A 230,686-nucleotide genomic window follows, 5' to 3' on the forward strand; every position below is an offset into this window, starting at 1 on the left:
CCCTGTGGTCGCGCCGCAACCCGGTCGCCGCCGGTGCTTTCCTCGGCCTGGCGATGGCGGCCCGGATCTACCCGGCGGTGCTGCTGATCGCGCTGCTGATCGTCTGCATCCGGGGCCGTCGGGTCCCCGAGTGGCTGAACCTGCTCGGTGCCTTCCTGCTGACCTGGGCCCTGGTGAACCTGCCGGTGATGCTGCTCGCCCCGGCAGCCTGGACGGAGTCCTGGACGGCCAACACCAGCCTCGGATCGATCTGGTACGTGCTCGGTCAGGCCGGTACCGAGGTGCCGGAGGTCGGCGACCTGTCGACCGTGCTGTTCATCCTCGCCTGTATCGGGATCGCCGCGGTGGCCTTCCTCGCCGAACGCCGCCCGCGGGTCGCCCAGGTCAGCTACCTGGTGGTCTGGGCGATGTTCGTCACCAATGCCGACTACCGCCCGCAGTACGCGCTGCTGCTGGCCGCGCTGATGGTGATCGCCCGGCCGAACTGGCGGGACTGGGCGATCTTCAGCTTCGGCGAGGTCTTCTACGTCTTCGCCGTCTGGGCCTACCTGGGCGGTTCCCTGGACAGCTCTGCCGGTGACGGGGCCCCGGCCTACGATCTGGCGGTCGTGCTGCGGATGGCCACCCAGACCTGGGTGGCGGCGATGGTGGTGGTCGACATCTGGCGACCGGCTCGCGATCCGGCACGGACCCGCGGCGGGGAGGACCCGGGCGCCGGAGTCCTGCGCGGTGCCGCCGATGCGGAGTGGGTGGCGCGCTGGCGGGCGTACCTGATCCCGTGGCCGGTGCTGTGGGGCCGCTTCTGGCGTGGCGAGGCCGAGCCGGGTACGCCCGCGCTGGCGCCGCTGGCCCCGCCGATGAAGGAGGGGCCGGGCGGATTCCGGGAGATCGTCGGCGTCTGGTTGATCGGCCGGGCCTCGATCGTGCTCACCGGTGCGATGGTGATGATGGTCCTCGGACTGTCCTTCTTCGAGATCATCTGGCGTTGGGACACCGAACGCTTCATGACCATCGCCCAGTACTGGTACCCCTCGATCGACACCACCTATCGCGCGTTCTACCCCGGCTGGCCGATGGTGCTGCAGCTGAACCCGGTGCAGTTGTTCGGTCTCAGCAGCGATCCGGAGACGATCCGGCTCAGCATCGCCGTCTGGGGTGTGCTGATCGCCACCGCCTGTTCGCTGGTGGCTGCTGCTGCGCTGGTGAAGCTCGGCGGGCGCTGGGCGGCATTCGGCTGGATCTTCGCCCCGATGGCGGTGTTCACGATGATGCCGTACTCCGAATCACTGTTCTGTGCCTTCGCCTTCTGGGCCTGGCAGCGCGCCCGGGCCGATCGCTGGTGGCAGGCCGCCCTGCTGGCCGGATTGGCCAGCACCGTCCGGGTGTCGGGGCTGTTCCTGATCGGCGCCCTGGTGGTGATGATCCTGGTCTGGGCCGGGATCGACTGGCGCGGACGGTTGCGTCGACTCGCCTGGCTGGTCGTCTCGGTCGCCCTGCTCGGCGCCTACACCGTCTACCTGTATCTGCTGACCGGAAACTGGTCGGCCTGGTCACAGGCCCAGGAGGAGGGCTGGGCGCGATCGTTCACCATGCCCTGGACCTCGGTGGAGAACACCTTGAAGGTGCTCGACCCGAACGGTTCCTATGTCGACCAGCCGTTCATCATGTTGATCTTCGTCCTGGAGGCGGTCGCCTGGTTCCTCGGTTTCGTCGTGGTCGGCTGGTGCGTCCGGAAGAAGCTGTGGGCCGAGGCCGCCTATGTGGCGGTGCAACTGCTGGCCTTCTCCACCTCCTACTGGTTGCAGTCGGTGAACCGGGCGATCCTGATCTGGTTCCCGTTGTGGGTGATGCTCGCCCATCTGTTGCTGGTCGAGCCGAAGACCACGCTGGGTGCTCGTGCGCAGACGGTGTTCCGGGTCGGCTGGATGGTGATCAGTCCGCTGATGATGGTGCTCTGGGCGTGGCTGTACTTCACCGGTGAATGGGCCAGCTGAGCACCGACCCGTCCGCGGTGGCGCCGGAAGTCAGTCTTCCTGGGGGTGCCGCGGCAGCAACAGTGACTGCAGCAGCGGTTTGAGGATCCGGACCAACTTGGCCCGGTCGAAACTGCCGGTCAGCAACAGCTCCGAGGCGATGTAGGTGTGCAGCATGAAGAACAGCTCGGCCGCTTCGGTCTCCTCGATCACCCAGACGAAGTCGACACTCAGCACCGCCTTGCGCATCAGTTCGGCGACCGAGCGCAGCAGGCCGTCCAGCAGCACCCGGTGCTGCTGGGCGAAGCGCGGTGAGCGGGCGGCATAGAGCTCGATCTCGGCCTGCAGCAACGCATCGGTACGGGTCGGCGGTTGCAACCGCAGCATCAGGTCGGCCACCCCGTCGGTCAGCCGGTCGAAGCTGACTTCGGCATCGGTCTCGGCCAGCAGGCCGAGGATCTCGATGGTGTGGTCGAGGTTCACGCGCTTCCAGCGCTCGACCAAGGCGATGACCAGGTCGTCCTTGGAGCCGAAATTGGAGTAGAACGCACCCCGGGTGAATCCGGCGCTCTCGCAGATCTCCTCCACGGTCGCGGCAAGGATCCCCCGCTCGGCGAAGACCTCGGTCGCGGCGTCGGCCAGCTTCTCCCGGGTCTGCGCGCGGCGCTCGCTGATCTGCGTCATCGGAATCTACGAACCTTCAGGGTTGGGACATCGACATCTACTGGATACAGTACCGTATCGGATACATCGATGTATCGAGTTCGATCCCCCAGTTGAGGACCGTGATGTCGAGATACCTGTATGCACTTGGACGGCTGGCATTCCGCCGGCGCGGTCGGGTGCTGGCCGCCTGGCTGCTGGCCCTGCTCGCCTTCGGTGGGATCGGTGCCGTCGTCATGCAGCCGTTCAACGACGACTTCGAGATCCCGGGCGCGGAATCGATGGCGGCCCTGGACCAGCTCGAGCAGACCTTCCCGCAGGTGGCGGGGACCTCGGCGCTGGTGGTCGTGGTCACCCCCGAGGGCGGAGACATCGAGGAAGCCGATTACAAGGAGGCGATCGAGGACTTCCGCGACGACGCCGAGGACCTGGACTTCGTCGACAGTGTGGCCGATCCCTATGACGACCAGGTCGAAGGACTGATCAACTCCGACCACCGGGCAGCCCTGCTGCAACTGCAGCTGGACATCGAACAGACCGACTTCAGCGACGCCGACGATGCCCAACTGCAGGAGGTGACCGAGCAGCTCCGACAGGAGCTGCCCGCGGGGTCGACTGCCGATCTCGGCGGTGAGGTCTACAACGTCAGCATCCCCGGGCTGAGCGTCGTCGAACTGCTCGGCGTGGCGATCGCCCTGGTGGTGCTGACGATCACCCTCGGGTCGATCATTGCCGCCGGTATGCCGCTGATCACCGCGATTATCGGTGTCGCGGTCTCGATGTCCTTGTTGCTGCTGTCCACCAGTCTGTCCAGCATCAGTTCGACCACCCCGATGCTGGCGATGATGCTCGGTCTGGCGGTCGGGATCGACTACGCGCTGTTCATCATCTCCCGCCACCGCGACCAGCTGCGGGCCGGGATGCCGGTGGAGGAGTCGGCGGCCAGGGCGGTCGCCACCGCCGGCTCGGCGGTCGTCTTCGCCGGTCTGACCGTGATCATCGCCCTGTGCGGGTTGGCGGTGGCGAACATCCCGTTCCTCACCGTGATGGGCGGATTCGCGGCGTTGACCGTCGCCCTGGCGGTGCTGATCGCGCTCACGCTGCTGCCGGCGCTTCTCGGTTTCGCCGGTGAACGGTTGCGGCCGCGGCCGAAGAAGCATGAACGGGTCGCGCGGAGGAACGGCGCCGGCGGGGGCCGACAGCAGGTCACCACGCCGACCGCCCTGACCAACGGCTCGTCGGTCGACGGGGTGTCGGCCAATGGAGCTGGGGCGAATGGAGCTTCGGTCAACGGCTCCTTCCCGGCAGCGGCGCCGGACCGGGCGGCGAAGAAGCCACGGAAGGGCTTCTTCCTGCTGTGGGTCCGGGCGGTGACGAAGGTGCCGATCCTGACCGTCGTGGTGGTGGTTGCCGCCCTGGGGGCCCTGTCGCTGCCCGCCGCCGGACTGACCCTGGCCCTGCCGAACAGTGGTGAGAACCCGTCGGACCAGCCCGACCGGATCACCTACGATCTGGTGACCGAGTACTACGGACCCGGATACAACGGGCCGCTGATCGTGACCGCCGACATCATCGGCACCGACGATCCGCTGGACGTGATGGACGGCATCGCCGACGACATCGAGGACCTGCCGGGAGTCGCCGAGGTGCCGCTGGCCACACCGAACGAAAATGCCGACACCGGCATCGTCCAGGTCGTACCCACCACCGGTCCGGCCGACCCGGCGACCGGCGAGCTGGTCGAACGGCTGCGGGCGATGGAACCGGAGTGGCTGGACGAGTACGACGTGCAGACCGCCGTCACCGGAAACACCGCCGTGCAGATCGATGTCACCGACCGGCTGGGCGCAGCCCTGGTTCCGTTCGGCATCTTCGTCGTCGGTCTGTCGGTGATCTTGTTGATGATGGTCTTCCGTTCGCTGGTCGTACCGATCAAGGCAGCCGTCGGGTACCTGCTGAGCGTCGGTGCGGCGATGGGCGCGACCACCTTGGTCTTCAACCAGGGGTACGGCAAGGAGCTGATCCATCTGGAGCAGGCCGGGCCGGTGATTTCCTTCTTCCCGATCCTGTTGATGGGCATCCTGTTCGGCCTGGCCATGGACTACGAGGTCTTCCTGGTCTCCCGGATGCGGGAGGACTACGCCCACGGCAAGCCCGCCAGGCAGGCGATCGAGGACGGCTTCGTCGCCTCCGCTCCGGTCGTGGTCGCGGCCGCGGTGATCATGTTCTCGGTCTTCGCCGTCTTCGTGCCCGAGGGCGAGGGAGCGATCAAGCCGATCGCCTTCGGCCTGGCCGTCGGTGTCTTCATCGACGCCTTCATCGTCCGGATGATCTTGGTCCCGGCGGTGCTGGCGATGCTCGGTGACAAGGCGTGGTGGCTGCCGCGCTGGCTGGACAAGGCGCTTCCGTCGATGGATGTCGAGGGTGAGCGGCTGGCGCATCTGCTGAAGCTGAGCGGATGGCCGGCCGATGCCGACCGGTGGAATCTCTACACCGAGGAGCTGCTGCCCGGTGTCGGTGGGACACCACTGACCCAGCCGGTCGATCTGCAGCTGGAGAAGCGACAGGTGTTGGTGATCGAGGCCGACAGCGGGCTGCGCGCGCCGATGATGCTGGCGCTGTCGGGACGGATGAAGATCATCGGCGGACAGGCCCGGGTGGCCGGTGCCCTGCTGCCGGACGAGGCCAGCGATGTCCGCCGCCGGACCGAGTTCGTCGATGCGGTGAACAATCGCAGCGTCACCGACGAGTTGCTCGACAGCATCCGCTCCGATGCGGCGGTGATCTTCGTCGACGGTGCCGACGCCTTGCACTCCCATGGTGAGCGCGAACTCTTGGCCGAACTGATCGCCACCGTCGGCGCCGCCGATTCACCTCGATCGCTGGTCCTCGGGGTGGCCGATGCCGCCCTGGTCGACCATCTGCTGGCCGGTGGGTATCACCATCTCGCGTTGCGTGGGCCGCAGCCCGAACAAGCCCCCACACCGGCTGCTGCCGGTGACAATGAGCCGGCACTGGCCGGCGGTGCAGGAGTGGTGCGATGAAGTTGGAGCGCGCGCGTACCGGGAAACCGGTGAGCTGGCTGACCCTGCTCGGGTTGTTCCTGATCCCGGTGATCGTGGCCGGTGGGTTCCTGGCTGCCACCTGGGGGGCCGGCGACCGGCTCGACCGGGTGCAGGCGGCAGTGGTGAACCTCGACGAGGGAACCCACATCGACGGTGAGTTCGTACCGCTCGGACGGCAGCTCGCTGCCGGTCTGATCACCGAGGACGACGACAACTTCGCCTGGTCGCTGGCCGATCAGGAGAATGCCGAGCAGGGCCTGGCCTCGGGCAAGTTCGCGGCGGTGGTGACCATCCCCGAGGACTTCTCCAGGGATGCCACCAGCTTCTCCGACGCGGCCGATGCCACGCAGGCGATCGTCCATGTCGAGACCTCGACGGTCTCCGGCGTCGCCGATTCGGTGATCGGTCAGCAGATCGCGAATGTGGCTGCGGCGACCACGGGCCGGGAGCTGACCGAGAACTATCTGGACAACGTCTACGTCGGGTTCAACGACACCGGTGACGGTATGCACGAGCTGGCCGACGGTACGTCCCAGCTCGCCGACGGTGCCTCCCAACTCGACGACGGTCTGGACGAGTACACCGACGGCGTCTCCCAGGCCGGTGACGGGATCGGCGAACTCGCCGACGGCCTCGATCAACTGTCGGCCAATGGTGGCGAACTGACCAGTGGTACCGCCGGGCTGGCGTCCGGCGCAGGTGAACTCGCCACCGGCCTGCAGACGGCTGCCGACGGCACCGCCGAGCTGCCCGCGCAGACCCAGCAACTGGCCGACGGTATGAGTGATCTGTCCACCGGTCTCGGTGAGGCAGCGGCCGGCGGCCAGCAGGCGGCCACCGGGCTGAACCAGTTGGCCCCCGGCGTCCGCGGTGCCGCGGATGGTTCTGCGGAGATTGCTGGTGGTTTGGGGCAGATCACGCCGGGGATTCGGCAGTCGGCGGATGGTTCTGCGGAGATTGCTGGTGGTTTGGAGCAGATCACGCCGGGGATTCGGCAGTCGGCGGATGGTTCTGCGGAGATCGCTGGTGGTCTGGGGCAGATCACGCCGGGCGTTCGGCAGTCGGCCGATGGTGCCGAGCAGGTCGGTGGGGCGCTGACCGAATCGGCCGCTGGCGCGCGCGAACTGAGTCAGGGCAACACGGAGTTGGCCGCGGGGCTGCGAGAGTTTGCGGACGGCTCCGACAAGCTGATGGATGGAGCTACTCGCTTGCGGCAGGGTGCCGATGGCTTACAAGTTCTCCCAACTGGACTCGCGCAACTGAGTGAAGGCGCCGAGCAACAGCAAGAAGGCTTGGAGGACTTCACCGAAGGCTTCGAGCAGCTCAACAGCGAAGGCATCCAGCCCCTGACCGACGGCGTGGAGCAACTGGACGCGGTCGATCCAGACGACCTGGAGCAGCTCTCGGATGCCTCCAGCCAAGTCGATTCCGGTGCGTCTGCACTGAGCGGTGGGTTGAACGAGTACCAGCAGTACCTCGGGCAGCTCGAGCAGGGAGCCGGGCTGGACTGCCCCTACGACGGGGAGGAGAACGGTGACGAGTTGTGCGAGGCCTACCTCGCCGGTGCCGCCGACAGCGCACAGGCCGCTGATGCGGCGCTCGACTCCGAGGACGGCTCGCTGGTTGATGCCGCGGCGTCCCTGGCCGACGGCACCTCCGCGCTCGACTCCGGTGTGCAGCAGTTGGCCGACGAGCTGACCGCTTTCGCCGAGGAGCTGCCCGAGCTGATCAACGGCGCCGAGGAAGTGTCTGCCAATGCCGATCAGCTGGCCGCAGCCGCCCCGCAGCTGCGGGACGGAGGAGCGCAGATCACCGCCGCGATCAGCGGTTTCGCCACGGGAGCCACCGAGTTCGCCGATGGAGCGGTCCAATGGGCCGACGGTGCGGTTGACTTCGCCTCACAGCTCAACGGTGGTCTGCAGCAGTTGGCGGCGGGTAGTGACGAACTGGCCACCGGCAACGCGGCCCTTGCTGATGGCCTCGACCAGTTGAACGAAGAGGGAGCCGCCCCGTTGGCGGACGGCCTCGATCAGGCGGCGACTGGGTTGGAGCAGTTGACTCCGGGTGCGGTTGAGTTGTCGACCGGTTTGGATCAGGCGGCGACTGGGTTGGAGCAGTTGACCCCGGGTGCGGCCGAGCTGTCCACCGGCCTGGACCAGGCCGCGACTGGGTTGGAGCAGTTGACTCCCGGTGCGGCCGAGCTGTCCACCGGCCTGGACCAGGCCGCGACCGGGTTGGAGCAGTTGGCCCCCGGGGTGCAGGATCTCGCCGACGGCGTCGGCGAGGCAGCCACCGGTTCGACCCAGTTGGCCGACGGTACCCAGCAGTTGGCCACCGGTCTGGGCGCCCTGCCCGAGCAGCTCGGGCAGGCGGCCGACGGGGCAGATCAGCTCGCCACCGGAGCCGCCCAGCTGTCCGACGGGGTCGGCCAGTACGTCGACGGCGTCGACCAGGTCGCCGTCGGTGCCGGGCAGGCGGCCGACGGAATGACCCAGCTGGACGAGGCCGGGTCGCAGCTGACGGACGGTTCCTCACAGTTGGCCGACGGAACCGACGAGCTGGCAACCAACATCGACGACTCGTTGGACGACCTGCCGAGCTACAGCAGTGCCGAGCGCAATCGGCTCTCGACCATGGTCTCGGAGCCCGTCACCACGGTCGACAGCGGCGGCGGTGCGCTGCTGCCGGAATCGACGGCCACGACCTTGTTGATGATCCTGGCCCTCTGGCTGGGCGGCCTTGCGACCTTCCTGGTGCTCTCGGCCGTACCGTCCGGTGTGCTGCGGTCCCGGGAGTCCTCCGCACGGTTGGTGGCGAGGGCACTGACCCCGGGCGCTGTGATCGCTGCCGTCCAGGCGTTGGCGCTGACCATCGTCGGCCAGATCGTGCTGGACCTGAGCTTCGGCAAGGTGATCGGCGTCTTCGCCTTCCTGGTCTTCGCCGGCTGGACCTTCCTCGCGGTGAACCATGCGCTCGTCGCCTGGCTCGGCGGCTTCGGCCGGCTGATCTCGGTGGCGATGGTGGTGCTGACCGCCGGTTCGGGGATCCTCTCGGCCGTACCGGGGTGGTTCTCCGCGCTGCTGCCGTTCTCCCCGTTGACGCCGGCCCTGACCGGGATCCGGGCGGTGGTGATGGATGGTGCCGGGCTGACCGACGCCGTCATCGGCTGTCTGCTCTGGCTGTTGCTCAGCACCGTCGCCGCGATCGCCGCGGTGGTCCGCAGCCGGACCGCCGACCCGCGTACCTTCGCCCGACCGGTGCACGCCTGATGCCGGACCGGCCCGCTGCCGACGGGCCGGTCCGGATAGGCTCGGCGCCATGGCGTGGTTGAGCTTCGAGTCCCTGGTGAACGCGCGTGATCTGGGAGGTACGCCCACCGCCGACGGCAGGTCGGTGCAGCCGGGCCGGCTGCTCCGCTCGGACAATCTGCAGGACCTGACCCCGGCCGATGTCGGGCAACTCCTCGAGCTGGGCCTGACCGATGTGATCGACCTGCGCAGCGACTTCGAGGTCACCCGGGAAGGCCCCGGACCGATGAACTCCGAACCCTCGGTGAGGGTGCATCGCTACACCTTCCTGCCCGAGGCCGACCACACCCCGTTGCCGACCGACGATGAGGAGGATGTGGCCGAGGTCGCCGCCCGTGCACTGCCCTGGGTCGGGCTCGAGGCGACGGTCAAGCATGACAATCCCTATGCCTCGCACTACCTGTCCTACCTCGCCGACAAGCCGGCCCAGGTCGCCGGCGCCCTGCGTACCATCGCCGAAGCCGAGGGTGCGGTGCTGGTGCACTGTGCCGCCGGCAAGGACCGCACCGGGACCACCATCGCGCTGGCCCTGATGCTTGTCGGTGCCGAGGAGGACGCGGTGATCGACGACTACGCACTGTCCTCGGAACGGATGCAGTTGATCATCGACCGGCTGTCGGCCTCCACCACCTACCGGGAGAACCTGGCAGGCCGGCCGCTGAGCTCGCACATGACCCGGCCGGACACCATGCGCGCCTTCATCGACCACCTGGTCGAGGAGTACGGCAGTGTGCAGCAGGCGCTGCAGCGGATCGGCTGGACCGACGCCGACACCGAGCGGCTGCGGGCCAAGCTGCTCGACTGAGCTCTTCCTCCTGCCCGCCCGGCGACGGTAGGGAGAAAAAAGCCGGAAGAACGGGAATGGACGAACCCTGCCTCCAGTTATATGTTTGCGGTAAGCAACTAATGGGAGAGGGTGGCGTCGGATGACGATGAGTGAGCAGCAGGCTCGCGAGTTGATCCAGTCACTGGGGTCGATGTCACGCACCTTGAAGGCGATCGGCCGGAACAAGGAGAACAGCATCGCCACGTCCAGGGTGTACACCCTGCGACAACTGCAGACCGACGATCTGCGGGTCAGTGAGCTGGCCCACCGACTTTGCGTCGACACCTCGGTGACGACCCGGATCGTGCAGTCGCTGGAGACCGACGGCCTGGTCACGCGGACCGCGGATCCGGCCGATCGACGGGCGTCCTTGATCAGCATCACCGAGGCCGGCCGCCGGGCCCTCGCCCGCCGGGACGACTGGGCGGTCGCCCGTACCCGGGAACTGTTTGCCGATTGGAGCGACGAGGATGCCGCTACCGCCACCGCGATCGTGGCCCGACTGCAGGTCGCGATCCAGGACTTCGATCAGTCAGCGCCGACCGTCGAGCCGGCCAACCACTGAGTGAAAGCGACATCGATCACATGAGCAATGAACGACCGTGGCCGAGCGCGACCACCGACAACCACAATCAGCCGGACGGCGACCCGACACCCGTCACCACCGCGCCGCCCGGTGGTGATGCACCGGCAGAACCCCTGAGCCACAACGAGATCCTGAAGGTGATGACCGGACTCCTCGGGGTCCTGTTCACTGCCATGCTGGCCACCACCATCGTCTCCACCGCGCTGCCGACGATCATGGCCGACCTGAACGGCACCCAACGGCAGTACACCTGGGTGATCACCGCCTCGCTGCTGGCGATGACGGTGTCCACCCCGATCTGGGGCAAGCTGTCCGACGTCTTCAGCAAGAAGTTGCTGGTGCAGCTGTCGATCCTGTTGTTCGTGCTCGGTTCCATCGGTGCCGGCCTGTCCACGGCCATCGCGCCGCTGATGATCTTCCGCGCCGTCCAGGGCCTGGCCATGGGTGGTCTGACCGCACTCACCCAGTCGATCATGGGATCGATCATCAGCCCGCGTGACCGTGGCCGCTACAGCGGCTACATGGCTGCGGTGATGACGGTCAGCACGGTCGCCGGCCCGGTGATCGGCGGTGTCATCACCGACACCCTCGGTTGGCGCTGGTGCTTCCTGATCGTGGTGCCGATCGCGGTCGCCGCCTCGATCCTGCTGCAGCGGACCCTGCAGCTCGAACACCACCCGCGGAAGGTCCACTTCGACTACGCCGGCGCACTGCTGTTCACCATCGCCGCCGCGCTGCCGATGCTCTGGGTCACCTTCGCCGGTGAGGACTACGCCTGGCTGTCCTGGCAGACCCTGGCCTTCGCCGTCGGTTTCGGCGTCGCCGCCGGACTGGCCGTCTTCGTCGAGTTGCGTTCGCCCGAACCGATCGTCCCGCTGCGAGTGCTGGCGAACCGCACCAGCATCCTGATGATCGTCGCCGGTATGGGTGCCGGTGTCTCGATGTTCGCCTCCGGTGTGTTCATGACCCAGTTCTTCCAGCTCGCCGGCGGGTACGAGCCGACCATCGCCGGTTTGATGACCATCCCGTTGATCATCGCGCAGATGCTGTCCACCACCATCGGTGGACAGATCGTCAGCCGTACCGGACGTTGGAAGCCGTTGATGATCGGCGGCAGCGTGCTGCTGGTGATCGGGCTGTTCATGCTCGGCACGGTGGACCACACCACGCCGTACGCCTTCGTCGCGATCTCGATGTTCGTGATGGGTCTGGGAATCGGCACCATGGTCCAGAACACGGTGCTGGCCGTGCAGAACTCGGTGGCATTGAAGGATGTCGGATCGGCCTCGGCAACGGTCTCCTTCTTCCGCTCCCTGGGTGGCGCAGTGGGCGTTTCCGCCCTCGGCGCGGTGCTGGCCTCGCAGGTCCAAGGGCATGTGTCTACCAGCCTCGTCCAGGCCGGTGTCGATCCCTCGGTGCTGGGCTCCTCGGGCGGCAACCTGGACATCGGGGCGCTGCCTGCGGCCGTGCAGACGATCGTCCACCAGGCCTACGGTGACTCCTTCGGTCTGCTCTTCCAGATCGCCGGTGTGATCTCGGTGGTCGTGCTCGCGGCGGTGATCTTCGCCAAGGAGACCCGACTGCGCAGCACCATCGACCTGCCGGAGGAACCGAAGGTCGACCTCCAGGCCTGATCGGCCGATCAGTCGAGCAGTTGGCGAAGGTAGCGGTCCGGGGCGTCGAGGTAGCGGCGCCAGTGCTCGACGAGCTCGAGGTCCTGCCAGGCGGTGTGACGGATGCCCCAGTCGCCGATCTCCAGGATCTCGGCGCCGGGCGAGGAGGCCAGGACGGGGGAGTGGGTCGCACAGATGACCTGATTGCCCAGTTCGGTGGCCTGGCGCAATACCCCGATCAGCCGCAGGGTGGAGGAGAAGGACAGGGCTGCCTCGGGCTCGTCCAGGACCAGCAGCCCTTGGGGGAACCGTGGGTTGATGGCCCAGTCGATCAGCGCGTTGAAGGACTGACCGTGGCTCATCGAGTGGTAGTCGGCATGGGAACCGCCGGGGAGCGACTCGATCCAGCTGAACCAGCCGTGCATGGTCTCGGCCCGGAGGAAGAACCCGTTGCTCCGTTGTGAGCCGAGGCCGCGCTGCAGGGTCAGCGCCTCGGCCAGCCCGGACTCGCTCGACCGGGTGCTGTGGGTCGCACTGGTGGTGCCGCCCTCGGGGGACAGACCGTAGGCGATCGCGATCGCCTCGACCAGGGTCGACTTGCCCGAGCCGTTCTCGCCGACCAGGAAGGTGACTCCGGGCGAGAAGTCCAGACCCTCGGCCAGCAACTGCGCGACGGCCGGGATCGACGCCGGGTAACGGTCGGTGTCCAGACCATGACCGCCCCGGGCCGAGACGCGGACCAGCGGATGGGTGTCGAAGGCCATGGGGTCAGTCTGCTCCAACGGTCCGTCGGGTCGGCGGATCCGGGTGGCGGGGCAGCGCAGGTGCTCGCACACCGCCCGACCCACCCAGGCTCAGGCTCTCAGCCGATGGGGCGGATCCGTCCCGAGGCCTCGGCCGGCGGTGGCACCACCGCAGCGCGCAACTGTTCGGCGATCTCCGGCGGGAACGCCGAGGAGGCCCCGTCGGTGACATGGACCCCTAGCGTCTCCATGGTCGCCCGGAGGCGCTCGCCGGCCCACAGCTCGTGCCACAGCCAGATCAGTTTCCGGTTCGCACCGATCACCGAGGACCGGACCTCGACGGCATCGGCCCCCCGTACCTCGGCCAGATAGCGCACATGATTCTCCACGGTGTAGACCGAGGAACCGGTCCGGCCGGGATACTGCGGCCCCATGCCGAAACGACTGAGCACCGAGTCGGTGGCATTGCCCATGATCAGCACGTAGAAGGCCTCCGACAGGTGGCCGTTGTAGTCGATCCAATCCGGCCGGATCGGTTCGCTCCAGATCATTGGTTCGCTCATACCCGGCCCAATGCTCGCAGGATCGCGATCACACCGGCGTCCCGCTCGGCGACCAACTCGTCGATGCTCCGATCGCCGGCCTCCTCGGCACAACCGTCGACCACCGCATCGCGCAGCTCGGCGGTCAGCTCGGGAGCCTCCAACCTGGTCCACGGTGACTTCAGCGACGGCCCGAAGTGATCCAGCATGTGCGCCATGCCGCCCTGTCCACCCGCCAGGTGGAAGGTCAGCAGCGGACCTTGGATCGGCCACCGGAGCCCGGGGCCGTCGGTGATCGACAGGTCGATCTGTTCGACCGTCGCCTCACCGGCGTTCACCATGTGCAGGGCCTCTCGCCACAACGCCTCCTGCAACCGGTTGGCGATGAATCCCGGCACCTCCGACTGCATCGTGATCACCGACTTGCCGGCGTACCGGAAGAAGTCCGAGGCCCAGGTCACCGTGTCCTCGCTGGTCAGCTTTCCCCCGACCACCTCCACCAACGGGATCAGGTACGGCGGATTGAACGGGTGGCCGACCACGGTCCGCTCGGGATGTGCGCATCGGGTCTGCATGTCACTCATCGGATATCCGGAGGTGGAGGAGGAGATCACCACCTCCGGTGCCGTCACGGCGTCGATCCGCGCCAGCAGGTCCTGTTTCAGTTCCAGGTCCTCCGGTGCGCTCTCCTGGATGAAATCCGTCTCCGAGCAGGCACGTGCCAGATCGGGCTCGAAGGTCAGCCGGGCCCGGTCCGCGCTGTCGGCCAACCCCAGGTCGGTCAACGCCGGCCATGCCGCATCGATCAGATGGCGCAGCCGACCCTCCGCGCCCGGCGCAGGGTCCCAGGCGATCACGTCGAACCCGCGGGCCAGGAAGTAGGCACCCCAGCCGGCACCGATCACCCCGGTCCCGACACAGGTGATCGTCCGTACCTGGTCCGGCCCGACCCGCCCGGTCATCGCGTGGTCCTCGAGGACAGGGCGAGGATCTCCCGTGCCTCGTCGGCGGTGGCCACCTTGGCGCCCATGGTCTCGATGATCGTCCGGGCGGCGGTCACCAGGTCGGCATTGGTCGCCTTCACCCCGCGTCTGAGGTAGAGGTTGTCCTCCAGGCCCACCCGGACATGACCGCCGAGCAGGATCGACTGCGCGACCCACGGCAACTGCATCGGGCCGAGGGCGAAGGAGGCCCACACGGCCTCCGGCGGCAGCTGGTTGACGATCGTGGCGAGCAGCTGCGGATCCGCGGGCATGCCGTACGGGACGCCCATGCAGAGCTGGAACATCGCCGGTGAGTCGATCAAACCCTCGCTCACGAGTTCCTTGGCGAACCACAGGTGACCGGTGTCGAAGATCTCCATCTCCACCCGGACCCCGAGCTCCTGGATCCGCTTGGCGCCGTCGCGAAGGATGTCGGGCGTACTGACATAGACCAGTGAGCCGTCACCGAAGTTCAGGCTACCGCAGTCGAGGGTGCAGATGTCGGGCAGCAGTTCCTCGACATGCGCCAGCCGCTCCACCCCGTTCACCAGGTCCGTTCCCTCGACGAAGGTGGTCGGCTCCGACGGGTCGAGCATCAGGTCCCCGCCCATTCCCGCCGTGGTGTTGATCACCACGTCCACATCCGCGGCCCGGATCAGATCGACCGCCTCGCGGTAGAGCCCCACCTCCCGCGATCCCTTGGCGGTCTCGGGATCGCGGACGTGGACATGCACGATCGCGGCACCTGCCCGGGCCGCCTCGATCCCGGCTGCAGCAATCTGTTCCGGAGTCACCGGTACGTGTTCGGAGCGGCCCGGTGTCTCACCGGCGCCGGTCAGGGCACAGGTGATGATCACATTACGATTCATGACGGTGAACCTCCTTCATCGACGGTCTTCTCATTTCATCGATGCCACGACATTGAGCAGGGCATGGATGCCCAGGTAGGAAAGATCACGGAACGCGCGATCGACCAGGAACTCCGAGTAGGGCCACAATGACGTCTTCACCACCACCGCACCGGTTTCGCGATCGATCGCGGCGAACTGCCCGCGGCTGCCGTCGGCGGTGACCCGTCGGCCGGCATCGTCCATGGGCCACCAGTGCAGTCCGAAACCCGCATGGGTGGTCAGCGAACTCGGCAGTCGTCCGACGCCGAGGTAGGGCAGCGGCGGGCTGACCGCCTGTTCCACCCAGTCGGTCGACAACACCCTTCGACCCGCCAGGTTCGAGCCGTCACGCAGGAGGGCCGCGATCCTCGCCCAGTCGCGGGTACAGGCCGCCAGGCCCCCGCCGGCCAGTGCGACACCTTCTCCGTCGACCGACACAGAGGCGGTGTCGGTGGCCCCGAGCAGATCCCACAGCCGGCCGAGCTCCTCGGCGTAGCCGGTTCCGGTCGCCCGCTCCCGCACCCAGTCGAGAACCTGCGAATCCGGGGTGCAGTAGGCGTACCGACGCCCGGGCTCCACGGCACCCGGTATCGCGCTCAGCTGCCTTCGGGAATCGGTTCCCTGGTGAAAACTGCCGATCAGCCGGGAGGCTGCGGAGTTCTCGTCCCAGTAGTCCTCGTCCCAGCCGACGCCGCTGGTCATCGTCAACAGATCGATCACCCTGACCCAGCTGTAACCTGAACCACTGAGCTCGGGGACCAGGTCGACGACCAGGCTCTGCAGGTCCAGGACCCCGGAATCGACCGCCTCCCCCACCAGGTGGGAGAGCGCCGACTTGGTCATCGATGCGCCGAGGAACCGCGTCCATGGCCCGAACCCCGGTGCGTACCACTCGTGGACGATGGTGTCGTCGATGATCAACAGCAACGATGTGGTGTGGGTGTGATCCCGCCACGCGTCGAGGTCCCAGGTCGTGCCGGCACCGTCGATGCGCACCTCGAGCGACTGCAGATCCTCCGGCCAGGGCAGCGGGGACTGTGAGGCCCGCAGCATGTCCACCCGGTGGTGAGGATCCGCCTGCGGATCCACGAATCCCAGGCCGGACAGAACCGAGATGTCGTCCGTCACCGGATCATTCGATCCGTGGGCTGTTGGCCAACAGTTTCCGGGTGTACTCCTGCTTCGGACTCTCCATCACCGTGACCACGGGACCGGCTTCGACGACTTGCCCGGCGCGCAGGATCTCCACCCGGGAGGCGATCGAGCGCACCAGTGCCAGATTGTGGGTGACGAAGATCATCGCGATACCGCGTTCCTGCCGCAGCCGCTCCAGGAGCGAGACGATCGATCCCTGGACGGAGACGTCGAGCGCGGAGGTGATCTCGTCACAGATCAACACATCCGGTTCCGCGGCCAACGCCCGGGCGATCGCCACCCGTTGCCGCTCACCGCCGGAGAGCCGGCTTGCCTGATACTTGAGTACGGCCGGCCCCAGGGCGACCTGATCGAGCAGTTCCACGACGCGGTCGGTGGCGGCCCGTCCGGAGGCGAGGCCGAACAACTCCATCGGCCGGCGGACGATCTGTTCGATGGTCAGCCGCGGATTCAGTGACAGGTACGGGTTCTGGAAGATGTACTGGATCCTCTTGCGTTCAGCCGCAGTTCGTCGGCGGGCGCTGCGGGCAAGATCGACCCCGTCGAAGGTGACGGTGCCGGTCCATTCCCGGTGCAGACCGCCGATCGCCCGGGAGATGGTGGTCTTGCCGGATCCGGATTCGCCGACCAACGCGACCACCTCGGCCCGGGCCAGGTCGAAGTTCACATCGTGAACCACCTGCTTGCGTCCATAGAACACGTTCAGCTCGGAGACGTCCATGATCACCTCCCGGGTCGAGTCCGGGTCGGCGTCGCGTACATTGCCGCGGTTGATGTCCCAGGTGCCGATCTCACCGACCCGGAAGCAGCGCACCGAGTGATCGTCTGCGACCGGCTCCAGGGCGGGTACGGACTCCGCGCAGCTGTCCTCCCGTTCGCTGCACCGGTCATTGAACCGACATCCTGAAGGGCGTGCCCCGGGCGCCGGGGTACGGCCCGGGATGCCGGTCAGGGCACGGGCCTGACTCAGGTGGGGAATGGAGTCCAGCAACGCCCTGGTGTAGGGATGGGACGGGCTGTCGAAGATCGTCTCCTTCTCCCCGAGCTCGACGATCTGGCCGGCATACATGACAGCCACCCGGTCGGCGATGTTGGCCACCACGGCAAGGTCATGAGTGACGTACAGCGCGCTGACGCCGTACCGGCGACACAGTTCGGCCAGGGTTCGCAGCACCATGGCCTGGGTGGTCACGTCCAGACCGGTGGTCGGTTCGTCCAGCACCAGCACCTTCGGCCGCGGCAGGAATGCCATGGCCAGTGCCACCCGTTGGACCTGCCCGCCGGACAGCTGATGGGCATAGCGGCGCAGGAACTCGTCGTCATTGGGCAGGCCGACCTCGGCCAGCATGGCGCGGGCAGCCTCGTCACGGGAGGCTTTGGTGCCGATCCCGCGGAGTTCCTGCAGTTCGACGATCTGCCGGCCGATCCGGATCGCCGGGTTCAGTGCCGAAGCCGGGTCCTGCGGCACGTAGGCGATCTCCTCACCGCGTACGCGACGGACCTCCTGGGGTGACATCTGCAGTACGTCGCGGCCACCAAGCTCCACCGAGCCGGACGAGATCGTCGCTCCGGCGCGCGCGTAGGCCAGCAGCGAGGTGCCGACGGTGGTCTTGCCCGATCCGGATTCGCCGACCAGTCCGACCACCTCCCCGGGGTGCAGGGTGAGGTCGATGTCGTCGACGACGTCGACACCGGGGCGTCGGGTCAGGGTGACGCCGAGATCGGTGACCTGCAGTTCGTCGGCAGTCTCGAACTCATGGGCTGTTGCAGTCATCAGTTGCTCTCCGTCTGCGAGACCTGCGCGATGCCGTCGGCCAACAGGTTCGTGCCGACGGTGAACAGTGCGATCAGGAACACCGGTCCGAGCACCGACCACGGTTGAGTCGCCAGTGCCAGCCGGTTCTCCTGGATCATCTGGCCCCAGTTGGCCACACCCGGGTCGGCGGAGAACCCGAGGAAACCGAGAGAGGCGACGAGCCCGATCGAATAGGTCAACCTCAGGCCGGCCTCGGCCAGCAGCGGTGCGGTCATGTTCGGCAGCACCTCGGCCAGGATCACCCGGGAGCGTCGCTCACCGAGAGCCTCGGCGGCGATGACGAAATCGCGGGAGACGATGCCCAGGGCGACGCCCCGGGCGACCCGGGCCACCCGTGGCGCATGGGAGACTCCGACCAGCAGGATGATCAGCCAGACGGTCGGCTGATCCACCGCGGTCAGCACCAACAGGGCCAGCAGGATCTGCGGAAACGCCAGAGTGACGTCGTTCAACCGCATGATCACTTCGTCCCACCAGCCGCCGGAGTAGGCGGCGATGACGCCGATCAGGACCCCGAGGACCATTCCCAGCAGGGTGCCGAGAAGGGCGATCACGAGGATCGTCCGACCGCCGTACATCAAGCGGGTCAACACATCCTGTCCGAGGTAGTCGGTCCCCAGGATGCCGACCGCACTGAACGGCGGCCCGGCCACCTCATTCTCACCATAGGGAGCGAAGTAGGGCGCGAAGATCGCGAAGAGCACGATCAGCAGGGTGATCAGGCCACCGACGACGAAGCGCCGCTGACGTAGCGCCCGGCCGAGCAGCGAGGGTTCGGTCAGCGAATCGGTACCGGAGGTGTTCGTCGTGGTCATGCTGCGATCGCCGTCCTCGCGCGAGGGGTGAGCAGGATCGAGACGACGTCGGCGATCAGGTTCACCACCACGTAGACCGCGGCGATGATCATGCTCAGTGCCTGCACCATCGGTACGTCGTGGTTGCGTACCGAATCGACCAGTTGCAGTCCGATCCCGGGATAGGAGAAGAGGGTCTCGACGACCACCACGCCACCGGCCAGCCAGGCCAACTGCAGGGCGATCACCTGGACTCCGGGGACGATGGCGTTCAACAGTGCGTGTTTGCGCATGACGACGTTCTCCGGCACCCCCTTCAGCCGCGCCAGCTCGACGTAGTCGGAGTCGATCACCTCCAGCAGTGAGGCACGGACGATCCGGGAGACGTAGGGGGCGACCGCGAGGGCGAGCGTGGCCACCGGCAGGATCATCGCCTCCGGTTTGCTCCACGGCGATCTGCCCGGGATGTTGATCGTCACCGCGGGCAGGATCGTGAACACCGTGGTCGAGAACAGGGCGACCAGCAGGATGCCGATCACGAACTCGGGCAGCCCGGCCAGGGTCAGCAGGATCGTCTGGATGATCGAGTCCGGCCGGCGCCTCCGGAATCCGGCAGAGATCATGGCCACACCGAAGGCGAGCGGGATCATCACGATCGCCGACAGCAGCACCAGGACGAAGGTGTTCAGCACATTCGACGAGATCAACGAGGCCACCGGCTGCTGGTTGGCCAGGGAGATCCCGGCATCACCGGTAAGCAGGTTCCCCAACCAGCTGAGGTAACGCATCGGCAGTGGCTGATCGGTGTTCAGGAGTGCTTCCAACTCGGCGACCCGGCCGGGATTGGAGTTGTACTCCCGGCCGAGGATCGCCCGCACCGGGTCGCCCAGGGCCGAGGTGGCGACGAAGACCAGGACCGAGACCAGCCACAGGGTGAGCAGCGCGAGCCCCAGGCGGCGGGCGAGCCAGAGCAGCCAGGCCACGGCACCGGGAAGGCGTCGGGGGGTGGCCGATTCCTGCACGGGATCGGCCAGCGGGGTTGTCGTGCTCATTCCAGCGAGAGCTTCGAGAAGTTGTACGAGCCGAGCGGCAGGTACCTGCTGGGCTCGAGCCCCTGCACGGCGGCGGAGTAGCCGTCGACCTGTTGCCGGAAGCCCCAGATGATGTAGCCGCCCTCGTCGTACTCGATCTGCTGGGCATCCTGCAACAAGGTGTTCCGCTTCTCCTCGTCCAACGTGGAGGCGGCGGTGTTGATCAGATCGGTGAAGCTGTCGTTGTCGAAGTGAGTCTCGTTGTAGGTCCCGGTCGGGAGTGCGCAGACCGCGGCCTGCGGGATGTAGTTGCGGGTGTTCCAGAAGTCCTGGGCGAAGGTGTAGTTCAGGTACTCGTCGTCGTAGAAGGTGGGCTTCTTGGTCACCCGGACGTCGACCCCGGCCGCCTTGGCCTGTTCGGCGAAGAGATTGGCCGAGGCGGGGGCGACCGAACCGATGTCGTCACCGGTGAACAACTCCACCTGCAGACCCTCCTGGCCGGCCTCCCGCAACAACGACATGGCCTGTTCGATGTCCTGCTCGCGCTGCGGGAAGTCGCTGGCATAGGCCGGGTCGAAGGGGGCGTACATGTCATTGCCCAGTTGGCCGTAGCCGCTGAGGGTCTGTTCGATCATCTGGTTCCGGTCGACGATCAGTCGGAATGCCTGGCGTACCCGGTTGTCGGCGAAGGCGTCCTGATCGACCCGCATGGTGAAGGGCACCCAGGCGCCGGTGTCGGAGACCAATGCGCCACCGCCGGCGGCCTCGATCGTCGGGATCAGGTTGTAGGGCAGGTTGTCGACGGTGTGCACCTGGCCGGCCTGCAGTGCATTCACCTTCGCGTTGTCGTCGGGGAAGTCCTGGATGATCAACTCGTCGACGAGAGCTGCGTTGCCCCAGTAATCGGCGTACTTGGTGAAGGTGCTGGTCGAACCGGGGGTGAACGACGAGTACGCGAAGGGGCCGGTGCCGACCGGGTTCGCCGGGTCGTAGTCGGTGGGAACGATGCCCAGGGTGTACTCGGCCAGCAACATGTCGAGCACTGCATAGGGCGTGTTCAGGACCAGCTGCAGAGTCTGCTCGTCCACCACCTTGGTCGACTCGAAATCGATGATCTGGGACAACTGCCCACCGGCCGACAGCGGCGCATCGGGATCGGCGACCCGGGAGATGCTGAACCAGGCGTCCTCGGCGGTGACGCTCTTCCCGTTGTGGAAGGTGACTCCGGGACGGAGTTTGATCGTCCAGGTGGTGCCCTCGCTGTCGGCTTCGATCGATTCGGCCAGAGCCGGTTCGATCTCGTAGTCGTTGTTCCAGAACAGCAACGGTTCGTAGAGGTTGCAGACTCGGGCGATGTCGGGGTTGGTCACCGGCTGGTGGGCGTCCAGGGTGTCCTGAGGGCCACCACCGGTGGCGCCGTGGATCAGGGTCCCGCCCGCCGACTGGGTGCCCCCGCCGGAGTCGTCCCCACAGGCGGAGAGGAAGCTGCTGCCGGCGATTGCGGCACCGGCCATGCCTGAGTACTTGAGGAGCTGGCGTCGGGAGAGTTCCCGGGTCAGGCCTGGGCGATTGTTCACTTTGTGACTCCCCTGGTTCACGATACGAGCATTTCGGTGTTGCGTGAGAAACTAAGGAGGTCGCCGGGGAGAAGCAACGTACTGCGAAGGACGGTTACACAGATGTCACCTAACCGGGAAGCGGCCGTCGGGGAGCGGCCCGCCGTCCGCCCGGCCCAGATCCAGTCCGTGGAGCGGGCGGCGCGGCTGTTGCAGGCGGTGGCGTCGGCGAGCGGTGCTGCCAGTACCGCATCGGCTCTGGCGCAGACCGTGGGGCTGAACCGCACGACGACCTGGCGGATCCTGTCCACGCTGGAGCGACAGGGGCTGGTGAGCGTCGACCGGCAGACGGGACGCTACTGTCTGGGCTTTGGTCTGCTCGGCCTGACCAGCGGCCCCGGCGGCGCCAATCTGCTCCAGGCGACCCAGCGGATACTGCGTCGCCTCGCTCAGCAGTCGGGGGAGACCGCGGCCTTGGCCACCATGCGTGATGACCGCCTCACCTACATCACCGAGGCTTCGGCCGGCTCCGTCGTCGCCGCGGCCTGGGAGGGTCGCTCGGTGGCACTGCACGCGACCTCGACCGGGAAGGCGTATCTGGCCTTCGTCGACGGTGACGAGCTCAGCGCACTGCTCGGCCCGGGGCGCCTGACCCGCTTCACCGACACCACCATCACCTCGCGTTCGGCGCTGCAGCGCGAACTGGAACGGACCCGCGCCCGTCGCTACGGGGTGTGCCGGGGAGAGTTCGAGAGTTCGGCCTGGGGTGTGTCGGCGCCGGTGTTGGACGACTCCGGTCGGCCGGTGGCGGTGATCAGTGTCTGGGGTCCGGCCGGTCGGTTGACCGAGGACAGGTTCGACGACCTGGGCCGGCTGGCCCTGGCCTCGGCCGAGGAACTGGCCGGGCGCTGACCCAGGGTGGCCGGTATCGGTCGGAGGCGAGTTCGTCCGTCAGGACCTCAGTCGAAGACGATCTCATCGGGCAGGTACGTGGTGTTGCGTACGGTGACACCGATCTCGTCACCGACCTGCGGTGGTCGCACCTCGGCCGGTACGAACACCAGTGACGACTGCATGTGCGGCGGCTCGATGAACCGGCGCTTTGCACCGCCGATGGAGAACGGGGACAGCGCCCGGCCGCTGGCCGCGGTCACCCCGGTCGCCACGGCGGTGGCCCGTTGCCGCCAGGTCGCAGCCGGGGTCGGAGCCTCCAGCGCGATCCCATGGGCGGTGCCACCGGCCACGACCACCAGGTGACCGTTGCCGGGTGCCTTCTTCTGGCGGTACCCGACGCGCTCGCCCTTGCCTACCCGATGTACGTCGAGCACCACCGAGGTCGCCCCGTAGGTGGTCGGTGCGCCGAGCCAGAGTTTCGTACCCAGACGCAGCCGGGTCGGCTGCCCGGTCCGTTCTCCGATCCGCTCGGCCTCGGCAGCCGTGACATGGGACAGCCACAGCGGCCCGGGATGGGCGTTCGTCGCGGTGCCGGCCAGCCCGAGTGCCTCATCGGCGGCGGCTCCGCTCAGCGGCAGATGGATCACCCAGCCGGCGAAATCGAGTGCGCGCAGATACCCGGCAGCGACGTTCAACTCCGCCGGGAGGATGCCGTGGCGCCGCATCGAGGTCTGCACCTCCACCAGCACCCGTCGACGCTCACCGGCCGCAGCCAGCCGGGCCAGATCCCCGAGCCGGGAGACCGTCGGGATCACCCGCGGGTCGGTGGCGGGGAAATCCTCCGACCACGGGGTCAGTACGACGATGTCACCGTCGAAGGCCTCGCGTACCGGATCGATCTCGAAGACAGTCCCGACCGCGATCGTGTCGGCGCCCATCCGGGTGGTCTGTTCGGCCAAGTTGGTCAGCCCGAAGCCGTACCCATTGCCCTTCGCCACCGGCACCAACCCGGGGGTGGCCCCGGCGACGGCATCGATGCCGGCCTCCCAGCCGGCGCGGTCAACACGCAACATGGTTCCGGTCACGTCGAGCACCGTACCCGACATCGCGTGGGAGCTGCCGCCTCCTCTTCCGGGTGGCGCGGAGCAACCGACGGTCCCGGACGAGCCCACATGCGCGGGCGGTGTTTCGCCCGGTTGCCCACCCTGAACTGCCGCTGCCGGCAGAACGCGGCACTGAAGGGAAACTGGTGAGCAGGCAAAGGCAAATAAGGCGCGCTGCACACAGCGACAAGCGCGCTTTCACCAGCGGATAGCGAACTTTCGGCAACCGCTGACGGCTCGTTGTGGAGCCCTTCACCCCTGCGTCGGGGTAGTGGCCGAGACGGCCGGCCGGGAAGAGGATGGAGTGTCGACGTGGCGCATTAGTGTGTTTGATCCAACCACGGCCGAATCCAGGTGGTTCGGCCCACGGTCGACGTACAGACAATTCGGGGGGAAACGATGGTCGAGTCCGTCAAACATGCACGTACCGGAGCAGGTGTCACCTACGACTGCCGGGTCTGCGGTACGGCCGGAGGTGCGACCGATGTCGTGCTCGACCTGGGTGCGCAACCCTCGGCCAAGGACTGGCCACTGCCGAATGATCACTCCGAGGAACTCAGCTGGCTCGCCATGTGGTGCTGTCCCCACTGCGGGCTGGCCCAGTTGGCGACCGACGCCCCACCCGCGCCCGAAGTCATCGGTGTCGAGCCGGAGGCGCTGGTCGCCGAGGCCAGCCGGCTCAGTGCCGAGCTGGTGACCGAGGGGCTGATCGGTCCCGGCAGTTCGGTGACCGAGTTCAGCTCCCCTCACGGCGGGTCCTGGCTGCCGCCGCTGACCGCTCTCGGCCTGCAGGCCACCGAGGGGCGTGCCGAGGTGGTGATCGACTCCCTGGGCCTGATGCACGAGCCCGACCAGGCGTCCGCGGTCCGCGAACGGGTCGCCGCCGTCGCTCCCGGTGGGGTGCTGGCGGTGTTCTTCCACAGTCTCGGCTCGATCGTCGCCAAGCGGCAGTGGAACGACCTGCGACACGGTCATTACGCCTACTACTCCTTGACCACGCTGAGTTCGGTGTTCGCGCGCAGCGGGATGGTGGCGGTGGACGTGTTGAGCAGCGATCTGTACGGGCAGTCCCTGCTGCTGGTGCTGCGGCATGGCGATGATCCCCGCGCCGGCGAACGCAGTGAACTGCTGAGCACCCTGCTCGAGGTGGAGCGCCAGGCCGGGTTGAACGACCCCGCGGTGATCCGCGAGGCGCTGTCCGGGATGGTCGTGCAGACCGCCGGGGCGCTGCGCTCGTATCTGGTCCAGGCCCATCGCTGCGGTCTGGTCGTGTACGGGTACGGTGCCGCCTCCCGGGCGCTGACCGTGTTCACCCGAGCCGGGGTCGGACCCGAGCTGTTGCCGGCGATCGTCGATGCCTCCCCGGCCAAACAGGGACGGGTGACACCGGGCAGCAGGATCCCGATCGTTCCACCGTCGGACATGGTGCGGGACCAACCGCACGAGATCCTGGTCCTGCTGCCGGATCTGGTCCCCGAGCTGGTCGAGACCTATCCCGAGCTGGTCGGCCGGTTCGTCGCCTATGACCCGGGGAGTCCGCAGGTCCTGCATCCCGACGCCCGGGTCGACCGGTTCGATCGGTCGATCGCCGCACAGGCCGCCTTGCACGACATCGTGCCCGGTGGAGCACATACCTACGCCCGCGGTTCCGACCAGTACCCGGCGGACAAACCGTCGGTACTGGTCCGCGGTCGCGGTGCTCTCGTCTGGGACCTGGACAACAACTGCTACGTCGAGTACGGCAGTGGCCTGCGCTCGGTGACCCTCGGGCACACCGAACCGCGGGTCGACGCGGCGGTACGGAAGGCGATCGGTGACGGGATCAACTTCTCCCGTCCCACAGCCCGTGAGCTCCGGGTCGCCGAAACGTTCCTCGAACTGATCCCCGGTGCCGAGATGGTGAAGTTCGCCAAGAACGGCTCCGATGTGACCACCGCGGCGATCAAGTTGGCCCGGGCGGCCACCGGCAAGGACAAGATCGCGATCTGCGACCAGTCCTTGTTCTCCGTCGACGACTGGTTCATCGCCCACACCGCGATGGACGCCGGGATCCCGGCGGCGGTGCAGCGCGAGGGGATCCGGTTCCCGTTCAACGACATCGCTGCCCTGGAACGGATCTTCGCCGAACATCACGAGGAGCTCGCGGCGGTGATCATCCAACCGGCGACACCGACCGAGGAACCGGCCCCGGGATACCTGGAGAGCATCCGCGGCCTGTGCGATCGGCACGATGTGGTCCTGATCTTCGACGAGATCGTCACCGGATTCCGGTGGTCACCGGCCGGGGTGCAGGGCCTGGTCGGGGTGGTGCCCGACCTGGCCTGCTGGGCGAAGGGCATCGGCAACGGGTACCCGATCGCCGCCCTCACCGGCAAGGCATCGGTGATGGACCTGGGCGGGCTGCGCACCGAACGGCGCCGGGTGTTCTCGGTCTCCACCACCTACGGCCCGGAGACCGTCGGACTGGCCGCATTGGAAGCGGTGATGAAGATCTATCGCGAGGAGGATCCGATCGGCCGGATGCGCAACGCAGGTCAACAGTTGAAGACCCGGATAGACGAGGTCGTCACCGCCGCCGATCTGCGCGAGTTCGTCGGTGTGGAGGGCAATCCTGCCTGCCTGATCTACTGGACCCGCGACCATCTCGGCATACCGTCACAGTCCCTGCGTACCGTGCTGATGTCGGAACTGATGTCGCGCGGTGTGCTCGGCCAGTCGCTGGTGACCAGCACCTCGCACGACTGCCCGATGCTGATCGACCACACCGTCGCCGCTTTCGAGGGCGCGATGACGGTCTACCGGAGGGCGGTCGAGGACGGCGAGGACACCGTCCTCACCGGCCCGCCGGTGGCCCCGGCATTGCGCGCCTTCGCCGAGCCGCGGCGGATCATCCCGGGGACCCGGGGCTGACCCGGATCTGCGGGCTCACTTGCGGTTCAGGTACCAGTTGAACGCCTTGTGCAGCACCGGGTTGATCGGCAGATCCCACTCCCCGGGGTACTCCACGGCCTCGCCGCCGGTGCCCACCTTGAACTGGATCAGGCCCAGGTGCGGATCGTCATTGGCCACCGAGTCGGTGATCCCGCGCAGGTCGTAGACCGCACAACCGGCGGCCAGCGCGTCGCGGATCATCTGCCACTGCACGGCATTCGACCCGCGTACCTCCCGCTTCTCACCGGTGGAGGCGCCGTAGGAGTACCAGGCATGGCGGCCGACCCGTACCGCCAGCGTGGCCGCCACCAGATCACCCTCGTGGTGGGCCAGGTAGATCCGGATCCGGTCGGGGTCCTCGGCACTCATGACGGAGACCATGTTCTCGAAGTAGCTGAGTGCGCGGGGGGTGAATCCGTCCCGCTCGGCGGTCTCGACATAGATCCGGTGGAAGGCCGGCAGATCGGCCGCGGTGCCGGTGGTCACCTCCACACCGAGCTTCGCGGCCTTCTTGATGTTGCGGCGCCAGAGCTGGTTCATGCCCTTCAGCACTTCGTCCTCGGTCTTGCCGGCCAGGGGCAGCCAGAAGTTGAACTTCGGCTGTCCGGCGGCAAAACCGTCGGCATGCTTCGGCGGCTGCCACTTCAGGTGCCGCAGGGTGTGCCGCAGGCGGGCGGCCGCCGGGCCGTGCTCATCGGCGGGCACCTCCTCCAATGAGCGCACGCTCTCCTCGGCGATGGCCGCCTTCACCGTCGCGGTGTGCCAGCGCCGGGAGACCGTCGTCGGGCCGATCCGGATGGCGAAAGCTCCGCGCTTCTTCAGGTATCGGGCCAAAGCCTGCAATGCTTGTTCAACGTGATCGCCTCCCCAGTCGAGCACCGGCCCTTCCGGCAGGTACGCGAACCAGCGGTTCAGCTTCGGCACCTTCCGCAGCAGCACCAGCCCGACTCCGATCAGCTCCTCGCCGTCGAAGAAGCCGATGGACTCACTGCGCCATTCCGCCTTCACCCGGCCCCACGCCGGGGTCTGCAGGAAACTCGCGTCCGCACGTCCGCCGTCGGCGGTCAGGAAGGCGAGATGCTGGGCGTAGTCGATCGGTCTGACGGTGATCACACGGTGAATGTAGTTGCCCGGACCACCCGATTGCGAGCCGCGCCGGCGCCGACCAGCGACCACGGTCCAATCGACTCCGATACCCGCGTACGGCAGGATGAGGTCCGATGAAGATCGTAGTGCTGACTGTCGGTACCGACGGAGACGTCGTACCGTACGCCGGTCTGGGCGCCCGCCTGGCCGCGCAGGGTCACGACGTGGCGATCGCCACCCACGTCTCCTCCGAGCAGGTGGTACGCAATGCCGGCCTGGAGTTCCGGCGGCTGCCGATCGACATGAAGGAGGAGCTCGCCCCGCGCCACGGCCGTTCGGGGATGAAGATCTACCGGATGTGGTCGATCTACCGCGAGCACTGGGACGAGCTGTGCGACGCCTCCCTCGAAGCCTGTGCCGACGCCGATCTGGTGGCGGTCTCGGCGCTCGGGCTGCACGGGGTGCACATCGCCGAGGCACTGGACACCCCGAGCATCGGCCTGTTCCTGCAGCCGCTGGACCCGACCGGCGATTTCGCCCCGCCGATCGTCACCACGACCTCCTTCGGCCGCCGGGGCAACCGGTACGCCGGGCGGGCCTTCAACGGGCTGGGTCAGGCGCCGGTCTACCGGAAGATGAACCAGTTGCGCGGCCGACTCGGACTGCCCCGTACCAATCCGGACCGTTGGTACCGCGGGTTGAACAAGCGGGGCTGGCCGATCCTCTACGGCTACAGCCCGACGATCGTGCCGAAACCCGCGGACTGGCCGCATTTTCGCCGGCCGGTGGGTTACTGGTGGGCGCCGCCGCTGGCTGCGGACTGGCGACCGCCGGCCGAGGTGGTCGACTTCCTCGACGACGGGGACAAACCCGTCTTCGTCGGCTTCGGCTCGATGCCGGCCGTCGACGGACAGCGTCTGGCCGAGACGGTCGCCAAGGCGCTGCGCCGGGCCGGTCGGCGCGGGGTGATCCAGGGCGGCTGGTCGAATCTGCAGGTCAAGGGCGATGACATGCTGACGATCGGCCCCACCCCGCACGACTGGTTGTTCCCGAGGATGGCCGCGGTGGTCCACCACGGCGGAGCGGGTACGACCGCAGCCGGCCTGCGCGCCGGGGTGCCGACCGTGACGGTGCCGTTCGCCTCCGACCAGCCGTTCTGGGCCAATCGGCTGATCAAGCTGGGAGTCTCCCCGGGTTCGGTCGGAGTCAAACGGGTGGATGCCGAGATCCTGGCCGCACTGGTCTCGGAGGCCGTCACCGATCCGGGGTACAGCGCCCGGGCCCGGTTGCTGGCCGGTCAGGTACGGCAGGAGGACGGCAGCGCCGCGGTGCTCGCCGAGATGGAGCGGATCGCCGAGCTGGGACGGGTCGGCTGAGCCGCTCGAGGCCCGACCGGACTCACCTTCCGGCCCCCTCGGTCATCGGGATCGACCGTGTCTGCGACGGACCCGGCCGGCAGCCGAGGATCGGCCGGGCATGAGGATCGTCGTCGCGGCCGCCGGCAGCCGCGGTGATGCCGTACCGTTCGGCGCGCTCGCGGCCCGGTTGCAGGAGGCCGGCCACCGGGTCCGGCTGCTCACCCACGAATCGTTGCGCGATCTGGTTGCCGACGGTGTGCCGACGATCGGGGTGGCCAGCGATCCCGCGCAGTTGCTGACCGGACCGGCCGCCGCGGCGCTGCGCCGGGGCGACCTGCGGGGGTTGAACCGTACCCGCGGTGAGTTCGCTGCCTTCCTGGCCGCCTTCCACGACCCGGCGCAGCGCGAACTCGCGGGGGCGGGACTGCTGATCGCCTCCACGATGGCGATCGCGGCGGTCGACGCAGCGCTCGAGCGTGGCGTACCGGTGATCCGGGCCCATCTGTGGCCGGAGAACACCGCACTGACCGGTCCGATGCCGTTGCTGCCGTACGGCTGGCGGATCCCCGCTCCGTTGCGCCGCGGGATGCGGGCCGGGTTGCGGCGGGTGGAGCCGTACCTGGCCGGTTTCGACGGCGGTTGGGTGCGCGGCCGGTTGCGGCTGCGGCCGCATCATCGGGCCGGACTGACCACCCACACCCATGGCACGATGTTCGCGCTCAGCCCGCTGCTGCTGGGTGCCGAACCGGTCGGCGGGTACGCCACGGGGTGGTGGACCGGCCCACCGGAGGGCGGGCTGAGCGCTGCCACCGTCGACCTGCTGTCCCGCCCGGGTACCTGGCTGCACATCGGCTTCGGGTCGATGCCGCAGACCCTTCCCGAACAGGTGCTCGAGCTCGTCTCCGCCGCGGCCCGGCGGGTCGGGGTGCGGGCCGTGGTGCAACTGCCCGGCGCCGAGGGATTGGACGACGGCACGGTGTGCGGGATCGGCACCGAACCCCATGCCGCGCTGTTCGACCGGGTCGCGCTCTCGGTCCACCACGGCGGCTCGGGCACCACTGGCGTGGCGGTCGGTGCCGGGATCGCGTCGGTGGTCGTACCGCATCTGGCAGATCAGTTCTGGTGGGGCCATCGGCTGCAGGCGCTCGGTCTGGCTCCACCGCTGCTGCCGCGACCGTTGCTGAGCCCGGACCGGCTGGCCCGCCGGATCGAGGTCGCTCTGCGAGCGGCGGTCCGGCGCCGCTGTGCCGAGATCGGTGAGCGGGTACGGGCCGAGGACGGTACCGGCGCGGCGGTGCGCTTCGTCGAGTGCGCGGTCGCGGACGGTGGGCGCCGATGAGCAGCCTGGCTGCCGGACGGCTCGGCGCGACGGTCGCCGGTTGCTGGTCCCGGAGGCCCGCCGGTGCGGCTGCCGCGTTGACGGTGTTCGTGGTGCTGTTGTTGCTCGCCGGTAGGTACGGACCGCACGGCGACGAGTTGTACTTCCGGATGCTGCCGCTGGACTGGTGGTACGTCGACCAGCCGCCGCTGACGGTGTGGCTGAGCCGGGCGGCGGCTTCGATCAGCGATGCCTTCTGGGTGCAGCGGGTGCCGGCGGCGCTGGCCGCGGCCGGGGGTGCCTTGCTGACCGCAGCATTTCCGCGGGTGCTCGGCTACGGCTCCCAGGTGCAGTCGGTGGCCGCCTGGGCACACGCGAGCACCGTCTACCCGCTGATCGTCGGTCATGTCTTCCTCACCTCCTCACTCGACCTGCTGGCCTGGCAGGGAATCGTGTTGCTGGTGGTGATGGCGGCCAGGGGCCGGGTCTGGTCACTGGCCTGGGCAGGGGCGGTCGCCGGCATCGCCTGCTGGAACAAGTTGTTGATCATCCCCCTGCTGGGTGCGTTGGTGATCTCGTTGTTGATCATGCGACGGGATCTGCTGTTCTCCCGGGCCGGTGCCGTCGGCGCAGCGGTCGCGACACTGGTGGGTGGCCCGCAGGTCCTGGCCCAAGCCATGCACGGTTGGCCGATGCGGGCGGTCTCGGGTGATCTGGTGGCGGCCAATGCCGGGGTCAACCGATGGCTGGTGCTACCGCTGCTGGTGGCCTTCGTCGGTCCACCGCTGTTCGGGGTGTGCCTGCGCGGGCTCCGCTGCTCGACGTACCCGTCGCCGATCGGTCTGCTGGCACCGGCGGCGATCGTGCTGGTGGGGTGGAATCTGGTCGCTCCGGCGCAGCCGTACTACGCGGTCGGCCTGTTCCTGTGTGCACTGGCGATCGGCTGGGGGCCGGTGAGTGAGGGCGCCGGGGTGATCTGGCGCCATGCCCGGTCGGTGATCGCTGCGAATGCGGTGATTGGCGCCGTGATCGCACTGCCAGTGCTGCCCGTACCCTCGGCGGTCCACGGGGTCGTCGCCGCGGTCAACCCGGTTGCGCGTGATCAGGTCGGCTGGGCCGACTGGGTCGCGCAGGCTGACCGCGCCCGTGGTGGTACGCCGGCCGCGGTGGTCACCGATGCCTACGCCCTGGCCGGAGCGATTCATTTCTACGGCTCGTCCGCCGGTGAACCGATCGAGGTCGCCTCCGGCCACAACGCCCTGTGGGATCTGGGTCCGCCGGCGGCCGAACAGGTGCTGCTGGTCGGTCCGCGGGCGGTCGCCCGTTCCGCGGACTTCACCGAGTGCCGGGCGGCGGGGCGGCTCAGCGACCTGCACCGCGACTCCTTCGGTGTCGCCGGGTCACCGATGCTGTGGTGCAGCGGACCGATCGGCGGCTGGGCGGCGATCTGGCCGGCCTTTCGTCACCTCGGCGCCTGAACGGACCAGCAACGACCAGGCCTCGAGCACGATCACCAGGAACAACAGCGACAACGAGGCCAGCTCGGCAGCGCCCCGCAGTCGCCACTGCGGGAACAGGTGGACCACGCTCACCAGCAGCGCCGTGGCGGACAACAGGGCCCGGAGCCGGGCAGCGGAGAATCGGTGCGACGCGGTCGTGGGAGGGGTGGCTTCACCGCGGATCCCGCTGATCATCATCGACCCGGCAGCGACCGGCAGAGCCAGCACCGCACCGGCCATGTGCAGTCCGGGTGCACTGTCGGAGGGGAAGGCCGCGACCATGATCAGCCCGCCACCGGCGGCTGCCACCGCCAGCCGCAGGAACGGCCCCCAGCCCAGATGGGGGATCAGGGAGGTGATGATCAACAAGGCCCCGGCGGCCAGCAGGCCGGCGTTGAACCAGGCTGCCCGCGGGGAGCAGATCCAGCGCCCGTCGGTGGTGAAGCAACTGCCCGCGCCCAGGTCGCTGATCATGCTCAGCGGCCAGTGGTAGATCAGTTCGGGCGATGCCAGAGCCCAGGCGGTCGCGGCGGTGAAGGCGAACAGGGCGGTGAAGAGTCCGACCGCAGCCAGTACGCGGTAGGGACGGACGCTCGAGGTCCTGGCGCGAGCGATCATGGCGTCTGCTCCTCCCTGGTCGACTCAGTTCATCGCCACGCGGCCGGCTCGGCGGTCGGTGGGTGGACCGGGCTGTGCGGACCGGGGTGAGCTGGCTGGGGCGACCTCGGTGTTCTCTCCGGGGTAGGGCAACCACCGGAGCCTGTGCTTGTGGCTGCAGACCCGACCCGCGAGGATGCAGTCATGGTAGTCCGGGGTGATGCGACCGAAGACCGGCCGGTGCACGGTTCGCCGCGATGTCGGTGGCGGTGAGGCAGGTGCCGCGACTGGCCGTACCCGATCTGATCGGCCCGGGATGTCGATTGCTGTTCGCCGGGATCAACCCCGGTCTGTGGTCGGCCCGTACCGGTGCCCATTTCGCCCGACCGGGCAATCGCTTCTGGCCGGCGCTGTATGCCGCCGGGATCACCGACCGGTTGCTGGACATGTCCGAGGGCGAGTCGGCCGTCGACCGGGACTATCTCATCTCCCGCGGGATCGGGATCACCAATGTGGTCCGGCGGCCGAGTGCCCGGGCCGATGAGCTGAGCACCGCGGAGTTCCGCGCCGGTGGGGAGCGGCTGCGACGGTTCGTCACCCGGCACCACCCGGCGGTGATCGCCTTCGCCGGGATCGGGGCCTACCGCACCGCCATGGGGAAACCGAAGGCGAGGACCGGTGAACAACCCGAGTCGTGGGGACGGACCCGGGTCTGGGTGGTACCGAATCCGAGCGGGCTGAATGCCCACGAAACCGTGCAATCCCTGGCCGCCGCCTACGCGCAGGCCGCCCGGGCAGCCGGGATCCCGGGAGTCATCGATTAGGCGCGCCCTTGTGTCTGTTCCGCAGCAAACGCACCCAAACCTCCGGTTTGGCTGCGTTTCCTGCGGAACTGTTGTGGGTCGGCGGTGACGCCGGGAGCATCGAACGGCGGCAGGGGATCGGGCAACGCCGGGCACCTCGAGGCCGGGATCAACCGGTCAGGAACAGCGACGCCGTCGCCAGCGGGACAACCAACGCCGTCAACAGCAGTCCGCGGAGGGCGAAGTCGCCCCAGCCGATCCGTACCCCGGCAGCGCGGCAGCGGCCCGCCCACAACAAGGTGGCCAGACTGGCCCAAGGGGTGATCAAGGGGCCGGCGTTCACGCCGACCAGCAGTGAGGCCGACAGCGCCGGGGTCTGCGCCAGCGGCTCCAGGGTGAGGTACGCGGGCAGATTGTTGATCAGGTTCGACAACCCGGCGCCCAGCCCCGCGAGCAGCAACGATCCCGACAACGAGTCGGGGAGCTCGAACCGGGCGAACCAGGCGTCCAGGACCAGCTGACGGGCGATCTCGACCACCACCAGCAGCAGGCCGACCCCGAGCATCATCCGCCACGGCAGTGGGAGCCGCCGGAGCAGACTGCGATCGACGATCGCGGTCAGGACGATCGACAGCGCTGCCGCGATCAGGGATGCGAGGCTGATCTCGGCACCGACCACGATTGCGACGGCCAGGGCGATGATGATCATGGCCTGACCGATCAGCAATCCGCGGTTCGCCGGCGCGACCGGCCGATCGTCGACGACGCCGCGGACAGCCAGGGTACGGCGGAACATGATCGCCAGGACGCCGACGGTGATCACTGCCGCGGTGAGGGCCGCCGGCCAGATCCGGGAGAGGAAATCGAGGGTCGAGGAGTTCGTCGACGACAGCGACAACAGATTGGTCAGGTTGGAGACCGGCAGCAGCAGTGAGCCGGTGTTGGCCAGCCAGACGCAGGTGTAGGCGAACAGCCGGGGATCGACGGACATCCGCTGGGCCAGTGCCAGCACCACCGGTGTCAACAGCACGGCTGTCGTGTCCAAGGAGAGGAAGATGGTCGCCGCCAGGGCGACGACGACCAGCCCGGCCCAGAGCACGGGCACCGAGCCTCGCGACCAGCGGCCCAAGCGGTCGGCGATCAGAGCGAAGAGCCCGCAGCGCTCGGCCAGCTCGGCGATGATCGTCATGGCCAGCAGGAACCCGAGCACCGGTAGTGCCCGTTCGGCCAGTTCGATCACTGCCGCAGCCTACGCTCGGATCAGCCGTCGCCCGTGGGCCGGTCCTGGCAGCTGGGTCACCGCCACACTTCGGGCCCGATCACCAGCCGGCGCCGGGGGTAATGGAGGGTCTGCTGCACGATCAGGTGACAGTGGTTAGTCACGCAGCCTGAGTGGCTGTCGTGGTCATGATGGTCTCGTACTCAATGGGGGTCAACCGGCCCAACCCGTCCTGGCGCCGGCGGCGGTGGTAGGTGCGTTCGATCCAGGTCACGATCGCGATCCGGAGCTCGTCACGGGTGGCCCAGGTGCGCCGGTTCAGGACATTCTTCTGAAGCAGGGAGAAGAACGACTCCATGGCGGCGTTGTCGCCGCAGGCACCGACCCGGCCCATGGATCCGACCATGTGGTGCCGGTTGAGCGCACCGACGAATTTCCGGCTTCGAAATTGCGATCCTCTGTCGGTGTGAACCACACAACCGGCAACGTCACCGCGGCGGGCGACGGCGTTGTTGAGGGCGGTGACGGCGAGGCGGGACTTCATTCGACTGTCGATGGAGTAGCCCACGATCCGGTTGGAGTACACGTCCTTGAACGCGCACAGGTACAGCTTGCCCTCACCAGTCCAGTGCTCGGTGATGTCACCGATCCACAACTCGTTCGGGTTCTGTGCGGTGAACTCGTGCCGGGTCCGGCCCTTCTCATCAGTGATGGCGCACAGGTCGTCGTGGACCGGCGGACCAGGCTTCTTGCCGTTGCGGCCGCGCTTCTTCCCGAACGCTGACCACCAGCCGTTGTCAGCACAGATCCGCCACGCGGTGCGTTCAGCCATCACCTGCCCGGCCTGGCGGGCCTCATCAGCCAGGAACCGGTAGCCGAACTCCGGATCATCGGCGTGGGCGTCGAACAGCGCGTTGGCCCGATGCGCCTCCACCCACTCGGCATCAGTCACCGGATCGGCGAGCCAGCGGTAGTAGGGCGCCCTGGCGAGCTTCAACACCCCGCACGCGACCGTGACAGGGATCCCGTCCGCGGCCAGCTCTTTGACGAGCGGGTACATCATCTTCCCGGCAAGTTCGCCTGCGACAGGTACGCCGCCGCCCTGCGGAGGACTTCGTTCTCCTGCTCGAGCAGCCGGATCCGCCGCTTCGCCTCCCGCAACTCCGCCGAGGCAACCTGAGTCGCGCCGGGCCGCTCACCGTCCTCGATGTCGGCCTTCTTCAATCAGTCGTACAACGTGGTGAAGTGGATCCCGAAGTCCTTCGCGATCTGATCCAGCCCGACACCGGGCTCACGGTTCCTGGCGACGCGAACCACATCGTCACGGAACTCCTTCGGATACGGCTTCTTCGACACGGTGGACATCCTCCCAGCCCAAGCCCGAACGCTAGGCAGATCAGTTGTCACCTATCCGTGCAGCAGACCCAACTCTCGGGCGTTCATCTGCGCGTACTGACCGAACGCCACGATCGGCGCTGAGTGGGTGCGCACAAGACTGGCGGCCAGGTCGAGCGCGCGCTCCAGGCCCTCGAACTGTTGGACCGAGAGCACGAACAAGTCTGGTGTGCCTACCGGCTCGTCTTCAGGGAACTGGTGCGCGTCCCAGCCTGCGATGTCGGCTCCATGGTCACGTAGTGCTGCGGCGGCAGTAGCGGCGGCAACAGGCTGAAGCTCAGCCTCAAAGGCGGATACGACAGTGATTCTTGGAGGGGTCATACCGGAACCGTAATTGATACACCAAGCTGCGTGTAGAGGATTTCCGGAACTCTTTCAAAAAAAATCGTTTACGTCAATTATAGGGCAGGCCGAACTGTGGTCCGGCGATTCACTGAATCCGGGCCATGAAGGGGACGGTATGGGGGCTGGGGCTAGTTGATGTGTGAAGTAAGTTCGCCAAAGGAGATGTCGCCGGAGGCGGCAATGGCGCCCCTGATGAATAGCACAGGAAGTCTCATAGTCTGGTCGATGTTCACGCTCTGCAGAACATCCTGTGCGACTTCAGCGGGTAGTGTGGACCGCAAGGCATCCTCCCCTGAGATGACAATCAGTCGGTCTGGGGAACCCGAGTCTTCAAGTATCTTTGTTGCGAGCTGGTACACGCGGTCGCTGCGATCCACCTCTGCCGCGTCACAGCATCCCGTTAGTAGCACGACATCCCTGCCGCTGGCCGAAGGCTCGAAGCGCTCTCTTGCGCTTGCATCGCTTACCGTTTCGTCATCAGGGATGATCTCCAGGCTGCAACAATCCTTGTTCGATGGACTTGGGCGCCCAAACAGCTTCGAGAAGAATCCTTCGCTAGTCATCAATTCCTCCTGCAGATAGACTGATCTATTTACGGGTCGGGCAGTTTAAGTGAAAATAGGGAGTATGAACCCCCCAGCCACGGCGATGGCAAATATCGAAAACAGGAAGGCTGCCAGAAGGCGTGGTTTGAAGATGCCGCTGAGCATGGTGGCCTCCGGGAGGCTGGCGCCAGTCCCGCTAATAATCATGGCGAAGATTGGGCCGATACCGACCCCGGCGCCAACCAAAGATAGTCCAATTGGGATAGCTGCGGTTCCGCGGATGTACAACGGGATCGCAATCAGGGCTGCTACAGGTATTGCCCAGGCCGCGTTACCCAGACCAGCTAGGACGGAGGAAGGCACTGCGCCATGAATGACTGCGCCGACTGCAACTCCAATGGCGAGCGGAATAGAGAGCTTCTTCAGCGTTCTCAGGGTCTCGACGATGGCAGGCTTGGCCTCGGATGCCAGGCCCCGCCAAGGGCCCGCATCAACAGCGCCCCCGGTGACTATCACTTTCCTGACCTGGTTCGCCAGTCCCAATCGATCCCAGACGAGGGCGATCGCTATGGAACTGATCGTGATGACAACCGTATATGCCAACATGAACTGCCAACTGATCATCACCGCAAGCATCGCGAGAATGACTGGGTCGATTAGGGGTGAGCTGATCAGGAAGGCTGCCGCGGCAGTAAACGGTGCGCCGGCCCGGAGCATGCCCATCAGCATTGGAACTGTTGAGCAAGAGCAGAACGGCGTGATGATCCCAACCGCCACCCCCTTGAGGGGGGCAGTAATACGATTGCCGGACAACCATCTCTTCAGGGTTTCGGCGCCGATCCTGCGATCGATGAGCACCACGGCGAACGTGATCACCGTGAACAGCGCTACCAGCTCGAGAAGGAGCAAGCCGAAGAACTGGAGAGTCTCAACCCACGTACGCAATCCAAAATCCTTCCGTGACTCGGCTCGTAGCCGTGGACGCATCGATACATCGAACTATGTAGATGGTATCGACCTATGTCGATGTGTGGCAAGATGTTGGCATGAGCGTTGCGGAACAGGCCGGCGGCAAAGGGCGAGGGGATGTGTGCTGTGCTGGCCTCGTCCGCGAAGTTGCTGACCCCCGTTCCGCGGAGGTGTTGGCGAGGGCGTTCAAAGCTCTCGGTGATGCGACTCGAGTGCGCTTGCTGTCCTTGGTCGCGGCTCACGAGGGTGGCGAAGCGTGCGTGTGTGATCTGACCGAGCCCGTAGGTCTAGCGCAGTCGACGGTGAGTCACCATCTCAAGATCTTGGTCGAGGCGGGTCTGCTTACTCGCACGCAGCGAGGCAAATGGGGCTACTACGCCGTCAGTCCTGGGGCCCTGGCTCGCATCGGCAGACTTCTCAACGAGAGCGCGTGTTAGTTGTGCTGACCTCGATCGTTGCCGGTGCGGTCGATGGGGCGGTGGTCGCCGATACTGCACCTCGTCGACAAACTTTTCGGCCGCGGTCGATTTGCCCACCCCAGGTGGGCTTGCTGTCACGTAGGCGTCTTGCCGCCCACCTCGATCGTGGCGGTATCGGTGTTGTCGAGGTAGGCCGCGATTAGGTCGTCGATGGTTCGGCGTTGTGCAGCGTCAGGGAAACGTTGGTCCGTGGCATATGAGTCGTGGGTATGAGGATCGCCGTTTGCGCGGTCCTCTCCTGTAGTGACTTCTCGACAGCGTGCCGCGCATGGGTGGGGGCTGGGCCAGTCGAGTCCCCCTGGCAGGGGAGTCAGGCATCAGGCTTGGACGGCTCGATGAGTTCGGAGAGCAACTGATACTCGTCGCCTGAGAGCAGGCCTTCGCGAGGGGCTCGGAGAACCTGGTCCCACATTCCAGCGACGTAGGTCGAGTCGGCTGGCTCCACACCTCGATGCCTCAGGTGAGGTCGTCCACTCCGGTGAGGTCATCGAGCGTGCGTTCGGCATCGGCCTGGGCCTGCTCGGCGACAGCCAACGATTCGCGGCGCCGATCCCGCTGGGCCGTCAGCGCCGTATGGGTGGCCTCGGCCGACTCCAGTGCGGCCTGTGCCTCGGCGAGTCGCTCCTGAGCAGCCTGCAGGTCGGATTCGGCCCGCAGCAGTGCCTGTTCGGTCGCCGAGACCGCCGCCCGGGCCTCGGCCACCGCGCTCGCAGCCGTCTCGGCCAGTTCCCGGGCCTGGTTCCGGGCGGCCCGGCGTGCCTCCTCGGCCTCCCGTTCGGCCCGTTCGCGCTCTGCCGCCTCCGCCCGGGCCTGTGCCTCGGCGTCGGGGCCCGGCCTGGCCTCGTCCGCCCGGTTCGCGGGGGGCTGTGCCGGCCGGCCCTCCTTGGGGGTGCCCGGTTTCGCCATCCGCTGGCGGGCAGCCAGGGAGATCACCTCGGCGCCGGCTCCCAGGTCCAGCGTGCCGAATCCGGAAGCGGCCACCGCCTGGGTCACCGTGCCGGTACGCAGACGCTGGGCCAGCGCCTGATCGGTGAGTGCGCCGGTGAGGATCTGTCCCACCTCATTGCCGGTGGCCGCACTCACCGCACCCGGCGAGGAAGCCACCACGGCCCGGGTCAGGGAGTTGATCAAGCGGGTACGTTGGCGGCTCAGGGTGCGAAGATCATCTGCCGAGAGGGTTCGATGGGCCTGGGCCAGCAGCTCCGCCAATTCGAGTAGTTGATCGACATCCTCGCGATTCGCCCGCGCCCACCGGTTGACCAGCCAAGCAGAGGTCGTCGGCTTCCGCAGTGACTTGATCGTCTTCGCCAGCTCCCGGTCCCCGCCGCTGCGCGCCTGCTTGGCCAGGTCGTCGCGAAGCCCGGTGAACTCCTCCAGCGGTGCGGCATAGACCTGATCGATCACCGTCGCGAGGTCCATCGAACCACCGTCCGTCCATGATCAACTGCAGGCATGATCAGCTGCAGGAGATCGTCGGTGAAACCGACCTCACTGCTCGTCGGACAGCACCGAGATCCCCGGTTGGCCGGTGTGGACGACCTTGCCCGGATTCAGGTTCTGCTTCGGATCGACCCCGTTGAACAGGGAACTGATCATCTGCACCCCGACGGGGGAGATGTCGGCCTCCATCCACGGTGAGTGCTCGACGCCGACCGCATGGTGGTGGGACAAGGTGCCGCCACCGGCGATGAACGCCTCCTGCACCGCGCGCTTCAGCACGTCGTAACGCTGCAACACATCGGGGGAGTCGTCGGCGATCGCGAAGGTGAAGTAGAGACAGGCGCCGGAATGGTAGGAGTGGGAGAGGTGGCACATGATGTAGCCCTCCCGCTCGACCTCGGCCATCGCCTTCTCCGCGGCCGCGATCACACCGTCGTAGAGCGGCTTCAGCTTCGACCACGGGGCTGCGGTCTCGGAGACATCGGCTGCCGCCCCGCGGTCCAGCAGGAAGTCGCGGATGTAGGGGGTGTCGAACTTCTTCTGGTCGTACAACGCACCCGGGCCCTGGCCCACGCCGAACCCGCCGTGGGGAGCGATCAGTGCCTTCACCATCGCCTTCTGCCGGGTGACGTGACTCTTCGAGCCCTCGAATCCGATGAAGGACATCGCCAGTTGATCGATGTCCCAGCCGCGCGCCTCGAGGAACTTCATCAGTCCGGCGGTGACGTACTTGGACATGCCCTTCGACTGCTTCTGCGTGGCGAACGAGAACGCCGTCTCGCGGTCGTCGGAGACCCGGGAGACCGTCACCTGGGCTTCGGATCGGGCGATGTCGTGCATCGCCCGAATACCGGCGGCGAAGCTGGGGAAGAAGTAGGCCTGGATCTCGCGTACCTCGGGCACCCGGTGGACCTGCACGGTCACCTCGGTGATGATTCCCAGACGGCCCTCGGAACCGAGCACCATCTCCCGCACGCTCGGACCGGTCGAGGTCGACGGCAGCGGGCGCAACTCCAGCGTCCCCTCCGGTGTCGCCATCCGCAGGCCGCGGGTGATGTCGGCGATGTCGCCGTACTTGTCGGACTGCATCCCCGAGGATCGGGTCGCCACCCAGCCACCGAGGGTCGAATGGGTGAACGAGTCCGGAAAGTGGCCCAGGGTCCAGCCCCGGCGGTTCAGCTGTTCTTCCAGATCGGGCCCCTGGGCACCGGCCTGGATGGTGGCCAGACCCGCGTCGTCATCCAGGCTGAGTACCTGGTCCAGACGTCCGAGATCGACCGAGATGATCGTCCGCTGTTCGTTCAGCGGTGCCTCCAGCGAGCCGGCGATGTTCGAGCCACCACCGAAGGGGATCAGCACCAGGTCGTTGTCCACGGCGAACTTGACCAGCGACTGGACCTCCTCATGGCTGCCGGGATAGACCACGACATCCGGCACCCGGCCCAGCTTCCCGGCCCGGATCCGTACCAGATCGCGGACGCTCTTGCCCTTGGCGTGCACCACTCGCTCGAGATCCTCGGTGACCACCTGGTCCTCACCGACGATCTCGCGGAGCTGGCCGCGAAGGTCCTCGGTGAGTTGGCTGGCCGGGACGGTCAATTCGTCGAACTGCAACGGTTGCCGACCCGGGGTGGTGATGTCGAGGCCCACCTTCTCCAACACGAACGGGGCGAAGCGGGGCTTGTCCTCGTAGTGGAAGGCGACGCCGTCGACGCCCCAACCCCACCACTTCATGTGCTTGACGCCGGTCATGCAACCTCTCCTGAGTCTGACTTCTGGTCGGTGCGGTCCGTACCGGCCGAGGGTACGGGTGCTCCGGCGGGATCCTGCAGGGAAACCTCGCCGCGAGCGTACGCCCCCAGTGTCGGCTTGCCGACCTTGAGTGCCATTGCATCGTGCATGGTCTGCACCGAGGCCCGGATCCGGTTGCTGAACTGGCGTGCGTTCTCCCCCGGTCGGGGCCACAGCGGGGCGCCGAAGACGACGTCGATCCGGGGCCGACCGCGCTTCGGCCAGTTGGTGCCCCGGGGCATCGCCGCACCGGCGCCGACCAGTGCGGTGGGCACGATGGGGACATTGTTCGAGATCGCCAGGCTGGCCGCCCCGGGCAGGAACCGACCCATCTTCCCGGTCTTCGAGCGCGTGCCCTCGGGGAAGATCAGCAGGGGGACGTCGTCGTTCAGCAACTGCGAGGAGAGGCCGCGGTGCTTCCCCGAGCCCGAACGGTCGATCGGATAGGAGTTGAAGAAGAGCGCGGTGGGCAGGGACCTGCTCCGGGAGGAGTAGAAGTAGTCCATCGCGACCCCGGTGGCCAACAGCCGGGACAGTCGCCGGGGCAGGCTGGTGATCAGCAGCGGCGCATCGAGGTGGCTGCTGTGGTTGGAGACCAGGATGAATGCCCCGTGCAGCAGGTCCAGACGTTTGCGGTCGTGGATCTTGACCTTGGTGACCGAGCGGAGAACGGTCCGCAGCAGTATTTGCTGGGTCACGAAACGAGCGGTCGCCAGCGCTGGCGAGGTATACCGCTTGCGTCTCTTCACGGACTCACCATAGCGACGTATCGATCGTGGTTCGAAGCGGTGAACACCGACATCGGCGCGACATTTTGTGGGGTTCCCACAGCTGTGGTCGGATCCCGGCGGCGAGTGCCGGTGACCGATTGGCGACAACTGACAGACCGAGGGCTGTGCAGATCACTCGCGAGCGGAGCTGAGTTTGCGTGACAGCCAGCGGATCCCGGCCCGTGGTGCGTGCCGGGCGATCTGGATCGCGGCGGCCCACTGCGGTGTGGGTACGGAGATGATCTTCCCGGCGGCGGCGTCACGGAGGCATTCGGCGACCAGCCGGTCGGCGTCGACGAAGACCGCCTCGGGCAGTTTGGAGGCATCCACACCTGCCCGGTCGTGGAACTCGGTGTGCACCCAGCCGGGCGCCAGTGCGGTGACCGTGACCCCCGTACCGCGCAACTGGTTCGCCAATGCCTCGCTGTAGACGGTGGTCCAGGACTTGATCGCGGAGTAGTTGCCGGTGGTGATCCAACCGGCGGTGGAGGAGACGTTGATGATGATCCCGCCGCCGTTGGCCCGCAGTTGCCGGGCGGCTGCGGCGCTGAGCACCATGACGCTGCGGATCATCACCTCGAAGGCACGATCGTGCAGCGCCTGGTCGGGGGTGACCAGCTCACCCGGCAGCCCGAATCCGGCGTTGTTGATGACCATGTCGACACCGCTCGTGCCGGTGTCCTCGATCCGGGCAGCCACGGTCTCGACCTGGTCCCGGTCGGCCAGATCGGCAGGCAGGGTCTCAACCCGGACGCCGTAGGCCGAGCTCAGTTCCTGTTGGGCCCGGGCCAACCGGGAGGAGTCGCGGGCGACCAGGACCAGGTCGACTCCGCGGGCGGCGAGGGCTCGGGCGAAGGCGGCCCCGATGCCGGAGGTACCACCGGTGATCAGGGCGCGTCGGATGGGCAGGCTCACCGGTCCACCGTAGCCAGTGATCACCCCGCAGGCGGAAACCGAAGCCGCTTTCGGGTGACTTCGCCGGCGGCATACGGTCGAGGGATGGACACGTTGATCGAGGACCTGCTGGCCGTTCTCCCCGCTGAGAAATTGCTCACCGATCTCGACGGGTTGGACGGGTATGCCCATGACGACGCCGAGTGGGCGCCGTGGGAGCTGCCGGTCTGTTTCGTCCGTGCGCGCAGCGCCGAGGATGTCCAGGCCGTGGTACGGGTCTGTCTCCGACATGGGGTGCCGGTGGTCGCCCGCGGAGCCGGTACCGGTCTTTCCGGCGGGGCGAATGCGATGGCCGGTTCGGTGGTCGTCCTGCTGGAGCAGCTGAATCGGGTGCTGGAGATCAACGAACTCGAGCGGTACGCGGTGGTCCAGCCCGGTGTGATCAACGACGATCTGCGGGCCGCGGTCGCCGAACACGGCCTGTGGTACCCGCCGGATCCGGCCAGTTCGCCGTGGTCGACCATCGGCGGCAATGTCGCCACCAATGCCGGTGGTGTGTGCTGTGTGAAGTACGGCGTGACCCGGGACTACGTCCTGGAGGTGCAACTGGTGACCGGTACCGGTGAACTGGTCCGGTTGGGCCGGCGTACCGCCAAGGGAGTCGCCGGGTACGACCTGGCCGGGTTGATCGTCGGCTCCGAGGGCACGCTCGGCATCGTCACCGAGGTCACCCTGCGGCTGCGGCCCGAGCGGCCCGCCGAACAGACCGTGGCCGGACATTTCGACTCCCTGACCGCCGCCGGGGAAGCCGTGCGCGAAGTGGCCGCTGCCGGGCTCACCCCGTCGGCCCTGGAACTGGTGGACCGTACCTGTCTGCAGGCGGTCGATGACTGGAAGAACATGGGATTGGCGGCCGAAGCGGCGGTGGTCCTGCTCGGCCGCGTCGACACCCCCGGTCCGGCCGGGGACCGGGAGGCGGCCGAACTGCTCGACGCCTTCGAACGCGGCGGAGCCACCTGGGCAGCCCGCAGCTCCGACACCGCGGAGGGAGATGCGCTCTTCGCTGCCCGGCGGCTGGCCTACCCGGCTCTCGAACGCCTGGGCCCGGTGCTCACCGAGGACGTCTGCGTACCGAAGGCCGCGGTGCCGTCGATGCTGTCCCGGATCGAACGGATCGGCCGGGAACGCGATGTGGTGATCGCCAACATCGCCCACGCCGGCGACGGCAATCTGCATCCGTTGTTGATCGTCCCGGCTGGTGATGACGCTGCCCGGGAACGGGCACAGCTGGCCTTCGCCGACATCATCGACGCCGCCCTGGCTGCCGGCGGCACGGTCACCGGCGAGCACGGTGTCGGTTTGCTGAAGCGTGACGGCCTGGTCGCCGAGCTGTCCGATCCGGTGCTCGCGATGCATCGTGCGGTGAAGACTGCGCTGGATCCGCAGGGGATCTTCAACCCGGGCAAGGTGGTCGAGACCGCATGACCCCCGATCGCGGTGGCCGACGGTGCCCGGGCCCTGGATCCGCACCGACCGCGGGGTTTCGGGGGCACAACGGTCCGGTGAACTCGCCGTGCACCGCACAGGAGTGTTGCTAGCGTCGGAGCCGGACGGTAACCCGCTGCCCACCTCACAGCTGACGCAGGAGATCGAGATGCGCCTCGGCATCGACTTCGGTACCACTCGCACCGTCGTGGCCTGGGCCGACCGGGGAAACTACCCGGTGGTCGAGTTCGACGACGCATTCGGTGACGCCGTCGATCACCTCCCGACCGTCGCCGCCTGGACCGAGCACGGCCCGGTCTTCGGGTTCGCCGCACTTGCCGCAGCGCGTACCGGCGCGCCGCAGGTGCGCTCGTTCAAACGACTGCTGACCGATCCCGAGCTGGGCTTCGATTCCGAGGTCGCGTTCGGTCACCGACGGATCCGGCTGGTCGAGTTGATCACCGGTTTCGCCGCCGTGCTCAACCGGTCGTTGCGGGTCTCGTCGAGCCTGTCCCCGATCGAGGAATCCGAACCCCTGCAGGTGATGCTGGGTGTCCCGGCCCAGGCCTCCACGGCACAGCGGATGATCACCCTGGAAGCCCTCACCCGCGCCGGGTTCACCGTCGAGGGCATGATCAACGAGCCGAGTGCTGCCGCCTTCGAGTACAGCCACCGCTATCCCCGTACGCTCACCTCGCGGCGCAGCGATGTGATCGTCTTCGACCTCGGCGGGGGCACCTTCGACGCCTCCCTGGTCCGGGTGGAGGGCCGGGACCACCGGATCCTCGCCTCGGTCGGCGATCCCCGGTTGGGCGGGGACGACTTCGATCAGGTGCTGGCCGGGCTCGCCGCGGAGGCCGGCGGTACGCAGGTCGGCCCCGGTTCGGAAGCGGAGTTGCTCGACGATGCGCGGGCGGCCAAGGAACAGATCGCACCGCAGACCAAGCGGGTGACCCTGGAGGTGGCCGAGCAGCCGGTCACCGTGGCGGTCGACGACTTCTACCGGGCGGCCGGTCCGCTGGTGGAGCGGGCCGTGCAGGTGATGGAACCACTGCTCGGTGGGTCCGGCCCGGTGAGCACCGAGGAGACCGAACTGGCCGGGATCTACCTGGTCGGTGGGGCATCGGGGCTGCCGCTGGTTCCGCGCACCCTGCGGGAACGGTTCGGCCGCCGGGTGCACCGCTCACCGCATGCCAGCGGCTCCACCGCGATCGGGTTGGCGATCGCTGCGGACCCGGACTCCGGATATCGGCTGTTCGACAAGCTGACTCGCGGGATCGGCGTCTTCCGCGAGGCCGAGGGGGGCAAGGCGATCGCCTTCGACCTGGTCGTGGCCGGTTCGACCGAACTGCCCGAACCCGGGGACGAGTTGGTGATCACCCGGCGCTACCGGGCGGCCCACGACCTCGGCCACTTCCGGTTCGTGGAGGTCGCCGGTGTGGACGGTGCCGGTGAACCGGTCGGCGACCTCTCACCGCTGGCCGAGCTCACCGTGCCCTTCGATCCGCGGCTGCGTGACGGCCGGGATCTTGCCGAACATCAGCCTTCGCGGACCAGCGGGGGCCCGCAGGTGGAGGAGCGGTACCGGATCGACGCCAATCGGGTGGTCGAGATCCGGGTCACCGACCTGGACACCGGTTATCACGTGGAGGCCGTGCTGGGTGGCACCGGAGCACCGTCGTCGGTGCCCCGGCCGGCCTGATCACATCGACGGCTCCCGGCCACGCAGCAGCCACGGCCGGAAGGCGCGGGTGACGAACGGCAGGATCCAGAAGACCATGATCGGCGTCAACAGCGCAGTGGTCAGCAGCAGCCGGGGGAACAGCGGCAACGTCGCGTACCCGGGTACGAAACCGAGCACGAAGGTGAAGAGCAGGTTCATCGGGAAGAAGCCGAGCCAGACCACCACCGCCTGCTTCCAGCGCGGAGGCACCGGCTCGGCCTGCATCATCTGCACGTGTTCACCCGGCAGCACCACACCGTCGATCGAGTCGAACCATCCCTCGATCCCGGTCCGCCGTTCGATCTTGGACTCCTGGGCGAAGTTGGCCCCGGCCTCCACCCAGATCCGGCGTTCCTCGCTGGCCTCCCAGGCGTGCAGGGTGTCGGCGTCGGCGAACCGGTAGAGCATGTACCAGGTCTCACTGCCCGGAGCCGCCTGCACCCAGCCCGAACCGAGGAAACCCGGATAGTGGGTGGCCAGGTCGATGCCCTGGCGTACCCAACTGAGCGCGTAACGCTCCATCACAGGGTCCACGGTCCGCTCGATGGCGACGGTGATCGGTTCGGCCATGACGTTAGTCTGCTCGGCCGACCGGGTCGACATGCCGAGACCGGACGTGACCTGTGCCTCCTCGCGGCCGTGGGCGAGGTTGGTCGCGTCAAGACGGCGGCAGGGGTGTGATAGAACGTGTCGGTCGATGATCAATGAGGATTCGGAGCAGGCGCATGAGCTCGGAACAGACGATGGGCTCGGAACAGACGATGGGCTCGGAACAGACGATGGGCTCGGAACAGACAATGGGCGACGTCATCGGCCCACGCGATCTGTACGACGAAGATCATCGGGACTTCGCCGCCACGGTCCGGGCATTCGTGGACAGACAGGTCGCGCCCCACGCCGAGCGGTGGGATGGTGCCGGCCGGGTCGATCGCGAGTTGTTCGCCCGCGCCGCGGAGGCCGGGATCCTCGGGATGTCGATCCCGCAGGAGTACGGCGGTCTCGGCCTGGATGACTTCCGTTTCAACGCCGCCATGGCCGATGAGCTCGGGCACCACCCGGTGTCCTCCGGGATGGGCGGGATCGCCTTGGAGAACGACATCGTGATCCCGTACTTCACCGGGTTGACCACCGAGGAACAGAAGCAGCGCTGGCTGCCCGGGATCGCCGCCGGGGAGACGATCGTGGCGGTGGCCATGACCGAACCCGGCACCGGCAGCGACCTCTCCGGAATCCGGACCAAGGCGGCCCGCGACGGTGATCACTACATCGTCGACGGGGCGAAGACCTTCATCTCCAACGGCCAGAACGCCGATCTGGTCGTCACCGCCGTCCGTACCGGAGAGCATCCCCACCGGGGGATCAGCCTGTTGGTCGTGGAGGCCGATGCCGAGGGTTTCTCCCGCGGGCGGCAGTTGGCCAAGATCGGCTTGCACGCCCAGGACACCAGTGAGTTGATCTTCGACCGGGTACGGGTGCCGGCCGCGAACCTCCTCGGAGCCGAGGGCGAGGGTTTCCTCGGTCTGATGCGGAACCTGCCGCAGGAGCGGCTGTCGATCGCGGTGGCAGCGGTGGCGGCCTCCGAAGGTGTGCTGATGCGCACCCTGGAGTACGTAAAGGAGCGCAAGGCCTTCGGCCAGCCGATCGGCAGTTTCCAGAACACCCGGTTCGAGCTGGCCGAGATGGTCACCGCCGTGCGGGCGACCCGGGCCCATGTCGACAATTGCGTCCGCAGGCAGGTCGCGCATGACCTGAGTCCGGAGGATGCCGCCGGGGTGAAGTTCCTCGCCACCGAGCAGCTGAACAACGTGGTCGGTCGCTGTCTGCAACTGCACGGAGGGTACGGCTACATGCGCGAGTACCGGATCGCCCGCGACTACGAGGATGCCCGGATCACCACGATCTACGGCGGTACCACCGAGATCATGAAGGAAATCGTCGGCCGCGGCCTCGGCCTGTGACCCGCTGACTGGTGTTGTCCGGTGAGCTGGGTCGGCTCAGGGGACCCGGCTCAGGGGAGAAGGGTGAGGTTGTCGATCAACCGCACCTCACCGACCTCGGCGGCGATCGCGGCCAGCACCGGGCGGTCGATGCTGCTCACCGGTTCGAGGGTCCGGGGATCGACCAGCGCGAAGTACTCCAGGGACACCCCGGACAGCACCGTGGTGGCCGCGGCGATGATCGTTTCCGGATCGGTGGTGCCACCGGCCACCAGTTCGGCGGCGATGTCCAGCGACTGTTTGAGCGTCAGTGCCCGCTGCCGCTCGCTGGGACTGAGCCTGCTGTTGCGACTGGACAGGGCAAGGCCGTCGGGATCACGGATCGTCGGACAGGTTTCGATCCGGATGCCGAAGTCGAGATCGCGGACCAGTTGGGCGATCACCAGCGCCTGCTGGGCGTCCTTGCGCCCGAAGTAGGCCACATCGGGCCGGCACATGTTGAACAGTTTGCTGACCACGGTGGTCACCCCGTGGAAATGCCCGGAGCCCCGGTGGGCACCCTCCAGGGTCTCCACCAGCGGGCCGCGCAGGCGTACCTCGGCACCGAAACCGGCGGGATAGACCTCGTCGGTGGCTGGGGCGAAGACGAGGTCGGCGCCGGCGTCGGCGACCAGTTGCAGATCCGCCTCCTCGGTGCGCGGGTACGCCTGCAGATCGCTCGCCCGGTCGAACTGTCGGGGGTTGACGAAGATCGAGACCACGACCAGGTCACATTCGGCGCGTGCCCGATCCATCAGCGACCGATGACCCTGGTGCAGCGCGCCCATGGTCGGCACCAGGCCGATTCGCTGCCCGGCCCGCCGGGTCGGCGCCAGTGCCTCGCGCAGGGCATCGACCGTGCGGATCACGGTCGGGCGGTTGGTCTGCTCCACTGCGTCACCGTAACCGCTCGAGCAACCGGGGCCGGAACCGCGTCGGTGTGACCCGAACCCGGCCGACCCGTCACCGGGATCGGTTCGGGCCGGCGTACTCCCGGTGCAGCGCCTGCAACACCGGCAGCAGGCGTGGTGCCGGACCGTAGAGCGGATTCAGCATCAGCGTCCGCTCACCCAACAGCGTCCGATCGGTGTCGCGGAGCCACCGGGAGAACCGGTTGTCCGGCCCCGCCTGCTGGACGGCTTGCCACGCCTGCGGGGTGAGCCGGAAGAGCACCCGGCGGTAACGCGGGCCCGGCCAGCGGGGTTGGTAGGTGACCTCGGTGAACTCCTCGTAATCCGGCCAGCCGAGACTCGTCGTGGTCTGCCATTCACCGCGCCGACGTACCTGTTCGGAGATCCCGCTGCGGTCCAGCCGGAGTCGGATCGGTCTGTGCAGGAGGCGCGCGGCGCCGGCCAGACAGAACAGCGAGGCGGTGAGGATCAGCAGGGCCATGGCGCCGGTGGCGACCACTTCGCCGAGGGTCATCGCGCCGGTGGCGCGGCCCTCGGCCATCGCCGAACCCATGGCGAGCACGCAGACGAGCAGGAACAGTCCGACGACCAGGAACAGGAGCGGGCGAGCGCGCCCGACGGTGCGAATCACCGGCCTTCCGGCACGAACCTCGGACAGGGCGGTCTCGGCGGTCGGCAATGGCACCACACGACGATAGCCGGAGCGCTCGGGAGGTCGTGAGGGGAGGCCGCTCTACCAGTCCGTTCCGCAGGATCCGTACCCAAGAGTCCGGTTTGGCTGCGTTTGCTGCGGAACGGATTCGAGGGGTACGCGGGCAAGCTCAGGTACGCAGGGACCTCATGTACACAAGGCCTCAGGTACGCAGGGCGCTGACGGCGAAGATCCAGGCCAGGCTGCCGAGCCCCGACATCATCCCGACGACCATGAATGCCACCGGTACCGGGCCGGGGTCGATGCTGCCGGTGCTGGTCATCGCCAGTCCGATGATCGAGATGACGAAGGCGATCGGCGCCAGCGCGCCGATACCGACGAGCCACAGCGCCAGCGGATGGGGCTTCTTCTCCTGCCGTTCGGTTCCTGAATCGGTGGATGCCGGAACCTGCTGCGCATCGTTCGGATCGATGATGGTGGCCATGTCGAACCCTCCGTAGGACGATCCATGGTGTGGTCTGCGCCATGGGGTTCGAGGTGTTGCCCTCTACTTCCACGATAGGACCCGTTGCGGGGATTGCAAAGAGGATCGAGGAACCCGAGCTGTGATCCCGGAGGCACCGGCCGGCAGCGGGAGATCAATGCCGGGCGGGAGGGCTAGGCTCGAACCATGCAGGTGACCGGGATCCACGCCTATCCCCTGAAATCGGGACGTGCGCGCCCGTTGCCGGCGGCGCAGGTCGAGCCCTGGGGCCTGCGGGGTGATCGCCGGTGGACGGTGATCGATGCCGACGGGGAGAAGGTCTCCGCCCGGACCGATCCTCGACTGTTCCTGATCGATGCCGAGACCTCGGAGTTCGACGACCTCGACGACGCCCTTCGACTGAGCGCCGACGGACACCCCGACCTGCTGCTGGACACCCCGCAGGGCCCGGTCGTCGAGGTCACCATCCACGGTTCTCCGGCACCGGCGATCCATGCCGGTGCCCGGGCCGATGCTTGGATCGGTGCCGTCCTGGGGCGCGAGGACGTCTCGCTCGTCTGGTGCCCCGACCCGACCGTTCGGACCCTGGATCCCGAACACAGTGAGCCCGGTGATGCGACCGCCTACGCCGACGGGTTCCCGGTACTGCTGGCGACCGAGGCGTCCTTGCGGCAACTGAACGCCTGGGTGGCCGAGACCGCCCGCGAACGTGGGCAGCAGCCGACCGAGGTACCGATGGCGCGCTTCCGGCCGAACATCGTGATCGACGGGGAGGTGCCCTTCGCCGAGGACGACTGGTCGCAGGTGATCATCGGCGAGGGGCCGGACGCGCTGGTCCTGCGCAGCAACAGCCCCTGCAAGCGATGTGTGATGACCACCGTCGACCCGCTCAGCCTGGAACGCGGACCGGAGCCGATCCGTACCCTCGCCCGGCATCGACGCGGACTCGGCGGGACCCTCTTCGCGATCAACCTGGTACCGGCCGCGGCCGGCCGGATCGCGCTCGGCGACCGCGTCACCGTGCGCTGAGCGGCGGAATCGCCGCACCCGCGGCAGCCGAATACGATGCACCCCATGAAGAAGTTGCTCCCGCTCGTTGCCGTACCCCTTTTCGCCCTGACCGCCTGCGGCGGTGGAGGTACGGAGACGACGGCCGGCGGCCCGGCCACGGCCGACGGGTCCACCTCCGCGGCGGCCGGCGCCTGCGCGTACACACCGAGCGGGCAGCCGAGCACGGTCGAACTGCCCCCGGCCGATCCGACCGTCTCCGGCGAGGTGCCGGCGACGCTGACCATCGGTGCTGACGGCTCCGATCACGAGCTCGGCCTGGAGCTGGATGCCGCCGCGGCCCCCTGCACGGTCAACTCCTTCGTCTCCCTGGCCGAACAGGGCTACTACGACGGTACGAGCTGTCACCGGCTCACCACCCAGGGGATCTTCGTCCTGCAGTGCGGCGACCCCACCGGCACCGGCACCGGCGGGCCGGGGTACACCATCCCCGACGAGTTCCGCGACGACATGACCTACGGCCCGGGCACCCTGGCCATGGCCAACACCGGTCATGCCGATTCCGGCGGCTCCCAGTTCTTCATCGTCTACGCCGGTGAGGACTCCCAGCTGCCGCCGCAGTACACCGTCTTCGGACAGATCACCGAGGGCCTGGAGGAGTTGCAGGGCTTCGCCGAGCAGGGCACCACCGACGGCAGCGGTGACGGCACTCCCGCGGTCGAGGTCACCTTGGAGTCCTTCACCTTCCCCGAGGCCTGACCGGCCCGGTCGGGTCCGTCCGGGCGATCGGCGGGGTCAGTTCTGCCAGTTGTCCATCCGCTGCTCCTCGCTGCCGAGGACCGGGTGCAACTCCATGGCCGGGCTGTACCGGCTGGCCGGGGTCTGTCGGCCCAGGGCCTCGGCCATCGCCCGCACGTGGTGCGGTCCGCCGCCGCAGCAGACGCCGAGGTAGTTGACGCCGATCTCGGCGGCCCGGCGGGCGAAATCGGCCAGCTCGAACCGGCTCAGCGAGACCGACTCGAGTTGGATCGGGAAGGCGCGATCACCATTGGGCAGGGTCAGCGATTCGAAGGCCGGCACCGCCTCGGTCGTCCGGTACGGCACCGGCAGCGCCGCGATCGGGGTGTCGGTGGCCGCCCGGATCCGTTCCAGCAGCGGCAGCATCGTCACCGGTCCTCGGCTGCAGTTCAGCCCGACCACGGCAGCACCGGCATCGGCCAGCCGTTGCACGGCCTCGACATAGCCGTACCCGTCATAGGTCTCCTCGGGCCGCACGCTGGCGAAGTTCACCACCGCCGGCAGGGAGAACTCTTGGCAGACCTGCAGGGCGATCTCGGCCTCGCCGACGAAGTCGTTGGTCTCGGCGATCACCAGGTCGATTCCCTCCTCGACGGCCCAGGAGAGCTGCTCGCGGTACTGGGCACGGACCAGCTCACCGGTACGGACCGGATCGGCCGGGTCGTAGGACCAGGTGTTGCAGATGTTGCCGGCGACCAGCGCGCCGCCTTCGGCGGCGACCTCATTGGCCAGCCGGACCGCTTGCCGGTTCATCTCCTCCAGCTGGCCGTCGCGGCCGACATCCTTCAACTTCTCCCGGTGGGCGTAGTAGGTCAGCGCGACCATTACCTCCGAACCGGCCCGGAGGAACTCGCGGTGCAACTGCCGCACCGCCTCCGGGGCGTCCAGGACGACCTCGGGTACGTAGGGGCCGGCCTTGATGTAACCCCGGCGTTCGAGTTCGAAGACGTAGCCTTCGGCGCCGAGCACGATGCCGGCCTCGAGCCGGTCGAGGAAGCTGGTCGGGGACGGGCGGTTCATGGTGGTGCCTTTCGCAGGTACGGCGACCGTTAGCGGAATCGTGCCGGGTCGAAGCGGGTGAGGTCGTCCTCGGCCCGGTCCCCGGCGGCCAGCCGGGCCAGGGTACGTCCGACCCACGGGGAGAACTTGTAGCCGGTGCCGCGCCAGCCGACGCCGATCCAGACCCCGGGTTGACCGGGTACCGGTCCGAGCACGAAGTCGTCGTCGGCGACCAGGTCGTAGTCGCACTGGTCGACCACCGTCACCGGGGTGCGTTCGGCACCGGCCAGTCCGGGCATCACCTGCTCGACGAAATCTCCGACGCTGTTGATCGAGGTTTCGGCGGTGTCCAGATCCGGCGGGTTGTAGTAGCCGATCTTCACCGCGTCGATCACCCCGTCGACGATCGGGTGCAGGTAGATACCGGTGTCCAGGTAGGCGATCACCGGCATCCGTTCGGCGGTGTACTGCGCGCGTTCGGCCGGCGCCGGGGTGTAGTAGAAGGCTTCGCTGGGACGGTCCTTGGTGATCGGTACCCGCAGCCGATTGTCCGGCAGCAGGTCGAGTACGTCATTGCTGCCGTGGCCGGCGGTGATCACCACCGAGCCGGTGTGCCAGACCTGTTCTGCCGCAGCCGAGGTGTCGGTGCCGACCACCTGCACACCGTCCGGTCCGGGAATGATCTTGGTCGGTACGGTGTGCTCGAGCACCGGCACACCGGCGGCTCGCAGGTCGCTCAGCAGCGCGGTGGTGACCGAGGCCAGATCGGCCAGTCCGCCGGCGGGATCGAGGAAACCCTCGTCGGCGCGCAGGTAGGGGAACCGCTCGCTCAGCTGCGCGGTGTCCAGTTCCTCGGCGGCGATGCCCAGCTCGGTCATCACCTGCTGGGTCCGGTGGCCGTAGGTGGCCGGCAGGTCCGGTGTCACCTGTGCGGAGGCGATGTTCATGCAGCCGCAGCGGACCAGGGCGCGGGTGCCGGTGGCGGCCTCGAAGTCGGCCCACAGGTCGATCGCCCGCTCGGCCAGTCCGACGTAGAGGGGGTCGAGGTAGTCGCGGCGGTAGGAACGGGTACGGCCGAAGGACGCGGTTGCCGGGTCGCCGACCGTACCGGCCTCCAGCACCACGACCGAGCGTCCCTCCCGGGCAGCGTTCCAGGCGGTGAACAGACCCATCACGCCACCGCCGATGATCACCAGGTCCACCCGGTCCTGATCGGCCGGGGATGTGGTCGGTTCTGCGGCTGGGTTCGCCATGGTTCTCCTGCTCGACATCGGGGTGACCGGGTGGCCACCGGGGTCCACTGTAGGACTCGGCGCCGACCCGGTGGGCTCACCGGCAGGAGATGGACACCGGGCCGCGGCAGGTGCCGGTCGGCCGTGGTCGGACGGGGTGTCGGCCGGGGTCACAGGTGTCGCGGAAGCACCGAGGGCCCCACGTGAACGCGGGGCCCTCGGTGGACTCATCGATGCGGCCGAGGCCGCAGTTGATCAACGGTGCAGATCGAACCGATCCAGTTCCATCACCTTCACCCAGGCGGCGACGAAGTCGTCGACGAACTTGGCCTCCGAACCGTTCTGGGCATAGATCTCGGCAACTGCCCGCAGTTCGGCGTTGGCGCTGAACACCAGGTCGGCCCGGGTGGCGGTCAGCTCCCGGCCCGCCGGCGTGGTCGCGGTGTAACCACCGGAACCGTCGGGGCTCCACAAGGTGTTGATGTCCAGCAGCGCGGTGAAGAAGTCGTTGCTGAGCACACCGACGTTGTCGGTGAAGACACCCGCGGTCGAGCCCTGCGCGTTGGCACCGAGGACCCGCAGGCCACCGATCAGCACGGTCAGCTGCGGTGCGGTCAGCGTGAGCTGGTTCGCCCGGTCCAGCAGCGAGTACTCCGCCGGCAGCTTGCTGGCACCGGCTTGTTCGTAGTTGCGGAAACCGTCGACCTTCGGCTCGAGGTAGGAGAACGACTCGACATCGGTCAGCTCCTGGCTGGCATCGGTACGTCCGGGGTGGAACGGCACCGTCACCTCGAAGCCGGCGGCCTTCGCCGCCTGCTCCACACCGACACCACCGGCCAGCACGATCAGATCGGCCAGGGAGACGGTGCCGGAACCGGCGTTGAACTCGTCGGCGATGCTTTGCAGCGTGGACAAGGTGGTGGCCAGTTCGGCCGGGTCGTTGACCTCCCAGCCGTTCTGCGGGGCCAGCCGTACCCGGGCACCGTTCGCGCCGCCGCGCTTGTCGTTGCCGCGGAAGGTCGATGCCGAGGCCCAGGCCGCCTTCACCAGCTGGGAGACCCCGAGGCCGGATTCGGCGATCTTGGTCTTCAGCTCGGCGATCTGCGCCTCGTCGATCAGTTCATGATCAACTGCCGGTACGGGATCCTGCCAGATCAGCACCTCCTGGGGGACCTCCGGACCGAGGTAGCGGCTGATCGGGCCCATGTCGCGGTGGGTCAGCTTGAACCAGGCGCGGGCGAAGGCATCGGCGAACTCCTCGGGGTTCTCGGCGAAACGCCGGGAGATCTTCGCGTACTCCGGGTCGAACCGCAGGGCGAGGTCGGAGGTGAGCATCCGCGGCTCGCGCTTGCCGTCACCGAAGGACTCCGGGACCAGGTCGGCACCGGCACCGTGCTTCGGCCGCCACTGATGTGCTCCGGCGGGGGAGGAGAACAGCTCCCAGTCGTAGGCGAACAGGATGTGGAAGAACTCGTTGTCCCACCGGGTCGGGTGGTAGGTCCAGGTGACCTCCAGGCCGGAGGTGATGGCGTCGATGCCCTTGCCTGACTTGTAGTTGCCCTTCCAGCCGAGCCCTGCCTGCTCGATCGGTGCGGCCTCCGGCTCGGGACCGACGGTGTCGGCCGGGCCGGCGCCGTGGGTCTTGCCGAAGGTGTGGCCACCGGCGATCAGGGCGACGGTCTCCTCGTCGTTCATCGCCATCCGGCCGAAGGTGTCGCGGATGTCGCGGGCCGAGGCCAGCGGATCGGGGTTGCCCTCCGGGCCCTCCGGGTTCACATAGATCAGGCCCATCTGCACCGCGGCCAGCGGGTTCTCGAGCTTGCGATCACCGGAGTAGCGCTCCTGGCCTCCGTGGTCGCCACCGAGCCACTTGGTCTCCGGGCCCCAGTAGACGTCGTCATCGGGCTCCCAGGCATCCACCCGGCCACCGGCGAAACCGAAGGTCTTGAAGCCCATCGACTCCAAGGCGACGTTGCCGGTCAGGATCATCAGGTCGGCCCAGGACAGCGCATTGCCGTACTTGGCCTTCACCGGCCAGAGCAGCCGGCGGGCCTTGTCCAGGCTGGCATTGTCCGGCCAGCTGTTCAGGGGGGCGAAGCGCTGCTGCCCGGTGCCGGCGCCGCCGCGTCCGTCCTGCACCCGGTAGGTGCCGGCGCTGTGCCAGGCCATCCGGATCATCAGCGGGCCGTAGTGCCCGAAGTCGGCCGGCCACCAGTCCTGGGAGGTGGTGAGCACCTTCTCGATGTCGGCCTTCACCGCATCCAGGTCGAGGGTGGAGAACGCCTCGGCGTAGTCGAAGTCCCCGCCCAGCGGGTTCGCCTCCACCGGGTTCTTGGCCAGGATCTTCAAGTTCAGCCGCTGCGGCCACCACTGCTGGTTGGCATCGCCCTGGGTCGGCTGGATCCGGCCGTGTGCGACCGGACAGGTGCCCTCGTTGTCGGAGTTGATCTCCTCGATCGTTGTCGTCTCGCCCTCGTGGGAGCTCATCGCATTCCTTTCGCTGGTTCCGTACCGGGCATCGCCTCGGTACGGGCTGAACAAGCCGGACACATGCCCCAGTGGGTGACCTCGGCCTCGTCGATGACGAAGCCGTGGTCGTCGGCCGGGGCGAGACAGGGAGCCGCGCCGAGGGCGCATTCGATGTCGACCACGGTGCCGCAGCTGCGGCAGACCAGATGGTGGTGGTTGTCCCCGACCCGCAACTCGTACCGGGCGGTCATTCCCGCCGGTTCGATCCGCCGCAGCAACCCGGCGGCGGTGCAGGCGTTCAAGCAGTCGAAGACCGCCTGCCGGGACACCGTCGGCGCCAGCTCACCCACCAGCGCGACGATCGTCGCGCTGTCGGCGTGGGGACGGGTGGACACCGCCTCGAGCACGGCGGTACGAGGGCGGGTGACCCGCAGGCCCGCCGCTCGCAATCGGTGCTCGTGATCGATCATCGGCACCAGCCTGCCAGTTTTCTGTACTCAGTCAAGATTGGCTCGCCTGCATCGTCGATCTCGGCGGCTGCCGGGCATACACTTCGGCAATGACCAATGATGTTCAGTCCCAGCCCTCCGCACTCGAGTTCACCGGCCATGCGGGCAAGCTCGCAGGACGTCGCTGGCCGAGTGTGAACCCGACCTGGATCGCCTTGCTCTGCCACGGCTACGGCGAGCACTCCGGACGCTACGACGCGGTCGCCGAGAGGTTGGCCGCCGACGGTGCGGCGGTCTATGCCCTGGACCATGCCGGACACGGCCGCAGCGACGGCGAACGCGTCCTGATCACCGATTTCGAGGATGTCGTCGACGATTTCGCGCGACTGGAATGGACCGCCCGCGCGGAGCATCCCGGGCTGCCGGTGGTGCTGATCGGGCATTCGATGGGCGGCATGATCGCCGCCCGGTACGCCCAGCGGCATCCCGACGAACTGGCTGCGGTGGTGCTCAGCGGGCCGGTCCTCGGAAGCTGGGCGGCAGTGGACGCCCTGCTGGGGGTGGCGGAGATCCCCGACGATCCGATCGACCCGCAGACCCTGTCCAGGGATCCGGCGGTCGGCGAGGCCTATGTGAACGACGAACTGGTCTGGCACGGACCGTTCAAGCGGCCGACGGTACGGGCGCTGGCGACCTGCTTGGAAACGATCAACCGCTCCCAGCCGATCAGCGTCCCCGCCCTGCACCTGCACGGCGAGGATGATCAACTCGTACCCGCCGGCCCGTCGGTGGAGGCCTGGGCGCGCCTGGGCGGGCGCCGCTCGGAGGAGAAGCTCTACCCGGGTGCCCGGCACGAGATCTTCAACGAGACCAACAAGAACGAGGTGCTCGACGATCTGCTGAGCTTCGTCCGGCGGGAGGTCGCCCCGCAGGGGTGATCATCCGCGGTACGTGGTGTGGCGGCGGTCTCAGCGCAGGAAGGGGATCGCCGGCACCCACAGCACCCGGTGCTGGTGGGCGCGTACCCAGCCGAGGATGGAGATCACCAGGTGGGCAAGGGTGACCACCAGCCAGACGGTGATCGGGATCCCCATCGGGTAGAAGTCCTGGATCGGCGCGTCCCGGCTGAGCACGGCCAGCAGGACGAAGTGGCCGCCGATCAACAGCACGGTCAACAACAGGTAGGTCAGGCCCCAGTTGGCGGCATTGCGACCGTTCGCCGCAGCCGTACCGCCGTACCTGCGCTGGCCTCGTCCGGCCAGGACCATCCCCAGCCCGGCCAGGATCGAGGACAGGAACGGGATGAAAATCAGGGTCACCAGCCCGAGCGCCCAGCTCAGCTCCCCGGTCGGGGTGTTGATCGGCGTGAGTTGGGTCGCTGCCGGTGCACCCGGTGGGTGGGCCGCAGCGGGCCCGGGCTGGGTCGGGGGGCCCGGATGTCCGACACCGACCGGTGCGCCCGGCGCGCTGCCCGCACCCGGTCGGTAATCCGGCCCGGGTCGGGGAGTACCGGTCGGGCTGGGCACGGTGGGGCCGGCGGGGGTGCTGGTTCCTGTCGGGTTGGTGGTGGGGGTCGTGTCGGGTGCGTAGGTTCCGGTCGGATCGGTCCCGGTCGGGCTGGGACCCGTCGGGTCGGTGGCTGGGGTGCTGGTTCCGCCCGGTGGTTCGGAAGGTAGTTGGTAGTACAGCACCGAGGGCCAGTGACCGCCGCCGGTGTGCGCCGGCCGTTCCTCCTCGCTGACCTCGACGGTCGGGGCGGAGCGGAGCCACCGATCGATCTCGCCGATCTCCCGGCGTACCACCTCGGCCTCGAGCTGGAGTGCTGCTGCGAGCTCCTCACCCTCGAGGTCGTCCAGGACCAGGGCGGCGATCTCGGCGGTCTCCAGCAGCAGGTGGGAGGGTTGATCGGCGGCGATCTGCTCCAGTGCCGCGAGGGCGTCAGCGGCGTCTCGACGTACCTCCTCGGTCTGCGGCAGGGCCGCCAGGTAGCGGCGGAAGTTCGCCACCCCGGTGGCGAAATCGGCGACCAGCGCCGCCGCCGGCTCACCTTCGACGTCGAAGACCCGGGAAGGACACAACCGCGGCGATCCGGTCATCAGCACCAGATGGAATGCCGGGATCTCCCAGTTCCACTCCGAGACACTGCGCGCCCGGCCGGGCGCACCGGGGGTCGAGGGTACGGCGCTGACGGCATAGAGGTAGCTGCGATTCGCCATGGCCGAAAACTACTGGTTGACCGGCCAAGGGGGAATCATCTTCCCGGCATGATCAGTGCGCACGGCTCAGCAGACCTCGGCGCATCTCAGCCGGGGAGATCGGCGTGAGGGAGCAGCGCGGAAGATCAGCGCGGGGCGATCGGCCCGGGGAGATGAACGCGGGTTGATCAGTGCGGGTTGGTCAGTGCGGGTTGATCAGTGCGGGGGAATCCGCTCGATGGCCTGCAGCTCGGTGAAGCGGCCGATCGGTTGCAGACCCAGCCGGCTGCCCAGGGCTGCCGCCGCGAGACTGCCGGTCGTCCGCCGGAGCTGGGGGATCAGCCCGCCGTCGAGGGCGTCGTTGAGCGCCACGGACGCGGCCTTCGTACCCCATCCGCGAAGTCGGTGGGTAGGGGCGGTGAGCACACTCAACTCGGCCAGGAAACCGGCCTGCTCGCGGTAGCCGGCTGCGGCGGCGGGCAGATCGGCATCGTCGAGGGCGACGAAGGTGCTGCTGCTGGCCGCCAGATCCGCCTGGCTGATGTCATCGGGCGGACAGACATGCTCGACATCGTTCACCGCGGCCGGATCGAGGCTGATCGGCACCGAGGGGTCCTCGACATAGCGGTCGGTCGCGGTGATCACCTGATCGAACACGACCCGCATCATCCGCCGACCCGACAGCGCCAGCAGGTTGGCCGGTTCGGTCAGCGGACCGATCTCGTCGCGGACCTGCGGGTCAGCGATCGCGGCGTGGAACCAGGTCGGTGCGAGGACGGCCTGTTGACCGAACAGTTCGACCACGGTGATCCGGTCGGGCACCACCTTCTGCAGGTGTTGAGCGGCACCGGGGACGGCCGGGTCGAAGGCCTCATCGGTCAACCCCAGGGTGCGTGCCCAGGCCAGACGCAGGATCGCGGCGGTATTGGGCTCCACACTCACTCGCGGCTACGCAGCCATTCCAGATCGGCGACCTGACCCTCCAGGCCACCCGGGGTCTCGACCACGATCGGCGCACCGGAGCTGAGCGCTGCCTCGGCCAGCCCTACGGGATCGCAGTGCCCCTTGCCCAGGTTGGTGTGCCGGTCGGCTCCGGAGTCGAAGGCGTCGCGGGAGTCGTTGGCGTGGATCAGGTCGATCCGACCGGTGATGCCGAGGATCTTGTCCACCAGACCGGTCAGCTCCAGACCACCGGCATGGGCGTGGCAGGTGTCCAGGCAGAAACCGAGGTTGTCGTTGATCCCGCCGACGTGTTCCCAGAGCATGGCGATCCGATCCAGACGCCTGGCCATCGCGTTCTCACCACCGGCGGTGTTCTCGATCAGCATCGGCACCGGCATTTCGATCCGTTCGACCGCCTTGCGCCAGTTGTCGAAACCGACCTGCGGGTCGTCGGCCTCGGTGACATGGCCGCCGTGCACGATCACCCCGGCGGCACCGATCCCGGCTGCTGCCTGCATCGTCTGCTCCAGCAGTTTGCGGCTCGGGATCCGGATCCGGTTGTTGGTCGAGGCGACGTTGATCCGGTACGGCGCATGGACGTACAGTGCGACCCCCGCAGCCTCGGCTGCGGTCTTCAGCGCCTCGGCGCCACCGGCATAGCGCACCTCGGGCTTCTTGTAGGACTGCGGATCCCCGAGGAAGAACTGCGACAACTGGGCATCGCGTGCCTGGGCCTCGGCCACCGGATCGGTCTGGTCGACGTGGGCTCCCATACTGCTCATGGGCCCAACCTAGTTGCCGATCCCGCAGAGCGCCCCTTCGGGCAGTCGGCATCGTGTTGGGGTCAGGATCGCGTTGCGGTCACCGGCGCAGCCGCGCGCCGTACAAGGCCGTGCCGTCGAGGGTTGCACGATGCCGGCCCGTCGAGGTTGCACGACATCGTCCCGTCGAGGCTGCCGTGCCGTCGAGGGTTGCACGAGCCCGGCCCGTCGAGGTTGCACGGCACCATCCCGTCGAGGACCGCCGGCCCCGGCGAGGGCTGCACGCACGACACTGGCGCCGTTCGAACCGAACAAACGTCACACTCGATCGGCCCTCGGTCACCCGCGCTCGGTGTTTGCGCTGGTGAATCGCAGGTCATCTCCGTGGTGCGTGTCGATCGAGTGTGACGTTTGTTTGGTTCGCCTCGGGGTGGCTCGGTCTGGGAGTTCGACCCTGGGTGGCTGGGTCTGGGAGTTCGACCCTGGGTGGCTGGGTCTGGGAGTTCGACCCTGGGTGGTTCAACCTCGGGCGGCTCGAGCCGGGAGTGCGGTTCGGGATGGCCCGACTCGGGCGTCGCAGTGCCGTACCTGGTCCTCTCGGCCCGAACGGCCCCGAACGCCTAATCTGGGGCTGTGACGACGACCGACCAGAGGCTGGGTTCCGCACTCCCGACGGCTGCCGCGACCGAGGCGGCAGCCGAGCTGATCGCGCCGGTGATCGGTCCGACACCGCTGCAGCACAGCCGCCGGCTGAGTGAACTCACCGGCTACGACGTCTGGTTGAAGCGGGAGGATCTGACCACCGTCCGGTCCTACAAGGTCCGCGGCGCCTACACGATGATCGCCGGGCTGTCCGCGACCGAGCGCAGCCGCGGGGTGACCACCGCCAGCGCGGGCAACCACGCCCAGGGGGTGGCCTTCGCCTGCGCCCAGGCCGGGGTACGGGCGACCATCTTCCTGCCTCGGACCACCCCGCGACAGAAGCGCGACCGGGTGGCGTCGCTGGGTGGCGACGCGGTCACGGTGGTGATCGCCGGCCAGACCTACGACGAGGCCGCGGCCGCCGCGGCCGGGTTCGCCGAGAGCTCCGGGGCGACCATCGTGCCCGCCTTCGACCATCCCTCGATCATCACCGGCCAGGGCACCGTGGCGACCGAGCTGCTGCAGCAGGCAGCGGCCCAGGGGATCGAGCCCGCCGCCGTGGTCGTACCGGTCGGCGGTGGTGGTCTGCTGGCCGGTATGAGCACCGTCCTGGCTGCGAAGGCGCCGCAGACCGAGGTGCTGGCAGCCGAGCCCGAAGGGGCGGCGTCGCTGGCGCTGGCGCTGCGCGCCGGTGAACCGCAGCCGCTGGCCGAGGTCGATCCGTTCGTCGACGGCGCCGCGGTACGCACGATCGGTCGCTGGACCCACGCAGCGGTCGAGGCCGCGGCACAGACGCTCACCCTGCGTACCGTGGCGGTCCCCGAGGGTCTGATCTGTGTGGAGATGCTGGATCTGTACCAGGCGGAGGGCATCATCGCCGAACCCGCCGGGGCGCTCGCCGCGGCCGGTCTGCGGTGGACCGCGTCGCTGGACGCGGCGCCGGGCTCCAGCGTCGTCTGCGTCGTCTCCGGGGGCAACAACGATGTCTCCCGCTATGCCGACATCGTCGAGCGGGCGCTGGTGTTCGAGGGATTGAAGCACTACTTCCTGGTCGAGTTCCCGCAGAAGCCGGGCGCCCTGCGCGGTTTCCTCGACGAGGTGCTCGGTCCCGATGACGACATCACCCACTTCGAGTACACCAAGAGCAACAACCGGGAGACCGGTCCGGCGCTGGTCGGGATCGAACTGGGACGGGCGGCGGATCTGTCGTCCCTGCAGCAGCGGATGCGCGACTCCCACCTGCGGGTGGAGAAGGTGGATCCCGACAGTCCGCTGTTCGGGTTCATGCGTCGGTGAGCTGCTGGGTTACTGTGCCGCTGTGATGAATGTCCTGTCTGCCGAACATGAGAAGTGAACGTGTCCAACGACAATCCCACCGGTGACCAGCCGGAACCGAAGACCGAACAGCCCACGGCCGAGAAAGCCGCCGCGTCGAAGACGACCGCCGGCAAGGGGGTGAGGTCGACCCGTACCTCGACGACCCGTACCTCCTCGACCCGTTCCGGCTCGGCCAAGACGACCAAGGCCGATCCGCGCAAGAAGAAAAAGAAGAAGAAGAAAAAGAAGAAGATCGAGAAGATCGGCCCGTTCACACCGAAGCAGTGGCTGGTCGTGGGCCCCGTCGGGCTGCTCGCGCTGCTGGTGATCGCCGCACTCGCCGTGCTCGGGGTACGCGCCCTGCTGAGCAGCGAGTCGGTGGCCGCCTTCGTCCAGCTATACCCCGGTGAGTACCACCTGCCCGAGTCCGCACCGGTCGGCCTGCCGGCCTGGCTCGGCTGGCAGCATGCCTTCAACGTCTTCCTGATCGTGCTGATCATCCGGTCCGGACTGCAGGTGCGCTACCAGCGCAAACCACCGGCGTACTGGAAGTCCCGCTGGGGCGGCGACAAGATCAGCATCAACCTCTGGTTCCACCAGACGCTCGACGTGTTGTGGGTGCTGAACGGTGCGATCTTCGTCGTGCTGCTGTTCGTCACCGGTCAGTGGATGCGGATCGTACCGACCAGCTGGGAGGTCTTCCCGAACGCTTTGAGCGCACTGTTGCAGTACGTCTCGTTGGACTGGCCGACGGAGAACGGCTGGGTCAACTACAACTCGTTGCAGCAGTTGGCCTACTTCACCACCGTCTTCGTCGCCGCACCGCTGGCGGTGATCACCGGGGTACGGATGAGCGGGTTCTGGCCGAAGCAGAATGCCCGGCTGAACGCGCTCTACAAGGTGGAATGGGCGCGGAAGGTGCACTTCCCGGTGATGCTCTACTTCGTCGTGTTCATCATCATCCACGTCTTCTTGGTGTTCGCGACCGGGGCACTGCGGAACCTGAACCACATGTACGCCGCCCAGGGCTCCACCGATCCCAATGCCTATGCGCAGAACTGGACCGGTTTCTGGTTCTTCTTCGCCTCCCTGGTGGTGATCGTCGCCGCCTGGTTGCTCGCCCGACCGATGCTGCTGGCCCCGGTGGCCCGGTTGCTGGGTACGGTCAGCTCGCGCTGACCTGCCCGCGGGCGGCGGTCCGAGCGGGCACCGCCCGCATCGGTAGCTCTGATCGGGCGTGGGTGGCTGATCGGGCGTGGGTGGCTGATCGGGGGTCGTCGGCTCTCGCGCGGGTGGGTAGCGTTGGTGGGAGACCGGGAGCACACGGTTCCCGGGTGAGGAAAGGTCCGAACATGCCGTACGAGGCCGTCAAGGAAGTTGCCTACACCACCGCTGCCACCGCCAAGGGCGGGCGTGAGGGCACAGTCAAGAGCGCGGACGGAGTGATCGATCTGCCGCTGGGCAAACCGGGCAGCAAGACCAATCCGAAGGCCAACCCGGAGACCCTGTTCGCCGCCGGTTACGCCGCCTGCTTCTCCGGCGCACTGAACGCCATGGCAGCACAGGAGGGGCTGGACACCAGCGATTCGACCGTCACCGCCGAGGTCACCTTCGGCAAGACCGACACCGGCTTCGGTCTGGCCGTGGCCCTGACCGCCGACATCCCCGGGGTGGACGCCGACAAGGCCGCCGAGCTGGTGGAGAAGGCGCATCAGTTCTGCCCTTACTCCAAGGCCACCCGCGGCAACATCGATGTGACCGCCTCGGTCGCCTCCTGAGCCGACTTCCGCACACGCCACCGATGTGGCACCGCTCGGGCGACACGCCCGAGCGGGCGATGCCGACCATGATCGGCGCCACGTCGGTGGTGATGCCGCTCGGGTTGCTCCCCGAGCCTGGCCGGTCGCTGCGGGCTTCGGCTTTCGCCCCACCTCGAGGCCGACGGACTGTTAGTTTCAGTCTGTCCACGCCGCTGAGAGAACAGCTGCCGGCGCCGAAGTCTCGGAACCGGTGGCTGGATGGGAAGTCATGTCCGCACCTGCGACCATTAACCCACCGGCCGGAGGCACCGCGCCCGGGGTGGAGATCAACTGGCCGGTGCTGATCGTCAGCGCGGCGATCATCCTGCTGATCGCGATCCTGGCGATCATCGCACCGGAGACCACCCAGACCGTGATCTACGCGATCGTCGACTGGGTGTCGACCAACTTCGGTTGGTACTACGTACTCACCGCCACCGTGATCGTCGGATTCGTGCTCTACATGGCGCTCAGCCGATTCGGTCGGGTACGACTGGGGCCGGACCACTCCCGTCCGGTGTTCAATCTCTTCACCTGGACGGCGATGCTCTTCGCTGCCGGGATCGGCATCGACCTGATGTTCTTCTCGGTCGCCGAACCGGTCACCCAGTACATCCAGCCGCCGACCGCCTACGACTCCACCGGCGCCCAGCCCGAAAGCATCGCCGCGGCCCGGCAGGCGGTCGTCTGGACCCTCTTCCACTACGGCATCACCGGCTGGGCGATGTATGCCCTGCTCGGTGTGGGCTTCGCCTACTTCGCCTACCGCAAGGGCTGGCCGTTGAGCCTGCGCTCGATGCTGCGACCGATCTTCGGCCGCCGGATGGACGGCTGGGTCGGGCACAGTGTCGACATCGCCGCCGTCCTCGGTGCCGTCTTCGGTATCGCCACCTCGCTGGGCATCGGCGTGGTCCAGTTGAACTACGGCCTGTACCTGATGTTCGGCATCCCGGAGGGTACGGCCGCGCAGATCGCGCTGATCGTGCTCTCGGTGGTGATGGCCACCATCTCCAGCGTGTCCGGTGTGGAGAAGGGGATCCGGCGACTGTCGGAGCTGAACGTGATCATGGCGATCATCTTGTTGCTCTACGTCCTGTTCATGGACAAGACGCAGTTCCTGATGAACGCGCTGGTGATGAACATCGGTGACTTCGTCTCCCGCTACCCGGCGATGATGATGGAGACCTTCGCCTTCGAGCAGGCCGAGTTCGCCGGTCTCCCACTGCCGTTCGACACCGGCTTCATGACCGGCTGGATGGGCGGTTGGACGCTGTTCTTCTGGGCCTGGTGGATCGCCTGGGCGCCGTTCGTCGGACTGTTCCTGGCCCGGATCTCCCGCGGCCGGACGATCCGGCAGTTCGTGACCGGTGTCCTAGTGGTGCCGTTCATGTTCATCCTGATCTTCATCTCCATCTTCGGCAATGCCTCCCTGGGCCTGGTCGCCGGTGGTGACGCCGCCTTCGGCGAGGTGGCGATGAACACCCCCGAGCGCGCCTTCTACTCTCTGCTCGAGGCCTACCCCGCGGCGCCGCTGGTGATCGGCATCGCGACCCTGGTCGGACTGCTGTTCTACGTCACCTCGGCCGACTCCGGCGCGCTCGTGCTGGCGAACTTCACCTCCGACATCCCCGACGCCAAGTCCGACGGTGACACCCGGTTGCGGATCTTCTGGTCCGTGGCCACGGGTCTGCTGACTCTCGGCATGCTGATCGTCGGCGGGGTGAGCACCCTGCAGGGGGCGACCTTGATCATCGGGTTGCCGTTCTCGGTGGTCATGTACCTGGTGATGTTCTCCCTCTACCGGGCTCTGCGGCGCGAGGTGCAGCATGCCGACGGTTACCGCCAAGCCCTGTCGGGCACCATCGGTGCGGTCGCCGGTCGCGAGTTCTCCTGGCGGCAGCGTTTGCGGCGGGCGACCGGGTTCCCCAGCCGCAACCAGGTGTCGAAGTACATGACCGAGACTGCCGTGCCCTCACTCAAGGAGGTGGCCGCGGAGTTCCGGGCCTCCGGTGCCGAGGTCAGCGTCGATGTCTCCGAGGTCCCCGATGCCGGTGTCATGCAGGCGGAACTGCATGTCGAGATGCCCGAGGCCGAGCCGTTCAACTACCAGATCTGGCCGGTCTCCGGTCCGACGCCGTCGTTCGCGTTCCGGGTGGCCAGTGAGGCCGACCGGTACTATCGGCTGGAGGTATTCACCGCCAACGGTTCCCGCGGGTACGACGTCTACGGCTACACCGCCGAGCAGTTGATCGCCGATGTGATCGCCCACTACGAATCGCATCTGGAGTACCTGCGGTTGGCCCAGCGTTCGCCGGTTGACGCCGACGAGCACAAGACGATGGACTGGAAGGACGACTTCAGTTCCACCGAGTGATCATGGCCCGGTGACGGCAGCACCTGACGAGAGGGAGACCGTGTCCAGCGACGCACCCAACACCTTGTTCATCGGCGGGAAGTGGGTGGCGGCCCGTGCGGGTGGCACCCGGGAGATCCGTTGTCCCGCCGATGGCTCCCTGGTCGGCGTGGTCGACGAGGCCACCGAGGAGGACACGGTGGCGGCGATCGAGGCCGCCCGGGCGTCGTTCGACGCCGGTGTCTGGTCCTCGGTGCCGGCGGCGGAGCGGGGCGACTTCCTGCTCCGGGTCGCCGCCGGTATCCGCGACCGCAAGGACGAGTTCGCTCGCGCCGAATCGCTGGACACCGGTAAGCGGATCGTCGAGTCCGAGATCGACATGGACGACATCGCCAACTGCTTCGACTACTTCGGCAAACTGGCGGCCAACGAGGCCGGCCGGATGGTCGATGCCGGCAGCGCATCGGTGGTCAGCCGGATCGTCCACGAACCCGTCGGTGTCTGCACGCTGATCACCCCCTGGAACTATCCGCTGCTGCAGGCGGCCTGGAAACTCGCGCCCTGTCTCGCTGCCGGCAACAGCTTCGTGCTCAAGCCTGCCGAGCTGACCCCGCACACCGCCATCCTCACCCTGAAGCTGTTCGACGAACTCGGGCTGCCTGCCGGAGTCGGGAACCTGATCACCGGTGCCGGGGCCAGCGCCGGCGGTCCGCTGTCGGAACATCCCGATGTGGACCTGGTGTCGTTCACCGGTGGCCTGGTCACCGGTCGGATCATCGGCGCCAATGCCGCGGCGACGGTGAAGAAGGTGGCCCTGGAACTGGGTGGCAAGAACCCGAACGTGATCTTCGCCGATGCCGACTACGACGCCGCGTTGGACAACGCACTGAACGCTGCCTTCGTCCATTCGGGGCAGGTGTGCTCGGCCGGCGCCCGGCTGATCGTGGAGTCCTCGATCGCCGAGCGCTTCGTCGACGACCTGGTCGCCCGTACCGAACAGATCCGCCTCGGCGGGCCGTTCGATCCCGACGCCGAGACCGGACCGTTGATCTCGGCCGCCCACCGGGACAAGGTGACGGCCTATGTCGACGCCGGTGTCGCCGAGGGGGCGCGCCTGCGTTGCGGTGGCACGTGGGGTGAGGGCGAACTCGCCAAGGGCTACTACTACCTGCCGACGGTCCTGGACCAAGTGAAGCGTGGCATGTCGGTGGTCACCGACGAGGCCTTCGGACCGGTGGTCACCGTCGAGACCTTCACCACCGAGGAGGAGGCGATCGCCATCGCCAATGACACCTTCTACGGTCTGGCCGGTGCGGTCTGGAGCGGTGATGCCGGACGTTCGCAGCGAGTTGCGGGCAAGTTGCGGCACGGCACCATCTGGATCAACGACTACCACCCGTACCTGCCCCAGGCGGAGTGGGGCGGCTACAAACAGTCCGGGTTCGGCCGTGAGCTGGGTCCGACCGGACTTGCCGAGTACGTCGAGACCAAGCACATCTACCACAACCTCGAACCGGCGGTGACCGGCTGGTTCAACCCCAACGCATCCTGAGCAGGACGCTGGGCGAGACCGGGCAATCCGGTCGGATCGAAGGAGAATGATCATGGAGACCACCCACACCTTTGATTATGTGATCGTCGGTGGCGGTTCGGCCGGTGCTGCCGTGGCTGCCCGGCTGTCGGAGGATCCCGAGGTCACGGTCGGGTTGTTGGAGGCCGGGCCCACCGACGTGGATGCGCCGGTGATCCTGCAGTTGAACCGGTGGATGGAACTGCTGGAGTCCGGCTATGACTGGGACTATCCGATCGAGCCGCAGGAGCACGGCAACTCGTTCATGCGCCATGCCCGGGCCAAGGTGCTGGGTGGTTGCTCCTCACACAACTCCTGCATCGCCTTCTGGGCGCCGGCCGAGGATCTGGACGAGTGGGATTCGGTTCACGGCGCCACCGGTTGGAGCTCGGAACGGACGCTGCCGCTGTTCACCAAGTTGGAGACCAACGACACTGCCGGTGATCATCACGGCACCGACGGCCCGGTGCACCTGATGAGCATCCCGCCGATCGATCCCTGCGGGGTTGCGATCCTGGATGCCTGTGAGCAGGACGGGATCCCGCGGGTGGAGTTCAACTCCGGCTCCACGGTGATCAACGGCGCCAACTTCTTCCAGGTGAACCGGCAGGCCGACGGCACCCGCGCTTCCTCCTCGGTCTCGTACCTGCATCCGATCCTGGACCGGCCGAACCTGAGCGTGCTGACCGACACCTGGGCCCGCGAGCTGGAGATCGACGAAACGGGTCGGTGTACCGGGGTGCTGGTGGTGAACAATGCCTTCGGCAAGACGAAGCGGATCGGCGCCAACTCCGAGGTGATCGTCTCCGCCGGGGCGATCAACACCCCGCAGTTGTTGATGCTCTCCGGCATCGGTCCGGCAGATCATCTGGCCGAGGTCGGTATCGAGGCCCGGGTCGACTCCCCCGGTGTCGGGGCGAACCTGGCCGATCATCCCGAGGGCGTGATCGCCTGGGAGGCGAAGCAGCCGATGGTCACCGATTCCTACCAGTGGTGGGAGATCGGCATCTTCACCACCACCACCGAGGGTCTGGACCGGCCGGACCTGATGATGCACTACGGCTCCGTACCGTTCGACATGCACACCCTGCGGCAGGGGTACCCGACCTCGGAGAACACCTTCTGTCTGACGCCGAACGTCACCCACGCCAAGTCGCGGGGGACGGTACGGTTGCGCAGCCGGGACTACCGGGACAAGCCGAAGGTCGATCCGCGCTACTTCACCGATCCCGAGGGTCACGACCTGCGGGTGATGATCGCCGGTATCCGCAAGGCTCGGGAGATCGTCGCCCAGCCGGCGATGGCCGACTGGGCGGGGGAGGAACTGTTCCCCGGCGTCGAGGTGCAGACCGATGAGCAGCTCGAGGACTACATCGTGCACTGCCACAACACCGTCTATCACCCGGTCGGTACCTGCCGGATGGGCCCGGTCGACGATCCGATGTCGCCGCTGGACCCGCAACTGCGGGTGAAGGGGGTGCAGGGTCTGCGGGTGGTCGACGCCTCGGCGATGCCGGAGATCACCACGGTCAATCCCAACATCACGGTGATGATGATGGGCGAGAAGTGCGCGGAGATGATCAAGAACGGCGAGTGACCGTTCTTGTCAGCCGTTATGGCCCCCTGATCGCCGATCAGGGGGCGATTCTCGCGGGAGGAACGCGGGTCGGGGTGCGCGCCCTCGACGAGCACGTTCGCGGGTCGTGGGTGACCTGGCCGCTCAGCCGGTACGAGGGTCAGCCAGCTGGTGCCACAGCTGTCTCCACTGCCGGGGTGTGAGGTCGCGGGGCAGGTCAGTAGGCACGATGTTGGTTTCTCGCAGCACGTGCCGCGTGCGGCGGCTGCCGGCGCCCGTGGCATTGGCGATGATCTTGGGCAATGAACCTCCGCGGCCGGTGAACACGGCCTTCACGAAGCGTTCGTAGGCGCGGCGATCGGCGGCCGGTACGAGGGGTCGGCGGCGTCGGGTGATCATCAGGATCCCGCCGTCGACACTCGGTTGCGGGGTGAAGTGTCGCGCGGGTACCCGGGTGATCAAGGAGAACTCGTACCACGGTGCGCTCTGCGCGGTGAGCATCGTGCCACCACCGACCCCGGCGCGTTTGCGTGCCACCTCCCATTGCACGAGCAGCACCGCGTACCGCCATCCACCGGTTGCCAGGAGTCGGCGCAGAATCGGTGTGGTCAGGCCGAACGGTACGTTCCCGACGATCCCGTCCGCGGCCAGTGGGTGGTGCAGGGCATCGGCGTGCTCGACCCGTACCCCAGGGAGCGACCGACGCAGCTGCTGGACCCGGCGGGGGTCGATGTCGATGGCGGTCACTGGTCTCCCGAGCTGCGACAGCGGTCGGGTGAGTGCACCGTCGCCGGCGCCGAGTTCCAGGATGGAACCGTCGTGGTCGGAGACCAGGGCAGAGATCTGCCGGATGGTCGGGCGATGGGTGAGGAAGTTCTGGCCCAGTTCGTGTCGGCCACCGTCGGTATCTCCCGGATGCCGTGTGGGGGTGGGTACGGGCCCGGCGCCGGTGGGGCGCTGATCGACGGGCGCGGCTCGTTGGGAGCGGGTTCCTGAGGATCGGGAGGGACGACGCGATGAGGGTCGTGAGGGACGACGGGAGGATCGGGACATGGTGTGCTCCGGAATCTGAGTTCGTGGAGGACCCCGGTCGCGACAGGTCAACCGATCATCGAGTGGACAGCGCCGGCCGAGGTGCGAGGACAACTCGGAAAGACGGCGCACGGAGTGGATTCAGGGATCGCGCAGGCAGGGGTCACGCAGAGACAACTGGCCTGGAGCTGAGCTGACCCGAGAGCCGGAGGACCCGTAGGCAACTGACCCGAAGACTCGAGGACCAGTTCGCGCGAGGACTCGACTGACAACTCGTTCGGGGGACCGAGGACCGACTGGCCCGAAGACTCGACGGTCTTAGGGCTCCGAGGACCGACCGGCTCGAGGACCCAACGGGACCAACAGCTCAGAATCGGATGCGCCGTCAGGCGCGGCGATCCCGGGCGATCAGGGTGCGCGCCGTCATGGGCGCGGAGATCAGAGTTCCCATGTGAGGCAGGTTAGAAGCTGGGACGGACCCCCGCCAGCGATTATCTCAGCGGGTTCTGGTCACTTCGGGAGCGACTGTTCACACGAAGTGACCAGTACCCGACGGCCAATCCGCCACCGTGTGCGACCATCCGCTCGTGGCGTGGCACCGGTGGGGGCCCTCCGGCGCAGCGACATCTGCAGCTCAGTCACGCAGATGCAGCACGCCGTTCGGTTCGATCATCAGTGCTGTGTTGGTTGTTTGGTGCCCGCTCGTTGGTGCCGCGCTGGTTGTTGTTGCTGCTGTGCTGTTGGCTGGTGCCCCGCTCGTTGGTGCCCCGCTGGTTGTTCGCGCCGCCCCGCTCGTTGGTGCTGCTGCGCTGCGGTTGCCGCTCCGCTGGCGCCGCCCCCTCGTCAGTGCTGTCCCGATTCGCCAGCAGTGCCCCGCCTCTTGGGCAGGAGGGTTAGCGTGTTCCCATGGCCGATTCCCAGACCGGCCCCCGGCCCGCGCCCACCACGGTCGGTGAGTTGCGCGCCTCGGGTCACACCCAGAAATCACTGCGTCAAGAACTTCGTGACAATCTGCTCGCCAAACTTGCCTCCGGGGTGAATCCCTGGCCCGGGCTGCACGGTTTGGAGGACACCGTCATCCCGCAGGTCGAGCGGGCGATCATCGCCGGCCACGACATCGTCCTGCTCGGTGAACGCGGCCAGGGCAAGACCCGGCTGCTGCGCACACTCGTCGGTTTGCTCGACGAGTGGACCCCGGTGATCTCCGGTTCCGAGTTGGGTGAGCACCCGTACGAGCCGATCACCGCCGGGTCGATCCGGCTGGCCACCGAACAGGGCGACCTGCTCGGCATCGAATGGCGCCATCGCTCGGAGCGGTACGCCGAGAAACTCGCCACCCCCGACACCTCGGTCGCCGACCTGGTCGGTGACGTGGACCCGATGAAGGTCGCCGAAGGGCGTTCCCTGGGTGATCCGGAGACGATCCACTTCGGGCTGATCCCGCGCTCGCACCGCGGCATCGTCGCGATCAACGAGTTGCCCGACCTGGCCGAACGGATCCAGGTGGCGATGCTGAACGTGATGGAGGAACGCGACATCCAGATCCGCGGCTATCTGGTTCGGCTGCCGCTGGACGTGCTGGTGGTCGCCAGCGCCAACCCCGAGGACTACACCAACCGGGGCCGGATCATCACCCCGCTGAAGGACCGCTTCGGCGCGGAGATCCGTACCCACTACCCGGTCGAGCTGGAGGCCGAGGTGGCCGTGATCAACCAGGAGGCCGAGCTCACCGCCGAGGTGACCGACCCGCTGCTGGAGGTGATCGCCCGGTTCACCCGCGAACTGCGCGAGTCCGCCTCGGTCGATCAGCGCTCGGGTGTCTCGGCCCGGTTCTCGATCGCCGCCGCCGAGACCGTCGCCGCCTCCGCGCTGCACCGCTCCACGGTGCTCGGCGAGGCCGATCCGGTGGCGCGGCCGGTCGATCTGGCGACAGTGATCGATGTGCTCGGCGGCAAGGTCGAGTTCGAATCCGGGGAGGAGGGCCGGGAGCGGACCATCCTGGAACATCTGCTGCGGACCGCGACGGCGGCGACGGTACGCGAACTCTACCGCGGCCTGGACTTCCGGCTGCTGGTGGAGGCGGTGGAGGACGGCGCCACCATCACCACCGGTGAGCGGGTCTCGGCCGCCGACTTCCTGTCCGGGCTGCCGGTGCTGGGCGAATCCGAGCTCTACGACCAGATCGCCGAGCGTGCCGGTGCGAGCAGCGAGGGAGAACGGGCCTCGGCGATCGAACTGGCGCTGGAGGGTCTGTACCTGGCCCGTCGACTGTCCAAGGACAGCGACGCCACGACCACGCTCTACGGGCGTTCCTGATGGCCGGTCGATCCGATCCTCGCCGGTCCAGCTACGGCCGGTACGACGGTGGCCCCGACCCGCTGGCCCCGCCGGTCGACCTCGCCGAGGCGCTGGATGCCGTCGGTGAGGACGTGATGGCCGGATACTCCCCGGAGCAGGCGTTGCGGGAGTACCTGCGCCGGGGCGGTGATCAGCAACGTGGCCTGGACGAGATCGCTGCCGAGGTGGCACGACGGCGTCAGCAGCTGCTGCGGAACAGCCGGCTCGACGGGACCCTGACCGAGATCAAGGAACTGCTGGACGCCGCTGTCCTCGCCGAACGCAAACAGCTTGCACGCGACCTCGACGATGATGCCCGGTTCGCCGAGCTGCAGATCGAGAACCTGCCGGATTCCCCGGCGGCCGCGGTGAACGAGTTGGCCGACTACGACTGGCGCAGCCCCGAGGCCAGGGAGTCGTTCGACAAGATCAAGGACCTGCTCGGCCGGGAGGCGCTCGACCAGCATTTCGCGGGGATGAAACAGGCGCTGGAGAACGCCACCGACGAAGATCGACAAGCGGTCGCCGAGATGGTCGCGGACCTGAACGACCTGCTCGCCGCTCATGCCCGAGGTGAGGACACCACCGCCCAGTTCGACCAGTTCATGGCCCGGCACGGTCAGTATTTTCCGGAAAACCCGCAGAGCGTCGAGGAGTTGATCGACACCCTGGCCGCGCGTTCGGCGGCCGCCCAGCGGTTCCGCAAGTCGCTCAGCCCCGAGCAGCGTGCCGAGCTGGATTCCCTTGCCCAGCAGGCATTCGGCTCCCCGGAGCTGGCCGACCAGTTGGCCCGGTTGAGCCAGAACCTGCAGGGACTCCGGCCGGCCGAGGACTGGAACGGTGCGGAGGAGTTCGAGGGCGACCAGGGACTCGGCATGGGTGAGGGGGCACAGGCGCTGCAGGATCTGGCCGAACTCGACCGGTTGTCCGAACAGTTGTCGCAGTCCTACCCGGGTGCACGGATGGACGACATCGATCTTGATGCGCTGACCCGTCAGCTCGGTGAGGATGCTGCGGTCGACGCGCGTACCCTGCAGCAGATCGCCGATGAGCTGCGGCAGACCGGGATGCTGTCCCGCTCCGCCGACGGCGGGTTGAAACTGTCGCCGAAGGCGATGCGGCAACTCGGCCGGGCGTTGCTGCGGGATGTGGCGCAGAAGCTGTCGGGACGTTCCGGCCAGCGAGAGACCCGGCAGGCCGGTGCGGCAGGGGAGTTGAGTGGCGCCACCCGGGAATGGCGGTTCGGTGACACCGAACCCTGGGATGTCACCCGGACGGTCACCAATGCGGTGCTGCGGACGGTCTCCGAGGGTGGCGATGCCAAGCGCGGGGTACGGCTGCAGCTCGACGACATCGAGGTCTCCGAGACCGAGGCGCGTACCCAATCGGCTGTCGCACTGCTGGTCGACACCAGTTTCTCGATGGCCATGGACGGCCGGTGGGTGCCGATGAAACGCACCGCGCTCGCCCTGCACCATCTGGTGTCCACCCGCTTCCGCGGTGATCAACTCGAACTGATCGGCTTCGGCCGGTACGCCCAGAAGCTGTCCATCGAAGAACTCACCGCGATGGATGCGAAGTACGACAAAGGGACGAATCTGCACCACGGGCTGTTGCTGGCCGAGCGGTTCTTCCGCAGACACCCGAATGCCCAACCGGTCCTGCTGGTGGTCACCGACGGCGAACCGACCGCCCATCTCGAACGCGACGGGCAGACCTTCTTCGACTACCCGCCGCATCCGCTGACCATCGCCCGGACGGTCACCGAGCTCGATGCGGTCACCCGTTTCGGTGCACAGACCACCTTCTTCCGGCTCGGTGAGGATCCGGGGCTGGCCAGATTCATCCAGCAGATGGCCGACCGGGTCGACGGCCGGGTGGTCTCACCGGAGCTGGATGATCTTGGTGCGGCGGTCGTCGGTTCCTACCTCGGCGCCCGCGGCGGTGGCAGATCTGCGTCGTTCCGTGATCTCTTCGGTGAGCGGGGATTCTGGGCCGGTTAGGCCTTACGCGGAACGCGGCCCCGTCGGGGTGCAGCTGGTTGCGGTCGATTCTGCCGCAGGGTTGACACCGTGCTCGCCGAGCTGGTCTGATCACCTCGCCGCCGGGTCCCGGGCCGGCGTTCGAACTCGCCGTCGACCGGCCCTGCAGCGCAGGATGCGACTGCGGTGACACCTTGAGGAGCAGGTTGTGGGTACCCGTGTGCGCAAGCACTTCGCTGCGCTGATGATCACTCTCGCGCTGACCGGGACCGGTCTGGTAGCCGGTGCGCCGACCGCCGATGCCGCCCCGACGAAGAAGTGCGTGGCGAAGATGTCGGTCAGCAAGCCCAAGCAGTACTCGAAGACCGATGTGCTGGTGAGCAAGGTCGGTTCGGGCGCCAAGGTCACCACCGTGGCGAAGTACAGCACGACCCAGACGAAGAAGACCGCGACCGCCGGGTCGAAGGGTACGGCCAGCCTGCGCTACAACATCTCCGGCGCCAAGCCGAAGTACAAGGTGGTGGTGTCGGTGACGGCCAAGAAGGGCAAGACCACCTGGAAGTGCTCGACGTCCTTCATCCCGCAGAAGCGCTGACACCCGCCGGCTCGCACAGCCGGCGCACAGCCGATCGGCCGATTCACAAGTGGCCGACAGGTGGCCGGTGGCTTCACAGCCGGCCGACAGTTGGCCGGTAGCTGGCCTGAACCTTCGCTGGCTGCAATGGCAGCTGTGAACGATCAGAACGCCTCCGCGCCTCGTGACCCCGCGAACCAGGGTTCGAACTCCGCAGCCGGCTCGGAGTTCCCGCACCACCCCGCCCAGGGCGCGTCCGCTGCCGGTCACGGCTCGGCCTACCCCGGCCCGCAGTGGCAGGCGGCATCGATGCCGCCCGCGTCCGGCAGCCGATCGGCGGGACACGGGCACTCCGCTGGTGCTGGTGCGGGCGCCGATGATCCGTCCTCGGCAGCCGGAGCCTATGCCGCCAGCGGCTGGGCCAACGGACCCAGCGGATACGCCAACCCGGGGTACACCAACACCGGGTACCCCAACTCGGGTTACAAAAATCTGGGGTACGCCGCGACCGACGGTTTCCCCGGCCGACCTGCGGGCGGCTCCGGTCAGCAGCAGCCCCCGATGGGGCAGGGCGCCTCGGCCGGGCAGTCGGGCCCGTACCTCGCATCGGGCTGGACGGCCGACACCGACCCCCGGGCCACGGCCACCGCGCAACCCGGCCCCACCGGGCGTCCCGATCGATCCCGCCGGGCACGCCGGATCGGGGTCGCCCTGGTCTGTGCCTTCGTCCTGCTGATCGGCGGTCTGGGGTTGAGCGGAACCGCGCTGAGCTACTTCGGGCTGGGCAACGGCCAGGAACAGGCAGACGCACCGGCGTCCGGACAGGACTCCGGCACCGGACAGGGCACCGAGGACTCCGGTACGGGCGGCAGCAGCGGCTCGGGCACGGGGGATTCCGGTAGCGGTGTCCCCGGGCAGGGCATGCCGGGCCAGGGTCAAGGTGGCCAGGGTCAAGGTGGTCAGGGCATGCCCGGCGCCGGCCAGGGGCCGGGTCAGACCTCGCCCGGGCAGGGGTCGAGCGACAGTTCCGGCGGCACCGAGGCCGATGAGGACCTGACCACCTCGGTGGTGCTGATCGAGACCGAGCTGGAGAGTGGCACCGGGGCCGGTACCGGCATGGTGCTCAGCTCCGACGGCACGATCCTCACCAACTATCACGTGGTCGACGGGTCCACCGAGGTCCAGGTGACCGTGGCCGACACCGGCCAGACCTACGAGGGAACCGTGCTCGGATCCGACGAGTCGGCCGATGTGGCAGTGGTGAAGATCGATGCCACCGGTCTCACCCCGATCACCGTCGACGACGACGGCACCACTCTCGGGGAGGAACTGACCGCGGTCGGCAATGCCCTGGGTGGCGGTGAACTGCTGCAGGTCAGCGGCGAGCTGACCGGTACCGACGAGAGCATCCAGGTCAGCGACGAGGCGACCGGTGGTACCAAACAGCTCACCGGGTTGTTGGAGACCGACGCGGCCGTCGTCTCCGGCTACTCGGGGGGCCCGATGTTCGACGACGAGGGGGAGGTGATCGGCATCAGTACCGCCGGCTCGGCCACCAACAGCCAGGTCTCGATGCGTACCGGCAGCGACAGCTACGCCGTACCGATCGATGAGGCGACCGAGATCGCCGATCAGATCCTCGCCGGTGAGGAGGGCAATGGTGTGACCATCGGCCCGTCGGGCTTCCTCGGCATCGCCGTGGACACCTCCGGGCAGGTCGCCGAGATCGTCGAGGACTCACCCGCCGAGGACGCCGGCATCGAGGTCGGTTCGGAGATCACCAGCGTCAACGGCACCAGCATCGACTCCGAGAACTCGATCGGCGTCGTGCTCGGCGAGACCGAACCCGGTGAACAGGTCAGGGTCAGGTGGACCGATGCCTCCGGGGAGAGCCACTCGGCCGAGATCACCTTGGCGGAGTCGCCGACCAACTGAGGGCCGCAACCCGCCGGGATCCCCGCTCCGACGACCGTTCGGCGAATTGGCTTCGACGTGGGGGAGTGGGCGTAGGCTGCTCCCATGACCTCCGTGAACTCACAACGGAGGACGGCAACGACGGCGCTCCTCTCACTCGCCATCGGTAGCTTCGGCATCGGGATGACCGAATTCGTCATCATGGGCCTGCTACCCAACATCGCCCAGGACCTGTTGCCCGACCTGTGGGCCACGAACCCCGATCAGGCACTGGCCAATGCCGGGCACCTCGTGTCCTTCTATGCCCTCGGTGTGGTGGTCGGCGCCCCGACCATCGCCGGTGCCCTGTCGAAGTACCCGCGCCATCGGGTGATGGTCGGACTGGCCGGTGCGCTTCTGCTGTTCAACGGCCTGACCCTGCTCGCACCGAACTACGAGCTGGTGGCGGTCTCCCGGTTCCTGGCCGGTCTGCCCCATGGTGCCTACTTCGGCATCGGTGCGCTGGTCGCGGCCCGTGTCCTCGGCCCGGGCAAACGTGCCCAGGGTGTCGCCTTCGTCCTCACCGGCCTGACCGTCGCCAACATCGTCGGGGTACCGCTGGGTACGTATCTGGGCCAGGTCTTCGGCTGGCGGGCGGCGTACCTGATGGTGGTGGCGATCTTCGCGGTGGCCGCCGTCTGCATCGCCCGTTTCGTACCGGAGCAGCCGGGTGAGGCGGGCCGCAGCGTGTGGTCGGAGCTCGGAGTGTTCAAGATCGGCCAGGTGTGGGCGACGATCATCACCGGGGCGATCGGCTTCGGCGGTTTCTTCGCCATCTACTCCTACATCTCCCCGATCGTCACCGATGTCGCGGGCTCGCCGCAATGGGTGGTGCCGGTGGTGCTGGTGCTGATGGGGGTCGGTATGACCGTCGGCAACCTTCTCGGTGGACGACTGGCCGATGCCCATCTGCGTCTGACCCTGCTTTGCGGCTTCCTGCTGCTGGCCTGGGTGCTGTTGTCGATGGCGCTGACCGCGGACCGGATCGTGCCCTTGGCCATCCTCGGTTTCGGCGTCGGCGTCGGATCCTCGATCCTCGGCCCGGCCATCCAGACCCGGTTGATGGATGTCGCCGAGGACAACCAGTCGATCGCGGCGGCGCTGAACCACTCGGCGCTGAACGTCGGCAACAGCCTCGGCGCGTTCCTCGGCGGGTACGCGATCGCCTCCGGCGGCGGCCTGGTGTCGCCGGTCTGGGTGGCACTCGGCATGACGATGATCGGATTGGTGCTGGTGTTCGTGCTCTTCCGGGAGCCGCGGCAGGCCGAACTGCCCGAGCCGTCGCTGGTCAACCACTGACCTGGGATGTCCGGCAGGTCAGAACCGTTCGGGTTCGGCAGCCCGCCGGAATCGTAGCCCGCTGACGGTCTCGGGGGTGATCTTGACCCACCGGTACTTCAGCGTCGGGATCCACGGCTTCAGTGGCAGTTGCTCGGCGGCGTCGATCTCGGCGGTCTTCTCAAGCCGCTCGGCGATTCCCTTCGCGACGACGCTCAGGGCCTGATCGTCGTCCCATTCGTCGATCTCCAGGGCAACCCGCGGGTTCGCGGTCAGCTCGACCAGTTTGGTACCCGGTGCGGTACGGAAGTACAGCGCGCCCTCGTGGGCGACGAAGTTGATCGGGAAGATGTCGATGTCGCCCCCGGCGGCCAGGGCGAGCCGACCGACCTGGGCGGTGCTCAGCAGCTCCCAGCAGGTCTCTGTGGTCAGAGGCTCGACCGCCTCGTCTTCGGGTGAATACATGAGCGCTCTCCGATCGATGGACGTGGAACTAGGATACCGCCGCCCACCGCTTCGATGTCTGCCGGTCGAGGGTCTCGACCTGACCTTCGCCCACGGCGAGCGGATCGCGGCGGTACGGGGGAGACTGGGGTCATGGCGATCGACGACGTGCCCGTCTCCGGTGAGGGAATCAAGCTCGGCCAGTTCCTGAAACTGGCCAACCTGGTCGAGTCCGGCGGAGAGGCCAAACAGGTGCTCGCCGACGGGTTGGTGCAGGTCAACGGCGAACCCGAGGACCGCCGTGGTCGCCACCTGGTGGCCGGTGACGTGGTGCAGTTCGGTACCGCATCCGCCCGGGTGGGCGCCGAGGGATGAGGACCGGCGCCGCGCGCCCGTACCGCGCCCCGGTCGGCGATTGGGCCGAATCGGCCGGCTGGCCGTAGACTGTCCGGTGGCCCAGCGGCGTCGGAGTCGCCGGGCCAGGCATTCGCCCTCCTGTCACGGGAGATTCCCGTGGCCGCTCGAGACCAGAGGAGGTGGAGTTCGCGCATGCGCAAGTACGAAGTCATGGTCATCCTGCAGCCGGAGACCGACGATCGTCAGGTCACTCCCATCTTGGAGAAGTTCCTGTCCGTCATCACCAAGGGCGGTGGCACCGTCGACAATGTCGACATCTGGGGCCGTCGCCGTTTCGCCTACGAGATCCAGAAGAAGTCCGAGGGGATCTACGCGGTCATCGATCTGACCGCCAAGCCCGAGGACGTCAAGGAACTGGACCGTCAGTTCAGCATCAACGAGCAGGTAATGCGGACCAAGGTGTTGCGGCCGGAGCTGCACGCCAAGAAGAAGGTCAGCTGATCCATCCACAGATCTGTCACCGGAGCGACACCTTGTCGGCTCTCAGTGGCAGGCTGGGATCCGATCAACCCCAACCACCCAGCCCCTGACCCACGGTCAGCGGCGATGGCGAAAGACGAGACATGGCAGGCGAAACGATCATCACCGTCGTCGGCAACCTGACGGCCGACCCCGAGTTGCGATTCATCCCCTCCGGTGCGGCCGTGGCCAACTTCACCGTTGCCTCGACCCCGCGGAACTTCGACCGGCAGACCCAGGAATGGAAGGACGGCGAGGCGATGTTCCTCGACTGCTCCGTCTGGCGTCAGGCCGCGGAGAATGTCGCGTCCTCGTTGCAGAAGGGCATGCGGGTGGTCGTCCAGGGGCGCCTGAAGGCACGCAGCTTCGAGACCCGTGAGGGTGAGAAGCGGACCGTGTTCGAGCTCGACGTCGACGAGATCGGTCCCTCGCTGCGGTACGCCACCGCCGAGGTGACCCGGACCAGCGGCGGCGGTGGCGGTGGCCAGCGCGGCGGAGGCAACTACGGAGGTGGCAACTACGGCGGAGGGAACTCCGGTGGTGGCCAGGATCCGTGGGGTGGCAATTCCGGCGGCGGTGGCAACTCCGGCGGGGGCAACTACCAGCAGGCTGCGGGCAACGACCCGTGGGCTGCCGGGCAGAACGACGAACCCCCGTTCTGATCGGACAAGCGTTGAGGCCCGAGCCGGTTCACCGGTGACGGCCAGAAGGCCCTGCGGGGTCGTACCCAAGCAAGACACAGGCACATTCCGGCGAGAGCCGGGCTTCATGAGGAGGAAGCACCACAATGGCCGCACGTAAGCCAGTACAGAAGAAGAAGGTAGCGCCGACCAAGACCGTTCGGATCGGTCAGGTCGACTACAAGGACACCCAGTTGCTGCGGAAGTTCATCTCCGAGCGGGGCAAGATCCGTGCACGCCGGGTGACCGGTCTGTCCGTGCAGGATCAGAGCAAGGTCGCCATGGCGATCAAGAACGCCCGTGAGATGGCCCTGCTGCCCTACGCCACGACCACTCGCTGAGTCAGGGAGGAACAACGATGAAGCTCATCCTGACCGCAGCTGTCGAGAACCTCGGCATCGCCGGTGACGTCGTCGACGTCAAGCCCGGTTACGGCCGCAACTTCCTGCTGCCGCAGGGGTACGCGATTTCGTGGACCCGTGGCGCGGAGAAGCAGATCGAGGGCATCAAGCGGGCGCGTGACGCCCGTGAGGTCCGCAATGCCGATCACGCCCAGGAGATCCGTACCCAGATCGAGGCCCTGCAGGTCTCGATCCCGGTTCGGGCCGACGAGTCGGGCAAGTTGTTCGGTTCGGTGACCCCGGCCTCGATCGCCACCGCGATCAAGAAGTCGGGTGGACCGGCCGTCGACAAGCGCGCCGTCGAGATCGCCAAGCCGATCAAGAAGACCGGTTCGCACACCGTCGGCGTGAAGTTGCACGACTCGGTGACCGCGCACCTGCCGCTGGAGGTCGTTGCCGCTCAGTGAGCGGTGATCCACCGATCGAACAGATGCCCGACCCCGTTCTGGGGTCGGGCACTGAAGATCGTGAGGTCACGGGATCGACGCCCGTCGGAGCCACACGGACCGTCGTGACAACGGTTCCAGAAACCCTCGCCAAGCTTCTACATGTTGGCGGTTTGCTTTGCTCCGCCGCAGAACTTGCCTACATTTTGGCCACACCTTCGCTCACAGCCTCGTCGTCGAGGCGACCGGTCACCTGGTCAAGATCGTCGTCGAACAGCTGCTCACTGCACGATTCTCAGTTAGATTCCTTGGGGTGGCGGGTGCCTGTCGGCCGCCGTTTGCCACGCGATTTCTGCGGAAGTCGTCATGGTTGGTCGTGGCCGGTTGAGGGTGGTTTCAGCGGAGCTGGCGGCACAGAACCGGCATGGGTCCGGGTCGTCAGTATGGGGTTGGGTCGGAAAGGAAATCCACGTCGAGTTGCTCCGAACGGCGAGCTCGGGAGAGCGGAAACTCGTCGTCGGAACTCAGCTCGCCCGATACCGACAAAACCGCACCAGTTACCTCAGGGTCTCCCTTGTATTGTCCCTTGGGGGCACACTTGTCGGCGAGCGATTCCGCAAAGGTACCCCACAGCATGGCCTGCCTGATCGGATCGCGCTCACTGAGGATCGCTTCGCACACCTTGGTGAGGTCGGACGGCATCGAGCCGATTCTTGATAGGTCAGCGTCGTCAGGGATTGTCGGCACCGACCCCGCTTTGGCGATGACATGCAACGTGAGTTCTACGGGAGTAGTGTCCCAATCGACGGCTTCTATCCTCACCTCGGCAACCCTTTGAAGAATCTTCCCAAGGGGACTATCAGGACTGTCGTGTTTCTCCCTGATCAGAGTTTGGACCGGCGCGAGCCATGGTTGCACTTTGTCTGGCACTGCAAATCGCCCGAACCAGCGTCCGACCGCGAGCCCGAAGTCACGTGCGTCCCTAGTGTCCGTGATGCTGAGGTCGTGGAGCACTCGGACATCTTCGACCTCGGTCTTGGGTAGCGAGCGAATCTGGGCAAGATCGGCAAACAGGATCCGCTCTTCGGTGGTGACAACAGGGAAGCGAGGGTTCTCCTTCTTCATCGCCCCGCGGCGGACGGCTTTATTATTGATCTCGACCAGAGGTGCAACCTGAAGGAACTCACGCTTCGGTTGGACGACGTCACAACTTTGCGACACTATGACGCTGAGGTCGCCAAGCTGAGCATCGACTGTCAGCTCGAGTACGTGACCTTGGCGGAGAAGTCTGAAGTACTCGTCCATTCCGAGCGTCAGGCATCTGCTGCGTAGACGGGCGCAGCGCGGTTGATGTCATTGTTAGCCGACGCGAAGCCGGCACGCTTCCGATCGAGAAGCGCGAGGATCCGCATCCGTGCCTCCCCTGCGTCGGCCGCTTGAATCGAACGGACTTCACGCACCAAGCTGGCGAGGCGTTCCTCGTTGTGGGCGGAGATATTGCCGCCCGCGGCCCAAAGGTGAACAGTTCTCCGGGACACTCCAAGCAGCTTCGATGTCTGATCCCAGGTGAATGAAGTGGCTGCTCGAAGCTCGGCAATCAGACCGCCCGTAGAAGATGCATCAGCCTCAGCGGTACTCACCGTCTTGGTCTCGGTGCTTTGTGCGCCAGTCGCTGAGCTAGACGATGCGTAGAACGGCCGCACGATAACGGTTTCAGCCTCGCGAACGACTGGTACTGAAGTGCCGAACAAGGCGGCCAGAGTCACGAGGCCGATCGCGGACAGTGAGTACGCCCGCGGATCGATCCGAGTGTCGACGGTCATGCGTACCTTTCGGAGAACTTATCCGTTGTGACGGTGTTGAACTGAGTACTTGCAATGGATGAGAGATGCGTGGCTAGCGACGAGATTTCGTTCACGTCGAACTTTCTGCGTCCCTCATCGTAGGCGTCCAGATCGAGGATCCAGCTCTTTTCAGAAACGGGCGGCAGGGTTGGGTCGATGGACTCGTTTGGACCCACCTGGGCTGAGCGAACGAGCAGGTGCGCTGAGTCGAGGCGATAAACCGACTCGGTGATGCTGTGGACAAGCTCAGAACCTGTTGGGGCATCGCCGACACCGCCTAGAACAGACGGAGCAAAGCGCTCGCCGAGCTTGGTAAGGTCTTCCGCGCCGGTAATCCGGTTCGTGTACCTATAGCCGATTCGATTGATAACTGGGATCTGCGAGGATTCTGCGAGCGCTGACAGCGCGGTTCGCAGGCGCGATACAAGGTCACCGTGGCCCTTGTAGTTACTGGTTTCGATTGCCAGGAAAGCCTCACCAACGGAGACAGACCAGTCTTCCATGGCCGACGTGAACCGATGAACAAAGCCGTTCGCCTCCTGCTGAGGTCCAGCAGGAGTAAATACTATTTGAAGCTCGGCGTCTCGACGCTTCAGGGGATACTGATCGCTGAGTGTGCGTGCCATGGCGGTGACGAGGTCGTCAAACCTGAAGTTAGTGAGTTCAGGCCAACGGACCTGGACTAGGACCCGGGCGAGCGGCGCGTTGGAAAGAAGTTCCCGGGTTTCGGCGAGTGCAGCTTCTGAGTCGGTCACGCTTCACACTCTACTTCACATCGTGAGCTACGGTCTACGGGGTGCGCTGCCGAGGAACGCCCGGACCGCAGCGGAGCGGACCGGACGCACCGCAGGCGGCGCGGCCGTCCGTCAGGCAAGCCTTGAACGAGTAAAGAAGGTTTCGCGACTCCGATCTACCCAGGCGGCGTCCGATGCCGACGCTACTGTGATCTGTCGTTCCTGGTGTCGTACGGCCGAGCCGACGGTGACCAGCCCCGGAGCCGGTGCGACGATGGAGGTGCGGTCGACCTGCCGGGCCTGGTTCGGTTCAGAGCGCCAGCGCTGCATCGGTGGCGGCCAGCGACTGCTCGACCTGCCGGTGGGTCCAGCGGTCGCGGCCCAGTCCCGGAATCGCCTGCTGAAGTTCTGCCTGCCAGCGCGGCCAGTGCTCGGGGAAGCACCGACTCAGCAGTTCGATCATCGCCGCCACCGAGGTGGAGGCCCCGGGGGAGGCGCCGAGCAGCCCGGCCAGGCTCCGGTCGGCGGTGATCACCCTGCGCGTACCCCAGAACTGCAGGCGCCCGCCGCGCAGACCCCTGCCCGCGTCGGGTGCCACGATCTGCGCCCGCTGACCGGCATGGATCAGCTCCCATTGGCGTCGCTCGGCGCCCGGATACAGCTGCTGCAGTTGGCCGAAGCGGGCGGCATCGGAGGCCAGCAGTTGACGTACCAGGTAACCGACCACGGGCAGGTTGCGGGCGACGGCCGAGGCCACCACCGAGGCATTGTCGGGCCGCAGGGTCGCCGGAGCATCGGTCAACCGCCCGTGTTTCAGCAGCTTCGTGCTGAAGGTCGCATAGGGGCCGAACATCAGCTGCGCCGCACCGTCGACGGTTCGCCGGTCGAGATGCGGGATCGACATCGGCGGTGCGCCGGGGGCGGCCTGCCCGTAGACCTTCACCGCATGCTCGGCCACCACCTCCGATACAGCACAGCGGTAGAAGGCAGCGCCGACCGGGAGCACCCCGAAGCCGTCGATCTCCGGTATCCGGGCGGTCTGCAGCAGCGGCAGCGTGGCACCTCCGGCACCGACGAAGACGAATCGGGTACGGAAAGTGACGTCCCGTTCGGGGGTACGAGCCGTCACCGACCATCGACGGGGCGCCAGCCGTCGAATTCCGCGCACCCGGTGACCGGTCCTCAGCTCACCACCCCGCGCGGCGAAGGCGGCGGCCAGCTGACGCGTCAGGGCGCCGTAGTCCAGATCGGTGCCTGCGGTGTGGCGGGTGGCCGCGACAACGGTCCGGTGACGTCCCCGCATGGTCAACGGCGCCCACTGGGCGATCTCGTCGGCCGCCGTGGTGAACTCCATCGCCGCGAACAGCGGGTCGCTGCGCATGACCTCCCAGCGGCGCCGCAGGTAGGCGGCATTCCGCTCACCGAAGACCAGTGCCAGATGCGGTGCTCGATGGATGAAGGCCGCCGGTGACAGGACCCCTTCGGCCGCCAGCCCCGCCCACCACTCGCGACTGAGCATGAACTGCGAGGCGACCCCGTGGGCCTTCGACGGGTCCTCGGGATCGGGCATGTAGTTCAGTTCGCAGTACCCGGCATGTCCGGTGCCGGCGTTGTTCCACGCTGCGCTGCTCTCGGTCGCCGGCTCGGACCGGGTCTCCAGCAGCACGATTCGCCAGTCCGGTTGCAATCGGGCCAACAACAAGCCGAGGGTGACCGACATGATCCCGCCGCCGACCAGGACCGCATCGGCGTCCTCGGCGGCACCCGCCCGGCTCATCGGCTGCTCCCCTGCACGAGAACACGTTTATCATCTCCGGATGCACATCCTCATCGTGGAGGACGATCGCTCGGTCAGTGGCGCACTGGCCGAGGTCCTTGCCGCCCACTTCCATCAGCCCGAAGTGGTCTCCCGGGGCGAGGATGCCCTGCGCCGCCACCGCGACGCAGATCTGATGCTGCTCGACCTGGGGCTCGGTGATCTCGACGGTCTGACCGTGCTGCAGCGTATCCGGCGGGTCAGTCCGATACCGACCATCGTGATCACCGCCCGCGGCGATGAGCGCTCCACCGTCACCGGGCTTCGCTCCGGCGCCGACGACTACCTGGTGAAGCCGGTGCGGATCCAGGAACTGCTGGCCCGGATCGACCTGGTCGCCCGCCGGTCCCGGGTCACGTCGAGCCCGCAGCGGGTGCTGGCCCAGGACGTGGAGATCGCATTGGACAGCCGGGAGGTGCGGGTGGGCTCCGATCCGGTGCACCTGACCCAGACCGAGTTCGACCTGCTCGCCCTGCTCGCGCGGAACACGGGCCGACCGGTACGCCGGGAGCTGATCCTCTCCGAGGTCTGGGACGACCAGCTCGGTACCAGTTCACGCAGCCTCGACGCGCACATGGCGCAGCTGCGGGCGAAGCTGAAACGTCCCGGTTTGATCAGCACCGTCCGCGGTTTCGGCTACAAACTCGTGGACTGACTGTGCGCAATCGGATCCTGGTCCCGCTGCTCAGCTGTGCCCTGCTGGCGCTGATAGCCGCTGCCGTCCCCTCACTGGGCCTGATGGCGCAGCGCCGTACCGAACAGATGATCAGCAACCGGACACAGGTGCTGGAGCGGGTGGCCGAACTTGCCCGCAGCGTGGAACCGGACCGGGCGACCAGCGGTTCGGCCTTGGAGACCTATGTCGAACGCCACCGACAGATCCATCGAGAGCACCTTCTGATCCTCGACTCGACGGGACAGACGGTCCATTCCACCGGTGGTCTCGACAAGGACTCACCCCAGGTCAGCACCCTGTTGCGCACCTACGGTTTCACCCCGCCACGGGTCCAGGTGGCCACCATTCAGCCGTGGAGCCCGGACCGGGCCCTGATGGCGGTGCCGATCGAGATGGGCAACGACCTCAGCGGGGGAGTGGTGGTGCTGCAGGCCGATCTGACCGGCGCGCGCCGCGACATCCGACTGGCCTGGCTGTTCGCGCTGGGCATGGTGCTGCTGCTCGCCGGGGTGTTGGTGATGGTGACATCTGCCTGGTCCCGATGGGTGGTACGGCCGGTGCTCCGACTGGACGAGGCGGCCAACCGTCTCAGTACCGGCCAGCGCCCCGAACCGGTGCAGACGGCCGGCCCGCCGGAGCTGCGGCGGCTGGCTCGATCCTTCGACTCGATGGCACAGGCACTCACCTCCACCGTCGAACAGCAACAGGCACTGATCGCCGACACCTCCCATCAGCTGCGCAATCCGATCGCTGCGGTACGTCTGCGGGTCGACCTGTTGCAACAGTCGGCCACGACCCAACAGGAACCTTCGCTGCATCAGGTGCAGGCCGATCTCGACCGCTTGGAGGACACGGTGGACCGACTGCTCGTGCTGGCCGAACTCGATCATCAGATCAATGCTGAACCCTTGGGAAGTGCGGTCAGCAAGGAGATCTCGCTGATCGAACCCGAGGTGATCGTGCATCATTGGCAGGCCCGGGCAACAGCTGCCGGAGTGCGGTTGCGGGCCGTGGGCGAGCCGGTGCAGACCCGCGCCCGAGGCGCCGAGGAGATGATCGACAACCTGCTGGACAATGCCTGCAAGTACGCCGGCGAGGGCGCCACCGTGTGGTTGCGCGCCCGGCGTGAGGCGGACCAGGTGTTGATCATGGTGGAGGACTCCGGCAGCGGGCTGGCGGAGACCGAGCTGCGCTACGTCGGCCACCGGTTCTGGCGCTCGTCCAGGCACACCGACCGGGCCGGCACCGGCCTCGGGCTCTCGCTGGTGATCACCCTCGCCCGGGCCAGTGGTGGAACCGCCGAGGTGACGCGTTCGGACCATGGTGGGTTGGCGATCCGGCTCACCCTGCCGGCGGTGGAACGATGACCGGGGGCAGCCGGGCAATCGGCAGGCGCGCCCTGCTGGGAGCAGTCGGAGGCCTCCTCGGTGCCGGTCTGCTCGGTGGTTGCAGCCGGCCCGCCCACCCGGTGGTGATCGCTGCCGGGCCCACCGACACCCCCGATCTGGCCTTCGCCCGCCTGCTGGCCGCCGCACTCGACCGGGCCGGGCACCCGGCGACGGCGCTGATCACCAGCGGCAACCTGGAGAATGTGCAGGCCGTCGGCGAATCCCAGGCCCACCTCGGCATCTGCACCGCGGACACGATCGAGCGCCGAGGGCCCCTGGTCGCCCTGGCGCAGCTCCACCAGCGCCATCTGCACCTGGTGACCCGCGGGGACAGCGGGATCACCGCCGCCGAGGAGTTGCGGGACCGCCGGATCGCCGTACCCCCGCGCGGTGTGGCCGGTCACGAGGCGGCGGTTCGGGTCCTGGCCGCCGTCGGGGCCGGATCCGTCGACGACCTGGACGGCAAGTGGATGCCGATGGAGGACGGGGCTGCCGCCCGGGCGGTGGCCGGGCGGCGGGTCGAGGCGATGATCTGGGCCGGGGCCCTGCCGCCTGCCGATGTAGCCGCAGTGGAGGCGGTCACCGCCCTGCGGGCCCTCGACCTGTCGGCTGCCCTGACGCGGTTGCGGCCGGCCAACGGTACGTACCAGGCTGCCCGCCTCCCGGCCGCGATCTACCACCAGTCGACGGAGGTGGCGACGATCGCGATCCCGACGCTGCTGGTCTGCCATGGCAACCTCCCGCACGGGGTCGCCAGCACGGTGGTCGATCTGCTGCTCGACCGGGCCGAGGAGCTGGTGCCCGCCTCGACCTACGGCCTGCAGTACCTGAGCCCGGCCAACCTGATCGACACCGCCGGTGTGGAACTGCACTTCGACGCCGTGCGGCGCTATCGGGTCCGGTACGGGTGAGTGCTGGCTCGCCGGCAGCGACGTTAAGGCGATGCAAAGATGCGGCGCTCGGCTGGCTTGTGAGATGGCTCACGGCCTAGTTTTCCGGTGAGTTCGCTGGACGAGAGGCCGAGACCTCCGAACCCGGCGAGCCGACATCAACGACGATGAGGGGGAGCCTTGCCCATTTCGAGGACGCGCCGTACCGGCGCCGCGGTCGTGGCTGCGATCGCCTGCGTGAGTGTGACCGCCTGCAGCGGGGGTGGTGCCGATGACGGCGCCGACTACCCGACGGAGAACATCGAGGTGATCGTTCCGTTCTCGGCCGGCGGACCGACCGACACCGTCACCCGTTTGGTGGCCGACCCGATGGGTGCCGAACTCGGGCAACAGATGGTGGTGCAGAACGTCGAGGGTGCCGGCGGGACGATCGGCGCCGGCGAGGCTTCGCGCGCCCGTCCGGACGGCTACACCCTGCTGCTGCACCACATCGGCATGTCCACTGCGCCGGCGCTGTACGAGAACCTGCCCTATGACCCGCAGGCCGATTTCGCCCCGGTCGGGTTGGTGGCAGAGGTGCCGATGACGATCATCTCCCGCAACGATCTGGGGCCGACCACGATGGACGAACTGGCCACCTACATCCAGCAGAACCAGTCCACCATCACCTACGCCAATGCCGGTGTCGGTTCGGCCTCCCAGCTGTGCGGGCTGTTGCTCGAACGGGCGCTCGGAGTCGACTTCCAGGAAGTTCCCTATGACGGCGCGGGTCCGGCGATCGCCGACGTCGTCGGCGGTCAGGTCGATTTCATGTGCGACCAGACCACCAACACCTCCGGACAGATCCGTGGTGGTGAGGTGACCGCCTATGCCGTCACCACTCCGGAGCGGTTGGAGAGCCTGCCCGATCTGCAGACCACGGCCGAGGCGGGGTTGCCCGACCTGGAGCTGAGCATCTGGCACGGACTGTACGCGCCGGCCGAGACCCCGGAGGCCGTGATCAGCAAACTCGAGGGTGCACTGCAGACGGCGCTGGCCGATGAGGCGGTGGCCAACAGCTTCAGCGATCTGGGCGCCACGGTGCCGGCTGCGGAGGATCAGACACCGGAGGGGCTGGCCGCCCGGTTGGCCGAGCAGACCGCCTTGTGGGGCGAGGTCATCAGCGAGCCCGTCGGTTGATCAACCGGCCCGGTCGGTCGTTCGCTGCGGCCGATCGGGCCACCCGTACCGGTGAGGTACCCGTGAGTCAGCCGCACCCGTGAGTCAGAAGAGTGAGGAGATCGATGTGGCCGAGACGAAGCAACGCCGCTCGTCGGCAGACATCTGCAGCGGGGTGATCTTCGGCACCATCGGTGCCGCATTCGTCATCGCCGCACTGCCCTACGGATTCGGGGAGGGAGGGCAGATCGGCGCGGCACTGTTCCCGGTGATGACGGGATCGGTACTGCTGCTGCTCGGCCTCGCGATCGCGGTCCGCGGGCTGCTGCGGGGTGACGCCGGAGCGGTCGGCAGGCTCCCGTGGGGACTGATGGGATTGGTCTCGGCGGCCCTGGTGGCATTCGTGCTGCTGATCGACACCTTCGAGGCCGGACTGGTCCCGGCCACCTTCGTGGCAGCGTTCATCGCCGGCCTGACGACGATCGAACGACCGCTGACCCTCCGCAAACTGCTGTCCCCACTGCTCACCGCAGCGGGGATCACCGTGCTCTGCGTACTGGTCTTCTACTTCGCGCTGCAGCTCAACCTCGATCTCTTCGGCTGAGAGGGGAAACTGATCATGGACCTCTTCAGCAATCTCGCACTCGGTTTCGAGACGGCGTTCCAATGGCAGAACATCTTGTGGTGCCTGCTCGGGGTGGCGATCGGTACGGCCGTGGGCGTGCTGCCCGGGATCGGCCCGACGGCGGCCATCGCCATGCTGCTGCCACTGACCTTCAGCTTCGGCGAACCGGTGTCGGCGTTGATCATGCTGGCCGGTATCTACTACGGCGCCCAGTACGGCGGGTCGACCACCGCGATCCTGTTGAACATGCCGGGGGAGTCGTCCTCGGCGGTGACGGCGATCGACGGGCACCAGATGGCGAAGATGGGCAGGGCCGGAGTCGCCCTGGCCACCGCGGCCGTGGGCTCCTTCTTCGCCGGTACGGTCGCCACCTTGGTGCTGGCCGTGGCGGCCCCGCCCCTGGCACGGGTGGCGCTGCAGTTCGGGCCGGCCGACTACTTCTCGTTGATGCTGCTGGGGCTGGTCATCTCCATCGCCCTCGCCCGGGGATCGGTGCTGAACGCGCTGGCGATGATCTTCCTCGGGCTGTTGCTCGGTACGGTCGGCCAGGACGCCTTCACCGGGCAGCCGCGCTTCACCTTCGGCCTGTCCGAACTGTACGGCGGGCTGAACTTCGTCTCCGTCGCGGTCGGCATCTTCGGCATCGCCGAGATCCTGCGGAATCTGTTGGATCCGGAGACCCGCAACGCCACCGTCAGCAAGGTCAGTTCCCTGCTGCCGACCAAGGAGGACGTCCGCCGCTCGGTGGGACCGATCCTGCGGGCCACCGGACTGGGGTCGGTGCTCGGCATCCTGCCCGGTGGTGGGCACATCCTGTCGTCGTTCGCCTCCTACTCGGTGGAGAAGCAGCTGTCACCTCGCAAGGCGGAGTTCGGCAAGGGTGCGATCGAGGGCGTGGCCGGTCCGGAGGCGGCCAACAATGCCGCCGCCCAGACCTCCTTCATCCCGCTGCTGACCCTGGGCATCCCGGCCCATCCGGTGATGGCGCTGATAGTTGGTGCCTTCATCATCCAGGGCATCACCCCGGGGCCGACGCTGATGACCGACGAACCGACACTGTTCTGGGCGCTGATCGCGTCGATGTGGATCGGCAACCTGCTGCTGGTGGTGCTGAACCTGCCGCTGATCGGGCTGTGGGTGCGGCTGTTGAAGGTGCCCCAGCGGGTGCTCTTCCCGGCGATCATCGTCTTCGCCGGTATCGGCACCTACTCCTTGGAACTGAACCCGTTCCACGTGCTCGCGGTCGCGGTCTTCGGCGTCCTCGGCTACATCCTGGTCAAGTGTGGTTCCGAGCCCGCGCCGCTGTTGCTCGGTTTCGTGCTCGGGCCACTGCTGGAGTCCAACATGCGGCGGGCGCTGTTGATCAGCCACGGGGATCCGTCGGTCTTCTTCACCCGACCGATCTCGGCGGTGATGCTGGTGTTGGCGCTGATCGCCCTGCTGGTGGCGATGTTGCCGATGATCCGCAAGCGCCGGGACAAGGTGTTCGTCGAGGACGACTGATCGGCGCCGACGCCGCCTCAGCCAGCCCGGTGCCTGTCCGCACGACGGGTCGACGTACCTCGGGGTTCAGCGCGCCCGGCGCAGCAATCGGTGCAGCGCGAAGCCGTACCCCAGGCCGGCGACCGGACCGAGCAGCGGGTCGAACAGTCGGGGGAGGTGGGAGATCGAGATCTCCTGTTCCCAGCGCAGCACCGAACCGCCGAGGCCGCTGTCGGAGACGCTGAGCTCGATCCAACCCAGGACCACCCGGCCGGTCTTCACCAGTAGGCAGTAACCGGCCCGGCCGTCGCCCGGCGGCCGGAATTCGATCACCGTCATCGTGTCCCGCACGGTGAGTGGGCCGATCCGGGTCAGGCCCAGCAACTCGCTGTTCTCACCGACCGGGCGGCCGTCGGTGGTCGAGGACTGGGTGAACGGGACGACCTCGGTATGCCCCTGCAGGTCGAGAACCGCGGCGAAGACCGTCGCCGGGGGCAGGTCGCTTCGGATCAGACGGCGGAAATGGGCCATGGCTGAACCGTAATCGGTGCGGCCTCCATGCGGCAGCGCGTGCGAGGGATGTGTGGGAGCCGGGAACCGGCTCAGGGAAGCTGGCCCAGGTGCGCCAGGGCCTGCTTCAGCAGGTGCACCTGGCCCAGGCTCATCTCCGAGACGATGTCGGGCATCAGCGCCTCGGTCGGGGTCAGCCAGTCGAGGCTGAGTGCGTCCTGCCGCGGGCTGCACTCACCGCGGACCGGCAGTACGTAGCACAGCGCGATCGCATGCTGTCGCGGGTCGTGCAAGCGGCCGGTGCCCGGGGTCGGGAAGTACTCGGCCACGGTGAACGGCTGCAGCGACGGCGGCACCTGCGGCAGCGCCATCGGGCCGAGGTCGTTCTCTGCGTGCCGGATCAGGGCCTCCCGCAGGCTCTCGTGATAGCGGACCCTGCCGCTGACCAGCTCCCGGGTGAGGTTGCCGCGGGAGTCGGAGCGGAGCAGCAGGCCGATCTGCTGCACCGCACCGTCGGCGCCGAGCCGGACCGGTACGGCGTTGACATAGGTGATCGGCATCCGTCGGCGGAGGCGGGCGAACTCATCGGGATCGAACCAACCGTCGCCGAAGTCGAATGCGGTGCTGCTCATGGTCGCCGAATATAGCGGCTGCGCGATCGGAAGGAGCCGGACGGCCGGCACTCCGGGTGTCGCCGGCATGCACAGCTGCTTTTCGGGGACAGGGACACGACGGCCCCGGAACCTGCGTTCCGGGGCCGTCGTACCGTTCTTTGCTCAGGGCTGGTCGTAGACCCGTCGGGCGATCAGCAGGCCGATGATCGAGATCACCCCGATCAGGATGTAGTACAACGCCGGCGCCAGCAGGGTGACCGACACCCAGGCGGCCAGGATGGCGGGTGCGAAGCTGCCCATGGCGGTGACCCCGATGTTGTAGGACAGCGCCATTCCGGAGGTACGTACCTGCACCGGGAACATCTGGGTCATCAGCGACGGCAGGGGAGCGAAATAGCTGGCCATCAAGGTCCCCACCACCACCTCGGTCAGGAGCAGTACGACGGTCGAGCGGGTGTGGATGATCAACAGCAGCAGCGGAATGATCACCACGATGCCGATCACCGCGGCCCCCAGCATGATCCTGGTCTGGCCGACCCGGTCGGCCCAGCTACCGATCACCGGTGACAGCGTCAGCGCCACGATGCCGGCGAGCAGAGCGCCGACGTAACCGGACCAGTCGGGCAGCCCGAGCTTCATGGCGAAGGAGGGCAGGTAGGTGATCAGGTAGACACTCATGGTGGCCAGGCCGACGCACATCGCCGCGGTCAGCACCCGGCCGAAGTGCTGGCCGAAGACAGCCCGGACGGGGCTGTGCTCGCGTTCGGTGGCGGCGGCGAACTCCGGGGTGTCGTCCATGTGGGCCCGGATCCACAGGCCGATCGGCCCGATCAGGATGCCGAGGATGAACGGCACCCGCCAGACCCAGGCCTCGATCAGTGCGGTGTCCACCAGGCCGAAGATGATCCAGCCGGTCAACCCGGCCAGCATCATCGCACCACCCTGGGTGGCCACCTGCCAGCTGGCGTAATAGGCCTTGCGTTCCTGGGCGTTCTCGGTCATGAACGTGGTCGCCGTACCGAACTCACCACCGGCGGAGAAGCCCTGGATCAAGCGGCCCAGCATCAACAGCACGGGTGCGAAGATGCCGATCGTGGCGTAGGTGGGGCTGAAGGCGATGACGGCCACACCCACGGTCATCAGCCCGATGGTCAGGGTGAGTGCAGCCTTGCGACCGTGGCGATCGCTGTAGGAGCCGAGCACCACCGCGCCCACGGGTCGGATCAGATAGCTGACCCCCACACCGAGGTAGGTGGTGATCAGGGCAACGGCGGGATCCTCGTTGGGGAAGAACAACCCACTGATCACCGGCGCCATGAAGGAGTAGACGATGATGTCGTACCACTCCAGGATGTTGCCCATGGAGGCGGAGATGACGGCCTTCCGGGCGCGCCGCGGATCGTGCTGGATCGATGTGGTGGAGGGGGAGGACAAGGGCGGGCCTTTCGGTTCTGGCCCCGGGCTCAGCTCGGGCGGGACAGTTCGTGGATCAGCTCGCCGATGAACTTCTCGCATTTCTCGATCTGGTCGACGGCGATCCATTCGTTCGCCGTGTGTGCCTGGGCGATGTCACCCGGCCCGACGACCACCGCGGCGATCCCGGTGCCGGCGAACTGCCCGGCCTCGGTGCCGTAGGTGACCTTCACCTCACTGGAGTCGACTCCCAACAGGGCGCCGAAGGCAACCGCGTCGGAGTCGGTGCCGGTGTCCAGACCGGGAACCTTCGACGGCACCACCGCGGTCGCTCCGGCAGCCGGGTTCTCGGCCTTCATCTGCTCGTCGAGTTCGGCGATCTTGGCGAAGACGTCGCCGATCACCGTATCCGGGTCGACCGCGCCGATGGTACGGAAGTCGAGCTCGACCACCGCCTCGGCGGGAATGATGTTGGAGGCCGTACCACCGTTGATCACATTCGACCCACCGGTCGAGTAGGGCAGCAGGAACTCCTCGTCGAAGGGCCCCTCGGTCTTCCACTTCTGGGTGTAGTCACGGAAGTAGGTGATCAACTTCGCCGCGTACTCGATGGCGTTCACCCCGGCGCTGGTCAAGGAGGAGTGGGCGGTCACACCGGTGAAGGTGGCCTTGATCAGGTTCACCGACTTGTGCCCGCGTACCACCTGCATACTCGTGGGCTCACCGATGAACGCGATCCGCGGGGAGAGTCCGAGATCGGCGATCTGCTTGACGATCTCCTCACCGCCCAGGCAACCGAGTTCCTCGTCGTAGGTGAACGCGAAGTGGATCGGTTCGCTCAACTCGGCCGCCACGATCTCCGGCAGCCAGGTGAGGGCGACGGCGATGAACGACTTCATGTCGGCCACGCCACGGCCGAACAACTTGTCCTCGGTGATCTTCACCGAGAACGGGTCGGAGTCCCAGTCCTGACCGTCGACCGGAACCACATCGGTGTGCCCGGACAGGACCACACCGCCGGAGATGGTGCCGTCGGCGGCGGGGACGGTGGCGATCAGGTTGGCCTTCTTGCCGTCCGGGGTGGGGAAGGTGTGCGGTTCGATGCCGTGCTCACGGAAGGCGGCCGCCACGAGTTCGATCAGTTCGAGGTTGGAGTTGCGGCTCGTCGTGTCGATCCCGACGAGACGTTCGATCCAGGGCAGGGAGCGGAGATTGGTCACCGGTTCATTCCAGCACCTCGGCCGCCGATGGTGAAGTCGGGGGTCGCCATCTGGTCGGTGAACTCCGCCACGTGCGACCCTGGCATGATCAGACTCCCAGCCGCAGCCAGGCGTCACCACGGGCGCGTACCCACAAGGTGATCAGGCGGGCCAGCAGGTAGCCGCCCCAGGCCGCCCAGAGCCACCCGACACCGGCATCGGTCACCGCCACCAGCGCGGCCAGCGGCAGGTAACAGATCAGTGCGATCACACCGGCCAGGGCCAGGTAGCGGGCATCCCCGGCGCCGATCAGCACCCCGTCGAGCAGGAACACCACCCCGGCGATCGGCTGGGCCAGGGCCAACATCAACAAGGTCTGCGCGAGCACGGCCTGGACCTGCGGGTCGGGGGTGAACAAGGGGGGGATCACCCCGCGGCCGAGGAACAGCAACAGACCGAAGCCGACACCGGCGACCAACCCCCACCCCATGCCGATCCGTACCAGCTCGCGACCCTGCCGGGCGTCACCGGCACCCAGGGCCTTGCCGACGATGGCCTGCGCAGCGATCGCCAGGGCGTCGAGGGCGAAGGCCAGGAAGCTGAAGATGGCGGCGGTCACCTGGTGGGCGCCCAGGCCGACGGCGCCGAACCGGGTGGCGATCACCGTCGCGAACAGGACCCCGGCCTGCAGGCTGAGGGTACGCAGGAACAGCCACGACCCGGTACGCGCCGCGACCAGTACCCGACCCGGCTGCGGCCGCAACCGCGCCTGATACTTCCGGGCACCGCGCAGCACCACCACCAACAGGATCCCGGCGCCGACCGACTGCGAGACCAGGGTGCCGATGGCGGCCCCGGTGATGCCCAGGCCGGCACCGTAGATCAGGGCGAAGTTGAGGGCGATGTTCGACAGATTGACCGTGATCGCCACGTACAACGGGGTACGGGTGTCCTGCAGTCCCCGCAGGACTCCGGTGCTGGCCAGGATCAGCAACAGCGGCAGGATGCCGATCGAGGCGATCGAGAAGTAGCGGACGGCCTGGTCGGTCACCGCCTCCGAGGCGCCGTAGAGGCCGAGCACCGCGCGGCCTCCGAGCTGGGCGGCGAGGACGATCGCCACGCCGATGAGGGAGGCCAGGGCGAGGCCGTCCACGCCGGACTCCAGTGCTGCCCGGCGATCACCTGCGCCGAGCCGCCGGGCGACCGTACCGGTGGTGCCGTAGGCAAGGAAGACGCACAGTCCGACGATGGTCGTGAGCACGCTGCCGGCCAGCCCGAGACCGGCCAGCTCGGTGGTGCCGACGTGACCGATCATGGCCGAATCCGCCAGCAGCATCAGCGGTTCGGAGATCAAGGTGGCGAAGGCGGGCAGGCCCAGGGCCAGCAGATCCCGCCCGACCGACCGGCTCCGCGGAGGGTTTTCCACAGGTCAGTCCACAGTCCGGGGAAAACTACACAGGTGTAAGTCGGTTCCTACGCCCGCCTGGACCCGACATCGGCCACGGTTCACGCCTGTCGCTTCGGCTTCGGTCCGGGATCGTCGGCCCCGGCCGCCCGGGAACCGGTCGGCTCGGTGGTCCGGCCGCCGGGACGGGGCAGCTTCGGCAGTCGCCGACCGGAGCCACTGCTGGCCGGGGACCAGTTCGGGTCGTTGGTGTCCAGATCGAGCAACTCGTCCCGGCCGTTGTCGGAGGTGCCGACCGGGGCCAGCTCACCGCGACGGTCCCGACTGGCGCTGACGACGGCCACCCCGATCGCGGTGGTCAGCGGCATCGCCAGGATCACCGCCAGGGCGCCGACCAGGGTGGAGATGATCTCCATGCTGAACTCCTCCATGCCGATCACCTCCAGCAGCGGCCGGTTGTAGACGATCATCATCAGGTAGGTCGCCAGGGAAGCGCCGGTGGCGGCGAAGGCGATGGTGTAGGTGGAGGAGGCGATGTGGTCGCGGCCGATCCGCATCGCCCGGCTGAACAGCCGGCTCTCATCGGCATCGGAACCCGACAGTTCCCAGACCGCCGAGGCCTGGGTGATGGTGACGTCGTTCAATACGCCCACGGCGGTGATGATGATCGCGCAGATCACCACTCCGGTCAGTTGCATGTCCGGGGTGGAGGACCACAACAAGGTGTCGTCCTCACTGGCGACGCCGGTCAGATGGGCCCATTGCACCATCAACCAGCCGAGGATGGTGGCGACCAGCATGCCGAACAGCGTCCCCAGCAGCGCCGTCGTCGTCCGGACCGAGAACCCATGGGTCACGTACAACACCACGAAGAGGATCGCCGAACCTCCCGCCAGCGCCACCGCCACCGGATTGGACCCGGCGATCAGCGCGGGGAACATGAACTTGACCACGATGAAGGCGGAGAAGCCGAGACCGACCAGAGCCAGTGCGCCGCGTTTCCGGGCTACCGCCACCAGTGCCACGCCGAACGCCAGCAGCAGCACCAGCAAGGGCACCGTGCGGTCGAAGTCGGTGAACTGGTACGACGGCTCCAATCCCTCGATCGGCACCCGGTAGACCTTCACCGTCTCACCCACCTCGACACCGGAGGCGTAGACGGCCGGCTGGACGCTGACGATCACCTGCTGGCCGGTCTCCGGGCCGTCGTCGAGCTGCACGGTCAGCTCACCGGCCGGCCGGGTGTCCTCACCCGTACCGTCGGTCCCGGGCTGGCCGGCGTTGGCGATGTCGCGAACCTCCAGCACCGTCGCATCATGCAGCGTCACGTCGGGCTGGGAGAACGTACCGTTGTCCCGCAGGTGACCACTGACATCACCGGGCCACATGACGATCATCGCGACCAGCGTCCAGATGCCGATCGGGATCAGCACCAGCATCATGATCCGGGTCGCCCGCCGCTGCCGGGCGCGATCGTCCTCCGACAGCGGTCCCTGCTCACCGTGCAGGGCAACGTGGGAATGGCCGTGGTCGGGGCCCTTGGTGGTCTCACTCACTGATTTCGCCTAGTCCTCGTCTGCGGAGCTGACCGGCGCGCAGCTCCCGTTTCGGTGTTGATCCGCATGCACCCTGCCGGGGCACACGACTCGGGGCAACTCTGGGCAAGATACCAAGGTGATCCGAACGGACCGATTCCCCATGCCTGCGGCGCCCCTGTGAGTCGGTCCGACCATTTAGGCTGGGTCTGTGACGGGAGACCTGGGCCGCGGCCCCCGCCCGAGTGCGCGCCGGCTGCGGCAGCGGCGTACCGAGGGCAGACCACGACCCGCTCGGCGTTCACCCGCCGTGATCAGGCAGGTACGCGAGGGCGACCCGCGGCGACTGCGGATCGCCGCCGTGTCGGCCTGTCTGCTGGCGCTGGTGGTGCCACTGGTGCTGGCCGGCCGATTCCTGGGCGACGACGACCCGACCGGTGCCGAGCCGGTGACCGGTACCGCAGCACCCGAGCCCCCGCCCGCCCAGGCCTCGGAGCCGGGCGAGCCGACGAACACCCCGGAGGCGGCCGAGGCCAGCGCCGAACTCGTGGTCCCCGAGGACGGCCCGGAGGAGTGGACGGTGGCCGAATTCAGCCAGGACTCGCCGCGGGACGGCGGACGTACCGTCCGGGTACAGGTACGGGTGGAGGAAACCGTCCCGGTCGACGCCGAGGAGGCCGCCGAGGAGGCCGCCGGGATCCTGCACGACGACCGGAGCTGGGAGGAGTCCGAAGGTGTGCGCTTCGAGTTCGTCGGCACCGCAGACGCCGACCTGACGATCAACATCGCCACCCCCGGCACCACCGATGCGCTCTGCCTGCCGGCCGTGACCGGCGGTGAACTGAGCTGCCGCAACGGTGACCGGGTGGCCTTGAACGCCAAACGCTGGCTCAGTGGGGTCGAGGCCTACGGCGACGACCTGACCGGCTATCGGCGCTACCTGGTCAATCACGAGGTGGGCCACTACCTGGGGCACGGCCATGTCGACTGCCCGGGCAAGGGCGAGCGGGCGCCGTTGATGATGCAGCAGACCAAGGGGGTCGGTGAGTGCGAACCGTACCCCTGGCCGAACTGAGCCGATGGTGACCGGTACAGGGTCGGCAGGTCCCGGTACGGCGCCACGGCCTCGCCCGGTGCGCCGCCGATTGCCACCGGTCGCGCTCGACCAGCCGATCGGGCGGCTGCGTCGGGGGGCGGCCGACCCCACCCATCGACGTACCGCTGCCGGCTGGTGGCGCGCGACCCGGACACCCCAGGGCCCGGTCCTGCTACGACTGGTCGGCGAGGGGACGCACACGCTGGTCGAGGCCTGGGGTGCGGGTGCGGAATGGGCAGTGGAGACCGCCGAGGAACTGCTGGGACTGCACGACGACCGGTCCGGCTTCCGTCCCGGCAGAGGCATCGTCGGTGAACTGCACCGGCGCCACCCGCAGCTGCGGATCGGTCGTACCAATGCCGTCACCGAGGCCCTGATCCCCAGCATCATCGAGCAGAAGGTGACCGGGAAGGAGGCCTTCGGTGCCTGGGCGCGGCTGATCCGCCGCTACGGCGAACCGGCCCCCGGTCCGGCCGGGTGGGCCGGTTCACCGGCGAGCGGTATGCGGCTGCAGCCGAGCCCGGAGCAGTGGACGCAGATCCCGAGTTGGGAGTGGCGGCGGTCGATGGTCGAGGACAAGCGGTCCGCGGCGGTGGTCCGGGTGGCCCGGCGGGCCGCGGCGCTCGAACGTACCCTCGATGCGGCCGATCCCGATACCGCCCTGCGCAGCCTGCCCGGGGTCGGCGCCTGGACCTCGGCGGAGGTACGGGCGGTCGCCCACGGGGACCCTGATGCCTGGTCGGTCGGGGACTACCACGTACCGCGGGAGATCGTGCATGCGCTGACCGGACAGGTGTGCCCGCGGGAGACCGCCGATGCCCGGGCCACCGAACTGCTGCAACCGTGGCTCGGGCATCGGCTGCGGGTGCAACTGCTGGTGATGGCCAGCGGGTTGCGTCCGGAGCGGCACGGGCCACGGCGATCGTTGCCGACCCACCTGCCGCGCTGATCGTCGCCTGCTTGCGGGCGGTCCTGCCGGGCCGATCGACCCGGGCGGATCGGCGCGGGCGGATCGGCGCGGCTGTCCGGGAATGCCGCTGTCCGGGCCCGGGTTGTTGTAGCTGTGGCTGTCGCCCGCGCGGTCGTCCGATGACAGACTGCACGCGACAGCCTGCGATCGCCGGATTGGGGGATCGTGACGAGCCGGTGACCGAGCAGTGGGAGTGCGGATGATCAGGGCGAAGAGCTGGGGACAGGCGCTGATCGACCGGCTGCGCACCGAGTCGGGCAGTGCGCTGCTGCTGATCGCCGTCGCCACGGTGGCCATGATCTGGGCGAACTCGCCGTGGTCGGAGTCCTACACCGGACTGTTCGAGACCCACGCGGCGGTCAGCTTCGGCAGTTTCGCGATCGACCTCAGCCTGCACCACTGGGTGAACGACGGCCTGATGGTGATCTTCTTCTTCCTGATCGGCCTGGAGGTACGCCAGGAGTTCGCCGTCGGCTCCCTGCGCGATCGCCGCCGGGCGCTCGTACCGTTGCTCGCCGGACTGGTCGGGGTGGCGTTGCCGGCCGGGATCTTCCTGTTGATCGCCGGCCGTACCGATCCGAGCGGCTGGGGCATCGTGATCGGCACCGACACCGCCTTCCTGTTGGGGGCACTGGCCCTGGTCGGGCCGAAGTTGTCGAGTCAGTTGCGGGTCTTCCTGCTCACTCTGACGGTGGTCGATGACTTCCTGGCGGTGGCGATCATCGGCATCTTCTACACCGAGAACCTGCGGGTGGCACCGCTGCTGCTGGCCGCGGTCTGCCTGCTGTTGTTGTTCTGGCTCGGCCGCGCCCAGCAGTGGCGCAGCGGACCGTACGTCTTCGTCATCGTTGTCCTGTGGGCAGCCACCCTGCTGTCGGGTGTCCACCCCTCGCTGGCCGGGATGGCGGCCGGTCTGTTGGTTCCCGCAGCGGCCACCGAACGCGGCCGGGTGGTCGATGCGAAGAACCTCTTCCGCGACTACTGGCAATCACCGGGAGCCGGTGCCGCCCGGCAGGTCCAGCGGGGACTGGCACGTTCGATCTCGGTGAACCAGCGCCTGCACGAGGTGTTGCGCGGCCCGGTGTCGATGGTGATCGTGCCGATCTTCGCCCTGGCCAATGCCGGTGTCGATCTTCGCGGCGGTGTGCTCGGTGATGCCCTCACCTCACCGATCACCTGGGGCGTCGTCGCCGGTCTGGTGATTGGCAAGTTCGTCGGCATCAGCCTGGGAACCTGGCTGGCGGTCCGGCTCGGTCTCGGCAGCCTGCCGCAGGGGGTCGGACCGGGCAGTGTCGCCGGTGGCGCAGCCCTGTCGGGGATCGGCTTCACCATGTCGCTGTTGATCATCTCGTTGTCCCTGGAGGGTGAGCTGGCCGATCAGGCGACGGTGGGGGTGCTGCTGGCGATGGGACTGTCCTGGACCCTGGGTTGGCTGGTCTTCCGGATCGCCCGGGACAAGCTGGGCGAGACCGATGCCGACCTGCCGTCGGTGCTCACCCCCGCCTTCGACCCCGAACTCGATCACTCCCGGGGCTCGGCCGACGCCAGCCACATCCTGGTCGAGTACCTGGACTTCGAGTGTCCCTTCTGTGCCCGCTCGACGGGGATGTGGAACGATCTGCGACAGCACTTCGGCGACGACATCCGCTACGTCGTCCGGCATCTGCCATTGGACGACTACCACCCGCGGGCCCGGGCGGCGGCGCTGGTCTCGGAGGCAGCAGCCGATCAGGGCAAGTTCTGGCAGATGCACGACCTGCTGTTCGCCAATCAGGCGCATCTGAGCGACGAGGACCTGTGGTCCTATGCCGAGCAACTCGGCCTGGACCTGGAGCGGTTCGCCGCCGACCTCGCCTCGGGCAGGCTGGAGCAGCGACTGGCCCGCCACGAGGAGAGTGCCAATGCCAGCGGCGCGATGGGGACCCCCACCTTCTACGTCAACGGTCACCGGCACCGTGGCAGCCACGACGCCCGGTCCATGATCGCCGACCTGGAATCGGGCGATGGTGAACCGGGGCGCCGTCGTTCCTGAGGGGAGGTCGCTCGCACCGCCGGTGCTGTGGCAGCAGACCGTTCGGTGCGCGGGCTGCCGAGTTGCTCCCGCAGCCCGGGCCGGCCAGGGGGTCTTTCATGTCTCGAGTGTCGGGTTGGCGTTGATGATCTTGCCTCGGCGGCCGACATGGTGTGCATGTGGCGCACACCGAAAGTGATCAACTGCCGGTCGGCTCGGATCTGACCGGCCGCGACGACCATGATCAAGTTCCGGCGAGCGTGGCCGATGTGGTTCTCACAGGCACCGGGGGAGCGCGACCCGCGCAGCCGAGCGCGCTCGACGATCACTAGGATCCATCACAGTCGCCGTCGATGGCGATCCGGGCGGGTCGCGAAGGAGCGCTCCGGCGGGTGATGAGGGAGGACTGATGACCGAACTGGTCGGACCTGAGCTGGTTCGCGGCGAGGTCCGCAACGGGGCAGCGTGGATCCTGCTGGATTCACCTGCCAACCGCAACGCCCTGTCCCGGCAGTTGATCAACGAACTGCAGGAGGCACTCACGTGGGCCGCGGACAGTGCTGAGGCGCGATACGTGGTGCTCGGCCACACCGGCAGCACCTTCTGCGCTGGCGCCGATCTGGCCGAGGCGAGCAGTGCGGATCGCAGCCGGCAACCGGCGGTGCTCCTGGGCCAGTTGCTGCGCGCACTCCTGGCCCACCCGAAACCGGTCGTGGCGGCAGTCGACGGGCATGTCCGGGCCGGTGGCATGGGGCTGGTCGGTGCCTGCGACCTGGCCGTGGCCACCGAGCGGGCCAGCTTCGGTCTCACCGAGGTACGGCTGGGGCTGGCGGCCTCGGTCATCTCGGTCGTCGTCGCACCCCGGTTGAGCGACCGCGACGCGGCCTGCTTGTTCCTGGGCGGCTCCGTCCAATCGGCTGAGCGGATGCGAGCAGTCGGCTTCCTGACCGCCGTCGTCGACGATCTGCAGGCCGGTGTCACCGAGCTCACCGCCGGGATCGTCAAAGGCTCCCCGCAGGGGCTGCGGGAGAGCAAACGGGTGCTGAACCAGCCGTTGCTGGCTGACTTCGATACACGGATGGACGGTCTGCTGCAGCTTTCGGCGGATCTCTTCGCCAGTGACGAAGCACGTGAAGGCATGGCGGCGTTCCTCGACAAACGGGAACCGCGGTGGAACCGGGGATGACGCGGAGACATCCATAGGGTTGCGCGAGCGGCTGACAGCGCCGGCCACGGGGTCGGAACGGGCGAGCTCACTTGGGAGGGGCGGTCTCCGATCGGGTCGAATCCTCGGTCGGGGTGGTCGAACCGGGCAGCCGCAGAGTGAACTCGGCCCCGCCCTGGGCCGAGGCGGCTGCCCGTACCCAACCGCCGTGGCGGGCCACGGTCTGCGCCACGATCGACAGGCCCAGGCCGGTGCCGGGGGTGTTCCGCGCGGCATCGGCACGGTAGAACCGGTCGAAGACATGCGGCAGGTCCTCCTCGGCGATACCCGGCCCCTCGTCGGAGATCCGCAGCTGGTCGCCTTCGAGATAGACCCGGATGGTGCCGCCGGGCGGGGAGAACTTCACCGCGTTGTCCAGCAGGTTCGTCACCGCCCGCTCCAGGTTGTCCGGTTCCCCCATCAAGTACAGCGGGTTCAGCTCGACATCAAAATGCAGACCCGGGCCGCGCCGGCGTACCCGCTGCAGGGCACTGCTGACCACGTCGCGCAGGTCGATCTGTTCCCGCGTCGGCTCCATCCGGTCCTCCCGGGCCAGCTGCACCAGGTCCTGGATCAAGGTGGTGAACTCGGCCAACTGGGCGGCGATGTCGCCGAGGATCTCCTCCCGGGCCTCGGGCGGCAGCATCTGCGACTTCTGGTCGGCGGCCAGCAACTCGATGTTGGTCCGCAGCGAGGTGAGGGGAGTACGCAGCTCGTGACCGGCATCGGCGATCAGTCGTCGCTGCCGTGCCCGAGACGACGCCAGGGAGAACAACATGGCGTTGAACGAGCGGGTCAGCTGGGACAGCTCGTCGTCGCCGGTGACCTCGATCGGATCCAGGCTGTCGGTCCGGGTGACCCGGGTGACCGCGGCCGACAGATCGCGCAGCGGCTGCAGCGAGGAACGCGCCACCAGGCCGCCGACGATCGCCGCCGCAGCGGCCAGCAGGGCGCCGACCAGGATCACCACGATCAGCAGCACCCGCAGCACCTCGGTGGTGGGTTGCAGGGCACGCCCGATCACCAGGGCATAGGAATTACCGTTGCTGGTCATCGGCACGGCGACTATCCGGTACGGCGTACCGTCGGTCGCCTGCCCGGTACGGGCCGACGAGCCCTCCTGCAGACGGGCGACCGCCAGTTCGTCGGCACCCACCTGCAGGGTCCGCTGGGCCCCCTCGACATAGGTCGGGCTCCGGTCGGAGCTGACCACCACCAGGGTGACGTTCACCGCGTTCAGGGCATCGGCGTTCAGACCGCCCATCGTGCTCAGGTCGGAGGAGATGGTCTCGCTGGTGGTGCTGGCCACCTGGGTGAGCTCGCCGTCGAGCTGGTCGTAGAGGACCAGCCGGGTGACGAAGAAGGCGGTCAGTCCGGCGATCCAGACACCGGCAGCCACCACGATGGTGGTCAGCCAGGTGATCCGTCGTGGAAGGGTCGGCCCGCCGAAGATGCGTCGCAGCAGGTGCATCAGGCCATGACGATCAGGGAGTGCCTTCGCGCAGCACGTATCCCACGCCCCGCACGGTGTGGATCAGGCGTTCCTCGCCCTCGCTCTCGGTCTTCCGGCGCAGATAGCCGATGTAGACCTCGAGGGAGTTGGCCGTGGTCGGAAAGTCGAAACCCCAGACCTCGTTCAACAACCAGGAACGTTCCAGGACCCGGCGAGGGTGCCGCAGGAAGGTTTCCAGCAGGGCGAACTCGGTGCGGGTCAGGTTGATCGATCGCCCGGCCCGCTGGACCTCCCGGGTGTGCACATTCAGGCTCAGGTCGGAGAAGGAGAGGACCTCCTTGCTGTCCTCGGCCTCGTCGGTGCTGGCCGCCCGCCGTACCAGTGCCCGCAGCCGGGCCAGCAGTTCCTCCAGGCTGAACGGCTTGGCCATGTAGTCGTCACCGCCGGCGTCCAGACCGTCGACCCGGTCGTTCACCGCGTCCCGCGCGGTCAGCACCAGGATCGGTACGTCGTTGCCCATCTGGCGCAGCATCCGGGTGGTCTCCAGGCCGTCCAGCCGCGGCATCATCACGTCCATGATCACCGCATCCGGACGGGCGGCCGACAGGTTCGCCAAGGCCTCCACCCCGTCGGCGGCGGTGATGACCTCATAGCCGTTGTACTGCAACGAGCGGGCCAGGGAATCACGTACCGCCTGGTCGTCGTCCACCACCAGAATCTGCATGGGCACAGTCTCGCATGAACGCGCAGGGGCACGGCTCAGGCGTCGCCGTCGGGCCGTCGTGGTGCAACCGTAGCTGTGGCGTACCGGCGGTAGATCGCCCGGGGCGAACCCACCGGAGGTCGCCCGGCGACGGACCACCGTAAACCGGCAGGGGAACCAGCCTTAACCCGGCAGGGGGAACCAGCCTTAGCCCGGCAGGGGGAACCAGCCTTAGCCCGGCAAGTGGGAACCAGCCGTAACCCGTCAGGGGCGTGCTCAACGTGGGGTGCCGGAGGAACCAAACAAACGTCACACTCGATCGTCGGTGACAGGGGCGGGACCGCGTCGGGGCTGGTATCGCTGTGGCGAGGTCGGGATCGAGTGTGACGTTTGTCTTGTTCTGCCGGTTCACTTGGCTGCAAGCCCGGGTAGACAGATCGCGGGGTGTGGGCCAATCCAAGGGTCACCGGGGCGGGCCGATTGTCCTGCTGTGACCTTGTCGTCCCGGTCCGCTGTCATGCCGAACCGGCGCTGGGCAGGCAGGTCGCGGGATGGGCGCCTGTGGTCGCCGGGAGCGGACCGACTGCAGATTGCCGGGGATGAACCGAACGAGCGTCACACTCGATCGTCGATGTCAGGCGCGGGACCGCGTCGGGACTGGTGTCGCTGCGGCGAGGTCGGGATCGAGTGTGACGTTCGTCTTGTTCTGCCGACTGCTGCGTCGGATGCGGGTCTTCCGGCGTGCCAGTCCGGCGGTGGTGACCTCGGCACCGTCGTCCTGGCCGGCGGGTTCCAGTGCGGATGCCGGTGGCGGTCAGTCAGGGCGGCGCTGTGATCGCCTTGGCGTTGGTGGCGTTGGTGGCGTTGGTGGCGTTGGTGGCGTTGGTGGCGCTGGTGCGTCACAGTGAGGTTGGAGCGTCGCAGTGAGTCAGTCGGCCAGGGCTGTCCGGATCTGGTCGATGACCAGTGCGGGATGGTCCAGCAGCATGGCCCAGGTGAATCGCAGTACTCGCCATCCGGCGAGAATCAGTCGGTTCTGCCGCAGCCGGTCGCGTTCGAATGCATCCGCTGCGGTGTGGTGCTCGCGGCCGTCGATCTCGACCACCAACCGTTCGACCTCGAAGACGATGTCACCGAGCGCCACCATCGAATCGATCCGGATGGGAACGTTGGTGCGCCAACCGGTGATGCCACCGTCGCGGAGCAGGCGGTGTGCGAGCCGCTCTGCGGCGGACCACGGTTCATCCCGTGAGTCCCGTAGCACCAGCCGTCGCTGCTGCTGCCCGCGTCGACCGACCCCGTTCAGCACAACGGCCTCGAGCTCGGCCAGGGTCACCATCCTCCGCCGTAGGAGTTCATCGATCGCTGCGCCGCTGTCGTCGGAGGCCAGATCAACAGCCGTCACCACCGGAGAGGTGACGCGGACACGCAGCATCTGCCGCCCGAGTGCGAGATTGGCACCGAGAACGTGTTCGGGTTCGATGGAACGCCGCTGAACCAGCAGGCCCGCGGCCGGACGGTGCTGATGCGGAGAAGCGGCATGCACCAGCAGCGGCAACGGACGCTGGAGATGGAGGGCGAGCGCAGTCGGTCCGGTCAGTACGGCGGCACCGTCGGTCTCACACAGTCCGATCGCCCGGGCCACATTCACCGGGACTCCGTCTGCCACCCACACACCCCGCATCACCTGGGTCAACTCCCCTCGCCGAGCAGCCCAGTGGACCATGTTGCGCAGTCGGGGAGAGCCGGCGGATCGGACGTACCCGATCCGCGAAAGGACCTCGGTGAGCTCGCGGTGCATCACCCCATTGGAGGGAACTCGGCGGAGGATTCCGAGACCCCCTGTGGACAACCCCGTGGCAGTGGTTCTGCAAGGTGGATGCGCGCGGGCAGTTGCCGGACCGGTGGTCCCGGTCGGTTTCGTCAAGGTGGTGGCCGATGCCACCCACAACGAACTGCTCGGTGCGCACATGATCGGCCCCGAGGTGACCGAGTTGCTGCCGGAGCTGACCCTGGCCCAGCTGTGGGATCTGACCGCCGACGAGGTGGCCCGCAAACGCGCCTGGGGGTGCTGATTCGGTGCATGCGGGGAAGTGGTCTGATGACGGGGTTACGAACGCATGCAGGCGCCGCCAGGGCCGCGGGCCAGCCACCCCCATCACCCGCCCCGCGATCAGCCGACGAGAACCCGGCCGGTTCGCCGCGGCGGCCGAGGGGGACTGGGGGCCCAGAACCCGCCACCCCATCACCCGCCCGACGACCAGCCGGAGCGCTGAATCTGCGACGGTGTTGCAGGCGAGGAGTTGCATGCGGAAGGCGGCGACGTTCCGTCGGCCGGCGAACTGTGGTGGCCTCGGGGCGCTGCCTGAGCGAGGGTCGCACTGAATCCCGGAGGTGGTGCAACGGGGCGACAAACTCGCCGCCGGACCCTATGCGCAGCAACCTGCCCCACGCAGGGGCGCCACCAACCGGGGGCCGGCCGGAATCGGCGAGGGCCGTGCGAGCGGGGAACCCAACAAACGTCACACTCGATCCTCGCGAGTGGCCGGACATCCCGTCGCCACAGGTATCAGCATCGGTCGAGACCGATCGAGTGTGACGTTTGTTTGGTTCGCCCGTCACCGCCCCACCGATAAGGTCGGCGGGTGAGTAAATCCGTGATCTTCGTGTGCTGGGGCAACATCTGCCGGTCGCCGATGGCCGCCGACGTGGCGGCGCAGGAAGCCGCTGAGCAGGGGCTCGACCTCGACATCTCCTCGGCCGGAGTGAGCCGGGAGGAGATCGGGAACGGGATCGACCCCCGTGCGGCCCGGACGCTGCGTGAACACGGCTATGAGGTACGTCCGCACACCGCCCATCAGATCACTGCCGAGGAGATCGCCGATGCCGATCTGGTGATCGGTATGGAACAGCTGCACCTCGATCGGATGCGGCAGATCTGCGGCGGTGAGCTCGACACCGACAAGGTGAAGCTGCTGACCGACTTCGACCCCGAGGCGATTCCGGGCTCCGGCGTGGACGATCCCTGGTACGGCGGACAGGACGGATTCACCGACACTCTGTCGGCGATCGAGTCGGCTATGCCCGGGGTTCTCGACCGGCTTCGGTGATCTGGATTTCGCGCTGTCCAGTGATCAGGGTCGGCACCCTCCACCTCGGCCACCGGGCGGGGAACGGTCGTCTGCGGGGCTAGGCTGTCGGGGTGAGCGAGGGCCAGGTGAATGAGCAGGGAGCCGGTCCCAGCCCGACTGATGATACTGCCGGTCAAACCAGGGCCACCGGTTTCGGGCGGGTGCTGATCGCGGTCTACGCCGTCTTCGCACTCGCCGCCACCGCCCGATCGTTGGTGCAGGTCATTCGAAGCTTCTCCGAGGCGCCGCTGGCCTATGGGCTGTCGGCCTTCTCCGGGGTGGTCTACATCGTGGCGACGATCGCCCTGGCCAGCCGGGGCCGCTGGGCGTACCGGTTGTCCTGGATCACGATCAGCATCGAGTTGTTCGGGGTGATCGCGATCGGGATCGCCAGCCTGACCCACCCCGAGTGGTTCGCCAGGGATTCGGTCTGGTCCTACTTCGGCATGGGGTACCTGTTCATCCCGCTGGTCCTGCCGCTGGTGGGCATGTGGTGGTTGCGGAAGGTCGGCCGGTGAGACCGAACTGCGTCGGGCGGCAGACCGGATGATCGCCTTCGCCTTCGTCATGGCCGCGATCGCCGTTGCGTTGGCCGGGTTTGCGGCCTTCCATTCGTGGCGCGAGCTGCAGGTCAGTATCGCGCTGTTGGCCGCAATGGTGGTCTACGAGGTGGCGCTGATCGTGCAGTTGGCCGTCTTCGCCGGGGCGCTGGGCACCCGACCCGTGGACGCCGTGGTCCTGATCAGCTATCTCGTCGTCTGTGTGGTCCTGCCCGTGGCCGCGCTGCTCTGGGGACTCTCGGACAAGTCGCGATGGGGGACCGGAGTTGTGGCCATCGGGATGCTGGCGGTGGCCGTGATGTGCGTCCGCGTGGGTCAGCTCTGGATGTACGCGAGCTGAGTAGGCCGTCCAGCCCGGCGGCCGGCCCGTCTGGTGGGCTGTCGGCTCGGCGACTTAGGGGCCAGCTGTGTGCCTGGCAGGTAATTGAATACTTTTTTACATCATTTTCTGGCCGGAACGGCGGTCTGTACTCGTGAGTAGGCCGGAACGGGCTGATTGGACGCTTGCATCTATTTATGGATTCTCTAAGCTTTTGGCCGTGGCGCCCCCGGCGTCATCGACCTGACTTGGCTTTTGGGAGACGTGAATGAAGAAGAGTTTTGGACGCCGCCTCGGCGCCGGGCTGGCTGGTCTGGCCGTCGCGGGAGCGGGTTTCGTTGCCTTCGGTGCTACAGGTATGGCGAGTGCCGGTGTGAGCACCAGCGCCATCGACTTCGACCCGGCAGAGTTCGACGAGGTGGTCGAGGGGACGACCTTCGAGGCGATTCTGCCGATCAAGGTGACCGAGGGAGGCCTGGAGCAGGCCGTCGAGTGGAACATCACGTCCTCCGATGGCTTGGAGTGCGACCCCGAGGAGCAGTCGCTTCCCGCGGACACGAGCGTCGGCGAGACCACTCTGACCAAGGAGTGCGTCGTCACTGACGGCGAGGCCGAGACCGTACAGGTCACCTACGAGATCGTCACGGAGAACGGCACCCAGACGGGCAACTTCGGTTTCAACCCGACCCAGCCGTCCACGCCTCCGACGAGTGCGCCGACTTCGCCTCCGACGAGTGCGCCGACTTCGTCCCCGAGCGAGTCTGCAACGCAGACCGCCGCCCCGGCCCCGGAGCTGTCCATCGCGACGGGCACCTTCGATCCGCCGAACGCGGTGGTCGAGAAGGGTGGCAAGTTCGAGTTCACCAAGGCGGTGACGATCTCGGGGGCTCCGCTGACCGATGATCTGACCATGGCGCTGTCGGACTTCACCAACCTGGAGTGTGAGCCGACCGAGGATGTGATCGAGGCCGGGTCCGAGCCGGGTACCTACGAGTTCACCTTCAACTGTGAGTTCGCTGCGGGCAACGAGGCTGCTTCGGGCACCTACACCATCTCCGGTGGTGACCTGTCCGACGACATCGTCGGCACCTTCGGCTACGGCGACATCGATGACGACAGCAACGACGACGGCAACTCCGACGACGGCAAGTCCGATGACGATTCGTCGAGCGACAAGTCGGACACCGAGGGTGGTCTGGCTGACACCGGCGCCCCGGCTGTGGGCGTGATCCTGGCCGGTGGCCTGGCTGCAGCGGCCGCCGGTGGTCTGCTGATGCGTCGCCGCCGGTGACGGTGTGAACGACTGATTCACCGCTGACAGGGGCGGGTCCGGCAACTGCCGGGCCCGCCCCTGTTGCGTGTCTGGGTTGCATGTCTGGCTGCGGCAGCGGGTACGAGAGTGCCCGTCCGCCGACCCGCCGACCCGCCGCCGGCGGGCGGTCACAGCTTCTGCGCCCCTCCATGCCATGGCGCTCGGCAGCAACCTTTGCGGTGGGAATCCGCGATGGCCTCGACCCTGAAGTCTCAACCCTTACGTGAGGCTGAGGTGAAATCGTCGCGACGCGAAACACCGTCCACCCCGGCGCAGAACCGCGCCATCACGGGGTTTCGGGGACCGACGAGCCGTCAGCAGGCCGATTCTTTGACTTCGATGAGACTTCACTCAGGCAGCGACCACGGCTAATTTCCCTCACGGCGTCGCTCCCAGATGCCGGACACGACTTCCCCGAGGGAGAACCATGACTTCGCGCAGTACCAACTTCCGACTCGCATCCGCTGCGGTGGCCGGTGTGGCCGTCACGGCGACATCGCTGGCGGCACTGGTCCTGCCGGGGCTGGCCAAAGCCGACGACCCGAGCGTCGGCGCCAGCGCCTCGCCGTCGGCGGTCCGTTCGGTCAAGGCGCAGCCGGCCGCTTCGGACGCGCCGGACCAGTCGGCTTCCAAGGTGAGCACACCCAAGCCGACCACCGACAGCGAACCGGCCAGCAGCGCCAGCCCGACGAGCGAGGACAGCGCCACCCCGGAGGTGGAGACCACCAACGCTCCGGGTTCCTCGGCCTCCTTCGGGCCGGCCCAGGAATGGACCGTGCTGGATCCGCGGTTCGACAAGACGACGCTGAACATGCTGAACGGTGAGACGTTCACCATGTTCGCCGATGTGCTGCACAGCCAGCCGCTGGAGCAGGATCTGTCGATCAAGCTCGACAACCTCAGCAACCTGGACTGCGAGGTGGTCGACGAGACCGCCGAGTCCGGCTCGGTCGCGGGTCTGGAGACCTTCTCGGCCAAGTGTGAGATCACCAAGAGCCAGTCGGTGATCTCGGGTTCGTACCAGTTCGTCGAGGCCGACGGTGACATCATCGGTGAGGGCATCTTCGGTGCCAACCCGGGGGAGCTGGCGAACCCCTCCAGCAGTGCCACGGCCGAACCGGGTGGAGTCAGCGACACCACCGGGAACGACGACAAGGCACCGGAGACCACCGGATCGACCGGCCCGTCCAGCGAGACCACCGGTGACGACGATGCCGACGATGCAGCAAAGGCGCAGATCGAGATCGCCAAGGCGCGTTTCACCCCCGACACCTTCCCGGTCGTCACCGGCCAGGAGTTCCGGGTGGACAAGGACGTCACCATCTCCGAGGCACCGCTGCACAGCGAGTTGACGATGAGCATCGACCGGCAGCAGAACGTGACCTGTGATCCGGAGAGCGCGAGCATCGACGAGGGTGCCGAGGGTACGCAGACGCTGACCTTCAACTGCACCATCACCGGAGTCGACCGCGCCCCGGGGGCCTGGTACAGCATCTCCCTGGCTGATGGCACCGTGCTGATCTCCGACGCTTACTTCGGGCTGAGCGAGGGTGGCCAGTTCGACGAGGGTGGCGACGATGACGGTGACGCCGCTTCCGGATCGCAGAACAGCGGCGCCGATACCTCGACCCGCAGTACCAGCGGCGGCCTGGCCAATACCGGTGGCCCGCTGCTCGGCTTCCTGGCTGCCGGCTCCGTGCTGACGGCCCTGGGTACGCAGCTGGTACGCCGCCGCGGCGCCTGATCGAGACGGCCCACGAACGAAGGCCCCTGCGGGAATCACCGATTCCTGCAGGGGCCTTCGGTCGTTCTGCGGCGGCCGGTCAGGCGGTACCTCCCCGAGAGTTCAGCGAGCGCCGGTGAGGACCTCGTCGGCAGCCGAGAGTGCCGAGCGGACCGTCGCCGAGATGCCCAGACCATCGACCGGGGCGCCGGCGAGCAACAGGCCGGACCCGCGGAGCTGTTCGCGTACCTGCGCGATCCGCGCCCGGTGACCGACCTCCAGCTGCGGGAAGGCCTCGGGCCAGCGTGAGACCACCGAGGCCCTCGGGGTGACGCGCAGGCCGGTGGTCTCCTGCAGGTCGCGATGGATCCGTGCGGCCAGGGCCGCGTCGTCCAGCTCGTCCAGGACCGAGGAGCCGACCCGTCCCGCCGAAGCTCGCACCAGGAACTGGTCGGGTCCGGCGAGTCTGGCCCACTTGCGGGACAACCAGGTGGCCGCCTTCAACACCCGGCCACTGTCGGTACGCAGCAGCACACCGTTGCCCTCCAGTTGCTCGGCGGCCGCCGACGGGTAGGCCAGGGCGATGGTCGCCACATCAGCGGTACGGGTCTGCGCCAGCAGTTCGGCCGCCGCGGGGAAGTGGGTGCCGATCAGGCCCTTCAGCGCCGATTGCGGTACGGCCAGTACGACCTGATCGGCGACCAACTCCTCCTCGGCGGTCTGTACCACCCAGCCGCTGCCCTCGCGTCGCAGGCCGGTGGCCGGCGTACCGGTCCGCACCTCCGCGCCGGCCTGCGCGGCGAGCCCGTCGACCAACCGGGCCAGCCCCTGCGGCCAACTGGCGAACATCGGCGCCCCGCTGGCGGGGGGCCGCCGTCGCAACAGCATCGAGCGACCGGTGGTCGCCATCGGTGCCAGGGTCGGGGCGACCGCGGCGAGGCTGAGCCGATCGACATCACCGGCATGCAGATTGCCCAACAGCGGATCGACGAAGATCTCGGTGATCGCCGAACCGAAACGCCGCCGGACGAAGTCCCCCACGGAAATGTCCTCGGTCACCGGGCGGGCGAACAACGGCTCCAGACCGGCGCGCAACAGTCCCGGTACCGGAACGATGCCGGACCGCAGGACAGGCCCCAGCCGGGTCGGCCCGGTCGGTCCGACACCGGCCGGCAGGGGGCGCAGACCCCGCCGGGTGAGCAACCGGGAGGACCCGGGCTCGGCGGTCACCACCTCGTCCCGCAGGCCCAGTTCGGTCACCAGCTTCGCCAGATGCGGTGCCCCCAGATGTACCGATTCTGCTCCCACATCGATCAGCGCGCCGTTCAGCTCGGCCGGGGCGAGGCTGTGGAGCTGGCCGCCGATCCGGTCGCTCGACTCCAGCACCGTGACCTGCAGATCGGCGTCGCGCAGTGCCCAGGCCGTTGTCAGACCGGTCAGGCCACCACCGATGACGACGACGCGTCGAGCAGCGGCGGAAGTGGGTGCGAAGTCGGGATCGGTCGAGTGCGAGGACACGTCGGGAAAGCGTACGCTGGGCAACGAAGCCGCGGCCACCGACCAGGGGTCCGCGCGAGCCAGCAGGGGGCCGGATGCTGAAGCAGTGGAATGCGACCGTGGCACTGACCGGGGTGATTGCGACGGTCTGTGCCCTGTTGCTGCTGGATGCCGTCGTGGCCCGAACCGCCGGCAGCGACCGGCTGGCCGACACCGGGTCACCGCTCGGACCGGCGTTGATCGTCGCCGTGATCGTGTTGGTGCTCGGCGGCGCCGCGCTGTTGCTGCTCGGCCGGCGCAAGCGCAATCAGGGTGGTCCCACCGACTGATCCCGCCCGGCACCACCGGCCCGTGCTCACCGATGTGGGCCGTACCTCCCGGTACGCCGCATGGACGAGCCTGCCGTCGGCCATGCACCGGTCGCGGTCTGCGGCGCGGCGGCGTACCGCTCGGCATGCCTTCGTACCGCGTCGAGCAGACGACGGTCCCCACCTGAACGGGTACGCCGAAGCGTCCTTCCGTACCCGTTCCCGGGGGTCAGAGCCGGCTCGGCGATCCCGAGCGGGTACCTTCTTCGGTATCGGTCGAGGCTGCACACCCGCAGCTGCGACCTGTCGGCAATGCCGCCGGCGCATGCCCGAGAACCCGGTCGTGCACGTGCGGTGCATGGTGGTGCAGCGGTGACCCCGCAGGACCTCCGGCGCGAGGACCTCGCGCAGCCGGCAACGGCGTACCGGTGACGGTGCGCCGACAGCGCGGCTCGCCCGGACACCGCGCTGAGGACTGGTGCGGTGACCCCGCAGGAAGGACTGACTGTGATGACGCAACGTGGCGACGCAGCCGAACCGGATCGGGCCAGGCCCGAATCCCCGGGGCCCGAATCTCCTGGGGCCACATCCCCCGGCGGATCCTTCGGGGCCGTACCGCGCGAGACCGAACCGATGGTGCAGCTGCTGGCGCCCAGCGGTGAGCGGGTGGAGCATGCCCATTTCCGCTTCGACGGCGACGACCGGACCATCGCCGGGTTGCTCCGCGACATGGTCCTGGCCCGCCGGATCGACACCGAGGCGACCGCCCTGCAGCGGCAGGGTGAACTCGGCCTGTGGTCCCCGCTGCTGGGACAGGAGGCCGCTCAGGTCGGCTCGGGTCGTGCCTTCGGCCCGAACGACGTGGCCTTTCCCACCTACCGCGAGCACGGTGTGGCCTGGGCGATGGGTATCGACCCGCTGACACTGCTCGGACTGTTCCGCGGGGTCAGCCTGGGTGGCTGGGACCCGGCCGAGCTCCGGTTCAACCTCTACACCGTGGTGATCGGCTCGCAGACCCTGCACGCGACCGGCTACGCGATGGGAATCCAGCGCGACGGAAGAGTCGGCAACGACGACGGTACCGATGCCGCGACGATCGCCTACTTCGGCGATGGCGCCTCCAGTCAGGGTGATGTCAACGAGGCATTCGTCTTCGCCGCCTCGGCCAATGCCCCGGTGGTGTTCTTCTGCCAGAACAACCAATGGGCCATCTCGGAGCCGACCTCGCTGCAGACCCGGGTGCCGCTGTACCAACGGGCGCACGGTTTCGGGTTCCCCGGGGTACGGGTGGACGGCAACGACGTGCTGGCCGTGCATGCGGTCACCGAATGGGCGCTGCGCCGGGCGCATGCCGGCGAGGGACCGACCCTGGTCGAGGCCTACACCTACCGCATGGGTGCCCACACCACGTCCGACGATCCTTCGAAGTACCGCGAGGACGACGAACTGGAGCACTGGCGCTCCCGCGACCCGATCGACCGGGTGAAGACCTACCTGCTCGGGAACCAGACGATCGACCAGCAGTGGCTGGACGACCTGGCCGCCGAGTCCGACCGACTCGCCGAGCATCTGCGTCGCGGGTGTCGCGAACTCGCCGATCCGTCGCTGGCCGACAGCTTCACCACCACCTATGCCGAGGAGCACGCACCGCTGGCCGCTCAGGCCGCCGAGTACGCCGAGTACGTCGCCTCCTTCGGCGACCCGGATGCCGAGGTGACCCGATGAGCCGGATGACCATGGCCAAGGCCCTGAATGCGGGGCTCCGCAAGGCATTGGAGGCCGACCCGAAGGTGGTCCTGACCGGTGAGGACATCGGCCGTCTCGGCGGAGTCTTCCGGATCACCGAGGGTTTGCAGAAGGACTTCGGTACCGATCGGGTGATCGATTCGCCGCTGGCCGAGTCGGGGATCGTCGGTACCGCGGTGGGGATGGCGATGCGTGGCTACCGGCCGGTCGTGGAGATCCAGTTCGACGGTTTCGTCTTCCCCGCCTACGACCAGATCGTCACCCAGGTGGCGAAGTTCCACCACCGCTCCGGTGGTCGGGTCAAACTGCCGATGGTGATCCGGATTCCCTTCGGTGGCGGCATCGGTGCGGTCGAACATCACAGCGAGTCCCCGGAGGCCTACTTCGCCCACACCCCGGGGCTGAAGGTCGTGGCATGTTCCCACCCGAACGATGCCTACTGGATGCTGCAGCAGTCGATCGCCTCCGACGATCCGATCATCTTCCTCGAGCCGAAGCGGCGCTACCACGAGAAGGGTGAGGTCGACGAGACCGCCGCCTCCCTTCCGCTGCACCGGGCGAACCTGCTGCGCGAAGGTGATCAGGTGACCTTGTTGACCTACGGCCCGATGGTACGGACCTGTCTGGACGCGGCCGCTGCGGCGCAGGAGGAGGGGATCGGCGTCGGCGTTGTCGATCTTCGTACCCTCTCGCCACTCGATCTTGAGACGGTCTACTCCCAGGCCCGCCGTACCGGCCGGGTGGTGGTCGTGCACGAGGCGCAGTTGACCTTGGGAATGGGTGCCGAACTCGCCGCCAGGATCCAGGCCGAATGCTTCTACGAGTTGGAATCCCCGGTGTTGCGGGTGACCGGGTACGACACGCCGTACCCGCCCAGCAGGGTGGAGTCGGAGTACCTTCCTGATCTTGATCGGGTGCTCGACGCCGTCGACCGTTCGCTGGCCTACTGAGAGGGAGAGATGGCTGAGTTCAAACTGCCGGACCCCGGTGAGGGGCTGGTCGAGGCCGACATCGTCACCTGGCGGGTGGCGGTCGGCGACCGGATCGAGGTCAACGACATCCTGGTCGAGATCGAGACCGCGAAGTCGATCGTCGAACTGCCCAGCCCGTTCGCCGGTACGGTGACCGCGCTGCTGGTCTCCGAGGGGGACACCGTGGAGGTCGGTACGCCGATCATCACCGTCGACGACGGCACCGGTGACAGCCACGGTGGTGCGGTGACCACCGTGGCCGCCGAGGAACACACCGAGGCAGCCGAGGCGGCGGAGAGTGAGCGGACCCCGAACCTCGTCGGGTACGGGGCGATCGCCGGTTCGTCGAAGCGCCGGCCGCGCAGACAGCCGGTGTCGGTGCACGCAGGGGAGGCCGGTGGGGCTGCCTCTGCGCTGGTTCCGGAGCCGATCGGCTCATCCGTACCTGCGGTGAACGCTACGGCGTCGTCGATCAAGGTCCGGGCGAAACCGCCGGTGCGCAAGCTGGCGAAGGATCGGGGGATCGACCTGACCACTGTCACCCCGAGCGGGCCGGACGGGATCATCACCCGCGACGACGTGCTGAGTGCCGAGTCGGCCACTGCGGCGGGCGCCGCGCCGGTGGAGCCGACGGTCACCCGGTCGGGCCTGAGTGAGCAGCGGATCCCGATCAAGGGGGTACGCAAGGCGACGGCCCAGGCGATGGTGGCCTCGGCCTTCACCGCACCGCATGTGACCGAGTGGCTGGAGGTCGACGTGACCGCCAGCGTCGAGTTGCTGGATCGCCTGCGCAAGCGACGTGAGTTTGCCGGTCTGCGGCTGTCGCCGACCGTGCTGGCGGCCAAGGCCGTGTGCCTGGCGGCTGCTCGTACCCCGCAGGTGAACTCCAGCTGGGACGCCGATGCCGGGGAGATCGTGCTGCACGGACAGGTGAACCTGGGCATCGCCGCAGCCACCCCCCGGGGTCTGGTCGTACCGAACATCCCGGCGGCCGACCGGCTGGACCTGGCCGAGCTGGCGCGGGCCCTGGATGATCTCGTGCAGACCGCCCGGGCCGGTCGTACCCAGCCGGCGCAGATGGCAGGTGGCACGATCACGATCACCAATGTCGGTGTGTTCGGTGTCGACGGTGGTACGCCGATCCTGAACCCGGGCGAGTCGGCGATCCTGGCCACCGGTGCGATCACCCGCAAACCATGGGTGGTCGATATCGGGGACGAGGAGCGGATCGTGCCGCGCTCGGTGATGACCCTTGCCCTGAGTTTCGACCACCGGGTGGTGGACGGTGAACAGGGCTCGAGGTTCCTGGCCGATGTGGCACGTCTGCTGTCCGATCCGGCGACGGCATTCCTCTACTGATCAGGTCGGCGGTCGCGCGCGGTGACCGCCGACCGTATCGGTCAGTCGAACTCGACCTCGGTCTCCCGCGGGTACGCGCCGTGCGCCAGTTTCACCAGCCGCGCGTGTGCGTACTCGCAGACCAGTGCGTGCCGATAGACCATCCGGGCGACATCGACATTGGAATCCATCCACAGGCTCATGCCGCCGATCTTCCAGTGGCGGAAGGTGTCGTCATTGCAGATCAGCGCCAGGATCTCCATGAACGAGTCGTCGAAGCGGATCGAATGCACCGCCCGACGGTATTCCTCCAGGCTGAGCGCCATCGAGAACGGGATGTTCATCAGGCACAGTGCGGTCTGGATGTCGAGCTTCAGCAGGCGTGGATGGCGGCGTTCGGCGTCGAGTTTCGGAATGTCCAGGTCGCTGAAATCCGGATCGGCGACCGGTGCCAGCTTCACCTTGTCCAGGGCGATCAGCACGTCGTAGACGTTCACATCGTGTTCGACCACGGCATTGTCACCGAGGCCTTGTAGATCGGTCGGTCGCAGGGTCACCGGGGGGAAGTCGGTCGGCGTGTTCCTGATCATGAAGTTGACCAGGTTGGTCTCCACCACGAAGTGCCGGATCAACAACTCCACTGCATCGGGGGAGACATAGTTGCGCAGGAACCAGATGCACAACCTGTCCATCGTGGTCAGTTTCATCCACCGTCGCGGTACGAAACGCTTCGCGATCGAGATGATCATCACCAGCACCCGGGACAGGATTCGTGCCGGCGGATACAGGTAGCGTCGCGACCAGCGTCGTTGATCATCGATGATCTGTTTGATCAACGCCCGGTCCAGCGGCACCGAGGGGTCGGCATGGATCGCTTCCCACATACTCGGATCGGATTTCACGAACTCGTCGGGACCGAGGTCGGCGGCGATCTCCTTCGGTGATCTCACAATGGATCCCGGCCTTTCAGAGGTTGTCCAACTCGGTCAGCTGCATCACGTACAACCGTGCGGTCACCTTCGCACAACTGACGATGGCATCGGCATCCTCGGGGCCGATCGCGTCGGAGGTCAGCAGAGCATCCAGTTTGCCGGTGTGCTGTTCATCGGCCTCGTGGTGGAACCTCATGAAGTGCACCTGGTTGTCGGCCAGGCCGAGCACCGACTGGAAGCGTTCGGCCCATTGCAGGGCCTGTCGGGCGCCGAGGCCCTCGATGATGAACATCGCGCCCAGGGCGCCGACCGGATTGGGGCGGCCGGCCAGGTCGAACAGATACCCCGACAGGGCCTGGGAGCCGATGTTCTTCCGGCCGGCGCGCAGTTCGGCCAGCGAGCCGCCGACCGCCACGTAGTCGCGTTCGAGCAGGAAGTGGTCCCGGTGCTCGGCCTGGGCGTGGTGGATCGCCGCCGAGCGCAGGGTGAAGTGGTCCATGTCGAAGTTGGATGCTGCGCGAGCGATCCACAGTGATCCGTCGACCACCTGCTGACGCAGGTTGAACAGCAATCGCTGGTAGTCGCCGATGCCGACCTTCCCCTCGGCCAGGGCCTGCAGCAGTGGCACCTGCTGCAGCCGGGTGTCGAAATCGGTCCACACCTGTTCCAGCCGGGACAGCAGGGACTCCTCGCTGGCGGCCGGTGGAAGGTAACGGTCGGTCGTGGTGGTCATACTTCCCCCTGAGTGGCTGCGAAGTGGTCGGTCATGGTCGGCGCGGTGCGACGACGGTCAGCTGGGCGAAGGCGAAGGAGAAACGGCCCGATTCGGGTACTGCCAGCAGCACCGTGTCGCCGGCGGCGAACCGGCCGGTGCGCCAGGCCTCCTCCAAGGCGATGAAGATGCTGGCCGATCCGGTGTTGCCCCGCGTCTCCAGGTTGGAGAACCAGCGCCCGGTGTCCAGTTGCGGGATGCGTTTGCGGATGCCGTCGAAGGCCAGGTCGCGAAAGGCGTTGGTGCTGTAGTGGCACAGCACGTGGTCGAGTTTGCGCAGGTCGATCAGGCCGATGTCGAGGAGTTCCTCGAACTGGGCCAGCCCGGCATCGGCGAGTGCTTTCAGCTGGCGGGTCTCCTGCCGGATCTGCAGCAGACCCTCCTTCTCGGCGCTGGCGGCATCGGGGTAGTCCTGCCAGGTCTGCCCGGCGATGGCCGAGCGGCCGCTCAGCCCCGAACTCATGCAGACCTCATGGTCGTGGGCGAGCGAGACCTGTCGTACCCAATCCACCCGCAGCGACGGGCGGTCCGGCCGGGGCTGGAACTCCAGCACCACCGCACCGGCACCGTCGGAGAGCATCCACCGCAGGAAGGCCGCGTTCAGGCTGGGTTTGACGCCGTCGAAGCGGCGCTGGTGCAACCAACGGCTGGACAGCTCCGAGCCCACCACCGCCGCCCGCGGATGATCACCGAGCCGGATCTTGGAGACGGCGGCGTCGAGTGCGGAGAGACTGGAGGAGCACACCCCGGAGACCGAGAGCACCTGCTTCGGGCCGCCGCCCAGTCGGCCGTGGACCATGGAGCCGAAGCCCGGGATCAGCAGATCGCCCTGGGTGGTGGCGCAGGCCAGCATCCCGAGGTCCTCGGCGCCGATACCCCGGTCGTGGAGGGCGGCGCGGATCGCCTTCGCCGCCAGTTCCTCGTTCAGCTCGGTGGTCTGGCCGTCGTCGTCGACGGCGTAGTGGCGCTGTCGGATGCCGTTCGAGGCCAGCACCCGCCGGCGCAGCCGCTCGGTGCGTTCGTCATGTCCGCCGAGCCGGTCGGCGATCTGGTCGTTGCCGACCGGTTCGCCGGGCAGGTAGGCACCCAGTCCGGTGATGTAGGCCGCGGCGGTGCTCACAGGGCAGAGGTTATCCGTACCCGGGGTCGCCGTGGTGAGGTGAGTTTCTCGGCAGAAGCGGTCGTTATTCGGCCATCGCTGCCATATGCGGCAGAAGTGGCCGAATTCCGACCGAAAATGCCCGGGTTCGGCCGCGGTCGTGGCGGCTCAGCAGCAGCGGCCCTGCGGGTTCGCGTCCTGCCAGGCGTGGTACTGCCGCCAGAACTGTTTGCGATCCATCGGCTCGACCTCGGGTTGGGAAGCCCGCGCGTGGGCGACATAGGCCTCGTACCGCCCCTGGCCGGTGAGCTGGTTGACGTACCAGCTCACCGACCGCCAGCCGCGACGCAGCCGATCACCGAGGTTCATGATCAGTGGCCTCGGGAGGGCTGCTGGTCGGCCGGCAGGGCATCCCATTCGCGCTGGATCGCGCGTTCTTCGGCGGTGGCGATCAGATCGGCCGGAGCGAACCGATGCGAGGGCACCGGCGGATCCTCGTGGTCGATCACCTCACCGGAACGATAGGCCTTGATCACCGCGGCGATCGAGTAGCCGATCACGATCAGCGAGAGCACCGCGAAGATCACCGACAGCGAACCCTGGACCGCGGTGTTGCGAACCACCGCCTGCATCGACTCCACATCCTTGGCCGTGCTGAAGGAGGTCTCACCGGCCGCCAGCGCATTGCGGAAGGCATTGTGCTGGGCCCAGTAGCCGACCGCCGGCACCGGGGAGAAGACCTTGTAGATCGATCCGGTGATCGTCACCACGGTGACGAAGGCCAGCGGCAGTGCGACGATCCACAACCACTTGAAGGTCTGCCGCCGGGCGACGATGGCGAGCACGATCGCCAGCGCGATGGCTGCCAGCAACTGGTTCGCGATGCCGAACAACGGAAACAGCGTGTTGATGCCGCCCAGCGGATCGGTCACACCCATCTGCAGCACCGCACCCCAGCCGGCGACCATGATCGCGGTGCAGATCCAGGCCCCCAGGCGCCAGGAGGTGTCGGCGAACTTGGGTACGACGTTGCCGATCGTGTCCTGCAACATGAACCGGGCGACCCGGGTGCCGGCATCGACGGCGGTGAGGATGAACAGGGCCTCGAACATGATCGCGAAGTGGTACCAGAACGACATCATGTCCGGCCCGCCGATCCACTGGTGCATGATGTGCGCCAGGCCGAAGGCCAGGGTCGGGGCGCCACCGGTACGGGAGATGATCGACTCCTCACCGACCGAGGCGGCAGCACCGGTGAGCTGATCGGGGGTGACATGCACCCCGGCCAGCCCGAGGCTGTTCACGAAAGCCGCCGCCGTCTCCGGCGTACCACCGGTGTTCGCCGCCGAGGCGTTCATCGCGAAGTAGATGCCGCGGTCGATGGAGATCGCCGCCACCAGGGCCATGATCGCCACGAACGACTCCATCAGCATGCCGCCGTACCCGATGAAGCGGGTCTGCCGTTCCTTCTCCACCATCTTCGGGGTGGTGCCGGAGGAGATCAGGGCATGGAACCCGCTCAACGCGCCGCAGGCGATGGTGACGAACAGGAACGGGAACAGCGGACCGCTCCAGACCGGGCCGTTCTGGCCACCGGCGAACTCGCTGAAGGCGGGGACGGTGATCTCCGGGCGTACCCAGACGATGGCCACGGCCAGGGCGACGATCACGCCGATCTTCATGAAGGTGGACAGATAGTCACGCGGGGCCAGCAGCACCCAGACCGGCAGCACTGCGGCGATGAAGCCGTAGATGATGATGCCCCAGGCGATCGTGGTCTTGTCCAGGTGGAAGACCGCCGAGCCCCAGTCGGTCTCGGCGACCATGCCGCCGCCGATGATGGCGGCGATCAGCAGGATGAAGCCGATGATCGAGATCTCGGTGATCCGGCCCGGCCGGATCCAGCGCAGGTAGGCGCCCATGAACAGGGCGATCGGGATGGTCATCGACACCGAGAAGACACCCCAGGGGCTCTCACCCAGGGCATTCACCACCACCAGGGCAAGAATCGCCGTGATGATGATCATGATCAGCAAGGTGGCGATGATGGCTGCCGTACCGCCGATCCGGCCGAACTCATCGCGAGCCATCTGGCCCAGGGAACGGCCGCCGCGTCGCATCGAGAAGAACAGCACCAGGTAGTCCTGGACGGCGCCGGCCAGCACCACACCGACGATGATCCAGATGGTGCCGGGCAGGTAACCCATCTGGGCGGCCAGCACCGGACCCACCAGCGGCCCGGCGCCGGCGATGGCGGCGAAGTGGTGGCCGAAGACGACCCGCCGGTCGGTGGGTACGAAGTCCTGACCGTTGGCCAGGTGCTCGGCCGGCGTCGCCCGGGTGTCGTCGGGACGGGCGATGTGCTTCTCGATCACCTTCGAGTAGAAGCGGTAGGCGATCAGGTAGGTGCAGACCGCGGCGAAGACGAACCAGATCGCATTCACGGTCTCCCCGCGTACCAGCGCCAACATCACCCAGGCGACACCACCGAGCAGCGCGATGCCGGTCCAGACCGCGATCTTCAACGGGGTCCAGCGGGTGGGTGTCTCCGGTGCTGCGACCGGGGGGAGGTCCTCGTCGGAGGGCCGGGAGGTGGTGGCGTCGGTGCTCATGGTGCTCCTGGGTGGTATGTGGCGGGAGACACACTAGGTGATCGGTGCCGATCACGACCACCTGCGTCACCCGCCGTCGAAACCGATCGATCGGCGCCGTCGCCGGACGCATCCTGTCGGGGGCTGTGGTGGCCTGATGATCGTTCCAGGTCGCCACAAGTCCCGAGGGGTTGGGGGATGGTCCGGGCAGATGAGTCCTGAGGGGTTGGGGCGGCGCTGGGGCGTGTGATTTCGTCGGGAGCTGTGGTGACCTGAGGGCGGTCGGAGGTCGCCACATGTCCCGAAGGGATGGGGTAGGCCCAGGCGGATCAATCCCGTCGGGAGCTGTGGTGACCTGAGGGCGGTCGGAAGTCGCCACATGTCCCGAAGGGATGGGGTAAGGCCCGATGGGGTGGGCGGGGTCGGCAGGGATGAGGTATGCACTACGCGAAGACTCCCGCCACCGATCAAGCGATGGCGGGAGTCTTCGTCGGGTCAGCCGCAGCTACCCAGGGCCCCGGTCAGCCTTCTGACCGGATGGTTCCCCGGATCAACCGGGCCCCGGAATCAACCGGGCCCCCGGAATCAACCGGGTCTCCGATCAGCCCTGGCGGCGGCGCAGCAGCATCGCCCCACCCGCGCTCAGCAGCGCACCGGCTCCGAGCAGGCCGGCCAGGCCGGCCCCGGCTCCGGTGTCGGCCAGCGGCGGGCGCTCACCGCTGCCACTGCCGGCGTCACCGTCACCGGACCCGCCGCTGGGTGAGTCGCTCGGCTCACCACTGGGCGAGGCACTCGGCGAGGCCGAATCGCTCGGCTCCGGTGTCGGTGAGGACTCCCCGACGATGGTCACCGGCAGATGCACCTGGGTCTCGGTTTCGGTACCGGTCAGGGTCAGCAACTGCTCCCCGGCCGGGACGTCGCTGCCCGGGTTGAGGGTGATCGAAGCGGTGCCGCCGGCGACTGCTGCCGTACCCACCTCGACCCCGTCGACCGAGGCCACGAGGGTCTCGTTCAGCACCGGGTAACCGCCGGAGAAGTCGAGGTTGCCGACGTCCAGGGTGGTGGACTCGCCGACGACCAGCTCGGCCGGGGTCGGGCTGACCTCGACACCGCGCTTGACGAAGGACGGAGACAGCGGGCTGTTGTCCTCGATCCAACCGACCCAGGTCTCCAGGTCGACCAGACCGGAGTCGGCGACCTCCTTGCCGGAGAAGACGTGGAAGTTGTCACCACCGGCGAGCAGGAAGTTGCCGGATCCGACGACGTACTCGGCGTCGGGGTCGATCGGCTCGCCGTCGATGGTCACCGAGGTGATCCGGTCACCGAGTTCGCGGGACTCGTCGTAGGTGTAGGCGACACCGTCGGACAGGCCGAGCCGCAGGAACGTACCGGTCGGCTCACCGGTGTCGGCATCGGTGGACCACTGCTGTTCCAGCATCTCGATGAACTCGGCACCGGTGAGCGTGGTGGTCTGCAGGGTGTTGGCGAACGGCAGGATCGAGGCGGCATCGGCATAGGTGATGTCGAAGGCCTCATCGGCACACGGGTTGGTCGGCTGTCCCGAGGGGGCGCACAGGTCGGCCCGCGTGCCGCCGGGGTTCTGCACACCGATCACCTTCTCACCGGTGCGCTCGCCGAGGGTGTCGCTGAACATGTTCGCGACCAGGTTGGTGATGGTGGACTCACCGGTACGGTCGTCGTCCCAGTCGTCCTCCTCCTCGTTGTACTCACCGGGGCGGGCCAGCGGCGCGGTGGCCTCACCGACGACCTCCTGGCCGATCACGTCGGCCTCGGCGAGGGCGTCGTCGACGATCTCCTTGGCTGCGGCGGCGCGGGGGTACTCGGCGACCAGGTCCTCGTCGGAGGTCTCGGTCAGCTCCTCGTTCTGCACGGTGTAGGTGCAGGTCTCACCGGTCTCCGGATCCACTTCGAGACCCACATGGCCGACCAGTTCGGCGTAGCTGCCGGACTGGATCAACGGGCGGGTGGCCTCCGAACCGGGGACCGGGGCGTCGTAGACGTAGCTGGAATGGGTGTGGGCGGTGAACAGCACCTGCACCAACTCGCTGGTGTTCTCCACGATGTTGGCGAATGCCGGTCGCGACGAGGTCTGGTCGTCCAGCGACCCGCTGCTGCTGGGGCCGCCCTCGTGGTACTCGGCGACGATCACATCGGCCTCACCGTTGGACTCGTCACCGTCCTTCAGTTCCTCGGCGACGCGGTTGACCGCCTCCACCGGGTCGCCGAAGGTGAGCCCCTCGACACCGTCGGGAACGACGATGTTCGGGGTCTCCTGGGTGACCGCGCCGATGATGCCGATCCGCAGCCCCTGCTTCTCGACGATCTCGTACTCCTCCAGCGCCGGCTCACCGCTCTCGTCATAGACGTTGGCGCCGAGGTAGCTGAAGTCGGCGGCATCGGCGACCCGACCGGTCAGGTCGTCGTAGCCCTTGTCGAACTCGTGGTTGCCCACCGCGCTGGTGTCGATCTCCAGGGCGTTCAGCAGTTCCAGGGTCGGCTGGTCCTGGGCGACGGCGGAGGCGAAGAGTGAACCGCCGATGTTGTCGCCGGCCGAGGCGACCACGGTCGAGTTCTCACCGGATTCGGCCCGCAGTTCCTCGATCGTGCCGACGAACTGCACGGTGTCGGGGTACGCGGCGGCGATCCGCCCGTGGAAGTCGTTGAAGTTGAGGAACGTCAACGCGGTCGGGTCGGTACATTCGGCCACGCTCACCTGGTCGCCGGGGGCTGCCTGCGCCGTACCGACGCACACCCCCATACCGGTGAGTCCGAGAGCACTGATGGCTGCCGTGGTACGCAGCCAGCGGGGAGTTCGCATGCAGGGTCCTTCGCTCAGGTTGGGGTGCTCACTTATCCAACTCTTAAGTGGGTGGGCCTGCAAGCGAATCCTGAGAATCCGTCAGAACTTCACGCGATGGTGGCCTTTCGCTCACCTCGGTGTCGCGGTCAGCGGCGTTGCTGCGAAGCACCCGCCTGAACATCGTCGAACTGCACGGCAGGGTCTGCTGCCTCCGGCGCGCCATGCGGCGCAGCGGTCTCGCCGCGAAGGGCGCTGTCGGCTGACGTCGGCGTGGCGTTCGGCGTTGGCTCCGCGACCGCGGCGGCAGGTGTGCCGACGATCGTCGAGGCAGCCGCGAGGCTCAGCCACAGCAGGATGCCGATGATCCCGGCGCCGGTCACTGCCGAGCCGAAGACCACCCAGCTCTGGCCGACGTACACCTCGGTGCCGGTCGTGATCGTTCCTGTCGTGAGGGCCACATCCATGGTCGAGATGCGGGGGAGCGTCAGGGCGAGCCCTCCGGCGACTGCCAGCACCGAGAGCACGAGGAGCCCCCAGAAGGCTGTGCTCTTGGTCAGGGGTGAGCGGCGCGCGGACATGGATCCTCCAGATCGGTTGTCGAACAAAACGCTCACCACCATGTCGTGCCCACTGGGCATGAGGCAATGTGACAGCTGTGAGTCTGCTGAGCGTGACAGGCAGTCTGTGCTCGTGCGCCTCATGTCGAGCACAGTCGCGACCCCCACTGCACGAGCGCGAGGGCCTGCCGCCGATCAGCAAGGGCACCGTCTGTTGATCATCTGGTGATCAAGATCGACGAGGCACGTGGTGCGGCCCCGATGCCGGAGGTTGCCGATCGCAGCACCTGAGCTCAGGCGGGGGTGCTGTTCGCCCAGTCGGGTACGGCGGCACCGTCCAGCAGGTGGCGTACCGCAGCCCGGGCGTTCACCGCACCGACCAGATTGCCGTGCCCGCTGTAACCGCCGACCGCCATCACGGTCTGGTCGATCGGTACACACAAAGGTCGCTCGTCCTCGGTGTAGCCGACCGAGGCCGCCCACCGGTGGGTCACCTCGAAGGGGCCGTCGATCACTGCAGCGGCAACGCCCTCGATCCACTGCTGGACCTCGGCGCTCGGTTCTGCGTTCGAGGTACGTTCGGCGACCAACTGGTGATCACGGCCGCCGCCGAGCAACAACCGTCCCGCGTCGTCCTGCTGCAGCCACTCGTACCCCTCGCGGGCACTGACCACCGCATCGGGCAGTACCCGCCGCCCCAACGGTCCGGTGGACAGCATCTGCAAGCGGTACGTGGTGACCGGCAGCTGCGGGAAGAGTTGATCGAGTCGGCCGTCGACGGCGACGATGATGATCTTGGCCGTGATCGTTCCCGAGGGTGTGCTGACCACACCGTCGGCGGCCCGGCTGACCGGACTGTGCTCGTAGAGCTCTGCACCTCGCTCGATCAGGGCGGCAGCGGTCGTCAGCACCCGTTCGGCCGGGTTCACCCGGGCCTGTCCGGCGATCGCGATGCCGTTGCCGAGTGGCCCGGTCCACGGATCGACCTGCAGGCCGATCGCTCGCAGTGCCGCACTCTCGGTCTGCAGGGCCGCCAGCTCCGCCTGCCCGGTGGCCTGCTCGGTGTCGGCGATCGGGCCGGCAATGTTCAGCCACGGGCAACGATGCACGATCCGCGGACCGAGCAATGTCGACAGGTGGTCGAGTTCGGCCAGGGTCACCGACCACAGATCCGCCTTGGCCTGATCGGTCCAGTTCGGCGTCGGTGTGCTCAGCGGCATCGCCGGACCGCCGATCAGGAAGCCGCCATTGCGTCCGGCCGCCCCGGCCGCGACCCGACCGGCATCGACACCGATCACCGAGAGGCCGCGGTCGAGCAGTTCCTCGACCGCCGCGAGGCCGGAGCCGCCCAGGCCGACCACACAGGCATCGGCGGTGAGATCACCTTCGATCGCGGGCAACCCCGCCCAGTCGCGGGCGATCGGTGCGATGTCCCAACCGGGTTGTTGGCGTGCCGGGTACGGCTGTGTCATGGCACCAGCTTGCCGCTGTCGCAGCAGCGATCCGCGGCCGGGTCCCGGTTCCCGGTCCGGGGTGACCGGCCGATCCTGAACGACGGCGCGGAAGTTCATATTTGTGTGTGGGGCATCGCCGACGAACCATGGTGTCGTGGCCCCTGCATCGAAGAAATCCCTGCTCCGATCCCGAGACCCCGACCGACGGCCTGCCGCGAAGGCTTTCGGCGCAGTCATGTTCCTGGTCGTCAGCGTCATCAGCGGCGTGCTGGTGGCCGGTCTGATCGTTCCCTACGCAGCCATCGCGACGGCGAGTGCACGCGCCGGGGTACGGGCGGCGGAGAACCTGCCGGAGGAGCTGACCGTACCGGCGCAGGGGCAGCGGACCACGATCTACACCGCCGACGGTGAGGTGCTGACGAACTTCTACGCCGAGAACCGTGTCTACAAGACGCTGGACGAGATCTCGCCGACCATGATCTCGGCCCAGCTGGCGATCGAGGACCACCGCTTCTACGAGCATGGCGCGATGGACCTGCAGGCGTTCCTGCGGGCCCTGTTCAGCAATGCCGCGGCCGGTGGTGTCACCCAGGGCGGGTCCTCGATCACCCAGCAGTACGTGAAGATGGCCCAGATCGACATCGCCACCCGCAACGGCGATGAGGAGGGTGTCGCCCGCGCCCAGGAGACCAGCGTCGCCCGCAAGGTGCAGGAGCTCGGTTACGCGATGGGTCTGGAGCGCGAACTCACCAAGGACGAGATCCTCGAGCGGTACCTGAACATCGCCTACTACGGCTCCGGTGCCTACGGCGTGGAGGCGGCGGCACAGACCTACTTCGACAAGTCGGCTGCCGATCTGGATCTGGCGGAGTCGGCGATGCTCGCCGGCATGGTGCAGAACCCGACTGCCACCGATCCGTCCAACAACGTCGCCGCGGCGCTGGAACGGCGCGATGTGGTGATCAACCGGATGGCTGAGCTCGGGCTCGTCGGTTCCGACGAGGCGCAGGAGGCCAAGGACACCGACTACAACCCCGACGACATCTCCCGGCCGCAGAACAACTGTGCGGCTGCGGAGTTCCCCTTCCTCTGTGACTACGTCCGGGAGACGATCCTGGACGACCAGCGGTACGGGGAGACCCGCGAGGACCGGGAGAACCTGCTGCTGCGTGGCGGCCTGCAGATCCACACCCAGATCGATCGGGAGGCTCAGCGGGAGGCCGAGGAGGCGGTCGCGAGCATGATCGCCGCCGAGGACCCGGCGATCGGTGTGATGACCGAGATCCAGCCGGGCACCGGGCTGATCCTGGCGATGGCCCAGTCCCGTCCGGAGATGGGCGACGACGCGGGGCAGACCTTCTACAACTACGCGGTCTCGCAGGAGATGAACGGCGCCGAGGGATACCAGATGGGGTCGACCTTCAAGGCGATCACCACGGCTGCAGCGCTCGAATCCGGGTTGCCGCCGAGTACGGCGTACGACTCACCGTCGCGACGGCCGTTTCAGGGTGACACCTACACCACCTGTGACGGCCCGGCGACCCAGGTCGGCGAGTACTCCCCGGCCAACTCCGTCTCGGCTCCGAACCGGGTCGACATGCGGGAGGGACTGCGCCGGTCGGTGAACACCTATTTCATCCAGCTGCAGAATGCCACCGGCGGCTGCAACGTCGCCCAGATGGCCGACAAGCTGGGCCTGGAGTACGCCCCCGGCGGCACCTTGGTCGATCCGGCCGGACGGGACTACGGTTTCGATCACGACATGTCGATGACCCTCGGCGTGGCCGAGGTGACCCCGCTGTCGGTCACGAATGTGTACGCGACCCTGGCGGCCCGCGGGGTCCACTGCGACCCGATCATCATCGAGTCGATGCAGGACGCCAACGGCGATGACGTCGAGATTCCGAGCGCCAACTGTGAGCGGGTGATGTCGGAGGCGGCGGCCGACGAGACGACCGCACTGTTGCAGACGGTGATGCAGAGCGGCGGTACGGGACAGCCGGCGACGATCCCCGGTGGCTACCCGCAGGCAGGCAAGACCGGCACCATCGACGGGAACAACGCGGTCTGGTTCGCCGGGTACACCCCCGAGGTTGCCGGTTCGGCGATGATCGCGGTGGACAAGACCAATGACTACTGGGCAGGGCGCAGCACAGGCCTGCAGGGCCTCACCCTGCCGGCCAGTGGTACCTACCTGGCCGGTTCCGGCGGCGGCGATGCGGGACGGATCTACTCCGCAGCCATGGCCGCAGCCCTCCGGGACGAGCCGGCGACCAACTTCGCCCGCGGGCCCGCCGCAGCCGGCAGCACCGATGATGGCGGGGACGAGGACGACAACTGAGTCGATGGGACCGTCGCCTGGCGGCGGTCCCGTACCCCGATCACCTGATCCGGCCGGGTTCGCCGACGATCAACTCACCCTGGCAGGCATTCGCTGAACTCCACATCCGCGCGTGAACCGTCACTACCGGGGGCACCGAGGTAGGTGGCGCCGACCGTCGTCGAGTCGGTCTGGGTGAGACTGAAGTCCACACCCAGGGTCAGGCCTAGCTTCACCTCGGCGGCGAAACCGGTGGTGTCGGTGACGTTGTCGAATTGCAGGGTCGTCACCTGGGCGTTGCTGTAGAGGAGATTCTGGAAGGGATCATCGGCAACCGGGTCGGTCGGATTCATCCGGTCATCGGTGACGATGCCGTCGTTGTAGACCCAGTCCTCGACGAGCTGCTGCTGTTCGGGAGAGAGCTGATCGACATCCAAGGACGTGGTCACCACCTCGACATCGGCGCCGCTCGTGCCTCCGGACACATTGGCGTCATCGGAACCGATCGTCCCTTCACCGCCGGAGCTGGACTCACGGGTTGTGGTGAAGCTGACGTTGGTGATCTCCCCGTCCGCGTTGCGGGTGATAGAGATGTCGGAACCGTAGAGCCCGCGACCCTCGGAATCGATGCCGATCAACCCTTCGGCACCCCCCGCGCTCACTGAATACGAGCCGTAGGCTTCGCCACCTGTCGTGTAGGTGACCTCACCGGTGTCATGGTCGGTGACCGTGGTCCAAACGCCAGAGAGCCCGCCTCGCAGCCCCCCGTTCGCCAGGTCGATGTTCGGTACATCCCCGGGCTGCACCTTCGAACGGTCGGTGGTGTCCCACGGAGGAACCAACCCGACCTGCCCGCCGACCTCACTGTCGACTTCGACGGTGGCTGTTGACTGGTTCGGAGGAGCGGGGGGATCGACATAACCGTCGGTCAGCCACAGATAGAGGGCCATTCCGGGCGCTCCTTGACCAGAGAGCTGTTCTTGCTGCAGCTTGTAGGCGTTGATCTGCTCCAGTACGCCGTCGGCCTGTGCCTGGGCATCGTCACCGCTGAAGGTCCAAGTGCTCCCGTAGTCGAACTCGAGGCCTGCGCCGAAGTCGATCTTGGCTCCGGCCTCCAGTTCTCCCGCACGGAATCGGGCGCCGACGCCGCTCTCCACACCCAGACCCGCGCCGTCGGTCACGGTCAGATCGATCGACCCGTCGCTGTAGGTGGTCTGTACCAGCGCGGCATCCTCGCCGAACTTGATGATGCCGATCTTCACCACCGAGCTGACTTGGTCGGTGGTCTGCCCGATCCGGCAGCGGTCGGGCTTGGGGTCGAAGGCCTCCTCATCGGCCTCAGGCGGGTCGGCCTCGTCGGCAGGATCACATCCGAGATTGACACCCAGAGCGGTCGAAACCCGGCAAATTGCGGTCTGGGCCATCACCCCGGGCTCGGACTTGACCGAGCTGAACGCGACGCCGGTGATCAAGGTGGATGCCACCGCGAGGGCTGCGATGTACTCGAGGGTGCCGGCACCCCGGTCACGTTGGCTGGGTCGCAGCCAGTCAGTCCTGAACTCCACGGTATTGCCCCCGTTCCCCGAATGTGTCTGCAAGCGCGGCCAGTCGTGGCCCCTGGTGCTCAACTCGACAGCGGTACCCACGCTAGGGCTTCAGAGGTCATCCCGGTTAGGCCCCTGGCCCCACTGCCGGGCCCAATCCCACGGACGAAGGCCCTGATCGTGCCTCAGCCTCGGCGCGAGCGCAGCACCCAGACCGCCGCCGCGGCTGCTGCGGCGCCGACCACGGTGAGCAGCAGACCGAGCAGCGTCCAGCCGATCGCCGGCGGATTGATCGCAGGTGAGGCCATCGTGGACATCAGTGTCAGAGCGCCGCCGATCACCAGCGTCACACCCGCACAGACCCCGACCATCGCCGCCAACGGACGACCGCGGCGCGGGGCCAGCAGACCGGCTGCCAGGCCGCCGAGGATGCCACCGATCAGGTTGATCAACAGACCGACCGCACCGGTCGAGTTCCCGGTGGCCACAAGCGCGAAGCCCGACAGGAGATAACCCAGTACCTGGCCGATCGCTGAACCGATCACCATCCGGCTCACCAGGCGAGGCCAGCTCAGCGGTGCCTGTGATGAGTCGGGGACGGCTCGCTGGCGGGAGTACGCGCCACGCTGATGGGGGTGCTCGGAGGTCATGACTGCCTTTCCTTCAGGGGCCGCGCGAGCAGCATCGACATGCCGTTCATCGTCCGGTGTCCGCCGAGATCTCGAACGACTCCAGCAGGCGCCGTTCGAGATCGGGATCGTGGGTGGGGGTGAGGGTCGCCACTGCGGCCGATTGCGGATAGGGCCAGACGGCGCCGACGATCCAGGTTCCCACCACGTCGTTGCCCTGCGGGTCGTCGATGGTGAAGCGCACCAGCCGACCGGTGGTGGCTCCGCGCAGTTCGACATCTCTGGACTCGACGATCTCGAAACCCTCGAAGGTCACCTGCGCCTGTGCGGTCAGAGTCGCCGCACCTTCGGCGGCCGAGGTGTAGTCGCCGAAGTCACCGGAGAGTCGGATCTGTTCGATCGAATCCGCTGCCACCGCCCAGCCGGCGGTCCACGGTTCCTCGGTCGGCACCTCGGTGGCCCAGGCGGCGGGGCGGTCGATGGTCAGCTTGCCCACCGTCACCTCGATGTAATTGGCATCCTCCGGGCTGGTGCAGCCGGCGAGCAGCACGATCGTCGCGGCGCCCGCAGCAATCACCGGACGGATCCGCTTCCGCTTCACGTAGGCTCCTTCACGTATCCGGCAACTGGTGCGCACGGTCGGCGACGACAGCGGTCAAACTACCACGGAGCCGTGGTCCGGACCGTTGTCCGAACCAGACGTGAGGAGCGCGCATAGGCCCCGCGGCTGGATGCGGTCAAGCAGCAGAGCAGCAGTTGCTACCGCAAGGGAACGGGGCGTCTGCTCGGGAGAGGAGCCATCGGGTGGGAGTTGCGCTGATCTGTGGATTGATCGCCGGCATCGCCGGGATCGGATCGGTGCTGTTGTTGCGTCCACGGCACTACGTCCATGAGGGTTCGGAGCAGCACCGAAAGATCCCCCTCTGGCCGCTTCCCCTGGCAACCGCCTGGGGTGGATTCGCCACCGCCCTGCTCGGTGGCGACAACTGGACCGTGACGGGTTTGCTGGTTGCGGCCTGGATCTGGGGAATGTCGCTGGTGGTGATCGACATCGAGGTGCACCGACTGCCGGATCGGATCGTACTGCCCGCCTACCCAGTGGTGATTGCCGTGCTCGCAGTGGCAGCCGGTACCGACGGCGAATGGTGGCCGTTCTGGCGGGCGATGATCTGCATGGTGGCAGCCCTGGTCGGGTACTTCCTGCTCGCAGTGGTCGGCTCGGGCAGTGCGGGACTGGGGCTGGGAGACGTGAAGTTGGCCGGTGTCCTGGGCGCCCTTCTCGGGTGGTTCGGCTGGACGGCGGCGCTGGTCGGTCTACTGGCCGGCTTCGTGCTCGGGGGGCTGGTTGCGATCATCCTGCTGATCACCGGGCGCGCCGGACGGCGCGATCACCTTCCCCTCGGCCCGGCCATGATTCTCGGCGCGGCCGTCGTCTGGACTCTTCCGCTGGTCTGAGGCCGTGCCGGCGCAAGTGCCGGTACAGTCTGGCCCGACCCCGAGGAAACGGAGCCCCCTGCATGTCCCTGAGGTTGTTGCCACTGCCGACGGTTGCCCTGGCCGCCACGCTCGCTGTCGGGCTCGCTCCCGTCCCGGCCCATGCCGAGGACGACCAAGCCACCCAGGTGATGCTGCTGCTCGACGTGTCGGGGTCGATGAACGAGTCGGTGGATGGCTCAAGCACCAAACTGGAGGCTGCGCGGAAGGCACTCCGGGCCGTCGGTGAGTCCCTGCCCGAGGGGACCCAGGTGGGGTTGCGGGTCTACGGATCGGAGATCGCAGAGTCCAAGGAGGTCAATCCGGCGGCCTGCGAGGACACCGAACTGGTGATGCCCATGGGTGCCTTGCAACGTGATCGGATGTATGCAGCAGCCGACTCATTCGAAGCCAAGGGGGAAACACCGATCGCCTATTCCCTGGAACAGACCGTCGGTGACTTCGAGGAGAACGGCAAGAAGGTCGTCGTGTTGATCTCCGACGGGGAGGAGAACTGTTCCCCCGACCCGTGTGCGACCGCCGAAGAGTTGGCCGACGCCGGGGTCGACCTGCAGTTCAATGCCGTCGGCTTCGGGGTGAACAACGAGGCTCGCAGCCAGTTGACCTGCATTGCCGAGAAGGGCGGCGGCGCCTACTTCGACGCCGACAACACCGACGAACTGGTGGAAGCGATCGAGAAGCTGGCGACCCGGGCTTTGCGCCCGTTCGCGATCTCCGGGACACCGGTCGAGGGAACCTCGACGGCTCCGGGCGCACCGGTGGTGGGGGCAGGGCAGTACACCGACACGATGCCGGTCGGGGAGACCCTGCACTACCGGATCGAGCGGTCCGTACCCGGTTCCTGGATTACCGCGACGGCGGACACGGTGATGACACCGGACGGCATCGTCACCCAGGAGAACTGGTCGGCGACACTGAGCGATGAACAGGGCAATGAATGTGCCTCCGAGGTGGACCGGAGCTCATCCAGCTTCACCTCCGACCGCGTTCTGGGGGTGGCGGTCCGTTCCACCGACGCCTGTTCCGACGGGCCACTCTTCCTGGCCATCGAGCGGGATCAGGTCGCCGGGGGGACCGATGCGGCGAAGGAGTTCGAGATCGTCATCGACGAGGAGCCGCCGATCACCAATTACGACCAGTTGCCCGAGCCGGCGACGATGCCCTCAGGGCAGGATCCGGTCGAGGAGCAGGGGGACACCGAGGCCGTGACCGGCGGTACCGCATTCTCCGACGCCGGGGAGATCGGTGAAGGCAGTTGGCGCGACGAGGTCACCGTCGGCGAGACCGTGTTGTACAAGGTGCCGTTGGAGGCCGGTCAGTCCTTCCGGGCCACAGTGGTGGGGCCCGGTGACGGCGATCCACCGGTCGACGGTGCTGCCTCGCTGGTGGTGCGCAGCCGCACCCTCGGGGTGGACCGGGCCGAACTGGCCAGCACTTCCACGGTGCTGATGCGCCAGAACTCACCCGCCGAGCTGACGGTGGGAACGCCCGAGGTACGCGTCCGCAATCGTGAGAGTTCAGGGGCCGTGGCGAGCGCATCGCAGGCCGGTGACTACTACCTCGCAGTGGAGGTCGAGCCAGGGCAGCCCGATCTTCGCGGCCGCATCCTGCCCATTCAGGTGAACCTGGCGATCGAAGGGGAGCCTGCCGGGGCACCGGTCCACGCCGAACCCGAGCCGACTGCCGAACCGAGCATCGAACAGCCGACCGAGGATCCGGCTCCGGTCACCGAGGGTGAACCTGGCACGCCGCGGTGGGTCCCCCTCGCGCTGGTCGGCGGTGGTGTGCTGCTGCTCGGTGTCGGTGCCGGTGCCGGTCTGCTGATCGCTCGCCGGGTACGACGGTGAAGCCGGTTCGGCGCTCTGCGGGGGTCGCCGACCATTTCGGCAGAGGCTCTGAAGATGCGCCGACGCGGTGATAGCTTTCGATCGGTTCACCAGCAGGAAGGGGAATGTGATGCTTTTGGCGGTCGTGGGCGTTGAGGACTTCGAGGGCGTGGCAGGCGTTCCCCAGCCTGAGTCGACGGCATTGTTGGACGCGATCGAACGTGTTGCGGCGCCGATCTCCGACGACGACCACGTCCTGATCCTGGTGCCGCCGGACTACGAGGTGCAGACCCGGGAACTCGTCCATGTGGCCATCGCCAGTCATCCGGAGAAGTATTTCGGAATTCTTGCCCTCAACCACCACCCTTTCGGTCTGACCGGCCTGGCTACCACCGTGAAGTGGGCCGAGGGCCGGGCGTGGCACGACCCCGGTGAGGCGGTCGCGGTGGTCCGGCAGTTGGCACTCAGCTCACGCAGCCTGCTCTGGCATCCGCGTGGACTCACGCGTGGCCTGAAGCCCACGACCAGACAGCGTCTGCGCAGTTGGTTCGGCCGCCCGGGGTTCTTCAGCGTGCTCGGTGATCCGACATTGGTCGATGGTGTCGACGGCCCGCCGCTGCCGGACCACAGCAGGCTCAGCGTGGCCGGTGAGGTGTCCGGGCTGCTGGCCGAGCAGCTCACCGGTGTCGACTACGGAACGGTCGGTGTGCGTTCGACGATCCGGCCTCCGGTGGAAGGTCGGGGTGCCGTGGAACTCTTCGCGCTGGGTTCGCTGAAACCGGTCCGTGAACTCGATCAGCGCTGCCCGACCTGTGGTGTCTCGATCGGCGCCGGTGGCTGCCTCTACTGCTCCCAACGCGGACTCGCCGGGGCCGACGTGGTCGCGCTGGCTTCCCCGGAGGAGATTCGCGCGACCGCTGCGGCCATCGATGCGACCGGCGGGGGCGCGGCCGTCGGCTTCGGTGGTACCCGTACCCAACCGACCGCCCGGGCCCAACCGACCGCCCGGGCCCAACCGGCTGCCCGGGCCCAATCGACCGCCCGGGCCCAATCGACCGCTCAGGCTCAACCGTCCGTTCGCACCTGGGGCACGTCGGCGCCGGCCAGGGCCGCGATCGCCGAGGAATCCGGTTCCGACCGTGACGCCGGTCCGGGCTCGGTTCCCGCGCGGGCAGCCGGATTTCCCGGGCCCGCCCGAGCGACCAGTGTCCCTGGGCCCAATTCCAGCGGGTCCGTGAGCCCTGTCGAAATGGCCCCGGACCAGCAAGGCTTCGGTATGGACCCGCCGTCCACCCGAACTGTTCGAAGTTCCCGGTCTGGAGGTAACCGATGAATCCGCGCCAGCGGCGTGGCGTGTTCCTGATGATCTTGGCCGCCGTGGTTGCCGCGGCTGTCTTCGTCGGGGTCTCGAACTACGTGCGGGAGGTGAACAGCCGAGTGGGGCCGATGGTCACCATCTATCAGGTCAAGGAGGATCTGCAGGCGTTCACGACGTTGTCGGGCGACAACACCGAACCGGTCCAGGTCCCCGAGCGGTGGGCGGCGGCGAACACCGTTCTGCAGAGCCAGGACATCGACGGCCGGGTGACCGCGGTCCCGATGGCTGCCGGTTCGCCGATCAGTCTCGATGTCCTGGTCCCACCCAGTGACCTGAATGCCGATGAACGTGAGATCGCCGTGAACGTCGATGCGGTGACCGGTATCGCCGGCCGGATACGCCCCGGCGACCGGGTGGATGTCTACGCGGTGTTCGCCGATGTGCCCGGTCTGCCGCAGCAGGCGCGGATCCTGGTCGAGAACGTCCGGGTGGTTTCGGTTGCCGGTCAGCAGCAGGTGCTGTCGCCGGACTCGGAGACCCTGCAGGATGTGATCCCGGTGACCCTCGCGCTGCCGTCGGAAGCTGCCCTCTCGGTCACCTACGCCAACACCTTCGCGGCTCAGGTGCGGCTGGTCGGTCTACCTCCCGGGGTTGCCCAGGATCGGTCGGACGAGGAGAAGACCTACGACGCCTCCCAGCTCGGAGGCGACGCCGTGCCGGTGGAAGGAGCGGGGTCGTGAACCATGTGGTGATCGCCATCGCCGACCAGGTGCTCAATCAACAGTTGCGTACCCGGTTGGAGGAGTCCGACTTCGATGTCACCGTGGACGGTGTCGCCGAATCACCGAACGAACTGGCCGCCATCGTCCTCAAGCACCGGCCGCAAGTGCTGTTCGTCCACGATCACTTCGGTGGCAGGCCCGGTGCGGTGTTGCCGGTGGTCCGGGACCTGATCAGCCGGGATCCGGGCCTTTCGGTGCTCGTGGTCAGCTCCGCGCGCGGTGCGGAGGTCTACAGCAATGCCATGGACATGGGGGCGGTCGGGGTCCTGCTGGACCCGTTCGGGTTGGAGGAACTGAACCAACGCCTGGGATCGGCGATCGAGCGCAGCCAGGTCATCCGGGCGGCTGCCGGTGACGGTGGCGGTCGTAATCGGGTCGACGACCCGGGTCGGGTGATCAGTATCGCCGGGGCGAAGGGCGGCGTCGGGACGACCATTTTCGCCACCCATCTCGCCTGGGACATCGCCACCAGTGAGCCCGGGATGCGGGTGTGCCTGATGGATCTGGACATCGAGAAGGGCGACGTCCCCAGCTATCTCGATGTGAACCACCGGGTCTCGATCGCCGACCTGGCCAAGATCAGCGATGATCTGGCGCCGCGATCGGTCTCCGACACCGTGATCGTGCACACCAGCGGACTTCACCTGTTGCTGGCCCCGACCGAGATCCGTGAGGCGGAGTTCGTCACCCCCGATGCCGTGCGACGAATCATCGCCCGATTGCGGACGATGTACCACCTGGTGATCGTGGACACGGGGTCTGCGGTGACGACCAGTCAGGCGGCTGCTGTCGAGTCCTCAGACCTGACGGTGCAACTGGTCAGGGCCGAGGTGCCGGCACTGCGGGCGGCACGACGGCAGATGGTGGCCTGGGAGTCGTTGGGGGTGGCCGAGCCGGAGGACGTGCGGGTCGTGGTCAACCGCTTCGACAAGCGGGGTGAGATCCAGCAGGACACGATCGATCGATTGGTTCTCGGTGAACGCTCACAGATCCTGTTGCCGGTGCTCGATCAGGCACTGTCACGAGCAGGCAACACCCGTACGCCCTCGGAGGTACGCAACCAACGGTGGTGGAAGAGTGTCCGGGCCATCGGTGACGAACTCGATGTGGCGCAGAAGTTCCGCGAGTCCCTGGCCGAGTCGGCCGGAACCGCCACCAGCGTGCGGAATGCGGCAAGCGCAAGCGGTGGGTCGGTGGCCGCGGACGGCCGCCGTGGTGGAGCAGTGACCGGAGCGGCTTCCGGGAGCAAGGTCGCCCGTGGGCGGCGGAGTGCCGACGCCGGCCAGATCGCGTTGGAAACCGCGGCGATGTTCCCATTGGCCCTCGCGGTCCTCGTCCTGTGCATGCAGTTCCTGCTGCTCGGCCTGTCCTTCGTCTGGTGCGGGGTCGCCTCGGACGCCGCAGCGCGAGCTGTCTCGCTCGGTGAGGACCCGACCGCAGCGGTGGCTGCGGCCGTTCCCTCGGGAATGTCCACCTCGGTGTCCTTCACTCCGGATGGCCAGGTCGAGGTCGGTGTGGATTCGCCATTGCTGGTGGGATCGGGGGTCACCCAGAGTGTCGAGATCGACACCCGGCGATCCGTTGTGGAGGAACCGTGATGGGTGGATCAGCGGACCGCCCGCCACGACGGTGCCGACGCGATCGCGGGTCGGCCACCTTGGAGATCGTCGCCCTGGTGCCGATGGTGATGGTGGTGCTGTTGCTCGGGATGCAGCTGCTCGCGGTCGTCTACACGGCCAATGCCGCTTCCCAGGCCGCCCGGGATGCGGCGCGCGCCTACTCCTTGGGACAGAGTCCGGTCTCGGCGGCCGAGGCAAGCCTGCCGGGGTCGTTGAGCCTGGTGTCGGTCGATGCCTTCGGCCCCGATCATGGTGTCCGGGTGGTGGTCGAGGCCCCGAGCTTCGTCGTGATCGCCGATCGTGATGTGACTCGTGAAGTGGTCATGCCATGAGGGCAGGGTTCAGCGAGAGTTTCGCCCGACGCAATCCGTTGGCCGGTGTGACCGACACCGACGACGCCCTGGTCGAACGATTCAAGACCCTGCTGCTGGACGAGGTCGACCTGACCGAACTCTCGCGGCTCGCCGAGGGTGAGCGACGTGCCCGGTTGGAGCGGGTGCTCGCGGCATTGATCTCCCGTGAAGGCGTGATCCTGTCCACTCGGGAACGCGGAACTCTGGTCCGCCGGGTGGTCGACGAGGCAATCGGCCTGGGTGTCTTGGAACCCCTGCTGTCCGACGAGACGATCTCCGAGATCATGATCAACGGTCACGAGACCGTCTATGTCGAACGCTTCGGTCAGTTGGAGCGGATTCCGTCAGGTTTCACGTCCGAGGAACAGCTGATCCAGACCATCGACCGGATCGTCTCCGCGGTGAACCGGCGAGTCGACGAGGCCAGCCCGATGGTGGATGCCCGGTTGCCCGCGGACTCCCGCCTCCCCCGAGGTGCGCGGGTGAACGTCGTGCTGCCTCCGCTGTCGCTGAACGGGCCCGCAGTCACCATTCGTCTGTTCCCGAAGGCCTACGGGCTGGCTGAGTTGATGCAGCGCGGCACCATGGACCAGCCCACGGCGGATCTCCTGTCGGCCTGCGTCCGGGCCCGGCTGAACGTGATCGTCTCCGGTGGTACTGCCTCCGGCAAGACCACCTTGCTGAATGCCCTGTCGCAGTTCATCCCCGGCCGGGAGCGCATCGTCACCATCGAGGATGCGGCCGAACTCTCCCTGTCGCAGGAACATGTGCTGCGGATGGAGACCCGTCCGGCCAACGTCGACGGCAAGGGCGCGATCGTGATCCGTGATCTGGTCCGCAACGCATTGCGGATGCGGCCCGACCGGATCATCGTCGGTGAGGTCCGGGGTGGTGAGTCCCTGGACATGTTACAGGCGATGAACACCGGCCACGACGGTTCATTGGCCACGGTGCACGCGAACAGCGCCGATGATGCGCTGTCGCGAATCGAGACCCTGGCGACCATGAGTGACGTGGAGGTCCCGTTCGCTGCGATCCGGGACCAGGTCAACAATGCGGTGCATGTGATCGTCCAGCTGACCCGGCACGCCGACGGGACCCGACGCGTCACCGAGGTGGCCCAGGTGGTCTCCCGACGTCGGGAGGACTACCGGCTGCAGACGATCGCGCGTTGGGACGCGATCGATCAACTGTTCCACAGGTACCCAGCACCGGAGCGGATGCTGAGTCTCCTGCAGTCCGGTGGAGAGCCTCTGCCGGACACGTGGACGGTGACGAATTGACCGGGATCTATCTCGGACTCCTGCTCTTCGTCGGTCTGGTGGCGGCGGCGGTGGCGGCGTTCTGGTCCGATGTCCTGCAACGCCGCCGGATGATCACCGGTGCCACGGTCGGCACCGAGCGAGCCGGGGTCAGTGGGACCCCGTGGGGGCGTCTGAGCGGATGGTTCACGCGTACCCGCCCGGGACGATACCTGCAGACCGAACTGACCTTGTCCGGGCTCAGCTATCCGCCGCTGTCCGTGGCGATCGTGCTCCTGGTGCTGACGATCGTCCTCCCCTATGTGCTCAGCGCCCTGTTCGCTCCGCTGTTCGGTGCCCTCGGCCTGATCCTCGGATTCGTCATTCTGCGGGTCTGGCTGCGACGTCAACGCGCTCGCCGACAGGAGCGCTTCGTGCAACAGATCCCGGAGTTGGCCCGGGTGCTCTCGAATGCGGCCAATGCGGGTCTGAGCATCATCACCGCTTGGTCGATCGCCGAACGTGAGATGTACGAACCGGCCAGGACCGAGATCCAGAAGGTCAATGAGGCGGTGCGGTTCGGCGCGCCTTTGGAGACCGCGCTGGGGCACCTGTACGAGCGGGTTCCGGCCCGCGAGGTGCGGGTGCTCGTCTCCACCCTGGCAGTGAGCATCAGGTCCGGCGGTTCCTTGGTAAAGGCGCTGCGCGACATCTCGGTCACCCTCGACGACCGCAAGGAGGTCCGGCGGGAGGTGCGAACCACGCTGGCTCAGGCGCGGGTCACCAGTTGGCTGGTGGCGGCCATGGCTGTCGGCATGCTGGTGATGTTGAATGTGATCCAGCCGGGAACCGTGGAGAAGATGACTCAGAACATCATCGGCCAGGTCACCTTGGTGGTCGGTTTCAGCCTGCTGGCGCTGGGCCAGTTCCTGGCCTATCGAGTGACGAAGGTCGACGTCTGATGTTGTCCTTCTCCGCGCTCTGGCCCGCGATCGGTGCCAGCGGAGCGTTCGTGATGGCGCTCATCGGGTACCGGATGATGCGGGGCAATCCCAGCGACTACCTGGACGCCGAGGACATCCTGCTGCTGCGCGAGCAGCGCAGGCGGGAGAGGGCGCGGGGGGCCACACCGCTGGGGCGGCTGGCGGCGAAGCTCACCCCACAGTTGCGCAGGCTGATCGGGCGGCGCGGGGTGGAGTACCTGCAGCGACAGATCGCCAATGCCGGGAGCCCGGCGGACATGAGCGTCGACGGACTGCTCAAATCGGTGGCTCTGTGGGTCCTGATCATGCTGCCCCTGGCGATCTTGTTCCTCGCCCGGGGAATGATCGTGGTGGCGGCGATGTTGCCGCTGCTGGTCGTGTTCATGCCCTTGATGCCGTTGTTGCGCCGGGCCCGGATCCGGCGGGAATCGATCGACAACGACCTACCCGACTTCTTGGACATCTTGTCGGTCACGGTGTCGGCAGGGATCGGTTTCCGGGCCGCACTGTCCCGGGTGGCGGATCGTTTCCGAGGTCCCCTGGCCGAGGAGATTCGGTTGACACTCGATCAGCTGGGGCATGGTGCCCCACTGCGTGTCGCCTTCAACGGGTTGCAGGAACGTACCGGCTCGGTTGCCGTTCGTAGTTTCGTGACGGCGTTCCTGCAATCGGAGGAACTGGGCGCACCACTGGCCGCCACCTTGAACCAGATCGCCGTCGACATGCGACGGGAACGGAGCCAGGCTCTCCGGAAGTCCGCGGCGGAGAAGGCGCCGCAGGTCACGTTGATCACCTCGTTGTTCCTGGTCCCGGCAGCGTTGTTGTTCGTGGTGGTCGGTCTGGTGATCGGCGCCGAGATCGACTTCGCCGAGATCTTCCGGTCCTTCCAGTGAGTGGGGCGGCGCCGGACATTCGGCTTCCGGCCGAGGATGACGATGCGGAGATGCTGCTGCAGGACGGCCAGTTCAGCTGGCTGGTCCGCTGGTGTTTCGTCTCCCGACTGATCTGCCTGGCGATCGCCTCTCCGGTGATCTTCTGGTTCGAGCCCTCGCCGGTGGCCGTGATCTGTCTCGTGCTGCTGATCGGCAGCAGTTTGGCGTTGAGCCGCAGTGTCTGGCTGATCCGGCAGATCATCAGGCACCCGTTGTGGGCCTCGGCGGATGTCCTGGTCAGCGCGCTGCTGATCCTTGCGGTCCCGGTCGGTCAGCCGGCTGTGCTGACCGTGATCTCCACTGCACTGATCGCCGGCATGCTCTTCCCCTCCCGGGTACTGGCGCTGCTGATCGTACCGCTGATGTTCGCCACCATGGTGCCGATGATCATGGGGCAGACCGGGACGGCGCTGCGGGATGTCTTGCTGACTGTGACCGGCCTTCCGGTGATCGTGCTCGGTGTGGCACTGATCGGCGCCGTGGTGAGGATCACTGTGCGCCGGTTGGTGCAGGCACAGACCGAAGTCGCCGCCGCGCAGTCGGAGAAGGCGGCTGCCGATGAGCGTGCCCGATTGGCGCGCGACATGCACGACTCGGTGGGGAAGTCGTTGCATGGCATCTCGCTGGCAGCACGCTCGCTGCCGAGGGCACTGGAGCGGAGCCCGGAGCTGGCCACGCAGACTGCCGACGAGCTCGCCCGGGCCGCTGAGGTGGCGGCTCGGGAGGCTCGGGAGATCCTTGTCGATCTGCGTCGGGGTGAACAGGATCGCCCGATGATCGAGGTCGTGACCGAAGTGGTGGGCACCTGGTCGGACCGGTCCGGGATCCCGGTCGCCTACGGCGGGGTACGCGCCGTCGACTGTCCCCCGGCGGTGGTGAAGCAACTGGTTCCGAGTCTGCAGGAGATGCTGCACAACGTGGAGAAGCATGCACGGGCGACGGCGGTGGAGGTCGAGTTGCTGGGCGATGCCGAGACGGTCACGGTGGTGGTCCGGGACAACGGGGTGGGTATCCCGGAGGGCCGCATGTCGCGGGCGGTCGACGGAGGTCACTACGGGTTGAAGGGCATCGGCGAGCGCGCCGAGTTGGTGGGTGGTGGAGTCTCCGTGGAGACCCCCAGCGGAGGAGGGACTGAGATCAGATGGACGGCGACCAGGCAATGAACGGTCATGAGGGCGAGGCGGCGCCTGCCGAGGGTGTATGCCGGGTGGGCATCGTCGACGACAATGCGGTCGTTCGGATGGGCATTCGCAGCCTGTTGACGACCGATCCTTCGATCACCGTGGTCGGTGAGGCAGCCAATGGTCACGACGCCGTCCAACTGGTGCGGCGCGAACACCCCGATGTGTTGTTGCTGGATGTCCGGATGCCCCGACAGGACGGTGTCTCGGTGGCCGTGGAGCTCTCCGGTGAGACGTCGATCGTGATGCTCACCTATTCGGAGGCCCCTGATGTCATCGGAGCGGCGGTACGGGCCGGGGCCAAGGGTTATCTGGTCCACGGGCACTTCGACGAGAACGAGTTGATCAGTGCGGTCCGGCTCGCCCACCGAGGTATGGGGACCTTCTCACCGCAGGCGATCACTGCCCTGGCGAGTCCGCGCCGCAGCCGGGACGGACTGATCGCGCAGTATCACCTGTCCGAACGCGAAGCCGAGATCATCGAACTGATCTCCACCGGTGCCGACAATACGACGATCGCCGGCTCGCTCTTCATCGCGGAGAAGACCGTGAAGAATCACATCAACCGGCTCTTCGCCAAACTGGGTGTCCGTAATCGGGGTGAGGCGATCAGTCTGTGGCTCGGTGACGCCTGATCCGAAACCGGGTTCGTTTTTGGGCCCAGGGTTGGGCCTTCGGGCCCATCACGGCGGACCGGCTGATCCGTAGTGTTCCTGTTGTGCCGCAGAGAGCGGCCGGAGAACTTCAAGAAAATCAAGACCGACTGAAGGGCATCATCATGAACAGCTTCCTGATCACCATCTTCGCCACCCTGCAGGCAACTCTGGACAACCGTTTGGGCAAGCGGGACAGCGGCCAGGGAACCTTGGAGTACGTGGGCATGATCGCGGTGGCCGCCGTCGTCATCGTGGCTGTCATCACCGTCCTGCAGGGCGCCGAGCTCGGCACCTGGGTCCAGGGCTTCATCGACAACGTGAAGAGCTCGGTCTCGGCTGGCTGATCCTCCTCCGGCACCGAATCGGCTGACCGAATCACCGGTCAGCCGATTTCGGCGTTCCGAGACGGACGGACAAAACTACTGGCGAGGCACTGCGGAAGTGGCTCGCCCCGCCCACAGCACCCCCACCCCGAGCAGACAGGGATCAGATGCCCGAGCAGACAGGGATCAGATGAAGGTCGTCAACCAGTCCCAGGTGCCGCTCCCGCACGACGCCGAGCGTGGATCCGGACCGGTCACGGTGGTGCTCTTCCTGGGAATCCTGGCAGTGGTCTTCGCCATCGGGGTGACCGCTGTCGGCGGCGTCGCCAACAAGGAGACCTCGGCCGCCCAAGCCGCGGCCGATGCCGCAGCACTGGCGGGTGCGCGGTCCATCTTGGACCGAGCACCGTCCGATCTGGCTCCGGGCTTCCGCTTTCCCACCGAGATCCCGGTGCTGCTCGGAGGGTCCGCCTGTTCGGCGCGGGGTCACGCGGAGGCCCAACGGCTGGCCCAGACCAACGGCGCGAACGTGACCGACTACTGCTGGAATCCGTTCACCGATCGGATCAGCGTCACCGTCACCCTGCCTGCCACCGAGGTGTCGGGTGATGTGGTGAGTGCCTCGGCCGTGGCCCAGACCCGGTTCGCTCCGGGGAGCTGCACGGTTGACCCTGGATTCGACATCCCGACGCCGTCACCGACGCCCTCGGCCGAGCCCCCCTCGCCGAGCCCGGGTCCGACTTCCACGCCTGAGCCGCCGCCGATCCTCGACACCGACATCGAATGCGGCGGATTCAGCTATCCGATCACTTGGGACATGAGCCTGAATCGATTCGTCTTCCTGGACCCTCCGTTGGCGACCTTGTTGGACGACCTCGACCCACGGCTGGTGGCCTGACGCTCGGTCAGCCCCGTCGCCAGGGGAGGTGCAGCGCAGGCACCACACGTCCGAACAGCGGCGCACTCAGTACCCCGAGCAGCCAGGGCAAGCCGCAGAGCAGTGCTTGTGTGGGCGCTACCTCGGTCCGCAGGACCACGACCACGGTGGCGACACCTATCAGCAGTGGAACAGTGCCGGCGAAGATCAAACTCCGAATGAATGAACGTTCCCGTCGCGGGACGGCCAACATGGCGATCGCGCTGGAGTAGAGACTCAGCAGTGCCGCGGCCACAGCCATCCGGGTGGTCGAGAAGACTGTGGTGCCCGAGGCTGTCCCGAACACGGCCATCGCCAGCATCGCCATCCCGAGGAGGGCGACCGACCAGGCGAGTGCTGCCCGCTTCGGCAGTGCCATCGGTTCTCCGGCAGGGTCGCGCTGGGCTGCGTAACTCCACTGTTGCTCACTCATCGATTCCACCGCGCCGACTCCACGACCCCGGTCAGCGCTGTGCCCGTGATGCTCCCGGAGCTCAACACCACGAGGATGCCGGCCGGCCCCGTCGAGCGAGTCAGCACCAACATCGCTCCCTCGTAGGTGATCCCGTCGGTGGTGGAACCAGCATCCGAGGTGAGCCGGTAGCGCAGATCGATGCGGGTACGCAGATCGCTGCTCGTTCCACGCTCGGTCCGACCCAGGATCTCCAGACCCGGTTGGGCGCCGGTGGCGGCGGAGGACATCATCAGGGCCAATACCTCGTCCGAACTCCCTGTGTGCAGGTCGGCCCGTGCGAGCATCACTGCCGAGGGCGCGACCTGGGACCCCCGGTATCCCTGCCACTGCCAGTTCAGATCGGGAACGACCACAGAGGAGCCTTCGGCCAAGTCCGCACCGGGAGTGAAGGAGAGGTCGCCCACCGTGAGGGTGTCGGCTCGGGCGAGAGGAACGCTCGCGCCGAGCAGCGTTGCTGCCCCGAGGAGGAGCAGGCTGCGGCGGTGCAACGGTCTCATCCCGTGCACCCCTCGTCGGTGGTGACATCGCGGCTGACCCGTACCGGTTGTGGATCCATCTGGCGCGCCTCGACCAGATCCGCTTCCTCCCACGGCCCCCGCTCGTCGAGGGCGAACTGCTCGCCGAGCTGCGCATCGGCCGCACCGACGGAGACCCCGGTGTAGGTGAGGCTGACGATGGTGGCGCTACGGGCAAGGAACGAGCCGAACCGGTCCTCGGCAGCGGGAACCTGCGTGCTCATGGCCGTACCCAGATCGATCATCACCCCGCCCTCGCGGGTGAGCCAGTCCAGGGTGACCTGACGCTCATCACGGGTACGTACCGGGATGCTCAGATAGACAACGTCGGTCAGGGCATCGGCTGCAGCCGGGCCGGACGGTGTGGCGGCGTTCTCCGCACCATCGGCGTCCTCCTCGGACGCGTCCTCGGCGAACGGATCCTGCGCGGTGGTGAAACCGATCACCACTTCGGTGATCTCCCCGACGGAGTTGATGGTCCATCGCAGTCTGCCGGTGATGTCCTCACCGTCGAGCTCTCCCTGCAGGGGCACGGTGAGATTCGACTGGGCGGTGATCGTGTTCACCGAGACCTCGGCCGAACGATCGGTGTCGATCGCCAGCCAGCGTCCGGACTTCGGTCGCGGTGGTTCGTCCTGACCGGTAGCGGTGGGAAGGGGGGAGACTCGCGGATCCTGATGGCTCCGCAGGATGGTCGGTTCCGGAATCTCCCAGCCGCTGCTGTCGAGGACTCCGCTGAGCAATGCCAGGGCGGACCGCTGCTGCACCCAACGTCGGTGTTCGGCGTCGATGGCCTCCACCAGTTCCTGGCCGCCCTGGCCACCGGGCAGGAACCATTCGCTGGGCATCGTCAGGGTGACCCCGGCGGTCGGATCGGACAGGGAACGTCCCTGCCCGGAAATCAGGTCCGGGACCTCGGCGTCGGCGGCGAATCGCAGCCGATCCTCACCTGACCGGGTCGTCGACCAGGTCAACGGTACCCCGGAAGCAGTGGTGAGACTGGTCACCTGGGCCTCCGGGATCACCTCGTCCAGGCGAGCCAGGGTGCGGCACTGTGCCGGAGCCAGGCTCCGTGCGGCGGCCTCGGCCGTCGAATCGATGCAATTCGACAGACCCAGGGAGCCGATCTGGCAGGCCAGTCGGCCGACCGAGCTCTGCGCATGACTGGGAAGCAGGCTCAGGGTGCCGGTCAGCCCCAGCACCACGAGCAGGATCGCGATGGTCCGATCCAATGCCTTGCCCCGGCGCTGGGTGCGCTCGATCGAGCGGTACCGCCCCACCAGAACCTCCCTTGTCCGCTGTCAGGCCGGCCCCTCGGACGGGCTAGTCTCGGCGGGACCTGTTGGAGTCTATCGATCGACGGGAGCATGTGTTGACCAAGGAACGGTGGTTCGGTCCGGGTGATCGGAGACTGATCTGTGACGGCCGGGTGGTGGCCCCGGTGGTGCTGGCGGACAGTTATCGATTGCGGCGCAAGGGGTTGCTCGGCACTGCTGGTGTGACCGGGGCGATCTGGTTGACCCCATGTGCCTCGGTGCACATGGTCGGCATGCGCTACCCGATCGATGTCGCGGTCGTCGACGCCGACGGGATGGTGCTGAAGCGGGCCACTCTCCGACCGTGGACCGGACTGACCTGGCCTGCCCGGGGTGCTCGGGCGACCGTCGAGGCAGCCGCCGGTTCCATGTCCGAGTGGGGTATCGAGGTCGGTTCGCGCCTGAGTGTCGGCTGAACTGGACGCCGGGGGCCAGACGTTCGGGTTTGCCCCGCAGTCCTCTGCGACGCACTGAATGGGCCCGGGATGGGGCCCCCGGGCCCTGCTGATGTGGCGTCGACGGATCTAGCGTCGGCGTGTGATCGATTCCGTCCCCGGTGCCCTTCGCCGTATGTTCCGTTCCGCTCACCGGCAGGCCGGACAGGCGACGATGGAGTTCGTGGCCATGATCGCCGTCGCGAGCCTGCTGGTGCTGGTGGCGGTCCCGGTGCTGGTGGTCCCGGCAGTGTTGCCTGCGGCCGAACAGGGGATCGAGTGTGTGAAGGCTGCCCCCCGGGGATCGGTGACCAGTGTCCTGGACTGCCTGCGCGGTGATGACGATGGCGGCGACGAGAACGTCAGCGGTGAGGGAACCGGTGGGGATGACGGGACCGGCGATGACGGTGAGGCCGGGCCGGATCCCGAATGCACCGAGCAGGACTTCAACGAGTCGGTCGACGGGGTGATGGTGGCCACCATCGACTGCGTGCCCCGGATCGTGCCCGACATCTGTCAGGGGGTGTCGGAGGGCACCCTGGGTGAGGAACATCAAGGCTACAAGGAGTGCGTCACCGGCGGCTCGGACGGCAACAGCGATGACGATGCCCACGCCGAGCACTGTCAGCAGAATCGACCGAATGCCACGAAAGTACCGACCGAGCCGAAGGTGCAGATCGGTTGTCTGGATGTGTGGGTACCGATCGAGTGCAAACAGGAGTGGGACTCCTATGTCGATGCCACGCTGACACCGCAGGAGCGCGCGGTGAAGGCCGAGAGCTTGGCCGACTGCGTGACCAGCACCTACAACGAGAAGGAGAGTTCGTGCGTGGTGGAGAGGCAGACGAACATGTCCACCACAACCTCTCAGGTGTTGTTCTGGCGTTGGTCGAAGAGTGATGCCTTCGTTTTCGAGAAGCTCGGCGATGGAACGATTCGGATGCACTCGATCCACAGCGAGGGATCGGGCCCGGGTCTGACCTTCGAACCCTCCTTCGGACGAGGTGGTGCCTCCGGCGGCCTGACCTTGGGGGGAGCGAACATCCACGGGGTCACCGACAGCTCGATCTACCAGTTCAATTCGATGGAGGACGCCCAGGCCTGGGTCGATTGGTTCAAGGAGTACGAGGAGCAGGACAAGAAGGTCGCCGAGTACGACGAGAAGCACGATTGCTACCTGGACGAGTGTAAGAACAGCTACAACCCGAACCCGCGATCACTGACACCGGACACGAACACCGACTACTGGCGCAGCCAGTTGGAGGAACTCGAAGCGATCCGGAGCCGGGAACCGGACCGGAAGAAGATCGGCGACAGCACTGCCGACACCCAGGAGGCGAGCCTCGATGTGGGGGTGAGCGTGGGTGGCAGTCTGCAGATCCTGAAGAACGTCCAGGCACTGGATCGCGAGTACTACAAGAAGATGGACGAGTACGCCCAGGACGAGGCCAAGGCCAAGAGTGAGAAGTCAGGGAAAGCGCTGACCAAGGAACTGGACAAGATCAAGGAGAAGAAGGACAAGGAGAAGAACAAGTTCGACACCAACCGGAGCAAGGCACTGTCGGGGAAGGGCAACTTCAGCGGCAAGTTCAAGGTCAAGAGCACCGTCGAGGAACGAACAATGACCGACGGTCGGACCATGGAGACCTGGTCGACCGACAGTGTCGCCGGGTTGGCACTGGTCGCCAAGATGAGTGGCAAGGGTTCAGCGTTGAAGGGTGGCCTGGAAAAGCTGCTGGCGAAGGAGAAGGAGCGTGGCGGTTCATCGCTGAATGGCGGCGGTGGTGGCGGCGGTACCTGGTTGTCGGAGAGCCAGACCAAGATCACCGTGATCCGGAACGCGAATGGAAAGGTCGATCAGGTCATCTTCGGTACCACAACTGCCTCGCTGGCCGGTACCACCACCAGTGGCGGGGTGGATATAGGTGTCGATGTCGGACCGTTCGAGGTTTTCGGGATCGGTTATGAACACACCGAGGAAAATGTCAGCGGTGACCAGACTGTGGTCGAGACCTTGGCCAACCCCACCGACGAGCAGCAGGATCAGGTCACCGAGTGGGCTGACGAACTCTTCGCTCGCGATGACAAAGGCAATCTGGAGAACAAACCCGATGTGGTGGTCGGGCAGTCGACTCCGGAGAGCGAGGAGCTGGCAGAGAGTCCGTTGAAGGACTGGGTGAACGACAACGGCAGCACTCGCACCCAGACCTACAACGTTGATCGGAGCAGCAAGAGCGACGCCTTCAAGATCAAGGCGCTGGGCATAGTGCTGGCCGGTGCGCAGTGGGAGGAGGTGGAGCAGAAGGATGATCTGAAGGAGTCCAGTATGGAGATCGAAACCGTCGACGGATCGAGGCAGACCCAATCGCCGACCCCGGCCTGTCATGCGCCATCGGCCACGGTGGACTACGACGACAGCGACACGTCATCCAGTCCCTCGACCTCATCCCACCCCGGCGGTGACGGGCATGGGTACTTCCTCGACCAGTCGAAGACCTGACCGCCGCCACCTCCCGGGGCAGAGCTGCTCAGAAGGCTTCTTCGGGCAACTCCATCAGTGAAAGATCGGTCTTCTCCGCGATCCGACGTTCGGCTGCCAGCTTCGGTAACACCTGGCTGACGAAGAACTTCGCCGAGGCGACCTTGCCGGTCAGGAAGGCCTCCTCCGTACCCGAGGCACCGTCGGCCAGCTTCGCCGCAGCCACCTCACCGGCCCGGACCAGCAGGTAGCCGACGACCAGATCACCGAGCATCATCAACAAGCGGGTGGTGTTCAGGGCCACCTTGTAGGTGTTCTTCGGATCCTCGGCCGCGGCGGTCAGATCGTTGATCATCAGCCCGACGACACCGGAGACGTCGTCCAGCGCGCTCTTGAGGATCTCCCGTTCCTCGGTGAGCGGACCGTCAGTGGCGAGGAAGCTGGTCAGCTCCTCGGTCAGCAGACCGATCGCCCGCCCGCCGTCCTTGACGATCTTGCGGAAGAAGAGATCCTGGCCCTGGATCGCCGTGGTGCCCTCGTAGAGGGTGTCGATCTTCGCGTCGCGGACGTACTGCTCCAACGGGTAGTCGGCGAGGAAGCCCGAACCGCCGAAGGTCTGCAGGGACTCGGTGCCCAGCAGCACCCAGGAGCGCTCGGAGCCGTACCCCTTGACGATCGGCAGCAGCAGATCGTTGATCCGCTCGGCGTCATCGTCTCGTTCGCCGATCGCCTCGGCGGCCCATACCCGGTCCTGGAAGGACGCGGTCCAGGCCACCAGCAGCCGCATTCCCTCGGTGAACGACTTCTGGGTCATCAACGACCGTCGGACGTCGGGGTGATGGGTGATCGTCACCCGCGGGGCGTCCTTGCCGGGATTCAGCAGATCGGCGCCCTGTTTGCGTTCCTTGGCGTACTCCAGGGCATTCAGATACCCGGTGGACAAGGTGGCGATCGCCTTCGTGCCCACCATCATCCGGGCGTGCTCGATCACCTTGAACATCTGCGCGATCCCGTTGTGCACCTCGCCCAGCAAGTAGCCCTTGGCCGGGGTGCCGTCGCCGAAGGTCAGTTCGCAGGTGGTGGACACCTTGATGCCCATCTTCTTCTCCACATTCGTGGCATAGACACCATTGCGCTCACCGGTCAGCTCGCCGGTCTGCAGGTCGAACTCGTACTTGGGTACGACGAACAGGCTCAGCCCCTTCGTGCCCGGCCCACCGACGCCCTCGACACCGACGGGTCGGGCCAGCACCAGGTGGATGATGTTCTCGGTCATGTCCTGCTCACCGGAGGTGATGAACCGCTTCACGCCCTCGATGTGCCAGCTGCCGTCGGCCTGCGGATAGGCCTTCGTGGTGCCGGCGCCGACATCGGAGCCGGCATCCGGCTCGGTCAGCACCATGGTCGCGCCCCAGCCGCGCTCGACCATGTGCTTGGCGGTCAGCTTGTCCCGTTCGGTGCCGCCGTCACCGCCGCCCAGGTGGACCACCTCGGCGAACTTGCCACCGGCCGAGTACATGTAGAGCGGCGCATTGGCGCCCAGGACCAGTTCCATCAAGCTCCAGCGCAGGGACGGCGGAGTCGGCTGGCCGTCCAACTCGGCCGGCAACTCGACCCGCCACCAGTCGGAATCGATGTAGGCTTTGTAGGCCACCTTGAACGATTCGGGGATGGTGACCGTGCGCGTCTCCGGATCGTAGATCGGCGGATTCCGGTCGGCCTCGGCATAGGGCTCGGCGAGCTTGGTCCGTGCCAGGTGGTCCACCTCGCTCAGCATCGCCCGGGCGGTCTCGGCGTCCAGGTCCTCGGCCGGGCCGACGCCCAGCACACTGCCCCGATCGAGCACGTCGAAGAGGTTGAACTCGATGTCTCGGAGGTTCGACTTGTAATGGCTCATCGTTGTCGCTTTCCGTTCTGCGAAGCTCGTCGGCACTGACCCGGGAAAGGTTACTGGTCAGTAGACCGAACAGTAACACGGGTCGGTGACGAGTTGGAGGCCCCGTTTCGGGGCATCGCCGCCCCCTCGACGCAGCTCATCCATTGCTCACGGGAACGGCACAGACTGCCCACACGGTGGCGCGGTCGGATCAGGGCATGGCGACTTTCGTACCCACTGATCCGCGGCAGTCGGCTGCCGACCGGACGCACACCGCGCAGCACGGGGTCGACCCGTACCCGCCCATCGGCCCCGCGACGGCCATCCCGCCGACCGGCACGCCGCCGATCCCACCCCTAACCACGGATCGCACGCCGGTTCCCGCACGCAACCGATCACGATTCGCCTGGCTCGGGATCCTGATCGGCGGCGCCGTGCTCTACTGGCTGGTGCTCACGACCATGATCACCACCGGCAACGTGATCTACTTCCCGACCATGTTGCTGCTGGGTTCGGCGGGCGTCCCGGCCACGGTTCTGACCTACGCGGTCCGTGGTGGTCGTCGGCCGGTCGGTTCGATCGGTCTGGTCGTGCTGACCGCTGTCGGCGGTGGCATTCTCGGTACGCTCGCCGCAGGTGCCTTGGAGTATCGGCTCGCCGAGGTCGGGTTGCTGCCGATGGTGGCGGTGGCGGTGATCGAGGAAGGCGCCAAGCTGGTCATCCCGGTTCTGGTGATGTTGATCATCGGAGCGCATGATCGACGGCTCGGCGTGGTGCTGGGCATCGCCTCCGGCATGGGGTTCGCGATCCTGGAGACCATGGGGTACGGCTTCGCCGCGCTGCTTGCCTCGGGCAGCATCGCCGCCGCCGACCAGACCCTGGTGATCCGGGCACTGTTGTCGCCGGCCTGTCACATCGCCTGGACCGGTATCGCCATGGCCGCGATCTGGAACATCCAGACCGCTCGGCAACGGGACCTTGCGGTCGTGAAGGCCATGGTCGCGGTGGTCGGCGTGATCGCCCTGCACACCGTGTGGAACACGGCCACCCAGGGCAGTGTCGTGCAATGGATCGTCGGGTTGGTCAGTCTCGGTGTTCTGCTCTCCATGCTGCGTCGCGCCCATCGGGAGGATCCGCTCGCCCGGCGGGTCGACCCGTACCCGGTTGCCGGCGGATTCGATCCCGCTGCACCCTCGCCGCAGACGTACCGGTCCGTCGGTCCTGCACCGCGCAACGCGGCCTGAGAGACTGTGGGCCATGCGCCCTGTGATCTTCCTGCCCGGTCTCGGTCAGACCCCCCAGTCCTGGCAGGACCAAGTCGTCGCCCTGCCCTCGGGTACGCCGATGTTCGCCCCATGGTTGCCCGGTGTCCGCCCCGGTGACGACCAGACGTTCGAACTGGACGCTGCCACCGAGGAGTTGCGTCAGTTCATCGAGTTGCAGGGCATCGAGAAGGTACGGATCGTCGGCCACGGCCTCGGCGGCCTGGTGGCCACCCGGTTGGCCGCGCGCTATCCGGAGGTGATCACCGGGGTCGTTCTCTCCGGACCCCAGCTCCGCCCCTCGAAGATGGCGCTCCGGATGCAGGCGACGATGCTGCGGCTGGCACCGCTGCGGGCATTCTCCGACTCGGCCGATCTGAAACGTCGGGCGATCGAGGCGGTGAAGGCGCTGGGCGAGGTCGATCCGGCCGCCGATCTGGCCGCGGTCGACTGTCCGACCCTGGTGATCATCGGTGACTCCGACAAACTGGGGAAGGCCGCGGCAGAACAGATCCGGTCCATGATCAACGACGCCGAGTTGATCACCGTACCCGGAGGGGCACAGCCGAACACCGAGGACCCGGCCGCGTTCAACGTCGCCCTGGTCGATTTCCTGCAGAAGACCGATTCCTGATCGGCACTGCTGACGACCCCCGGATCGTGGCCGCCGGCGGCCGGATAGTCTCGCGTGATGAAGTCACCGATCCCTGACTATCTGGCCGAGGTACTGGACAACTGCGGAGCCGACTCCGGGGAGCGGGCCGACCACATACCGCAACTGGCTGCCGCCGACCCCGATCTGCTGGGAGTGGCGGTCGCCACGGTCAGTGGTTCGCTCTACACCGCCGGTGACACCGATGTCGAGGTGAGCATCCAGTCGGTCTCCAAACCTTTCGTCTATGCCTTGGCGCTGTGCGACCTGGGCACGGATGCGGTCGACGCCAAGATCGATGTCGAACCATCCGGCGATGCCTTCAACGAGATCTCCCTCGACCCCCGGACCGGCCGGCCGAGCAACCCGATGATCAACGCCGGGGCGATCGCCGCGAACGGCCTGGTCACCGGGAACGACCCCGGACATCGCTTCGAGCGGGTGCTCGACTTCGTCTCCCGGCTGGCCGGGCGCCAACTCGTGGTCGACGAGGAGGTGTACGAATCGGAGATGTCGCAGGTGTATCGCAACCGCGCGCTGGCCAATCTCCTGCGCAGCCACGACATTGTCAGCGGTGACCCCGAGGACGCCCTGCGCGGATACATCCGGCAGTGTTCGATTCTGGTCAACTGCAAGGATCTGGCCATGATGGCGGCGACCCTGGCTTCCGGCGGGGTGCATCCGATCTCCGGTGAACGGGTGGTCGGAGCGCAGGTCAACCGACGGGTGCTGAGCGTGATGACCACCTGTGGGATGTACGACGCGGCCGGTGACTGGATGACCAATGTCGGCATCCCGGCCAAGAGCGGGGTCTCCGGTGTGCTGATCGGTGCCCTTCCCGGGCAGGTCGGGGTCGCCAGCTTCTCCCCGCGACTGGATCCGCACGGCAACTCGGTGCGTGGGGTACGGATCTTCGAACGGCTCTCCGAGGACATGGGGATGCACATGATGGAACCGCCGCAGCCGGGGCGATCGGTGCTGCGCTCGCGTCACCGCCAGGGTGATCAGGAGGTGATCGAACTCGAGGGCACCGTCCAGTTCAGCCAGGCCGAGGCCGTCGTCCGTGGCCTCGATGAGCAGCCGACCGATCAGGGGACCGTGGTCTTCGACCTCTCCCGGGTCTACTCGATCAACGATGTCGCGTTGAAGATCTTCCGGGAGGTGCATCAGCGGCTGCTGGACGACGGTCTGCAGGTCGAGGTACGCGACCCCGACCACGTCTACGACTCCGCGATCTGAGGGGTCGTCCGCATCGGGTTTGAACCGAGGTTCGTCCGAACGGGACTCGAAACCAGGTTGCCGGGCACCGGCCGTCGTCAGCTGGTTGCCGGGGTCCGGGCGGCGCCAGCTGGTCGTGGAAACACACAGCGTGCGGGCCGGCTTACCTATGCTGCGCAGATCGGCTCCGCGGCGCCCGGACGTAACATTGAACGGTGACCTCCACCCGGGTGCAGTCGCCGTCCACCGCGGCCGCTCGGGTGCCCGCGCCCTGGCCGGCCGTCGCAGGCATCGTGGCAGCCGTCGCCGGCCTGGTCGTCGGCGCCTTGGTGGCCCGCATCCTGTCGGCGACCTCGCCCTTGGTGGCGATCGGCAACCGGGTGGTCGATCTGAGCCCGCAACCGGTGAAGGAATGGGCGATCGCCACCTTCGGCACCGCCGACAAGACGGTGCTGCTGGTCGGGTCCGTGGTTGTCGTACTCGGATTCGCCGCGCTCATCGGTGTGCTCGCCGCCCGTCGTTTCCCCTGGGGCGGGTTGGCGGTGATCGCGCTGTCCCTGGTGGCCTTCGCCGCGGCCGCGGTCGAGGGGAGTGTCGCGGCCGTGGTCGCGGTGCTCGCCCAGACCGCCGTCGGCCTGTGGACGCTGCGCTGGTTGCTGCGGCCTGCCGATCCGGGTGGCGCCGCCGGCGAGATGATCATCACCCATCACCCGGCCGGTTTCGACCGTCGGTCGTTCCTGCGTCGCTCGGGGCTGCTGGTCGCCGGGACGGCAGTCGCCGGTCTGCTGATCAGCGTGCTGCCGGAGCCGGTGGCGGAGCGGGCCCGGCAGGTGTTGCGGTTGCCCGCGCCGACCGATCCGGCCGCCCCGATGCCGGCCGGGCTGGACGTACCCGGCATCACCCCGCAGGTGATCGACAACGACTCCTTCTATCGGATCGACACCGCGCTGGTCGTTCCCGACGTCGACCCCGGTGACTGGCGGCTGTCGATCACCGGTCTGGTCGACACCCCGCTGAGCTTCAGCTTCGACGACCTGCTCGCCCGCGGGCTTGTGGAGCGACGGATCACGCTGACCTGCGTCAGCAACGAGGTCGGCGGCGACCTGGTCGGCAATGCGACCTGGCTGGGGGTGCCGATCCGGGAGCTGCTGGCCGCGGCCGGGGTGCAGCCGGGTGCCGATGCGGTGAAGTCGACCAGTACCGACGGCTGGACCGCCGGGACGCCGCTGGAGGCGATGACCGATGACCGCGATGCGCTGCTGGCGGTCGGGATGAACGGCCAGCCACTGCCGCTGGAACACGGGTTCCCGGCGCGGCTGGTCGTACCGGGGCTGTACGGCTATGTCTCGGCCACCAAGTGGGTGACCGAGCTGGAGGTCACCCGGTTCGCCGACTTCTCCGCCTACTGGACCGACCGGGGCTGGAGCGAACGGGGACCGATCAAGACCCAGTCCCGGATCGACGTCCCGGCCGACAGCCAGATCCCGGCCGGCCGGACCTGGATCGCCGGTGTCGCCTGGGCCCAGCACACCGGCATCGACGTCGTGGAGGTACGGATCGACGACGGTCCCTGGCAGGTCGCAGAACTGGCGGTCGAGGACACGATCGACACCTGGCGACAGTGGCGCCTGGCCTGGCAGGCCGAGCCCGGGGAGCACACGGTCACCGTCCGGGCGACCGACCGCAGCGGCTACACCCAGATCGAGGAGGTCGTCGGCGTGGTTCCCGATGGCGCCACCGGGTACCCGCGGCGGAATTTCCGCGTCGTCTGAGGCGTAGGACGCCGTTTTCGTGGCGCCAGATGGCCGATTCGTTCCGTTCGGGGCGATCTCGCGCATCTCGCGCCACCTCAGCGGTGCACCCGGCAGCCGACCGGTCCGTAACCTTGGGCCCATGACCCCCGGTGCCCATTTCGACGGTGAATCGGTGGTGGTCACCGGGCATCAGGCTGCGCGCACGGTGCTGCGGGACTGGCAGACCTTCACCGTCGACGACCCCCGGTTCACCACCTCCCGGCTGACCGGGCCGAGCATGTTGTCCACCGACGGCCGCGAGCATGCACGACATCGGGCACCGTTCGTGGGCGCGTTCAGCCCGCGCAGGGTCGACGACCGGTACGCCGAGCAGGTCCAGCAGTTGTGCGCGGAGTTGGTGGCGGCGATCCGCCCGCGCGGGCGTGCCGATCTTCGGCAGGAACTGGCGGCCCCGCTGGCCGCCGCCGTCATGCAACGAGCTCTGGGGCTCGGCGAGGTGGATCGAAGCATGCTCCTGCAGTGGTACGACGCACTGTCGGCGGAGGTGGAGCTGCTGACCGCCGACGGCGCGCCGACCGACACCGGCCGCTGCGCCTACGCCGCGGTGGCCGAACGGGTGGCAGCCCGCCTTCCCGGCTCGGTGCTGGCAGCAGCAGGGGACAGCCTGGACCCGGCGGAGGTGTCGGCGAATGCAGTGGTGATGATGTTGGGCGGTATCGACACCACCGAGGGCATGATCTCCTTCGCGCTGACCCATCTGCTGGCCTCCGACTGGGCGCCCCGGGCCGCAGCGGACCCGGCAGTCCTGGAACGGGCGGTCGAGGAATCGCTCCGCCTGGAACCGGCGGCCCGTTTCGTCGATCGGTACGCCACCGCCGACACCGGTATCGGTGCGCTCGCCGTGCCCGAGGGGACCTTGGTCCGCGTCGACCTGCGGGCGGCCAATCGGGACCCGGCGGTCTTCACCGACCCGGACCACTTTCGTCCCGACCGCCCCGAACTGCGCAGGCACCTTTCTTTCGTGGTCGGACCGCATGTCTGCATCGGCGCGCATCTGGCCAGGCTGGAGACCGTCGCCGCGGTACGCGCAGCGCTGACGGGCCTGCCCGAACTCGCCCTCGCCGACGGTGCCGCCGCTGTCGAGGGCCACGTCTTCGTCAAACCTGCCCATGTCCACGCCCGCTGGACACCCTGACCCGAAGCGCGCCTGGACACGGGCTGTTCACCTCGACGTCAGGGTGAGGTCACCTCGGCAGCCAGGGACGGTCACGGGCACCCGCCAGCCTGCGGTGCATGACTGCTGTCCTCCAGCGGCGTCCGCTGGCGATCGCTCTCACCGGCCTGCTGGCCTGTTCCTTCATCGCCGTTCCGGCTCAGGCCGATCCGGCGCAGAGGCTGTACCACCGGACCGCGACCTATCCGGTCCACCAGAACGCCCCGGCGGGGGAGGACCCGGGCACCGAGACGGTGGCCGAGATCAGCTCGGTCAGTGAGGACGGCCGGACGCTGGTCTACACCGACGCCACCGCGAAGCGGATCGGTTTCCTCGACATCACCGATCCCGCAGCACCGCAGGGGCTGGGCACCTTGTCCCTGGCCGACCTCGGGCACGCCGATGACCAGCCGACCTCGGTCGCGGTGCACGGCGACTATGTGCTGGTGGTGATCGACGAGACCGGTGGCGACTTCACCGACCCGCAGGGCCGGGTCGACGTGGTACGGCTGTCCGATCGCACGCCGGTCGCCAGCATCGACCTGCAGGGTCAGCCGGACAGCATCGCCATCTCCCCCGACGGCGCCTGGGCGGCGATCGCGATCGAGAACCAGCGCGACGAGGAGGCGACCCCCGACGGTGGTGAGGAGGGTGACCTGCCGCAGCTGCCGGCCGGGTTCGTGCAGACGATCGAACTGGGCGGCGACCCGACGGACTGGTCGGCGGTCCCCGTACCGCTGACCGCCGACGACGGCAGCGCACTGCCCGAGCTGGCCGACCTCAACACCCCCACCGACCCCGAACCCGAGTACGTCACCTTCAACGAGGACAACCAGCTCGCGGTCACCCTGCAGGAGAACAACGGTGTGGTCGTGATCGACTTCCCCCGCCGGGAGATCAGCAGCGCCTTCAGCGCCGGTACGGTCAGCGTCGACGGCATCGACACCGTCAACGACGGCCGGATCGACCAGACCGGATCGATCACCGACGTGCCCCGCGAACCCGATGCCATCGGCTGGGTCGGCAATGATCAGCTCGTCACCGCCAATGAGGGTGACTGGCTCGGCGGCAGCCGGGGCTGGACGGTCTTCGGTGCCGGCACCGGTGAGGTGACCTGGGATGCCGGCAACAGTTTCGAGCAGTTGGCCGTCCGGTACGGATTGCACCTGGAGGATCGCGCGGACAAGAAGGGACCGGAACCCGAAGGTCTGGCGATCACCGAGATCGACGGTGTACCGCATGCCCTGGTCGCCAGCGAGCGCAGCAACTTCGTCGCGGTCTACGACCTCACCGACCCTGCCTCCCCGCAGTTCCGGCAGCTCCTGTTCGCCACCAACGGGCCGGAGGGCATCCTGCCGATCCCCGGACGGGACCTGCTGGCGGTCTCCAGCGAGGTCGACGAGGCCGATAATGCGATCCGGGCATCGGTCAGTCTGTACGAGCTCGGCGAGGGACCGGACAGTCAGCCGAGCATCGTCTCGGCCGATGACGCGCAGGGATCGCCGATCGGCTGGTCCGCGCTGGGTGCGCTGAGTGCCGACCCGGGGGATCCGGAGCGCCTCTACGCCGCGGCCGACAGTGCGCTCTCACCGGCCACGGTCTTCGGTATCGACGTCACCCAGAACCCGGCGGTGATCGACTCCTCCTTGCAGGTCACCGAGGACGGCGACTCGGTCGACCTGGACATCGAAGGCCTGTGGGCGCGTCCCGAGGGAGGCTTCTGGCTGGCCGACGAGGGCGAGACCGGTGCCGAGAACGCGTTGATCCGTACCGATGCCGAGGGCGCGATCCTCGATCGGGTCGGACTGCCCGGTGAGGTCGCCGACCATCTCGGTTCGCAGGGGCTGGAGGGCGTCACCGGCAACGTCGAGGACGGGCACGAGGTGCTCTACGTCGCGGTGCAGCGGCCGCTGGTCGACGATCCCGGGGCCGAGGAGCCGAGTCTCGGGGAGGATGGCAACCACTCCCGGATCGGTCGTTACGACGTGACCACCGGGCAGTGGAGCTGGTTGTTGTACCCGCTGGAGGAGACCGACACCGCGGGTGACTGGATCGGGGTCTCCGAGATCACGATGATCGACGACGACACCGTCGCGGTGATCGAACGGGACAAGCTGAACGGCCCGCAGGCGAAGATCAAACGCATCTATGCCGTCGAGGTTCCCGAGTCGGCCGGTGAGGGGACGGCGGTACCGGTGGAGAAGACCCTGGCCCATGACGTCCTGCCCGATCTGCAGGCGACCAACGGCTGGGTGCAGGAGAAGTTGGAGGGGTTGACGATCGGCGCGGACGGTGACGTCCGGGTCGTCACCGACAACGATGCGACCGACGGCGCCTCGGGCGAGACGGTGTTGCTGAACCTGGGGTCAGCCACGGAGATGTTCGGTAGCGAACCGACGCCGAAGCCCACGACTGAGCCGAGTCCCAGCGAGGAACCGAGCCCGACCGGGGACCCGGGTCCCACTCGCGAGCCGAGCTCGCCCAGCCTGTCCGGTGGATCGACCTCGACCGCCGCACCGGGTGGTTCGTTGGCCGACACCGGTGCAGCACTGGGCCCGGTGGCGCTGATCGTCGCGGTCGTGTTGACGCTCGCCGGTGGTGGTGTGCTGCTGTTGCGTCGACGTGGCTGATCGGCTCGGCGACCGCAGCTGCGTCGGGGCGCTAATCTCGGGCACATGAATGCAGCCGGGAGTGCACAGGCGCAGCCAGTGAAGGTCGCCGAGATCGATGACGTCGAACCCGGTTCGACGATGCTGATCGAGGCGGCGGTGGCGGGTACCGAGGACGACATCGCCCTGATCCGGGATGAGGACGGTACGTACTACGCGCTGGACGACACCTGCAGCCACGAGGTCGCCTCGCTGTCCGACGGCTGGGTGGAGGAGGGGGCGATCGAGTGTCCGATGCACGCCTCCCAGTTCAATCTGAAGACCGGGTGGCCGATGTGCCTGCCGGCGACCAAGCCCGTGCGTACCCATGCGGTGGAGATCCGGGACGCAGAGGTATGGCTGGTGCCCTCCCTGGATTCACCCGCTTCCTGAGAGCCTCTCAGCAACAGTCTCACGGCAGGCGTCATCGGCGACGCGAACGTGTGGGGAACCTGTGTGTTACCTCTGTCTCCTCGCCATGTTCCTCAGGAAGATTTCAGTTTCCGGGGATTGATGTTTAAACTCGCTCAGGAACTGGCAGAGAGCTGTAAGCAGGAGCCCCATCTTGAGCAATGCACCACGACGTCGCCTGGACGCCGCCGAGCACACCGAGTCCGCCGCTGAGGCGGTTCCGGCGCGCCGCGCCGCCGACCCGACGCCCTCGTTCTTCGAGGGCGTGAAGGCGAAGCTGACTTCCCCCTTCGGTCGCATGTCCCCGCAGTTCGGCCGGCAGGTCGTCCGGATCACCGTGCCGGCGGTCGCCGCCCTGGCGCTGGCCGGGACCGTCGGCGGTGGCGCCGCGCTACGCAGCGGTGCCCTGACCGCCGAACCGGCTGCACCGGTCGTCGCGGAGCGGATGGTGGGCGATCAGGTCTCCCGCAGCGACGAGCGTCCGGAGATCTCGCCGAGCCCGTCTGCGGAGCCCTCGGCCGAGGAGTCGGCGGACTCCCTGCCCACCCCGGAGAAGGTGGAGCCGGTCGCTGCCAAGGCAGAGGTTGCGAAGCCGAAGGCCAGCGGCACCCGGTACGCCACCACGGCGATCAATGTCCGTTCCGAGCCGAACACCGACTCCAAGACCGTCGGGTCGCTGGATGCCGGTGAGAAGGTCTCGATCACCGACACCGACAAGGGGGGTTGGCAGCAGATCATCCTCTCCGACGAGGCGCGGTGGGTGAAGGCGGAGTATCTGAGCAAGGACAAGCCCGAGACCGAATCGGAGTCCGACTCCTCGGGTTCCTCGGGCGGCTCGTCCTCGGGATCCTCGTCCTCCGGGTCGTCGGCCGGTTCCTCGAACTCGGGGTCCGGCTCCGGGTCGTCCTCGGCCGGCACCGGCGGTAGCTGTGACCGCAATCTCGGTTCGAAGTCGGGCCTGGGTTCGGCGGCTTCCAAGACCTGGGATGCGGTCTGCGCGAACTTCCCGAACGTCTCCACCATCGGCGGCACCCGCGGCGGCAGCGGCAGCTACCACAACTCGGGCCAGGCCATCGATGTCATGACCAGTGGTGAGGCCGGCTGGGAGATCGCCAACTGGGCGCGGTCCAATGCCTCCAGCCTCGGCGTCACAGAGGTGATCTACTCGCAGAAGATCTGGACCACCCAGCGCAGCGGCGAGGGGTGGCGGTCGATGAGCGATCGCGGCAGCAGCACCGCGAACCACTTCGACCACGTGCACATCTCGACCAAGTGAGGCGCTGAGCGCCGATCCGGTCGAAGGGGCCGGGGTCGCACTCCACGAGGGTGCGGCCCCGGCCCTTCTCCGTACCTTGACACCGGTGAGGCGGGTGTCTGGACAAACAAAACGGCCCCGGTCACAAGGACAGGGGCCAGGTTCGTTCGTTCAGCGGGCCAGATCAGATGTTTCCGCGGCGCTGAGCGATGATCAGCAACTCGTCGCGCATCGCGGGAGTGGCTGCGTTGTTGATCGCGCGGTTCAGGGCGCGACGGGCACGGGCGGCCTCGCGGCGGGCGCGGAGGTTGGTGGTGATCGACGACATGGTGACTCACGTCCTTCCGGGGTGTGATTGGTGGCTGTGCTGGCGAACTGCCTCGGTCGCTCATCACTGGAACATCTAAAGGATACGTGATTATTCCCGGGAAGATCTAACTGGATCTGGTCGTGAGACGACCATATTCATGAGATCTATCCCACATGGCCGGGAAATATCCTGTTTCAGGGGTGTGGGTCACCGTCAGAGCGCTCCACCGGTCCACAACTGGCCACTGCCGCCGGTCAGCCGTGATGCCTGGGCGACCGCCTGGGCATCGGTCAAGGAGGCGACGAAGTCGATGATCCCGCGCCCCCGAGCCATCCGGGCGACCTCCACCTCACCGGCCTGACCGGACAACAACTCGGGCCGCTCCCGGCTCACCCGTCGGTAACCCCGCTCGGCGGTCTCCACCAGATCCTGCAGCCGGCGCGGGGCCCGGGCCACCTCATGGCGATCCGACAACCAATCGTCGAAGGCGCGGACCAAGGTGGCGATCACCGAGGCCTGTCCGCGCTGCTGCATCGCCAGATCCGGGCGGTGCAGGACGAACTGCTGGTGGACGAACTTCAGTATCTGGACCTGATGCCAGCCGACCGGTTCCAAAGTGATCGCCGAGGCTCGTACCGGGGGGTCGGGCAGCAACCGCACCGCTGAGATCAGGTCGTCGATCCAGGTGGTGGTGAAACCCGAGAGCACCCGTTCGGCTGCCATCGAACCGTCGAAGGGGTACGCCAGGACCGTGTCCACGAAACCGTGTTTCACTTCCAGCACGGCCTGCCGGAAGGTCTCGTCGTCGAAGATCCAGCCGTCGCGGTCGGCCAGCCGGCGGCGAAGCGACTCCAACCCGATCCCCGGGCCGCGCCGGGAGGACAGCTCGGCTGCGGTCAGTGCGGGCAGTTCCCGATCCTCCAGCCAGCTGCTGAACTCCGCCGCGATCGGGGAGTGCTGCAGGACACCGGAACGGTGGAAATCCTCCAGGTCGTGGATCGAGTAGGCGATGTCATCGGCCAGATCCATCGCCGAGCACTCCAAGCTCTGGCGTCCCGGTGCCAGGCCCATCGCCTCCACCACATCGATCAGCTCGGCCAGATCGGTGGTGTAGGCACCGAACTTCGCCGAGCCGTCCTCACCCGGCCGGTGCGCGGCACCCCGTGGACGTTCCCGCCAGGTCGAGGGATGCGGAGAGGGGTAGTGATCCCTGCCCCACGGGTACTTGAGTACCGCCGCCCGGGTGGCAGTCGTCAGGTTCAGTCCCTCGGTGCCCGGGCCGTGCACTTCCAGCTCGGTCAGCAACCGCCAGGTCTGCGCATTGCCCTCGAAACCGTCGGCCAGACCGAACTGTTCGCGCCCGATCCGGTCCAGCACCTGTTCCCCCAGGTGCCCGAACGGCGGATGGCCGAGGTCGTGGGCGACCGCACCGGCCTGGGCGACCACATGGTCCAGCCCGCCGAGCCGGTCGATCAGCGCAGGCTCGGCCGAGCGCAACAACCCCACCGAGATCGCCCGGGCAACCGCGGTGACCTTGATCGAATGGCTCAGCCGGTTGTGCACCACACCGGGAGTGGCATCGGCACTCACCACCTGGGTGACCTCGGCGAGCCGGGCGAAGCTGGGCGCGAACCGGATGCGTTCCAGATCCACCCGGAACTCCGACTCGGTCCCCGGGGTCAGCGGCTTCCAATGGTTCGACTCCGCCCGAGCCCGTTGCAGGCGCCTCTGTGCCGGAACACTCATGTCCGGCAGCGTACTGACCGCGGACAGGGGGTGCGGGCCGTGGTGCTGCGGACTAGCGTGGCTCCCATGAGCGCACCGGTAGATCCCACAGCAGCCTCGGCCTGGTCCAGCCTTCGCCGGCTGGCGGACAGCTTCACCCCCGACCTGCGCGGCTGGTTCGACAGTGAACCCGAACGGGTCGACCTCTACACCTTCGACGCCGCCGACCTGCACGTGGACCTGTCGAAGTCCTACCTCACCGCCGAGGTGCTGGCGGCGCTGTTCGCGCTCGTCACCGACACCGACATCGTGTCCCGCCGCGACGCGATGTTCGCCGGGGACCGGATCAACGTCACCGAGGACCGGGCGGTGCTGCACACCGCACTGCGGTTGCCGAAGGGTGCCGCCCTGGAGATCGACGGCCGCGACGTGGTGGCCGATGTGCACGCCGAGCTGGACAAGATGTACGCCTTCGCCGACCAGGTACGCAGCGGCGAGTGGGTCGGTGCCAGCGGCAAGCGGATCGAGACCGTGGTGAATATCGGCATCGGCGGTTCCGACCTCGGTCCGGTGATGGTCTACGAGGCCCTGCTGCCGTACAAGCAGCAGGGATTGGAGTGCCGCTTCGTCTCGAACATCGATCCGACCGATCTGTGGGAGAAGACCCACGACCTGGATCCCGAGACCACCTTGTTCATCATCGCCTCGAAGACCTTCACCACCTTGGAGACGATGACCAATGCCCGGCTGGCCAAGAAATGGCTGCTCGACGGGCTGGCCGGAGCCGGGGTGATCAACGACGCCGAGCAGCAGGCCGAGGCGATCGCCAAGCACTTCGTCGCCGTCTCCACCGCTCTTGATCTTGTCGCCGACTTCGGTATCGACCCGGCGAACGCCTTCGGCTTCTGGGACTGGGTGGGGGGCCGCTACTCGGTCGACTCGGTGATCGGTACGAGCGTCTGCGTGGCCATCGGCCCGGAGCGGTTCGCCGAGTTCCTCTCCGGTTTCCATGCGATCGACGAGCACTTCCGTACCACCGCGGTGGAGCAGAACGTACCGATGATCATGGGCCTGCTGAACGTCTGGTACAACAACTTCCTGGACGCCCAGTCGCATGCGGTGCTGCCCTATGCGCAGTACCTGCACCGATTCCCGGCCTATCTGCAGCAGCTCACGATGGAGTCGAACGGCAAATCGGTGCGGTGGGATTCCAGCCCCGTCACCACCCAGACAGGCGAGGTGTTCTGGGGTGAGCCGGGTACGAACGGACAGCATGCCTTCTACCAGCTCCTGCACCAGGGGACGAAGCTGATCCCGGCCGACTTCATCGCGGTCGCCAACTCGGCGCATCCGCTGACCGATGGTGATGCCGATGTGCATGACCTGCTGATGAGCAACTTCTTCGCCCAGACCGCGGCCTTGGCCTGGGGCAAGACCGAGGAAGAGGTACGGGCCGAGGGCACCGCGGAGGAGATCGTCGGCGCCCGGGTGTTCCCGGGCAACCGGCCGACCGCGGCGATCCTGGCCCCCGAACTGTCACCGAAGATCGTCGGTGAGCTGATCGCCCTTTATGAGCACATCACCTTCGTCGAAGGTGCGATCTGGGGGATCGACTCCTTCGACCAGTGGGGTGTCGAACTGGGTAAGGTGCTGGCCAAGCAGTTGGCGCCGGCGGTCAGCGGGGACGAGGCGGCGCTGGAGCAGGCCGACCCGAGCACCCGCGCACAGATCGAGTGGTACCGCGCGCACCGAACGAGCTGATCATGGAAACCGGGATCCGCTGACGGTCGAGGATGAGCACCGGTCGGGCCCGTGGGGCCCGGCCGGATCGTCAGGTCCGGACCTCGGCGATGCTGCGCGGTGAGCGGGAGAAGATCAGGGCCGCGACCAGGCCGAGCAGCACCACTGCGCCGAGCAGGTTGACCCCGGCGTACCCCCAGACCGCCAGCACCGGCCCGGACAGGGCGGCCCCGATCGCGGCGATCAGGCTCATGGCCGAGTCCACGGCGCCCTGCAGGCGGATCCCCTGACTGCCCGTGGTGGCGCCGGCGATCATCGATGAGCCGCCGATCAGGCAGGCCGACCAGCCGAGCCCGAGCAGGCTCAGGGCAACCATCAGCTGCCATGGATTCCCGGCCCCGTGGTGGCCGGCGGATTCCGGTGCGGTGGCGCCGAGGACGAAGGCGAGCACGAACATGATCGCGCCGAGCCCGATCACCCAGCGGGCTCCGATCCGGTCGGTGAGTGCGCCGAACAGGGGGCTCGCGGCATACATCCCGAGGATGTGGATGCTGATCACCAGGCCGACCAGGACCAGCGACATGCCCTGATGGTTCATGTGCACCGGGGTCATCACCATCACCGCGACCATCATCGCGTGCCCGGTGACGACGGCGACGATCCCGAGCCGGCTGCCCGGCTCGCGCAGGGCGGCTGTGAGGGCGCCGATGGTGTGGCCGCGGACCGGTGCGGCATCGGCGGGCCGGACCCGCGGCAGCCCGAACAACATCACCAGTGCGGCCAGGACGAAGACCACGGCCGAGATCAGGTACGGCCCGCCCGGCGCGACGATGCCGAGACGCTCACCCAGATCACTGCCGGGTTGGGACAGGTTCGGTCCGATCACCGAGCCGACGGTGGTCGACCAGATCACCACCGACATCGCCGTGGCCCGCCGCTGGGGACGGGACAGTTCACCGGCGGCGTAGCGGGACTGCAACCCGGCGGCGGTCGCCGAGCCGAACAGCCCCATTCCGAGCAGGAGCAGCCAGAGCTGGCTGCCGAGGGTGGCGAGCAGCACCAGGACGGCACCGAGTGCCCCCAGTCCGAAACCGGCAGCAAGCCCGCCGCGGCGGCCGTACCGGCTGGCGAGGGTGGACAGGGGCAGGGCGAGCAGTCCGGCACCGATGATCGAGGCGGTCTGGGCGCTGCCGGCTGCGGCGGCGGTACCGGCGACCTGTTCGGCGAGCACTCCGCCGACCGCCACCCCGGAGGCGATACCGATCCCGGAGAGCAACTGCGCCACCACCAGCCAGGTCAGCGGCGCCCGGTGCGTACCCGCGTTCGGCGAATCCGGGGTGGCCGACGGCTCCGGTGACGGCTGGGCGGGCATCGGTCTCCTTCCGGGCCACAGGTGCTGCGGGCGGGCTCAGCCTACGAGGAAGCCGCCGACCGGTGCGTCCGGCGGCTGGCACCGGTCCGAAGGCACGGTCCGGTCGGCCCGAACAGGCCGTTGGCCACCGATCGGCCGGGACGGTCGATCACATGATCTGCGGCTAGGGTCGGTGCGTGCACATCGAGGACAGACCGCTGCGCCTGGCGTACGTGTCGATGCACACCTCGCCCGATGATCGGCCCGGGTCCGGTGATGCCGGCGGGATGAACGTGGTCGAGCTGCATCAGGCCTATGCCTTGGCCGAGCTGGGCCACAACGTCGAGCTGATCACCCGCCGCAGCGGGGCCGACCAGCGGGAGCTGTTGGAGCTGCGACCCGGGGTGACCCTGCGTCGGGTGACGGCCGGGCCGGCCGAACCGGTGGCGAAGTCCCGGCAGAACGAGTTGATCGGGGTGTTCTCCGAGCAGCTGGACGCGATCGCCGACACCGGATGGGACCTGATCCATTCCCAGCACTGGATGTCCGGGGTGGCCGCGCTCCCGGTGGCGCGCCGGCTCGGGATCCCGCATGTGCAGAGTTTCCATTCGGTGGCGGCACTGCCCGGTGCGTCGTTGGCTGCCGGCGAACCCCCCGAATCACCGGACCGGATCGCCGGGGAGTCGAAGATCGCCCGCGAATCGGATCTGGTGATCGCGGTCAGCGGGAACGAGGCGAACACGATCATCAGTCGCTGTGGTGCTGCCCCGGCTCGGACGGTGATCGTCCGGCCCGGTGTGGACACGGAGATGTTCGGTCCCGATGGTGAGCTTTTCGACTGGGCGACGATCGGGGTGAGGGAGGTCCCGTCGACCGGGGTGGCGGTCTTCGCCGCCCGGTTGCAACCGCTGAAGGGCGCAGATCTCGCCATCCGTGCCATCGCCCGGATGCCGTCGCAGCTGCGGCCGCGGTTGGTGCTGGCCGGGGACACCTCGGCCGATCATCAGGGTTATGCCGATGACCTGGTCTCGTTGATCGCGGAGGAACGGCTGGCCGGGCAGGTGGTGTTCACCGGTCCGCAGGAGCGGGTCGATCTGGCCCGGATGCTCCGGTCGGCGACGGTGACCATGGTGCCGTCGTATTCGGAGACTTTCGGGCTGATCGCCTTGGAGTCCTTGGCCAGTGGCACCCCGGTCGCCATCTGGGCCGGTGCGGGTGGACTGAACGAGGTCGTCGACGACGACTCCGGACTGGTCTTCGGTGACCGTGATCCGGAGCACTGGGCGCGCGGCCTGGCGGCGTTGTTGGCCGACAGTGACCGCTATCGGGCGATGGTGGCCAGCGGGTTGCATCGGGCCGGTCGATTCACCTGGCCCGGGGCGGCACAACGGTTGACCGCGGCCTATCGACATCTTCTGGGATGGGGACATACATGAGTCAGCAGCCATCGGCGGGTGCGTCGATGATCAACCGGGCCGAGCCGTTCGTCGGTGTGCAGCGGGTGCTCTTCCTGCATGCGCATCCCGATGACGAGACGATCGCCACCGGAGCCTTGATCGCCGCCCTGAACGATGCCGGGGTCGAGGTCTTCCTGCTCACCGCTACCCGGGGTGAACAGGGTGAGATCGTCGCCGGGTCATTGCCGCCGGAGCTGACCGGTGCGGAGTTGAGTGCGGCCCGCGGCGCCGAACTGGCAGCCGCACTGGATGCGCTCGGCGGAGTGCAACACGCCTATCTCGGCGAACCGCCCGCCCGCGCCGAATCGGCGCCACCACGGCAGTACGCCGATTCGGGTATGGAATGGATGCCGAACGGCCTGGCCGGCCCGGGACCGGACAGCGGACCGGATGCCTTGACCAGTGCCGCCGAGGAGGAGGTGCTGGCCGATCTGCGGGCCATGATCGACTTCGCCCAGCCGGATCTGATCATCACCTACGACGAGATCGGCGGGTACGGACATCCTGATCATGTCCGGTTGCACACCGCCGGGCTACGGGCCGGCCGTGAGGCCGGGGTGCCGGTGGCCGAGATCCTGGATTCGAGCCAGGTGGGGGAGGGGACTCACTGGTTCGAGTTGGACGGGTATCGCGATGTGCTGGTTGAGGCCTTGCGGTGTCACCGGAGCCAGCTCAGTGTCGTCGGTGATCACATCGTGCATGTGGGCGGGCAACCCGACGAGATCCGTACCCGGATCGGGTTGCGTCGGATCGACTGATGGCCGGGCGGCGCCAGCAGGTCGACGATGTCCGCGACGGGGTCGAACTGACCAGTCTGGACAGTGAGCTGTACGACGGCGCCGGAGCGACCAAGCGGGAACTGGTCGACTATCTCGATGCCATCGCCGACCTCTTGGTGCCGCAACTGGCCGGGCGGCCCCTGACGGTGATGCGTGCTCGTGGTGGGCAGCAGCCGTTCATGCAGAAGAACCTGCCGAAGCACGCCCCGCAGTGGATTCCGACCGTCGAGATCTGGTCGAACGCCTCCCAGCGGATGGTGCGCTACCCGTTCTGTGCCGACCGGCGGACTTTGTTGTGGTTCGCCAACCAGTGGGCGGTGGAGTTCCATCCGACGCTGCTGATCTGGCCCGATCGGGTCGACTGCCTGCTGATCGATCTCGATCCGCCCGAGCAACTCGGCTTCGATGCGGTGATCACTGCGGCGATGGTGGTACGTCAGGTACTGGATCGCTGGCAGTTGCCGTCGGTGATCAAGACCAGCGGCTCGAAGGGAGTGCACATCGCCGTGCCGGTGACCGGGGTGGACATCGACGATGCGGCGGCTGCCACCCGGGCCCTGGCCGAACAGGTGGCCCAGGCCGATCCGTCGGTGGCGACGACACAGTTCCTGCGGTCGGAGCGTGGTGAGCGGGTGTTCGTCGACAGCAGCCGGGCGGGCGGCGCCAGTGTCGCGTCGGTCTGGAGCCCACGTGTGCGGCCCGGCCTGCCGGTCTCGTTCCCGGTCGCCTGGGAGCGGTTGTCCTCGATCGCACCGGGACAGTTCACCCTGCGTACCGCGCTGAACCTGTTGCCGCAGGCCGGGCCCTTGGCGGAGGCCTTCTCCGCACCGGTGGCCGTACCGGAGGAATTGATCGCTCGCGGCCGGGAGATCCCGCCAGGTCGGGTCCAGGCGATGAATACCGGGAAACGGCGCAACCGGGGATCCGGTAGCTGATCAAGTAGTTCGCCGTGGGTACTCGGCGGTCGACCGGCAACTTTGAGATTCGCTGTTGATACCCTTTTATGTGTTGCTAAGTCTTTGCTTAGACGGCTGGCCCCCCGAGCGAGCCCCCAAATCTAGGACTCGCGATGGGGACTGCTGCATGAGTAGGTGACATCTGATCGGTGGTGTCGTGAGGTGCTGCTGGAAGGATGTGTATCGTGCCGAAGCCATATCCCAAGGAGTTCCGTGAGGACGTCGTCCGGGTTGCTCGTGGCCGTGAGCCGGGGACCCGTCTGGTCGACGTCGCGTCCGATTTCGGGATCAGTGAGACGTGTCTGGCGAACTGGTTGAAGGCCGCTGATGTCGAGGACGGGCTCAAGCCCGAGACGACCTCTGCGGAGAACGCCGAGCTGCGTGAGGCGAGGAGGCGGATCCGGTTGTTTGAGCAGGAGAACGAGGTCCTGCGCCGTGCTGCGGCGTATCTGTCGCAGGCGAATCTTCCGGGAAATGATCTACCCGCTCGTCCGTGGGCTGGGTCGAAACCCATCGCGCGAACGCCCTGTTCGACGCCCACCGCGACGACCCCGAGTTCGGTTACCGGTTCCTCACCGGCGAGGGGAAGCTCTACCTTTGCGCGGTCAAGGACGCGTTCTCGAACCGCATCGCTGGCTACTCGACCGACTCGCGAATGAAGCCTGACGGTTCCTTCAATCTTCCAGCAGGATGGTGACTATGATCGACCTCGGAATATCCGGACTGGTGGCCTCTTTTACTGCCGAATATTCCCTGGCTTTCGAACTAATTGGGGGGGTGGCGATAAGGATAGAAACCGAATGTGTCGTAGCGGGAACTGGTGTTCAAGCAGCAACGCTGGATGTGGGTAGTGGTGGGCTTGAGGAGAAGTGGAGAGTTTTCTTCAGTCGCAGGGAGGTTGAACGGGTTTGTGTCGATCGTGATTTCGGGTCCTTGATGATGGAGTTCGATTCAGGCTGGATCCTGAAGGTATTGCCAAGCGGGGACTTTGAGGCTTGGATGGTGGCTTGGCCTGACAGTGCAGTCTTAGTCGCGCTACCGGGCGGAGGTACGTCCTACTGGAGCGCTTGATGGCCCGGTCGGACAGGGTGAACATCCGCGACCGAAGACCTGTCAGCGCGTCGGTCGTATCCTTACGGTGAGGTCCGCGGTCCGCAAACCGGGTCGGTATCGAACAAGGGCCCTGGCCAACGGCCGCAACGATCCGGCTGTCGGAATCACCCGGATCGGCACCCGTGACTAGACCCCGCCACGGGCCGCTGCTTGACCCCCGGATCCGTTGCTCGATCCGTCGAGTCCCAACCAGTGGAATGCCTACTCCTACGGCAACGCTAACCCCGTCTCCAAGCCGCCGGATTCGACCGGACTCCGACCCGACGACGGCAACATGGGTACGCCCAAGGCTTATCGGAGGAGCGTCGCAAGCACCGTCAGACGCAACTACACCAGATACAACTACCAACGCAGTCGTGGCCGCAACGAACACCACGCATATCAGAATTCTTGGTCCAAGCAGAGCAGTCGCTCTTACTGGAGGCAACGAGAATCAGCCTGGACAAAGCGTGGACCGGTAAAACTTTCCCGTCCTTACGCGTATGGGGAACCGCGCCGGGTTACGCTCAAGCAGGGAAAGTTGTCGGTAGCGCAAGGACAATTTGGGACCAAGTTGGGGCTTCCTGTTAGGGCAAGTGGGGGGACGCCGCAATGGTATAGAGGCTTCAGTGAGTCCGTCGACAACTTCCGTAAAGCGAGTATTGAGAATGGTCAGACGAACTGTGCACACTGTAATGCATCGAAAGGTAATCGTGATGTTCCTAAAACTCCCCCTGAGGGACTTAAGGGTCTATGGCCTGCGGGGTGGTGGCCAAATTGAGTAACAAGGAAGCTACGCACTCGAGTCCAATATGGCGAGATCGATCCAATTTCATAATAGCGGCAAAGTTTCAGATTGATGACGAGACGTTTACCGAACAGTTGTGGGCGAGACAGATCGATGAATATACGTTTGAGGTTTGCTGTATCCCGTTTCTTGTGTACGATCTGGCACTCGGTGACGTCGTGGAGACCAATCATGAATACGTCGTCAAGCGAGTGCTATCCCGTTCTGGTCGATACGTATTTAGGGTCATATTTGCAGGAACAAACGCCTTCAATAGCGATAGGGTAGTGTTCGCCCTTCTAGAGTTGGGTGCGCTGATTGAGTATTCGTCAAGCAACGTTATATCGGTTGACTGCGTGCCTTCGCGTGCACAGGATGTTGCCAAGATCCTGTCTGCAGAGGAGCAGGCAGAGCGACTGATCTACGAGACCGGTAAGAAAGTGCAGGACTGACGGTGTAGTCGGGCCAGGGGGGTGGGGAATCACCGGTCCGGTCGAGCTTGCCAACCAGGCATCCCCACCGGCGGGTGGGGTCGCCACCACCACGTTGGTCGACGCCCGCGGGAATGTTACTGCGTTGCGCCGCTCGCACGCGCCGACAGCGATGACGACCACCGCACGGGCAAACCGGCCGAAACGTCGACCCTGTCCTACATGGGCAGGGGCAGCGGAAGATCATCTTCGGGTTGCAGGTGTTCGGCAGTCCTTGCGTGCCACGGGTGAATTGGTGCGCCCCGGTTAGTGGATGGGATCACAAACTAAAGCTTGAACGGATGACAGGCACCCACCGGACGGGGGTGCCGGGTGGTGGGCGGAAAGCATTGAACTATGACGTGTGGTCAAATATTCACTATGGTTACATCGGTTCAGTCGCGGGCTTTTCGGAGAAGGCGCTGTCTGAGGGCGCCGCGAGCTCCCTGGCTGGGCGTGATGATGCTGGAGACCAGCTGTCGATCCGTATCGGGGTGAGTTTGTACCGCCGCTATGGCGCGGGTGGCGTCTCTGATGCTCAGCTCGCTGCCGCGATCCGGGAGAATTTGACCCGCCCCGACTGGAACGACGTTGACCGCAATACGAGCAAAGTGAGGCCGTGGAATGACTTGGCGTAGGGCAGTCGCGGCTTCGAGCGTGGCACTTCTTGTCAGTGGCGTGATACTGACGGTATTGCCGTGGGGTTCTCCACGTGGGGTTCCGACCGAGCAGGTGCTCGATCAGCTGATCAGTCAGGACCCGGACTATGACGGTATCCGTCGCTCAGAGCCCGGGTACAGGCAGTACTCGTTACGCCAGGAGGGTGTGATGATCGTAAGTTTTCATGGGCCTTACAAAAATCCGATCCAGACCTGGAGTGCACTCCAAGGGATTGCCTTCGAGGGCCCGAACGGGCCAGAGGTGAGCGAGTTCTCTGTCGTGAATGGTGTCGCTGGGTCGGAGGTCGTCGGAGATTTTTGCAAGGACGGCCAGTGCGACACGTGGGCGATCTACAGCTCATTCGATGACGTGGTGTTGTATGCCAGCTACGTGACCTCCCCTGAACGGACATCGGCGGATGAGGCGGCGCAGCGGGTATGTTCTACGTGGCGGGCATTGGAGTTGGTGCAGGAGTGTGACGATCTGGAGTTTGTGTCGAAGTAGGCCCTCCAGGATCACCGAATCGGTCGTGGTCAGGTGAAGGACCACTTGGACCGGGAAACCGAGGCAAGCTCCCATTACGCGGCCTCCTCTTTGAGACGATCATCGACCGTCCGCACGCGCCGGCAGCGATGACGACCACCGCACCGGGCAAAGCGGCCGAAACGTCTACTCTGTCCTATGGCCCATGTCGAGTGGCTTTCGGAAGAGTTCCTGTCGTGACCGTTGGAGATGTCGATCTGAGCCGAGCTGCTTCTCATGCGTTTCGTCACGAACCTTGGGTCTATGAGCTCGAGCTTGACGAAGAGGGCTGGGTGCCGGTTGACCAACTGCTTGCAGCCCTGAACGAGAAGGGTGGCGCTTGGCGGTCGGTGGGCCGACCGGCGCTGCGTCAGATGCTGAGGTCTGCGACTAAGCGCCGCCACGAACTTCGTGACGACCGCATTCGGGCGCTCTATGGTCACTCGGTGCCGGGTCGGATCCAGCGCGAAGAAGCGGCTCCGCCCGGACTGCTGTTCCACGGCACTGCGCCGGAGACATGGCGGCAACTACAGATCAACGGCTTGCTCCCGATGGGGCGTCAGTTTGTGCACCTCTCAGTGGACCGGGAGACCGCTGCATCGGTCGGTGGAGAAAGAGTTCCCATCCGATCATTTTTTCCATTGGCTCCTGCAGCAGTGTTGTCCGGCGCAAAAGTCTACCAAGGAAACGAGCTTGTCTGGCTGGCTGATGCCGTCTCGGCGCAGTTTATCCTCCCAACAACGTGATCGGGTTCGGGAAGTTGTGGCGAAACCACGCGTGGTGGGGGAAGTGACCGAGATGACTGAACGTTCGTTAGAAATGCCGGCAATTGCCGAACGTGGAAGTGAGGCCGATGCGTGACTAGGAAAACAGCGGTTATCTCGGCTGGGGTTGCAGCCACCTTGCTCGCCGGTGTACTTGTGGCTGCACTTCCGTGGGGTCCGCAGGGTGAAATGCCGTCAGAGCAGGAGCTTGATCGAATGGTGGCCGAGTTGCCAGGATTCCACGAGATTTCGCGTTCGGCTCCCGGAATGCGGCAGTACTCGCCGGGTCCTGACGAATATCGAAACTTCGAGTTTCTGGGGCGGTATGTGAATCCGATTCAAGCCTGGTTCATGAGTGAGTTCGCGCAATCCCCCGATGGTCCGGAGGACACGGAGTTCAATGCTTCGAATGGTCCGCTGGGGATGACGGTTGTCGCTGATTACTGCGAAGGGGATGGGTGCGCAGCTTGGGCTACGTACGCTCCGCTGAACAACTTGGTTGTTTACGTCGACGTCGTGGCAGGGCCGAATCGGTTGGCTTCGGCGGATGAGGCTGCGCAACAGGTATGCGCTTCGTGGCGGGCGTTGGAGTTGGTGCAGGAGTGTGACGATCTGGAGTTTGTGCCGAAGTAGGCCCTCCAGGATCAGCGAATCGGTCGTAGTCAGGTGAAGGACCACATGGACCGGGAAACCGGGGCAAGCTCCATCATCTACAACACCGAGGACGGTCAGGTCGCAGTGTACGGAACGCATTGCGAGGCGGAGACCTGTGCGCGGTGGGACGCCGTGTTTCGTGAAGGGCTGACGATCTATCAGGTTGGCTGGAGTTTGCCGAGTGCTCGGGCGATGGGCATGCAGGAGTTCTTGGATCAGACCTGCGTGGTGTGGGTGGCCGGGTTGGATGTTCCCGAGTGTGATTCATGGGCAGGTGCACTCCGGTTGGAAGAGGTGTATCCAGGGTTCTATTAGCCGGCTGGGCCAAGACGCGCGACCGACGACCAGGACCGTTTCTGTCCTCGAAGACTGTCATCCTTCTCCCATGTCGGACACCACCAGCCGCGCACTCACCTTGCTGAACCTGTTGCAGACCCATCGTCACTGGACCGGCCCGGAGCTGGCGGGCCGGCTCGGCGTCACCGAGCGGACGATCCGGCGCGATGTGGACCGTCTGCGCGAGCTGGGTTACCGGGTCGAGTCGGTACCGGGCGCGCTCGGTGGCTATCGGCTGGAGGGCGGTACGGCGGTGCCCCCGCTGCTGCTGACCGATGCCGAGGCGGTCGCCATCGCCATCGGTCTGCGGGTGGCGGCGACCCAACGCCTGATCGACGGCCCGGAGACCACCCTCAGCGCGCTGGCGAAGGTGGAGCAGGTGCTGCCGGCCCGCCTGCGTACCCAGGTCAACGCCTTGGCCAGCGCCGTCCAACCCGCCGGTCTCGGCCAGGGGACGGCGGTCTCCACCGAGGTCCTGGCCGAGCTCGCCATGGCATGCCGAGATCGCGAACGGGTCCGCTTCCGCTACGTCTCCGCCGCTGGTACGCAGACCGAGCGGCGGGTCGAACCGCACACCCTGGCACCCGCCGACCGCCACTGGTACCTGCTCTGTTTCGACCTCGACCGCGATGACTGGCGCACCTTCCGGGTGGATCGGTTGAGCGAGGTCTTCCACACCCGGTTGACCTTCCAGCGCCGGGACCTGAGCCCCGAAATGGTGGCGGACTTCCTCCAGGTGGCTCGTGCCTGGCAACGCCAACCCGTGGAGACCGAGGTGGTGATGGAACTGCCCCTGGACCAGGTGAAGGAGCACTTCGGCCATTGGGCGCAAGGCGCCAGTGAGGAGTCCGCCGACCGTACCCGCTGGCCGGTGGGCGGGGCCGATTTCCGGGAGACCATGTACGGAATGAGCTGGATTCCTGCCGGTGTCGGCTACCGCACCGATCTGGCCGAACCGGCACGCTCGGAGCTTCGCGAGGTGCTGGTACGGATGCTCGCCGCGCTGGACGCACCCGCGCCCGAGCCCGCCCGGGCGAAGGATCGACCCGTCGGCTGATGGGGAACGTGCCGGGAGCGCCTATCCTTTTCCCGTGTCGCGCCAAGTCCGTCGCCGTCGCCGGCCCGGGCGTACCGCGGCGGCAGTGTTGCTTGCGCTCTTCTGTCTGACCATGACGCCCTGGGTGGTCGTGCAATTCGGCAGCCAGGGTCGCGTGCTCAACGTCGCCGAAGCCCCCGACGACTCGGTCGGGGTGGTGCTCGGCGCCGCCGTCTGGTCCGGTGGTGTCCCCTCCCCGTTCCTGCAGGGCCGCCTCGACCAGGCGACAACCCTGTGGGAGCAGGGAAAGTTGTCGACGGTGATCGTCTCGGGCAATTCCGAGCCGTACTACAGCGAGCCGGCCGCGATGAAGGACACCTTGATCGCCCAGGGGGTGCCGGCGGAGGTGATCATCGAGGATCCGGCCGGATATGACACCTACGACACCTGCGTCCGGGCGAAGGAGGTCTACGGCTACGACCAGGTCGTGTTGATCAGCCAGTACTACCACCTGCCTCGCGCGGTCACGACCTGTCGGCTGGTCGGCGTCGACGCGATCGCGGTCGGTGATGCCAGCGTGCGGGACAACTCCCGTACCTGGTGGTACGGCGAACTGCGCGAGATCCCGGCAGCCTGGAAGATGTTGCTGGATGTCGCTGTCCGCCGGCAGCCGGAGCTCGGCCGGGCCGATCCGGTCACCGGGGAGATCGAGCCGAACTGACTGCGGGCTCAAAGACCCAGGCGCTCCAGTTCGGCGATGTAGTCGTCCTCGATCTCGTCGGCGTCCCGTGACTCGTCGGACCACATGTCCAGCAGATGCTGTTTGGTGGCGGCGGGCAGGCTCTCGTACCGATCACGCCACTGTTCGGCATTCTCCGTCCAGTAGCCCATCACCTTGTAGGCGCCGTTCGGCAGCGCCTTCTCGTGGCGGAGGAGTTTGCGGACCGCCCGGGTGGTCTTCGCCTCCCCGGCGACCCAGATGTAACCCGGGCCGTCCGGCAACGCCGCTGCCTCCACGATCGCTCCCAGCTGGGACGGTCCGTGCCCGTTGCCGCCGAGGACGAGGTGCAGGTCGATACCGGCAGGTACGTCGATCGCAACCCGGTCGGCCTCGTCGGACACCTCGAGGACGACCCGGGTACGGACTCCCGGCGGGGCGAGTTCGACCAGCCGCGCCGCCGCCGGCAGACCGGTGGCATCGGCCACGAGCAGCTGCCAGCCGATGCCCTCGGGAGCGTCGTAGAGGGGATGGGGTGTGTTCACGCCGACGACGTCGCCGGGTTTCGCCCGTAGCGCCCAGGTCGCCGCGATACCGCCGTCGTGCACGACGAAGTCGATCGTCAGCTCCCGGCGGGTTTCATCCCACGCGCGCACCGTGTAGGTACGCATCGGCGAGGGGGTGACGCCGTCGGGGTACTCCCAGCCGCGGTCGCCGCTCGGCGCGGGCAGGACCGGCTCGGTGGATCCCGGTTCGGGGAAGAAGATGCGCAGGTACTCATCACCCACCCCGGAGGTGACGAACCCGTCGAGACCCTCCCCGCCGAGCACGATCCGGAGGAACGACGGGGACAGCCGGGTTGCCCGCTGGACGATGCAGCGATGGACCAGGTTGATCTCGCTCATCCGAGCAGAGCCTCCTCCACGATCGTCAGGAAGGCGTCCTGGCCACTGGGGGAGCCGTACTGCATCTCGTAGTTGTAGGGCACGATGTTCTCCTGTTGCACTGCCGGGATCTGGGTCCACAGTTCGTTCGAGCTGAGGCCTTCGTTGTCCAGCAGGCTGACGCTGCCGTCCTCCTGCCGGCCGGTGAAGATGATGTCGACATCGTCGAGTTCACCGTAGTTCTCCGCTGCCAGTTCCACCCCGTCGGACGAAATCAGCCCGTCCTCGGCCCCGCCACCTCAGCGGTGCGCAGTCCGAGGTCGTCGAAGACCAGCCACGGTACGCCGTTCCACGCCGCAACCCCGGAGCCGTCCTCATCGACCGGGTCCAGTGCGGCGACCACCGGGTCGATGCCGGCGTCGTCCAATCGGGTACGGATGGAGGCCACCCGCTGCTCGTAGGAGGAGTTCCACGCCTGCCACTGTTCCTCCCGCCCGAGGTCGCTGGCGGTCTGCGCGACGGGTTCTCGCCAGTCACCACCGTCGAAGGCGTTGTAGGTGTAGGTGGGTGCGATCTCCTGCAGTTTCGGGTCGAGCTCGGTGTCGTACCCGAGGCCGTTCAGGACAAAATCGGGTTCGGCCGCGGCGACGCCCTCGAAGTTGAACTCGGGGTAGTTCGTGAAGGTCGACAATCCCTCGAGTTCTGCCAGTGGGAAGAAATCGGGGAAGTTGGTGAAGTCGTCGCGTACCGGCTGCGACGAGGCCAGCGGGTAGTCCAGCGTCAGCAGGATGTCGATGTCGGTGGTGTAGAACCCGAGGGCGGCCCGGGGCTCGCTCGGCAGTTCGATGGTCGCACCAGCGGGCGTGCGGATGGTCTGCACCAGGGAGGCGACCGGTTCTTCGGTCGGTTCGGTGCCGGTGCCGGTGGCGCAGGCGGTGAGCAGGGTGATGCTGATAATGCACGTCGCGGCGACGGCAGGGGGGCGATGGCGCATGATGGCTTCCCTCGGGACGACTACCGACCGATCATGACATGAAAAGGCTAGGCTTACCTAATATCGTGCTCGGAATCTCGGTGGCCGAGCCGAACGCGAAGCGGGCGCCGGACCCGAGGGTCCGACGCCCGGCGTCAGTGAGCGGTTCGGCTCATCGCAGGTCGAAGGTGGCGGGGTCGGGACCGACCCGGTTGTCGGCGTTCAGGGCGTCGATCGCACTCAGGTCGTCGGCAGAGAGCTCGAAGTCGAAGATGTCGAAGTTCTCCTCGATCCGCGACGGGGTGGTCGACTTCGGGAACACGATGTACCCCTTCTGCACATGCCAGCGCAGGATCACCTGGGCCGGGGTGCGGCCGAGGGTCTTGGCGAGCTCGGTGATCGTCGGGTTCTCCAGGTCGGCGGACTGGCCGAGCGGGCTCCAGGACTCGATCTTGATCCCGCGATCGGTGCTGTACTTGATCAAGTGTTCGACGGTCAGCGTCGGGTGCACCTCGATCTGGTTCACCGCGGGAATGACGTCGGTGGCATCGATGACGTCGTTCAGATGATCTTCGGTGAAGTTGGAGACACCGATCGATCGGGCCAAGCCGGCCTTCTGCAACTCGACCAGGGATTCCCAGGCCTGCACATGCAGATTCTGTCCGGCGACCGGCCAGTGGATCAGGTACAGGTCGACCGCGTCGAGCCCGAGCTTGCCCAAGCTCTCCTCCAGCGCCGCCCGAGCATCGTCGTGGCGGTTGTTCCACAGCTTGGTGGTGATCCACAGATCCTCACGCGGGATGCCGGATTCGGCGATCGCCTGGCCGACACCCTCCTCATTTCCGTAGATCGCGGCGGTGTCGATGTGGCGGTAGCCCACTTCGAGGGCCTTGGAGACCGCCGGAACGATGTCATCGGTGGAGACCTGGTACACACCGAATCCCAGTTGCGGGATTTCGCGTCCGTCGTTCAGGGTCACGTTCGGGACTTGGCTCATCACTTCTCCTTGTGCGCGGTGCCGACAACCGGTCCGGTTGGCGTACGACCGTTGGTCGTCCTCGCGATCGATCCATCGTGCATCGACCGCCTCACTCCCAACGTAACGACCGCTGCCCGTCGCTGCATTCCCGGGCGGTCGAATCGATTGGGGGAGTTCGCAGGTGAACCGATCGGAGCGGCAATGTTGGCGGAGAACGCGACATGATCGATGACGCCGCAGCCGCTCCTGGCCTACATTCGGGCCATGACCAATCCGCCCTCCCTTTCCCCGGCGGCCCGATCATTCCAGCGGCGAAAACATCTGGGCTGGGGCATCGCGCTGGTGGCCTTGGCACTGCTCGTCGTCCTGGCCGACGGGCCGATCGCTCTTGGCGCCCTGGCCGGTCTCCTCGGTGTTGTGCTTCTGGCCGTGGGGGTGATCGGTGAGCAGAAGGCCAATGCCTACAACCGGCGCGACTGGGCCCTGGCCGAGTCCTTGGCCGGACAGTTCGAGCAGCTGTTGTCCCATGACGGTGGCACCGCCTACGGCGGGGCCCAAGGCGAGTACCGGGTTCAGAATGCGCGGTTGGTGGAGATCGAACGTCACTTCGATTCGCAGACTGCCGGAGCGATCACCGGTGTGCTGCACCATCAGTTGCGGATGTTCGGGTCGACAGTGTCCGGTTCGGTCGGCGTGGGTACGGCGGTCGGCAATCGGAGCGCAGTGGGGGCCTCGGTTTCCTCCGGGTCATTCTCGGGATTGATCAACGGACTCAGCAATGTCGAACTGGGTTTGAGCAGCACCACCCGCAATGACCTGATGGGAGATGCGCTGTTCTCGGTCTTCGAGGCTCCGGACGCGAACGGTCGCTTGGACACACATCGGGTTGTCTCGATGTCTCAGCCCGGCGCAGCGGGTTGGATCAACGACGTGGTGCAGCAGACCGCCCAGCGGTTCGACGGTCAGCGAACCCATTCCGGGGCTACCGTGCTCGGTTTCGGTCCGCGTATCGTGTCCCATTTCGTACCCAAGGACATCTCCTATGTCACAGACCAGTTGCGTGCCCAGCAGAACCGCGACCGCAGTGAACGAGAACTGATTCGGATACGCGGGACCGCGGTAGGGCGGAATGCGATGATCGCCACCTGTCTCTCGGTGGGTGGACGGCCTGAGTTGCGACTGATGCCGATCCAGTTCCCCGCGGTCTACGGAGAAGCGGTGGCGCGGGGGATTGCGCGAGCCGACACCGCACTCAATGGCGTGGTCGCAAACGAACTGCGCTGAACGATCAGCGACGGGCGGCCTCATAGCGGCTGAGCGCCTCGGCCCGCTCCTCGCCATGATCGATGATCGGCTCGGGGTAGCCGCGGGCGTACCCGTCCTCGGCCTTCCACGGTTCATGGACGCGGGCTCCCCGAAGGTGGGCCAGCTCAGGGACCCAGCGACGGACGTAGGTGCCATCGGGGTCGAATTTCTTGCCCTGGGTGATCGGGTTGAACACCCGGAAGTACGGCGACGCGTCGGTGCCTGTACCGGCCACCCACTGCCAACCGTGGTTGTTCGAGGCGATGTCCCCGTCGCGCAGATGCCGCAGGAAGTGCCTCGCCCCGTGCGGCCACCAGAGGTGCAGGTCCTTGCAGAGGAAGCTTGCGGTGACCATCCGGGCGCGGTTGTGCATCCAGCCGGTGGCGACCAGTTGGCGCATCGCGGCATCGACGAAGGGGAACCCGGTACGGCCCTCCTGCCAGGCGAGGAGGCGCTCGTCCGGTTCGTCGTAGGGCATCGTCGACAGCGCGGGTTTCAGGTCCCCCCATGCTGATCGGGGATTGTGGAACAGGACGTCGGCGTAGAACTCGCGCCAGGCGATCTCGGCGCTGAACCGGTCGACATCGGGGGCATCCCCGCGGTGCTCGGACAGGGCATGCAGGATCGTCCGCGGGTGGATCGTCCCGTACTTCAGATGCATCGAGAGCTCCGACGTTCCCCGAAGATCGGCTCGGTCCCGGTTCTGGTCGTAGTTGCCGATACCGGAGTCGAGGAAGTCGGCCAGCAGCTTCCTGCCCGCCTCCTCCGAGCAGGGACCGATCCGCGCCGCCAGTTCCTCATCCTGATCCTCGCCCCTCAGCGGGGAGGTGGGGATCGGGCCTGGATCGTCGACCTGCCGGCACCAGCGCACCTCGGCCGAACCGGCAGGACCGCGCCAACCATGATCGGCCCAGGCCCGGCGGAACGGGGTGAACACCTGGTACGGAGCGCCCGATCCGTTCAGGATTCGCCCCGGGGTGACCGCATAGGGGCTGCCGGTCTCGACCCACGCGAGGTCGTCACCGAGACCGGCCCGGACCTGTCGGTCCCGGCGGCGCCCGAAGGGGGTCGTCTCGGTACTCAGATGGATCGAACCGGCGCCGACCTCGGCGACGAGTTCTCCCAGCACCTGTACCGGATCACCGGTGCGGACCACCAGGGCGTTGTCGGTGGCACGACGCAGGTGGTCCAGGGCATCGAACAGACAGTGGGTACGTACCGGGCCCGCGTGCTCCAGCAGCCGCGGATCGAGTACGAACACCGGCAGCACCGTCGCCGACTCGGCCGCCTGCAACAGTGCCGGGTGATCATCAAGTCGAAGATCGCGCCGGAACCAGAGCAGGGCCGGACCGGTCATCGACCGGCCGGATCGCTCATCGCCACACCCTGCCCACGAGCCACCGTTCAGACATGGGCGCCGACCGAGCTCCCCTGCAGGAGTTCGCGGCGGCCCAGGCGCTGCAACTGGGTGACATGGGACGGGTTCAGCTCCTCGATCGTGCCCACCTGCAACAGCTGCATGGTCCGCACGACCTGGTCGGCAAGGATCTGGATCGCCCGGTCCACACCTTCACGGCCACCGGCCATCAGGCCGTAGAGGTAAGCACGGCCGATCAGGGTGAACTTGGCGCCCATGGCGATGGAGGCCACGATGTCGGCACCGTTCATGATGCCGGTGTCGATCGTCACCTCGGTGTCGGCGCCGACCTCACGGACCACCTCGGGCAACAGGTGGAACGGGATCGGTGCCCGGTCGAGCTGCCGACCACCGTGGTTGGACAAGATGATGCCGTCGACACCGTGACCGGTCAGCTTCTTCGCGTCCTCGACGGTCTGCACCCCCTTCACCACCAGCTTTCCCGGCCACATCCGTCGGATCGTGGCCAGGTCCTCGAAGGAGATGGTCGGGTCGAACATGGTGTTGATCAACTCCGCAACGGTGCCGCCGGTGGCGCTCAGCGAGGCGAACTCCAACGTCGGGGTGGTCAGGAAGTCGATCCACCACCAGGGGCGCGGGATCGCGTTGAGAACGGTCCCCAAGGTGAGCTGCGGCGGGATGGAGAATCCGTTGCGGACATCGCGCAGACGGGCGCCGGCGACCGGGGTGTCGACGGTGAAGAACAAGGTGTCGTACCCGGCTGCGGCTGCCCGCTCGACCAGGCCGTAGCTGCGCTCCCGCTCCTTCATCACGTACAGCTGGAACCAGTTGCGGCCGTTCGGATTGGCCTGCTTCACCGCCTCGATCGAGCAGGTACCCATGGTCGACAGGGTGAACGGAATGCCCGCGGCATCCGCCGCCCCGGCACCGGCGATCTCCCCCTCGGTCTGCATCATCCGGGTGAACCCGGTGGGGGCGATGCCGAACGGCAGGGCCGAGGGTCCGCCGAAGATCGTCGTCGAGGTGTCGACCTTCGAGACATCGTTCAGGATCGCCGGGTGGAACTCGACGTCCTGGAAGGCCTGCCGGGCCCGAGCCAGTGAGATCTCTCCCTCGGCCGAGCCGTCGGTGTAGTCGAAAGGTGCCGCCGGGGTGCGCCGCTTGGCGATCCGGCGCAGGTCCTCGATGGTCAGGGCCTTGGACAGCCGGCGCTTGCGCCCGTCCAGTTCCGGCTTCTTGAACTGCAGCAACTCGAACAGTTCGTCGGGACGGGGGAGCTGACGCTGGACCATGACTCAATTCCTATCGACGGTGACGTACCGCATTGACGGCTCGGAGAACATCCGATGTTTACGGGGCCCAGCATAAGCCTTCCTGGGGCGCGGCGGCCACCACCCGGCAGGCAGACCTCACAAGAGATCGGACCGAATGGTCAGGACGGTCGCGATGCGCACAGCTCGACGAAGGCCTTGGCGCGCTCGGCCAGCGCGGACAGCTGCCCACCTGAAAAGGCATCTCCGAGCAGCGGTCCGCCGACGCTCACCGCGGCTGCACCCGCCTTCAGCCAGGCGGCGGCGCTGGTCAGGTCCACGCCACCGGACGGAACCACCTCGATGTCGGGGAACGGGCCGCGAAGGTCCTTCAGGTAACCCGGGCCGACCGTACCGGCGGGGAACACCTTCACCGCCGAGGCGCCGGCCGACCAGCTGCCGAACAGTTCGGTCGGGGTGAGGCCACCCGGCACGATCGGTACGCCAGCAGCAGTCGCCTGCTCGACGAGTGCGGTCGAGCTGATCGGGGTCACCAGGTAGGTGGCTCCGGCCTCGACCGCCGCGGACAGGTCGGAGCTGTTGGTGACGGTGCCGATGCCCAGGTCGACCCGGTCGCCGTAACGCTCCCGGAGTCCGGGCAGGGCCTCGAACGTGCCCGGTGTGGTCAGGGTCAGCTCGACGCTACCGATGCCCGCCTCGACCAGGACATCGAGCACTCGCTGGTAGGCGGTGTCTCCCGAAGCCATCGAAACCGATCATGGTCCCCGGGTCGACTACGACACCCGGGCCGTGTCGATCGGTACGGGTTCACTCCAGTACCTCCCCGAGGTCGTACCAGCGGACCTCCAGCTCCTGCTGTTCGGCCTCGAGCTTGCCGATCCGCTCCATCTCCTCGCGCAACCCCTGGTAGTCAGACTGGTCGTGTTCGGCCAGGGCCGTGTGGGCCGCGTCGATCTGGGTCTGCAACTTCTCCAATCGGCGCTCGATCGCGGCGAACTCCTTCTGCAGGGCCCGCAGCTCGGCGCCACCGGGCTTCGTCGAAGCCTCGGCCGCCGGGGCGGGGTCGGGACCCCGGTCCGACGCGGAGCGCTGCTCGGCTGCCCGGAGCTGGAGATACTCCTCCACGCCTCGCGGCAGGTGCCGCAGATGGCCGTCCATGATCGCGTACTGCTGATCGGTCACCCGCTCCAGGAAGTATCGGTCGTGGGAGACGACGATCAAGGTGCCCGGCCAGGAGTCCAACAGGTCCTCCAGCGCCGCCAGCATGTCGGTGTCCAGATCGTTCGTCGGCTCGTCGAGAATCAGCACATTCGGCTGCTCGAGCAAGATCAACAGCAGTTGCAGCCGGCGCTGCTGCCCGCCGGACAGATCCTTCACCGGAGTCGACAGCTGCTCGTTGGAGAACCCCAGCCGCTCCAGCAGCTGGCCCGGTGTCAGCTCCTGGGCCTTCGAGCCGGTGCCGAGCACATAGCTGGTCCGGAGCCGGGAGATCACCACCCGGACCGGGTCGTCGAGGTACGGCTCGAGCTCGTCGATGCGCTGGGTGAGGGTCGCCACCTCGGCGGTCTTGCCGCGCTTCACCCGTCCGCTGGTGGGCGTTACCTCGCCGGAGATCAGACCCAGCAGGGTCGACTTGCCGGCACCGTTGACACCGAGGATGCCGGTGCGCTCACCGGGGGCGATCCGCCACTCGACATCGTCCAGCACCTGTTTGTCACCGTAGGCGACACCGACGTCGAGCAGATCCACCACATCCTTGCCGAGGCGGGAGACCGCCAAGGACTGCAGCGCCACCTGATCGCGTACCGGTGGGACATCGGAGATGAGTGCATTCGCCGCGTCGATCCGGAACTTCGGCTTCGAGGTACGCGCCGGCGCACCCCGCCGCAGCCAGGCCAGCTCCTTGCGGGCCAGGTTCTGCCGGCGCTGCTCGATCGTCGCCGCCTGCCGATCACGCTCGACCCGCTGCAGGATGTAGGCGGCGTACCCGCCGTCGAAGGGTTCGACGATCCGGTCGTGCACCTCCCAGGTGACGGTGCAGACCTCGTCGAGGAACCAGCGGTCGTGGGTCACCACCAACAGTCCGCCGGCATTCGGTGCCCAGCGGCGCTTCAGGTGGTCGGCCAGCCAGGCGATCGCCTCCACATCCAGATGGTTGGTCGGCTCGTCCAGGGCGAGGACGTCGAAGTCACCGCTCAGCAACCGGGCCAGCGACACCCGCCGGCGCTGGCCGCCGGACAGCGAGCCGAGGGGTGCCTCCCAGTCCAGATCGGCGAGCAGTCCGGCCATGATCTCCCGGATCCTCGGATCGCCGGCCCATTCATAGGTCTCGGCGTCGCCGACCACCGCGTGGCCCACGGTCTCGTCGTCGGGCAGCACATCGGCCTGGTCGAGAACCCCGATCCGTACCCCGTTGCGCGTGGTCACCCGGCCCGAATCGGGTTCCTGGGCTCCGGCCAGCATCCGCAACAGGCTCGACTTGCCGTCGCCGTTGCGTCCGACGATGCCGATCCGGTCCCCCTCGTTGACCCCGAGGGAGACGGAGTCGAAGACGACCTTGGTCGGGAATTCCAGGTGCAGGGCCTCGGCCCCCAGAAGATGTGCCATATCGCCACCAAGACTAGGGGCTGTGGATCGGCGGTGATACCGGTGCGACGGGGCCTGACCGGCCGGAGTAGGGTCCACGACGGTGGGAGTCTCTCGAGCAGATGTCGGTCTGCGGTCCGAGCGCGGACCCGTCCTGGTGGCGATGATGGTCTCCACCGCGCTGATCGCGGTCGACGCCACGATCCTGGCCACCGCCGTCCCCTCGGTGGTGGCCGACCTGGGCGACTTCGAACGCTTTCCCTGGCTGTTCTCGATCTACCTGCTCGCGCAGGCGGTCTCGGTGCCGATCTTCTCCCGGCTGGCCGACACGATCGGTCGCAAACCGGTGATCCTGACCGGGATCGGCTTCTTCCTGGCCGGTTCGATCCTCTGCGGCGTGGCCGGCGACATGACGATGTTGATCATCTTCCGATTGGTCCAGGGGCTCGGGGCCGGTGCGGTGATGCCGATGACGCTGACCATCGTCGGCGACATCTACACCGTCGAGGAACGGGCCAAGGTGCAGGGATACATCGCCAGCGTGTGGGCGGTCTCGTCGGTGATCGGGCCGAGCGTGGGCGGTCTGCTGGCACAGTTCGCGAACTGGCGATGGATCTTCTTCGTCAACATCCCGTTGTGTCTGCTGGCCGGCTGGATCGTCCTGCGGCGCTATCAGGAGAACGTCCGGGCCACCTCCCTGCGGATCGACCTGCCGGGTGCGATCACCTTGACGCTCGGGTTGTCGGCGGTGATCCTGGCGGTGCTCGAGGGCGGCAACGCCTGGCCCTGGTGGTCGGTGCCGAGTGTGGGCATCTTCGCCTTCGGTCTGGTCATGTTGCTGATCTTCGGCTGGGTGTCTCGACGTTCGGCGGACCCGGTGGTCGACCTGTCGCTGCTGGCCCGGCCGCTGATCATCACCACCACCGCCGTCTCGGCCGGGGTGGGAGGCCTGATGACCGGTATCACCAGCTTCGTCCCGACCTACCTGGAGAACTCGATCGGGCTGGCGCCGATCCTGGCCGGATTGGCCGTCGCCGGGATGCTGCTCGGCTGGCCGCTCGCGGCCACCAACGCTGGCCGGGTCTACCTGCGGTACGGGTTCCGGGCGACCGTGATCATCGGATCACTGATCGCCACCGCCGGTGCGGCGGTGTTGGTGGCGGTCACTCCGTGGCCGAACCCCTTCACCATCGGTCTGGGCGGCTTCGTCGTCGGTTTCGGGCTCGGCTGGACCGCCGCCCCGGGACTGATCGCCGCCCAGGCCTCGGTCGGCTGGAACGAGCGAGCAGCAGTCACCGGAATGAACATGTTCGCCCGCTCCGCCGGCAGCGCGGTCGGGGTCGCGGTCTTCGGTGCGATCGCCACCAATGTGATCAACAAGGGCGCCGGCGAGCACGACTTCGCGACCATCGTCGGCGCCACCTGGTGGGTCTTCGTCGCCACCGTGGTGGTGGCCGTCGGGATGGTCGTCGCAGCACTTCTGATGCCGCGGGAATCGGTGGCTAGCCCCGGGCAGGGCGAACCCGCCGGAGAGTGACTCGGCGATCGATCCGGCAGACACTCACTTCGCTGATGGGGCGCGACGACCTCCCGGGCCCCACGAGGGAGACGATCCGGCTGGCGTCGGTGATCCGGTGGCGAGCCAGGATGATCCGGCGGGAGCCCCGGACGAGCCGGCAGCGGTCCGGGGTGGTTGGCCGCGAGTCCCACCCGGATGGCAAGCTGCGGGGGTGACCGCCGCTGCCTCCGTACCCCTCAAGCGCTGGCAGGCAACGATCATCCCCCTGGTGCTGGCGCTGCTGGGGATGCTCGGGCCGTTCTCCATCGACACCCCCTACCCCGGGTTCGAGAGCATCCAGCACGAGTTCGGGGTCGGCAACGCCGAGACCCAGCAGCTGGTGGCGGCCTACATGCTGGCCTTCGCGGTGATGAGCATCCTGCACGGGCCGCTGTCGGATGCGATCGGCCGCCGGCCGGTGGTGCTCGGCGGGCTGAGCGTCTACGCCCTGGCCTCCCTGGGTGCGGTCTTCGCCCCGAACATGGCGGTGCTGATCGCCTGCCGCGTGCTGCAGGGGCTGGCCGCCGGCGGTGGGGTGATCGTCTCCCGCGCGATGGTCCGTGACCTCTACGCCGGACCGATGGCGCAGAAGCTGATGAGCCGGGTGATGATGATCTTCGGGCTGGCCCCGGCGATCGCACCGATCATCGGCGGCGTGCTGGTCACCTCCAGCGGCTGGCGCTCGGTCTTCGGCTTCATGACCGGGATCGGTGTCCTGCTGGTGGCGGTGGTGATCCTCTGCCTGCCCGAGACCCATCCGGTGGAGCGGCGCACCGAGTTGTCGGTACGCGGCCTGCTGCGCTCGCTGTTCGGGGTCTTCCGTACCCCCAGTTTCCACCGGGTCGCCTGGACCGGCAGCCTGATGTTCGGTGCCTACTTCCTCTACATCGGGGCCGCCGCGATCGTCGTGGTCGACCTGCTCGGGCAGGGGCCGAACGACTTCTGGAAGCTGTTCGTACCGATGATCATCGGATTCACCGGTGGTGCCTTCGTCGGTGGCCGGCTGGCGGGTCGGATCTCGATCATCGCCAGCGCCAGCATGGGGCTGGCGATCACGATCACCGGCGCCCTGACGAACACGGTACTGATGTCATTCCCGGCCCTGCAGGGATTGCCGTGGGCCGTGGTCGGGCCGTTCCTGCTCGGGTTCGGTGCCTCGATCGGTTTCCCCTCGATGCAGGTGATCGTGATGGACCAGTTCCCGGCCCACCGAGGAGCGGCCACCTCGGCCGCGACCTTCCTCACCCTGGTACTGAACGCACTCGGGGCAGGTCTGCTGGCCCCGGTGATGGCGCGCTCACTGTTCACCATGGCCGCGGTCGGGCTGGGTTACACCCTCGCCGCCGGGCTGTTGTGGGCCTGGCATCTCTGGCTGGCACGTGCCGGTCGGGTCGGTACCGCTGAGGCGTAGCGCGGACCTGCGGCGTTGACTCGCTCGGGGCAGACGCCCGAGTCAGTCCGGTGTCCGCCGCTGGGCGGCGTGGTCCTGACTCGCGGGCACTGCGGCCGAGAAGATTCGCGACGAGGGAGGGCAGGGGCACGATGGCTGTGCGGCCGTTCCCATCGCCGATGCAGATCCGGTCACCAGAGCCGACGCCGAGAGAACGGAACCGGTCCCGACCGTTCTCGAGGGAGCTGAGCGAATGATCACTCGGCTCCGACGGATCGGTCGGGACCGGTTCGGTAGTCGGTGTGTGCCTCAGCGCAGGGCGGCGACCAGCTGGGCCTTCGACATCCGCGAGTAGTTCTTCACGCTCTTGGCCTTGGCCTGCTCGCGCAGCTCGGCGACGGTGGGCGTACCACTCTGCCGGCGGGCAGCCGGTGCGGAGGTCCTCTTCGCAGCGGCGGAGGTCTTCTTGGCGGCAGGCGAGGCCTTCTTGGCCGTCGAGGTCCGCTTGGCTGCGGTCGAGGTCTTCTTCGCCGGCGCCTTGCGGGCGCTGCTCGCACGCGTACCGGTGCTCTTGCGCGCAGGCGCCTTCGTGGCGGTCGACTTCGTGGCGGTCGACTTCGTGGCGGTCGACTTCGTGGCGGTCGACTTCGTGGCCGGCTTCGGCGTTGCGGTCGCCGACGGGGTTTCGCTCTCCGATGCCGAGGGCTTCTCAGCCTTCTTCTCGAGCTGACGGCGAAGATCGGCGATCTCACCGGTCGCGGCATCGAGCTTCTTCTTCAGCTTCTTGTTGATCTTCTTGACCTTCGCGTCGGCGCGCACCTCCACCGCAGCGATCTGTTCCTGCAGTTCGTCGATGCTGCTCGCGAGCTTGCGTTCCTTCTTGGTCTTCGCCACGGGTTCTCCACCTCATCTGTCGTCGGTACAGAGCCGGAAATCTCCGGATGCGTGTGGGCCATCGTACGGATCGTCAGCGCTCGACCGGTACTCGGGACCTTTCCGCAGCCATGGGCCGCTTGATGTCCGTGGCTGCGAGCGCCGACGGTGAAGCAACCCTGGCCGGGCTGCGCGCCGAGGGGTTCGTCCGTCCCGACGCCGGCCGGAATAGAACACCGCCGATTGATTGTTCAACTGTCGTGAGCGATTCAGACCTGAACCAGTCCTCGACCGATCCGACGGTCCCGGTGGCGACCGAGCATGGTGCCGCCCCGGTCCGGATCGGTTTGAACACCTTCGGCGACGTGCCATCGGACGGAAACGGCGACCTGCTGAGCCACGCCGAGGCGCTGCGCCAGGTGGTGGCCGAAGCGGTGCTGGCCGACCGCAGCGGTGTCGACGACTTCCTGGTCGGTGAACATCACCGCGCCGACTACGCGATCTCGGCACCGGAGACGGTGCTGGCCGGCATCGCCACCCGGACCGAACGGATCCGGCTCGGCTCCGGGGTGACAGTCCTGTCCTCCGATGACCCGGTCCGGGTGTTCCAGCGGTTCGCCACTCTCGACGCCCTGTCCCACGGCCGGGCCGAGGTGATCTTGGGCCGCGGCTCGTTCACCGAGTCCTTCCCGCTCTTCGGCTACGACCTGGCCGACTACGAGACCTTGTTCGAGGAGAAGATCGACCTGTTCTCCCAGCTGCTGACCGAGGAACCGGTGACCTGGCAGGGCAACAAGCGGGCGTCGTTGACCGACGCCGATGTCTACCCCAAGACCGAGTCGGGCAAATTGGAGACCTGGGTCGGCGTCGGCGGTTCGCCGCAGTCGGTGGTCCGCGCCGCCCACTACCGGTTCCCGCTGATGCTGGCGATCATCGGTGGCGGAGCACGTCGCTTCGCTCCCTACATCGACCTGTTCCAGCGGGCGACCGAGCAGTTCGGCGGACCGTCCCTGCCGGTCGGGGTGCACTCCCCGGGATTCGTCGCCGAGACCGACGAGCAGGCCAGGGAGATCCTCTGGCCGTACCACCAGCAGCAGCGTGATCTGATCGGTCGCGACCGTGGATGGCCGCCCATGCAGCGTGCGGAGTTCGAGTCCGAGATCGCCCACGGTTCGCTGTACGTGGGGTCGCCGGAGACTGTGGCGACCAAGATCGCCGACACGATCTCCGCGCTGGGCATCGACCGCTTCGACATGGTCTACACCTCCGGTGCGATTCCGGCTGCCGACCGTCTGCGGGCGGTGGAGCTGTACGGCACCGAGGTGATCCCGCGGGTACGTGAGCTGCTGGCCGAGAAGTCGGCCGCGGACAAGTCGTGAGCGGTGAACCCGTGACCGCGCAGGAGCCGAGCATCGGGATCCTCGGTGCCGGCAAGGTGGGTACGGTGCTGGCCCGGTTGGCGGTCGCTGCCGGGTATCAGGTGCGGATCGCCGGCTCCGGTGCCCCGGAGAAGATCTCCTTGATCATCCAAGTGCTCGCCCCGGGTGCCCAGGCCGTCACCGCGGCCGAGGCCGTGCGGGCCTGCGACGTGGTGATCCTGGCGCTGCCGCTGGGCAAGCACACCGATCTGTCGCCGGCCGATTTCGAGGGCAAGCTGGTGATCGACGCGATGAACTACTGGTGGGAGGTCGACGGCCACCGCGAGGACTTCAGCGCCGACGGCGTCTCCACCAGTGGGATCGTCGCGGCGTACCTGCCCGGAGCGCGGGTGGTGAAGGCCTTCAACCACATGGGTTATCACGACCTGGAGGACGGCGCGGCAGCAGCGGGTACGCCGGGGCGGAAGGCGATCGCGGTCGCCGCCGACGACATCGAGGACGCCGAACGGGTCGCCCGAATCGTCGACAGGCTCGGATTCGACCCAGTTGCGGTCACCCCCTTGGCCGCCGGCATCGGCCTGCAACCGGGTCATGAGGCCTTCGGTGCGAATGTCGGCGCCGCCGAGCTGCGGGCGATGCTGGAGCGTACCGGCGTCAGCTGAGCAGGCGGCGGGTGATCCGGGTCAGATTCGCCGGCCGCGGGCTGCCCGGTGGCAGCCCGCGGCCCAACCGTCCTCCACCCCCTGGATGCCGAACCTTTCCGCAGGTTCGGCCCCCTGGCGGGCTGCGTAGGGGCCGTACCTGCTGAAGAAACGCGGTAACGGGGCAGCGCCGATGGTCGGCGCCCGCGTGAGAGTCCGGTCCAGGTCTCACAGTGAGGGTGGGTCATTCACCCGCCCTTGCAGCCTCTTCCGCAACTCTGGCCCCCTGGCGGGCCGTGCAGGGGCCGTACCTGCTGGAGAAACGCGGTGACGGGCCCGCACCGTCCCGTCGGCCCGAGCGTCGCGCCGACACAGACCCCGGCCCCGACCGTCCCGCCGATGCGGCTCGATCGCTCGCCGACCACGGCCGCGACACTCAGCCGGACCCATCGATGCGCGACAACCGAATCGATTTCAACCAAATGCGGGTGGGGGTGAACAATGGTCGCCATGTCGTCCCTGCCCTCGAAGCTGTCAGCCCGGTTCGCCGACGTCGCCGGGGTGGATCCGGAGCTGCGTCCGGCCACCAAACCGCAGTTCGGTCATTTCCAGTCCAATGTCGCCCTGCGGCTGGCCAAGTCCGAGGGACAGAACCCGCGAGCGGTCGCCCAGCGACTGGTCGACGAGATCGACGTGGCCGACTTGGCCGAGCCGTTGGAGATCGCCGGCCCGGGGTTCATCAACATCCGGTTGAAGCCCGAGGTGCTGGCCGCCGAGGCCGAGCAGGTACGGACCGATCCGGCGAACGGCATCGTGGCGGCCGAGCAGCCGCAGACCGTGGTGATCGACTACCCGAGTGCGAACGTGGCCAAGCAGATGCACGTCGGGCATCTGCGTACCTCGGTGATCGGCGATGCCTTCAACCGGGTGCTCACCGCCCTCGGGCACACGGTCGTACCGCAGGACCACATGGGCGACTGGGGTCGGCAGTTCGGCATGCTCGTGGAGCAGGTGTTGGACGAGAAGGTCGATGCGGCGTCACTGTCACTGGCGGAGTCCGAGGCGCTGTACAAGCGGGCCCAGGCACACTTCAACGACGATCCGGCCTTCGCCGATCGGGCACGCAAGCGGGTGGTGCTGCTGCAGTCCGGCGACCCGGAGACGATCAAGCTCTGGCAGGCGATGGTCGAGTCCTCGCGGCAGGGTTTGTTGAAGACCTACCAGCGACTGGGGATCAAGGTCGGGTTGGACGACTTCGACGGGGAGTCGCGCTACAACGACGATCTGCCGAAGGTGGTCGAGGAGCTGGAAACCGACGGCATCGCGGTGATCGATCAAGGTGCGCTCTGTGTCTTCGTCGACGGTTTCGCCGCCCCGATGATCGTCCGTAATCGTGAAGGCGGTTTCGGGTACGCGGCCACCGATCTCGCCGCGATCCGCCTGCGGGTGAACGAGATCCAGGCCGACCGGATCCTCTACGTCGTAGACGTACGCCAGTCCGACCATTTCGCCCAGGTCTTCGACACCGCCAAGCGGGCCGGTTGGCTGCCCGATTCGGTGGAGGCCCGGCACATCCCGTTCGGCACCGTCCTGGGGGCGGACAACAAGCCGTTGAAGACCCGTGACGGTGGCACCGCGACCCTTGATTCGTTGTTGGACGCCGCCGAGACCGAGGCGTCGCCGGAGATCGCGCTGGCCGCGATCAAGTACGCCGATCTGTCGAACTCGTTGATCAAGGACTACGTTTTCGATCTTGAGCGGATGGTACGTACCTCCGGGGACACCGGACCGTACCTGCAGTATGCGCATGCGCGCTGCAACCAGGTGTTGCGCAAGGCCCAGGCCGAGGGGTACGCGATCGGCCCGATCACTGTGCTGGACGAACCCGCGGAACAGCAGCTGGCGCTGAAGCTGACCCAGTTCGGTGAGGTGGTGGCCGAGGTCGGGCAGAGTCTGGCCCCGCACAAGCTGACGAGCTATCTCTACGACCTGGCCGAGTCGTTCTCCGGCTTCTACGAGAAGTGCCCGGTGCTGAAGTCCGAGGGTGAGGTACGCGCCACCCGCCTCGGGCTGGTGCAGGCGACCAAGGAGGTCCTGGCCCAGGGTCTCGACCTGCTCGGAATCGTCGCCCCCGAACGGATGTGACCTCCCGATCCCGGGGGATCTCGCGACGGGCTGGTTGATCACCCGCGGTACTGCGCCGGGCTGAGCCCGAACTGCCTCTTGAACGCCGCGCTGAGGCTGAACGGATTGGCATACCCCACACGGGTGGCGATGCTCGACAGAGTCAGGTCGGTGTCGCGCAGCAGATCGGCGGCCAGGGACAGGCGCCACTGGTTCAGGTAGGCGATGGGTGAGGTACCCGTCACGGTCTGGAACCGGCGACTGAGGGTGGAGGGGGACACACCGGCCTCATCGGCCAGGGAGACCACACTCCACGGCAGGTCCGGCCGTCGATGGATGATCTTGATCGTCTCGGCCACCACGTGATCACGGGAGCATGGACCCATGACCGGTGCTCGGCCGGAAGATCATGGGCCCACTCGCGGATGGTCGACACCAGCACGATGTCGAGCAGTCGGTCCAGCACACTGCTCTGGCCGATCTCGTTGCCGTCGAGTTCGGCGCTGAGGGATTCGAGGTACGAAGCGTGTGGGCGCTGCCGTACCAACACCGCGGCAACAGCTCGAGCAGCATGCGCCCCACCTCGGCCTGATTGCGATAGCTGGCGACCAGCATCGTGTCCGGGCCCGCGGGATCGTTTCCCCACTGTCGGATCCCGGTGCCGAAGCGTTCGGTGAGATTCGCCCCTGTGTCGTCCGAACAACTCTGGCCGGGCCCGATCCAGATGTCGGGGCGCAGGGTGAGGTCGCTGGACAGCAGGTAGGGGAGCTCCCCTTGATCAACGCCACGTCGCCGGCACGCAACAACGCTGCCGGTTGGTCGGGATGACGCAACCAGGCGTTCCCGGTCAGCGGAGCCACCAGGGTGAGCGGTGCATCGTCGCTCACCTCCATCGACCACGGCGGAGCCATCGAGACATGCAGCAGGAACGCATTGCTCGCGCGGACACCATCCAGGTAGTCGCTGAGTGGATCCACACCGACCACCGTAGTGATCACGGCGACCGCGTGATTCGGGACCCGGTCGCTGTGGTGGACCGGGGCCAGGTCAGTCACCGGTCGCACCGAGGAGGGTGGCTGCGGACAGGGAGAGTGCCGAGACCGCGGACAGGCCGGCTCGAATCGAGTTCGCTCTGGTCCAGTGGGTCAGGTAGTGCCGCCAGAAGGCATCTCCACCCGAGCCGCGCTCCAGGGTTGCCAACCTGTCGTCCAGTGGCACGTTGTAGGCGATGGTCAACAGGAAACCGGCCAGGTACGCCACGCCGCCGAGAGCCGCGACCGCATCGATGGCATCCCTGTCCCCGCGGAGCACGCGTAACAACAGGATGGCCGAGGCCACGGCGGCGCCGAAGAAGCAGATCATGAACGGCGCCTGGACGGCCGCGCGATTGAAGCCTTGCATCCTGGCGATTCCGGTGGCTGGTGCCAGCCGCCCGAGTTCGGGCATCACCCGTACCGAGAAGTTGAGGTAGACCGCTGCTGTCACCGCGCTGAGCAGCGCTCCGGCGGTGCAGAGAAGAGTACGGAACATGGGATGGGCTCCTCGGTGGCTGTGGCCGAGGTCGGTCGTGTGGACGCAGTCCCAGTCGATCGTGAGCTGCCCGGTCGTGCCCATGTCGGGCCGGGGCGGCGTCATATGTCAACGGGTCAGCGGATCAGCGGGTCAATGGATCAGTGGGTCAGCGACTCAGTGGGTCAGTGGGTCAGTGGGTCAGTGGGGCAGCGGGTCAGTGGGTCAGTGGGGCAGTGACTCAGTGGGTCAGTGGGTCAGTGGGGCAGTGACTCAGTGGGTCAGGGGGGGCAGCGACTCAGCGGGTCGGCGGGGTAGTGGGTCAGCATGCGTCGCTTCGACCGACGCCCCTGAGAAGCGGGACCTGGCCGTGCGCAGCGACGTCAGGTTGCCGACGTGAGGCAGGCAGGTTCCCAGTACGGTCACACCGCCGGTCGGGGCAGATCCAGTGCCATACTCGAAGGCTGTGACGACTCCTCCCAGCAAGGCACGGGATCGGTTCGAATCCCTCTTCGCCGATACCCGGCCGTTGCAGAACACCCACTACCGGCATCTGTGGGTGGCGAACATCGTCACGGTGATCGGGGCGCAGCTGACCGTCGTCGCAGTGCCGGCGCAGATCTATGCGCTCACCCAGAGCTCGGCGATGGTCGGCCTGACCGGACTCTTCGGCCTGGTGCCGCTGGTTGCCTTCGGGCTCTGGGGTGGTGCGCTGGCCGATGCGATGGATCGTCGAACGCTGTTGATCATCACCACCTTGGGTTTGATCGGTACCAGTGCGCTGTTCTGGTTGCAGGCCCATCTGGCGATCGACAACGTCTGGCTGGTACTCGCCCTGTTCTCGGTGCAGCAGGCGTTCTTCGCGGTCAACCAACCGACGCGAAGTGCGCTGTTGCCGCGGATCCTGCCGACTGATCAACTCCCGGCGGGCAATGCGTTGAACATGACCGTGATGCAGGCCGGTGGGATCGCCGGACCACTGGTCGCCGGGGCGCTGATCCCGTTCACCGGCCTGGCCACGCTCTACCTGATCGACACCTTCGCACTCGGCGCGACGCTCTGGGCGGTGATCACATTGCCGCACATGCCACCGACCTCGGGGGCATCGGCGGTCCCCGGGCTGCGGTCGGTGATCGACGGATTCGGCTACCTCGCCGGGAACAAGGTGCTGCTGATGTCCTTCGTGGTCGACATCATCGCCATGCTCTTCGGTATGCCACGGGCGCTGTTCCCGCAGATCGCCCACGAGAGTTTCGGCGGTGAGATCGACGGCGGGTCGATCTTCGCCGCGCTGTTCGCTGCGATCCCGCTGGGGGCCGTCCTCGGCGGGGTCTTCTCCGGTTGGGTGTCCAAGGTCGAGCACCAGGGTCGGGCGGTGATCATCGCCATCGTCATCTGGGGACTGGCGATGACCGGTTTCGGAGTGGCGGTCGGCTTCGCCGGGGTGTCGCTGCAGGTCGCGCTGGTCGTGGCCGTGGTGATGCTGGTGATCGGCGGCGCGGCCGACATGGTCTCGGCCGCCTTCCGTTCGACGATGCTGCAGGAGGCGGCGACCGATGAGGTCCGCGGCCGGTTGCAGGGGGTGTTCATCGTGGTCGTCGCCGGCGGGCCCCGGATGGCCGATGTGGTGCACGGAGGCGCTGCGGCCGTCGTCGGTACGGCAGTCGCCTCGGCCGGTGGCGGGATCCTGACGGTCGTACTGACCGTGGTGGTGGCGCTGGCCGTACCGACCTTCGTCCGGTATCGGGTCGTCCGCGCGGTGCACTGAGCGTTGTCTCGGGTGGTGGGACGTCGCTACCCCGGGTGCTTGTGAGTCCAAGCGACCGAGGTTGAGATGGCCCCCGACGAGGTCGCGTAGACCCGGCGCGGGTCAGCGCGACAGACGACCTCCGGCGTGCTGATCGATCGACGTCCGGATGCCGGGGATCCTCTCAGCGATGGTCGCGGGCCGAGATGTCCTCGTGCGGTTCCGTGGGACCTCGGGTGAGGCTCCACCGCCCGGCCGGGGAGCGTCGGGGCCGTCACCGCATTCCTTCAGCAACGTCGACCCTTGCGCAGCCGGTGGTGCGGCCGGTACGCCCGTCACTGCGTTCCTTCAGCAACTTCGGCCCCTGCGCAGCCGGTGGTGCGGCCGAACTTGCCGAAGGGGTTGCCCCGCGGGTGATTCTGGCCCGGCCTCACGGCACTGGTCCTGCCTGAGCGGGTGGGACTCGTGTGCACGGTGGGACGCGTGTGCCGTCCGTGGCCACAGCGAGGATGGTGGGCCCTTGGGTTGGACAGCCCCTCCAGTGGAGCGTCGGGGCCGGCACTGCGTTTCTTCAGCAAGTTCGGCCCCTGCGCAGCCTGTGGAGGGGCCGAACTCGCGGAAGGGGATTGCCGTTGCAGGGGCTCCGAGGCTTCTGGGGCTCCGGGGATTGCTGTCGCAGGGGATCCGAGGCTTCGGGGGCTGCAGCGGAGCCGTGCCATGTGTGGTGCTGGGTCGGAACAAGACAAACGTCACACTCGATTCGGGGCCGTGCACCGAGCAGCGCGAGGTGGCGCGGGCGGCCGGGATGGTCGTCGGATCGAGTGTGACGTTTGTCTTGCTTCCCCGCGACGTCCCCGGCCTTCCCGCGACGTCCCCGGCCTCCCTGCGACGTCCCCGGCCTCCCTGCGACGTCCCCGGCCTCCCCGCGACGTCCCCCGCCTCCCGCAACTCCCATGAGTTCCTCGCGACTCCCCGCGACTTTCCCTGCCATTCCCCTCGACGGCACTATGGTCCGGTGCCCGAGCAGCCAGCGACCATCCGTACCTTCGGTGAGGCGATGGAGCGCGCCCGCGGTCTGATCGGTCGGACACAACGCCGGATCCTCGGGATCACCGGCGTGCCGGCGGCGGGGAAGTCGACTCTGGCCGAGGCGCTCGTGGCCGTGCTTGCCCAGGAGTACGGCCGACGGGTCGCCCACCTGCCGATGGACGGTTTCCACCTCGCCGACGTCGAGTTGGCCCGACTCGGTCGCCTGGACGGCAAGGGAGCGCCGGACACCTTCGATACGCACGGTTTCGCCTCCCTGCTGGAGCGGGTACGCACCGAGCAGGACGTGATCATCTACGCCCCGGCCTTCGAGCGGGAGCTCGAACAGCCGGTGGCCGGCGCGATCCCGATCCACCCCGAGGCAGAGCTGATCATCACCGAGGGCAACTACCTGCTGCTCGACGAGCCGGGGTGGTGTCGCTCCCGCGCAGCGATCGACCAGGTCTGGTACTGCGAGGTCGACGAGACCCTGCGCCGGCAACGCCTGCTCGCGCGCCACCTCAGGTACGGCAAGGAACTCGCCCAGGCCGAGGCCTGGATCGCCGCGGTCGACGACCCCAACGCTGCCGCAGTGGCCGCGGTCGCCGCTACCGCTGACCTACGGGTGGCCGCCGAGGTGATCACGGACGCGGGGCGGCGAACGGGCCGGTGAGCGGATCCTCACGGGTCAGTTCGATCGACCTGCGTGACAGCTTCAGGCGGGCGAGCGGGATTATCCCGAGGTGATCACGGACGCAGGGCAGCGAACGGGTCGGTGACCCGCATGCTCCGCTCGACGAACCGGAACCGTTTGGCCGGCCGCCCACCGGCCCTGCTGCTGGCCGAGACCGAGCCGGTGGGTTCCAACTGGGACCGGCGGGTCAGCACTCGTTGCAGGTTGGTCGCCGAGACATCGTGACCGAGCGCGGCGACATAGAGCTGTCGTAGCTCGCTGATCGTGAACTCCCTCGGCGCCAGGGCGAACCCGAGATTGGTGTAGGAGAGTTTGCTGCGCAATCGTTCCACCGCCGATTTGATCACCGATTCGTGGTCGAAGGCCATCGGAGGAAGATCATCGGTGGGCAACCAGGCCGCATTGTCGGGCAACCGTGGGTCGACATCGGCCGGCACCAGCCCGAGGTAGGCGGTGGCGATCGTCCGGTCGAAGGGGTCGCGACCGGGTTCGCTACGGGTCTCGAGTTGCTCGAGATGGGCGATCTGGGTGAGGTCCACCCGCTCGGCCAGATAGCGCGTGGCCGCAGCGCCGACGGTTTCGGTCTGGGTCAGTGGGCCGCTCGGGACGGCCCAGGCGCCGCTGAAGGGATCCCTCCCGCGTTGCCAGCCGAGGACGGTCAGCCGGCCATCGGTGATCCGCAACACGACCGCCAGTGCTTCGTGCCGGAACCGGCCGACCGGCTGATCCGCGGGCTCGGACGGTACGCGGGTGACCGCCGCAGCGGTGGGGGGTAGGGGTGCCGAATCACTCGACGAGGGTCTCGAACTGTTGGACGACACGGGGGCATGTTACTCTTCCCACAGGTTTTCGAATTACAGGCGAAAACTAAGGAGGATGTGATGACGCAGACCGTGGACACCCCGATGGCTCCCACGACCATCGACGGGTACCGATCCCCGAACCCGGCCGAGCAGGCCGTATCCGACCCGGACGTATCGGCCGCCTGGGCACAGGAGGTACGCGAGCTCGCCGCCGAGCAGAACGCGGTGATCCTGGCGCACAACTACCAGGCACCGATGATCCAGGACGTCGCCGATCACGTCGGCGACTCGCTCGCACTGTCGCGGCTGGCGGCGGCCACCGATGCGGAGACGATCATCTTCGCCGGGGTGCACTTCATGGCCGAGACCGCGAAGATCCTGTCCCCGGACAAACGGGTGATCATCCCGACCGCGGCGGCCGGATGTTCCTTGGCCGACACCATCGACGCCGATCAGTTGCGCGCTTGGAAGGCCGAGCATCCCGGGGCGGCGGTGATCGCCTATGTGAACACCACTGCGGAGGTGAAGGCCGAGTCCGACATCTGCTGCACATCGTCGAATGCCGTCGAGGTGGTGGAGTCGGTGCCACCGGACACCGAGATCCTGTTCCTCCCCGACATGTTCCTCGGCGCCCACGTCCGTCGGCAGACCGGGCGTTCGAACATCCACACCTGGCTCGGGGAGTGCCACGTCCACGCCGACATCTCACCCTCGGACCTGGTCGGGGCGATGACCCGCAATCCCGATGCCGAGCTGTACGTCCACCCCGAGTGCGGTTGTTCCACCTCGGCGCTGTGGATGGCGTCGTCGGGAGAGTTCCCGGCCGACCGTACCCACATCCTGTCCACCGGCGGGATGTTGGATGCCGCCCGGTCCACCAGCTCTCAGACGGTCCTGGTCGCCACCGAGATCGGTATGCTGCACCAGCTCCGCAAAGCCAACCCGGGAACTGATTTCCGGGCCGTGAACCCACAGGCGAGCTGCCGCTTCATGAAGATGATCACACCGGAGCTGATGCTGCAGGCACTGCGTACCGGACGCGACGAGGTGCAGGTGGAACCCGCCATCGCGGCCCATGCCCGGGCCGCCGTGGAGCGCATGATCGCCATCGGCAAACCCGGAGGTGGAGAATGACCGGTGCCGACGAGCGCCCGGTGATCATCGTCGGTGGAGGCGCCGCCGCGCTGTCGACGGCGATCAGCCTGATCGGCGCCGGCCAACCGGTGATGATCATCGGCAAGGACGGTGTCGGCGACGGGTCCACGGCGCTGGCCCAGGGCGGACTCGCGGCGGTGCTCGACCCGGCCGACAGCGCCGAGGCGCATCAGCTCGACACGCAGACCGCCGGCGCCGGTCTGTGCGATCCGGACGCGGTACGCGAGCTCGTACAGGCCGCACCCGGGGCGATCACCCGGCTCGCCACCCTGGGAGCCCGGTTCGACACCGATCGCCACGGCGACTGGGCCCTCGGCCTCGAGGGCGGCCATTCCGCCCGGCGGGTCGTGCACGCCGGTGGCGACGCCAGTGGAGCGATGGTGGCAGCGACCCTCGGCTCGGCGATCCGGAGCGCAGCCGCCGAGGGAAGGGCCGAACTGGTCAGGGCCATGGTGAGCGGTCTCCTGCTGGGCGCCGACGGGGAGGTCTGCGGTGTGCAGACGGTCGACGAGGACGGCACGGTACGCCAACTCCGCGCCCGGGCTGTGGTGCTGGCAACCGGTGGTCCCGGACGGGCCTGGCCGCTGACCACCAACCCGCCGACGGCGACCGGCGACGGCCTGGCACTGGCTCTGAGAGCAGGAGCGGTGGCGCGTGACCTGGAGTTCGTCCAATTCCACCCGACCGCCCTGGACGTACCGGGACCGCAGACCGTCCTGGTCTCCGAGGCGGTACGCGGTGAGGGTGCGGTACTGGTCGACGAGACCGGTTCGGCGCTGATGGTCGAGCGGCACCGGCTGGGCGATCTGGCTCCGCGGGACGTGGTCGCCGCGGCCATCCACGAGCACCAGCTCACCGGGGGCCGGGTCTGGCTCGACGCGACCATGATCGACGACTTCGCCAGCCACTTCCCGACCGTGGACCGGTTCTGTCGCGCTGCCGGCATCGTCCCGGAAACCGATCCGATCCCGGTCCGACCGGCCGAGCACTACCACTGCGGCGGCGTGCTGGCCGACCTTTCCGGGCGCACCACGGTGCGGGGCCTGTACGCGGTGGGCGAGGTGGCCTCCACCGGTGTGCAGGGCGCCAACCGGTTGGCGTCCAACTCGCTCACCGAGGCGCTGATCGCCGGCGAACGGGCCGGTGCCCTGCTGGCGAGGTCGGCGGGCGAACCGACCGAACCCGTCCGCAGCACGGCCGGCGACGGTCTCGACCGGTCGGCCCTGCCCGCCCTGCGGAGTGTGGTGGGCCGCGGAATCGGTGTCCTTCGCGACCGCACGGGTCTGCTCGACGCGTTGGCTGCGCTCGACGGTCTCGACGTACCCGGTGACGGCACCCGAGCCGACATCGAGACGGCCAATCTGCGACTGGTCGCCAGGGCGATCGGTACGGCGGCGCTGAACCGCACCGAGTCACGCGGTTGTCACCGACGATCGGATCATCGCCGCACCAGTGAACAGTGGCAGCGGCACCAGGAATTGATCATGACCGCCGGCGGGGACTTCGTCCCGTTTGGCCGCTCCGCGCAGGTGGCGGCATGAACCCGCGCAGCGTTCGATCAGCGGCGTCGAACCGCCGGACAGTCGCCGGAGCAGACACTGGGGTTGCGCGATGAACAGCCTGCTCGATACGCAGACCCGAACCGTCGATGGACCGACGCCGGAGCAGATCTCTGCAGCGGTCGAACTGGCTCTGGAAGAGGACCTTTCGTTGGGTGCCGATGTCACCACCCTCGCCTGTGTGGCCATCGATGCCCGGGGCACCGCAGCCGTGGTCAGCCGACAGCCGGGGGTGCTCGCCGGGCTCGAGCTGGCGGTGCAGGCATTGCGTACCGTGGCGCAGCGTTCGGGTACGGAGTTGATCATCGAACAGTTCGTAGCCGACGGTGATCCACTCCGGCCGGGGCACCCGGTCCTGCAGGTGACGGGCTCGCTGCGTACCGTCCTCACCGCCGAACGGACCGCGCTGAACCTGCTGGGACAGCTGTCCGGGGTGGCGTCGCTGACCGCCCGCTGGGTGGAGGCGATCGACGGCACCGGGGCGATCATCCGGGACACCCGCAAGACGGTGCCCGGTCTGCGTGCGCTGCAGAAGTATGCGGTGCGCTGCGGCGGCGGGCAGAACCATCGGATGGCCCTCGGTGATGCCGCCTTGATCAAGGACAACCACATCGCTGCGGCCGGTTCGGTGACCGCGGCATTCGAGGCGGTACGCGCAGCCGCCCCCGAACTGCCGGTGGAGGTCGAGTGCGACACCGTCGAGCAGGTGAGCGAGGCGGTCGCCGCCGGCGCCCGGCTGGTGCTGCTGGACAACATGGGCCTTGATCAACTCCGACGCTCCGCCGAGCGTGCCCGCGTCGCCGGGGTACGGACCGAGGCCAGCGGCGGGCTGGAACTCGACCGGGCCCGGGAGGTCGCGATGACCGGTGTCGACTACCTGGCCGTGGGTGCGTTGACCCACTCGGCGCCGGTGCTCGACCTGGGGTTGGACATCATCGACGTCTGCCGATGAACAACGGGCCCGGTCGGTCGTGCCCCGGTCGTGCTCGGGCGACCAGTGTCGCCGATCCGGGACTCTTGCTCAGGGCTTGCGCTGGGGATCGGTGACCGCCATCGGCGCCCGGAGCTGGTCGGGGTTCGAGGCGAGATAGGCCGCGCCGATGATGCCCGCCCGGTTTTCCAACTCCGCGGGGATGATCGGTGCGTTGAGCTTCAGCAGCGGCAGGAACTTCTCGGCCTTCCGGGAGACCCCGCCGCCGACGACGATCAGGTCGGGCCAGATCAGCCGTTCGATCATGTCGTAGTAGTTCTGCAGTCGCGGGGCCCATTCCTTGTAGGACAGGCCGTCACGCTCCTTCGCCCCGGAGGAGGCCTTGGTCTCCGCGTCGTGGCCGTTGACCTCGATGTGGCCGAGTTCGGTGTTCGGGATCAGCACACCCTTGTAGATCAAGGCCGAACCGATGCCGGTGCCCAGGGTGGTCATCAACACCTTGCCGAGATTGCCCTTGGCGGCGCCGAACTGCACCTCGGCCAGGCCCGCGGCATCGGCATCGTTGACCAGGATGACGTCGCGGCCCAGCGCCTCGGCGAACAGGTCCCGGGCCTGGGCGCCGATCCAGGACTTGTCGATGTTGGCGGCGCTGAGGGTGATCCCGGCCCGGACCACGGCGGGGATGGTGATGCCGACCGGGCCCTGGCCGATCTGGTCGGCGAACTCCTCGGCGATCTCGGCCACCACGGCGGCGACGTTCTTCGGTGTCGACTTCTTCGGGGTGGGGATCTTCAACCGGTCCTCGGAGAATTCACCGGTGGTCAGGTTCACCGGGGCTCCCTTGATGCCGGAGCCGCCGATGTCGATGCCGAGAACGAGTTTCGCAGTCATGGTCACGACCTTAGTGGCGGCGGCAGGTCGGGTGGTAGATCGCCTGTCCCGTGCCCGACCGCACCGGTGTGCGACCGCTCCCGTGCCACCCGTTCGCGGGCCCGCCGGGAACGGTCGAGCTGGCTCAGGGCCAGGGCCCGGGCGGCCTGCGGGTCCAACTCGTGGGCGGTCCAGGTGACCGGGCCCGGGGTGGTGTCGAAGTGCACGCTCGCGGTGCGTACCCCTCGTTGCAGCGGCCCCTGGGTGATCCGTACCGACTGCACTTTCGCATGCGGGACGACATCGGTGACCCTGTCGACCAGGCCGCGGACCGAGACCGCCACCTCGTCGTCGTGGCCGAAGCGGAAGGTCTGGATGGTGAACCAGTGGAAGAGCCTGGCCCGCGAGGGGCTGCCCCACATCGGGATCGAGGCCAGGTTCACACCGGGCAGGATCTGCGCCAGGGCCACCTGCAGATCGTGGAAGTTGCCGACCGGGAGCAGGATCGAGGAGCTCTGCGTACCGTCCTCGGTGCTGGAATCGGTGCCCTTGATCCCGAGCACGTCGATGTCGAGGCGGTAGAACCCGAAGGCGCGCCATAGCAGGTACTGGGTGATCCGCACCCCCTGGATCCGGTCGATCGGTACGGACTGGCTGGTGATGTTGGTCAGACCACGACTGATCCGCAGCCCGCGGCCGGTACGCGAGAGCGTGTAGTTGAACTGCGACAGCACCCGGGAGCCGATCATCCGGACGGTGCCGATGACGATCGGGATCAGCACACTGACCGAGGCGACACCGAACCCGAGCGCCAGCACGGTGATCAGGGCAGCCAGGGTGATCGCGGCCATCACCAGGAAGTCGGTGGCGGTGAGCAGACCGGCCAGCAGCCGGGCCGGTGGGATCCTCACCAGTACCTGATCGCGGGCGGACAGATCCTGGAATCCCCCGGAGACCGGGCCGGCGGCGGAGTCGGCCACGGTGATCTGCTCCCCGTGCGCGCGGCTCAGCAGGTAGTCGCGGATGCGGTACGTCTTGCGCCGGGTCAGGTAGCGCAGGGAGGTCTTGTCGTTGCCGGCGTCGATCCGCAGTTCGGCGAGCCCGAAGATCCGGGCCGCCAGGGGTTGGATCACGTCGATTGACTGGATCCGCCCGAAGGGGATCCGTTTGGAGCTCTTGGTGAACAGTCCGGTCTCCACCCGCAGTTCGTCGTCGTCGATCACGTAACGGGTGAACCACCAGCTGATGAAGGAACTCAGCGCGACCACGGCGATCACACCGGCCAGGGCGGCGAGGGCGATCAACAGGTTGGCCCGCAGCAGTTCGAGCATGCTGGCCGAATCGGTGCTCCGGGAACCGTCAGGAATGAACTCCCGGCCGATGGCGACGATCACCAGCAACAGGACCAACCAGCCGCGGATCAGTGGGGTTGCCGGGTGCGGGCGCTCGGCGCGCTTGGCCAGTGCCGGCTCCGGGGTGGCGGTCGGCGCTGCTGCGGCCGGATCGGTTGCCCGCGGCTCCGGTTCGGATGCCGCACGGCGAGGCTCCTGATCGCCGAAGCTCACAGGCCGGAACTCCCGGTCTCGGCGCGCTGGGTGAGCCGGTCGCGCAGTTCCGCGGCCCGCTCGGGCGGCAAACCGGGGATCATCGCGTCGGTGGAGGCCGAGGCGGTCACCAGTTTCACCCGGGCCAGGCCGAAGGCCCGTTCGATCGGGCCGGACTCGACCTCCACCACCTGCATCCGCCCGTACGGTACGGCGGTCAGCCGACGGAACCAGAGCCCGCGGGTGATGTAGAGGTCCTCGTCCAGTTCGGCGTACCCCCAGGAGGCGCAGAGCGTGCCGATCCGGATCAGCCGCCAGCTCAGGAAAGCGATCCAGGCGACCACCGGGATGGCAACCACCCACGGCTCGAAGATCAGGCCGAGGACGACGGCGGGAACGGCGAACAGGAGGGTGTAACTGATCACTGCGCCGATGCGCCGTACGGTCGCCCAGCGTGGTGAGAGCCTCTGCCAGGCCACGGACGGAGGGGCGAAGAGCTGATCGGGCGTCACGGGTTCAGTATCCCGGTCCCGGGACGGTGGTGCACCTCTGGTGCTACTTGGTCTTGTGCTTCTTCTGTTTCGGGCCGCGGACCTCGACGCCGCCCATCATCACCGTACCGGTCAGCACCAGTTCGCGCGCTGCGCCGGCACCGGCGACGCGCTTGATGTCGTTGCCGCCCATGATCGCGGTCATCCGGTCGGTCACCCGGACATCGCTGCCGACCTTGATCTCCACGCCGGCCATGCACAGCTGGATGTCGAGCTCGATCCGGTTGCCCGGCCAGACGGCCTCGGTCAGGTCGAGTTCGACCCCGCCCCAGAAGGCGCGTACCCGGGTACGGGCCCGCGGGCGCCAATCGCCGTCGCGTTTGGCGCCGGAGAGGAAGGCGGTGAGCAGTTCGGGTTCGTCGGTCGGCAGCGGAGGCCCCTCCGGGAGCTGTCGCGGTCGGAGGTCGTCGAGGGGTACGAGATCGCGCGTCAGTTCGACCAATTCGTCGAAGTGGCGGGCCTGCATCGCCGAGTTCACCCGCAGGTCGAACTCCTCATGGGTCAACCGCCCCTCGCTGAAAGCGGCGGTCAGCAGGTCTGCGACCTGATCGCGATCGGCGTCGGAGGCCCGGAGCTGGATCTGTTCTGCAGCCATGTCCGCACTCTAGGCAGCAGTGCCGTGTCCGTCTCGGGGTAGAGCGGGGGATCGGGGGACTTTCATGGTGGGCCCCTGAGCGTCTCCAGGGGGTGACGTCGGTCATGGGTGAACCTGCCCGGTCGGTGGGTTCGGCGGCAGAAATGGTGTCTGGTGTGGCGCGTCAGCGTGTTCCTCCACCGGGCCGCGGTCAAGCTGGAGTAGTGGGTGCAGAGGGTTTGAACGGGGGCGAGGTTCTACGCGACCTGCGGCGTCGTTACCGGGTCTCGCAGGCACAGTTGTCGGCGATCTCCGGGGTCAGCGAGCGGACTGTCCGGAATCTGGAGAATCGGACGATCGTCTCTCCGCGCACCTCGACCCTGATGGCGATGGCCTCGGCGCTGGAGTTGCCGCCGGCAGAGGTCGAGGAGCTGTTGCGTGCCTGGGACGATGTCCGGGTCGGGCCGCCCTTCGCCGAGGCCAGTGTCGGGCAGCAGATGCATGCGGCGTTGCGGGAGCAGTTGCTGCGCAGCTTCCTGGACAAGCGGGTCGTCGTTGCCAACCGGTTGATTCGCGTCGGCGCCAACAAGCTGATCACCGAGGAGTTCTACCAGACCACGATCGAGGCGCTGAACGATGGCGTCGACACCCATTCGGTGCTGGCCCGGAGGATCCGGGACCACCAGGACATGGACCGTCTTCACTTCAACGACCTCGTGGGATGTTCGGTGAAGCGGCGACGCCTCGACCGGGAGGTCGACATGTTGATCGTCGACTTCGACCTCGGCCGAGAACTGCGTCTGGGCGAGACGATGGTGATCGCCTGGCGCGAGGTGAACGGGTGGGTCGCGGATCAGCAACCCGGCGGTCATGGGCCGGTCGATGAGCGGTACACGAATGCGTTCATGCGGCCGATCACCGCCTTGTCGATGCAGGTGGTGTTCGAGTGCGAGCCACCGACCTCGGCCTGGCAGCTGATGGGTCGTGAGCGGCTCGACCGTACCGAGGAACTGGCGGTAAACGACTACAACTCGGTCAGTACATCGTGGGTGAACGCGCGGCCGGGGCGGTTCGGGATCGGCTGGACCTGGGACTGAGGGCTACGAATCCTCTTGTGGGGATCCTCGGGGAGCTCTTCTTGTGGGGCTCGGGTCGTGTGTCCCATCGGGTTTGAGCTGGGGCCTGCCTGGCGCGAGTGGCGACTCCTTGGTGGTTCTAGGTACGGGCGACCTCGTAGGCTCAAGGCATGCAGAAGCCGATCGCACCGCCGCCCGTCCTGCTCGTCACCGCCGCCGCGGTACAGCTGCTGTTGGGCAAGAAGAAGAAGCCGAGCCGGTCGATCCTGCGCCGGGTGCTCGGGGGCAGTGCCGCGCTCGCCGGTGCCGGGCTGTTCGTCGCTGGTGGCGCCCAGTTGCTGGCCCGGTCGACCACCGTGGATCCCCGGGTGCCGGGTGAGAGCACGGAGCTGGTGACCGACGGGGTGTACGGCTACACCCGCAACCCGATCTACGTCGGCGATCTGTTGTTGCTGCTCGGGCTGGCGATCGGCCAGGGGAAGCTGATCAGCTACCTGCCGGTGGTGGCCTTCGCGGCGCTGATCGATCGGCGGCAGATCCCGCTGGAGGAGGCCGCACTGGCCGAGACCTTCGGCGACGACTTCAACGACTACGCCGAGCAGGTGCCGCGCTGGTTGTGATCCCCGTTCGCAGGCCGGGGTTGATTCTGACGCGTCTACACGCCAGCATCCGCCACTGGTCGGCGGTTGCCCGGTGAGGATCGGCTCGGTACGGATCGACCACGCGTCGAGCGTTCGCTACACTGGCGGCGCTGCACTCGCGGATGTAGTTCAATGGCAGAACATCAGCTTCCCAAGCTGAGAATGCGGGTTCGATTCCCGTCATCCGCTCCACTGCATCAGTGCTAGGTATTCGAGCCTTCACCTCCTCCCAATCGTTGGTCGTCCGGTACGACGCCTAGGTACGATTCGATCTGCGAGCGGGCCGACGAGAGGTGTCCGGGCGTCAGGTGCGAGTAGCGGTCCGTCATCCGGAGGTCGCTGTGCCCGGCGACGCTCCGGACGGTGGCCAGATCGATGCCCGCCTGTATCCAGGTCGAGATCGCGACCCCCCGGAGGTCGTGGAACCTCAGCCCGGGGAAGCCTGCGTCCGTGACGAGTTGGGTCCAGCCGACAGCCGTGCGGAAGTTGGAGTGATGGAGCCGTCCGCCCGGACGGGAGAACAGGAACTCTGTGGGGCGCCGAGAGGCGGTGAGCTTCCCGAGGATCCGAGCGGCCGGGGCGACGACAGGGACGGTCCGTGGCTCCTTGCTCTTCGGGTCTCCGATCTTTCCTCTGGAATGAGCTCGCTGAACCCGGAGGGTCTGCGCGGCAAGATCGACATCCTGTGGCTGGAGGGCTGTAAGTTCACCTGCTCTGAGACCAGTCAGGGCCGCCAGTCGGACATAGTCACCGTACAGGGGATCGATCCGCGCGCAGGCGGAGGCGATCATCTCGACCTGATCCATGGTGGGAACCCGATTGGTCGGGCTCGATCCTGGTCTGGGTGCCTTGACCTTCCGGATCGGGTGCTGTCGAGGAGACCGTCTTCGACGGCCTTGTTGAGGATTCGTGCGAGTGCAGATCTGGTCGTCCGCACTGCATCGTTTGACAGCCGGGCATTCCACCTTTCCTGCAGCCGGCGGATCAGCCGATCATCGATCTGGCGCAGGGGGACGTGTCCGAGATCGCCAAGCACCCGTTTCAGATTGCTCCGGTAGGTCGCCACCGAGGCCGGGGTCAGCTCCTCAAAGTACTTATCCTTCTTCTCGTCGAAGAACTCGGCGAGAGTGATCTGGTCTCCTGAGTGACGGCGCCGCTCCTTCTCCCGTTCGAGGCTCTCCCAAGCCAACGCATCGCGCTTGCGGTCGAAGTCCTTCGTGCGCTCGCGGCCCTCTCGCGTGTACACGCGGGCCTTCCATCGACCGTTGTCCCTGCGGCGGCTGACCATCTCAGGTCGCATCCCGCAGGTGTCGCTCGATGAACTCGTCGATGTCGCTGGGTCGGAAGAGCACGCGGGTGCCGATCCGCACACATGCCAGGGTCTTGCGCTGCGCTAGCTTCCGGACCATCCGAGGACTCAATCGGAGATTCTTCGCGACCTCATCGGCCGTTCGCAGTTCGTCCATTGGTCCTCGCTCTCGATTCTTACGAAGTCTAACAGATTCAAATACGTGGAACGAACATTGAGAATAATACATAGAGTTGATGTTGTGTCGGCTGACCGTTAGGCTCTGCTCATGGCTGACACTGTTGAGCTAGTGACTGGTGCAACCGTTGAGGGGCGGTTCGGCATTGCTCGGGGCAAGGCCAAGGACCTCGCGGCCGTTGGGCTGATCACGGTAAGAGGGAAGGCAGGCAGTCGGAATCTGTACTCACTGCACGAGGTGCGGTCGGTGATGGAACGGCCTTGGGTGCAGCCGCCCCACGGGTCCGCCTTCGTGGTGAAGGTGAACGCAGCTGGTTGGGATCCGGAAGCGTCTAGCGAGGACAAGGTCTCGATGGTGGCAGGTTGGTGGCCCTGTGCCGACCCGGATGCGTACGTTGGCCGGCCCATGCTGGTGGCCCACCAGAGTTTCATCCTCGCCGCGTACCGGATCACTGGCTACGAAACAGGCTACGGGCGGCGAAGGTTTGATCTTGAGCAGCCAGGTAGGGAATCTGCTCCGTTTCTTCTCAGCGCTGACCCAGTGGTCGGGCGTCGACTGCCAGCGCAGCGCGGGCCGATCAGCTATGGCTTGGAGTCGGAGGACTGAGATGCCAAGGGCCCGCAGGTACTGGATGGACCCTCAGAACTTCAATCGGGCAGGCAAGTCGCGCCGGTGGAACCAGATGAGCCGTGCCGAGCGCACGGCCTTCTACAAGAGGGCGTCAGTCAATCCGGAACTGCGTGCGCTGCACCCCGAAGCGTTCCCGTTCTCCGATACCGTCGGGGCGACCAAGGCTGCAGAGATCGCGGGCGTCAGCCGGAAGACGATCTGGCAGTGGTGCAATCAGGGAAGGTTCGACGGTGCCCTCAGGACCGAAGACGGGGACTGGCGCATCCCGATCACCGAGGCGCGGCGTCTCGGTTCCGGCCGTCCGTCCCGAAAGCAGGCGCCGTCCAAAGCGCAGCCAAGGCGGATCATTTCAGAGGTCTGGGCGCCTCGGCACGGGATCACTGGAGACATCCGTCAGCAGTTGCTCGACCGCCACCAGGACGCCCTGGCCGCCATGTGGCCGGGATGTTCTGTTCTCCGGACGGGGGCGGCTCTGAGCGTCGCCACACTCAACAGTCTTCAGGCCACAGTAGATGAGATGCGTGTAGACATTGCCGACAACCCGGACCTTGATCGGCCGCCGCCGAACGAGCCCCGCACAAAGCGTTTGGGGGATCTCCTGAGTGAGTGGGAGGAGATGATCGTGGAGTGGTCGAGGCTCCGTTCATTGGTGGCGGCGGACATCTATCGCCGATACGGCGAGTATCCCGGAATCTCCAACAAGGGCTGCAGGTCAAAGAGTGGACGGTTCGACGCGCCATGGCTGGTCTCGGACTTCGATCGCACCCTCGAGGAGCCTTCAGTGCCGTCAATGTCTTCTGATACGTCTCGGCACGAGGACTGGCACACAACTCTGTTGATCTTGTGCAGCCCGTTCACGGTGCTCGCCGATCCCGCCAAGGCTGTCGGCATCTTCCTTGACTACGAATCAGACGTCATCTGCGACGACGCAGCGAACAACGCACTCTGAATGCCTGCTCGCTCACGGGTACCTTCCAGCGGGCCCGGCGGCCGAAAGATGGGTAACGCGTCTCCAGAGCCCTTGGAGCAAGGATCAACTGGGCCTGTGGTGCCGCGACCTATCAACAAAGAAGGTCGCGTTCGCACGAAAACGCCGACCGCTGAACGTGTGCGCGGGCGAGTGGTGGTCAGGTCTCGCCTGTCCAGGCGACTCGTCTCTCGCTCTGTACGCGTTCAGAATCCCTCAGCGGCGATCTGACGCCATCGCGCCCCCTCGACGACGAACTAATAGAAGCTCGACTTCTGCGGCGCGCTCAGGGCGTCTCAGCGCTCTCGGTGAGATGGTCGAACCCGCGGGTCATCAGTCCGACCGCACCATCAAGAAGTTCCTGGGCCTCATCCATCCCTACCTTGATCGACTTCAGGCCGATGTATGAGTCGGTGTAGCCCTTCACCCATCTTCTCGGCACTCCGCGTGCGTCGGCAGCCTCGATCTTGGATCGCACTCGGATCAGGTCAGCCCTCAGGGGAGCGGCCGACTGATCGAATGCCACTCCCGCGGACTTCGCCGAGCCTTCCCAGAACGGCCCGAGCACCTCGAGGATGTCCAGCCAATCCTCCGGGGCGTCCCGATCTCCTGTGAGGTCGTTCGGGCCGACTACTACGCCCATGGTGAACTGGCACCGGTGGTCGAGCGGGTTCCGACTCCCCTCGAGCTGGCCGATGATGTGTCGTCCACCATCCATCACCGGAGACTGGACCAGGATTGACGGCCGTCCGCCATTCGTTCCCATCCTGTCGATGGACCAGCCAGAGGGAACGGAGGGCAGGTTGAGCGGCGCGAAGCGCCTCCGGACCTGACGGTTGCTGTCGTTCACTGCCTTGATGTCGGATGCGAGGAGCCTGGAATTCTCGAAGAGATCCAAGACAGAACTCCAGGTCAGTACAGGAATCAGCCCTTCAACCGGCTTCGCATCGATGGCCTCGTCAACCAAGAGGATGAGCGCGTCGAAGTGCTCCATCTCTCGCAGGATCTGCGTCTCAGTGATCTCGTGATCGAGCTTCGCCTCGATGCCAACCCTGGCGTCCATGTAGGAGAGCACCACGTCAGTGCTGGCCCTGCCGCGATCCTCGAGCGTGATCCCGTGCAGCTCACCGAGCTGCCGGCCCAGCAGTCCTTCGATCAGCTTGGTCATCGGCGCCGGGGCGAACCGGATCTCTGCCGCCAGCGCCCTGACAGCCATCGGTTCTGTGGTGAAGATGTGTGCGTCCATCGCTCCTCCTGAGGCTATTGGAGCACACCGCACCGACAGGAGTCATAGCTTCCCGGCGGGCGCCGGATCGACACTGGGGTGCGGAGCACCGAAGTGCTGAGCTTGGACGTTTCTCTGTGGGGCGACGAGTCAGAAGGATTCCAGATCGCAGTCAGACCTTGATCTTGAGAGGGCCATCAGGAGGGCGTTACCCTCGGACCGGTACAGGTTTCTCTGGATCCGCTCCAGATGATCAACATCGCATACCGGCTGGCGCACTTCGCAGCCTTGGTGTCGGTGCACATTCCCAGTACTGCCACCGTCCCGGGCTGACGCAGCCATTGAGGTCGATGAGGCCTTCTGTGTTGGGTCCCTCAGTCACATCTGTGCCAATCCCATCATCGCAGCAACCGGATCTTGATTGATGCACGCCGCCGGAAGTCTCTTCAGGTCCCAGACGACCCACAGTCTGGCGGACGACAGCCACTCGCCAGCCATCACGGCGGAGAAGGAACCGGCAGCGACAGCACCGCCGTCAATCGCCCTATGGGTTCGAGAACCGGCCTCGACCCAATCGGTGAAGCGCGGATCGTCGGCAACAAGCATCTCTGCCATACGGAGTGCCGCACACAGTGCTCCTACGGGAGTCGCGCCGATCATGATCGGCCCATGCTCAGCCAGCCCGGAGGCATGCCACATACCGGTCTCCCGGACCCACTCGACCCTGAAGTGCGGCGCACGCATCCCTGTCTCCTTAACGTGTCTTGTGAACGACGGCCCGAACGCTGTGCACGTCGGGCCGCCGCAGCCGTTCCCGAGACCTTCCGCAAGGAAGCTGCAAGCTCGGTGTGATCCCGTCATCTGAAGGTACTCGGAGAGGTATTGACAAGCACCGTGACGGGCGTCGGCTAGAACGATAGTAGCTCATAGAAACGTCTGCATTCCCTTACGTACAAGGAAAATGGAGGAGTCATGCGTCTGTTAATCATGATCATCTGGAACTAGAATAGCCGTAACGAAAAACCTTGGTTGGAGACGGTTCTGCAGATCATCTCCAGTCTGGCGAGAGGAACCATGATGACTTCTAGCAGCGACTTTTCAGTGAGAGTGGATCTGGGCACGGATGCCCGTGGACGGGACTCCGCTACTGCATTCACGGTGACCGTCGTCGGGAACGCCGTCGAGGTGCAGGTGAAGCACGGGTCGGCGGCAGCCGGCAGCGTCGTGGAGGTTCCCGAGCAGGTTGAGCATCGACGAGCGCTGCCGACCACGTCCACCAGGAAGGACCCGTGGCCGACAGTGACCGACCTCACCACCAGGAAGCAGGGAAAGGTTCGAAAGGCAAGAGCGAAGACGGACAGTGACCAGGCATCTCGTTGGCGTGACGATGAGATGTACGGCGACTTCTAGCAGAAGGAAAGCGGTATGAGAGACGATGAACGTCCGGAGGCGGACCGGATCCGAGACCCGCGGTCGAAAGCTGACCGTGAGCTCAGGCAGGTCTACGTGAACGGCCGAGGAACATCAGCAGACCGACTGCGCCTCAAGGCAGATCGTCAGCAGGCAGACTTCAACGCCGCATCGACGCGACTCTGGGTTGCCATCGGGATAGCCATCGTGGTCTTCGGACTGCTACTCAAAGGGTGTGAACTGCTTGTCGGATGACTGCCTATGCGCCGCCGCCGTGCCATCAGCCCCGAACCTCTCGCCGCGCCGCAGCCGTCCAGACGCTCGGCCACTATGAGTAGGAGTGGGGTGTCGGGGAGATGCGTCTACCCGATGCTCCTAGATCGGCGGGGGTGACGGTAGGCACGGGCATGGCGCTGACCATCTCGCACCGGAGGTTATGGGGTCCATCGCGTGGCCGACACACATCGTCACGGCCAGGATCGGCGGAACCGAGAATCCGGAGGGACGACGGCGTTCGAGGTGGAGCTGGTCCTGGCCGGATCACCCACAGTTTCACGGCATCTCGGATCTCCATCCGCCTGCTCCTCGATGATCATCGAGGAGCATCAGCTGTGCCTGATCAGAGCGTCCATGCGCGTTGCATACCAATAGGGGGAATCTAGAGGGCTCCTGAGATAGCCCGATATATATTGAGCGCTCTAAGAAGTGGGTACTCTGACGGGGACTCACGGTCTCGTATGTGCCCGAGTCGTCCACTGGGTGATTTTGCCACTACACGACGAATCATTCCTGATCACTGTCAGGCCAAGCTGCTCGGTGGGGCGCAGGCACCCTCGGACAGCACTTATGATCAGCGGATCGAGATTGCCGCGAACCCAGCAGCCAACAGCGCCACGGCTAGCGCACAACCCAACACTATGCCTAATGTGATGTAGCCAAGTCTGAGGGCTTCGGCTGCGAAGTTGTTTCGCCGGAATCGCTGCTGCTCAACTGCGACGTCGCCTAGACCGGCAGCGGCGAGCCCACCGGCGATCGACGAGACTACGAGCGCGAACGAGCCCGTCAGCACGGTGACTGCTTGTATGATGTCCCGTGAGATGTCCGGGATCAGTAGCAGGAGCGTACTCATCAAGGGCACTAGGTAACAGATGCCTGACGCCAGCAAGCACGTCGCGAGGGATCCGGCTCCCACCTTCACTAAGAGTGGACGGTTCGCTGCGATCACGTACCCGATGCGAAGGTCCTGCCTGGTCTCACAGAGACGCTGCAGGGAGTCGCCGAGCCGGATTCGGAGGGCTGTAATGCGCTGTACGCGTGACTCCGGGGCGTCGTTCCGGTCTCGACGCGGTGTCGCCTTTTCCCACTCCTTCCTCGCGGCTTTGTGATCCTCGCGCAGTCGCTTGATCGGCTCGGTGCGTACGTCCGATTCCACGACTGTCGTGAACGGTGAGGTTGGGTTTTGGGGACACCGAGCGAGCGCGTTTGTCAGGGCGTCGATCTCGGCCTCGATCCATGCCTGCATCTCGTCTAGCTCTGCCAGACGCTGGACCTTCCGCGCGTGAGTCCGGCTGCGCTGGAGGACATGCACAGTGAGTGCGGCTGCAGCCCCGATGAGTGCAGCGATCAGGGTGTACATACTGGCTTCCTTCCGACGGGAGTCAGTCGACGGTCTCCAGAAGGTCTCGCACGTGACCTCCGATCTCACGAATCTGGTGGTGGCGCAAAAAGGCAGAGCTGCATCGCCGACTCATCCCAGCCCTGTTCAGCATTGTCACGATCAGGAGAAGTTCTGCCGCGACATTCAAGATCCCTGAAGCGGCCCGACTGGTGGGGTGTTTCGCGCCGTTGTACGTGTCGGTGAACGCCCTTCCCCAGTCATCGACATCACCAACGAACTCCGCAAACGCAGGTCCGGCGTGACGAGCCAAAGCCGAGGCGAAAGTGTCGTGTTTGCTACGTTTCGATGTCCACTTCGGCGTACTTCCCCTGGACCTGCCTTCGGTCCTGCACTGTGTTACATACAGCTCGATCGCGGCGCCCAGTTGCAGGGTGCGCGCGGCCGTCCCCCGGCGCGCGCGATCTCGGACGCTGATGGCGTGCGATACATCTGGGTACTGCCGTGTCAGCGTGACCCACCGAGCAATCGATCGGGGATCGAGATCCTTCAACCTGAAGTAGGGCGCATCCGACGCGGCCGGGGGTGGGTCTTTCTGGGCCGCGTCGAGCAGGCTGTGATGCCAGAGACGGAGCCCATCACTGGCCGATTCACCCGGAGTGTGCACTGTTGCTGCAGTCGCCGGAAGAAAGGCGTCGTACGCCAGCGATACAAGGTCTTGAACCCGTGTGGCGATATCGATGTAGTCGCGAACGGATCCTGCCCGTCCATCCACGGACAGCTTCAGCGCCGAGGTGATCTCAACAGAGCTTCGGCGTGAATCGGCACTTCGGTACCAAGTGCCGGTCAGCCTGAGCCTGAGGGATCCGACCTTGCCGGCGTCTATGGAGTCGGTTGGTCGCAGCGCTACGTCGATTGATCGGCGCGATGTGGCTTGTTGCACGGTCAACTTCTCGTTCACCGGGTTCAGTCCTGCCCATGCCGGATTCGGGAACTCGACGGTGAGCTTGGTGATCTTGGTACTGAGTGACGCTGGGTTTGCCCCGGTGATCGCCGCAGGTCCTCGGTAGGTTCGTACCGATGGCTTCGAACCGCCGAGCTGGATCTGTCTGCGAGAGCGACGGACCTCGGGAAGGACGAACATCCCGGCCTCAGTCTGCCCAACGAGCCACAACTCTTCTAAGGACTCTGATCGGTCGAATTCCCGCATTGCTTGTTCGAGGTCCTGCTGTCCGGCGGGAACCATCACTCGTACTTCGATGCCATCGGTCAGGAGTCTGGCGTGCCCGGGAAGCGAGTCGGTGACATTCAGGGTCGTACTGCGGTCGCTGCGGGTGAGCACCCAAAAAATGCCCATGACGCCTTCTCGAAGTTCCTCCTCGCCCCTCATCCTGCGATCCTTGCGTAGTAGGTGCTCCGAGATACGCCGACTTGTCGACACGCCTTTGTCACCGTGAGGCCATCACCTACAAGTGCTTGAGCCGCTTCGAGCTTCGTGTCGTCGATGGAGCGTCTGCCTCGATATACTCCGCGTTCCTTGGCTAGGGCGATGCCCTCGCGCTGACGCTCCCGGATGATGGCTCGCTCGAACTCAGCGATGCTTCCCATCACCCCTAGGAGCAGGCGGGCGGTGGGGTCGCTCTGACCGGGATGGAAGGCGAGCCCTTCCTTGAGGAACTGGACGCCGACACCACGATCGGTGAGTCCGTCAACCAGGGAGTGCAGGTCAGCGGTGGACCGAGCCAGACGGTCCATCGAGGACACGATGACCTGGTCCCCGTCGCGGACATAGGCCAGGAGTTCCTCAAGTGCCGGCCGGTCCGTCGTGGAGCCGGAGACGTGATCGGTGAAGATCCGGTCGGCGGACTCACCGATCGCCTCGACCTGGCGGGCGGGATTCTGATCCGCCGAGGAGACCCGGACGTAGGCGACCCGCTGCCCCTTGCCCTCGATGTGTTCAGGCATGTCTTGACCCTCTCGACAGATCTGTCTATCTACGTCGAGAGCGACTCTAGATAGACGGTCTGACACCTCGAGGGAGGTGCCTAGTTGAAGTAGGCCCTAGATGGACGGCCTAGGTCTTGGCCGGTGCGGGAGCGAGGTCCAGCAGCGTGATGCCTTCGTCAGGCACTCCGCGGCTCCAGACCATCGATCGAGTTCCCAAGTGCGCCATCTCTTTCGGAAGGACGCCTAGCGTCGGTTCGAGTTCTGCCAGCGCCTTGTGCTCCCATGGCGTCATCTGACGGGTGACGGCGAACATTGCCACCGTCTCGCCGTTGTCCAGAACCATCCCCCCGAGGAAGTAAGCCAGCGCGGGGTCACCGTCCCAGAGGTGCCCGAGATCGAGCCATCCCGACCCCGATTTCTCGCACATGGCGACGGTGAGCTCGACGATGTCGTTCGCGCCCTGCGGTGCCTCGATCCAGACATCGGATTCCTCGGTTGATCCAGGGATCGCGCGCAGGTGCGATCGCGGCACGAGGATCCTGAGTGCTCGGATCCATCCCGACTCTGCGGCGTCGGGACGGCGCCATCGATGCATCAACCTGCCGGAAGGCTCCTCTCCGGTCTCAAGATGTCGATGCATGACGTTCGGATGCTCTGCCGGGTTGACGTACTGGAACCGCCAGTCACCGGACCCGTGGAGGCTGAGCTTGGCCTCGGATGCGGTTTTCCGACTGCCGATGTACACGTCGTTCTTCTTGGCCCACACCCTCCAGATCGTGGCGCGGTTCTGTTGGCTCCCCACGGCGGCGCGGATTGCCTGAGGGGCGGACCTCCAGTGATGAATCCGCCACGCCTCCGGGGCTCCATTGCTCCAGAGGACGCCGACGCGAGTGGCGTGGTTCTTGGGTCCGATCACCGCCGAGTCCGCCACTGCTGCAGCGATCTCGTAGTCACCAGGTGGTACTGGTAGGGACAGGTTGGAGCCGTCGGTGTCGAGGATCGTGGTCTCGTCCTCGGTGACTACCACCAGCGGTGACGAAGGGGTGCTCATCGGGGAATCTTGATCTTGGCCGGGCGGCCTCCCGCGCTCATCGGAACCTCCTTGGGTCGTTTCGGCGAGGTACTACCTCGTTCGGATCTGACGACGAGTCTTCCGGATCGGCCGAGAGCGCGGCGCCTGCTACCGTGCGTTCGGGCGGTACCGCGGTGGCCGGATCATTTTGATGCCCGATGGCGCGAGCTGCCGCGCGGGTAGGACCGCAGCTAGCCAAACAACGTATCCGGGTCAGACGGCACCTCCGCGCCGGTCGTTGGCTTGCCCGCCTTCTTGCGTATGTCAGCGGACACCGGGAGCACACCCGCGACTGTGAGATCGGTGACGGTGACGAAGTTGCTTCGGGCGATGATCGCGTCGAGCAATTCTGCCTGCTCGGTGTGGACCTCCGTCAGAAGAGTAAGCACGTGAAGAAGATCGATCAGGTCGGTCGTGTACTCCGGCAGCCAGTGGTCGACTTGGAGATCCGACAACGGGCTGTTGCGCCGGGCGCCCATCGCGGGACGATGCCGGTCTCGCCGACGGTACGAAAACCACTGCTGGATGATCTCCCGGTTGCCCACCGAGTAGTTCCACACCTCAGGGACGACAGGTCCGATTTGTCCGGCGCCGATGTAGAGCCGGTGGTGGTCGGGATCGAACGTGATTTCGTCCGGCATTCCTTCTGCGTCAGCAGGAATCGGGTACTCGGCAAGCACTTTCGGCGCCCGGTCGGCCGGAAGGCGCGGGGAACCCGGAGGACGACCCGCTTCTGCGCTCACGAACCGAGTTCCGTACGAGTGAAGCCAGATCACCCGCCTCCCGAGCTCGACAGCCTCGTTGAACAGATCAGCGTCAGCCACAACTGGCACGCGTATGCCAGGAGATTCGAGGTCGTCAGAGAACTTGGTCGCGTATGCGGGGTGGGAGACGATGCCTGCGACGTAGGCCATAACGTCGGGCCCCTGCACCGACTGACTCAGTCGATCGGACAGCGCAGTGAGCAGATTAGGTGTCGTGTTCGCAATGGTCCCCGCGGCGTCCCGCCACATTGGCCAAACGCGGCCACCAAAACTCCCTTGGTAGTGGTCAAGGTCGGGAATGTGGGCGCTGAAGCTCGCCGCCACATTGCCGGGGCTGTTCCTGGTGAAAGCGGTCAGGTACACCTGCGAGTCGCCGTAGACTCGCCATAGTGTGGGGTTAGGTCGGTTGATGAGACGCTTGTCAGGAATGATCCACTGACGGTCCAACGAGCGGTATCCGTAGCGGACCGGCTGCGGCACGGGACCGGTCTCCGATCCGATGCTGTTCGCCGGAGCGGGGTAGCCTGGCAAGCCGTCTGATAGCTCGGTGTTGACGGTCCGGTCGGCATGCTCTTGGAGGAGTTCAGGTTTGCGGCCCTGGGGAGCCCCAGTGAAGGCATTCCATCGATCGGTAAGGGTCTGCCGATCGGGGGCCACGGGCCAGGTGCGCCCCAGCATGGTTCCGGATCCATCGTACAGGAACAGGTCCTCCAGGCTTGGGTACGAACTCCATTCCGCAGCGGCGGCCGGCCAGAACGGATCGTAGGGCGACGTGCCCGCGAGCTCCCATCCGGAATCCGCATCGGCGGCGTCCAAGCTGATTGACTTCAGTTCGACGAACTTCTCTTTCCGCGGGCCACTCTGCAGCGACCGGTAGTACACCGTGGCTGGCCCGTCCCCCGTACTGCCGTCACGGACGGCGAGGGTGATACAGATGGGCTGCTGCACACCTTGGAAGATCCGAGTGGAGTGAGGTGGCTGGTGTCCTTCGGGCGAGCAGTCGATGATGTAGACCGCGTCCGCGCGTTCGCGGAGGTAGGCACGCATCTGCGAGAACCCCGGGCCACCGAGGAAGCCCGCGACGGTAATGAAGCAGACAATCCCGCGGCCGTCGTCGATCCCGCCGTCTTCGAGCGGCTGATCGAAAACCTTGTCGGTGGCCCATCGCCAGAAGTACACGTACGGGTTGTAGAGATGCTTCACGTGCGCGCCGACGCCGACCTGCGGGTCCGGTATGAACCGCCTGAGCGGTGCCGGCCGGCTCACGCCGCCCTGCTCGACGAATCCCCCCTGTCCCTTGCTCCGCTCCTTGTACGGAGGATTGCCCAGGACCACCATGACGGGTTCCTTCGCCTTGACTTCGTTGGCGTCCCGTCGTGACTGAGCGATGGGCTCGTACCAGTTGCCCAGCTTGGTGACCTCGACCAGCGGGTCATCGAGAGTGTTGGTGACGTAGGTGCGGAGGCCGCTAAGCGCAGAGTCTGGGGCGTGGAGCTCGTTGAGCTCGGCCAGCAGTCGTAGCTGCGCCACCGCGTAGGGCCCCATCTGCAGTTCGAATCCGATGATGCGGCTGACGGTGTCGGCGAGTGCTCCGGGGACCGCGCCGGGACCTTGCTCGTCGGAGACGTGCTCAGCGATCCGTCTGAGAACCTCCAGGAGGTAGGTGCCGGTGCCCAACGCTGGATCCAGCACCTTCACACCGGGGTCGGCGAGCCCGCCCGAGATGTTCAGACGGGAGACGAGCGCTTCATCGACCAGTCGCGTCATTTCCGAGACGACCTCGACCGGCGTGTAGTAGGAACCGGTCTTCTTTCGCAGCTCGGGGTCGTACTCAGCAAGGAACTCCTCGTAGAAGTACAGCCAGGCTTCGGGGTTCCCCTTGGACAACTTGGGCCAATCAACAACCGACAGGGTTCGCGTGAGCGTCGCCACCGACGTCTGCAAGGCGTCGTGGGCCAACTGGCCTTCGGTGAGGATGCGAAGCGCGGTGCCGACCAGCGTGTACTTCTCGGCCGCGAGCTTTGTCGCCGCCGCTGCTACACCGTCCGTCAGGTCGATGTTGCGGACCCGGGCCATCAGTAGACCGAAGGTGACGGCTTGTGCATAGGAGTCCGCAAACTCTTCGTCGGACGCGTCCGGAAACAGAAGCTGCCGCCAGTCGTAGGCCAACCCGAGCAGATCTGAATTCTTAGCGGTGAGCTGTTCGGTGACCTCGTCACGGAGGAGCCGACACAGACGGGCGGCCGTGTGAGCGAGCTGGCTCGGCCTTGCCGGGGGCTGTGGCGACCAGGTAAGAAAGTCAGCTACGAGACCCGGCAACCCGGTGGGCGCCTCGAGCTTGGAACCCGAGATGTTCACGTCACCGTCCAACTTTTGCACCGTGCCCTGTAGCTCTCCGAACCTCCAGACGGAGAACTCGTTGCCGTCGGTGTACATCAAGTTGGGCAGCGCAGAGAGCTTGGCCCATTGATTCTTGTCGTGTTTGTCCGTGAACCTACGTGGGTCGGCACCCTTTCCGGGGGCCTTGAGCTCAACGAACCCGACCAAGACGCCCGACAGAGTGACCGCGAAGTCAGGTCGCACCTGCAACTCGGAGAGCGCCGATTCGCCCACCAGCACGAGTGCATCCGTGTCCTGACCGCCCAGACCCGTCAGAGCCCGAAGATAGTTCTCGATCGGACCGCGCAGCTGATCCTCGGCTTGACCGGACACCGCAGGAGAGAGCAGCTTAGCCTTCGCCGCTTTCCCGTACTCCGCCGTCGCCGTCTGCAGATTGGTAGGAGGCGCCACGAAGCGAGCATAACTGAGGGTGCCGACAGGCCCGCCGTCAAGAGTCTCGTGTGTCTGTCTCTCCCATGGGAACTGATCCCGGTCGCTCGCGCGCGAGGGGCGTCATGACTGGACAGAGCTTCTGAGGATGCGTTACCTCCGGAACTCTCAAAGCGATTAGAAGGTAACGCACTTCCGCGAGCCCCTCGGTGTCTGTTGATCAATTGATCAATCCACCCGCTGTATCACGAGTTGTTTGAGTCGGTCCACCTCGTCCTCGGAGATGATCATCTGGCCGCCCGGTGTGTGCACGACGCGGGCAACGTTGATGCTGATCCAGCGGTAGAGAGTGGGCTTGCTGACTCCGATCTCCTGTGCTGCTCGGGGAATCGGCAGGTATCCGGTCCGTTCACTCATTGGTATCTCCTTCGTTTGGCGGGCCGCGGGTGTCATTGATCGTGAATCGAGAGCTTCGGACGGCGGTCCGGATCGCGTGGCCGTTGATCGAAGGGGAGCCTTGCGCCCGATCGGACTGCCGGAGAATGCCGAGCTGCAGGACGCCTCATTGACTGAGATCACTCGTTTTCCATTTTTCGCGCGATGGGTAGGTATACCAGGGGGACGACCAGCATTTGGGGTATGAAGTGAGCCATGGGGCTTCCTAGGAGCCCGAGGATTCTGGCTCCTGACCTCGCTCTGGCAGGTACCGGTGTCGTCGTGGCCGAGCTGATCATCCTCGGCGGCGGCACGGGTGAGCCAGCGGTGGATCGTGGACACGCACTTGCCGGTCCGGTCAGCGATCTGCTGAAGTGTCATGCCTTGAGCGCGGCACATGACGGCATCTGCGATCAGGGTGTTCCGGGCGACCTGCTTCGATGTCGGGCTGGAGATGGATGCTTCCCGGAGCCTGGCGCGGACCGATGATTCAGATCGGCACACTCGTGCTGATATCTCGGCTCGCGTCGCACCGTCCTCCGCCATGGCTCGGATCCTCGCAGCGGTCAGTTCGGCTTCCGCCGACTGGGTCTGCCGGCCTCGTGTGAGCCCTCGCAGGCGGACCTCCGCTGCACTGGGCTGGGCGGATCGGGTGAGGCCACCCCGTCTCCGCTCCTCGTCCGTGTATGACGCACCGATGCTGCCCGCAGCGAACCGTCGGTGTCGCTCTATCCATTGTTCTGAGCTGCACCGTCTCGTGACCGAACGTGCGATGCCGTACACCTCCACCAGGCTGAGGGGTCCCCGGGAGTCGACGGCCTTGAGGGCCGCGTTGTCCTTGAGGAGGGACTGGGCCACAGCGGTCTCCTGAACCGTCCGGCCTGCTGCAGCCTGATCCATGAACCTCCGGATCGCGGCCCGGAACAGTGAGCTGTTGCGCTTGACCTGCCCCGGTGTGGGGTGAGTGAGCCACTCGATGCCTTCGATCACGGCGACGGGATGTTCGTGGCGCGGAGGCTGGCGGTCTGTGGCGGGCACTGGTGCCGGGGATCCGGACGCTTTGGTGCCGTGACGGCCGGGGCCAGGCACTGGGACGCCGGCCTCCTCGCAGGCTTCGGCAAGCTGAGTGAGAGTGACCTTGGCTGTGTGGAGGTAGCGGGTGTAGTAGTCAGGGCCGCGATGAAACGGATTGCGCATCAAGCAGTCGGTGTATCCAGGGTCGCAGTGCAGGACCGTGCGCATGGTGTCGACGACACGACGGAAGAAGCCGCTCTGTCTCGGCTCATCCTTACGGACAGGCTGACGGAGCAGCCAGGTCGCGTGATATCTGCCGATGTCGCCACATACGCGAACCGAGAGGAGGTTCGGGGGGATCGGAAACTCTTCGAGCAGGCCGGCCATCATTGGCTCGTCGCACTCGACCGTTATGAACGCAGCAAACTTGGGCCCGTTCAGCCGCAACCAGGGGAACTGTGAGATGGCCTCGATGGCGCCGGGCTGCCGTCGGACGCGGATCTCCCGCTCGCCAGACTTGCTCACAGTGGCTGTGCCCACCATCATCGGCGCGGAGCCCGGACTGTAATGCTGGAGGACCGCGAGAAGTTCGTCGTCACTGATCCTCAGGTCTGGATCCGGGTGCAGCGGGTCAGGCCAGAGGATCTCGTCCGGGTCAGGGGGAACATCTCGTGTCCACTCCGCCATCGCGACGGCTCTGACCTGGCACGATGCCTGGCACGATCCTCCGTGCCGGGAGCGGTCCTAGACCACGGATCGGTGCGTCCGATTCCAGCAATTCCGCCAGTTCTCAGTCAGGCGTTGAATTCCCAAGCTGAGAATGCGGGTTCGATTCCCGTCATCCGCTCCAGATCCTCTCCCCTAGTCAGAGTCACTTTCACCGCTCAGCTTCTTCGTCCGGCCGGCTTGCTGATGTACGACCGATGTACGACCGCCCTCATCTGGCGGGGCTGACGGCTTCATCGAGTCGGTATCGGTATCTGGTGAGGGCGCGCCGTCAACAGCTAGTTGACCGTCCGCGGTCGTGACCGGCACCTGAGGTCGATGGTCGTCCGATCGCTCATGTCGCTGCTGAGGCCGGAATTGCCCGCTCCACTGTGACCAAATGGGTGCAGCGCTATCGCCTGGACGGTCCCGAAGCGTTGGTTGATCGGTCCAGTGCCCCACACAGGCGCCCGTCGCGGCTTGCGGTCGAGGTGATCGAGCTGATCGATGCCTGGCGACGCGATCACAAGTGGTCGGCCCGCAGGATCACGGCCGAACTCGCCGACCAGGGCCACCACCACAGTGTCCGCACGATCGACCGGTGGCTGAAGCGCCCCAGGTTTGATGCCGCATCCTTTTGAGTTGGAAGGATGTATGTCATGCCGAAGAAGATCGATCCCGCCCTCCGTGACCGGGCGGTGCGGCTGGTGCGTGAGCACCGGTCGGAGTATCCGTCGTTGACGGCCGCGTCAGCGGCCGTTGCCCGCCAGGTCGGCGTCGGCCACGAGTCCGTGCGCCGGTGGGTGCTGCAAGCCGATATCGACGACGGCACCCGCGACGGGATCACCAGCGTCGAGCATGCCGAGATCAAGCGGCTCAAAGCCGAGAACAGTCGTCTGCGTGAGGATGTCGCGATCCTGCGCGCGGCGACGACTTTCTTCGCGGGGGAACTCGACCCCCGCAACCGTTGATGCTGGGTTTCATCGACACGATGAGAGCGGAAGGTCACGCGGTCGAGTCGATCATCCGGGTCCTGCGTGAGCAGGGCGTGAAGATCGCCGCGCGCACCTATCGAGCCCACCGGCAAGGCGTCGTCGCAGCGCGGACGATCACGGACGCGCAAGTCCACGACGCGGTCCGAGCGGCCGCGTGGACGACTGTTGAGATCGCGGGCCGGCCGCTGAGGAAGCTGACGCCGGAGGGCCTTTACGGGCGACGAAAGATGACCGCGCTGATCCGGCGCACCACGATCCCGGGCGCGTCGCGAGGCGCGGTCGACCGGGCCATGCGCGCCCTCGGCCTGTCGGGAATCCGCCGCGACAAAGGCATCCGCACCACGATCCCCGCCAAAGACGGGATCCGTGCCGGCGACCTGCTGAACCGCGACTTCACCGCGCCGCGCCCGGATCACACCTGGGTGATGGACTTCACCTACTGCCGCACCTGGGCCGGATGGGTCTACGTCGCGTTCATCGTCGACGTCTACTCGCAACGCATCGTCGCCTGGCATGCGCAGACCACC

The 230,686-nt window shown here is 67.0% G+C and carries 205 protein-coding genes, 1 tRNA gene and 5 pseudogenes (2 of these 211 running past the window's edge); 115 read left to right on the forward strand and 96 right to left on the reverse strand.

Translation table 11 applies throughout. The features are described from left to right. Positions 1-1,994, forward strand: the 3' portion of a protein-coding gene (locus tag CLV29_RS12770) for a glycosyltransferase family 87 protein (protein WP_133755461.1). Its footprint begins 595 nt before the window's first position; the window shows 1,994 of its 2,589 coding nt (coding positions 596-2,589); its start codon lies off the left edge, out of view; the stop codon is at positions 1,992-1,994. Positions 1,995-2,024: 30 nt separating this feature from the next. Here CLV29_RS12770 and CLV29_RS12775 read toward each other — a convergent pair whose 3' ends face one another. After that, entirely contained in the window at positions 2,025-2,657 is a 633-nt protein-coding gene (locus CLV29_RS12775; RefSeq protein ID WP_243831923.1) for a TetR/AcrR family transcriptional regulator, read from the reverse strand. Between the two features lie 104 nt (positions 2,658-2,761). Here CLV29_RS12775 and CLV29_RS12780 point away from each other — a divergent pair, with 104 nt between their 5' ends. The 5 genes from CLV29_RS12780 (at position 2,762) to CLV29_RS12800 (ending at position 12,055) form a co-directional block, all read left to right on the forward strand. Beyond that, complete coding sequence (locus tag CLV29_RS12780) at positions 2,762-5,680, forward strand: MMPL family transporter (RefSeq protein ID WP_133755463.1); 2,919 nt, start codon at positions 2,762-2,764, stop codon at positions 5,678-5,680. After that, entirely contained in the window at positions 5,677-8,970 is a 3,294-nt protein-coding gene (locus CLV29_RS12785) for a YhgE/Pip family protein (RefSeq protein WP_133755464.1), read from the forward strand. Before CLV29_RS12780 ends, CLV29_RS12785 begins: the two co-directional genes overlap by 4 nt. Positions 8,971-9,019: 49 nt before the next feature. Continuing rightward, a complete protein-coding gene (locus tag CLV29_RS12790; RefSeq protein WP_133755465.1) occupies positions 9,020-9,814 on the forward strand; it encodes a tyrosine-protein phosphatase in 795 nt (264 codons plus the stop codon). A gap of 127 nt (positions 9,815-9,941) precedes the next feature. Then, entirely contained in the window at positions 9,942-10,400 is a 459-nt protein-coding gene (locus CLV29_RS12795) for a MarR family winged helix-turn-helix transcriptional regulator (protein WP_166649267.1), read from the forward strand. 20 nt (positions 10,401-10,420) lie between these two features. Continuing rightward, positions 10,421-12,055, forward strand: a complete 1,635-nt coding sequence (locus CLV29_RS12800; RefSeq protein ID WP_133755467.1) for an MDR family MFS transporter — start codon at positions 10,421-10,423, stop codon at positions 12,053-12,055. 8 nt (positions 12,056-12,063) lie between these two features. On the opposite strand, the gene CLV29_RS12805 is transcribed toward CLV29_RS12800, so the two are convergent. From CLV29_RS12805 to CLV29_RS12845, 9 genes are all read right to left on the reverse strand, one after another. Continuing rightward, on the reverse strand, positions 12,064-12,798 hold the full coding sequence (locus CLV29_RS12805; RefSeq protein WP_133755468.1) for an AAA family ATPase: 735 nt from the start codon (positions 12,796-12,798) through the stop codon (positions 12,064-12,066). A 98-nt stretch (positions 12,799-12,896) separates the two neighbouring features. Continuing rightward, the gene (locus CLV29_RS12810; protein WP_133755469.1) at positions 12,897-13,340 is read right to left on the reverse strand and encodes a thioesterase family protein; all 444 of its coding nucleotides are present in this window, start codon (positions 13,338-13,340) and stop codon (positions 12,897-12,899) included. Further along, positions 13,337-14,281 carry a 3-hydroxyacyl-CoA dehydrogenase NAD-binding domain-containing protein gene (locus CLV29_RS12815; protein ID WP_133755470.1) on the reverse strand — a complete coding sequence of 315 codons (945 nt, stop codon included), beginning with the start codon at positions 14,279-14,281 and terminating at the stop codon, positions 13,337-13,339. Before CLV29_RS12815 ends, CLV29_RS12810 begins: the two co-directional genes overlap by 4 nt. Next, positions 14,278-15,171: a beta-keto acid cleavage family enzyme gene (locus CLV29_RS12820; RefSeq protein WP_133755471.1), complete on the reverse strand. Its 894-nt coding sequence runs from the start codon at positions 15,169-15,171 to the stop codon at positions 14,278-14,280. The genes CLV29_RS12815 and CLV29_RS12820 overlap by 4 nt, the downstream gene beginning before the upstream one ends. Before the next feature lie 30 nt (positions 15,172-15,201). Continuing rightward, positions 15,202-16,320 (reverse strand): serine hydrolase domain-containing protein, encoded by a 1,119-nt coding sequence (locus tag CLV29_RS12825; protein ID WP_133755472.1) that lies wholly within the window; start codon positions 16,318-16,320, stop codon positions 15,202-15,204. A gap of 4 nt (positions 16,321-16,324) precedes the next feature. Beyond that, on the reverse strand, positions 16,325-18,121 hold the full coding sequence (locus CLV29_RS12830; protein ID WP_133755473.1) for a dipeptide ABC transporter ATP-binding protein: 1,797 nt from the start codon (positions 18,119-18,121) through the stop codon (positions 16,325-16,327). Continuing rightward, the gene (locus CLV29_RS12835; protein ID WP_133755474.1) at positions 18,121-18,978 is read right to left on the reverse strand and encodes an ABC transporter permease; all 858 of its coding nucleotides are present in this window, start codon (positions 18,976-18,978) and stop codon (positions 18,121-18,123) included. Before CLV29_RS12835 ends, CLV29_RS12830 begins: the two co-directional genes overlap by 1 nt. Beyond that, positions 18,975-20,009, reverse strand: a complete 1,035-nt coding sequence (locus CLV29_RS12840; RefSeq protein WP_133755475.1) for an ABC transporter permease — start codon at positions 20,007-20,009, stop codon at positions 18,975-18,977. The genes CLV29_RS12835 and CLV29_RS12840 overlap by 4 nt, the downstream gene beginning before the upstream one ends. Then, positions 20,006-21,565: an ABC transporter substrate-binding protein gene (locus CLV29_RS12845; RefSeq protein WP_133755476.1), complete on the reverse strand. Its 1,560-nt coding sequence runs from the start codon at positions 21,563-21,565 to the stop codon at positions 20,006-20,008. Before CLV29_RS12845 ends, CLV29_RS12840 begins: the two co-directional genes overlap by 4 nt. A 102-nt stretch (positions 21,566-21,667) precedes the next feature. Between CLV29_RS12845 and CLV29_RS12850 the strand changes: the two genes are divergently transcribed. Further along, positions 21,668-22,456, forward strand: coding sequence for an IclR family transcriptional regulator (locus tag CLV29_RS12850; protein WP_133755477.1), 789 nt, complete (start codon positions 21,668-21,670; stop codon positions 22,454-22,456). A gap of 47 nt (positions 22,457-22,503) precedes the next feature. Here CLV29_RS12850 and CLV29_RS12855 read toward each other — a convergent pair whose 3' ends face one another. Next, positions 22,504-23,523 (reverse strand): alanine racemase, encoded by a 1,020-nt coding sequence (locus tag CLV29_RS12855; RefSeq protein ID WP_166649268.1) that lies wholly within the window; start codon positions 23,521-23,523, stop codon positions 22,504-22,506. A gap of 417 nt (positions 23,524-23,940) precedes the next feature. On the opposite strand from CLV29_RS12855, the gene CLV29_RS12860 reads away from it, so the two are divergent. After that, a complete protein-coding gene (locus tag CLV29_RS12860) occupies positions 23,941-26,451 on the forward strand; it encodes a glutamate-1-semialdehyde 2,1-aminomutase (protein WP_133755479.1) in 2,511 nt (836 codons plus the stop codon). Positions 26,452-26,466: 15 nt separating this feature from the next. Here the strand turns inward: CLV29_RS12860 and CLV29_RS12865 are convergent, their stop codons facing one another. Next, positions 26,467-27,585 carry a lipid II:glycine glycyltransferase FemX gene (locus tag CLV29_RS12865; protein ID WP_133755480.1) on the reverse strand — a complete coding sequence of 373 codons (1,119 nt, stop codon included), beginning with the start codon at positions 27,583-27,585 and terminating at the stop codon, positions 26,467-26,469. Between the two features lie 107 nt (positions 27,586-27,692). Between CLV29_RS12865 and CLV29_RS12870 the strand changes: the two genes are divergently transcribed. The 3 genes from CLV29_RS12870 to CLV29_RS12880 all read left to right on the forward strand — a co-directional run bounded on the left by CLV29_RS12870 (position 27,693) and on the right by CLV29_RS12880 (position 31,712). Then, the gene (locus tag CLV29_RS12870) at positions 27,693-28,934 is read left to right on the forward strand and encodes a glycosyltransferase (protein ID WP_133755481.1); all 1,242 of its coding nucleotides are present in this window, start codon (positions 27,693-27,695) and stop codon (positions 28,932-28,934) included. A 100-nt stretch (positions 28,935-29,034) separates the two neighbouring features. Then, positions 29,035-30,255: a glycosyltransferase gene (locus tag CLV29_RS12875; RefSeq protein ID WP_166649269.1), complete on the forward strand. Its 1,221-nt coding sequence runs from the start codon at positions 29,035-29,037 to the stop codon at positions 30,253-30,255. After that, the gene (locus CLV29_RS12880; RefSeq protein WP_133755483.1) at positions 30,252-31,712 is read left to right on the forward strand and encodes a glycosyltransferase family 39 protein; all 1,461 of its coding nucleotides are present in this window, start codon (positions 30,252-30,254) and stop codon (positions 31,710-31,712) included. The genes CLV29_RS12875 and CLV29_RS12880 overlap by 4 nt, the downstream gene beginning before the upstream one ends. On the opposite strand, the gene CLV29_RS12885 is transcribed toward CLV29_RS12880, so the two are convergent. Then, positions 31,635-32,351: a hypothetical protein gene (locus CLV29_RS12885; protein WP_133755484.1), complete on the reverse strand. Its 717-nt coding sequence runs from the start codon at positions 32,349-32,351 to the stop codon at positions 31,635-31,637. The two genes, CLV29_RS12880 and CLV29_RS12885, sit on opposite strands and share 78 nt — an antisense overlap. Before the next feature lie 236 nt (positions 32,352-32,587). Here CLV29_RS12885 and CLV29_RS12890 point away from each other — a divergent pair, with 236 nt between their 5' ends. Further along, positions 32,588-33,154 (forward strand): mismatch-specific DNA-glycosylase, encoded by a 567-nt coding sequence (locus CLV29_RS12890; protein WP_133755485.1) that lies wholly within the window; start codon positions 32,588-32,590, stop codon positions 33,152-33,154. 148 nt (positions 33,155-33,302) lie between these two features. Here CLV29_RS12890 and CLV29_RS12895 read toward each other — a convergent pair whose 3' ends face one another. The 5 genes and pseudogenes from CLV29_RS12895 to CLV29_RS12915 form a co-directional block, all read right to left on the reverse strand. After that, a complete protein-coding gene (locus CLV29_RS12895; RefSeq protein ID WP_133755486.1) occupies positions 33,303-34,373 on the reverse strand; it encodes an ArsB/NhaD family transporter in 1,071 nt (356 codons plus the stop codon). 139 nt (positions 34,374-34,512) lie between these two features. Next, positions 34,513-35,717 (reverse strand): annotated as a pseudogene (locus CLV29_RS12900) (IS3 family transposase). Between the two features lie 42 nt (positions 35,718-35,759). Next, a complete protein-coding gene (locus tag CLV29_RS12905; protein WP_133755487.1) occupies positions 35,760-36,068 on the reverse strand; it encodes a hypothetical protein in 309 nt (102 codons plus the stop codon). A 152-nt stretch (positions 36,069-36,220) separates the two neighbouring features. Beyond that, positions 36,221-36,655, reverse strand: coding sequence for a hypothetical protein (locus tag CLV29_RS12910; protein ID WP_133755488.1), 435 nt, complete (start codon positions 36,653-36,655; stop codon positions 36,221-36,223). 45 nt (positions 36,656-36,700) lie between these two features. Next, complete coding sequence (locus CLV29_RS12915) at positions 36,701-37,582, reverse strand: permease (protein ID WP_133755489.1); 882 nt, start codon at positions 37,580-37,582, stop codon at positions 36,701-36,703. 101 nt (positions 37,583-37,683) lie between these two features. Between CLV29_RS12915 and CLV29_RS12920 the strand changes: the two genes are divergently transcribed. Beyond that, positions 37,684-38,043: an ArsR/SmtB family transcription factor gene (locus CLV29_RS12920; RefSeq protein ID WP_133755490.1), complete on the forward strand. Its 360-nt coding sequence runs from the start codon at positions 37,684-37,686 to the stop codon at positions 38,041-38,043. Between the two features lie 498 nt (positions 38,044-38,541). On the opposite strand, the gene CLV29_RS12925 is transcribed toward CLV29_RS12920, so the two are convergent. The 4 genes from CLV29_RS12925 to CLV29_RS12940 form a co-directional block, all read right to left on the reverse strand. After that, positions 38,542-39,504 (reverse strand): hypothetical protein, encoded by a 963-nt coding sequence (locus CLV29_RS12925; protein WP_133755491.1) that lies wholly within the window; start codon positions 39,502-39,504, stop codon positions 38,542-38,544. A 69-nt stretch (positions 39,505-39,573) separates the two neighbouring features. Further along, entirely contained in the window at positions 39,574-41,277 is a 1,704-nt protein-coding gene (locus tag CLV29_RS12930) for an FAD-binding oxidoreductase (protein WP_133755492.1), read from the reverse strand. Then, entirely contained in the window at positions 41,274-42,065 is a 792-nt protein-coding gene (locus CLV29_RS12935; RefSeq protein WP_166649270.1) for a lysophospholipid acyltransferase family protein, read from the reverse strand. Before CLV29_RS12935 ends, CLV29_RS12930 begins: the two co-directional genes overlap by 4 nt. Positions 42,066-42,218: 153 nt before the next feature. Then, on the reverse strand, positions 42,219-43,001 hold the full coding sequence (locus CLV29_RS12940; RefSeq protein WP_424991535.1) for an SDR family NAD(P)-dependent oxidoreductase: 783 nt from the start codon (positions 42,999-43,001) through the stop codon (positions 42,219-42,221). A gap of 84 nt (positions 43,002-43,085) precedes the next feature. Here CLV29_RS12940 and CLV29_RS12945 point away from each other — a divergent pair, with 84 nt between their 5' ends. Beyond that, positions 43,086-44,465, forward strand: coding sequence for an FAD-binding oxidoreductase (locus CLV29_RS12945; protein WP_133755494.1), 1,380 nt, complete (start codon positions 43,086-43,088; stop codon positions 44,463-44,465). Between the two features lie 169 nt (positions 44,466-44,634). Continuing rightward, positions 44,635-46,167: an Hsp70 family protein gene (locus CLV29_RS12950; RefSeq protein WP_133755495.1), complete on the forward strand. Its 1,533-nt coding sequence runs from the start codon at positions 44,635-44,637 to the stop codon at positions 46,165-46,167. Here CLV29_RS12950 and CLV29_RS12955 read toward each other — a convergent pair whose 3' ends face one another. Further along, complete coding sequence (locus CLV29_RS12955; RefSeq protein WP_133755496.1) at positions 46,168-46,758, reverse strand: antibiotic biosynthesis monooxygenase; 591 nt, start codon at positions 46,756-46,758, stop codon at positions 46,168-46,170. A gap of 155 nt (positions 46,759-46,913) precedes the next feature. Here CLV29_RS12955 and CLV29_RS12960 point away from each other — a divergent pair, with 155 nt between their 5' ends. Then, positions 46,914-48,146: an acyl-CoA dehydrogenase family protein gene (locus tag CLV29_RS12960; protein ID WP_243831924.1), complete on the forward strand. Its 1,233-nt coding sequence runs from the start codon at positions 46,914-46,916 to the stop codon at positions 48,144-48,146. 50 nt (positions 48,147-48,196) lie between these two features. Here CLV29_RS12960 and panC read toward each other — a convergent pair whose 3' ends face one another. From panC to CLV29_RS12975, 3 genes are all read right to left on the reverse strand, one after another. Continuing rightward, complete coding sequence (panC, locus tag CLV29_RS12965) at positions 48,197-49,057, reverse strand: pantoate--beta-alanine ligase (RefSeq protein ID WP_133755497.1); 861 nt, start codon at positions 49,055-49,057, stop codon at positions 48,197-48,199. A 70-nt stretch (positions 49,058-49,127) separates the two neighbouring features. Further along, positions 49,128-49,760: a hypothetical protein gene (locus CLV29_RS12970; protein WP_133755498.1), complete on the reverse strand. Its 633-nt coding sequence runs from the start codon at positions 49,758-49,760 to the stop codon at positions 49,128-49,130. A gap of 169 nt (positions 49,761-49,929) precedes the next feature. Continuing rightward, entirely contained in the window at positions 49,930-50,211 is a 282-nt protein-coding gene (locus CLV29_RS12975) for a hypothetical protein (RefSeq protein WP_133755499.1), read from the reverse strand. Between the two features lie 186 nt (positions 50,212-50,397). Between CLV29_RS12975 and CLV29_RS12980 the strand changes: the two genes are divergently transcribed. Together CLV29_RS12980 and CLV29_RS17080 are read left to right on the forward strand one after the other, a co-directional pair. Further along, positions 50,398-51,240: an MOSC domain-containing protein gene (locus CLV29_RS12980; RefSeq protein ID WP_133755500.1), complete on the forward strand. Its 843-nt coding sequence runs from the start codon at positions 50,398-50,400 to the stop codon at positions 51,238-51,240. Positions 51,241-51,285: 45 nt separating this feature from the next. Continuing rightward, the gene (locus CLV29_RS17080; protein ID WP_279586489.1) at positions 51,286-51,978 is read left to right on the forward strand and encodes a peptidylprolyl isomerase; all 693 of its coding nucleotides are present in this window, start codon (positions 51,286-51,288) and stop codon (positions 51,976-51,978) included. Positions 51,979-52,014: 36 nt separating this feature from the next. Here CLV29_RS17080 and CLV29_RS12990 read toward each other — a convergent pair whose 3' ends face one another. From CLV29_RS12990 to CLV29_RS13005, 4 genes are all read right to left on the reverse strand, one after another. Beyond that, complete coding sequence (locus CLV29_RS12990; RefSeq protein WP_133755502.1) at positions 52,015-53,037, reverse strand: homocysteine S-methyltransferase family protein; 1,023 nt, start codon at positions 53,035-53,037, stop codon at positions 52,015-52,017. A gap of 29 nt (positions 53,038-53,066) precedes the next feature. Beyond that, a complete protein-coding gene (locus tag CLV29_RS12995; RefSeq protein ID WP_166649271.1) occupies positions 53,067-54,269 on the reverse strand; it encodes an NAD(P)/FAD-dependent oxidoreductase in 1,203 nt (400 codons plus the stop codon). A gap of 234 nt (positions 54,270-54,503) precedes the next feature. Further along, entirely contained in the window at positions 54,504-56,735 is a 2,232-nt protein-coding gene (gene katG, locus CLV29_RS13000; RefSeq protein WP_133755504.1) for a catalase/peroxidase HPI, read from the reverse strand. Next, the gene (locus CLV29_RS13005) at positions 56,732-57,187 is read right to left on the reverse strand and encodes a Fur family transcriptional regulator (RefSeq protein WP_133755505.1); all 456 of its coding nucleotides are present in this window, start codon (positions 57,185-57,187) and stop codon (positions 56,732-56,734) included. The genes katG and CLV29_RS13005 overlap by 4 nt, the downstream gene beginning before the upstream one ends. 89 nt (positions 57,188-57,276) lie before the next feature. On the opposite strand from CLV29_RS13005, the gene CLV29_RS13010 reads away from it, so the two are divergent. Next, positions 57,277-58,104, forward strand: coding sequence for an alpha/beta hydrolase (locus CLV29_RS13010; protein ID WP_133755506.1), 828 nt, complete (start codon positions 57,277-57,279; stop codon positions 58,102-58,104). A 30-nt stretch (positions 58,105-58,134) separates the two neighbouring features. On the opposite strand, the gene CLV29_RS13015 is transcribed toward CLV29_RS13010, so the two are convergent. The 3 genes from CLV29_RS13015 to CLV29_RS13025 form a co-directional block, all read right to left on the reverse strand. Next, a complete protein-coding gene (locus tag CLV29_RS13015; RefSeq protein ID WP_133755507.1) occupies positions 58,135-59,382 on the reverse strand; it encodes a DUF7822 domain-containing protein in 1,248 nt (415 codons plus the stop codon). 195 nt (positions 59,383-59,577) lie between these two features. Beyond that, positions 59,578-60,303 carry a hypothetical protein gene (locus CLV29_RS13020; protein ID WP_133755508.1) on the reverse strand — a complete coding sequence of 242 codons (726 nt, stop codon included), beginning with the start codon at positions 60,301-60,303 and terminating at the stop codon, positions 59,578-59,580. Next, positions 60,300-61,085 carry a deoxyribonuclease IV gene (locus CLV29_RS13025; protein ID WP_133755509.1) on the reverse strand — a complete coding sequence of 262 codons (786 nt, stop codon included), beginning with the start codon at positions 61,083-61,085 and terminating at the stop codon, positions 60,300-60,302. Before CLV29_RS13025 ends, CLV29_RS13020 begins: the two co-directional genes overlap by 4 nt. A 612-nt stretch (positions 61,086-61,697) precedes the next feature. Between CLV29_RS13025 and ilvA the strand changes: the two genes are divergently transcribed. The 6 genes from ilvA (at position 61,698) to CLV29_RS13055 (ending at position 70,342) form a co-directional block, all read left to right on the forward strand. Then, positions 61,698-63,002, forward strand: a complete 1,305-nt coding sequence (ilvA, locus tag CLV29_RS13030; RefSeq protein WP_243831925.1) for a threonine ammonia-lyase IlvA — start codon at positions 61,698-61,700, stop codon at positions 63,000-63,002. 60 nt (positions 63,003-63,062) lie between these two features. Next, on the forward strand, positions 63,063-64,202 hold the full coding sequence (locus CLV29_RS13035; protein ID WP_208292949.1) for a cytochrome b/b6 domain-containing protein: 1,140 nt from the start codon (positions 63,063-63,065) through the stop codon (positions 64,200-64,202). Between the two features lie 173 nt (positions 64,203-64,375). Next, complete coding sequence (locus CLV29_RS13040) at positions 64,376-64,801, forward strand: organic hydroperoxide resistance protein (RefSeq protein WP_133755511.1); 426 nt, start codon at positions 64,376-64,378, stop codon at positions 64,799-64,801. A gap of 250 nt (positions 64,802-65,051) precedes the next feature. Continuing rightward, entirely contained in the window at positions 65,052-67,196 is a 2,145-nt protein-coding gene (gene betT, locus CLV29_RS13045; protein ID WP_133755512.1) for a choline BCCT transporter BetT, read from the forward strand. Positions 67,197-67,206: 10 nt separating this feature from the next. Next, entirely contained in the window at positions 67,207-68,727 is a 1,521-nt protein-coding gene (locus CLV29_RS13050; protein ID WP_243831926.1) for an aldehyde dehydrogenase family protein, read from the forward strand. Between the two features lie 52 nt (positions 68,728-68,779). Beyond that, positions 68,780-70,342, forward strand: coding sequence for a GMC family oxidoreductase (locus CLV29_RS13055; RefSeq protein ID WP_133755513.1), 1,563 nt, complete (start codon positions 68,780-68,782; stop codon positions 70,340-70,342). 123 nt (positions 70,343-70,465) lie between these two features. Here the strand turns inward: CLV29_RS13055 and erm are convergent, their stop codons facing one another. Next, positions 70,466-71,206: a 23S ribosomal RNA methyltransferase Erm gene (gene erm, locus CLV29_RS13060; RefSeq protein WP_243831948.1), complete on the reverse strand. Its 741-nt coding sequence runs from the start codon at positions 71,204-71,206 to the stop codon at positions 70,466-70,468. Here erm and CLV29_RS17085 point away from each other — a divergent pair. The 6 genes from CLV29_RS17085 (at position 71,183) to CLV29_RS13090 (ending at position 79,498) form a co-directional block, all read left to right on the forward strand. Further along, a complete protein-coding gene (locus CLV29_RS17085) occupies positions 71,183-71,317 on the forward strand; it encodes a hypothetical protein (RefSeq protein WP_279586496.1) in 135 nt (44 codons plus the stop codon). The genes erm and CLV29_RS17085 overlap by 24 nt on opposite strands. Before the next feature lie 942 nt (positions 71,318-72,259). Continuing rightward, entirely contained in the window at positions 72,260-73,669 is a 1,410-nt protein-coding gene (locus CLV29_RS13065; RefSeq protein WP_133755515.1) for a MoxR family ATPase, read from the forward strand. Beyond that, the gene (locus CLV29_RS13070; protein ID WP_133755516.1) at positions 73,669-75,693 is read left to right on the forward strand and encodes a VWA domain-containing protein; all 2,025 of its coding nucleotides are present in this window, start codon (positions 73,669-73,671) and stop codon (positions 75,691-75,693) included. The genes CLV29_RS13065 and CLV29_RS13070 overlap by 1 nt, the downstream gene beginning before the upstream one ends. Positions 75,694-75,880: 187 nt before the next feature. After that, complete coding sequence (locus tag CLV29_RS13075; protein ID WP_208292950.1) at positions 75,881-76,267, forward strand: hypothetical protein; 387 nt, start codon at positions 75,881-75,883, stop codon at positions 76,265-76,267. Between the two features lie 135 nt (positions 76,268-76,402). After that, entirely contained in the window at positions 76,403-78,181 is a 1,779-nt protein-coding gene (locus tag CLV29_RS16255; protein ID WP_166649272.1) for a S1C family serine protease, read from the forward strand. A gap of 84 nt (positions 78,182-78,265) precedes the next feature. Further along, entirely contained in the window at positions 78,266-79,498 is a 1,233-nt protein-coding gene (locus tag CLV29_RS13090) for an MFS transporter (protein WP_133755518.1), read from the forward strand. Between the two features lie 18 nt (positions 79,499-79,516). Here the strand turns inward: CLV29_RS13090 and CLV29_RS13095 are convergent, their stop codons facing one another. Beyond that, on the reverse strand, positions 79,517-79,942 hold the full coding sequence (locus CLV29_RS13095; protein ID WP_133755519.1) for a pyridoxamine 5'-phosphate oxidase family protein: 426 nt from the start codon (positions 79,940-79,942) through the stop codon (positions 79,517-79,519). Positions 79,943-80,074: 132 nt separating this feature from the next. Between CLV29_RS13095 and CLV29_RS13100 the strand changes: the two genes are divergently transcribed. From CLV29_RS13100 to rplI, 5 genes are all read left to right on the forward strand, one after another. Further along, positions 80,075-80,296, forward strand: coding sequence for an RNA-binding S4 domain-containing protein (locus CLV29_RS13100; RefSeq protein ID WP_133755520.1), 222 nt, complete (start codon positions 80,075-80,077; stop codon positions 80,294-80,296). A 174-nt stretch (positions 80,297-80,470) separates the two neighbouring features. After that, positions 80,471-80,779 carry a 30S ribosomal protein S6 gene (rpsF, locus tag CLV29_RS13105; RefSeq protein WP_133755521.1) on the forward strand — a complete coding sequence of 103 codons (309 nt, stop codon included), beginning with the start codon at positions 80,471-80,473 and terminating at the stop codon, positions 80,777-80,779. A gap of 122 nt (positions 80,780-80,901) precedes the next feature. Then, positions 80,902-81,459: a single-stranded DNA-binding protein gene (locus tag CLV29_RS13110; RefSeq protein WP_133755522.1), complete on the forward strand. Its 558-nt coding sequence runs from the start codon at positions 80,902-80,904 to the stop codon at positions 81,457-81,459. 125 nt (positions 81,460-81,584) lie between these two features. Beyond that, a complete protein-coding gene (gene rpsR / locus CLV29_RS13115) occupies positions 81,585-81,818 on the forward strand; it encodes a 30S ribosomal protein S18 (protein ID WP_133755523.1) in 234 nt (77 codons plus the stop codon). A gap of 17 nt (positions 81,819-81,835) precedes the next feature. Beyond that, on the forward strand, positions 81,836-82,285 hold the full coding sequence (gene rplI / locus CLV29_RS13120) for a 50S ribosomal protein L9 (RefSeq protein ID WP_133755524.1): 450 nt from the start codon (positions 81,836-81,838) through the stop codon (positions 82,283-82,285). Between the two features lie 417 nt (positions 82,286-82,702). Here rplI and CLV29_RS13125 read toward each other — a convergent pair whose 3' ends face one another. The 4 genes from CLV29_RS13125 to CLV29_RS13140 all read right to left on the reverse strand — a co-directional run bounded on the left by CLV29_RS13125 (position 82,703) and on the right by CLV29_RS13140 (position 86,619). Next, on the reverse strand, positions 82,703-83,569 hold the full coding sequence (locus CLV29_RS13125; protein ID WP_133755525.1) for a hypothetical protein: 867 nt from the start codon (positions 83,567-83,569) through the stop codon (positions 82,703-82,705). Between the two features lie 8 nt (positions 83,570-83,577). Continuing rightward, on the reverse strand, positions 83,578-84,087 hold the full coding sequence (locus tag CLV29_RS13130) for a hypothetical protein (protein ID WP_133755526.1): 510 nt from the start codon (positions 84,085-84,087) through the stop codon (positions 83,578-83,580). After that, positions 84,084-84,863: a TIGR04255 family protein gene (locus CLV29_RS13135; RefSeq protein ID WP_133755527.1), complete on the reverse strand. Its 780-nt coding sequence runs from the start codon at positions 84,861-84,863 to the stop codon at positions 84,084-84,086. The genes CLV29_RS13130 and CLV29_RS13135 overlap by 4 nt, the downstream gene beginning before the upstream one ends. A 289-nt stretch (positions 84,864-85,152) precedes the next feature. Continuing rightward, a complete protein-coding gene (locus CLV29_RS13140; RefSeq protein ID WP_133755528.1) occupies positions 85,153-86,619 on the reverse strand; it encodes a malate:quinone oxidoreductase in 1,467 nt (488 codons plus the stop codon). 40 nt (positions 86,620-86,659) lie between these two features. Here CLV29_RS13140 and CLV29_RS13145 point away from each other — a divergent pair, with 40 nt between their 5' ends. The 6 genes from CLV29_RS13145 (at position 86,660) to CLV29_RS13170 (ending at position 92,898) form a co-directional block, all read left to right on the forward strand. Further along, on the forward strand, positions 86,660-87,313 hold the full coding sequence (locus CLV29_RS13145) for a response regulator transcription factor (RefSeq protein ID WP_133755529.1): 654 nt from the start codon (positions 86,660-86,662) through the stop codon (positions 87,311-87,313). A gap of 2 nt (positions 87,314-87,315) precedes the next feature. Beyond that, a complete protein-coding gene (locus CLV29_RS13150; protein WP_133755530.1) occupies positions 87,316-88,701 on the forward strand; it encodes a sensor histidine kinase in 1,386 nt (461 codons plus the stop codon). Then, complete coding sequence (locus tag CLV29_RS13155; protein ID WP_133755531.1) at positions 88,698-89,633, forward strand: TAXI family TRAP transporter solute-binding subunit; 936 nt, start codon at positions 88,698-88,700, stop codon at positions 89,631-89,633. Before CLV29_RS13150 ends, CLV29_RS13155 begins: the two co-directional genes overlap by 4 nt. A 216-nt stretch (positions 89,634-89,849) precedes the next feature. Then, positions 89,850-90,791 (forward strand): tripartite tricarboxylate transporter substrate-binding protein, encoded by a 942-nt coding sequence (locus CLV29_RS13160; protein WP_208292951.1) that lies wholly within the window; start codon positions 89,850-89,852, stop codon positions 90,789-90,791. 79 nt (positions 90,792-90,870) lie between these two features. Next, a complete protein-coding gene (locus CLV29_RS13165) occupies positions 90,871-91,374 on the forward strand; it encodes a tripartite tricarboxylate transporter TctB family protein (RefSeq protein ID WP_133755533.1) in 504 nt (167 codons plus the stop codon). Between the two features lie 15 nt (positions 91,375-91,389). Continuing rightward, a complete protein-coding gene (locus tag CLV29_RS13170; protein ID WP_133755534.1) occupies positions 91,390-92,898 on the forward strand; it encodes a tripartite tricarboxylate transporter permease in 1,509 nt (502 codons plus the stop codon). A 66-nt stretch (positions 92,899-92,964) separates the two neighbouring features. Here CLV29_RS13170 and CLV29_RS13175 read toward each other — a convergent pair whose 3' ends face one another. The 6 genes from CLV29_RS13175 to CLV29_RS13200 all read right to left on the reverse strand — a co-directional run bounded on the left by CLV29_RS13175 (position 92,965) and on the right by CLV29_RS13200 (position 99,574). Next, complete coding sequence (locus CLV29_RS13175) at positions 92,965-93,408, reverse strand: SRPBCC family protein (RefSeq protein WP_133755535.1); 444 nt, start codon at positions 93,406-93,408, stop codon at positions 92,965-92,967. A gap of 71 nt (positions 93,409-93,479) precedes the next feature. Further along, positions 93,480-94,019 (reverse strand): DUF4916 domain-containing protein, encoded by a 540-nt coding sequence (locus tag CLV29_RS13180; protein ID WP_133755536.1) that lies wholly within the window; start codon positions 94,017-94,019, stop codon positions 93,480-93,482. Positions 94,020-94,163: 144 nt separating this feature from the next. After that, a complete protein-coding gene (locus CLV29_RS13185) occupies positions 94,164-95,435 on the reverse strand; it encodes an MFS transporter (RefSeq protein ID WP_208292952.1) in 1,272 nt (423 codons plus the stop codon). Positions 95,436-95,464: 29 nt separating this feature from the next. Beyond that, positions 95,465-96,634, reverse strand: a complete 1,170-nt coding sequence (gene argE, locus CLV29_RS13190) for an acetylornithine deacetylase (protein WP_133755538.1) — start codon at positions 96,632-96,634, stop codon at positions 95,465-95,467. Positions 96,635-96,722: 88 nt separating this feature from the next. After that, complete coding sequence (locus tag CLV29_RS13195; protein ID WP_243831927.1) at positions 96,723-98,039, reverse strand: MATE family efflux transporter; 1,317 nt, start codon at positions 98,037-98,039, stop codon at positions 96,723-96,725. Between the two features lie 80 nt (positions 98,040-98,119). Further along, positions 98,120-99,574, reverse strand: coding sequence for a YibE/F family protein (locus tag CLV29_RS13200; RefSeq protein WP_133755539.1), 1,455 nt, complete (start codon positions 99,572-99,574; stop codon positions 98,120-98,122). A 190-nt stretch (positions 99,575-99,764) separates the two neighbouring features. Here CLV29_RS13200 and CLV29_RS13205 point away from each other — a divergent pair, with 190 nt between their 5' ends. The 5 genes from CLV29_RS13205 (at position 99,765) to CLV29_RS13220 (ending at position 104,816) form a co-directional block, all read left to right on the forward strand. After that, positions 99,765-100,628, forward strand: a complete 864-nt coding sequence (locus CLV29_RS13205) for a DUF3152 domain-containing protein (RefSeq protein ID WP_133755540.1) — start codon at positions 99,765-99,767, stop codon at positions 100,626-100,628. 58 nt (positions 100,629-100,686) lie between these two features. Further along, complete coding sequence (locus tag CLV29_RS13210) at positions 100,687-101,598, forward strand: DNA-3-methyladenine glycosylase family protein (RefSeq protein WP_208292953.1); 912 nt, start codon at positions 100,687-100,689, stop codon at positions 101,596-101,598. Between the two features lie 220 nt (positions 101,599-101,818). Further along, the gene (nhaA, locus tag CLV29_RS13215; protein WP_133755541.1) at positions 101,819-103,651 is read left to right on the forward strand and encodes a Na+/H+ antiporter NhaA; all 1,833 of its coding nucleotides are present in this window, start codon (positions 101,819-101,821) and stop codon (positions 103,649-103,651) included. Positions 103,652-103,809: 158 nt separating this feature from the next. Next, positions 103,810-103,962 carry a hypothetical protein gene (locus tag CLV29_RS16260; RefSeq protein WP_166649273.1) on the forward strand — a complete coding sequence of 51 codons (153 nt, stop codon included), beginning with the start codon at positions 103,810-103,812 and terminating at the stop codon, positions 103,960-103,962. A gap of 77 nt (positions 103,963-104,039) precedes the next feature. Beyond that, positions 104,040-104,816 carry an enoyl-CoA hydratase family protein gene (locus tag CLV29_RS13220; RefSeq protein ID WP_133755542.1) on the forward strand — a complete coding sequence of 259 codons (777 nt, stop codon included), beginning with the start codon at positions 104,040-104,042 and terminating at the stop codon, positions 104,814-104,816. 67 nt (positions 104,817-104,883) lie between these two features. On the opposite strand, the gene CLV29_RS13225 is transcribed toward CLV29_RS13220, so the two are convergent. The 3 genes from CLV29_RS13225 to CLV29_RS13240 all read right to left on the reverse strand — a co-directional run bounded on the left by CLV29_RS13225 (position 104,884) and on the right by CLV29_RS13240 (position 108,791). After that, positions 104,884-106,305: a sensor histidine kinase gene (locus CLV29_RS13225; RefSeq protein WP_133755543.1), complete on the reverse strand. Its 1,422-nt coding sequence runs from the start codon at positions 106,303-106,305 to the stop codon at positions 104,884-104,886. Between the two features lie 13 nt (positions 106,306-106,318). Then, the gene (locus CLV29_RS13230) at positions 106,319-107,011 is read right to left on the reverse strand and encodes a response regulator transcription factor (protein ID WP_279586490.1); all 693 of its coding nucleotides are present in this window, start codon (positions 107,009-107,011) and stop codon (positions 106,319-106,321) included. Positions 107,012-107,918: 907 nt separating this feature from the next. Then, positions 107,919-108,791 carry a DUF559 domain-containing protein gene (locus CLV29_RS13240; protein ID WP_166649274.1) on the reverse strand — a complete coding sequence of 291 codons (873 nt, stop codon included), beginning with the start codon at positions 108,789-108,791 and terminating at the stop codon, positions 107,919-107,921. Between the two features lie 97 nt (positions 108,792-108,888). On the opposite strand from CLV29_RS13240, the pseudogene CLV29_RS13245 reads away from it, so the two are divergent. From CLV29_RS13245 to CLV29_RS13270, 6 genes and pseudogenes are all read left to right on the forward strand, one after another. Beyond that, positions 108,889-109,044: pseudogene (locus CLV29_RS13245) on the forward strand (dihydrolipoyl dehydrogenase); the annotation flags it as partial. Between the two features lie 591 nt (positions 109,045-109,635). Continuing rightward, positions 109,636-110,100, forward strand: a complete 465-nt coding sequence (locus tag CLV29_RS13250) for a low molecular weight protein-tyrosine-phosphatase (RefSeq protein WP_279586491.1) — start codon at positions 109,636-109,638, stop codon at positions 110,098-110,100. Positions 110,101-110,192: 92 nt separating this feature from the next. Beyond that, a complete protein-coding gene (locus CLV29_RS13255) occupies positions 110,193-110,639 on the forward strand; it encodes a hypothetical protein (protein ID WP_243831928.1) in 447 nt (148 codons plus the stop codon). Between the two features lie 28 nt (positions 110,640-110,667). After that, positions 110,668-111,021 carry a hypothetical protein gene (locus CLV29_RS13260; protein ID WP_133755547.1) on the forward strand — a complete coding sequence of 118 codons (354 nt, stop codon included), beginning with the start codon at positions 110,668-110,670 and terminating at the stop codon, positions 111,019-111,021. A gap of 247 nt (positions 111,022-111,268) precedes the next feature. Next, positions 111,269-112,291, forward strand: a complete 1,023-nt coding sequence (locus CLV29_RS13265) for a hypothetical protein (RefSeq protein WP_133755548.1) — start codon at positions 111,269-111,271, stop codon at positions 112,289-112,291. Positions 112,292-112,739: 448 nt separating this feature from the next. Beyond that, positions 112,740-114,056 (forward strand): hypothetical protein, encoded by a 1,317-nt coding sequence (locus tag CLV29_RS13270; RefSeq protein WP_133755549.1) that lies wholly within the window; start codon positions 112,740-112,742, stop codon positions 114,054-114,056. 102 nt (positions 114,057-114,158) lie between these two features. Here the strand turns inward: CLV29_RS13270 and hemG are convergent, their stop codons facing one another. Continuing rightward, positions 114,159-115,553, reverse strand: a complete 1,395-nt coding sequence (gene hemG / locus CLV29_RS13275) for a protoporphyrinogen oxidase (RefSeq protein ID WP_166649275.1) — start codon at positions 115,551-115,553, stop codon at positions 114,159-114,161. Between the two features lie 74 nt (positions 115,554-115,627). Between hemG and CLV29_RS13280 the strand changes: the two genes are divergently transcribed. From CLV29_RS13280 to CLV29_RS13295, 4 genes are all read left to right on the forward strand, one after another. After that, positions 115,628-115,861 carry an LPXTG cell wall anchor domain-containing protein gene (locus CLV29_RS13280; protein WP_133755551.1) on the forward strand — a complete coding sequence of 78 codons (234 nt, stop codon included), beginning with the start codon at positions 115,628-115,630 and terminating at the stop codon, positions 115,859-115,861. Positions 115,862-116,473: 612 nt separating this feature from the next. Continuing rightward, positions 116,474-117,565, forward strand: a complete 1,092-nt coding sequence (gene pdhA, locus CLV29_RS13285) for a pyruvate dehydrogenase (acetyl-transferring) E1 component subunit alpha (protein ID WP_243831929.1) — start codon at positions 116,474-116,476, stop codon at positions 117,563-117,565. After that, complete coding sequence (locus CLV29_RS13290) at positions 117,562-118,536, forward strand: alpha-ketoacid dehydrogenase subunit beta (RefSeq protein WP_133755552.1); 975 nt, start codon at positions 117,562-117,564, stop codon at positions 118,534-118,536. Before pdhA ends, CLV29_RS13290 begins: the two co-directional genes overlap by 4 nt. A 9-nt stretch (positions 118,537-118,545) precedes the next feature. Further along, positions 118,546-119,916 (forward strand): dihydrolipoamide acetyltransferase family protein, encoded by a 1,371-nt coding sequence (locus CLV29_RS13295; protein ID WP_133755553.1) that lies wholly within the window; start codon positions 118,546-118,548, stop codon positions 119,914-119,916. 41 nt (positions 119,917-119,957) lie between these two features. On the opposite strand, the gene CLV29_RS13300 is transcribed toward CLV29_RS13295, so the two are convergent. From CLV29_RS13300 to CLV29_RS13335, 8 genes are all read right to left on the reverse strand, one after another. After that, on the reverse strand, positions 119,958-120,845 hold the full coding sequence (locus tag CLV29_RS13300; protein ID WP_208292954.1) for a DUF6999 family protein: 888 nt from the start codon (positions 120,843-120,845) through the stop codon (positions 119,958-119,960). Between the two features lie 16 nt (positions 120,846-120,861). Continuing rightward, positions 120,862-121,560 (reverse strand): iron-containing redox enzyme family protein, encoded by a 699-nt coding sequence (locus CLV29_RS13305; RefSeq protein ID WP_133755554.1) that lies wholly within the window; start codon positions 121,558-121,560, stop codon positions 120,862-120,864. A gap of 31 nt (positions 121,561-121,591) precedes the next feature. Continuing rightward, on the reverse strand, positions 121,592-122,719 hold the full coding sequence (locus CLV29_RS13310) for a 3-oxoacyl-[acyl-carrier-protein] synthase III C-terminal domain-containing protein (protein ID WP_133755555.1): 1,128 nt from the start codon (positions 122,717-122,719) through the stop codon (positions 121,592-121,594). A 147-nt stretch (positions 122,720-122,866) separates the two neighbouring features. Beyond that, positions 122,867-123,067 (reverse strand): YbdD/YjiX family protein, encoded by a 201-nt coding sequence (locus CLV29_RS13315; protein WP_133755556.1) that lies wholly within the window; start codon positions 123,065-123,067, stop codon positions 122,867-122,869. 2 nt (positions 123,068-123,069) lie between these two features. After that, on the reverse strand, positions 123,070-125,310 hold the full coding sequence (locus CLV29_RS13320; RefSeq protein ID WP_133755557.1) for a carbon starvation CstA family protein: 2,241 nt from the start codon (positions 125,308-125,310) through the stop codon (positions 123,070-123,072). A 580-nt stretch (positions 125,311-125,890) separates the two neighbouring features. Continuing rightward, entirely contained in the window at positions 125,891-128,128 is a 2,238-nt protein-coding gene (locus tag CLV29_RS13325) for a bifunctional metallophosphatase/5'-nucleotidase (protein WP_133755558.1), read from the reverse strand. A 128-nt stretch (positions 128,129-128,256) separates the two neighbouring features. Beyond that, the gene (locus CLV29_RS13330; protein WP_133755559.1) at positions 128,257-128,724 is read right to left on the reverse strand and encodes a hypothetical protein; all 468 of its coding nucleotides are present in this window, start codon (positions 128,722-128,724) and stop codon (positions 128,257-128,259) included. Positions 128,725-128,960: 236 nt separating this feature from the next. Then, the gene (locus CLV29_RS13335; RefSeq protein WP_133755560.1) at positions 128,961-130,139 is read right to left on the reverse strand and encodes an NAD(P)/FAD-dependent oxidoreductase; all 1,179 of its coding nucleotides are present in this window, start codon (positions 130,137-130,139) and stop codon (positions 128,961-128,963) included. Positions 130,140-130,275: 136 nt separating this feature from the next. Here CLV29_RS13335 and CLV29_RS13340 point away from each other — a divergent pair, with 136 nt between their 5' ends. Then, a complete protein-coding gene (locus tag CLV29_RS13340; protein ID WP_133755561.1) occupies positions 130,276-132,462 on the forward strand; it encodes a transglycosylase domain-containing protein in 2,187 nt (728 codons plus the stop codon). 74 nt (positions 132,463-132,536) lie between these two features. Here CLV29_RS13340 and CLV29_RS13345 read toward each other — a convergent pair whose 3' ends face one another. The 3 genes from CLV29_RS13345 to CLV29_RS13355 all read right to left on the reverse strand — a co-directional run bounded on the left by CLV29_RS13345 (position 132,537) and on the right by CLV29_RS13355 (position 135,215). Then, entirely contained in the window at positions 132,537-134,006 is a 1,470-nt protein-coding gene (locus tag CLV29_RS13345; protein WP_133755562.1) for a hypothetical protein, read from the reverse strand. A 164-nt stretch (positions 134,007-134,170) separates the two neighbouring features. Then, a complete protein-coding gene (locus CLV29_RS13350) occupies positions 134,171-134,635 on the reverse strand; it encodes a hypothetical protein (protein ID WP_133755563.1) in 465 nt (154 codons plus the stop codon). Positions 134,636-134,681: 46 nt separating this feature from the next. Beyond that, positions 134,682-135,215: a hypothetical protein gene (locus CLV29_RS13355; RefSeq protein ID WP_133755564.1), complete on the reverse strand. Its 534-nt coding sequence runs from the start codon at positions 135,213-135,215 to the stop codon at positions 134,682-134,684. Positions 135,216-135,418: 203 nt separating this feature from the next. Here CLV29_RS13355 and CLV29_RS13360 point away from each other — a divergent pair, with 203 nt between their 5' ends. The 13 genes from CLV29_RS13360 (at position 135,419) to CLV29_RS13420 (ending at position 148,220) form a co-directional block, all read left to right on the forward strand. After that, on the forward strand, positions 135,419-136,069 hold the full coding sequence (locus tag CLV29_RS13360; protein ID WP_133755565.1) for a prepilin peptidase: 651 nt from the start codon (positions 135,419-135,421) through the stop codon (positions 136,067-136,069). 62 nt (positions 136,070-136,131) lie between these two features. Beyond that, entirely contained in the window at positions 136,132-137,955 is a 1,824-nt protein-coding gene (locus CLV29_RS13365; RefSeq protein WP_133755566.1) for a vWA domain-containing protein, read from the forward strand. A 109-nt stretch (positions 137,956-138,064) separates the two neighbouring features. Beyond that, positions 138,065-139,267, forward strand: a complete 1,203-nt coding sequence (locus CLV29_RS13370; RefSeq protein ID WP_133755567.1) for a hypothetical protein — start codon at positions 138,065-138,067, stop codon at positions 139,265-139,267. After that, entirely contained in the window at positions 139,264-139,992 is a 729-nt protein-coding gene (gene cpaB / locus CLV29_RS13375; RefSeq protein ID WP_133755568.1) for a Flp pilus assembly protein CpaB, read from the forward strand. The genes CLV29_RS13370 and cpaB overlap by 4 nt, the downstream gene beginning before the upstream one ends. Further along, positions 139,989-141,632 carry a CpaE/TadZ family protein gene (locus CLV29_RS13380; RefSeq protein WP_133755569.1) on the forward strand — a complete coding sequence of 548 codons (1,644 nt, stop codon included), beginning with the start codon at positions 139,989-139,991 and terminating at the stop codon, positions 141,630-141,632. Before cpaB ends, CLV29_RS13380 begins: the two co-directional genes overlap by 4 nt. Continuing rightward, entirely contained in the window at positions 141,632-141,985 is a 354-nt protein-coding gene (locus CLV29_RS13385) for a TadE/TadG family type IV pilus assembly protein (protein WP_133755570.1), read from the forward strand. Before CLV29_RS13380 ends, CLV29_RS13385 begins: the two co-directional genes overlap by 1 nt. After that, entirely contained in the window at positions 141,982-143,289 is a 1,308-nt protein-coding gene (locus tag CLV29_RS13390) for a TadA family conjugal transfer-associated ATPase (protein ID WP_133755571.1), read from the forward strand. Before CLV29_RS13385 ends, CLV29_RS13390 begins: the two co-directional genes overlap by 4 nt. Beyond that, entirely contained in the window at positions 143,271-144,209 is a 939-nt protein-coding gene (locus tag CLV29_RS13395; protein WP_133755572.1) for a type II secretion system F family protein, read from the forward strand. The genes CLV29_RS13390 and CLV29_RS13395 overlap by 19 nt, the downstream gene beginning before the upstream one ends. After that, on the forward strand, positions 144,209-145,123 hold the full coding sequence (locus CLV29_RS13400) for a type II secretion system F family protein (protein WP_133755573.1): 915 nt from the start codon (positions 144,209-144,211) through the stop codon (positions 145,121-145,123). The genes CLV29_RS13395 and CLV29_RS13400 overlap by 1 nt, the downstream gene beginning before the upstream one ends. Before the next feature lie 50 nt (positions 145,124-145,173). Next, positions 145,174-146,325: a sensor histidine kinase gene (locus CLV29_RS13405; protein WP_133755574.1), complete on the forward strand. Its 1,152-nt coding sequence runs from the start codon at positions 145,174-145,176 to the stop codon at positions 146,323-146,325. Next, positions 146,304-146,978 carry a response regulator gene (locus CLV29_RS13410; RefSeq protein WP_208292955.1) on the forward strand — a complete coding sequence of 225 codons (675 nt, stop codon included), beginning with the start codon at positions 146,304-146,306 and terminating at the stop codon, positions 146,976-146,978. The genes CLV29_RS13405 and CLV29_RS13410 overlap by 22 nt, the downstream gene beginning before the upstream one ends. 143 nt (positions 146,979-147,121) lie before the next feature. Then, positions 147,122-147,343, forward strand: a complete 222-nt coding sequence (locus CLV29_RS13415) for a hypothetical protein (protein WP_133755575.1) — start codon at positions 147,122-147,124, stop codon at positions 147,341-147,343. Between the two features lie 169 nt (positions 147,344-147,512). Beyond that, positions 147,513-148,220 carry a pilus assembly protein TadG-related protein gene (locus CLV29_RS13420; RefSeq protein ID WP_133755576.1) on the forward strand — a complete coding sequence of 236 codons (708 nt, stop codon included), beginning with the start codon at positions 147,513-147,515 and terminating at the stop codon, positions 148,218-148,220. A 7-nt stretch (positions 148,221-148,227) separates the two neighbouring features. Here CLV29_RS13420 and CLV29_RS13425 read toward each other — a convergent pair whose 3' ends face one another. Genes CLV29_RS13425 through CLV29_RS13435 form a run of 3 tightly spaced genes read right to left on the reverse strand, consistent with a single transcriptional unit; the run spans position 148,228 to position 150,508 of the window. Then, a complete protein-coding gene (locus CLV29_RS13425) occupies positions 148,228-148,671 on the reverse strand; it encodes a hypothetical protein (RefSeq protein ID WP_133755577.1) in 444 nt (147 codons plus the stop codon). Next, entirely contained in the window at positions 148,668-149,210 is a 543-nt protein-coding gene (locus tag CLV29_RS13430) for a hypothetical protein (protein ID WP_133755578.1), read from the reverse strand. The genes CLV29_RS13425 and CLV29_RS13430 overlap by 4 nt, the downstream gene beginning before the upstream one ends. Continuing rightward, a complete protein-coding gene (locus CLV29_RS13435) occupies positions 149,207-150,508 on the reverse strand; it encodes a hypothetical protein (RefSeq protein WP_133755579.1) in 1,302 nt (433 codons plus the stop codon). Before CLV29_RS13435 ends, CLV29_RS13430 begins: the two co-directional genes overlap by 4 nt. Before the next feature lie 62 nt (positions 150,509-150,570). Here CLV29_RS13435 and CLV29_RS13440 point away from each other — a divergent pair, with 62 nt between their 5' ends. Further along, a complete protein-coding gene (locus CLV29_RS13440; RefSeq protein WP_208292956.1) occupies positions 150,571-150,960 on the forward strand; it encodes a DUF192 domain-containing protein in 390 nt (129 codons plus the stop codon). A gap of 154 nt (positions 150,961-151,114) precedes the next feature. Beyond that, complete coding sequence (locus CLV29_RS13445; RefSeq protein WP_133755580.1) at positions 151,115-153,478, forward strand: hypothetical protein; 2,364 nt, start codon at positions 151,115-151,117, stop codon at positions 153,476-153,478. Positions 153,479-153,506: 28 nt separating this feature from the next. On the opposite strand, the gene CLV29_RS13450 is transcribed toward CLV29_RS13445, so the two are convergent. Beyond that, on the reverse strand, positions 153,507-155,354 hold the full coding sequence (locus CLV29_RS13450) for an acyl-CoA dehydrogenase (RefSeq protein ID WP_133755581.1): 1,848 nt from the start codon (positions 155,352-155,354) through the stop codon (positions 153,507-153,509). Between the two features lie 197 nt (positions 155,355-155,551). Here CLV29_RS13450 and CLV29_RS13455 point away from each other — a divergent pair, with 197 nt between their 5' ends. The 8 genes from CLV29_RS13455 (at position 155,552) to CLV29_RS13490 (ending at position 165,767) form a co-directional block, all read left to right on the forward strand. Continuing rightward, positions 155,552-156,577 carry a PrsW family intramembrane metalloprotease gene (locus tag CLV29_RS13455; protein ID WP_133755582.1) on the forward strand — a complete coding sequence of 342 codons (1,026 nt, stop codon included), beginning with the start codon at positions 155,552-155,554 and terminating at the stop codon, positions 156,575-156,577. Between the two features lie 13 nt (positions 156,578-156,590). Further along, the gene (locus CLV29_RS13460) at positions 156,591-157,229 is read left to right on the forward strand and encodes an alpha/beta fold hydrolase (RefSeq protein ID WP_133755583.1); all 639 of its coding nucleotides are present in this window, start codon (positions 156,591-156,593) and stop codon (positions 157,227-157,229) included. Between the two features lie 57 nt (positions 157,230-157,286). Next, positions 157,287-158,486: a glutaminase gene (locus tag CLV29_RS13465; RefSeq protein WP_133755584.1), complete on the forward strand. Its 1,200-nt coding sequence runs from the start codon at positions 157,287-157,289 to the stop codon at positions 158,484-158,486. A 194-nt stretch (positions 158,487-158,680) separates the two neighbouring features. After that, positions 158,681-160,237, forward strand: coding sequence for a molybdopterin-dependent oxidoreductase (locus CLV29_RS13470; RefSeq protein ID WP_243831930.1), 1,557 nt, complete (start codon positions 158,681-158,683; stop codon positions 160,235-160,237). Between the two features lie 121 nt (positions 160,238-160,358). After that, entirely contained in the window at positions 160,359-161,414 is a 1,056-nt protein-coding gene (locus CLV29_RS13475) for a cytochrome P450 (protein WP_133755585.1), read from the forward strand. A gap of 98 nt (positions 161,415-161,512) precedes the next feature. Further along, the gene (locus CLV29_RS13480; protein WP_133755586.1) at positions 161,513-164,062 is read left to right on the forward strand and encodes an esterase-like activity of phytase family protein; all 2,550 of its coding nucleotides are present in this window, start codon (positions 161,513-161,515) and stop codon (positions 164,060-164,062) included. A gap of 45 nt (positions 164,063-164,107) precedes the next feature. Next, a complete protein-coding gene (locus tag CLV29_RS13485; protein ID WP_133755587.1) occupies positions 164,108-164,473 on the forward strand; it encodes a non-heme iron oxygenase ferredoxin subunit in 366 nt (121 codons plus the stop codon). Between the two features lie 172 nt (positions 164,474-164,645). Continuing rightward, positions 164,646-165,767 (forward strand): SH3 domain-containing protein, encoded by a 1,122-nt coding sequence (locus CLV29_RS13490; RefSeq protein ID WP_133755588.1) that lies wholly within the window; start codon positions 164,646-164,648, stop codon positions 165,765-165,767. Between the two features lie 163 nt (positions 165,768-165,930). Here the strand turns inward: CLV29_RS13490 and CLV29_RS16265 are convergent, their stop codons facing one another. Both CLV29_RS16265 and CLV29_RS13495 read right to left on the reverse strand, forming a co-directional pair. After that, positions 165,931-166,074 carry a hypothetical protein gene (locus tag CLV29_RS16265; RefSeq protein ID WP_166649276.1) on the reverse strand — a complete coding sequence of 48 codons (144 nt, stop codon included), beginning with the start codon at positions 166,072-166,074 and terminating at the stop codon, positions 165,931-165,933. A gap of 195 nt (positions 166,075-166,269) precedes the next feature. After that, positions 166,270-167,802, reverse strand: coding sequence for a deoxyguanosinetriphosphate triphosphohydrolase family protein (locus tag CLV29_RS13495; protein ID WP_133755589.1), 1,533 nt, complete (start codon positions 167,800-167,802; stop codon positions 166,270-166,272). A 66-nt stretch (positions 167,803-167,868) separates the two neighbouring features. On the opposite strand from CLV29_RS13495, the gene pgi reads away from it, so the two are divergent. Then, on the forward strand, positions 167,869-169,542 hold the full coding sequence (gene pgi, locus CLV29_RS13500; RefSeq protein WP_133755590.1) for a glucose-6-phosphate isomerase: 1,674 nt from the start codon (positions 167,869-167,871) through the stop codon (positions 169,540-169,542). Positions 169,543-169,612: 70 nt separating this feature from the next. Here pgi and CLV29_RS13505 read toward each other — a convergent pair whose 3' ends face one another. After that, the gene (locus CLV29_RS13505) at positions 169,613-170,893 is read right to left on the reverse strand and encodes an MFS transporter (protein ID WP_133755591.1); all 1,281 of its coding nucleotides are present in this window, start codon (positions 170,891-170,893) and stop codon (positions 169,613-169,615) included. Between the two features lie 176 nt (positions 170,894-171,069). On the opposite strand from CLV29_RS13505, the gene CLV29_RS13510 reads away from it, so the two are divergent. The 13 genes and pseudogenes from CLV29_RS13510 to CLV29_RS13570 all read left to right on the forward strand — a co-directional run bounded on the left by CLV29_RS13510 (position 171,070) and on the right by CLV29_RS13570 (position 181,106). Then, positions 171,070-172,308, forward strand: coding sequence for a glycosyltransferase (locus CLV29_RS13510; RefSeq protein WP_243831931.1), 1,239 nt, complete (start codon positions 171,070-171,072; stop codon positions 172,306-172,308). Further along, a complete protein-coding gene (locus CLV29_RS13515) occupies positions 172,305-173,087 on the forward strand; it encodes a PIG-L deacetylase family protein (protein WP_208292957.1) in 783 nt (260 codons plus the stop codon). Before CLV29_RS13510 ends, CLV29_RS13515 begins: the two co-directional genes overlap by 4 nt. After that, positions 173,087-174,043, forward strand: coding sequence for a DNA polymerase domain-containing protein (locus CLV29_RS13520; RefSeq protein ID WP_133755592.1), 957 nt, complete (start codon positions 173,087-173,089; stop codon positions 174,041-174,043). The genes CLV29_RS13515 and CLV29_RS13520 overlap by 1 nt, the downstream gene beginning before the upstream one ends. 197 nt (positions 174,044-174,240) lie before the next feature. Next, positions 174,241-174,725, forward strand: a pseudogene (locus tag CLV29_RS17235) (transposase); the annotation flags it as partial. A gap of 38 nt (positions 174,726-174,763) precedes the next feature. Then, the gene (locus CLV29_RS13530) at positions 174,764-175,135 is read left to right on the forward strand and encodes a DUF6188 family protein (RefSeq protein ID WP_133755593.1); all 372 of its coding nucleotides are present in this window, start codon (positions 174,764-174,766) and stop codon (positions 175,133-175,135) included. Between the two features lie 789 nt (positions 175,136-175,924). Then, a complete protein-coding gene (locus CLV29_RS13535) occupies positions 175,925-176,395 on the forward strand; it encodes a DUF4265 domain-containing protein (RefSeq protein ID WP_166649277.1) in 471 nt (156 codons plus the stop codon). Positions 176,396-176,661: 266 nt separating this feature from the next. Further along, positions 176,662-177,051, forward strand: a complete 390-nt coding sequence (locus tag CLV29_RS13540) for a polymorphic toxin type 44 domain-containing protein (RefSeq protein WP_279586492.1) — start codon at positions 176,662-176,664, stop codon at positions 177,049-177,051. 19 nt (positions 177,052-177,070) lie between these two features. Next, positions 177,071-177,577, forward strand: coding sequence for a hypothetical protein (locus CLV29_RS13545; RefSeq protein ID WP_133755596.1), 507 nt, complete (start codon positions 177,071-177,073; stop codon positions 177,575-177,577). Positions 177,578-177,792: 215 nt separating this feature from the next. Further along, positions 177,793-178,341, forward strand: a complete 549-nt coding sequence (locus CLV29_RS13550; RefSeq protein WP_208292959.1) for an RNA 2'-phosphotransferase — start codon at positions 177,793-177,795, stop codon at positions 178,339-178,341. A 234-nt stretch (positions 178,342-178,575) separates the two neighbouring features. Continuing rightward, positions 178,576-178,992 carry a hypothetical protein gene (locus CLV29_RS13555; protein WP_133755598.1) on the forward strand — a complete coding sequence of 139 codons (417 nt, stop codon included), beginning with the start codon at positions 178,576-178,578 and terminating at the stop codon, positions 178,990-178,992. A gap of 45 nt (positions 178,993-179,037) precedes the next feature. Continuing rightward, the gene (locus CLV29_RS13560) at positions 179,038-179,328 is read left to right on the forward strand and encodes a hypothetical protein (RefSeq protein ID WP_133755599.1); all 291 of its coding nucleotides are present in this window, start codon (positions 179,038-179,040) and stop codon (positions 179,326-179,328) included. A 70-nt stretch (positions 179,329-179,398) separates the two neighbouring features. Beyond that, positions 179,399-180,406 carry a helix-turn-helix transcriptional regulator gene (locus CLV29_RS13565; protein ID WP_133755600.1) on the forward strand — a complete coding sequence of 336 codons (1,008 nt, stop codon included), beginning with the start codon at positions 179,399-179,401 and terminating at the stop codon, positions 180,404-180,406. A gap of 34 nt (positions 180,407-180,440) precedes the next feature. After that, complete coding sequence (locus CLV29_RS13570) at positions 180,441-181,106, forward strand: SanA/YdcF family protein (protein ID WP_133755601.1); 666 nt, start codon at positions 180,441-180,443, stop codon at positions 181,104-181,106. Between the two features lie 8 nt (positions 181,107-181,114). On the opposite strand, the gene CLV29_RS13575 is transcribed toward CLV29_RS13570, so the two are convergent. The 4 genes from CLV29_RS13575 to CLV29_RS13590 form a co-directional block, all read right to left on the reverse strand. After that, positions 181,115-182,008 (reverse strand): siderophore-interacting protein, encoded by an 894-nt coding sequence (locus CLV29_RS13575; RefSeq protein WP_133755602.1) that lies wholly within the window; start codon positions 182,006-182,008, stop codon positions 181,115-181,117. Next, the gene (locus tag CLV29_RS13580; RefSeq protein ID WP_133755603.1) at positions 182,005-182,247 is read right to left on the reverse strand and encodes a hypothetical protein; all 243 of its coding nucleotides are present in this window, start codon (positions 182,245-182,247) and stop codon (positions 182,005-182,007) included. The genes CLV29_RS13575 and CLV29_RS13580 overlap by 4 nt, the downstream gene beginning before the upstream one ends. A 14-nt stretch (positions 182,248-182,261) precedes the next feature. Continuing rightward, entirely contained in the window at positions 182,262-182,981 is a 720-nt protein-coding gene (locus tag CLV29_RS13585) for an ABC transporter substrate-binding protein (RefSeq protein ID WP_133755604.1), read from the reverse strand. Positions 182,982-183,132: 151 nt separating this feature from the next. Beyond that, positions 183,133-183,957 carry an aldo/keto reductase gene (locus tag CLV29_RS13590; protein WP_133755605.1) on the reverse strand — a complete coding sequence of 275 codons (825 nt, stop codon included), beginning with the start codon at positions 183,955-183,957 and terminating at the stop codon, positions 183,133-183,135. Between the two features lie 246 nt (positions 183,958-184,203). On the opposite strand from CLV29_RS13590, the gene CLV29_RS13595 reads away from it, so the two are divergent. Next, a complete protein-coding gene (locus CLV29_RS13595) occupies positions 184,204-185,223 on the forward strand; it encodes a hypothetical protein (RefSeq protein WP_133755606.1) in 1,020 nt (339 codons plus the stop codon). A gap of 4 nt (positions 185,224-185,227) precedes the next feature. Here CLV29_RS13595 and CLV29_RS13600 read toward each other — a convergent pair whose 3' ends face one another. The 4 genes from CLV29_RS13600 to CLV29_RS13615 all read right to left on the reverse strand — a co-directional run bounded on the left by CLV29_RS13600 (position 185,228) and on the right by CLV29_RS13615 (position 190,500). After that, positions 185,228-186,601, reverse strand: coding sequence for a cryptochrome/photolyase family protein (locus tag CLV29_RS13600; protein ID WP_133755607.1), 1,374 nt, complete (start codon positions 186,599-186,601; stop codon positions 185,228-185,230). Positions 186,602-186,648: 47 nt separating this feature from the next. Further along, positions 186,649-187,914: an alpha-hydroxy acid oxidase gene (locus tag CLV29_RS13605; RefSeq protein WP_133755608.1), complete on the reverse strand. Its 1,266-nt coding sequence runs from the start codon at positions 187,912-187,914 to the stop codon at positions 186,649-186,651. A 140-nt stretch (positions 187,915-188,054) separates the two neighbouring features. After that, complete coding sequence (locus CLV29_RS13610) at positions 188,055-188,639, reverse strand: bifunctional 4-hydroxy-2-oxoglutarate aldolase/2-dehydro-3-deoxy-phosphogluconate aldolase (RefSeq protein WP_133755609.1); 585 nt, start codon at positions 188,637-188,639, stop codon at positions 188,055-188,057. A 61-nt stretch (positions 188,640-188,700) separates the two neighbouring features. After that, positions 188,701-190,500 (reverse strand): ABC-F family ATP-binding cassette domain-containing protein, encoded by a 1,800-nt coding sequence (locus CLV29_RS13615; protein ID WP_133755610.1) that lies wholly within the window; start codon positions 190,498-190,500, stop codon positions 188,701-188,703. Between the two features lie 82 nt (positions 190,501-190,582). Between CLV29_RS13615 and CLV29_RS13620 the strand changes: the two genes are divergently transcribed. Then, positions 190,583-192,016 (forward strand): MFS transporter, encoded by a 1,434-nt coding sequence (locus tag CLV29_RS13620; protein WP_243831932.1) that lies wholly within the window; start codon positions 190,583-190,585, stop codon positions 192,014-192,016. A 193-nt stretch (positions 192,017-192,209) separates the two neighbouring features. Then, on the forward strand, positions 192,210-193,448 hold the full coding sequence (locus CLV29_RS13625; protein WP_133755611.1) for a multidrug effflux MFS transporter: 1,239 nt from the start codon (positions 192,210-192,212) through the stop codon (positions 193,446-193,448). 288 nt (positions 193,449-193,736) lie between these two features. On the opposite strand, the gene CLV29_RS13630 is transcribed toward CLV29_RS13625, so the two are convergent. After that, the gene (locus CLV29_RS13630) at positions 193,737-194,321 is read right to left on the reverse strand and encodes a Rho termination factor N-terminal domain-containing protein (RefSeq protein WP_133755612.1); all 585 of its coding nucleotides are present in this window, start codon (positions 194,319-194,321) and stop codon (positions 193,737-193,739) included. Between the two features lie 239 nt (positions 194,322-194,560). Here CLV29_RS13630 and CLV29_RS13635 point away from each other — a divergent pair, with 239 nt between their 5' ends. The 3 genes from CLV29_RS13635 (at position 194,561) to argS (ending at position 198,465) form a co-directional block, all read left to right on the forward strand. Continuing rightward, positions 194,561-195,679: an LLM class flavin-dependent oxidoreductase gene (locus tag CLV29_RS13635; protein WP_243831933.1), complete on the forward strand. Its 1,119-nt coding sequence runs from the start codon at positions 194,561-194,563 to the stop codon at positions 195,677-195,679. Then, complete coding sequence (locus CLV29_RS13640; protein ID WP_133755614.1) at positions 195,676-196,341, forward strand: NADPH-dependent F420 reductase; 666 nt, start codon at positions 195,676-195,678, stop codon at positions 196,339-196,341. The genes CLV29_RS13635 and CLV29_RS13640 overlap by 4 nt, the downstream gene beginning before the upstream one ends. 489 nt (positions 196,342-196,830) lie before the next feature. Further along, the gene (argS, locus tag CLV29_RS13645; protein WP_133755615.1) at positions 196,831-198,465 is read left to right on the forward strand and encodes an arginine--tRNA ligase; all 1,635 of its coding nucleotides are present in this window, start codon (positions 196,831-196,833) and stop codon (positions 198,463-198,465) included. A 38-nt stretch (positions 198,466-198,503) separates the two neighbouring features. Here the strand turns inward: argS and CLV29_RS13650 are convergent, their stop codons facing one another. From CLV29_RS13650 to CLV29_RS13665, 4 genes and pseudogenes are all read right to left on the reverse strand, one after another. Continuing rightward, complete coding sequence (locus tag CLV29_RS13650) at positions 198,504-198,803, reverse strand: helix-turn-helix transcriptional regulator (protein WP_243831934.1); 300 nt, start codon at positions 198,801-198,803, stop codon at positions 198,504-198,506. After that, positions 198,686-199,090, reverse strand: a complete 405-nt coding sequence (locus CLV29_RS17240; RefSeq protein ID WP_424991536.1) for a cupin domain-containing protein — start codon at positions 199,088-199,090, stop codon at positions 198,686-198,688. Before CLV29_RS17240 ends, CLV29_RS13650 begins: the two co-directional genes overlap by 118 nt. A gap of 118 nt (positions 199,091-199,208) precedes the next feature. Further along, a pseudogene (locus tag CLV29_RS17245) lies at positions 199,209-199,508 on the reverse strand (cupin domain-containing protein); the annotation flags it as partial. Beyond that, the gene (locus tag CLV29_RS13665) at positions 199,492-199,974 is read right to left on the reverse strand and encodes an anthrone oxygenase family protein (protein WP_166649280.1); all 483 of its coding nucleotides are present in this window, start codon (positions 199,972-199,974) and stop codon (positions 199,492-199,494) included. The pseudogene CLV29_RS17245 and the gene CLV29_RS13665, both read right to left, overlap by 17 nt. 445 nt (positions 199,975-200,419) lie before the next feature. Here CLV29_RS13665 and CLV29_RS13675 point away from each other — a divergent pair, with 445 nt between their 5' ends. Then, positions 200,420-201,721, forward strand: a complete 1,302-nt coding sequence (locus CLV29_RS13675) for an MFS transporter (protein WP_133755620.1) — start codon at positions 200,420-200,422, stop codon at positions 201,719-201,721. Between the two features lie 994 nt (positions 201,722-202,715). Further along, positions 202,716-203,399 carry a nucleoside/nucleotide kinase family protein gene (locus CLV29_RS13680; protein ID WP_243831935.1) on the forward strand — a complete coding sequence of 228 codons (684 nt, stop codon included), beginning with the start codon at positions 202,716-202,718 and terminating at the stop codon, positions 203,397-203,399. Positions 203,400-203,473: 74 nt separating this feature from the next. Here the strand turns inward: CLV29_RS13680 and CLV29_RS13685 are convergent, their stop codons facing one another. Further along, positions 203,474-204,241, reverse strand: coding sequence for an NUDIX hydrolase (locus CLV29_RS13685; RefSeq protein WP_133755621.1), 768 nt, complete (start codon positions 204,239-204,241; stop codon positions 203,474-203,476). A 60-nt stretch (positions 204,242-204,301) separates the two neighbouring features. On the opposite strand from CLV29_RS13685, the gene nadA reads away from it, so the two are divergent. The 3 genes from nadA (at position 204,302) to nadC (ending at position 207,889) form a co-directional block, all read left to right on the forward strand. After that, entirely contained in the window at positions 204,302-205,357 is a 1,056-nt protein-coding gene (gene nadA, locus CLV29_RS13690) for a quinolinate synthase NadA (protein WP_133755622.1), read from the forward strand. Then, the gene (gene nadB, locus CLV29_RS13695; RefSeq protein ID WP_133755623.1) at positions 205,354-206,919 is read left to right on the forward strand and encodes an L-aspartate oxidase; all 1,566 of its coding nucleotides are present in this window, start codon (positions 205,354-205,356) and stop codon (positions 206,917-206,919) included. The genes nadA and nadB overlap by 4 nt, the downstream gene beginning before the upstream one ends. 70 nt (positions 206,920-206,989) lie before the next feature. Continuing rightward, entirely contained in the window at positions 206,990-207,889 is a 900-nt protein-coding gene (gene nadC / locus CLV29_RS13700; protein WP_133755624.1) for a carboxylating nicotinate-nucleotide diphosphorylase, read from the forward strand. 69 nt (positions 207,890-207,958) lie between these two features. On the opposite strand, the gene ppgK is transcribed toward nadC, so the two are convergent. The 4 genes from ppgK to CLV29_RS13720 are packed head-to-tail and all read right to left on the reverse strand — an operon-like array spanning position 207,959 to position 211,428. Further along, positions 207,959-208,759 carry a polyphosphate--glucose phosphotransferase gene (gene ppgK / locus CLV29_RS13705; RefSeq protein WP_133755625.1) on the reverse strand — a complete coding sequence of 267 codons (801 nt, stop codon included), beginning with the start codon at positions 208,757-208,759 and terminating at the stop codon, positions 207,959-207,961. 2 nt (positions 208,760-208,761) lie between these two features. Further along, on the reverse strand, positions 208,762-210,303 hold the full coding sequence (locus CLV29_RS13710; RefSeq protein ID WP_133755626.1) for a PH domain-containing protein: 1,542 nt from the start codon (positions 210,301-210,303) through the stop codon (positions 208,762-208,764). Continuing rightward, entirely contained in the window at positions 210,300-210,794 is a 495-nt protein-coding gene (locus CLV29_RS13715) for a PH domain-containing protein (protein ID WP_133755627.1), read from the reverse strand. The genes CLV29_RS13710 and CLV29_RS13715 overlap by 4 nt, the downstream gene beginning before the upstream one ends. Before the next feature lie 43 nt (positions 210,795-210,837). Continuing rightward, the gene (locus tag CLV29_RS13720) at positions 210,838-211,428 is read right to left on the reverse strand and encodes a DUF1707 SHOCT-like domain-containing protein (protein WP_133755628.1); all 591 of its coding nucleotides are present in this window, start codon (positions 211,426-211,428) and stop codon (positions 210,838-210,840) included. Positions 211,429-211,631: 203 nt separating this feature from the next. Here CLV29_RS13720 and CLV29_RS13725 point away from each other — a divergent pair, with 203 nt between their 5' ends. The 3 genes from CLV29_RS13725 (at position 211,632) to CLV29_RS13735 (ending at position 213,316) form a co-directional block, all read left to right on the forward strand. Further along, positions 211,632-212,504, forward strand: a complete 873-nt coding sequence (locus tag CLV29_RS13725; RefSeq protein ID WP_166649281.1) for a helix-turn-helix domain-containing protein — start codon at positions 211,632-211,634, stop codon at positions 212,502-212,504. A gap of 149 nt (positions 212,505-212,653) precedes the next feature. Then, a complete protein-coding gene (locus CLV29_RS13730; protein WP_133755630.1) occupies positions 212,654-213,103 on the forward strand; it encodes a methyltransferase family protein in 450 nt (149 codons plus the stop codon). 139 nt (positions 213,104-213,242) lie between these two features. Further along, positions 213,243-213,316, forward strand: a tRNA-Gly gene (locus CLV29_RS13735). Between the two features lie 11 nt (positions 213,317-213,327). On the opposite strand, the gene CLV29_RS13740 is transcribed toward CLV29_RS13735, so the two are convergent. The 3 genes from CLV29_RS13740 to CLV29_RS13750 are packed head-to-tail and all read right to left on the reverse strand — an operon-like array spanning position 213,328 to position 214,662. After that, on the reverse strand, positions 213,328-213,930 hold the full coding sequence (locus CLV29_RS13740) for a tyrosine-type recombinase/integrase (RefSeq protein ID WP_133755631.1): 603 nt from the start codon (positions 213,928-213,930) through the stop codon (positions 213,328-213,330). Next, the gene (locus tag CLV29_RS13745) at positions 213,912-214,370 is read right to left on the reverse strand and encodes a phage integrase SAM-like domain-containing protein (protein ID WP_133755632.1); all 459 of its coding nucleotides are present in this window, start codon (positions 214,368-214,370) and stop codon (positions 213,912-213,914) included. Before CLV29_RS13745 ends, CLV29_RS13740 begins: the two co-directional genes overlap by 19 nt. A gap of 43 nt (positions 214,371-214,413) precedes the next feature. Continuing rightward, positions 214,414-214,662 (reverse strand): helix-turn-helix domain-containing protein, encoded by a 249-nt coding sequence (locus CLV29_RS13750; protein WP_341799773.1) that lies wholly within the window; start codon positions 214,660-214,662, stop codon positions 214,414-214,416. Positions 214,663-214,701: 39 nt separating this feature from the next. Here CLV29_RS13750 and CLV29_RS13755 point away from each other — a divergent pair, with 39 nt between their 5' ends. Together CLV29_RS13755 and CLV29_RS13760 are read left to right on the forward strand one after the other, a co-directional pair. Further along, positions 214,702-215,217 (forward strand): hypothetical protein, encoded by a 516-nt coding sequence (locus CLV29_RS13755; RefSeq protein WP_133755634.1) that lies wholly within the window; start codon positions 214,702-214,704, stop codon positions 215,215-215,217. Between the two features lie 25 nt (positions 215,218-215,242). Further along, on the forward strand, positions 215,243-216,190 hold the full coding sequence (locus CLV29_RS13760) for a hypothetical protein (protein WP_133755635.1): 948 nt from the start codon (positions 215,243-215,245) through the stop codon (positions 216,188-216,190). A gap of 304 nt (positions 216,191-216,494) precedes the next feature. Here the strand turns inward: CLV29_RS13760 and CLV29_RS16275 are convergent, their stop codons facing one another. Both CLV29_RS16275 and CLV29_RS13770 read right to left on the reverse strand, forming a co-directional pair. Next, a complete protein-coding gene (locus CLV29_RS16275; protein ID WP_166649282.1) occupies positions 216,495-217,454 on the reverse strand; it encodes a hypothetical protein in 960 nt (319 codons plus the stop codon). A 357-nt stretch (positions 217,455-217,811) separates the two neighbouring features. Further along, positions 217,812-218,177: a hypothetical protein gene (locus tag CLV29_RS13770; RefSeq protein ID WP_133755637.1), complete on the reverse strand. Its 366-nt coding sequence runs from the start codon at positions 218,175-218,177 to the stop codon at positions 217,812-217,814. 285 nt (positions 218,178-218,462) lie between these two features. Between CLV29_RS13770 and CLV29_RS13775 the strand changes: the two genes are divergently transcribed. Together CLV29_RS13775 and CLV29_RS13780 are read left to right on the forward strand one after the other, a co-directional pair. Further along, entirely contained in the window at positions 218,463-218,843 is a 381-nt protein-coding gene (locus CLV29_RS13775; RefSeq protein ID WP_133755638.1) for a hypothetical protein, read from the forward strand. A gap of 15 nt (positions 218,844-218,858) precedes the next feature. Beyond that, positions 218,859-219,098 (forward strand): hypothetical protein, encoded by a 240-nt coding sequence (locus CLV29_RS13780; RefSeq protein ID WP_133755639.1) that lies wholly within the window; start codon positions 218,859-218,861, stop codon positions 219,096-219,098. A gap of 595 nt (positions 219,099-219,693) precedes the next feature. Here the strand turns inward: CLV29_RS13780 and CLV29_RS13785 are convergent. From CLV29_RS13785 to CLV29_RS13810, 6 genes are all read right to left on the reverse strand, one after another. Next, positions 219,694-220,479 (reverse strand): hypothetical protein, encoded by a 786-nt coding sequence (locus CLV29_RS13785; RefSeq protein ID WP_133755640.1) that lies wholly within the window; start codon positions 220,477-220,479, stop codon positions 219,694-219,696. 22 nt (positions 220,480-220,501) lie between these two features. Beyond that, positions 220,502-221,848, reverse strand: coding sequence for an ApeA N-terminal domain 1-containing protein (locus CLV29_RS13790; protein ID WP_133755641.1), 1,347 nt, complete (start codon positions 221,846-221,848; stop codon positions 220,502-220,504). Continuing rightward, positions 221,845-222,423, reverse strand: coding sequence for a recombinase family protein (locus tag CLV29_RS13795; protein WP_133755642.1), 579 nt, complete (start codon positions 222,421-222,423; stop codon positions 221,845-221,847). The genes CLV29_RS13790 and CLV29_RS13795 overlap by 4 nt, the downstream gene beginning before the upstream one ends. Before the next feature lie 109 nt (positions 222,424-222,532). Beyond that, a complete protein-coding gene (locus tag CLV29_RS13800) occupies positions 222,533-223,456 on the reverse strand; it encodes a hypothetical protein (RefSeq protein ID WP_133755643.1) in 924 nt (307 codons plus the stop codon). A gap of 212 nt (positions 223,457-223,668) precedes the next feature. Further along, a complete protein-coding gene (locus tag CLV29_RS13805) occupies positions 223,669-227,031 on the reverse strand; it encodes a type ISP restriction/modification enzyme (RefSeq protein WP_208292961.1) in 3,363 nt (1,120 codons plus the stop codon). A gap of 207 nt (positions 227,032-227,238) precedes the next feature. Further along, positions 227,239-229,146 (reverse strand): helix-turn-helix domain-containing protein, encoded by a 1,908-nt coding sequence (locus CLV29_RS13810; RefSeq protein WP_133755644.1) that lies wholly within the window; start codon positions 229,144-229,146, stop codon positions 227,239-227,241. Positions 229,147-229,502: 356 nt separating this feature from the next. Between CLV29_RS13810 and CLV29_RS13815 the strand changes: the two are divergent. Together CLV29_RS13815 and CLV29_RS13820 are read left to right on the forward strand one after the other, a co-directional pair. Continuing rightward, positions 229,503-229,778 (forward strand): annotated as a pseudogene (locus CLV29_RS13815) (helix-turn-helix domain-containing protein); the annotation flags it as partial. A 45-nt stretch (positions 229,779-229,823) separates the two neighbouring features. Continuing rightward, a protein-coding gene (locus CLV29_RS13820; protein ID WP_133755645.1) for an IS3 family transposase occupies positions 229,824-230,686 on the forward strand; the annotation gives its coding sequence in 2 pieces (ribosomal slippage) (positions 229,824-230,097 and positions 230,097-230,686; 1,287 coding nt in all) (it continues 423 nt past the right edge of the window).

The sequence above is a fragment of the Naumannella halotolerans genome (assembly GCF_004364645.1).
Classification (GTDB): Bacteria; Actinomycetota; Actinomycetes; order Propionibacteriales; family Propionibacteriaceae; genus Naumannella; species Naumannella halotolerans.

What these genes read in the sequence shown, in the direction of transcription:
- CLV29_RS13230 (WP_279586490.1), bottom strand. Translation starts at nt 107,011, where the DNA reads ATGCAGATTCTGGTGGTGGACGACGACCAGGCGGTACGTGATTCCCTG.
- CLV29_RS13760 (WP_133755635.1), top strand. Translation starts at nt 215,243, where the DNA reads ATGGACCCTCAGAACTTCAATCGGGCAGGCAAGTCGCGCCGGTGGAAC.
- CLV29_RS13065 (WP_133755515.1), top strand. Translation starts at nt 72,260, where the DNA reads ATGGCCGATTCCCAGACCGGCCCCCGGCCCGCGCCCACCACGGTCGGT.
- CLV29_RS13055 (WP_133755513.1), top strand. Translation starts at nt 68,780, where the DNA reads ATGGAGACCACCCACACCTTTGATTATGTGATCGTCGGTGGCGGTTCG.
- pdhA (WP_243831929.1), top strand. Translation starts at nt 116,474, where the DNA reads ATGGTGCAGCTGCTGGCGCCCAGCGGTGAGCGGGTGGAGCATGCCCAT.
- rpsR (WP_133755523.1), top strand. Translation starts at nt 81,585, where the DNA reads ATGGCCGCACGTAAGCCAGTACAGAAGAAGAAGGTAGCGCCGACCAAG.
- CLV29_RS13415 (WP_133755575.1), top strand. Translation starts at nt 147,122, where the DNA reads ATGAACAGCTTCCTGATCACCATCTTCGCCACCCTGCAGGCAACTCTG.
- CLV29_RS13425 (WP_133755577.1), bottom strand. Translation starts at nt 148,671, where the DNA reads ATGAGTGAGCAACAGTGGAGTTACGCAGCCCAGCGCGACCCTGCCGGA.
- cpaB (WP_133755568.1), top strand. Translation starts at nt 139,264, where the DNA reads ATGAATCCGCGCCAGCGGCGTGGCGTGTTCCTGATGATCTTGGCCGCC.
- CLV29_RS13015 (WP_133755507.1), bottom strand. Translation starts at nt 59,382, where the DNA reads ATGGCGAATCGCAGCTACCTCTATGCCGTCAGCGCCGTACCCTCGACC.
- CLV29_RS13260 (WP_133755547.1), top strand. Translation starts at nt 110,668, where the DNA reads ATGATCGCCTTCGCCTTCGTCATGGCCGCGATCGCCGTTGCGTTGGCC.
- CLV29_RS12875 (WP_166649269.1), top strand. Translation starts at nt 29,035, where the DNA reads ATGAGGATCGTCGTCGCGGCCGCCGGCAGCCGCGGTGATGCCGTACCG.
- CLV29_RS13810 (WP_133755644.1), bottom strand. Translation starts at nt 229,146, where the DNA reads ATGGCGGAGTGGACACGAGATGTTCCCCCTGACCCGGACGAGATCCTC.
- CLV29_RS12860 (WP_133755479.1), top strand. Translation starts at nt 23,941, where the DNA reads ATGGTCGAGTCCGTCAAACATGCACGTACCGGAGCAGGTGTCACCTAC.
- CLV29_RS13730 (WP_133755630.1), top strand. Translation starts at nt 212,654, where the DNA reads ATGCAGAAGCCGATCGCACCGCCGCCCGTCCTGCTCGTCACCGCCGCC.
- CLV29_RS12995 (WP_166649271.1), bottom strand. Translation starts at nt 54,269, where the DNA reads ATGGCGAACCCAGCCGCAGAACCGACCACATCCCCGGCCGATCAGGAC.
- rplI (WP_133755524.1), top strand. Translation starts at nt 81,836, where the DNA reads ATGAAGCTCATCCTGACCGCAGCTGTCGAGAACCTCGGCATCGCCGGT.
- CLV29_RS13365 (WP_133755566.1), top strand. Translation starts at nt 136,132, where the DNA reads ATGTCCCTGAGGTTGTTGCCACTGCCGACGGTTGCCCTGGCCGCCACG.
- CLV29_RS13770 (WP_133755637.1), bottom strand. Translation starts at nt 218,177, where the DNA reads ATGCGTGCGCCGCACTTCAGGGTCGAGTGGGTCCGGGAGACCGGTATG.
- CLV29_RS13370 (WP_133755567.1), top strand. Translation starts at nt 138,065, where the DNA reads ATGCTTTTGGCGGTCGTGGGCGTTGAGGACTTCGAGGGCGTGGCAGGC.
- CLV29_RS12790 (WP_133755465.1), top strand. Translation starts at nt 9,020, where the DNA reads ATGGCGTGGTTGAGCTTCGAGTCCCTGGTGAACGCGCGTGATCTGGGA.
- CLV29_RS12830 (WP_133755473.1), bottom strand. Translation starts at nt 18,121, where the DNA reads ATGACTGCAACAGCCCATGAGTTCGAGACTGCCGACGAACTGCAGGTC.
- CLV29_RS12950 (WP_133755495.1), top strand. Translation starts at nt 44,635, where the DNA reads ATGCGCCTCGGCATCGACTTCGGTACCACTCGCACCGTCGTGGCCTGG.
- CLV29_RS16275 (WP_166649282.1), bottom strand. Translation starts at nt 217,454, where the DNA reads ATGGACGCACACATCTTCACCACAGAACCGATGGCTGTCAGGGCGCTG.
- CLV29_RS12890 (WP_133755485.1), top strand. Translation starts at nt 32,588, where the DNA reads ATGTCGGTGGCGGTGAGGCAGGTGCCGCGACTGGCCGTACCCGATCTG.
- CLV29_RS12815 (WP_133755470.1), bottom strand. Translation starts at nt 14,281, where the DNA reads ATGACCGGGCGGGTCGGGCCGGACCAGGTACGGACGATCACCTGTGTC.
- CLV29_RS16265 (WP_166649276.1), bottom strand. Translation starts at nt 166,074, where the DNA reads ATGTCGTCGATCACCACCAACCTCCGCGCCCGCCGCGAGGCCGCCCGT.
- CLV29_RS13430 (WP_133755578.1), bottom strand. Translation starts at nt 149,210, where the DNA reads ATGAGACCGTTGCACCGCCGCAGCCTGCTCCTCCTCGGGGCAGCAACG.
- CLV29_RS13445 (WP_133755580.1), top strand. Translation starts at nt 151,115, where the DNA reads ATGTTCCGTTCCGCTCACCGGCAGGCCGGACAGGCGACGATGGAGTTC.
- CLV29_RS12850 (WP_133755477.1), top strand. Translation starts at nt 21,668, where the DNA reads ATGTCACCTAACCGGGAAGCGGCCGTCGGGGAGCGGCCCGCCGTCCGC.
- CLV29_RS13270 (WP_133755549.1), top strand. Translation starts at nt 112,740, where the DNA reads ATGACTTCGCGCAGTACCAACTTCCGACTCGCATCCGCTGCGGTGGCC.
- CLV29_RS12910 (WP_133755488.1), bottom strand. Translation starts at nt 36,655, where the DNA reads ATGACTAGCGAAGGATTCTTCTCGAAGCTGTTTGGGCGCCCAAGTCCA.
- nadC (WP_133755624.1), top strand. Translation starts at nt 206,990, where the DNA reads ATGAACAGCCTGCTCGATACGCAGACCCGAACCGTCGATGGACCGACG.
- CLV29_RS13400 (WP_133755573.1), top strand. Translation starts at nt 144,209, where the DNA reads ATGTTGTCCTTCTCCGCGCTCTGGCCCGCGATCGGTGCCAGCGGAGCG.
- CLV29_RS12980 (WP_133755500.1), top strand. Translation starts at nt 50,398, where the DNA reads ATGCAGGTGACCGGGATCCACGCCTATCCCCTGAAATCGGGACGTGCG.
- CLV29_RS13605 (WP_133755608.1), bottom strand. Translation starts at nt 187,914, where the DNA reads ATGGTCCAGCGTCAGCTCCCCCGTCCCGACGAACTGTTCGAGTTGCTG.
- CLV29_RS13320 (WP_133755557.1), bottom strand. Translation starts at nt 125,310, where the DNA reads ATGAGCACCGACGCCACCACCTCCCGGCCCTCCGACGAGGACCTCCCC.
- CLV29_RS13325 (WP_133755558.1), bottom strand. Translation starts at nt 128,128, where the DNA reads ATGCGAACTCCCCGCTGGCTGCGTACCACGGCAGCCATCAGTGCTCTC.
- CLV29_RS13295 (WP_133755553.1), top strand. Translation starts at nt 118,546, where the DNA reads ATGGCTGAGTTCAAACTGCCGGACCCCGGTGAGGGGCTGGTCGAGGCC.
- CLV29_RS13505 (WP_133755591.1), bottom strand. Translation starts at nt 170,893, where the DNA reads ATGCCCGCCCAGCCGTCACCGGAGCCGTCGGCCACCCCGGATTCGCCG.
- CLV29_RS17080 (WP_279586489.1), top strand. Translation starts at nt 51,286, where the DNA reads ATGAAGAAGTTGCTCCCGCTCGTTGCCGTACCCCTTTTCGCCCTGACC.
- CLV29_RS13720 (WP_133755628.1), bottom strand. Translation starts at nt 211,428, where the DNA reads ATGGCTGCAGAACAGATCCAGCTCCGGGCCTCCGACGCCGATCGCGAT.
- CLV29_RS13450 (WP_133755581.1), bottom strand. Translation starts at nt 155,354, where the DNA reads ATGAGCCATTACAAGTCGAACCTCCGAGACATCGAGTTCAACCTCTTC.
- CLV29_RS13530 (WP_133755593.1), top strand. Translation starts at nt 174,764, where the DNA reads ATGATCGACCTCGGAATATCCGGACTGGTGGCCTCTTTTACTGCCGAA.
- CLV29_RS13585 (WP_133755604.1), bottom strand. Translation starts at nt 182,981, where the DNA reads ATGCGCCATCGCCCCCCTGCCGTCGCCGCGACGTGCATTATCAGCATC.
- CLV29_RS13095 (WP_133755519.1), bottom strand. Translation starts at nt 79,942, where the DNA reads ATGTATTCACCCGAAGACGAGGCGGTCGAGCCTCTGACCACAGAGACC.
- CLV29_RS13460 (WP_133755583.1), top strand. Translation starts at nt 156,591, where the DNA reads ATGCGCCCTGTGATCTTCCTGCCCGGTCTCGGTCAGACCCCCCAGTCC.
- CLV29_RS13265 (WP_133755548.1), top strand. Translation starts at nt 111,269, where the DNA reads ATGAAGAAGAGTTTTGGACGCCGCCTCGGCGCCGGGCTGGCTGGTCTG.
- CLV29_RS12795 (WP_166649267.1), top strand. Translation starts at nt 9,942, where the DNA reads ATGAGTGAGCAGCAGGCTCGCGAGTTGATCCAGTCACTGGGGTCGATG.
- CLV29_RS13475 (WP_133755585.1), top strand. Translation starts at nt 160,359, where the DNA reads ATGACCCCCGGTGCCCATTTCGACGGTGAATCGGTGGTGGTCACCGGG.
- CLV29_RS12975 (WP_133755499.1), bottom strand. Translation starts at nt 50,211, where the DNA reads ATGGCCACCATCATCGATCCGAACGATGCGCAGCAGGTTCCGGCATCC.
- CLV29_RS12945 (WP_133755494.1), top strand. Translation starts at nt 43,086, where the DNA reads ATGGACACGTTGATCGAGGACCTGCTGGCCGTTCTCCCCGCTGAGAAA.
- CLV29_RS12880 (WP_133755483.1), top strand. Translation starts at nt 30,252, where the DNA reads ATGAGCAGCCTGGCTGCCGGACGGCTCGGCGCGACGGTCGCCGGTTGC.
- CLV29_RS13010 (WP_133755506.1), top strand. Translation starts at nt 57,277, where the DNA reads ATGACCAATGATGTTCAGTCCCAGCCCTCCGCACTCGAGTTCACCGGC.
- CLV29_RS13335 (WP_133755560.1), bottom strand. Translation starts at nt 130,139, where the DNA reads ATGACACAGCCGTACCCGGCACGCCAACAACCCGGTTGGGACATCGCA.
- betT (WP_133755512.1), top strand. Translation starts at nt 65,052, where the DNA reads ATGTCCGCACCTGCGACCATTAACCCACCGGCCGGAGGCACCGCGCCC.
- CLV29_RS13410 (WP_208292955.1), top strand. Translation starts at nt 146,304, where the DNA reads ATGGACGGCGACCAGGCAATGAACGGTCATGAGGGCGAGGCGGCGCCT.
- CLV29_RS13040 (WP_133755511.1), top strand. Translation starts at nt 64,376, where the DNA reads ATGCCGTACGAGGCCGTCAAGGAAGTTGCCTACACCACCGCTGCCACC.
- CLV29_RS13495 (WP_133755589.1), bottom strand. Translation starts at nt 167,802, where the DNA reads ATGAGTGTTCCGGCACAGAGGCGCCTGCAACGGGCTCGGGCGGAGTCG.
- CLV29_RS13795 (WP_133755642.1), bottom strand. Translation starts at nt 222,423, where the DNA reads ATGCCTGAACACATCGAGGGCAAGGGGCAGCGGGTCGCCTACGTCCGG.
- CLV29_RS12805 (WP_133755468.1), bottom strand. Translation starts at nt 12,798, where the DNA reads ATGGCCTTCGACACCCATCCGCTGGTCCGCGTCTCGGCCCGGGGCGGT.
- CLV29_RS12775 (WP_243831923.1), bottom strand. Translation starts at nt 2,657, where the DNA reads ATGACGCAGATCAGCGAGCGCCGCGCGCAGACCCGGGAGAAGCTGGCC.
- CLV29_RS13485 (WP_133755587.1), top strand. Translation starts at nt 164,108, where the DNA reads ATGAATGCAGCCGGGAGTGCACAGGCGCAGCCAGTGAAGGTCGCCGAG.
- CLV29_RS13350 (WP_133755563.1), bottom strand. Translation starts at nt 134,635, where the DNA reads ATGACCTCCGAGCACCCCCATCAGCGTGGCGCGTACTCCCGCCAGCGA.
- CLV29_RS12955 (WP_133755496.1), bottom strand. Translation starts at nt 46,758, where the DNA reads ATGGCCGAACCGATCACCGTCGCCATCGAGCGGACCGTGGACCCTGTG.
- CLV29_RS13225 (WP_133755543.1), bottom strand. Translation starts at nt 106,305, where the DNA reads ATGCACCTGCTGCGACGCATCTTCGGCGGGCCGACCCTTCCACGACGG.
- CLV29_RS13090 (WP_133755518.1), top strand. Translation starts at nt 78,266, where the DNA reads ATGACCTCCGTGAACTCACAACGGAGGACGGCAACGACGGCGCTCCTC.
- pgi (WP_133755590.1), top strand. Translation starts at nt 167,869, where the DNA reads ATGAGCGCACCGGTAGATCCCACAGCAGCCTCGGCCTGGTCCAGCCTT.
- CLV29_RS12780 (WP_133755463.1), top strand. Translation starts at nt 2,762, where the DNA reads ATGTCGAGATACCTGTATGCACTTGGACGGCTGGCATTCCGCCGGCGC.
- CLV29_RS12785 (WP_133755464.1), top strand. Translation starts at nt 5,677, where the DNA reads ATGAAGTTGGAGCGCGCGCGTACCGGGAAACCGGTGAGCTGGCTGACC.
- CLV29_RS13480 (WP_133755586.1), top strand. Translation starts at nt 161,513, where the DNA reads ATGACTGCTGTCCTCCAGCGGCGTCCGCTGGCGATCGCTCTCACCGGC.
- CLV29_RS13305 (WP_133755554.1), bottom strand. Translation starts at nt 121,560, where the DNA reads ATGACCACCACGACCGACCGTTACCTTCCACCGGCCGCCAGCGAGGAG.
- CLV29_RS13465 (WP_133755584.1), top strand. Translation starts at nt 157,287, where the DNA reads ATGAAGTCACCGATCCCTGACTATCTGGCCGAGGTACTGGACAACTGC.
- ppgK (WP_133755625.1), bottom strand. Translation starts at nt 208,759, where the DNA reads ATGACTGCGAAACTCGTTCTCGGCATCGACATCGGCGGCTCCGGCATC.
- CLV29_RS12930 (WP_133755492.1), bottom strand. Translation starts at nt 41,277, where the DNA reads ATGACCGGCGTCAAGCACATGAAGTGGTGGGGTTGGGGCGTCGACGGC.
- CLV29_RS13785 (WP_133755640.1), bottom strand. Translation starts at nt 220,479, where the DNA reads ATGTACACCCTGATCGCTGCACTCATCGGGGCTGCAGCCGCACTCACT.
- CLV29_RS13240 (WP_166649274.1), bottom strand. Translation starts at nt 108,791, where the DNA reads ATGCACCGCGAGCTCACCGAGGTCCTTTCGCGGATCGGGTACGTCCGA.
- CLV29_RS12840 (WP_133755475.1), bottom strand. Translation starts at nt 20,009, where the DNA reads ATGAGCACGACAACCCCGCTGGCCGATCCCGTGCAGGAATCGGCCACC.
- CLV29_RS13555 (WP_133755598.1), top strand. Translation starts at nt 178,576, where the DNA reads ATGGTGGCCGAGTTGCCAGGATTCCACGAGATTTCGCGTTCGGCTCCC.
- CLV29_RS13220 (WP_133755542.1), top strand. Translation starts at nt 104,040, where the DNA reads ATGACCGAACTGGTCGGACCTGAGCTGGTTCGCGGCGAGGTCCGCAAC.
- CLV29_RS13125 (WP_133755525.1), bottom strand. Translation starts at nt 83,569, where the DNA reads ATGGACGAGTACTTCAGACTTCTCCGCCAAGGTCACGTACTCGAGCTG.
- rpsF (WP_133755521.1), top strand. Translation starts at nt 80,471, where the DNA reads ATGCGCAAGTACGAAGTCATGGTCATCCTGCAGCCGGAGACCGACGAT.
- CLV29_RS13100 (WP_133755520.1), top strand. Translation starts at nt 80,075, where the DNA reads ATGGCGATCGACGACGTGCCCGTCTCCGGTGAGGGAATCAAGCTCGGC.
- CLV29_RS12885 (WP_133755484.1), bottom strand. Translation starts at nt 32,351, where the DNA reads ATGATCGCTCGCGCCAGGACCTCGAGCGTCCGTCCCTACCGCGTACTG.
- CLV29_RS12990 (WP_133755502.1), bottom strand. Translation starts at nt 53,037, where the DNA reads ATGAACCGCCCGTCCCCGACCAGCTTCCTCGACCGGCTCGAGGCCGGC.
- CLV29_RS13175 (WP_133755535.1), bottom strand. Translation starts at nt 93,408, where the DNA reads ATGGCCCATTTCCGCCGTCTGATCCGAAGCGACCTGCCCCCGGCGACG.
- CLV29_RS13130 (WP_133755526.1), bottom strand. Translation starts at nt 84,087, where the DNA reads ATGACCGTCGACACTCGGATCGATCCGCGGGCGTACTCACTGTCCGCG.
- CLV29_RS13600 (WP_133755607.1), bottom strand. Translation starts at nt 186,601, where the DNA reads ATGACCGGTCCGGCCCTGCTCTGGTTCCGGCGCGATCTTCGACTTGAT.
- CLV29_RS12905 (WP_133755487.1), bottom strand. Translation starts at nt 36,068, where the DNA reads ATGACCCCTCCAAGAATCACTGTCGTATCCGCCTTTGAGGCTGAGCTT.
- CLV29_RS13280 (WP_133755551.1), top strand. Translation starts at nt 115,628, where the DNA reads ATGCTGAAGCAGTGGAATGCGACCGTGGCACTGACCGGGGTGATTGCG.
- CLV29_RS13595 (WP_133755606.1), top strand. Translation starts at nt 184,204, where the DNA reads ATGACCAATCCGCCCTCCCTTTCCCCGGCGGCCCGATCATTCCAGCGG.
- CLV29_RS13610 (WP_133755609.1), bottom strand. Translation starts at nt 188,639, where the DNA reads ATGGCTTCGGGAGACACCGCCTACCAGCGAGTGCTCGATGTCCTGGTC.
- CLV29_RS13420 (WP_133755576.1), top strand. Translation starts at nt 147,513, where the DNA reads ATGAAGGTCGTCAACCAGTCCCAGGTGCCGCTCCCGCACGACGCCGAG.
- CLV29_RS13405 (WP_133755574.1), top strand. Translation starts at nt 145,174, where the DNA reads ATGCTGCTGCAGGACGGCCAGTTCAGCTGGCTGGTCCGCTGGTGTTTC.
- CLV29_RS13070 (WP_133755516.1), top strand. Translation starts at nt 73,669, where the DNA reads ATGGCCGGTCGATCCGATCCTCGCCGGTCCAGCTACGGCCGGTACGAC.
- CLV29_RS13385 (WP_133755570.1), top strand. Translation starts at nt 141,632, where the DNA reads ATGGGTGGATCAGCGGACCGCCCGCCACGACGGTGCCGACGCGATCGC.
- katG (WP_133755504.1), bottom strand. Translation starts at nt 56,735, where the DNA reads ATGAGCTCCCACGAGGGCGAGACGACAACGATCGAGGAGATCAACTCC.
- CLV29_RS13740 (WP_133755631.1), bottom strand. Translation starts at nt 213,930, where the DNA reads ATGGATCAGGTCGAGATGATCGCCTCCGCCTGCGCGCGGATCGATCCC.
- CLV29_RS13455 (WP_133755582.1), top strand. Translation starts at nt 155,552, where the DNA reads ATGGCGACTTTCGTACCCACTGATCCGCGGCAGTCGGCTGCCGACCGG.
- CLV29_RS13515 (WP_208292957.1), top strand. Translation starts at nt 172,305, where the DNA reads ATGAGTCAGCAGCCATCGGCGGGTGCGTCGATGATCAACCGGGCCGAG.
- CLV29_RS13575 (WP_133755602.1), bottom strand. Translation starts at nt 182,008, where the DNA reads ATGAGCGAGATCAACCTGGTCCATCGCTGCATCGTCCAGCGGGCAACC.
- CLV29_RS13155 (WP_133755531.1), top strand. Translation starts at nt 88,698, where the DNA reads ATGACCGGGGGCAGCCGGGCAATCGGCAGGCGCGCCCTGCTGGGAGCA.
- CLV29_RS12960 (WP_243831924.1), top strand. Translation starts at nt 46,914, where the DNA reads ATGAGCTCGGAACAGACGATGGGCTCGGAACAGACGATGGGCTCGGAA.
- CLV29_RS13005 (WP_133755505.1), bottom strand. Translation starts at nt 57,187, where the DNA reads ATGATCGATCACGAGCACCGATTGCGAGCGGCGGGCCTGCGGGTCACC.
- CLV29_RS13565 (WP_133755600.1), top strand. Translation starts at nt 179,399, where the DNA reads ATGTCGGACACCACCAGCCGCGCACTCACCTTGCTGAACCTGTTGCAG.
- CLV29_RS13590 (WP_133755605.1), bottom strand. Translation starts at nt 183,957, where the DNA reads ATGAGCCAAGTCCCGAACGTGACCCTGAACGACGGACGCGAAATCCCG.
- CLV29_RS13560 (WP_133755599.1), top strand. Translation starts at nt 179,038, where the DNA reads ATGGACCGGGAAACCGGGGCAAGCTCCATCATCTACAACACCGAGGAC.
- CLV29_RS13170 (WP_133755534.1), top strand. Translation starts at nt 91,390, where the DNA reads ATGGACCTCTTCAGCAATCTCGCACTCGGTTTCGAGACGGCGTTCCAA.
- CLV29_RS13025 (WP_133755509.1), bottom strand. Translation starts at nt 61,085, where the DNA reads ATGAGCAGTATGGGAGCCCACGTCGACCAGACCGATCCGGTGGCCGAG.
- CLV29_RS13750 (WP_341799773.1), bottom strand. Translation starts at nt 214,662, where the DNA reads ATGTATTATTCTCAATGTTCGTTCCACGTATTTGAATCTGTTAGACTT.
- CLV29_RS13140 (WP_133755528.1), bottom strand. Translation starts at nt 86,619, where the DNA reads ATGAGCCGGGCGGGTGCCGCCGAGGACGCCGATGCGGTCCTGGTCGGC.
- CLV29_RS12835 (WP_133755474.1), bottom strand. Translation starts at nt 18,978, where the DNA reads ATGACCACGACGAACACCTCCGGTACCGATTCGCTGACCGAACCCTCG.
- CLV29_RS13755 (WP_133755634.1), top strand. Translation starts at nt 214,702, where the DNA reads ATGGCTGACACTGTTGAGCTAGTGACTGGTGCAACCGTTGAGGGGCGG.
- nadB (WP_133755623.1), top strand. Translation starts at nt 205,354, where the DNA reads ATGACCGGTGCCGACGAGCGCCCGGTGATCATCGTCGGTGGAGGCGCC.
- CLV29_RS17085 (WP_279586496.1), top strand. Translation starts at nt 71,183, where the DNA reads ATGGGTGAGGAAGTTCTGGCCCAGTTCGTGTCGGCCACCGTCGGTATC.
- CLV29_RS13800 (WP_133755643.1), bottom strand. Translation starts at nt 223,456, where the DNA reads ATGAGCACCCCTTCGTCACCGCTGGTGGTAGTCACCGAGGACGAGACC.
- CLV29_RS12800 (WP_133755467.1), top strand. Translation starts at nt 10,421, where the DNA reads ATGAGCAATGAACGACCGTGGCCGAGCGCGACCACCGACAACCACAAT.
- CLV29_RS12810 (WP_133755469.1), bottom strand. Translation starts at nt 13,340, where the DNA reads ATGAGCGAACCAATGATCTGGAGCGAACCGATCCGGCCGGATTGGATC.
- CLV29_RS13390 (WP_133755571.1), top strand. Translation starts at nt 141,982, where the DNA reads ATGAGGGCAGGGTTCAGCGAGAGTTTCGCCCGACGCAATCCGTTGGCC.
- CLV29_RS13780 (WP_133755639.1), top strand. Translation starts at nt 218,859, where the DNA reads ATGAGAGACGATGAACGTCCGGAGGCGGACCGGATCCGAGACCCGCGG.
- CLV29_RS13615 (WP_133755610.1), bottom strand. Translation starts at nt 190,500, where the DNA reads ATGGCACATCTTCTGGGGGCCGAGGCCCTGCACCTGGAATTCCCGACC.
- CLV29_RS13145 (WP_133755529.1), top strand. Translation starts at nt 86,660, where the DNA reads ATGCACATCCTCATCGTGGAGGACGATCGCTCGGTCAGTGGCGCACTG.
- CLV29_RS13110 (WP_133755522.1), top strand. Translation starts at nt 80,902, where the DNA reads ATGGCAGGCGAAACGATCATCACCGTCGTCGGCAACCTGACGGCCGAC.
- CLV29_RS13315 (WP_133755556.1), bottom strand. Translation starts at nt 123,067, where the DNA reads ATGAACCTCGGTGATCGGCTGCGTCGCGGCTGGCGGTCGGTGAGCTGG.
- nhaA (WP_133755541.1), top strand. Translation starts at nt 101,819, where the DNA reads ATGATCAGGGCGAAGAGCTGGGGACAGGCGCTGATCGACCGGCTGCGC.
- CLV29_RS13520 (WP_133755592.1), top strand. Translation starts at nt 173,087, where the DNA reads ATGGCCGGGCGGCGCCAGCAGGTCGACGATGTCCGCGACGGGGTCGAA.
- CLV29_RS12820 (WP_133755471.1), bottom strand. Translation starts at nt 15,171, where the DNA reads ATGAATCGTAATGTGATCATCACCTGTGCCCTGACCGGCGCCGGTGAG.
- CLV29_RS12920 (WP_133755490.1), top strand. Translation starts at nt 37,684, where the DNA reads ATGAGCGTTGCGGAACAGGCCGGCGGCAAAGGGCGAGGGGATGTGTGC.
- nadA (WP_133755622.1), top strand. Translation starts at nt 204,302, where the DNA reads ATGACGCAGACCGTGGACACCCCGATGGCTCCCACGACCATCGACGGG.
- CLV29_RS12870 (WP_133755481.1), top strand. Translation starts at nt 27,693, where the DNA reads ATGAAGATCGTAGTGCTGACTGTCGGTACCGACGGAGACGTCGTACCG.
- argS (WP_133755615.1), top strand. Translation starts at nt 196,831, where the DNA reads ATGTCGTCCCTGCCCTCGAAGCTGTCAGCCCGGTTCGCCGACGTCGCC.
- CLV29_RS12925 (WP_133755491.1), bottom strand. Translation starts at nt 39,504, where the DNA reads ATGGACCTCGCGACGGTGATCGATCAGGTCTATGCCGCACCGCTGGAG.
- CLV29_RS13790 (WP_133755641.1), bottom strand. Translation starts at nt 221,848, where the DNA reads ATGAGGGGCGAGGAGGAACTTCGAGAAGGCGTCATGGGCATTTTTTGG.
- CLV29_RS13290 (WP_133755552.1), top strand. Translation starts at nt 117,562, where the DNA reads ATGAGCCGGATGACCATGGCCAAGGCCCTGAATGCGGGGCTCCGCAAG.
- CLV29_RS13665 (WP_166649280.1), bottom strand. Translation starts at nt 199,974, where the DNA reads ATGTTCCGTACTCTTCTCTGCACCGCCGGAGCGCTGCTCAGCGCGGTG.
- CLV29_RS13180 (WP_133755536.1), bottom strand. Translation starts at nt 94,019, where the DNA reads ATGAGCAGCACCGCATTCGACTTCGGCGACGGTTGGTTCGATCCCGAT.